Raw genomic sequence first — 225,277 nt, forward strand, 5'->3', positions numbered from 1 at the left:
TCCAACGACAAGGAACAGACGGTGGGACAGACGATATTTGTTGGTCGAGAGCGGGCTGCTGGCGAGGGACGTGTTTCGGCTTCGCCGGACACGGTGAAGCGGCTTGTCGGTCTTGGCTTTTCGGTTGTGGTCGAGAAGGGTGCGGGGGTTGCCTCGCGCATTTCCGATGCCGAGTACGAGAAGGCCGGGGCGAAGGTTGGCGCGGCTTCCGATGCCGGCAAGGCCGACGTGGTCTTGAAGGTGCGGCGGCCGGAGGCGGCCGAGGTCAAGGGCTATAAAAAAGGCGCGGTGGTGATCGCCGCCATGGACCCTTACGGCCACGAGGGCGAGGTTGCGGCGCTGGCGAAGGCCGGGCTGACGGCGTTCGCCATGGAGTTCATGCCGCGCATCACGCGGGCGCAGTCGATGGACGTCTTGTCCTCGCAGGCGAACCTTGCCGGCTACCGGGCGGTGATCGATGCGGCGGCGGAATATGACCGGGCGCTGCCGATGATGATGACGGCGGCGGGCACGGTGCCGGCGGCGAAGGTGTTCGTGATGGGCGCCGGCGTGGCCGGCCTGCAGGCGATCGCCACGGCGCGGCGTCTGGGCGCGGTGGTCTCGGCGACCGACGTGCGGGCGGCGGCGGGCGAGCAGGTCGCCTCGCTCGGGGCCAAGTTCGTCATGACCGAGGCCTTGAAGGACGCCTCCGGCGAGGGCGGCTATGCGCGCGAATTGACGGACGAGGAGAAAAAGGCTCAAGGAGAGCTCGTTTCCGGGCACATCGCCAAGCAGGACATCGTGATCACCACGGCGCTGATCCCCGGCCGGCCGGCGCCGAAGCTGGTATCGGCCGAGATGGTCAAGTCCATGCGGGCTGGCTCGGTGATCGTCGATCTGGCGGTCGAGCGCGGCGGCAATGTGGAGGGCGCCAAGCCCGGCGAGGTGGTGACGACGGCGGGCGGGGTGAAGATCCTCGGCCATCTGAACGTGCCGGGCCGGGTGGCGGCCTCGGCCTCGCTTCTTTATGCGCGCAACCTCTATGCCTTCCTGGAGACGCTGGTCGACAAGGAGAAGGGGGCGCTTGCCATCGACTTCGACGACGAGCTGGTCAAGGCGACGCTTCTGACCCATGCGGGCAAGGTGGTGCATCCGAACCTTGCCGAGGCGGCCCCGGCGGCCGGCGGGGCGAAGGGCGGCGCGGCGAAGAAGCCGGCGGGCGCCCAGAGAAGCGCATCCAAGAGAGGCGCAGCCAGGACCGGCACGGCCAGGAGCACGGGCGCCAAGACCGGCACGGCCAAGACCACTACGGCCAAGTCGGGTGCCGCCAAGACGGGGGCATCCGGATCTGGCGCGGCCAAGTCGGACGCCACCAAGTCGGACGCGGCCAAGTCGGACGCGGCCAAGTCGGACGCCGCCAAGCCGAAGCAGACCGCGGCCGGCGCCGCCGCACCCGCCGGGACGGCCGGCAGCACGAACACAACGGGGGGAGAGAACTGATGGAACCCACCGCAGTCGAACGGGCGCTCGAGCAGCTCGAGCGCGCCACGGCGGGCGTGCGCGCCGCCGTCGAGAACTTCGAGGCGGCCGATGCCGCCGGCGCCCTGGCGCACGGCGCCACCGGCGGGGCGGTCGACCCCTTTGTCTTCCGCTTCGCCATCTTCGTTCTGGCGATCTTCGTCGGCTACTACGTGGTGTGGTCGGTCACGCCGGCCCTGCACACGCCTTTGATGAGCGTCACCAACGCCATCTCCTCGGTGATCGTCGTCGGCGCGCTGCTGGCCGTCGGCATCTCGGCCTCGGGGCTGGCGACCGGCTTCGGCTTCGTTGCCCTGGTGCTCGCCTCGGTCAACATCTTCGGCGGCTTCCTGGTGACCAGCCGCATGCTTTCCATGTACAAGAAGAAGGACAAGTGACGTGAACGCCGAGCTTGCTTCCTTCCTCTATCTCGTTTCCGGCATCCTGTTCATCCTGGCGCTCAGGGGCCTGTCGCACCCGACGACCAGCCGGCAGGGCAATTATTTCGGCATGGCGGGCATGGGGATCGCCATCCTGACGACGCTCGCCATCGCCACGCCGTCTGCCGGCGGGCTGGGGCTGATCGTCCTCGGGCTGGCCGCCGGCGGCGGCGCCGGCGCGGTGATCGCCCGGCGCATCCAGATGACCAAGATGCCGCAGCTCGTCGCCGCCTTCCACTCGCTCGTCGGCCTTGCCGCCGTCATGGTGGCGGCGGCCGCGCTCTATTCCCCGGAAAGCTTCGGCATCGGCACGCTGGGCGCCATCCACGCCCAGGCGCTGGTCGAGATGTCGCTCGGCGTGGCGATCGGCGCCATCACCTTCACCGGCTCCATCATCGCCTTTCTGAAGCTCGACGGGCGCATGTCGGGCAAGCCGATCCTCCTGCCGGCCCGCCATGTGGTCAATGCCGGGCTCGGCCTCGCGCTGATCGTGCTGATCGCCCTGCTGGTGACGACCCAGAGCACGACGGTGTTCTGGCTGATCGTCCTGCTGTCGCTGGCCTTGGGTGTCCTGATGATCATCCCGATCGGCGGCGCCGACATGCCGGTGGTGGTCTCGATGCTCAACTCCTATTCGGGCTGGGCGGCGGCCGGCATCGGCTTCACGCTCGGCAATCTGGCGCTGATCATCACCGGGGCGCTGGTCGGCTCGTCGGGCGCGATCCTGTCCTACATCATGTGCAAGGGCATGAACCGCTCCTTCATCTCCGTCATCCTCGGCGGCTTCGGCGGCGAGACTTCCGCCGCGGCGGACGACGGCATCGAGCGCACGGTCAAGCAGGGCTCGGCGGACGATGCGGCCTATCTGATGCAGAATGCCCAGAAGGTGATCATCGTGCCGGGCTACGGCATGGCGGTGGCCCAGGCCCAGCATGCGCTGAGAGAAATGGCCGACAAGCTGAAGGCGGCGGGCGTCGAGGTGAAATACGCCATCCATCCGGTCGCCGGCCGCATGCCCGGGCACATGAACGTGCTTCTGGCCGAGGCCCAGGTTCCTTACGACGAGGTGTTCGAGCTCGAAGACATCAACGCCGAGTTCACCCAGGCCGACATCGCCTACGTGATCGGCGCCAACGACGTCACCAACCCGGCCGCCCGCGACGACAAGGCCTCGCCCATCTACGGCATGCCGATCCTCGACGTCGACAAGGCCCGCACCTGCCTGTTCGTCAAGCGCTCCCTCGGCTCCGGCTACGCCGGCATCGACAACACCCTGTTCTACAAGGACGGAACCATGATGCTGCTCGGCGACGCAAAGAAAATGACCGAGGACATCGTCAAGGCACTCGAACAGTAGGGTGCAAAGCGCAAAACGAACGTGCAACAGCAGGAGGAGGAACCGACATGACCAAATGGGTGCATTTCGAAGACGGCGGCCGGCAGGGTTTCGGCATTCTCGACGGGGATGAGATCGTCCTGCACACCGGAAACCTCTTCGACAATCCGCAACCGACGGACCAGCGCCGGCCGCTCTCGGCTGTGCGGTTGCTCGCACCCTGCCAACCGTCGAAGATCATCGCGCTCTGGAACAATTTCAGCGCGCTCGCGGCAAAGCTCGGCGTCGCCGAGCCGGAAGAACCGCTCTACCTCCTGAAGGCGGTCTCCAGCATCGCCGCGCCCGGCGCCACCATCCGGCGCCCGCCCTCCTACACGGAGCGGGTGGTCTATGAGGGCGAACTCGGCATCGTCATCGGGCGCACCTGCAGCAACGCATCGGAAAGCGAGGCGGCAGCGGCCGTCTTCGGCTACACCTGCGTCAACGACGTGACGGCATCCGACATCATCAGCCGCGACAGCACCTTCGCCCAATGGGCCCGCGCCAAGAGCTTCGACGGGTTCGGCCCCTTCGGACCGGTGATCGCCACCGACATCGATCCCGCAAGCCTTGCCGTCAGGACCGAACTCAATGGCGTGGAGCGGCAGAATTATCCGTTGAGCAACATGATCTTCCCCGTTCCTCGCCTCGTGAGTGCTCTTTCCAAGGACATGACCCTGCTCCCGGGCGATCTCATCTGCTGCGGCACTTCGATCGGCGTCGGCAGCATGAAGGAGCCGAGCAACGAGGTCTCGGTCAGCATCGAGGGAATCGGTACGCTCTCGAACACGTTCGTTCAGTAGCTGTCACTGGTGGAGCCCGCTACCGCGCGCCGCCGTCATTCCGGATGCCGGCGCGCGAGCGACGGCCGTTCGGAATCCATTCCCTGACCTTTCCAGGGTCCGGAATGGGTCCCGGACAAAGCTGCGCTTTCCGGGATGACGCCTGGCAGAGATGTTCCGGCCTCTGCCAGGCGCGTGCCCCGGCTTCCCGCCCTACTGTGTGACCAGCATCGCCTCGCGGATGGTTTCACCAACCAGGTGCGGGCTTTCAGCGATGATCACGCCCGCCTCCCGCAGCGTCCTGATCTTGCTTTCGGCCTCTCCGGTCGCGTCCTGCGCGATGGCGCCGGCGTGGCCCATGCGCCGCTCCGGCGGCGCGTGGCGGCCGACGACGAGCGCCACGACCGGCATGTCAGGCTTCGATTCGGCGATGAAATCAGCCAGTTCCTCCTCCTCGGAACCGCCGATCTCGCCGACCACGACCACGCCCCGCGTATCGGCATCGGCCAGGAACATCTCGAAACAGGCGCGCATGCCGAGCCCGTGAATGACATCGCCGCCGATGCCGACCGTGGTGGACTGGCCGAGCCCGGCCGCCGTGACCTGGGCGGTCACCTCGCTGGTCAGAGAGGCCGAACGCGACAGGATGCCGATGTTGCCGCGGCGCGCGTTGCCGGTGGCCATGACGCCGATCTTGCAGACTTCCGGCGCTAGGATGCCCTGCGTGTTCGGTCCGATGAGGATGGTCGAACTCTGCTTCAGGGCATCGCGCACGCGCAGCATATCGTGCACGGGCACGCGCTCCGTCAAAGCCACAACGAGCGGCATCTCCGCCTCGATCGCCTCGATGATGGCGGCGGCGGCATTGGCCGGCGGCGCGAACACCATGCTGGCATTCGCCCCCGTTTCCGCCATCGCCTCGGCCACGATGTCGTAGACCGGCAGGCTCAGGTGGCGGGTTCCGCCCTTGCCCGGGCGCACCCCGCCAACGATCTTCGTGCCGTATTCGAGCATGACCGCCGAGTAGTGTGTGCCGGCCCGCCCGGTCATTCCCTGGCAGATCACCCTGGTGTTCTCGTCGACGAGAATGGTCATGACCGCCCTCCCCTTTCCTCGGCAATGGCGACCGCCCGGGTCACCGCGCTCCACATATCGGGACAATCGATGACGTCGCAGCCGAAATTGGCGAAGCGAAAGCGCGCATATTCGGCATTGTTCCCGGCCAGGCGCACGACCGTCGGGCAGGAGCGGCCCGTGCGCCGCATGGCGACACCCAGCCCGTCGGCAATCGTATCGCAGGGTTGCATGCCGCCGCCATGAACATTGACCAGGATCGCCCTCACTGCAGGGTTGTCGAGGAGCAGCGCAAAGCCGTGAGCAACGTCGAGGCTGGTCGCCGTGGTGCGGATGTCCATGAAATTCGCCGGCCGGCCATTGGCGGCGCGCACCATGTCGAGCGTCGCCAGGCCCAGCCCGGCCCCGTTCGCAACCAGGCCGATATCGCCGTCCATGCGGACATAATTGAGCTGCCGGTTCTGCGCCACGAGCTCTATCTCGTCGCTCTCGTGATCGTCGCGCAGGGCAGCGAGCTCGGGATGGCGGAAGAGCGCGTTGTCGTCCACCGTCATCTTGGCGTCCAGCGCCACGAATGCATCGTCTTCTGTGATCGCCAGCGGGTTGAGCTCGATCAGCACGGCGTCCAGCTCCGTGAAGGCCTTTCGAAGCTGTTCGACCAAGGCGACGAAGGAGGAAAGCTGGCGCTGCTCCAGACCGAGCTTGCCGCCCAACTCCGCCACCTCGTCTTGCAGCGACGAGGAGGGCACCAGTGGCAGGCGTTCCAGCCGGGCGCTGCCCTCCCGCACCTTGTCCTCGATCTCGACGCCGCCATCCGCGCCGGCAAGCAGGGTGATCTGTGCAGCGCGCGCATCGATGAAAAGCGAGAGATAGAGGCTCCGCAGCGGTCTCAAGGCGGTCTCGACAAGCACACGCCGGACCGCGTAGCCGGCCGGGCCCGTCTGCTCCGTGGTGATGCGCTGCCCGAGCAGATCCTCCGCCGCCTGCGCCGCCTCGGCGGCAGTGGCGACGAGGCGCACCGCATTCGCACGACCGCGTCCGCCCGCCTGGATTTGCGCCTTGACCGCTAAGGGACCACCGCCGATCTCGTCGGCGGCGCGGCGCGCATCCTGTGCCGTCAGCGCGACATGCCCTTCCGGCACCGTGATCCCGTAGCCCGCGAGCAGGGCCTTGGATTGGAATTCGTGCAGCCTCATGCGTCTCCTCCTGTCCAAGGGGTTGAATCCCGTCGGTGCCCGGTCGGACAGACGCGATGCTGCGCATATCCGATGTGGCATACATAATGCCAATTGATTTAATGCGTGTCAATCGGAACCGGTGGTGCGGTGTCGGCCCAACCATGGAACAGACGCGCCGTTGCGACCATTTCTGTTTCGATCGCTGGCGCACGAATATTCGCCGTAACGGAAACTCCTCTTGGAGGGGTATGCACCCCGACCATCCGGTTTCAGCTTCCGAGGTCAAAACCTGGGCAACCCTTGAAAGGAACAGATCACAAGGAGGGTGACATGGCTATCGATTTCAATCACACGATCCTGTGGGCCCGTAACAGCAAGGCATCAGCAAAATTCCTGGCGGAAATGCTCGGCCTTCCACCTCCGCGGCACTGGGGACCTTTCCAGATGGTCACGACTGAAAACGGTGCCGACCTCGATTATGCGAACGCCGACGGCGAGATCAAACCGCAGCACTATGCCTTCCTCGTCGGTGAATCCGAGTTTGACGAAATCTTCGGTCGCATCCGTGAAAGGAATCTCCCGTATTGGGCTGATCCCGGCCGGGTGCAGCAGGGCGAGATCAACCACCATGATGGCGGCCGCGGGGTCTATTTCGAGGACCCGAATGGTCATCTCCTCGAGATCATTACACGTCAATATGGCAGCGGCGGCTGGAACCCATGAGGCCCGGTGAGACGCTCAACGTCCGACGTCGCTATGGTGACGATGGCGGCCGCACCAGCAGAATTTGTGCAGAAAGAAAAAAGCGGCGGCACCCGCAGGTACCGCCGCCAATATGCCCCGGGGAGGCAGGACAGATTATTCGGCCGCCAGCCGGCGCGGCGCACCGATTGCGCCGCTCTTCTGCAGTTCCTCGACGGTCTGGTCGTCGAATTGAAGGACTTCGCGCAGGATCTCCTCCGTGTGTTCGCCGAGAAGCGGCGAACGCACCACGTCGGTGGGGCTTTCCGACAGCTTGATCGGGTTGCCTACCGACAGGTACTTCCCGCGGGCGGGGTGCTCCACCTCGACGACGGTGCCGGTCTCGCGCAACGAGGCGTCCTCGGCCAGTTCCTTCATGGAGAGGATCGGGCCGCAGGGAATGTCCCGCGCATTGAGGATCTCCATGGCCTCGAACTTCTCCCTCGTCGAGGTCCACGCCTCGATGCGCTCGAAGACCTCGTTGAGACGCGGCAGGCGTGCCTCGGGAGTCGCATAGTCGGGATTGGTCTTCCAGTCCGGCTCGCCGATCACATCGCAGATCGCCTCCCAGACCGGGGCCTGGGTGATGAAATAGATGTAGGCGTTCGGGTCCGTCTCCCACCCCTTGCATTTGAGAATACGGCCGGGCTGGCCGCCGCCCGAATCATTGCCGGCGCGCGGTACCGTGTCGCCGAAGGGGATGCCTTCGCCGTACTGGCTGTACTCCTTGAGCGGCCCGTGCGCCAGGCGCTGCTGGTCGCGCATTTTGACCCGGCAAAGATTCAACACGCCATCCTGCATGGCCACGGAGACCTTCTGCCCCCGCCCGGACTTGGTGCGCTGAAACAGCGCGGCAACGATGCCCAGGCACAGATGCAGGCCGGTGCCCGAATCGCCGATCTGCGCGCCCGTTACCAGCGGCACACCGTCCCGGAAACCGGTTGTCGAGGCCGCCCCGCCCGTGCACTGCGCGACGTTCTCATAAACTTTGCAATCGGCATAGGGGCCGGGGCCGAAGCCTTTGATCGAGGCCAGGATCATCGCCGGGTTCAGCTCCTGGATGCGCTCCCAGGAAAAACCCATGCGATCCAGCGCCCCGGGGGCGAAGTTCTCCACCATCACGTCGCACTGCTCGATCAGGGCCGCGAGCACCGCTTTGCCCCGCTCATTCTTCGTATCGAGCGTGATCGAGCGCTTGTTGTGGTTGAGCATGGTGAAATACAGGCTGTCGGCATCGGCCAGGTCGCGCAGCTGGCCGCGCGTGATATCGCCAATGCCGGGACGCTCGACCTTGATCACGTCGGCGCCAAACCAGGCCAGCAGCTGCGTGCAGGTCGGACCCGACTGAACGTGTGTGAAATCGAGGATGCGGACGCCTTCAAGCGCTTTCATCGGATGCTCCTACTTCTTCTTGACCGTGCTTTGCGGATTGAGGTTGCCGATACGGCCGCTTTCGGTACCAGCCGCCGGATCGATGGCGGCGTTGATGAGAGTCGGCTTGCCGGAGTCCATCGCATCACTGACGGCGCGATAAAGCTCGTCGGGGGTCGTTACGTGCACGCCGACGCCGCCGAAGGCATCCATCATCTTGTCGTAGCGCGCGTCCTTGACGAAGACGGTCGGCGCGGCATCCTCCCCGCCGACCGGATTGACGTCGGTGCCGCGGTAGATGCCGTTGTTGTTGAAGATGACGATACACACCGGCAGGTTGTAGCGGCAGATCGTCTCCACCTCCATGCCGCAGAAGCCGAAGGCGGAATCGCCCTCCACCGCAAGCACCGGCTTGCCGGTCTCGATCGCCGCGGCGACGGCGAACCCCATGCCGATGCCCATGACACCCCAGGTGCCGACGTCGAGCCGTTTGCGCGGCTGGTACATGTCGATGACGCCGCGGGCGAGGTCGAGTGTGTTGGCGCCCTCGTTGACGAGGATCGCATCCGGCCGCTCCTTGATGACGGTGCGCAGTGCACCGAGCGCCCCGTGGAAGTCCATGGGCGACGAGTTCTTCTTCAGGCGCAACGCCATCTTGCCGATGTTCTCTTCCTTTTTGGCATTGATGGCGTTGATCCAATCCGTCGGCGGCGCGGGCCAATTGTCTCCCAGCCCCTCAAGCAGGGCCGAAACGCAGGAGCCGATATCGCCGACGACCGGGGCGACGATCTCGACATTCGAGTCCATCTCCTTCGGCTCGATGTCGATCTGGATGAATTTCTTCGAGCCGGGCTCGCCCCAGGACTTGCCCTTGCCGTGTGACAGAAGCCAGTTGAGACGGGCGCCGATCAGCATCACGACGTCGGAATTCTTCAACGCCAAGGAACGAGCGGGCCCTGCCGATTTCGGATGCGTATCGGGCAACAGGCCCTTGGCCATGCTCATTTGCAGGAAGGGCACGCCGCTCTTCTCGACCAAAGCGCGGATTTCCTTATCGGCCTGGGCATAGGCAGCGCCCTTGCCAAGGATGATCAGCGGACGTTCCGCGCCCTTGAGCACGTCGAGCGCGCGTTTGACGGCGGACGGTGCAGGAAGCTGTGCCGGTGCCGGGTCGATGACCTTGACAAGCGACCGCTGCCCGGCTTCCGCCTCCAACGTCTGCGGAAGGAGTTTCGCGGGAAGGTCGAGGTAGACGCCACCCGGGCGCCCCGAGACGGCGGCGCGGATCGCGCGTGCCACGCCGATGCCGATGTCCTCAGCATGCAGCACGCGGAAGGCGGCCTTGCAGAAGGGCTTGGCGATGGCGAGCTGGTCCATTTCCTCGTAGTCGCCCTGCTGCAGGTCGACGATCTCACGCTCGGAGGAGCCTGAGATCAGGATCATCGGGAAACAGTTGGTGGTGGCATTGGCCAGCGCAGTGAGGCCGTTGAGGAAGCCGGGGGCCGAGACGGTCAAGCAGATGCCGGGCTTCTTCGTCAGAAAGCCTGCAACCGAGGCTGCATAGCCGGCATGCTGCTCATGCCGGAAAGAGATGACGCGCATCCCCTCGGCCTGCGCCATGCGGCCGAGATCCGTGATCGGAATGCCGGGCACACCATAGATCGTGTCGATTCCGTTGAGCTTTAGTGCGTCGATGATGAGATGGAAACCATCCGTCAACTCCGGCTCTACGTCGGCCGCCGGCGATTCAACCATTGTGACGGTCGTCATGAATATGCTCCTCCTGTTGAACTCACCCCTGCCCCGCGCCCCTCTTTTTCCCTGTCGAGCGGTACGAGGCGGTTCCGGCAAGCTGAAGGTCCGGGTGTCGGCTCACCTTTTGGCGGTCAAGTTCCAATACCACGGGCGTGCGCCCTGAAGCCTGGCACGCAAAAAGCGGCGACCCCCTCCCTTCCGCATCTCGCCGCGGCGAACGCGCCGCCGTACAAGAAACCGGTCTTCGAGCATGCCCGTCGACGGGCACGCTTCTCCTCATTCTCTGGCATAATAAATACCAAAAGTCAAACGCGGATGACCGGAAATCAACATGGCAAGCCGCCGCACGCGCGACCTCTTCAGGGCCCTCACGCACACCTTTAGACACAATGGCGGAGGGACCTTTCCGACACGCGTTTTCGCCGCTCATCTCAGGACAAGCGTGCTGCCGAAAGGTTCCGGGCAGTATGAAATCCGGGGAGTGCTCCAGCGCTGCGCGCGGTCCTGATGTTCCGGCGCGCCAGCTCCTACTTGCAGGTTGGCGCCCCGGCAATTCTGCCAGAATGCGGGCAAGCAAAAACCCCTCCTCCCGCGACGCGGGAAAGGAGGGGTTCTGATATGTCATGGCCGTCGGGCGGCGCTCGGAAATCCGTGCGCGGAACGTTATGCCCGGTGGCGCGAACCGGCGGGCCAAAACGCGCCGGGGGTAAAATTGGTATGATGCATCGCGCGCTTCAGCGCCGAGCCGAGCGAGAAGCCGTGATCCAGCCACCGGCGATCCCGCATGGAAAGAGTTTCGACATTGCAATGCGTCTTCATCGTGCTCTCCTGAAACATTGCGAGCCACCATCGGCTCATTCCCGATGGCGCTGACATAATGCGCTTGCCCGTAATTTTGTATACCAGATGCTGCATAGCACCTTCGCGTTTGCGGCATAGCTCATTCGTCCTTCATGATTCAAGAAGCATTTTCAAACACTTGTTCTATAAAACAGGTTTGTTGCATCGCAAATTTTCTACAATTTTTCGCTGTATGAACGGCCTCTTCTGCTCGAATAGCGGCAAACTGGCATGTTGGAACGCGAAGAGAATGGCCCTCGCGGAAGCAAGGCGGCTGCCGCTTGGTAGCGGCAGCCGTTTGCGGGCAGGTTCCTGCGCTGGGTCCTCAGCCTTGCGACTCGCCGCCATGGGCGGGGACGGCCCCGTTTCCGGCACGCCGCGTACGCCACCAGCGCGCCACGAAGGGATACACGAAGAGCAGCGCCGCCACGGCCATGAATGTCCCCGAAAGGGGCCGTCCGAAAAAGATGAACGGATCGCCCTGCGAGGACAAGAGGGACTGGCGCAGAGACTGCTCGGCCAGCGGCCCGAGGACGATGGCCAGGACGGCCGGGGCGACGGGATAGTCGAGCTTGCGCAGCAGATAACCCGCGACACCGAACAGCAGCATCAGCCATATATCGTGCAAGGTCTGGGTCGGCGCGTAACCGCCGACGATGCACAGCACGAAGATGACCGGCGCCAGGATGGTGAACTTGAGCGTCAGCACCCGCACGAAGACGGGAATGAGGGCGATGTTGAAAAGCACGCTGGCCAGATTGGCGAAGTAGAGCGAGCCGACGAGCCCCCACACGAAATCCGGGTGCTCCGTGAACAGGAGCGGGCCCGGCCGCAGGCCCCAGATGATCATGCCGCCGAGCAGGATCGCCGTTGTCGGCGAGCCCGGGATTCCCAGCGTGATCATCGGAAGCATCGAGCCGGTGGAGGCGGCGTTGTTCGCCGCCTCGGGCGCCGCCACGCCCCTGATGTTGCCCTTGCCAAAGCTGTCGGGATCCTTCGACAGCGCCTTCGTCATGCCGTAGGCCATGAGCGAGCCCGGCGTGGCGCCGGCCGCCGGCAGGATGCCGACGAAATAGCCGAGCAAGCTGCTGAGGCTGGCGGGCACGAGATATTCCTTGATACGCCCCAGATGCTCCCTGATCGACTGCCACCCCGCGCGCACGCGGTGAACCTGGACGTCGCCCTTGGTCTGCTCCAGCGTCCACAGCATCTCGCCGATGCCGTAGATGCCGATCGCCAGCACGAGGAAGTTCACCCCGTGGAAGAAGCCCGGCAGATCGAAGAAGATGAGACGCGGCTTGCCCGAGATGATGTCGAGGCCGACGGTCGCCAGTACCAGGCCGACAACGATGGATGTGATGGTCTTGGCAATGTCATCGCCGCCGAGCCCGACGAAGGTCGCAAAAGCCAGCATCATCAGGGCGAATTCCTCCGCCGGCCCGAATTTGAGCGCGAAGGCGGCAAGCGGCGGAGCGAACAACGTAAACAGCACCACCGAGATGGTGCCGCCGATAAAGGAGGCTATGGCCGCGGTCAGTAGCGCCTGGTCGGCCCTTCCGGCCTGCGCCATCGGTCGTCCGTCGAAGACGGTTGCCACCGCCGTCGAGGAGCCGGGAATACCCAGCGTGATGGACGAGACCGCGCCGCCGTACATGGCACCGTAATAGACGGCTGCAAGGAAGATAATGGCTGCGTCGGGCGGCACGAGAAAGGTGACGGGCAGCAGGATCGCCACCCCGTTGACCGAGCCCAGCCCGGGCATCGCTCCGACGAACAAGCCGATCAGGCAGCCGATGATGAGCATGGTCAGATTGACCGGTTGAAGGGCATCGGCGAGACCGCCCATAAGGGGAATGAGGATCGATTCCATTGCCTTTACCTTTGTGTTCTGATCTGCGGCCGCCCGGCATCAAGACGTGCGGCGGCCTCTATTCGCAGACAGTGCATGGGTCAGTAGATCAGCTGGTAGATCGGGTAGAAGAGAGGTTGGGTAATCCCTTTCGGCAGCGGAATCGTCATAAGGTATTCAAAGAAGAAGAAGACGAATATCGGGATGAACAGCGTCAGACCAACCGAAACCCCCCATGAGTGGCCGCCCAAGATTCTCAGGTAGAAGAAAAGGAATGCTATCAGCGAGACGTAGAGCCCGAAATAGGAGGACCCCAGGATCAAGAAGAAGAGCGCCGCCACCGTCGTGCCGACGATCTGCACCGTCTCCCGGTCCATGAATTGTTCGGTCGAGCGGGATTGCGGGGTGGCGCCGAAGAAGCAACGCGCCAAAGTCGCGAGGCTCGACAGAAGCATCACGAAGGAAAGCCAGAAGGGCCAGAAGCCCGAGCCGGGACCCGCACCCGACACCCAGCCTATCGACAGGCCGTCCGTGCTCTTCCACATCAGCCCGAGGGCAGCCAAACTCAGCAAAATCGCCGCAGTAAACTCAGCCGTACGAACGGTCATGACACCTCCTCCCAGAACTCGGCAATGTCGTCGGGCGCCGGGAGCATCGGATCAAGCGTGCCTTGACGATGCCCCCGGTGGCTACGCCGGGGACTTCCCTTGAAGGGAAGTCCCGCCCATCGATGGCGCCGCCGTCACTCGCTGGTGATCGCCGCGGCCCCGACCTGCTCGATGAGTGCCTTGTGGCGAGCCAGCTGCTCGTTGTGGAACTGGCCCAGGTCCTCCCCGCTTGAAAACTCATTGCAGGTCAGACCGTCTGACTCGCAGAAGTCCTGCCATTCCTCGGAATTGAAGATTTCCTCGAACAGCGCGATGTACCACTCCTGCGCTTCCGGAGACATTCCCGGAGGACCGTTCACGGAACGCTGCATGTAGTAGACCAGATCGTGCCCGAGCTCCTTGGCGGTGGGCACATCGGGGAAGGATTCCATCCGCTCGTCGGTGAACTGGACAAGCGGCTTGCTCTGGCCGGCGCGCCAGAACTCCATCTGCTCGGCCGGATTGTTGACGGTGGTCATGATGTGCTTGCCGACGAGGCTCTTGGCCACGTCGCCGCCACCGGGGAACGGGATGTAGGTGACGTCGGTATCGAACTCCGCCTCGAGCATGGCGAAAAGGATGGAATCTTCCTGGCCGGTCCCGGTGCCGCCGACCTTCCAGTCCTTTTTCATCTCCGCCACCTGCTCGCCCCAGGTCTCGAAATCCGAGATCTCGGAATCGGCCGGCACCCACAGCAGGAACGTGTCGATCGCCATGCGGGCGACCGGCGTGAACTCGGAAATGTCGACGCCGAGGCCCTCCTGCACCAACGGGGTGGTGTAGAAGCTGTTCAAGGTGACGAGAAGCGTGTGATCGTCGCCCGCCTTGTCCTTCATGTAGCGCAGCGCCTCGGCGCCCGAACCGCCGGCCTTGTTGATCGGGATGAAGGGCATCGGCGAGAGGTCCTTCTTCTCGATCAGGCCCTGCATCAGCCGGGCGATCTGGTCGGCGCCACCGCCGGTTCCCGCCATGATGATGAATTCAACCGGCCTTTGCGGTTGCCAATCCGCCGCCAGAGTCGGGGTGGTGGCCACGGAGGCCGCCCCCAGGGACAACGCCAGCCCCAGGCCATACGATTTCAACTTTACCATCGATTTCCTCCCGTTGGTCTGAGCGCATCGAAACAGAGGGCTGTTCTCCTCCCCCTCCGCAGCGAACGCTCGACTACCTATGGCATTTTGTATGCCAACATAGATGTCACATTAAGCTCATCCCAAAGTCAAGACCCAAAGTATTGTGCAACGCATCATCACGCCGGAAAGCGCCGTCTACTTTCCGTTTGCGGGATTTTTCCTGACGTTTGATTTTAGTATGGGAATGCCCTCATCTCCGAGGTGCCCGCGCCGGCACGCGACAGCGGCTCAGCGGTGCCATCCGCCAGAGCCGCAGGCCCTTCCGGCAAGAGGCAAAAATGCCATGGTTTTGCTCGGACGAGAATAGAAAAAGCCCCGCCGGATCGGACGGGGCTTTCTGCTGGCACGCACGGTCCGCGCGACCGTTTGAAAGGTGTTACTTGCGGCGGCGCGAGGGGGCCGGCCAGGGCGCGCCCATGACGATATTTTCCCGGTTCGACATCTGCCTGAAGAAGCGGGCAACGCCGTGGCCGAACGAACGCCACCAGGACTCCTTGTACGGTACGCTGATGCTGTCAGCCTTGTAGTGCATGTTCATGGTGTTCTCCTTGGGAGGATATCCGGCCGCCGCGCGGCCCTGAATGACACATCCTCCACATAGGCCGTGTGATCGTAATTTTGTATGCCAGATCTCGCATACCACCTTCGCACTTGCAGCATAGCTAGGACGGCCTTTCACCCGCGGGTCGAATCGGTTCCGCTGGCGAATCTCATTCAGGCGCAGCGCAAAAAAATTGGGCCCGCGGAGCGGGCCCAATTCTGTGGATCTCTCCGGTCGCTCGGCTGCTCAGCTCAAGAACTGCAGATACAGAACGTAGAGGCTGAGGATCGCAAGACCCGCCGTGCCCGCCCAGGCCCAGGCGAACATGAACTTCGACGGCAAGAACTCGAGGTCAGGACCCGTGAAGTTGTCCTTGATCGCCCTGATGTTCATCCAGAACAGAAGAGGCGAGAACAGGAGGGCGAGGACCGAGGCGATCTGCACCACGAAGATCGGGCGGGGCAAGCCGTAGATGATCGCCGTGCCGGCCACGATCCAGAGGATCTGGAATCCCCGGTAGAGGAGCATGCGTGTCCGCTCATCGTCCCACGACCGCCGCAGGCGGACGCAGCACTCCTCGAAGATGCGCGCCTGGCCGTCGAAATAGGTGAAGACGGTCGAGAACAGCGCCGCAACGCCGCCGGCGATGATGATCGGGAAGATCCAGGCGCCGAAGGTGTCGGTATAGATGCGGGCGATGGTAAGGCCCATCTCACGGCTTTCCGGCACCAGCCCGATCGGATTCAGGACGACCGCACCGACGATCAGGAAGGCCATACCCGTCACCATCGAGACGATGTAGCTGATGTTCATGTCGCGCTTGAAGAGCTTCATGTAGTTGCGCATGTAGCTCGGAGCCAGATTGACTTTGTAGCCCTGCCGCTCCAGCTCGCGCACCTTCACCATGCCCGATTTTTTGTCCACGGCCCAGTTGGACTGCATAGGCGCCACTTCGACGGTGGTGGGGAAGTAGCCGAACATGGCCCCGAACAGGAGCGCGGCACCGACCGGCGGAAGCGTCGGCAGGAGGCGCGTCATGTATTCGGCCGGGTTCGGCGCCTGCAGGAGGAAGGCTGTTAGGGAAGCCAGGGCGAAGACGATGATCGCCAGCTTCACGGCACTTTCGAGGGCTGCATATTTGCCCGCCCACAGAATGCCGACACATGTGACCAGGATCACGATCGCCCATACCTGAAGGGAAAGAAACGGAAACGCCGCCCACAGCAGCGCCGCGCAGCCCAGAGCTCTCCCCGCAATGCCGAACGTGTTCGCCAGTGACTGGAAACCCAGATACCACAATGGCCATTTGCCGAAACGCTCATAAGCCTCCATGATGCTTTCGCCGCGGACCAGCGTGTAGCGATGAGCGAACTCGAAAGCGCAGTACTTCAACAGATAGGCCACTGGAATGATCCACAGGAGCGCGTAGCCGTATTGGGCGCCTGCCGTCGGTGCATGCATGAGATGGCTGGCGCCGATGCCGGTCATGGCGGCGGCGATGCCGGGGCCCATTGCCTTCCAGGTATCCCTGACTCCCGTCCCAGGGGCGTGCAGGTTTACGACCTGATTCCTTCCCGGAAGCTCCGCGTCGGCGACGCCCTTCGCGCCACTTCCATAGGCGGCTGCTTCCGATGATGACGTTGAATTCATATGTCGAATCCCTCCTCCAAAACTACCATTCCAGTCGCGACAGGCTTCCTCCGCAACGGCTTACATTTGGCATAATGTATTCCTTATGCCAGAAAAGCAATGCCCTTTCGACTTGATGCGATTTTCGCCGCCCCGGTAAACGGCCGCCTGCTGGAAGTTAGGAGTTGACAGGCTCCCCTTCTGGAATACAAAATACCAGAACATCAAAAATGGCGGCTTCCAGGCAGTTGTTGTTCTGCCCTCGGGCTCACGCCAGTTCCGCCTCGTCACTGAAACCAGGCGCCCACCAAGGAGGAGAGCATGCTCGATAAAACCGTCGTTCGGAACGTATTGGAGAAGGTGAAGGCCGAGGGCCGCGAGGCGCTGACCGCTCCCGAGGGCAAGCTTCTGTGCGATGCCTATGGCATCACCGTTCCGCAGGAAGGGCTTGCCGGAAGTGCCGAGGAGGCCGCCTCGCTGGCCTCCGAGATGGGATTTCCGGTGGTCATGAAGATCGTGTCACCGGACATCCTGCACAAGACGGAAGCCGGCGGCGTCATCGTCGGCGTCGAAACAGAGGAAGAAGCCAAGGCCGGCTATGACAAGATTATCGCCAACGCCAAGGCCTACAACGCAAAGGCCGACATCAGCGGTGTGCAGGTGCAGCAGATGCTGACCGGCGGCCAGGAGGTCATCATCGGCTCAGTGACCGACGGCAGCTTCGGCAAGCTGGTGGCTTTCGGTCTCGGCGGCATTCTGGTCGAGGTCCTGAAGGACATCACCTTCCGGCTCGCGCCGGTCACCCAGGAGGAAGCCCTGTCGATGCTCGACAGCGTCCAGGCGGCAGACATGCTGAAGGGCGTGCGCGGCGGCGATCCCGTTAACCGCGAGGCGCTGGCGGACATGATCGTGCGTGTCTCCGAGCTCGTGAACGACTACCCGGAAATCTCCGAGCTCGACCTCAACCCGGTCTTCGCCACCAAGGACGGTGCGATCGCCGCCGACGTGCGCATCGTCGTCGACTTTGCGCAGAAGGCACCGCGCCATCGCCCGAGCCAGGACGAGATCGTCACGGCCATGAACAAGATCATGCGCCCGAAGGCGGTCGCCGTGATCGGTGCCTCCTCGGAAGAGGGCAAGATCGGCAACTCCGTGATGAAGAACCTCATCAACGGCGGCTACAAGGGCGAGATCTATCCCGTCCACCCCAAGGCCGACGAGATCCTCGGCTACAAGGCGTATAAGAGCGTAAAGGACGTGCCGGGTGAAATCGACACAGCCATCTTCGCCATCCCGGCCAAGTTCGTCCCCGGCGCGCTGACCGAATGCGGCGAAAAGGGCATCCCCGGTGCGGTTCTCATTCCCTCGGGCTTTGCCGAGGCGGGCGAGCCCGAACTGCAGGACGAGATCGTCAAGATTGGCCGCAAATACAATGTCCGCCTGATGGGGCCGAATATCTACGGCTTCTACTATACGCCGGAGAATCTGTGCGCCACCTTCTGCACAGCTTACGACGTAAAGGGGTCGGCGGCACTGTCCTCGCAGTCGGGCGGCATTGGCATGGCGATCATCGGCTTCTCGCGTTCGGCGCAGATGGGCGTTTCGGCCATCGTCGGGCTCGGCAACAAGTCGGACATCGACGAGGACGACCTGCTCACCTTCTTCGAGCAGGACGACAACACCAAGATCATCGCCCAGCACTGCGAGGATCTGAAGGACGGCCGGGCCTTTGCCGAGGTCGCGCGCCGCGTCTCGAAGAAGAAGCCCGTGGTGGTCTTGAAAGCCGGGCGCACCTCGGCGGGCGCCAAGGCGGCGTCCTCGCATACCGGGGCGCTTGCCGGCAACGACAAGATCTACGAGGACGTTTTCCAGCAGGTCGGCGTCATCCGCGCCCGCTCGCTGCGTCAGCTCCTCGAATTCGCCCGCGGCGTGCCGGTGCTGCCGACGCCGAAGGGCGAAAATGTGGTCATCATCACCGGTGCCGGCGGCTCGGGCGTCCTGCTTTCGGACGCCTGTGTCGACAACGGGCTGGAGCTGATGTCCATGCCCGATGATCTGGACGCAGCCTTCCGCAAGTTCATCCCGCCCTTCGGCGCGGCCGGCAACCCGGTCGACATCACCGGCGGCGAGCCGCCGGAGACCTACAAGAACACCATCAGGCTGGGTCTCCAGGACGACCGTATCCACTCGCTCATCCTGGGCTACTGGCACACGATCGTCACCCCGCCGATGGTTTTCGCGAAACTGGTCTCCGAGGTGAAGGAGGAAATGGCGGCGAAGGGCATCGAGAAGCCGATCGTCGCGTCGCTGGCCGGCGACTACGAGGTCGAGGAGGCTTCCGAGTATCTCTACCAGCACGGGATCCCGGCCTATCCCTATTCGACCGAGCTTCCGGTCGAGGTGCTCGGCGCCAAGTACAAGTGGGCGCGCGGCGCGGGCCTTCTTTAGCCGGACATACGGCCCCGGCCTTCGCGCCGGGGCCCCTGCCCTTCCTGAAAAACGATCCATCCTGAGGGGAAGAGACCTCGATGCACATTCATGAATACCAGGCCAAGGACCTGCTTCGGTCCTTCGGCGTGCCGGTGCCGCAGGGCCATCCGGCTTTCGACGCGGAGGAGGCCGACAAGAAGGCCGCCGAACTTCCCGGCCCCGTCTACGTCGTCAAGGCGCAGATCCACGCCGGTGGCCGTGGCAAAGGCACCTTCAAAGAGCTCGGCAACGATGCCAAGGGCGGCGTGCGGCTTGCCAAATCGCCGGAGGAGGTGCGCCAGCATGCCGGCGAGATGCTGGGCAACACGCTGGTGACGCTGCAGACCGGCCCCTCCGGCAAGCGGGTCAACCGGCTCTATGTCGAGGAAGGCTCGAACATCGACAAGGAGTTCTACCTTTCCCTCCTCGTCGACCGGGAATCGAGCCGAATCGCTTTCGTCGTGTCGACCGAGGGCGGCATGGACATCGAGACGGTCGCCCACGAAACCCCGGAAAAGATCCTCACCTTCACGGTGGATCCGGCAACGGGCGTCATGCCGCATCACGGCCGCGCCGTAGCCAAGGCTTTGGGACTGGAGGGTGATCTCGCCAAGCAGGCGCAGGCGCTGGTCGAGGGGCTTTACGCGGCCTTTACCGCCAAAGACATGGAAATGCTGGAGATCAATCCGCTGATCGTTTCCAAGGAGGGGCAGCTGCGCTGTCTCGACGCGAAGGTGGGCTTCGATTCCAACGCCCTGGGGCGGCACCCCGACGTCGCCGGCCTGCGCGACGAAACGGAAGAGGACGACAAGGAGATCGAGGCCTCCAAATACGACCTCTCCTACATCGCGCTCGACGGCAACATCGGCTGCATGGTCAACGGCGCCGGCCTCGCCATGGCGACCATGGACATCATCAAATACTACGGCGCCGAGCCGGCGAACTTCCTGGACGTGGGCGGCGGCGCGACTGCCGAAAAGGTGGCCGCGGCCTTCAAGATCATCACCGCCGACCCGAACGTGAAGGGTATCCTGGTCAACATCTTCGGCGGCATCATGCGCTGCGACGTCATCGCCGAGGGAGTCGTGACCGCGGTCAAGGAAGTCGGTCTGGAAGTGCCGCTGGTCGTCCGCCTGGAAGGAACCAATGTCGAGACCGGCAAGAAGATCCTTGCCGAAAGCGGTCTCAACGTCATTCCGGCCGACGATCTTGACGACGCGGCCCAGAAGATCGTCAACGCTGTGGGAGGTTCGAACTGATGTCCATCCTGATCGACAAAGACACCCGGGTCATCTGCCAGGGTTTTACCGGCAAGACCGGTACTTTCCACAGCGAGCAGGCCATCAAGTACGGCACGAAGATGGTCGGCGGCGTGGCCCCCGGCAAGGGCGGCATGCGCCATCTCGACCTGCCCGTCTTCGACACGGTGGTGGAAGCACGCGATGCCACGGGCGCGGACGCCACGGTCATCTATGTTCCGCCCTTCGGCGCGGCGGATGCGATCTGCGAGGCGATCCAGGCCGAGATCCCGCTGATCGTCTGCATTACGGAAGGCATCCCCGTTCTCGACATGCAGCGTGTCAAGCGGTCGCTCGAGGGCTCCAAGTCGCGGCTCGTCGGTCCGAACTGCCCGGGTCTCATCACCGCCGGCGAATGCAAGATCGGCATCATGCCCGGCTCCATCTTCAAGAAGGGATCGGTCGGCATCGTTTCCCGCTCCGGCACCCTCACCTACGAGGCGGTCTATCAGACCTCGCAGCAGGGTTTCGGCCAGACCACCGCGGTGGGCATCGGCGGTGATCCCATCAAGGGCACCGAGTTCATCGACGTCCTGGAACTCTTCCTCGCCGACCCGGCGACCGAATCGATCGTCATGATCGGTGAGATCGGCGGCTCCGCCGAAGAGGACGCCGCACAGTTTTTGAAGGACGAGGCCAAGCGCGGTCGCTCCAAGCCGACCGTCGGCTTCATCGCCGGGCGCACCGCGCCTCCGGGGCGGCGCATGGGCCATGCCGGCGCCATCATCTCGGGCGGAAAGGGCGGCGCGGAAGATAAGATCGCCGCCATGGAAGCGGCCGGAATCCGCATCTCGCCGACCCCGGCGCGGCTTGGGACGACCCTTGCGGAGTTGCTGAATGGCGAGACGACCGAGGGGCGGCTATCCGCCGTCGGCTGATCCGCCCCGCCACCATCCGCCCCACCCCGCCGGCCTGGCGTCGGCGGGTTGCGGTGAGAAAGCTGGATGTTAAACTCTTGTATCGACTTGCGAAACAGAATCCATATATGGCATAAAGCATTCCAATCTCAGCAAGGAACCTCGACGTGAGCAAGACCCAGACGCGCTGGCCGCTCGCCAACGAAGCCACTCCGGAACTCACGCTGGAGCCTTTCGCCGCCGAGCCGAACTTCAAGACGCGCATCTATGCAGCGCTAAAATCGGCCATCGTCAATATGGAGATCTACGGCACAGCCGGTGACACGTGGCTGGACGAACGCCAGCTCGCCGAGCGTCTGGGGGTGAGCCGCACGCCGATCCGCGAAGCCATCGCCATGTTGGAGCAGCAAGGTTTCGTCAAGTCAATCCCGCGCCGCGGCATCATGGTCCTGCGCAAGACGAAACGTGAAGTGATCGAGATGATCCAGGTCTGGGCGGCGCTGGAAAGCATGGCCGCCCGACTGATCTGCGAGAACGCCAGCGACAAGAACATCGCCCAGCTCCGTCAGATCTTCGATCGCTTTCACGAGGGGCACAAGCCGGCCGATTATCTGGGCGAATATTCCGAAGCCAACATCCAGTTTCACCAGACCCTGATCAAGATGACCGGCTCGAAGGTCCTGCGGGAGACGACGGAGAACATCCTGCTCCACGTTCGCGGCATCCGCAAAATCACCATCGGCCGCGGCGACCGCGCCACCCAGTCCATCGAGGACCACCTGGCCATCATCGACGCGCTGGAGAAGCGGGACACCGAAAAGGCGGAGAAGCTCTGCCGCGACCATACGCTGGGTCTCGCCTCCTACGTAGAGAAGCACAGCAACGGGATCTTCGACTGATCCCGAAAGCGAACGGCGCCGGGCCGGCCGCTGCGGCCCGAAAACCGTTGATTTGCGTTCCCAACACCGGAGTTGGTCATGACCGGCCTGCCTGACACGATGACCGCCATTGCAATCTCCGAGCCCGGCGGGCCGGAGGTCCTTAAACCCGAGACGAGGCCGGTCCCCACGCCGGGGGACAATGAAATCCTCATTCGCGTGGCGGCGGCCGGCGTCAACCGCCCCGACGCCCTGCAGCGGGCCGGCGCCTATCCGCCGCCCAAGGGGGCGTCCGACCTGCCGGGCCTCGAGGTGGCCGGAGAGGTGGCGGCGGTCGGCAACGCGGTCGAACGCTGGAAGGCGGGCGATGCCGTCTGCGCGCTGACGCCGGGCGGCGGCTATGCCGAGTATGCGCTGGTCGACGCGCGCAACGCCCTGCCCCTGCCCGCCGGACTGTCCACCGTCGAGGCAGCGGCGGTGCCGGAAACCTTCTTCACCGTCTGGCACAATGTCTTCGAGCGCGGCCGGCTGAGCGAAGGGGAGATCCTGCTCGTGCATGGCGGCGCCTCCGGCATCGGCACGACGGCGATCATGCTGGCCAAGGCTTTCGGCGCGCGTGTGTTCGTTACCGCCGGTTCCGACGAGAAATGCGCGGCTTGCCGTGAACTCGGCGCGGATCTCGCGATCAATTACCGTGAGCAGGACTGGGTTGCCGTGGTCAAGGAGGAGACCGGCAAGCGTGGCGCCAATGTGATCCTCGACATGGTCGGCGGCCCCTACATCGAAAAGAACTACCAGGCCGCTGCAATCGACGGGCGCATCGTCAATATCGCCTTCCTGCAGGGATCTCGCGTCGAGGTGGATTACATGCGCTTGATGATGAAGCGGCTCACCCACACGGGCTCGACGCTACGTGCCCAGTCACTCGAAGCAAAGGCCGAGATCGCCGCAAAGCTGGAAGAGAAGGTCTGGCCGCTCATCGCGGACGGCAAGTGCAAACCGCTGGTCCACGCCCACTTCCCGCTGCGCGAGGCCGCCAAGGCGCACGCGTTGATGGAATCGAATGCCAATATCGGCAAGATCGTGCTGACGGTGGACTGACGGCGCATTGCGCCCTGCGCCGTGCGCCTGCGGCGGACCACAACAACGCGTCATCCCGGCCAAGGGAGCGCAAGCGACCGCGAGCCGGGATCCATTCCGGAACACGGACAAATCACGGAATGGATCCCGGACAGCCCTTCGGGCTTCCGGGATGACGAGCTTCCCCTATCTCAAGGCCTAGCGGTCCGGAGTCAGCCGCCCTTCACGGCTTCACGCGGCCGCGCGATGTCGTTGATGCCTTCGGCGTCCGGCGCTTGGCCGTAGCTCATCCTGCGCATCTGCTCGAGCACGCGCTCCATCTCGTCATCGGGCAGGATGGGCGGCTCGCCGAGTGTCAGCGCCTGCACATAGACGCGTGACAACGTCTCGACCTCGATGGCCAGCCACAGTGCGGTATCGAGCGTCTTGCCGAGCGAAATCTGGCCGTGCTGGCCGAGCAGGCAGGCCAGCCGGCCCTCGAGTGCGGCCAGCGCGTTGTCCGACAGCGCCTGCGTGCCGAAGGTCGCGTATTCGGCGCAGCGGATCGTCGTGCCGCCGGCGACCCCGGTCATATAGTGAAAACTCGGGATCGTCCTGTGGTGGCAGGCGAGCGTGGTGGCATAGATCGAGTGGCAATGCAGCACGGCGTTGATGTCGGTGCGGGCGCGCAGGATATCCCGGTGGAACCGCCATTCCGAAGACGGGCGATGGCCGACATAGGTGCCGTCGAAGCCCATCTCCACGATGTCATCCGGCGTCATGGTCTCATAGGGCATCGAGGATGGGGTGATGAGGAACCCGTCCGTGGTGCGCGCGGAAAGATTGCCCGAGGTGCCCTGGTTGATGCCGCTCGCGTTCATGCGGCGGCAAATGTCCACCATTTCGCGGCGCAGCGCCGCCTTCTCAGTTTCGGCCATGCATGGCTCCTTTCGTCTGATCCGGTTTGACGGCCCGCGCAGCCCTGCGCCAGCGGGATGCGTAGGAAGAAAGTTCGCTCGCGAAGGCGCCCGGCCCTTCCGGTTCACTGAGTACGACCGGCGCCGGCTCTGTCCGCGTCTCGTGACTTGCCAGAAGTGCCGCGCCGGACGCGACGCCATAGGCGTCGAGATTGAAGCGGACGCGCCGCTCGCGGGCGAAGGCGGCGACGAGCGCGGGATAGAGCGGCTCGCGCAGAAAGCTGCCGTCGAGCAGCACCTGCGCACTCTCGCCCAGCGCGTCCAGGCACTCGACCGTAAGCAGCGCGCAGTAAAGGACGCCGAGCGCCTTGCGCTCCTGCGGTGTCTCGGGCGGCGGGCCGGTAAAGCGCCCCGCGCCGGCGCTGCCGGGGAAAAGGCCGTCGTCGTGGCCGAAGGAGGGCAGCGCCATCGTGCCCCGGCCGACCAGACGGGCGATGGTCTCGCGCCCGACATTCGCGTCCGCCGCGTCACCGGCGATCACCGCGAACTCGCGTCCGCCCATCGTCAGGACACCGCCGAGCGGATTGCCGAAGACGTCACTGTTGCAGGTCATGCCGCGGTTCTCGTCGAGCCTCGCGAGCGGCGTGCACCCGGACAGCCCGACGATCCAGGTGCCGGTCGAGACGACGGCGACGTCCGTCAGCCCGGCGGCCTGGTAGCGGTAGTAGTTGAGGCTGCTGTCGTGCCCGCCGGCAAGGATCCGCAGTCCCTGCGGCAGACCGTGACGTTTGCTGAGCTCCGGACGCACCGGGCCGACCGTCTCCCAGGCCTTTGCAAAGGGCGGCAGGAGGTGCTCCCATCCCTGACGGGCGACGATCGGCGACCAGCGTTTCTCCGCCACGTTCCACAGGTGCGATTGCGCGCCGAGCAGGCTCGTTTCCGAGACGGCCACGCCGGACAGCACCCACGCCCAATATTGCGGCACACCGAGAAACCAGCGCGCCCGCGCAAAGGCTTCAGGTTCGGCCTGCTGCATCCAGTAGAGCTGGCGCGCCTGATGGGTGGCACCGTGCATCGTCGCGCTGCCGCGGTCGAAGAACGTGCCGCTCAAGGGGCCATAGGCCACTCGGACCGGCTCCGGCAGGGGCTGCTCATAGTCGATCATCGGCAGCGCCGTGCCATCGCCCATGTCGGGATGCTCAAGGACGAGCACGCCGCCGGACCCGTGACCGGAGGCGACAAAGGCTTCGAGCGGATGGCGGCGGGCAAGCTGTGCCAGCCCTTCGAGGAGCCAACCGCGCACGACCTGCAGGTCGTGGTGGCGCCAGGGCGGACCGTCGCGAACCGGGTTTTCGACGCTGAGCGTCTCGAGCACGGCCCCATCGCCGGTCACGGCATTGAGCTTGATGTTGGTCTTGCCGATATCGAGCACGGCGACCGTACCGCTCTCCTGCTTCTCAGCCATATCCTCCTCCCCGGCCGGTTCATGGCCGATCAGATCAGCCCGTACTGCCTTGCCTTGTTGCGCAGGAACGGCAGCCCGTTGCCCATTACCTCCGCCTCGTCCCGGGCGACCGGACGCCAGACGGCCAACCCGTAGGCGACCTCCGGCGGCATGTTGATGAAGCTCTCCATGGCGAGCCCGCCCTTGAAGCTGATCGCCGCGAGGGCGGCGTAGATCTCGTCCCAGGGCACGTTGCCGTATCCCGGCGTGCCGCGGTCGCTCTCGGACAGGTGGATGTATTTCAGGTGCTCGCGCGCATCGAGAATACCGAGGGCCGCGCCCTTTTCCTCGATGTTCATATGGTATGTGTCGAGATGGACGAAGATGTTGTCGGCGCCCACCCGCTCGATCATCTCGACCGCCTGGCGCGCGGTGTTGATCAGGTGGTTCTCGTAGCGGTTGACGGCTTCCACGCCGAGTTCAATGCCGTGCGTCTTGGCATGCTTGGCGGCGGCCGTCAGCGCCCGGGCGATATTGTCGTACTCGGCCTGGGTGGGCGGCACCCCGGTCCGCTCGCCGATGCCGCCGAAGATGACGCCGGAAAGGGCCTCTGCCCCCATCTCCGCCGTCTTGTCGATGGCCACCTTCAGATAATCGATGGCCGCCTCGGGGCGCTGCGAGGCCCACGCCGGCTCGGGTAGGCCGAGCGAGGAGACGGCGCGCAGGTTGTGCTTCTTGAGAAGGGCGCGTGTATGCGCGGCATCGACGGCCGGCGCGTTGAGGAGCGCGATTTCGATGAAGTCCATCTTGTACTCGACGGCGGCGGCGATCGCCTTCTCCGCGCCGGCGCGGTCCCAGTTCATGGTCCACATGCTGGTGTGAACGCCAAATCCCTCCATCTCTATTCCTTTCTTGCCACAAAGATTGCGAACTGTCCGGCAAACCAGCGCAGGACCATGACGAGGACCAGCAACATTCCCCACACGGCCGTGGCCAGATGCTGGTTGGCACCGAGGAGATTAAGCCCCGACGACAGAAGCTGAAGGACGATGAGGGCGACGAAAACCGGGATGGCCCGGCCGAAGCCGCCGAACGGATTCACCCCGCCCAGGAAACAGGCCAGCACGGTGATCAGCAGGTAGGCCTCGCCGTGCCCGACACGCACCGAATTGAAGCGCGCCATCATGATGATGCCGGCGACAGCGCACATCAGGCCGGACAGCGTGTAGACCAGCACGAGCACCTTGCGGGTGTTGACGCCGGAATAGTGCGCGGCCTCGATGTTCGAGCCGACCATGTAGGTGTTGAAGCCGAGCTTGGTGCGCGACAGGAGGAGATGCCAGAGCCCGACGCACAGGATGAAGACCAGGAGCGGCACGGGCAGGCCCAGCACAGATCCATGGCCGAGCGGGCGCACGAAGGCGGGAAAGCCCGAGGTGTCGCCGCCGCGTGTCGCGAACTCACCCACCCCGCGCAAAAAGATCATCATCGAAAGGGAGACGAGGATCGGATGCGCGCGCGTGTAGGCAATGACGAGGCCCATCACCGTGCCGCTCAGCGCACCCGCACCGAGCGCCAGGGCGACGCCGAGCATGAAGGCTAAAGGTCCCGCGTCGACGCCGCCATTGGCCTGCAGCACCCAGGCCGCGACGAGCCCCGCGATATTGGCGGTGAAGGTGACCGCGAGATTGAGCCCGCCGGTCAGAATCGGCAGCAGCATGGCGAGGGTAAGCAGGCCGAGTTCAGGAAGCTGGAAGGCGACCGATCCGAAGGTCGCCGCAGAGAGAAACCGCGGCGAGGCGGTGCCGAACACCACGATGACCGCGATCAGGGCGACGATCGGCCCGACCATATCCCCGCCGAAGATCCGGCGGGCGCGCGCGAGAAGGCCCGTCATGACTTTCTACCTTCGGTGCGCATGAAGGGCAGCAGCTTTTCGATACTGGAGTTCGACAGCGTAATCGCGGCCAGGATGATGGCGCCGATGATCATCCGGAACGCATAGGGCGACACGCCCATCAGGTTCAGCCCGTTTCCGATGATCGAGATCAGGAGCACGCCGAGCACGCAGCCCAGCACCGAACCTCGTCCGCCGCCGAGCCGCGCCCCGCCGAGCACCACGGCGGCCAGCACCTCGAGCTCGCGGCCGTAAAGCGCGTTGGGCACCACCTCCTGTGCGTAGTGCGCCTGGATCAGCCCGCCGATGCCGGCCATCAGCCCCACCCAGCCGAAGGCGATATACTGCATGGCGCCGATGTTGATGCCGAAGCGCCGCGCACCTTCGGGATTGTCGCCGAACGCGTAGAGCTGGCGTCCGGTCGAGGTGTGGCGGATCAGGAACCATGTGGCGAAGACGCACAGCACCATGACCAGCACCGGCAGGCGGATTTCCGCCCAGCTTCCGTCGGCCATCTCGCGTTCGAACAAAATGACCCTGTCGGTCCACCAGGCGGGCAGGTCGTAGATCGACACGCCGCGCGTGAAGAACATCAGGAGGCCGAAATAGATGTTGAAGGTGGCAATGGTGACGACGATGGAGATGATGCGGAACGTGTGAATCAGGAAGGCGTTGAAGGCGCCCAGGAGCACGCCGACGCTGCCGGCGATCAGTAGGCCGCTTATCCAGCCACCCCCGCCGATCTGAGCCAGGATCAGTGCCGTGACATATTGCACGACCGAGGCCGCCACGGCGAACGAGATGTCGATCCCGCCGGCGATCAACACCACCAGCAGACCGACCGCGAAGATGATGTTGACGGCACTGATGTTGAGGAGATCGAAGGCGTTGACCAGCGTGAAAAAGCGGTCCGTGGCCAGGGAAAGAAAGACGCAGATCAGCGCGATCACGGCGAGCAGCGCCATTTCCGTCGCCTGGGTCTGGAGGAGCCTACGCATAGACGGCGGCCTCCATATCGGAAAGCGATGCGTCCCGGGGGTCGTACTCGCCGACGACCCGTCCGTCGGCCATGTGCAGCACGCGGTCGGCGTTGAAATAGACTTCCGGCACCTCGTCGGAGATCAGGATGATGGCAAGCCCGGTCTCGGCAAGATGCGCGACGATGTCGAAAATGCCGGCGCGGGCGCCGACGTCGACGCCGACCGTCGGCGCGTCGAGGATCAGAAGCTTCGGATCCGTGGCGAGCCACTTGGCGATCGCCACACGCTGCTGGTTGCCGCCGGAAAGGGTGGAGATCGGATCGTCCTCATGGCCGATCTTGACGCCGAGATCGACGATCCATTTCGAGACGAGATCGTGTTTCTTCTCGCCCGAGATGAGTCCGCCCGACAGAATCTTGTCGATCGAGGCGATCACCAGATTGTCGGCTATCGACTGCGGCTGAATGAGGCCGAGCGAGAGCCGGTCCTCGGAAAGATAGGCGACGCCGGCACGGATCGCCTCCCGATTGGAGCCGAAACGGACGGGCCGGCCGTCGAGGCGGACCGTCCCGCGATGGGGACGGCGCATGCCGAACAGCGTCAGCGCCAGCTCGGTGCGCCCGGAGCCGAGCAAACCCGTGATGCCGAGCGTCTCGCCCTGCCTGACCGTCAGCGAGACGTCCTCGAACTCGCCTTTGCGCGCCAGTCCTTCCACCTCCAGCACCGCCGGTGCGCCCTCGCGGGAGCGCGCGCGCACATTGTTGTCGAAGGTTTTGCCCGTCATCAGCTCGGTGATCCGAGACTGGGTCATCCCCTCGGCCGGATAGACACCCACCAGCTTGCCGTCACGCAGGACGGTAATACGGTCGGAAATCTCGATCACTTCGGCCAGGCGGTGGCTGACGAAGACGACGGCAATGCCCGAGGCCGACAGATTGCGGACGATTTCCAGGAGATGATCGGTTTCGGACTGGGTCAGCGAGGCCGTCGGCTCGTCCATGAAGACGATCTTCGCCTCGCCCACCAGGGCGCGCGCGATCGCCACGATCTGGCGGCGGGCAATAGAGTATTCACGTAAAGGAACATCGACGTCGAGGCTGACGCCGAGGCGCTTCAGAACGCGCTGCGCCGTCTCGCGCATGGCCGAATGGCTCACCTTGCGCGGCCAGCGGCCGACGACGGTCTGAAAGGCGATGTTTTCGGCGACCGACATTTCAGGGAAAAGGGCAAGATCCTGCCAGATCACCTGGATTCCGGCGGCCTGCGCGGTGACCGGCGACATGTGATGGTAGGTTGTTCCGTCATATTCGATCCGCGCTCCGGCCGCGGGCCGGTAGACGCCGGTGATCACCTTGATCAGCGTGCTCTTTCCCGAGCCGTTCTCGCCGGCCAGGCAATGGACCTCGCCGGGACGGACGTCGAAGGACACGTCGCGCAACGCACGCACGCCGCCGAAAGTCATATTGACGCTTTCCAGCGATAGAAGGGGTGGTTGCGCTTCGGACGCGCTCGACGGAGAAGCCATCGCCATGCCTTTTCAACCCTTGGGCGGTCGGATGAAAGGGGCTGCCGGGCCGGCCGGAGCCGGCCCGACAAGGGAGGAACGCTGAGGTTCAAAGTCCCATATCGGCCAGTTCGTCGACGGTGCCCTTGTTGATGGTCACCAGCTGGTCGACGATGAGGTTGTTGCCCTCCGGCTCGACCACGCCGAGGCCTTCGATCTCGTCACCGGCCTCGATCGTCTCGCCCTTCACGAGCATATCGGCGAGCGTGACGAAAACCTCGCCGGCCTGCTTCGGATTCCACATGAAGCCGCCGGAGATGGCGTCGGACTTGATGAGCTTGCGCCCCTGTCCCGGCGAGAAGGGACCGAGCACGAAGACTTCGCCCACTTTACGGCGCTCCTCGATGGCACGGCCGGCACCGATCGGCCCCTGGCTGCCGAAAGCGAGAAAACCCTTCAAATCGGGATGGGCCGACATCAGGTCGAGCGCGGTCGAACGGCTCTCGTCGACGTCCTCGGCGACGCCGTAGCGTTCGCCGACGAGTTCCATGTCCGGAAAGTTTTCCTCGAGATAGGCGATCGCCGCATCCGCCCATGCATTGTGGAGCGGCACCGTCAGCGAGCCGACGAAGACGGCATATTTGCCCTCGCCGCCCATCTTCTCGGCCAGAAGCTCGGCATGCGCCTCGCCGAAGCCTTCTGCGGAGGCGAGCTCGAAGTTCCAGTCCGCCCCCTTCTGCCCGGGCGATTCATGGGTGATGACGATGATGCCCTGCTCCTGCGCCTTGGTCAGCACCGGCTCCAGGACCGTGGCGTCGTTCGGCACAACCCCGATGACGTCCACGCCCTGGGCGATCAGGTCTTCGATGGCGCGCACCTGCAGCGCCGGATCCGCACTCGTCGGACCGACCATGAAGGCGTCGACGCCGAGTTCTTCCGCCCTCTCCTCGATGCCGGCCTCCATGGCATTGAACCACGGAATGCCGCCGATCTTGACGACCACACCCACCTTCGGGGTCTCCTGGGCGTGGGCGCCGAAGGCTGCAGCCACGGAAATGGTGGCCGCGAAGGCAGCCGCTAACAGACTTTTCATGTGTCTCCTCCTCTATCGGTTCCTGGGAACCAAGGGCCGGCGAAAGGCGCGGGCCCGGCGCAATAACGGCGAAGAATCAGCTTCCCGCCTCCCTTAAGAGCTGCTTTTCCACCAAGCAGCGCCACCACCGGCAAATCGTTCTTTCCTTTTTGCACAATCGATGGTGCAATGACTATCAGCCACAGATCGCCTTTCGTCAAGAGGCAAAGGCTTTCGCGGTAGGCGCGGATGCCTATAGAGATGTCCGGGGGTTTCGGATGAAGAACGACAGCAAGAAGAAGGCGACGATCTACGACCTGTCGGTGCTTTCGGGCAGTTCGCCCTCCACCGTCAGCGCGGTGCTGAACGGTACCTGGCGCAAGCGCCGGATCAAGGAAAGCACGGCCGACCTCATCCGCCGGCTCGCGGAAGAGCATCAATACACGGCGAACCGCCAGGCCCAGGGCCTGCGCAATGCGCGTTCCGGCCTCGTGGGTTTGCTGCTGCCGATCTACGACAACCGCTATTTCTCCTCGCTGGCCCAGACCTTCGAGGCAATGGTCAGGGAAAAGGGTCGGTGTCCGATCGTCGCCAGCGCCAGCCGCGACCCGGAGGAAGAGCGCGAGAAGGCCGAGACGCTGATCTCCTATTCCATCGATGCCTTGTTCATCTGCGGCGCCACCGATCCCGACGGGGTGCACGCGGTTTGCGAAAAAGCCGGCGTCAAGCACATCAATATAGATCTTCCCGGCACGAAGACCTCTTCCGTCATCAGCGACAACTACGCCGGCGGGCGGGCGCTCACCGAGGCCATCATCCACCAGTTTCCCGCCGACAAGCCGCCGCTTGCCCCGGAAGAGGTGTTCCTTTTCGGAGGCCGGAACGACCACAACAGCCGCGAGCGTATCCGCGGGTTTCGCGCGGTCAAGCGGGAGATGCTCGGCGGCGACCCGGATGCGTGCATCCAGCCGACCGGCTACTCCCCCGAGAAGACGCGCATCGCGTTCGAGGCATTCTATGAGAAGCAGGACAAGCTGCCGCGCGCGCTCTTCGTCAATTCCTCGATCAACTTCGAAGGCTTCCTGCGCTTCATGGCCAATCATCCGCACGAGACGTTCTCGGAAATCGTGGTCGGCTGCTACGACTACGATCCTTTCGCCTCGTTCCTGCCCTTCCCGGTCATCATGATCCGCCAGGACATAGAAGCCATGCTGAGTGAGGCCTTCCGCCTGATGGAGGAACCGCCGACGGCGCCGCGCATCCATCTCGTCGCCCCGAAACTCATTGCGCCGCGGACCGCGCTTACAGGGCCGCTCGACGCGCTGAAGGACATCGAACCGACCGTACAGCCAGGCGCCGATCTGATCGCTCCGCGAGCCGAGGCATGAACGCCGACGAGGCGGACAGCCCGTACGGAGCGCCATAGTCGAAAACCTGAAACGGAAGAGCAGGACGTGTTCGAATACCGGCTCGCCGGAAAAGCCGTGGCTGATTTACCGACTGAATGGCTGGGGCGGCAGGATTCGAACCTGCGCATGACGGTACCAAAAACCGTTGCCTTACCGCTTGGCTACGCCCCAACACCGGACCGGACGGCCGAGCCGCCGTCGAACCCCGCCCATATAGAGGGACCGGCGCCGCGACGCAACGCCCATGCACGGCAAACAGGATCACTATACACGAAACGCTACAGTGGCTTGCGTTTGGTGATACCCGTGCTATTCGACCTTTGCCGCGAATGCTGATAGGAGAATGCCTCAATTCTGCCTGCCGCCGCGGGCAGAATTGATATGTATTACGAAGGAGAGGGTGCGGTAATCCGTGATGGGGTGTCATAGATCATGACATTGGTTGGGATCCATCAGTGGATTCACACGCGCCCGCGCCGCACGAAGCGGGCCCTGCTTCTTGCTGCCGATATCATCGGGCTGACGATGATTATCTGGCTCGCCTATTGCTTTCGCTTCGAGCGGCTCTTCATCCCCAACCGCGAACAGATATTCCTGATTCTCGCGGGCCCGGCCATCGCCATTCCGGTTTTCGTCTATATGGGCCTCTACCGCGCGGTGCTGCGTTATCTGCGCGAGCGGGCGATCTGGACCATTGTCCAGGCCGTGACAATCTCGACGCTCATCTGGGTCTCGATGGTCTTTCTCACCCTCTCCTACGGCGCGGAGGGCGTGCCCCGCACGATCGTCGTGCTCTACTGGATCGGCGGGATCGTGGCCGTGACCGGGAGCCGCTTCGGAATCAAATGGCTGCTGCGGCGCGGCCTGCCGCGGCCGAAGGAGAAGACGCGGGTCCTGATCTTCGGTGCCGGCGACGCTGCGGCACAACTCGCCGAGGCGCTGCGTGCCGCTGGCGATTGCCAGGTCCTGGGCTTCCTCAGCGACGACCCCAGCCTGCAAGGCATGGATATTCTCGGAATCCGCATTTATCCGACCGCGCGGATTGGAGAACTCATCACCAATATGGGAATTCACGAAGTCATCATCGCCACGACATCATCGAGCACGCGCAAGCGGCGCGAGGTTGTGGCGAGCCTCGGGCAGTTCCCGGTCAAAATCCGGGTCCTGCCGCCGATCGCCGATCTGGCCGCCGGCAAATATCTCGTCAGCTATATCCGCGATATCGACATCGACGACCTGCTGGGCCGGTCGCCGGTCCCCGCCGATCCGGCATTGCTGCGCGCGCCGGTCGAAGGCCGCGTGATTCTCATCACCGGGGCGGCGGGCTCGATCGGCTCGGCGGTTTGCCGCACCGTCGCCCAGGCCAATCCTGCCAAGCTCATCCTGCTGGATTTCAACGAACTGGGCCTCTACCAGATCGAGCGTGAACTGCGCCGCTACGGCGCCTTCCCGCTGGTCGCTGTCCTCGGCTCCATCACCGATGCGCGCCTTCTTCGCCGCGTCCTGGACGAGCACAAGGTCGAGACCGTCTACCATTGCGCCGCCTACAAGCATGTCTCCCTCGTCGAGGAGAACCAACTCGAAGGCGTGCGCAACAACGTGATGGGCACGCTCACGGTGGTGAAGGAAGCCTGCGCCTCGACTGTCGAGAATTTCGTCCTCATCTCTTCCGACAAAGCGGTGCGGCCGAAGAGCGTGATGGGCGCAACGAAGCGCTGGGCGGAACTGATCGTGCGCCACTACGGGATGCAGGCGGCACGGAAGAACGGCAAAAGACGGGTTTTCTCCTGCGTGCGGTTCGGAAACGTGATCGGCTCCAGCGGCTCGGTGGTGCCGCTCTTCAAGGAGCAGATCGCCGCCGGCGGCCCGGTGACGCTGACCCATGAAGGCATGACGCGCTATTTCATGTCCGTGCGCGAGGCCGCGGAACTGATCGTTCAGGCGGGCGCGCTGTCCACCAGTTGCGACATCCTGCTGCTCGACATGGGCGAGCCGGTGAAGATTCGCGACCTGGCGGAAGATATGATCATGCTTGCCGGCCTCACCGTGCGGGACGCGGACAATCCGGACGGAGACATCGAGATCGTCACCATTGGTATGCGCCCGGCCGAAAAGCTGTGCGAGGAGCTGTTTTACGATCCTTCCGGCGTCACGGCGACGCGCCATCCCAAGATCCTGCGCGCCAAGCCGCAGGATGGCACTGCCGGGGGCGTGCCCGCCATGCTGAAGCAGCTCAGCGACGCGATCGAGAGCGGCGACGAGGCGGAGGTTAGGCGCGTACTCTTCGAGCAATTGAAGGAAAACGACAGCGAGCGGGCGAACCAGGCTTTGCCGCAGCACGCCGTCGAGACGACCACGCAACTTCGGCATTCGGCCTAACGAAAAGGAGCAGCCGTGGCGCAATCCGCAGCCGACGCCTTACGGCAGGAATATCGGCCTCATCGTCCCAAACGCATTTTCGATCTTGTCCTGGCCGTTCCGTTTGCCGCGCTGTCCCTGCCAGTGTTGGTCCTGATGGCGGCGGTTATCCGCGTGTCGTCGAAAGGTCCGGTCGTCTACGCGCAGACACGGGTCGGCCGCCATGGCATCCCCTTCCGATGTTACAAGCTCAGGACAATGCATGTGGACACACCATCCGTGCCGACCCACGAGATGGCGCCCAACGCCGTGACGCCGGTCGGGCGTTTTCTGCGGCGGACGAAGCTCGACGAACTTCCGCAGTTGTGGAATGTCTTGCGGGGGGACATGTCGCTTGTCGGGCCGCGCCCCTGCCTTCCCGAACAGGAGGAATTGATCCGCCATCGGCTGCATCAGGGGGTGCTCGCCGTGGCGCCAGGCATGACGGGTCTGTCGCAGGTGCGCGGCATCGACATGTCGAATCCGGCGCTGTGCGCAAAGACCGATGCGGAGTATCTGCGCAACTGGTCGCTCGGCCGCGATGTTTCACTCCTGGCGCAAACCTTCAGGCGGTCGTAGCGGCTTCGGGAAAGCCGGAGCCAATCTCACTGCAATTGTCTAAACCCGGTTGCGCCGCGAAAGCACCTTTTCCCAGTCAAGCGCATGGGTGACGATCTCCTCGAGGTCGTCATGGGCCGGCTTCCAGTCGAGCTCGGTAAAACACCGCTCTGCACTGGCGACGATCTCGACGGCATCGCCCGGCCGGCGCGCGCTCTTCCGCACGGCGAAATCCGTTCCTGCCACGCGCTTGACCGTGTCGATGACCTCCAGCACGGAGAAGCCTCGCCCGTAGCCGCAATTGGCCACCAGGCTGCCGCCGCCCTGTCTCAGGCGCTGCAGCGCCAGATAATGCGCGTTCACCAGGTCCGAGACGTGGATGTAGTCACGCACGCAGGTGCCGTCGTGCGTGGGATAATCGTCGCCAAAGACTTCCATATGCGGGCGCTTGCCGGCGGCCGTCTCGCAGGCGACCTTGATGAGGTGCGTGGCGCCGCGGGTGGATTGACCGGAGCGCTGCCCTGGGTCGGCGCCCGCGACGTTGAAGTAGCGCAGGGCCGTATAGGCGAAGTCGTGGGCGGCGGCGACGTCGCGCAGCATGGTTTCGGTCATGAGCTTCGATGTGCCGTAGGGCGACTCGGGCGCGAGCGGATCGTCTTCCGTCACCGGATTGCTGCGCGGCGTGCCGTAGACGGCGGCGGTCGAGGAGAAGATGAAGTGCGGCACGCCGCACCGCACCGCGCTTTCGATGAGGGCGCGCGACTTGACCGTGTTGTTGAGATAATAGCCGAGTGGGTCGGCGACGGATTCGGGCACCACGATCGACCCGGCGAAATGGATGATCGCATCGACGCCGCGGCGCTCGATCGTCCGCTCTACCAGCGCCTGGTCGCCGACATCGCCCACGACGAGTTCGGCCGCCTGCGGCACCGCCCAGTCGAAGCCGGTGGACAACCGGTCGATCACCACCACCTCTTCGCCACGGTCAAGCAACTCCCAGACCATGTGGCTGCCGATATATCCGGCTCCACCCGTCACGAGCACAGTCAAGGCGAACACCCTCCTTCATAGGAAAAGGGCCATGGGGCAAGCCGCGCCCATGGCCCTCACACGTTCTCCACGGTGGACGGTCAAGCCCGGCCTAGACCCAGACCCCTTAAGGCGGCCCAGCCCGCCGGCACGAGACAAGCCGCGAGCGCCGCCTTGACGAGATCCGGCAAGATAAAGGGCAGCACGCCGAACTGCCATGCGCCGTCGGCGCCGATCAGTACGGAAAGCCAGGCAAATCCGAGGAACAGGAGCATTGCCTGCGCCAGAAACATCACCGCTCCGAGCTTCAGGACATTGCGGTCCCAGCCGCGATCGGCAGCATAGCCGACCATCGCCGCCATGACGACGAACCCGACGAGGTAGCCGCCCGTCGGCCCAACCATATAAGCCAGGCCAATCCCCTTTTCGGGCGTGCTTTGAAACACGGGAAAGCCCATGGCGCCCTCGGCCAGATAGAGCAGGAGCGTGGCCACGCCGAGCCGCATGCCGAAGGAGGCGGCGATGAGCAGGATCGCCAGGTTCTGGAGCGAAAGATCGACCGGTCCCAGCACCACCTTGGTCTTGGCGGCCAGTGTCAAAAGCAGCGTGCCGCCGACGACGGCGAGCGCTTGTGCGGCGATGCGCGCCGTCCCGGAGCGGGGCAAGGCAAGAGATACGAGCGATCGAGAAGCTATCGCCTGCGACATGGGACCTCCGTGGACTTCTTCTGATGGATGCGAACTGCTTTCTCTATATTCGCTTCCGTGCGCAGCGGCAATAAGCCGACGCCACGCCGACGCTTGTCAGGGCGCAAGCGTCCTGAGCCACTCGTCAAACGAACGCGTTGCCTTCTGTTCGGAGGCGGGTTCGGCCTGCGTGGGAGCCGATGTCGCGACGGCGTTGCGCGCCTCGCGCGGGCTATAGCCGAACTCATGGCTGAAGGCGCGGCTGAAATTCGCCGCCGACTCAAACCCGACGGATTGCGCGATATCCAGGATGCGCTGATCGTTCTCGGGATCGCTGAGCGCCGCGTGTGCGGCGATCAGCCGGCGTCGACGGATGTAGTGAAGGACACCGCCGCTGGGCTCGAACAGTTGGTAAAGACGGGTACGCGAGATGCCCAGGGCCCGGGACAGCGCATCGGGCGTCAGATCCGGTGAGTGAAGGTTGCGGTGGATATGGCGGCGTGCGCGCTCCATCAGACCGGGATTGGCCTGATTCTCCGAAGCCGGTTGCTGGCCGGCAACCGCGGAAAGGCAGGCCACCACCATATCCCTCACCGTTTGCACGACCCGTGGCAGGTCCTGCGCCGAGAGGCTGTCCAGCGTGGCCTCGACGCTGCCGACATAGTCGGTCAAAAGGGTCGCCAGATTGCCCGACAGGATCGAGTTGTTCGCTCCGTCCAGCACGGCCGGCTTGTCGGCGAACAGGTCGCGCGGCATATAGATGAGTACCGTTTCGCAATCGAGCGCGCGCCCGCTGAAAGGCTGGCCGAGCGATCTGAACTCGACCTGACCCGGCGCGCCCTCCGCCACCTCTCCGTTCACTTCCGTCCAGCTATGCCCGCTGCGCGGGATGCTCAGATACCAGTGATCGACGGGGCTGGCGCGTAGCCTGGCGGACGAACGGACATAGCTGTGAGCGGGCGTACGCTGCTGGACGAAGAGGATCTCGCCCAGGTGCCAGGCCGTGTGATCGGCAGGAAAGCCGCCGTCGATGCTCGTGCCCTCGGGCAAGCGGATATCCACCAGTGAGGCGACGTAGGCTTGCCAGGCATCAAACTGGTGCGCCTGCTCGAGTGCGCGGGTGGAAAAGTGCAACGGGTCGAGAACAGGCGGAGCCGGTGCATGGGGCGGTGCCTGACGGAGAGTGCGCGGCCAGCGGCGGCGCTCATGCGCCTGATGGTCGGACGAGTCCGTGCGTTGGCCGAAGCCGCGCCCAGACTTCCACACACCGTCCGACATCCAGCTCACCTGCCTCCAAACGTCATAAAATTCTTCTGATAAACCAATCAGCCGATTTTGAGGCGACGGATGAGTATCCACAGACCGGTCGCGAGAAAGTTGCAGGCGGATACGGCGGCGGGCTCGCCATCGACCGCGTAGGCGCGGCTACCGTCGGTTTTTTCGTAAAAATGTACATGCTGATAACTTTCCGGACGAACCGATAACGACACGCTCCTCTTGTCCGTATATCAGAATAATCAAGCTTTCCCCTCGTCCTCCGAAAGAGGACAGGCAGACATTCGCGAATAAGCAAGTCGCCCGTCGCATAAACGGACAGTATTCTTGCGCCCTGGGGAAGGCATAGGACAATACAAATAGTGAATTGGGGCTGATCGTGGGTATTATTTACAATGCGCAATCCCGTGTGGCCGTGGCGCAGGCACCGCGGCGAATCCTCGTCACCGGCGGTGCGGGCTTTCTCGGTTCGCATCTGTGCGAAAGACTGCTGGAGGCCGGGCACCACATTATCTGTGTCGACAATTTTTCCACCGGACTGATGCGCAATGTGCGGCATCTGTCGCGCTACAACTCCTTCAGTGTCGTCAACCACGACATCGTCGAGCCGCTCGATATCGAGATCGACGAGATCTACAATCTCGCCAGCCCCGCCTCTCCTCCGCACTACCAGGCCGATCCCGTTCATACGACCCGGACGAATGTCATCGGCTCGCTCAATCTGCTGGAGCTGGCTGAAAGCCGAAACGCCCGCATTTTCCAGGCTTCCACCTCGGAGGTGTACGGCGATCCGCACGTCCATCCGCAGGTCGAAAGCTACTGGGGCAACGTCAATCCGTTCGGGCCGCGTGCCTGCTACGACGAGGGCAAGCGCTGCGCCGAGACCCTGTTTCACGATTTTCGGGCGCGGCGCGGGGTCGAGGTCAAGATCGCCCGCATCTTCAACACCTACGGTCCGCGTATGCGTCCCGACGACGGGCGCGTGGTGTCGAACTTCATCGTCCAGGCGCTCAAGGGCGAGGATATCACCATTTACGGCGACGGCACCCAGACCCGCTCCTTCTGTTACGTGGACGACCTGATCGAAGGCTTCGTACGCCTGATGGGTACGGACCCCTCCTTCAGCGGTCCGGTGAACCTCGGCAATCCCGGAGAATTCACCATCGCCGAGCTGGCCGAGCAGGTCGTCGAGATCACCGGGAGCCGTTCACGCATCGTAAACCGCCCCCTGCCGGTGGACGATCCGCGCCAGCGCCGCCCCGACATCACGCTTGCAGAGCGTGTGCTGGGATGGCGGCCGCGCGTGCCCCTTTCCGAGGGGTTGAAGGATACGATCCTCTATTTCGAGCGCGTCCTCGCACAGTCGGTCCGCGAGCGCGAAGAGGTGGCCTGATGCCTGCGCGCAGAATCCTCGTCACCGGCGGCGCGGGCTTCATCGGCAGCCACACCGCCAAGCTGCTCAACTCCCGTGGCATCGAGCCGATCGTCTACGACAATCTGACGACGGGCAACCGTTCGGCAGTGCGCTGGGGACCGTTCGTGCACGGGGATATTCTGGACACGCTGCATCTGGTCCAAGCAATCGAGCAATACGAACCCGTCGCGGTGATCCATTTTGCGGCATCGGCTTATGTCGGAGAGTCGGTCCAGGACCCGGCGAAGTATTACCGCAACAATGTCTCCGGTACGCTGTCGCTGCTGGAAGCTTGCCGACTGGCCGGCATCGACAAGGTGATCCTCTCCTCCAGCTGCGCCGTATACGGCGTGCCGGAAACTTTGCCGATCAGCGAGACCACGCCGCAGCATCCCATTAATCCGTACGGACGGACGAAGCTGATCACCGAGCACATGCTGCGTGATCATGCTGCCGCCTTTGGCCTGCGCTATGTGGCGCTGCGCTATTTCAACGCCTGTGGCGCCGACCTCGACGGCGAACTCGGCGAATGGCACGACCCCGAAACACACCTCATTCCGCGCGCCCTCCTGGCCGCAAGCGGCAGGATCCCGCATCTGGAGGTGTTCGGCGACGATTACGCAACGCCCGACGGAACCTGCATCCGCGACTATGTCCACGTCGCGGATCTGGCGCGGGCGCATCTGCTGGCTTTCGAGCACCTGGTCGGCGGCGGGGAGAACCTGGCCCTTAACGTGGGGACCGGACAGGGTTCCTCCATCAAGGAAATCCTTGCGGCCGTTCGCAAGACGACAGGGCGCGAGGTCCCGGTCACCTTTCGCTCCCGCCGAGCGGGCGATCCGCCGGCGCTCTATGCCGATCCAACCCTTGCCCGCAGCATGCTCGGCTTCAAGACGCGCTATTCCGACGTGGAGACGATCGTACGCACCGCCGCCCCCTTCTTCGGCCTGGAGGCACGGGCATGAAACACGTCGCGGTAAATGACGTGACCGGCTCCCACGCGCTGGGCGCGGATCCGACGCACGAGCCGCTCATGGTGCCGCTCATCAGCGGATACCGGCGCGTGGAATATCTGGCAGGCGTCGCCCTCTGGATCGCTGCGCTGGCCTATTTCTGGGCCTGGTGGCTGCGCCCGGAGCACCATTTCAGCATCTTCGGTTCCGTGCTCGTCACGGCCGTAATCGCCTGGGTCACGCTTCTGCCGGCCTATTTCATCGCCGTCTTCTATCGGGCAAGGAAGCCGAACGGTCCCTTGCGCCTGCCGGCCGGTAGCCGCGTCGCCATGGTGGTTACCAAGGCGCCGTCGGAACCCTTCCCGGTGGTCGCGGAGACGCTGCGGGCGATGCTGGCGCAAGACGTGCCGCACGACACGTGGCTCGCAGACGAGGACCCCTCCCCCGAAACGCTCGACTGGTGCTGGCGGCACGGGGTGTTCGTGTCCACCCGCAAGGGGCGGGCGGACTATCACCGCACGAGCTGGCCGCGGCGCACGCGCTGCAAGGAAGGCAACCTCGCCTTCTTCTACGACCACTACGGATATGAACGCTACGATTTCGTGGCCCAGCTCGACGCCGACCACGTGCCGGAGCCCGACTATCTCTACCAGATTCTGCGTCCCTTCGCCGATCCGGCCATCGGCTATGTGTCGGCGCCCAGCATCTGCGACAGGAACGCCGCCGAGAGCTGGTCGGCGCGCGGGCGGCTCTATGCGGAAGCGAGCATGCACGGGTCATTGCAGGCCGGATACAACGGTGGCCTGGCGCCGCTGTGCATCGGCTCGCACTACGCCGTGCGCACCGCGGCGCTGAAGGAGATCGGCGGGCTCGGGCCCGAACTCGCCGAGGATCATTCCACGACGCTGATGATGAACGCCCACGGCTGGCGCGGCGTCCATGCGCTGGAAGCGATCGCCCACGGCGACGGGCCGCGCACGTTCGGCGACCTGGTCACGCAGGAATTCCAGTGGTCACGCAGCCTCGTCATGCTGCTCCTGCAGTATTCGCCGAAGCTGGTCGGGCATCTGCCGCCACGCCTGAAGTTCCAGTTCCTCTTCTCACAGTTCTGGTATCCGCTCTTTTCGCTGTTCATGGCGCTGATGTTCGCCATGCCGATCCTGGCGCTCCTGCGCGGCGAGAACTTCGTGGCGGTAACCTATCCGACCTTCCTCGCCCATTTCGCGCCGCTCTCGCTCGTCCTCGTGCTGCTTGCATTTCGCTGGCGAGCCACCGGCTCCTTCCGGCCGCTCGATGCGAAGATCCTGAGCTGGGAATCCATGCTCTTCCTCTTCGCGCGGTGGCCTTGGGCGCTGGCCGGATCGCTCGCCGCGCTGCGGGACTGGATCACCGGCTCCTTCGTCGATTTCCGCGTCACGCCGAAGGGCGGCTCCGAAGTGGATCCGCTGCCGCTGCGCGTCCTGGCGCCATACGGCTTTCTGTCCATCGCCTCGCTGGTCCCGGTGCTTCTGGTGAACGATGCGGGAGAAACGCGCGGCTTCTACCTCTTCGCCATCGTCAACGCGGTGGTCTACACGACGCTCCTTTGCGTGATCGTCATCCGGCACGCCCGCGAAAACGCCGTGCGCGTGACGAGCCGCACCTATCGTCCGGCAATGGCCGCCAGCCTTTTGGCTCTTCTCGTTCTGCCAAGCATCGCCACGGCGGAGCGCGGAAAGGAAGGGCTCGAGGCGCTTGCCTGGGGTGCTGGCAGCTTCCGCCTTTTCGAGGAGCGCTTCTCCGTCGCCGGTGCCGGCATCGGCGGAACGGATCTGCGCAGGACCGTCTTCCGCCCCCACTGGCTTCCCCCCAAATCCGGAACCTCAAACGAAAACGAGTCGTGAAAATGAAAATCGCAATGATAGGAACGGGTTACGTCGGCCTCGTCAGCGGCACATGCTTCGCCGAATGGGGCCATGAAGTGGCCTGCGTCGACAAGAACGCCGAAAAGATCGCCGGGCTCAATCAGGGGAAGCTCCCCATCTACGAACCCGGCCTCGACGAACTGGTGGAGCGCAACACCGTCGCCGGACGCTTGTCCTTCACCACAGATCTGGCGGAAGCGGTGCAGGATGCCGCCGCCGTCTTCATCGCGGTCGGGACCCCCTCGCGCGCCGGGCACGGCGATGCCGATCTCTCCTTCGTTTATATGGCCGCCAAGGAGATTGCGCCGCTGCTTTGTGACGGTGCCGTGGTGGTCGTCAAGTCGACCGTTCCGGTAGGCACCGGGGACGCGGTCGAGAAGATCATCTCGACGGTGCGCAGGCCGGGCAGCTTCTCCGTCGCCTCCAACCCCGAGTTCCTCCGCGAGGGCGTTGCCATCCGCGACTTTCTCGAGCCCGATCGCGTGGTGATCGGTGTCGAGGACGCGAACGCGCGCGCGGTTCTCATGGCGCTCTACAGCGGCCCGCTTGCCGAAGACGAGTCTCCGATCGTGGTCACCCAGCGCCGCACGTCGGAACTGATCAAGTATGCGTCCAACGCCTTCCTGGCCACGAAAATCACCTTCATCAACGAACTCGCGGACCTTTGCGAGCAGGTCGGGACCAATGTCAGCGAGCTCGCCCTCGGCATGGGGCTCGACAAGCGCATCGGCACGAGCTTCCTGAATGCCGGGCCGGGCTATGGCGGTTCCTGCTTCCCCAAGGACACTCTGGCGCTCCTGCGCACGGCGCAGGACCACGGGGTGGCGCTGCGCATCGTCGAGGAGACGGTGACGGCGAACGAAGCGCGCAAGCGCAAGATGGCCCTGAAGGTGCTCGATGCCGTCGGCGGCGATGTCGATGGCATGACGATCGCGGTCCTGGGCCTGACCTTCAAGCCCGACACGGACGATATGCGCGACGCCCCCTCGGTGCCCCTGATCGAGACCCTGCAGCGCTTCGGAGCCACCGTCCGCGCGCACGATCCGGTGGGGATGGAAAACGCGGCCCAGATCCTCGAGGACGTGGCGCTGTTCGAGGACCCATACGAATGTGCCCGTGGCGCCGACGCCGTCGTCATCGTCACCGAATGGGAAAGCATCCGCCGCATCAATCTGAAGCTTTTGCGGCAGCTCGTACGCAGGCCCGCGCTGATCGACCTGCGCCACACCTTCGAGCCAGGCGCGGCGGAAGCCTGCGGCTTTCAGCTTTGTGCAGTCGGACGGCCGACGCCGCGCGGTGGCGATACCGCCGCGATGATGACCACCGCCAGGAGCAACAGGGAGCCGGCGGGCTATAACGGAGGGCGCAACCGATGAAACGAACCAGACGCAACCAAACCATGTGCCTCGCCCTCGTCGCCGCCGCGATGCTGGGCGGGCCCGGCAAGGCCGCCGGCGAGGAACTGCCCGACGACGCGCGGCCCATGAGCGCAGTGGAACTGCACGGGATTTACCACGACAGAAGCTGGAAGTGGTCGGAAGGCGCGGCTTACCTGCGCGACGAGGGGCGTTCCTTCATCGCCTGGGCCGGTACCGGCGAGTCCGCAAGCTGGGCAGAGGGCCGGTGGATCCTTACCGACGAAGGAGAACTGTGCCTGAAAGGCGAATGGCACAGCCAAACGGGCGTCTATCCCGATGGGACCTGTTTCGTCCACCGGATCCATGAAGGCACCGTCTACCAGAGGCGCGAGCCCTCCGGTGACTGGTACGCCTTCCTGACGGACGACGACAAGGAATCCGACGCGTTCACCAAGGATGATCTCGTCTCCAGCAAGCTGGAATCCATCCGGCAGACGCTGAAGGCGGGAATGGAAAGCGAAGAAGCATCATCCCTCGCGCAAGCGGGCGATGAACAGGACGGAGAAGGGCAATGAGAAGAACACCAAAGACTATCGCACTTTCGATCGCCGCCTTGATGGTCTCAGCGGCCGTCGTGGCGGCTCCGACACAGCCCCGCGGGCTGCCGAATCCCGATTCGCCGACGGCCCGCGAACCGTCGGACAAGCGGCCGATCATCACCGAGGACTCGATTGTCTTCGGCGCTTACGACCCGCACGGGGATTTCAGCGAGGATCCGAACTCCGAGGTCGAACACCTCTTCCTTCCGTGGGAGGACGTGGACCTGTCGACCCTGTCGATCGCCGACGCCTATGCGCGCGAGCGCGGGCGATCGCTCCTGATCACCATCGAGCCGTGGTCCTGGTCGATCGACTGGCGGCTATCGCCGGAGGAACTCTATCGCGGCATCGCCAACGGCGCCTACGACGCCAACATGGCGGCGATCTGCACGGAAATTTCCAAGCTCGAAAGCCCGGTCGTCATCCGCTGGGCCCAGGAGATGGACGAGGACGACAACCAGTTCACCTGGGCGCACTGGCGGCCGCAGGAATATGTGGCGGCCTATCGCCGCTCGGTCACGGAGTGCCGCAAGCACGTGAAGGATGCACGCTTCATGTGGTCGCCGAAGGGCAACGAGGGTCTCGAGGTCTTCTATCCCGGCGATGAATACGTCGACATCGTCGGCCTCTCCGTCTTTGGCTATCAGACCTACGACCAGGGCGAGACCGGCCGGGACTGGACCTTCATGGAGCGGCTTGCTCCGGGATACGAACGTGCCGTTGGCTTCGGGAAGCCCATCTGGGTGGCCGAACTCGGCTATGAAGGCGATCGGTCCTACGTCCGTAACTGGGCCGAGAACGTCGCCAAGCCTCACCCGCAATTCCCCGAACTCGTCGCCGTCGTCTACTTCAACGACCGCGAGGTCTATCCGTGGCCGAAGGACTATGGCCGCCCCGACTGGCGGGTGGTCCAGCAGGCCGTCAACTGACACGCAAGCCCAATCGGGAGAAAAAACGAATGTCAATCCGACCGATAGCGCTGGCACTCGGCTTTCTGACGGCGGCGTCCTGCGGTGCAGCCGCCGCACCGGAAGACTTTGCCGAGAAAGCCGAGGCAGGCTCACCGCTTTCCAGCGGTGAACTCTACCAGATCTACAACAACCGCTCCTGGCTATGGGATCAGGGCGGGGGCTTCTTCTCCGTGAAGGAGCGCCGCTTCACCGCCTGGGCCGGCAGCGGAGCCGATGCATCCTACGGCATCGGCCTCTGGTTCATCACCGAGCCGGGGAAGCTGTGCTTCCGGGCCAAATGGCACGCCCGCGAAGGCGCCGCACCTGCCGTGACCTGTTTCAGCCACCGCAAGAACGACGGCGTCATCTATCAGCGACGCGAGCCGGACGGCGACTGGTATGTCTTCAGGGACGTACCGGCCAAGAGAAGCAACGAGTACGCGAAGTTGCGCAAGGGTGACCATGTCAGCGCCCGCCTGAAGAGGATCGAGGCGCGGATGTCGTCCGACCGCTAGGCCTTGGGGAAGGGGAGGCACGATGGCCCGCCGCGCTAGCCGGCGGGCCATGGCCGCGTTTCAGCGGGCCGATGCCTGCCGCAAGTCGGCCACCGCCGAGGCGGCGATGCGCCAATCCGGCGAACCATAGCCGTATGGCCAGTAATACGGCTCCTTGTCGTTGAAATAGACGATGCCTTCCAGCAGCGGGAAAGAGCGCCGCCATCCTGCCGGATCGAGCATCTCCGACAGCCACCTGCGGCGATAGTCCTCCGTGCCGGCAACCCCCAGTTCCGCAATGACGATCGGTTTGCCGAACCGGACCACCCGCCGGTAATTTTCCTGGAGCGTTTCGGCGAAACCGCGTGGCCGGCCGTACCAGTGCCGGTCCCACGCCTCCAGCCCCCAGATCGACACCCCGACCATGTCCACATGGGCGTCACCCGGATAATAGGCTGCGAGATGGCGCTGCCCCTTGGGCGACCAGATGAAACGGGCCCGGGGCGCAATGCGCCTGCACGATGCGACAAAGTAGCGATAAGCGGCGATATAGCCGCGCGCATCCTTGCGCGCCCATGGGTAGCGCTCGCTGGGCTCCTCCATCTCGTGGCCCCAGCGGACCCACTGCCGCCCGGGGAAGGAAGCCACGGCGCCGCACACCGAGGCGATCTCTGCGTCGAAGCGGCCGTTCTGGATTTCCTCGAAAAGGCGTTCGCCGCCGTCGCGCCAGTTCACCGCCTTCGTGTAGGGCTCGACAGTAACCATCAGCACCCGCCCCCTTTGGGCGGCGATATGCATCTTTCGGGCAAGCATCGCTTTGTCGAGTGCCTGCCAGTAGACGAAGACGTGCTCGATGGCGGCTTGTTCCGAATGATGAAAGCCGCCGTGCGGATCGTAAACCCCGAAGAGCGGTGCCCGGCCGTCGGCCGGTTCATCCGGTGCGATGGCGGTTGTCCTCATCCTGTCGATGCCCTGCACAGGTTCGGCCGAGCCCATTCCCGTCATTCCCAGGCACAAGGCAAAGGCGAACGGTATCGCGATACGCTTCAGCATCTCGACGCTCCCTCCCCGCTGCTTATCGCAGGAAGCAGCTCGACGTCCTTCCGAAGCCACTCGGCGTGCAGATGTAGGGCGCACGGCCGAGATAGCGAGCGCTGGCGACCTTTACCGACGGCTGGCCCGCACTCTTTTTGTGCCGGACCGTCTTTTTCAACTGCGGGGCCGGGGCCGACTCCTCGGCCTCGACCGAAACCGACGAGGTCATCGTGGTGTCCGGCATTGCGGCACAACCGGCGAGCATGTTCAGGCAAATTGCGGGAACAATGAATGTTGCCTTCGATATGCTTTTAAAATTAAAATCCGGTCGACGTATGCTCACTTTTATTTCTTTTTCCATGACTACGCATCCCCATCCCACTATTGGTCTCAGTAGTTGGACCTTATCCGACCGGATTTAAATTGCCGTGGAAGCGCGAGTGAAAATTCGAGACTTCGAAGAATGAGTTTTTTAATATTTATGCGCGGCTTACCGCCCGCCAACGGGGACGGACCGCAACCATCGAGAAGGGCTGTCGCGAACAAGGAGCGTGCTGCTAGACTGACGGGAGCTCGGCCGCCAAAGATGACCGCGGGCGCTGCGCAAAACGGGAGAAACCACCATCGAATTCGATACACGCTTCGAGCCTGAATACGGGCGGCCGGTGGACGTGGCTCCGGGCGTACAGCGTCTGACGGCCCGCAATCCGAGCCCTTTCACCTTTCGCGGCACGAACTCCTACATTGTCGGCAAGAAGACACTCGCCGTCATCGATCCGGGGCCGCAGGACGAGGCACATCTTCAGGTCTTGCTCGCCGCCATCGGCGGCCGGCCGGTGAGCCATATCTTTGTGAGCCATACGCACCGGGATCATTCGCCGCTGGCGCGGCGCCTGGCGGAAGCCACTGGAGCCCTGGTCGCGGCGGAGGGACCGCATCGCCCTGCCCGCCCGCTGCGCGTGGGCGAGACCAATCCGCTGGACGCCAGCGCCGATATGGATTTCAGCCCCGACATCCAGCTTCCCGACAACGCTCTCGTGGAAGGCGACGGCTGGGCGATCCGGGTCGTCCATACGCCGGGTCACACGGCCAATCACTGCGCTTTCGGACTGGAAGGCACCGGCATCGCCTTCTCCGCCGATCACGTGATGGCGTGGTCAACGACGATTGTCGCCCCACCCGACGGCGCGATGGCGGATTTCATGGCCTCTCTCGACCGCTTGATCGCCCGCGACGACCGCTTCCTGCTGCCCGGTCACGGCGGTCCGGTCGCCCGTCCGCAGCAATTCCTGCGCGGTCTGAAGACGCACCGTAAAATGCGCGAGCGCGCCATCCTCAAACGGCTGTTCTCGGGCGACAGGACCATATCGGAGATCGTCGGCGCCATTTACCGCGACACGGACCCCCGGCTGCACGGGGCGGCGGCGCTGTCGGTTCTGGCCCATCTGGAAGACCTCGTGGCGCGCGGCCAGGTCCAGGTGGAAGGAATGCTGTCGCTCGACGCCGCCTTTCGCCCGGCCTGAGCCGGTCAGCTTCCGAGCCTTTCCATGCGCCTGTCGAGATCATTCAGGAAGCGCCTGATCCGCTCCGCATTCTCCCCCATGTCGTGCCGGCCGTAGCGGGAGGCCGAACGCATGTCGACATATGTCGCGTTCCAGCGCTCTTCGATGCGGATGGCCACATCGGAGGGGAAGCCAAGAAGATAGGAGCGACCGACCGCCTCGATCGTGACGTCGCCGGTGCCGTCGCCGGCGGGCATGGGCGACAACAACCGCCAGCCGCGGCTTTCGACGAGTTCGAGGACGGTGTCCACCACGACACTCCTGGCATGTTCATAGCGCCGTCCGGCGACGTCGGGGTAGGCATCCGCCTGCAGCAGCGCGTCATCCTGGCTTATCGCTCCGAGCCGGTTCATCGGCGGGGCGCGCAAAGCAGCGGCAGCTTCGAAACGCGGCGGACGCGAGATGTCCGTCGAAATGTCCATCAGTTGCGGGTGTATGACGATCCGGTAGCCGGAGACGGCATAGGGCACGAGCACGAGCGCCGAAAACACCGCGCCCAGGCTCGCCGCATTCAGGCCGGCCACGCCGCGCTCCCAGATCTGTACGAGGGCGACGATCGCCAGACAGAGACCGCAAAAAGCCAGGAATCCCACAATTCCGAGAAGCCAGAGGAAGGGCACCGTTTCGATGAGGGCGAAGCGGTGCGCCAGGGCGGCGGTGAGGAAGAGCACGGCCGAGAAGGAGCCGAGCCGGCGCGCCCATGGCGCGGCGGGCGCGCTGCGTCGTTCCAGAATCGCCGTCATCGAATCTCCCCACAGCCATCTCCCTCATTGTCACAGCTGTGCAACGGACCGGCAAGCGATCACGTGAACAGTACCGTTGCAAAAAAGTTTGATACGGACCGGCGTGGCATGCGGGCTCCACCACTGGCACCATCGCCTTCGAATCGTCCGATCTCATTGTCCTGGAACCTTTTTCGGGCCAGTGCGTTGTGTGTCTCCACGTGTGTAGAGTGCCCGTACAAATATGGAAACGTTGGCCAAAGAAGAGACGCAAACGCCTACGCCACCTCTGGAAATCGTCGAGTTGGAACTCGCGCTGCGTCATCAGGACTTCGTGGATATCGGCTTCGAAGGCGCCGTCATGCAGGCCTTGGAGCGGGTTGGCGGAAAGATGCTGTTTCACATGCGCATGAACGGCCTTGCCGACTGCGACTGGGTCGCTGCGGTGTCGCTCGATGGCAGCGGCGAGCGCAAGGTGGCACTGGTGGCGCAACCCATCGACGGCGGACCGCTGCGGGTTGAGGATGCCGAGGCCAGCGATCTTCCCGTCGCCGGCATTGCCCGGGCTTATGCAGACGTGATGCGGCAGCTCGGCTCCGATGGTTGAGCGTCGGGAAAGCAGCGAATCCGACCTCCGTTCCGGATGGTGAGACAATGCAGCAAGCCAGACCATCGCCCGGTTTCCGAAGGAACCCCGACAAGAAGATCACCGTCGCACCCCATGCTTGCGCCGTGACGGTGTCTGCGGGAAGCACCGTCTTGGCGACAACCCGACAGGCCAAGCGCCTCGAGGAAGAGGGCTATCCGCCGGTGCTTTACATTCCTTTCGACGATATCCGTTTTGCAGCGCTGGAGCGGACCGAGTCCAAGAGCCATTGCCCCTACAAGGGCGATGCAAGCTATTGGCGCCTGGCCGAAACCGGCGCGGCGCCGGATGTCATGTGGGCCTATGAAGATCCGTACGAAGAGATGCTGGCCATCAAAGACCACGGCGCCTTCTATGCGGACCGGGTCACTTTCGAGGAGCACTGAGTACTCTCGTTCCTATTCTCCACGGCACGCGGCCTGCGCCGCCGCGAGACGGGCAATTGGCACGCGGAAGGGAGAGCAGGAGACGTAGTCGAGTCCCACTTCCTCGCAGAAGGCGATAGAAGCGGGGTCGCCGCCGTGTTCGCCGCAGATGCCAAGCTTCATCGCCTCGCGCACCGCCCTGCCCCGTTCGGCGCCGATCCTGACCAGCGCGCCCACGCCCTCCACGTCGATGGAGACAAAGGGATCCTGCTCCAGAATGCCCTTCTGGCGGTAGATTTCCAGAAAACTGCCGGCATCGTCACGCGAGATGCCAAAGGTGGTCTGGGTGAGATCATTGGTGCCGAAGGAGAAGAACTCCGCCTCGCGGGCGATCTCTCCGGCGCCTAGCGCCGCGCGCGGCAGCTCGATCATGGTGCCGATCAGATAGTCGATCTCGGCGCCCGCCTCGGCGAGCACCTCCTTGCCCACCTTCTCGATCATTGCCTTCACGAGCGTGAACTCTGCCGCGATGCCGACAAGCGGCACCATGATTTCCGGCACCACCGGCGCGCCGGTGGTGCGCGCGGCCTCGGCCGCCGCCTCGAAAATCGCACGCGCCTGCATCTCCGCCATCTCGGGATAGCAGATCGCCAGCCGGCAGCCGCGATGGCCGAGCATCGGGTTGAACTCGTGCAGGGTCTCGGTGCGCTGGCGCAGCCGGTCCGGATCCACATCCATGGCGGCGGCGACCTCGGCAATCTCCTCTTCCGTCTTGGGCAGGAATTCATGGAGCGGCGGATCGAGCAGGCGGATGGTGACGGGCAGGCCCGCCATTATCTCGAACAGCTCGATGAAATCGGCCCGCTGCATGGGGAGGAGCTTGGACAACGCCCTGCGGCGCTCCTCTTCCGTGTCGGACAGGATCATCTCGCGCATGGCGAGGATCCGGTCGTCGTCGAAGAACATGTGCTCGGTGCGGCATAAACCGATCCCCTCCGCCCCGAAGGAGCGGGCGGTGCGGGCATCGGTCGGCGTGTCGGCATTGGCGCGCACCCCCATGCGGCGCACCGCGTCCGCCCATTCCATGATGGTGGAGAAATTACCGGAAAGTGTCGGCTGACGCATCGGCACCTTGCCCGCGAGCACCTGGCCTGTGGAGCCGTCGATGGTGATCACGTCGCCCTTCCCGAAGGTCCGTCCGAGAGACGACATGGTGCCGGCGCGGTAGTCCACGCGGATGGTGCCGGCGCCGGCGACGCAGGGCTTGCCCATGCCGCGGGCAACCACCGCGGCATGGCTGGTCATGCCGCCGCGCGTCGTAAGGATGCCCTCGGCGGCATGCATGCCGTGGATGTCTTCCGGGCTCGTCTCCACGCGCACCAGGATGACTGGGATGCCGCGCGCCTTCATCTCCTCCGCCTCGTCGGGCGAGAAGACGATCTCGCCCGTCGCCGCCCCCGGGGAAGCCGGCAGGCCGGCGGCGATCATGTCGCGCTGGGCGTCGGGATCGATCGTGGGGTGAAGCAACTGGTCGAGGGCGGCGGGATCGATGCGGCAGACGGCTTCGGCGCGCGAGATCAGCCCCTCATTGGCCATGTCCACGGCGATCTTGAGCGCAGCCGCCGTCGTGCGCTTGCCGGAGCGCGTCTGCAGCATCCACAATTTGCCGCGCTCGATGGTGAATTCGAGATCCTGCATGTCGCGATAGTGGGCCTCGAGGCGCTCGGCGGTCTTCACGAAAGTGGCGAAAACCTCCGGCATCAGCTTTTCGAGCGAGGGCTTGTCGGAGCCTGTCTCCAGCCGCGCCGCCTCCGTCAGGCTTTGCGGCGTGCGGATGCCGGCCACCACGTCCTCGCCCTGGGCATTGACGAGAAACTCGCCATAAAGCGCCTTTTCGCCGGTCGAGGGGTTGCGGGTGAAGGCGACGCCCGTGGCCGAGGTCTCGCCCATATTGCCGAAGACCATGGCCTGGACGTTCACCGCCGTGCCCCAGCTTTCGGGAATGTCGTGCAGGCGGCGATAGGTGACGGCGCGCGGGTTCATCCAGCTCGAAAACACCGCGCCGATGGCGCCCCAGAGCTGCTTGCGCGGATCCTGCGGAAAAGGTTCGCCGAGCTCGCTTTCCACGCGCTCCTTGTAGAGGCGCAGGATGCGGCGCCAGTCGTCGGCGGAGAATTCCGTGTCGACGTCATAGCCGAGGCGCCCCTTCTCGTCGGCCAGGATCTCCTCGAACACTTCATGGTCGAGGCCGAGGACCACGTCGCTGTACATCTGGATAAAGCGGCGGTAGCTGTCATAGGCGAAGCGGGCGTCGTCTGCATCGGCGGCCAAGGCCTCCACCGTCGCATCGTTGAGGCCGAGATTGAGCACCGTGTCCATCATGCCCGGCATCGACGCGCGCCCTCCGGAACGCACCGAGACCAGGAGAAGACGCTCAGGATCGCCGAAGCGCCGGCCGGCGATCCGCCCCACTTCCTCCAGCGCTTTCTCGACCTGGGCTTCAAGCTCCGGCGGATAGGTGCGGCCGTTGGCATAGTAATGGGTGCAGACGTCGGTGGTGATCGTGAAGCCCGGCGGCACCGGCAGACCGAGGCTGCTCATCTCGGCCAGGTTCGCTCCCTTGCCCCCCAGAAGGTTCCGGTCGGATGCCCGGCCTTCGGCCTGTCCGTCGCCGAAACTGTACACCCACTTCGTCATGCCGCCTCCCGATGGATCGCGCGTGTGCTGCTCCGCGTCAGACAGCGTTAAGGGCCGCCCGCGGCAATGGCAAGACGCTCCGCCGGACCCTAATCGATTTGGGTATCCGGCACGCATCAGCTTCTCGGCTTGACGCTTCACATGAAGTGAGGCAACATAAGAACATATCATGAACATTCAGGAGAGAGTCATGCGTGAGACGGGAAAGCTCGACTATATCGAAATGCCGGCCACCGGAGGCGTACTCGACAGTGTCAAGGCGTTTTACGCCAATGCGTTCTCGTGGTCGTTCACGGACTATGGTGCCAGCTACTCCGCCTTCAGCGAGGGTCTGGACGGCGGCTTCTACGGCAGCCCGCTCGAAGGGTCGGACAAGCCCCTGCCGGTCCTCTATTCGCGCGCGTTGGAGGATACGCTGCGGCGGGTGGAAGAGGCGGGCGGGCGGATCGTCAAGCCGATCTTCTCCTTCCCCGGAGGCCGGCGCTTCCACTTCACCGATCCCGCCGGCAACGAGCTGGCCGTGTGGAGCGAAACCTAGTCTGGAACCTATTTCGCTTTCGGGGCGGGAAACTCTGCCATGATCCGGCGGAGCCGGCCCGTGGCAAGCGCCACGTCCGGCGCCTTCTTGAGCGCCATCAAGTAGCGCAGGCGGAACTCGTTGTCCGCCCCGTCCTCCTCGCCCAGAAGTCGTGCCGCCTCGTTGCGGAAGGGAAGGAGATCGTCAGGGCTGGCGATTTCACCGGCGGTCAGCATTTCGTCGAGCCGCACGATGAGCTGCGAGAGGCCGTTCGTCCACGCAAATCGGGGATCGCCGATCACGGCGAACAGCAGCGTATACGGATTTTGCAGTGTTTCGTCGTCACCCGCCTCGGCGAGAATGAGCGCGCGGTGGAGGGCCTTGAGCGCCGAGGACAGGTCCTCGCCAAGCGCCGATGCCGAATTCGTCGGTTCCATGTCGCTGCTCCTGTTCAGAAGCTTGTGGCGAGAAGTATCATACCCAGGGCTTTGACATCGACTGTTTTGCGACTGGGAAGGTTCCGGAATGGATCCTCGGGCCGAGCCCGCCCCACCAGCGGTCGTTCAAGGACCGCTGATCTCACCCGCCATTCCGTGCGCGTATCCCGGCGCCTGCTCAGCTCGCCTCGCGCAAGCGTTCGGCCGTCTGCAGATCCACCGAGACGAGCTGGCTCACCCCCTGCTCGGCCATCGTCACGCCGAACAGCCGGTTCATGCGCGCCATGGTGATCGGGTTATGGGTGATGATGACGAAACGCGTCTCGGTGGATGACGCCATCTCGTCCATCAGGTTGCAAAAGCGCTCGACATTGTGGTCGTCGAGCGGGGCGTCCACCTCGTCGAGCACGCAGATGGGCGCGGGATTGGTCAGGAACACGGCGAAGATCAGCGCCATCGCCGTCAACGCCTGCTCGCCGCCGGAAAGCAGCGTCATGGTCTGCGGGCGTTTGCCGGGCGGCCGGGCAAGGATTTCAAGCCCCGCCTCCAGCGGGTCGTCGGATTCGACGAGCTGCAACTCGGCCGTGCCGCCGCCGAAAAGATGGGTGAAAAGGCGCTGGAACTGGCCGTTCACCACGTCGAAAGCTGAAAGCAGGCGCTCGCGTCCCTCGCGGTTCAGGTTCTGAATGGCGTGGCGCAGCTTGCGGATCGCCTCGATGACGTCATCGCGTTCGGAGACCAGCGTGTCCAGCCGCTCTGTAAGTTCGTTCTGCTCTTCCTCGGCGCGCAGGTTGACCGCCCCCAGCCGCTCGCGCTCGATCTTCAGCCGCTCCAGCCGCTTTTCGACCGCCGCCATTTCCGGCATGGGGTCGTCCGGTGAAAGCTCCGCCTGGCGAAGGACGAGATGAGGCGGCACGTTGAGCGCTTCCTGGATGCGTGCCTCGGCCTCCTTGCGCCGCTCCTCGGCCGCAGCCTCCCGCTCTTCGGCGCGGGCGCGGGTTTCGCGTGCGGACGCCAGCGCCTGGATCGCTTCGGCCGCGTGCTTGTCCAGTTCCGCCTGCCGGTTTTCCGCCTCCTGCAGCTTATCGGCAGCGGCGTTGCGCACGGCCTCGGCTTCGGTGATCTGCGAAAGCAGCGTGCGCCCGCGCGCCTCGATCTCGTCCGGCGCATCGGCAAGTTTCTCCAACTCGCCCGCCGCCTCGCCGCGCCGTTCCTTGAGTGCGGTGATCTGTTTGTCGGCGTTATCCGCGCGCGCGGTCCAGCTCTTGCGCTCGTCGGCAATGGCCGCCAGGCGCCGCCTACGGTTCTCCGCCTCCCGCTTCAGCCCGTCATGCGCGGCGCGGGCTTCCGCCGCCTTGCCGCGGGCCTGCGAAACCGCCGCCGACACCTCTTCGAGCTGCCCTTGCAACTTGGAAAGGTCCGGTGCCTCGGCGAAGGCGGCTTCCGCCTCCGCAACGGCCTTCAGTGCTTCCTCGTGGTCTTCGGCCAGCCTGATGCGTGATTCTTCCTGTGCCGTACGGCGGCTCGCCAGCTCGCCGGACGCCTTTTCCGCAGCCGCCAGCGCGTCACGCGCGGCACCGACTGTGCGCTGGCACTCGCGCAGGCGCTCGCGGGCGGCGCGCTCGGCCTCCACCGTCTCCTTCACGGCCGCCTCCGCACGCGAAAGCGCCTCTTCCGCCTGTCCGACCCGCTCCTTGGCGGCTGCGGCTTCGCGTTCCAATTCGGAAAGCCGGTTCTTCTGCGCCAGACGCTGGGCAGCCGCCGTCGGCGCGTCGGCGCTGGCGGTATAGCCGTCCCAGCGCCACAAGGCGCCCTCACCGCTCACCAGCCTTTGGCCGGGCTTCAGAAGCGCTTGCAGGCGGGATCCGTCCGCGTCCTCGGCAATGCCGATCTGTGCAAGGCGGCGGGCAAGCTGCGCCGGCGCCTGCACCACGTCGGCCAACGGGCGGACACCGGCAGGCAAGGCCGGGTCGTCGGCGACCGGCGCCACGTCGGCCCAATGGACGGGCGCGCCCTTGTCTAGCGGCACGTCGAGATCCTCACCCAATGCCGCGCCCAGGGCGGTTTCGAAACCGGGTTCGACCCGCACCTGCTCCAGCACTGCCGGGAAGAGATCGTTGCCGCCGGCGTTCAGCACCCTGGCGAGCGTTGCTGCCTCGGTCTCAATGCGCTGCAATTCGCCGCGGGCCTCGCCGACGGGCTGGCGCGCCGCGTTCTCCTCCGCGCGCGCCGCCGCGACCGCCGCTTCCGCTTCCGCGGCCGCCTTCTCCGCCGCCTCCTGGACGGCCAGGGCTTCATCCAGTTCGCGCCGTTTCAGCGCCGGGTCCGGAAGCGTGCCGATCTCGGCGGCGATCTCGGATAACTGCCGGTCGGCATTTTCCAGCTGCCGGGCGAGCCGGTCGCGGCGCTCGGCGCTGTCGCGCATGGCGCGTTCGGCCTGGCTGCGGCTCGCCGCCGCCTCGGCCTTCGCGGCGGTCAGGGCGGACAGCTTCTCCTCGTGCTCGGCCAGTTCGGCAGCCGCCTTGTCGAGCGTTTCACGCGCCTCGACCTCGCGGCCGTCGGCGCCGGCCTCGGCTTCGTTGAGAGAGACCTCTTCATTCTCCAGCCGCGCCAGAATGTCCGCATTGTCGCGAACCATCTGTTCCTCGCGGGCGATATCGGAATCGAACTGCGCGACACGCTTCTGCAACTCGGCCGCCCGGTCGCGCACGCGCCTTGCCTCTTCCTCGATCTGCGTGCGGGCGATGGTCAGGCGCTGGAGCGCGGCAGCGGCGGAGGCCTCCGCCTCGCGCAGTTCCGGCAGGCGCTTTGCAGCGATCGCCTGTTCCTTCGCCGCCTCCATCTGCTCGCCGGCACGCTCGGCCACCCGCGCGGTCGCCTCCGAAAGCGCCGACTTGGCCTCGGCTTCCTGCTCCTTGGCCTGCGACCAGCGCAGATGCAGCAGGATGGCGTCCGCCTTGCGGATTTCAGCCGACAGGTTCTTGAAGCGCGCTGCCTGACGCGCCTGGCGCTTCAGGCTTTCGATCTGCGTCTGAAGCTCGCCCACCACGTCGTCGAGCCGTTCGAGATTCTGCTCGGCTGCGCGCAGGCGCAGCTCCGCCTCGTGCCGGCGCGAATGCAGGCCGGAAATGCCGGCCGCTTCCTCCAGGAGGGCGCGGCGCGCCTGCGGCTTTGCCTGGATCAGTTCGCCGATACGCCCCTGCCCCACCATGGAGGGCGAGCGCGCGCCGGTCGACTGGTCGGCGAAGAGAAGCTGCACGTCCCGCGCGCGCGCCTCCTTGCCGTTGATGCGGTAGACCGAGCCCGCCTCGCGCTCGATGCGCCGCGAGACCTGCAATTCGTCGGCATCGTTGAAAGCGGCGGGCGCGCTGCGATCCGCGTTCTCGAGAAAGAGCGCCACCTCCGCCGTGTTGCGCGCCGGCCGTGTGGCCGAGCCGGAAAAGATGACGTCGTCCATGCCCGAGGCGCGCATGTTCTTGTACGAGCTCTCGCCCATCACCCAGCGCAGCGCCTCGACGAGATTGGACTTGCCGCAGCCATTCGGCCCGACCACGCCGGTCAGGCCGGGCTCGATCACGAACTCGCTGGGCTCAACGAAGGATTTGAAGCCGAGGAGGCGGAGCTTGGTGAATTTCATGCGCGCCCGCCCCGGCGCACGGGAGAAGTGCCGGCGCGGTCGGCGCCTGCCTTACAGCAGGGGATCAATAATCGCCGACATCTGCTCAATCGACATCGCTCCCGAATACTTCTTCCCGTTGATGAAGAAGGTGGGCGTCGCCTCCACGCCGAAATCTGCGCCGCGCGCGCGCACGGCCCTGACATCATCCAGAAGCTGCTGGTCCGTCAAGCAGGCCTCGAAGGACTCCTGTGAAAAACCGGCGAGCTTGGCAATGTTGAGCAGGGCGCCGCGCGCATCCTGGGCCGCCGCCCAGCTGCGCTGCTGCTTGAACAGCACGTCGACCATCGCGAAATACTTGTTATCGGCGCAGCGTGCCAGCATGAAGCCGGCCTCCGCGCGGGGATCGAAGGGGAATTCGCGCAGGATCAGGCGCACCTTGCCGGTATCGATGTACTGCTCCTTCAGAGCCGGATAGGTATTGACGTGGAAGCTGGCGCAATGGCTGCAGGTCATCGACGCATATTCGACGATGGTCACCGGCGCGTCCTCGGCCCCTTGCGCCCTTTCGGGCAGGGCACCGGGCTCCAGGAGCTCCGTCATGTCCACCGTGCCGGAGGGCTCCGGCGCGTCCACCGCACCGGTGGTCAGCGGCGATGTCTGATCCTGCGCGTTCGCCTCGCCGGAGCCGCTGTCGCCGCAGCCGGCCAGAAGTGCCGCGGCCGGGAGGGCGGCGAGGGAGAGGAGAATGCGCCTGCGCGCGATCAGTTCAGCCATGCGAATCACCCGTATTGCCGACGGCATTCTACCGTCGGGAAAGAAAATAGCGACGATGCAAGCGGAAATAAGATAAGGACGAGCCGATGCCAAACGCAAATTGCCGCAGCAAGCTCACGAATCCGCGAGCGGCTTCTTGCGCGCGGCGAGAACATTGCTGCCCAGGCGCTCCAGGCTGGCGCGCAGCCCTTCGTCCTCGATCGGGTCGGTGATGCGGGCGAGCTTGCGCCGCTCGGTCTCCGAAAGCGGGCGAGGGCGTGGCCGCTTGTGGGCCTGCGCCGTGTTTACCTGCTTCTGAACGATCCGCACGCGGCCGATGGCGCCGAAGCCGAGGAAGGCGTTGGCACGGGCGATGATTTCGGACGTCTCGTGCTGGACATGCAGGGCGGCCGGCCCGCTGCAGGCGATGACGAGCGTGGCCGGCTCGAAGGGGTCATCCTCGTGCATGCGGCGCGGCCATGCGATCTTTTCGGGACGGGTGCGCTCGGCAAGCCGCTCGCCGACGATCTCGGCCCAGCACTGGACGAGATCGATCGACAGCCCCGCGCGCCGGCGCAGGACCGGATCGAGCAGGTCGCTCGCCAGATCGCTCACCGGGACGGGATTGTTGCCGCGTCCTTTCCCTGCCATGTGGTTCACCTCTTGTCCGCGCGGAAACTCTAGCTCATAAGCGTCGCCGATGACACGGCAAATATCGCCCGAAAACTGCACAGCCACCCGACGCGAGGCCCTGCCGGCGCGGCTCGTCGCCTGGTATGACCGGCATTACCGCCGCCTGCCATGGCGCCTGCCGCCCGATGCAATCCGCGCCGGCCGGCGCCCCGACCCCTACCGCGTGTGGCTATCGGAAATCATGTTGCAGCAAACCACCGTCGGCGCGGTAAAGCCCTATTTCAACGCTTTCACGGAGCGCTGGCCGACCGTGGCGGACCTTGCGGCGGCCGACCGCGACGACGTGATGAAGGCCTGGGCGGGGCTCGGCTATTATTCGCGGGCGCGCAACCTGAAGAAATGCGCCGAGGCGGTGATGACACGCCATGGCGGTGTCTTCCCGGAAACGGAGCAGGCGCTGAAGGCCCTGCCCGGCATCGGTGACTACACGGCCGCGGCAGTCGCCGCGATCGCCTTCGGCCGACCGGCGGCCGTTGTCGACGGCAATGTCGAGCGCGTCGTCACCCGGCTTGCCGCCATCGAGACGCCCCTGCCGGCGGCAAAACCGGAGATCAAACGCATTGTCGCGGCCATGGTCCCGACCACCCGGCCCGGCGATTTCGCCCAGGCCATGATGGATCTGGGCGCCACCATCTGCACCCCGCGCCGCCCCTCCTGCATCCTGTGCCCGGTGATGGGCGATTGCGCCGCGCAAAGACTTGGCGCGGCGGAGCGCTTTCCGCTGAAGGCGCCGAAGACGGAAAAGCCGGTGCGCGAGGGGGCAGCCTTTGTCGCGGTCCGTCAGGACGGGGCCGTTCTGTTGCGCCGGCGTCCGGACAAAGGGCTGCTCGCCGGCATGAGCGAGGTGCCGACAAGCGGATGGACGGCACGTTGTGACGGGGAAAAGGATACGGAAGCGGCTCCCTTCCCGGCGCAATGGTCGGCTTGCGGTGTCGTCACACATGTGTTTACCCACTTCACCCTCAGGCTTTCGGTCTATCGCGCGGCGGTCGGTCACGCGGCAGCCGCGGACGATCACTGGTGGTCGCGACCCGAGGCGTTGAACGGAGAGGCCCTGCCGACGGTCATGAAGAAGGCCATCGAGGCGGCGATCCCCGGAGCGACAAAGGCACAGCACAGAGCGGCGGGACAATGAACGCGATCAGACACATCGTCTTCGACATCGGCAAGGTTCTCATCCACTACGACCCGGAGCTCCCCTTTTCCCGGCTCATCCCGGACGAAGAGGAGCGGCGCTTCTTCTTCGAGTACGTCTGCACGCACGAATGGAACCTGGAACAGGACCGGGGAAGGACCTGGCCGGAGGCCGAGGCGGCACTGATCGCGCTTTATCCCGACTACGCCGAGCATATCCGCGCGTTCCGCCGCTACTGGCACGAGATGGTGCCGCATGCCTACGATGACACGGTGGCGATTTTCGAGGACCTTATCGAGGCCGGCTACGACGTGACCATGCTTACGAACTTCGCCGCCGACACCTTCCTCGAGGCGCGCAAGCGCTTTCCCTTCCTCGACCGGGCGCGCGGGGTCACGGTGTCCGGCGAGATCAGGCTCATCAAGCCCGACCCGGCCATCTACGCGTACCACACGGAAGCCTTCGGCCTCGATCGGAAAGCCACGTTGTTCATCGACGACACCGCCGGCAATGTTAAAGGCGCAAGGGCCATCGGCTGGCAGGCGGTGCAGTTCGTCGACTCCGAGACGTTGCGCAAGGATTTGCTTGCGCTCGGAATCGAAATCTAAGCGCCGGTCGACCGCCTGAGGCTCAGGCGCCGGCCGCCTGCATGCTCTGGCGCGCGACCTGCCGCAGATCGTCGATGGGCCTGAGCGCCCCCTGCTCCTCGAAATGCCAGAAAGTCCACCCGTTGCAAGCGTCGAGCCCCTGGACTCTCGCGCCCAGCCGGTGGATCGATCCCGCTTCATGGCCAATGGCGATGGAGCCGTCGGCGCGCACGTGAGCGGCCCAGCGCTTCTTGCGGTCGAAGAGCTGCGTGCCGGGCTTGACGAGGCCGGTATCGATCAGGCTGGCGAAGGCCACGCGCGGTTCGGCCCGCTTGCCGGTCATCAGCGCCAGGCTTTCCTCCTCCAGCGGTTCGACTGCGTCAATGCGCTCGCGCGCGGTGTCGATATAGTCCGCATCGCGCTCGATGCCTACGAAGTGGCGGCCGAGCCGCTTGGCCACCGCGCCCGTGGTGCCGGAACCGAAGAAGGGATCGACGATCACGTCACCCGGCTTCGACGAGGACAGGATCACGCGGGCCAGCAGCGCCTCCGGCTTCTGAGTCGGATGGGCCTTGCCACCCTCGGCGTTCTTCAGCCGCTCCTTGCCCGTGCAGATCGGGAAGAGCCAGTCCGAGCGCATCTGCACGTCGTCGTTCGCCGCCTTCAACGCCTCGTAGTTGAAGGTGTAACCGCGCGCATCCTGATCGCGCGAGGCCCAGATCATGGTCTCGTGCGCGTTCTGAAAGCGGCGGCCGCGGAAATTCGGCATCGGGTTCGTCTTGCGCCAGACGATGTCGTTCAGGATCCAGAAGCCGAGATCCTGCATGATGGCGCCGACGCGGAAGATGTTGTGATAGGAGCCGATCACCCAGATGGTGCCGTTCGGCTTCAGGACACGGCGCGCCGCCAGCAGCCAGGCGCGCGTGAAGGCGTCGTAGGCGGCGAAGCTCTCGAACTGGTCCCAGGCGTCGTCCACCGCATCGACCAGCGACTGGTCGGGTCTGTGAAGCGTGCCGTCGAGCTGAAGATTGTAGGGCGGATCGGCGAAGATGAGATCCGCCGATTTCTCAGGCAGGCGCTCCAGCGCGGCGACGCAGTCCCCCTTTAGAATGGTGTCCTGCCATTCGGCCCTGGCAGGAAAGGAGGAGAGTTCCTCAAGACGACGCACCGCTGACATTAACGCACCTCGACGCTGACTGTTTACCTGCCGTTATGGTTACCGAGGAGGGTAAATATTCGGTAAGGGCGGCGGCCGAGGCTTTATTTCTAATTTTGGTTGTTTCATCTCCTTACTGATGCAACTATAGATTGACAAACTACAACGGAGATGTGGCATGCACCGCCTACACATTCTAGCTTTCTTGCTCGCCTTCTGCGTCCCGCCGGCCTTCGCACAAAGCCAGACCACGATTGTGCTCGACGGCTCCAATTCCATGTGGGGGCAGATCGACGGCACGCCGAAAATCGAGATCGCGCGCAACGCGTTGCGCGATGTGTTGCACGCGATCCCGACCGACACACAGTTGGGAATGGTGGTCTACGGGCACCGTCAGAAAGGAAGCTGCACCGATATCGAAGTCGCCGTTCCTGTAGGCGAAGGTACGGCAAAGCGGATTACCGGGTTCGCCGACGGAATCGTTCCGAAAGGCAAAACGCCGTTAAGCGATTCGGTGCGTTTGGCAGCGGAGGAAATGCGCTACCAGACCGATCCGAGCACCGTCGTTCTCATTACGGACGGAGTCGAGACGTGCCATTCCGACCCGTGCTCAGTCGCCCGTGAACTGGAAGAAAAGGGAGCGGACTTTACGCTTCATGTCATCGGGTTCGGTCTTTCCGATGACGAGGGCAGGCAGGTCGCCTGCATGGCCGAGAGTACGGGAGGGCGCTATCTGCCTGCGGCCGACGCCGCGCAACTGTCCGAGGCGCTGGCGAAAACCATGGTGCCGGAACCCGTCAAGGTGGAGAACAACCTCGTCTGCACCGCCCGGCTTGCCGAAGGTTCTGCCCCGATGGCGGGCAATGAGTCGGTGCAATGGGAAATCCTCCCGATCGACGAAGCGGGCAATCCAACCGGCCGGAACAAGGCCCGAATCAACGATGGCGTCTGCAAGACACACCTGCCGCCGGGTCGTTATCTGGCACAGGCGCGGCTGGGCAACGTTGTGAAGGAGCGCAGCATTGTCCTGTCGAACGACAAGACAACCAAGGCGGAGGTGGTCTTCAATGCGGGGCTTGTCACCGTTACGGCGAAGCAATCGTCACAGGACAAGCAGCCGATCAAGGATGTGCATCTCGATCTGGCCTCACCGGACGGCGTGATCATCGGGCAAGGCAAAATATCGGCCTTCGTCGGCGCAGGCTCCGTGACGGCGGTGGGGCGTGATGGAAGCACCGTGTTGGTGGAAGATCGTGAGCTTTCTGCCGGCGAAGAGTTGGAGATCGATCTGATTTTCGGTTCCGGCGTCATTCTTCCGTCAGCCGTCTATGCGGATGGCCAACCGATGAAGGGCGACAGCCCCGTCCGGTATGATCTCCTCGAGGCCGAGCCGAATGCCGATGGCGAACGCTCCGTCATCACCCTGGATGACGACCCCGGCCGCGAAGGCATCGAAGTGCCTGCAGGCCACTATCTCCTACGCGCCCGCCTCGACCAGGCGGAAGCCATGACCCCGGTGACCGTGGAAACGGCCAAGTCCACACAGGCGACGGTCAACCTCGATGCCGGCGTGCTGCACGTCAGAGCCCCCGGGGCTTACCGCATCGAGTTCTTCGAGGCACTCGCCGGGGACGAGGTTTTGGGTGGAGCCTATGGCGAGGAAACGGAAAAGATCTTCAACGCCGGTGTTTACCAGGTGCGCGTGGCCTATGGCCGCGGAACGCCGGAAAAATATCTGGTGGCTACAGTCGAGGCCGGGGAGCGCACCGAGGTGACGGTCGAGTATCAGCCACTTACGAAGTGACGAGGCGGGGCTCCGTCCCGCTTTCCGCCTCTCTCTCAAAGCTCGGCGGCGGGTGCCACGGCTGCACCCGCCGCCGCCATGACGGTTGCGCGGAAGGCCCCTTCGGGGCTATTGCCCTGAACGTCCTCCAACCTCATCGCACATGGATTTTTCAATGCCTGCTCCGGACCTCATCATCTTCGACTGCGACGGCGTGCTCGTGGATTCGGAAATCGTCGCCGCGCGCGTGGAAGCGGAGATGCTGCGCGAGGCCGGATACGACATCACCCCGGAGGAGATCGCCGAGCGCTATTCCGGCCTGACCTTCCGCGACATCCTCATGTCGATCGAGAAGGAGGCGGAGGTTCTCTTCCAGGCTTCGCTCATCGATCAGGTGGGCACGCGGATCGCGGAACGCCTGCGCAAGGAAGTCAAGGCGATTGACGGCGTGGCCCAGGCCGTCGCGTCGCTGGGCATCCCGAAATGCATCTGCTCGAACTCCAGGAGTGAAGGCATCGTCGCCATGCTGGAGCGGACCGGCCTTGCCCCCCTCTTCGACCGGCGCCTCATCTTCTCCTCGCTCGAGACACCGACGAAGCGGCCAAAGCCGGCACCCGACGTGTTCCTCTACGGGGCAGAGCAGATGAACGCCGATCCCGCACGAACGTTTGTCATTGAGGATTCCATGCACGGCATCGCCGGGGCGCGTGCCGCCGGCATGCGCGTCATCGGCTTCACCGGCGCCTCGCACACCCATCCCAAGCACGCGGAGATGCTGATGGAGGCCGGCGCGGAAACCACGATTCACCGCATGGCCGACCTTAACGGCGTCATCGCCGCCCTGTCGGAATGGTCGGAGAACGTCTAGGAGCCACCTGCTTCTAGCGTCCGCCCTGCGGCCCTTCGTCGAAGCCGACGAAGAGCTGGACCGCCGGGTCGACACCGCCCGGAATGACGACATCGGCCGTCGTGAAGACGAACTGGGTGGCGCCGGCGGTGTCTCCCACCGTCACGGAGTGCCGGAAGAGATTGGAATAGAGCACCTCGTCCCCGCGCACTGCGGCCACGCGTATCGGCATGTCGACGGCGCCAGTGCGCCCCTTGGGGCCGGGCACTATCTTGCCGGCGACGGCCACTGTCATCGTCGTGGCGTCGGCACCGTATTTGCAGGCCCGGCTGGTATCAGCGATCGAAGCCTGATAGACGATGCGGTCCGGGTCACCTTCCCCTCCCCGCTCATAGGTGCGGAAATAGTTCGTCCCGTCACGCAGCGTCACCGCCGGGCAATAGGCTCTCAACTCGCTTTCGCGCACCGGCTCGGCTCCGGCCTGCGTCGGGTTGAGCGTATTCTGCGTCGAAGAAGGACCCTGCTGACAGCCCCCGAGAATGGCGACGCCGAGGAGAAGGGTTGCCGCTAAACAGTGCCTGCTTGAAAACGAATGCCCCATGAACTCACACTTTCCTATGACAAGGTCGCTGTTCTATACCAACCGCGCGGAGAAATTTCGACCGACAGTTTGGCGCATTTCCCCCGACCTTTTGGCGATCTGTGAATCCGGAGCAAGATGATGGACTATGTGAGTACGCGCGGCGAGGCTCCGGCTCTGGGTTTTTCCGACGCGCTTCTGCAAGGACTTGCACGCGACGGAGGGCTTTATCTTCCAAGCGAATGGCCGCGCTTTTCGGCCGAGGAGATCCGCGCCATGCGCGGCCTTTCCTATGCCGAGACTGCCTTTACCATCATCAGGCCCTTCATCGGCGGCGAGATTTCCGAGGCAACGCTGAAGCGCATCATCGACGACAGCTACGCCACGTTCCGCCACGCGGCGGTCTGCCCGCTGGTGCAGACGGGGCCGGCCGAATTCGTGCTGGAACTGTTCCACGGGCCCACACTCGCCTTCAAGGATGTGGCGATGCAATTGCTCGCCCGGCTGATGGACCATGTTCTTGGCGAACGTGGGGCACGGATGACCATCGCCGGCGCCACTTCCGGCGATACCGGCGGGGCGGCTATCCACGCCTTTGCCGGGGTGGAGCGGGCAGACATCTTCATCCTTTTCCCGCAGGGGCGCGTCTCGCCCGTGCAACAGAGGCAGATGACGACGTCGGGTGCCGCGAACGTCCAGGCGATCGCCATCGAGGGCAATTTCGACGATTGTCAGGGTTTGGTAAAGGCGATGTTCAACGACCACGCCTTTCGCGATGCAGTCCTGCTGTCCGGCGTCAACTCGATCAATTGGGCCCGCATCATGGCCCAGATCGTCTACTACTTCACGGCCGCCGTCTCGCTCGGTGCACCCGACCGACCGGTTTCCTTCACCGTGCCGACAGGTAATTTCGGAGATATCTTTGCCGGTTATGCGGCGAAGCTCATGGGCCTTCCCATCGCCAGGTTGCTCATCGCCACCAATGAGAACGATATTCTGGCGCGCACATTGGCCGACGGTGAATACGCCACGTGCGACGTCGTTGCCACAACATCGCCATCGATGGATATTCAGGTGTCTTCGAACTTCGAGCGGCTGCTGTTCGAGGCGTCGGGCAGGAACGCTGCCGAGGTTCGCGGCTATATGGACGGCCTGCGCCAATCCGGCAGCTTTACGGTCTCCGAAGCAACGCTTGCTCGGATCCGCACGGACTTCACCGCCGGACGCGCCGGGATCGACGAGACCGCGGCAACCATCCGCGAAACGCTCGAAAAGAGCGGCTATCTCGCCGACCCGCATACGGCCACCGCCTTGACGGTGGCGCGCGACCGGGCCGCCGGGGAGGAGACGATGGTGGTCCTGGCCACCGCCCATCCGGCCAAGTTCCCGCAGGCCGTCAAGGATGCCTGCGGCTTGACGCCGGCCTTGCCGGACTGGTTGGAAGGGCTCATGGAAAAGCAGGAAGACTACACGATCCTTCCATCGGACCTGAAAATGGTGGAAGATCACGTGAGACGCCATTCGCGGGCAGGAGTCTAGGGAGCGTAATTGTATGAATGTTGAGGTAAGCCGTCTGTCGAACGGCTTGACGGTGGCGACCGAAACCCTTCCCAACCTTGAATCGGTCGCAATGGGTATCTGGGTCAAGTCGGGTTCGCGTCACGAGAGGGAGGACGAGCACGGCATCGCCCACCTCCTCGAGCACATGGCGTTCAAGGGAACCGGCAAGCGCAGCGCGCTCCAGATCGCGACCGATATCGAGGATGTCGGGGGCGAGATCAACGCCGCCACGAGCGTCGAGACGACCGCTTTTTTCGCGCGCGTCTTGCGCGACGATCTGCCCCTGGCGATCGACATCCTCACCGACATCCTGACAGATTCCCGGTTCGATCCGCTCGAATTGGAGCGCGAACAGCATGTGATCCTACAGGAGATCGGAGCCGCCCAGGACACGCCGGACGACTGCGTCTTCGACCGTTTTACCGAAACCGCTTTTCGGCATCAGGCCATCGGCCGCTCGATCCTGGGCACGCCGGAAACGGTCGAGTCCTTCTCCTCGCCGCAACTGCACAGTTTTTTGAAGCGCCAGTACGGCGCCGAGCGCATGGTGGTGGTGGCCGCCGGCGGCGTCGACCACGAAAGCTTCGTGCGCCAGGTCGAGGAGCGCCTGGGTTCCTTTCGCGAAAAAGCCGAGGCCGTGGTGCCGCAATATGCCCACTATGTCGGCGGCGACTATCGCGAGCACCGCGACCTCATGGACGCGCAGATCATCCTCGGCTTTGAGGGCCGGGCCTACCACGTGCGTGATTTCTACGCCTCGCAGGTGCTTTCGATGATCCTGGGTGGCGGCATGTCCTCGCGGCTGTTCCAGGAGGTTCGTGAGCGGCGTGGGCTGTGTTACGCCGTCTACGCCTTTCACTGGGGATTTTCCGACACGGGCATCTTCGGTGTGCATGCGGCGACCGGCAAGGGCGACATTGAAGAACTGATACCGGTGATCCTGAAAGAATTGCAGATGGCGGGCGAGCGCATCGACCAGGCGGAGCTCGATCGCGCGCGGGCGCAGTACCGCGCCGGCCTGATGATGTCACGGGAAAGCCCGGCCAGCCGCGCCTCGCAGATTGCACGGCAACTTCTGCTCTATGGACGGCCGATCGGCACCGACGAGTTGATGGACCGTCTCGCCGGCCTGACCGTGGACAGGCTGGCGAACCTTTCAGGGCGTCTCTTCACCTCCAGGCCGACGATCACCGCCATCGGTCCGGTGGGCGCGCTGGCATCGTTCGAGACGATCCACGACCGGCTCGTCACGCCGCATAGCCTCCCGCACAAGCTTGCGGTTTAGAGACCGGCAGGAACTTGAGATGGAATCTGCCTTGGGCGAGGAAGGTCGGACAACGGACCGGATGACGAAAGTGTGCCGTCGGTATCGAGAATATGGTCGAGCTTTTCGACGGGCCAGGCCGAGCCTGCCCACTGACGCCTTCGGCCGAGGCGGCCACGATCGGTCCTGCGCAGGCCCATCCATGGTCCCCGACAGCCTCTAGGCTACAATGACATGTTCAACACGCCTTTCTTCGGCCGCGACCTGCCGACGCTTACGGGAAAGGCTGTCTTTTTGCGCATGCCTCTTTGGCAGGACTATGCGGAATGGGCGCAACTGCGCGGAGAAAGCCGCACCTTTCTGGAACCCTGGGAGCCACAGTGGGCGCCGGACGAGCTTTCGAGGCGCGCCTTTCGTCAACGCCTGAAGCGCTATCGCGAGGAATTCGACCGCGGCACCGGCATCTCCTTCTTTCTATTCGAGAAGAGCGGAGGCAGGTTGGCCGGCGGGCTGTCGGTCAGCAATATCCGCCACGGCGTAGCCCAATCGGGCCATCTCGGATACTGGATGGGCGAGCGCTTCGCCGGGCACGGCCTGATGCTGGATGCGCTCGAACGCGTTATCCCGTTCACATTCGAGACGCTGAGGTTGCACCGCCTCGAAGCCGCCTGTATTCCCGATAACAAACGCTCGATAAGATTGCTTGAAAAAGCCGGATTTCAGCGCGAAGGACTTTTGCGATCCTACCTTCGAATCAACGGCTCGTGGCAGGATCACTATCTCTACGCGCTCGTGGCGGGGGACGATCGGGCGAAGTATAAGCGAGGCTGATTTCTTGTTGCGTTCGTCACCAGCCGCACATTGGGTTCTTGTCCTGTTCGCGGCACTGTTTGCGGCTGTTCTCTCGGCACCGGCCTCGGCGATCGAACCGATCAAAATATCGCGTGACGATGTGGCGCTGGATCTGTCCCGCGCGGTGGAGATCTACCGGGACCAGGGTGCGAATTTCCAGGTCTCGACGGCGCCGGGGGCGGACGGCATCGTGCGCCGCATCGAGGTGGAAGCCCAGGACGATCGCCCGACCGGCGACTGGGCCGTCTTCGCGCTGGCCAACACCACCGACGAGCAGCTCGACCGCTTGATCGTCGCGCCGCATTTTCGCCTCGTCGGTTCCGGCCTCATCTGGCCCGATCTCGGTTCGCAACGCATCGCCGCCATTACCCCCAGCGAGGGCTTCGCGCTCGACCGGCAAGAAAGCAACGATGGCGACGAGTTCCTGGTCACACTCAATCCCGGAACCGTGATCACGTTCGTCGCGGAGCTTTCCTCGCGCAACCTTCCTCAAGTCTATCTCTGGGACCCGGAAGCCTACAAGGAGACCGTCAACTCCTACACCCTCTACCGCGGTATCGTGATTGGGATCGCGGGGCTGCTGGCGCTCTTCCTCACCATCCTTTTCGTGGTCAAGGGAACCTCCATGTTCCCGGCCACCGCGGCACTCGCCTGGGCAATCCTGGCCTATATCGCCATCGATTTCGGGTTTCTGACCCGCATTATCGATATTTCCAGCGGCAGCGAACAGCTCTGGCGTGCCGGCACCGAGATCGCGTTGGCAGCGAGCTTCGTCATCTTCCTCTTTGCCTATCTGAACCTCAACCGCTGGCACGAGCACTTCAGCTACGGGGTGCTGGCATGGATCACCGGCCTCACGATCCTACTGGGCGTCGCCTGGATCGATCCCGCGATGGCGGCCGGCATCGCGCGGCTGTCCTTCGCCGCCACGGCGGTGGTGGGCATGGGGCTGATCGTCTATCTGGGCATGCAAGGCTATGACCGCGCCATCATGCTGGTGCCGAGCTGGTTGATGGTGCTGGTGTGGGTGGTCGGCGCCTGGATGGCGGTGACCGGAACGCTCAACAACGACATCGTCGAACCGGCGATCGGCGGCGGTCTCATTCTGATCGTCCTGCTGTTCGGCTTTACCGTCATGCAGCATGCCTTTTCCGGCAGCAGTCCCTTCCAAGGCCTGTTCAGCGACATGGAGCGACAGGCGCTCGCCGTTGCCGGCTCCGGAGATATCGTTTGGGACTGGGACGTGCTGCGCGACAAGGTGGTGACAAAGCCGGATGCGAGCCGTCAGCTCGGCCTGCCCGCGGGCAGCCTGCATGGACCGGCGCGAAGCTGGCTGCCACTGCTTCACGCCGACGACCGCGACACGTTCCGCACCACGCTCGACGTGGTCCTGGAGCACCGGCGTGGACGCATCGCCCAAAGCTTTCGGCTGCGCGGGGCAGACGGGCACTACCACTGGTTCATGCTGCGCGCGCGCCCTGTGGTCGGCTCCGACGGGGAAGTGATCCGCTGCGTCGGCACCATGGTGGATGTCACCGAACAGAAGAAGGCGGAAGAACGGCTGCTGCACGATGCAGTGCACGACAACCTGACCGGCTTGCCCAATCGCGAGCTCTTCCTCAACCGGCTCGACGCGACCATCGCCATGGCCAGCAACGAGCGCAATATCCGCCCGACCGTGCTCGTCATCGATATCGATCGCTTCAAGCAGGTGAACGACGAACTTGGTATTTCCGCCGGAGACACGATCCTGCTGACCATCGCACGGCGGCTGCACCGGGTGATGAAGCCCGGTGATGCCTTGTCGCGCGTGGCCGGCGATCAGTTCGCGATGATGCTTTTGTCCGAGCAGGAACCGGCACGGATCGCCTCCACCGCCGACGCGGTTCGCCAAGCAGTACGCACTCCGGTCACCTTCGCCAAGCGTGAGATCGTACTTACCCCCTCGATCGGGCTTGTCTCCTGGACCTCTGCCCAGAGTTCAGCCGAGGAGATGCTGAAGGACGCGGAACTGGCGATGTACCAGGCCAAGCGCTTCGGCGGCGACCGCATCGAACCCTTCCGGCCGGGCTTCCGCTCCATCGGCACGGACCGTCTGCAGACGGAGTCGGACCTGCGGCGCGCCGTCGAGCGCAAGGAGATCAAGCTCGTCTATCAGCCCATCATAAGGCTGGAAGACGGCACCATTGCCGGTTTCGAGGCACTTCTACGCTGGGAGCATCCGCGCCGCGGGACGATTCCGCCCTCCGACTTCATTCCGATTGCCGAAAGCTCGGGGCTCATCGTTCAGCTCGGACATCACGCCATGCAGCAGAGCGCGGACGATCTCTATCACTGGCAGAAGGAGCTCGGCGACATTCCGCTCTTCGTTTCCGTCAACCTGTCGAGCCGGCAGCTCATCCGCCGCGACCTGGTGGGCGACGTGCGCTCGGTGATCGCGCGCGCCAACATCAAGCCGCGCTGCTTCCGGCTCGAGCTGACGGAATCCCTCGTCATGGACAATCCCGAGCAGTCCGCCCATGTGCTTGCCAAGCTCAGGCAGCTCGGCATCGGCCTGTCGCTCGACGATTTCGGCACTGGCTACTCATCACTCGCCTATCTGACGCGCTTCCCCTTCGACACCATCAAGATCGACAGGAGCTTTCTCGTCGACCCGAGCACGAAAGGCACCGTTCTGCTCAAATCCATGGTGACCATGGCACATGAACTGGGCCTGTCCGTTGTCGCCGAGGGCGTGAGCAGCGAAGACGATGCGGAAGAGCTGCGCCTCATGGGCTGCGAATATGCGCAAAGCTTCCATTTCGGCGAGCCGGCCGATGCGGAGGCAAGCTTGAGGCTGTTGACGGAACAGAACCCGTTGAAACCTGTCGCAAGCTGAAACGCCGCTGATGCACGGGCGAGGAAAACGCGCCTGTTCTTGTTTCCTGGCGAGTTGAAGACAGCGCCCCTCAGGCGTGGCCGGCGGAATGGCTGAGATGGGTCAGATCGACGCCCATGGAGGCGAGGATGCGGTCATAGATGCTCTCCACCTCACCGTCGAACAAAAGGTCCGGCGTGGCTGGACAGGATAGCCAGCCGTTCTCGGCGATCTCCGTTTCCAGTTGGCCGGCGCCCCAGCCGGAATAACCGAGCGCCATCAGCGCCTGGCGTGGGCCACGTCCGGTGGAAATGGCGCGCAGGATGTCCATGGTCGCCGTCAGGCACACCTCGTCGGAGACAGGCATGGAGGAGTCGACCACGTAGTCGCCGCTGTGCAGGACGAAACCCCGGCTGCGGTCCACGGGGCCTCCGCTGCGCACGGCCATGTTGCGGGCGCGGGCGGGAAGACGGATCGACTGGCTGCGATCGAGAATGCCAAGCTCCACCAGCACATCGGTAAAGCCCAACTGCTGGGTGCGATTGATGATGAGGCCCATGGCGCCTTCATCGCTATGGGCGCACAAATAGATGACGGAGCGCGAAAACCGCTCGTCACGCATGCCCGGCATGGCGATCAGGAAATGGTTTTGCAGGGTGCCCGACGGGCTTGCCCTATTGGCGCCGATGTCCCGTTCCATGGAGCAAAGCCTAACCCCTTTTGGCGACGCTTGAAAGACATCAGATCGCTCCGCTCCCTATCTCCCTCACGGGAAAATGATGGATGCTTGCGTGCGGTACGCGTTGCGAGAACGATTGCGAAGGACCACTGTATTTTCCATGTTGCGCCTCCCTTTCATCCTGGCGGTACTCGCCCTCTTCTCAATGCCGGCATCGGCCGCCTCCACTTCCTGGTTCAAGAGCGAGGGAGGCGCGGTGCGTCTCGTCACCTCCGGACTTTCCGACACGCGAGGCCGCCTGCGCGGCGCACTCGAAATAAGGCTGAACCCGGGGTGGAAAACCTATTGGCGGAACCCGGGCGCATCCGGCATCCCGCCGCAGATCGACCTGCGGCAGTCATCGGAAATCGCCGGCGTTGAAATCCTCTATCCCGCACCGGAACGCGTCGAGGACGACTATGCGACATGGGCGGGCTATAAAAAGAGCGTGGCGCTGCCGGTTGTCTTCTCTCTCGGCGAACCGGAAAGCGCCGGCATCATCGAAGGCAGCCTGTTCCTGGGCATATGCGAAACGATCTGCATCCCTTTTCAAGCCGAATTCTCTTTCGACGCGGGCGCCAACCCGTACGACCCGGCCGACGCCGCCACGGTCGATGCCGCCTTTGCCACGCTTCCGAAGGAGGCGCATGCGGGCTTTTCGGTGACAAACGTCTCGCGCCGGAAGGGCAGCATCGAGTTCGATACCGTGTTGCCGCCGGGAACGGGAAAGCCGGCGCTCTTCATCGCCGCGCCGGAGGGTGCACAGATCGCCATGCCCGAACTCAAGGCTCACGAGGAGGGCCGAGCGACCTTCTCCGCCGAGATCCTTACCGCGCCCGGGGTCGGCGCGGCGCTCGACTACACCCTGGTTTTCGGGGAAGACGCCGTCAGCGGCACACTCACCCTGCCATAGAGCCCGGCGGCCATTGTCATGGTGCATGGCCTTCCTACATCCTTTGCATTAGGTTTTGGCTCTCCCGAGTTTGCCTTCCGGTGGAACAGGACATTCCCGCTCACATTCTACCCATCCCAGGAGATGAAGCATGACGATTTCCATCGGCGACCGCCTGCCCGACGTACAAATCAAGAAGGCTTCGCCCGAAGGCGCGGAGGATGTCGGCACACGCGAATTCTTTGCCGGCCGGAACGTGGTGCTCGTCGGCGTGCCAGGTGCCTTCACCCCCACCTGCAGCAACAACCATGTCCCCGGATTCGTCGAAAATTATGATGCGATCCTCGGCCGCGGAGTCGACGCGATCGCTGTCCTGGCGGTCAACGACCACCACGTGATGCGAGCCTGGGCGCGCTTCGCGGGCGTCGAGGACAAGCTGATATTCCTGGCCGACGGCAATGGCGCCTTTACCCGTGCGCTCGGCCTGGAGATCGATCTTTCCGACCGCGGGCTCGGTAACCGCTGCAAGCGTTTCTCAATGATCGTCGAGGATGGTGTGGTCAAACACCTCAATATCGAGGAAAAGACCGGTCAGGCGGTCACGAGCGGTGCAGCGCGCATCCTCGAGCAGCTTTAACCTGCGCGCCTCTTGAAGGGTGCCATACCGGTGCGTGCCAGCGCGTCTGCGCGTTCGTTCTCGGGATGGCCGGCATGCCCGCGCACCCAGTGCCAGTGCACCTTGTGGCGGCGGCGCGCTTCGTCCAGCGCCTGCCAAAGTTCGGCGTTCTTGACCGGCTTTTTCGCCGCCGTCTTCCAGCCGTTCCTCTTCCAGCCTTCGATCCAGCCGGAAATGCCGTCGCGGACATAATTGCTATCGGTGTAGAGGTCGACCTCGCAGGGTGCCTTGAGCGCGTTCAGCGCTTCCGTCGCCGCCTTCAGCTCCATGCGGTTGTTGGTGGTCTCCGCCTCCCCGCCGGACAATTCCTTCTCCACGCCGTTATAGCGCAGGATCGCCCCCCAGCCGCCGGGGCCGGGGTTGCCGGAACAGGCGCCATCGGTGAAGATCTCCACCCTTTTCACCGAATGTCCGTCCCGTATTCGGTGGGCGAGGCAATCTGCCGGTGAAAGCGCAAGCGCCGCACGAATTCCATGGGATCGCGCTTCTCCACAAGCGGCCCGTCGGGAATGGTCAGCCAGTCGTGGAGACGTGTCAAAAGGAAGCGCAGGGCTGCGCCGCGGGTGAGCAACGGCAACGCCTCGGTCTCGCCCGGCTCAAGCGGCCGCACGCTCTGATAGCCCGCAAGCAGGGCGGCCCCCTTGGTGAGGTTGAAGGAAAGGTCCTTTTCGAAGCACCAGGCGTTCAGACAGACAGCGATGTCGTAGGCAAGCAGGTCGTTGCAGGCGAAATAGAAGTCGATGAGACCGGAAAGCTCGCCACCCAGGAAGAAGACGTTGTCGGGGAAGAGATCGGCGTGGATGATGCCTTCCGGCAAGTCCGTCGGCCAGTGTCGGGTGATGTCGGTGAAATCCTTTTCCACCTCGCGCGCGAGGCCGGATTCGACCTCGTCGGCGCGCGGCTTGGAGGCCTCCCACAGGGGCGTCCACCCGTCCGGAGCAAGCGCGTTCTTCCGCGTCAGCGGGAAATCCGCCGCGGCCCTATGGAGCCCCGCCAGCGCCTTGCCCACCTCCTTGCAGTGAGCGGGCGTGGGCCGACGCATCCACATGCCTTCCAGAAAGGTAATGAGGGCCGCGGGACGGCCGGCCAGCGTCCCGACCAGCGCCCCGTCGCGCCGGTGCACGGGCAGCGGGCAGGAAACGCCGCGCTGCGCCAGATGCTCCATGAGACCCAGGAAGAACGGCAGATCCGCCTCGTCCACCCGGCGCTCGTACAGGGTGAGGATGAAAGCGCCCTCGGAGGTGTGCAGGAGATAGTTTGAGTTCTCCGTCCCCTCGGCGATACCCTTGTAGGAAAGCAGATCGCCGACCCGGTAATGGCGGAGGAAGGCGCCCAGTTCTTCTTCGGAGATGTCGGTGTAGACGGCCATCGGGGAGGTTATCCGCCTTTCAGTTGAATTCGGACAGGACAGAGGAGGCGCGGAAGGACACCGGCATATCCGATCTTGCTGATTTCACCGAGATACGCCCGCTAGCCCATGCCGTTGACGAATGCCATGTCGGCACGGGTTAACTCGACATCGCGCAAGGCACGCATGACGGGGAAGTTCTCATTCTCCTCGGCGGCGATGGCGAGATCGACGGTCATGTCATAGCGCTCGGCGAAAGCATCGATGATCTCGTCGACGATGATCTCCGGGGCGGAGGCCCCCGCCGACAGCCCGACCACGGAGATCGAACCGATCTCCGGCCAGGGGATGTCGGAGACGCGCTGCACCAGAAGCGCCCGACGCGCCCCTGCCCTTTCGGCCACTTCCACCAGGCGCCGCGAATTGGAGGAGTTCGGCGCGCCGACGATGAGGAAGAGATCGGCTCCGGGCGCCGCCTCCTTCACCGCCTGCTGGCGGTTGGTGGTGGCATAGCAGATGGATTCGGACGCCGGGGCCTGCAAGGCGGGAAACCGCGCCTGCAGGACGTCGAGGATGCCGGCGGTGTCGTCCACCGAAAGCGTGGTCTGGGTGACATAGCCGAGGCCCCGGCCTTCAGGCGGCGCGAAGCGCTTCGCGTCCTCCTCGGTCTCCACGAGCGAGACCGTCCCCTCCGGCAGTTGGCCCATCGTGCCGATCACCTCTGGATGCCCCGCATGACCGACGAGGAGCACGTGCCGGCCATGCCTGAGATGCCTGAGCGCCTGCTTGTGCACCTTGGAAACGAGGGGGCACGTGGCGTCAAGATAGAAGAGATTGCGCCGTGCCGCATCAGCGGGCACGGATTTCGGCACGCCGTGAGCGGAGAAGACGACCGGGCAGTCGCGATGCGTATCGGGAATCTCGTCGAGTTCCTCGATGAAGACGGCGCCGCGCTCCTCCAGGCCCTCGACCACATAGCGGTTGTGCACGATCTCGTGGCGGACATAGACGGGGGCGCCATACTTCTTCAGCGCCAAGACGACGATCTGGATCGCCCGGTCGACACCGGCACAAAAGCCGCGCGGGCCGCACAGCCGGAGGGTCAGCTTCCGCTTCACAGCCGTTTCCAAACCAAATTCTCCTGTTTGCGCGGAAGGTGGGTGCGCCCGGCACCCGTTGTCAAGCCTCATCGTCCCGCTGACCGCGCACGAACCAGTAGACCAGAACGCACACGAGCGCAAAGGCGAGACCGTACCAGGTAACGGCGTATTGCAGATGATTGTTGGGCAGGTCGATGCGCGTTACGCCCCCGACGGGAAGCCCGCCTGGGTTGGGACTGTCATCGGCGTCCACGTAGAAGGGATAGACCTCGGTTTCGGCGAGCCCCGCGGAACTCGCCATGGCGTCGAGATCCTTCCAGTAGAAAATGTTCTTTGCCGGATCGTTATCGGGAACGATGAAGGAAGGCTTCTCCTGCGGGGCCGTGCGGGCAAGCCCGCCGAGCTCGATCTGCCCCGCCCTCTGCCCTTCCGGACGGGTGGCGGGATCCTTGCGGTCATAGGGCACGAAACCGCGATTGACGAAAATGTAGCGCCCGTCGGTGAGCCGCAGCGGGGTATGCACGAAGAAACCGGATTGCCCGTGCCAGGTCGCCAGATAGTGCCGCTCGGCGTCGTGTCGGAAGGAGCCGGCCAGCCGGACCGGGCGGTAGTCTATGTCCGCGCCTTGGCTATAAAGACGGCTGACCTCCTCGAGCGGCACCGGCTCCTGGGCGATGCGCTCCTCGATGCGCGCGATCAGAGCCTCCTTCCACTGCAGGCGTTTCACCTGCCAGGTGCCGAGCACCAGAAGAAGGACAAGCACCGGTATGCTGAAGACGAGCAGCAGAAGATTTCCGCGCCGGCGGCTATGATGCATCGTCATTGTCGTCATCGTGACCGGTCCAGGCGTCCCTCGGCGGCCTTGTTGCGGTATTGAAGGGCGATCAAGAGGCCCTTTATCAGCCTCAGCGCGCCCAACGAAAGGGCCAGTGTGAGCGGCACCCACAGCAGAAAGTGCAGCCACAGCGGCGCGTTCGTGTTCACTTCCATCCAGAGCGCCAGCCCGACGACCACGAAGCCGATGATGAGAATCACGAAAACGGCCGGCCCGTCGCCCGCATCGGCGAAGCCATAGTCGAGGTCGCAACTGGCGCAGCGCCGGCCCACGGTCAGGAAGCCGGAGAAGAGCTTCCCCTCACCGCAACGCGGGCAGCGGCCGGCGAGCCCGGCACGGACCGGATCGACCGGCGGCCAGAAGGCCTCATCCCTTTTCATTGCCGTGCATCACCTCTCAAAAAAACGACGGGGGCAGCCGCTTCCGCGGCCGCCCCCTTCATGCTTTGCCCGTCGCGTCTCAATGGGCGATCGTCGCGCCGGCGGATGCCCACACATAGATGAAGGTGAACAGGAAGAGCCACACCACGTCGACGAAGTGCCAATACCACGCCGCCGCCTCGAAGCCGAAATGCTGCTGCGGCGTGAAATGGCCGGCAAGCGCCCTGAACAGGCACACCGCCAGGAAGATTGTCCCGATGATGACGTGGAAGCCGTGAAAGCCCGTGGACATGAAGAAGGTGGCGCCGTAGATCGAATCGCGGAAGGCGAACGGCGCGTGCATGTACTCATAGGCCTGCACGAAGGAGAACAGGACCCCGAGCACCACCGTCAGCGTCAGGCCGGTGATCAGTCCCTTGCGGTCGTTCTCAAGCAGCGCGTGGTGGGCCCACGTCACCGTCGTGCCGGACAGAAGCAGGATAATCGTGTTGTACAGTGGCAGATGGAAGGGATCGAGCACCTCGATGCCCTCGGGCGGCCAGACACCGCCGGTGAACTCGGCACGGCTGATCTGGGCCGCCTCGCCGGGATAGAGGCTGGCGTCGAAGAAGGCCCAGAACCACGCGACGAAGAACATCAGCTCCGACGCGATGAACATGATCATCCCGTAACGCAGATGCAGTGAGACGACCCGTGTGTGATGGCCCTCCTGCCCTTCGCGGATGGTGTCTCCCCACCAGGCGAACATTGTGTAGAGCACGATCAGCAGACCAACCAAGAAGATCCAGAAGTTCGCCGCCGCCAGATCGACCCCGAACAGCGGGAAGGAGGCGCCTTGCGCCGCCTTCATCCAGGCGATGGCACCGAAAGCCATGACCAGCGCGCCGACCGAACCGATAAACGGCCACGGGCTCGGATCGATGATGTGATAATCGTGATGCTTTGCGTGGGCGCCAGCCATGTCTCTCAACCCCCGATCTTCTGTTTCTTTGCTGCGGCGGGCTGCGGCGCTTCGGCCGATTCCTGTTGCAGCGGATAAAAGGTGTAGGAAAGCGTGATGGTTTTCAGGTTCTTCAGTTCAGGCACGTTCACGATCTCCGGGTCGATGAAGAACTGCACCGGCATGTCGTAGGATTGGCCGGGCTGCAGTTCCTGTTCGGTGAAGCAGAAACATTCCACCTTGTTGAAATAGGCTCCGGCCAGGGCTGGCGCGACATTGAAGGTCGCAGTACCGGCGGTCGGCCTCGAGGAAAGGTTCGTGGCTTCGTAGGAAATCTCGGTCGTCTCGCCGATTCGCAGCTCGACCTGGCGCTGTTTCGGCTTGAAATCCCAAGGCAGTTCGGCACTGGTGTTCGCGTCGAAGCGGACGGCGATGGTGCGGTCCAGGATCGTATCGGAATACTGCTCCACGCGTTGCGTCGTGCCGCCATAACCGGTCACCTGACAGAAGATCCGGTAGAGCGGCACGGCCGCGTAGGACATCCCGACCATGCCGGCAAACACGGCCACGCAGAGGACGGCAACGTTGCGGTTGCGGCGATTGCGGGCGGCAAGGGAACTGCTCGTGCTCATCGCGCTCTCACATTGACCGGTTGAACAAGGCGGGCCCCAGCTTCATGATGCTGCCCAGATAGAGGAGGATGACGAAAGCGGCCAGCGCCAGCGCGATTGCGATGTTGCGGTTGCGCCGTGCCCGCAGTTGCGCCTGGGTTGGCGTGACGCGGTCTTCACGATTGTCGCGTTCGTTGCGCTCATCGTCCGGCATCCATCAGGCTCCCAACAGTGAAGCCAGCCCATCGACCAGCAACGCGGCGAAGATGGCGAAAAGATAAACCAGCGAAAAACCGAACAACGCCTTTGCCGGACGCATGGCACGGTCGCCGTCCTCCAGCCGCAAAACGCGCCAGGCGTACCAGACGAAGGCGCCGCCGAGCGCCGCCGCCAGGACGCCGTAGGCAAGGCTCGCAAACCCAAGGGCCGCGGGCAGGACGCCGCTCACGGCGACCGCCAGGGAATAGGCGAAGATCTGCCTCTTGGTATGCCTTTCGCCAGCGACGTTCGGCATCATCGGGATGCCGGCGCGCGCATAGTCCCCGGACTTGAAGAGCGCCAGCGCCCAGAAATGGGGCGGCGTCCACAGGAAGATGATCAGGAACAGGACGAGGCTCTCCACCGTCACCGTGCCGGCGACGGCGGCCCATCCGATCATCGGCGGCAAGGCGCCCGCCGCACCCCCGATGACGATGTTCTGCGGCGTCGAGCGCTTCAGCCACATCGTGTAGACGACGACATAGAAGAAGATCGTGAAGGCCAGCAGGCTGGCGGCCAGCCAGTTCGCCATGAGCCCTAGAGTCATGACCGATAGGACAGAGAGCACGAGGCCGAAACCGAGCGCCTCCCCCGGGGCGACCCGGCCCCTCGGCACGGGACGGTTCGCCGTGCGCGCCATCACCCGGTCGATATCGGCGTCGTACCACATGTTGAGCGCACCGGACGCTCCCGCGCCGACGGCGATCGCCAGCATGGCGATGACCGCCAGAAACGGATGGGGCGATGCCGGCGCCAGGAGCATGCCGACGAAGGCCGTAAAGACGACCAGCGACATGACGCGCGGCTTCAAAAGCGCGATGAAATCGCCTGCCGTCGCCTCGGAGAGAGGGCCGGGCCTTTCATCGATATGCTCTCGTTCAACCAGCGCCATGACGTCACGTTCTGCTTTGAGCTAGCGCGGCCGGAGACAACGTCCAGACCGCGCCGCGCTCTGTTCTACCGGATCCGCGGCAGTTCTTCCCATTGGTGGAAAGGCGGCGGGGAGGAAAGCTGCCATTCCAGCGTCGTCGCACCCTCGCCCCACGGATTGGCGCCTGCCACCCGCTTCTTCGCGAAGGCTTCCGCCACGCCGTAGAGGAAGACCAGCACGCCGATGGCCGCCAGATAGGAGCCGTAGGAGGACACCATGTTCCAGCCGGCAAAGGCATCCGGGTAATCGATGTAGCGCCGCGGCATGCCCGCAAGGCCGAGGAAGTGCTGCGGGAAAAAGATCAGGTTCACGCCGATGAAGGTGATCCAGAAGTGCAGCCGGGCCACGAAGGAATTATACATGTAGCCCGTCATCTTCGGGAACCAGTAATACCAGGCGGCGAAGATGGCGAAGACCGCGCCCATCGACAGAACGTAGTGGAAGTGGGCCACCACGTAATAGGTGTCGTGCATCGCCCGGTCGAGGCCGGCATTGGCCAACTGCACGCCCGTCACGCCGCCGACGGTGAACAGGAAGATGAAGGCGATCGCCCACAGCATCGGCACGCGAAAGGAGATCGACCCGCCCCACATAGTGGCGATCCAGGAGAAGATCTTCACGCCCGTCGGCACGGCGATCACCATGGTGGCGAAGACGAAGTAGCGCTGCGTGTCAAGGGACAGGCCGGTCGTGTACATGTGGTGCGCCCAGACCACGAAGCCGATCACGCCGATGGCTACCATCGCGTAGGCCATGCCGAGATAGCCGAAGATGGGCTTGCGCGAGAAGGTCGACACGATGTGGCTGACGATGCCGAAACCGGGCAGGATGAGGATATAGACCTCGGGGTGCCCGAAGAACCAGAACAGATGCTGGTAGAGGATCGGGTCACCGCCGCCGTCCGGCGCGAAAAAGGTGGTGCCGAAGTTGCGGTCAGTCAAAAGCATGGTGATGCCGCCGGCCAGCACCGGCAGGGACAGAAGCAGCAGGAACGCTGTGATCAGCACGGACCAGGCGAACAGCGGCATCTTGTGCAGCGTCATGCCCGGGGCGCGCATGTTGAAGATGGTGGTGATGAAGTTGATGGCGCCGAGGATCGACGAGGCGCCGGCGATGTGCAGCGCCAGAATGCCCATATCGACCGCGGGACCGGGCTGGCCGGCGGTCGACAGCGGCGGATAGAGCGTCCAGCCCGTTCCGGCGCCATAGCTGCCCGCAGCACCCGGCACGAACATGGTGAGCAGCATCAGGATGAAGGCCGGCGGCAGAAGCCAGAAGGAAATGTTGTTCATGCGCGGGAAGGCCATGTCCGGCGCGCCGATCATGATGGGTACCATCCAGTTGGCGAAGCCGCCGATAAGGGCCGGCATGACCATGAAGAAGATCATGATGAGGCCGTGGGCGGTGGTGAAGACGTTGTACATCTCCTTGCCGGCGTCGATCGCCGCCGCACCCTCGAAGCCGTAGACCATCGAGGCCAGGCCGTGAAAGATCTGGATGCCCGGCTCTGCCAGCTCCCAGCGCATCATCACCGAAAGGAAGCCGCCGATGACGCCGGCGATGATGGCGAAGATGAGGTAGAGCGTGCCGATGTCCTTGTGGTTGGTGGAATACACCCAGCGCACCCAGCCCTTCGGCTTATGGTCGTCGTGATCGTTGTAAGTTGCAGCGCTCGCCATTTCCTACCGCTCCAATTGTTCCTTGGGTCGCACGGGCCTATTCGGCGGCGGATGCGACCGTCTCTTCGCTTCCGCCATTTTCCAGCGCCGCCAACAAGGCGCGATTGGCGCCTTCGAGGTCGTCCTGCGCCGCCGCGTACCAGGTCTGGAACCGGTCCTGCGAGACGACGCGGATGGCGATCGGCATGAAGGCGTGATCCTTGCCACAGAGTTCCGAGCACTGGCCGTAGTAAAGGCCCTCGCGCTCCGCCTTGAACCAAGTCTCGTTGATGCGGCCCGGCACGGCATCGACCTTGATGCCGAAGGGCGGCATGGCGAAGGCATGGATGACGTCGCTGGCCGTGACCAGAACGCGCACCGTCGTGTCGACCGGCACGACGACTTCATTGTCGACGGCCAGAAGGCGCGGATACTGCTCGAGATTCTCCTTGCCGGCAGCGGCGCGATCGCCCTCCTGAAGCAGGAGCGAGGTAAAGGAGAGCGGATTCTCCTCGTCCTGGTACTCGAAGTCCCAGTACCACTGCACGCCCGTCGCCTTGATCGTCATGGCCGGCTCTTCTTCCGGCGTGTACTGGGACGTTAGGAGCTGGAAGGACGGCACGGCCAGGAAAAGCAGCACGATCACCGGGCCGACGGTCCACAGAACCTCGATCAGGGTGTTGTGGCTGGTGCGCGAGGGCACCGGGTTGGCGCTGGCCCGGTAGCGATAGATGCACCACGCCAGAAGCGCCATCACGAGAAGTGTGATCGGCGTGATGAACCACAGCGTGTACTGCTCGAACCAGATGATCTCTTCCATGATGGGCGTCGCCGCTGCCTGGAAGCGCGCCTGCCACGGCTCGGGCGTGGCATAGGCCCCGGTGGCAGAAAGCGACAGCGCGAAAAGCCCAAGGCTCGCTACAAACTTCTTCATCACCCTCGTCATCTCCCGATCAATGCCCTGCCGGCGCGACCCCACAATACGCCAAAGGATGCTGCTTGGCGGCAAGCGGCATTGACGCTTGGCTTCGATACAGGCGCGTTCAAACCATACTCTCATCGGAACCGCAAGAAAGGCGTGGAACCTGGCATGCGGCATTTTTTCTCTTCATAGCGCTTCCTCCGCATTTTGCACGCACGCCTTCGCAATTATGACCAATTCCGCTACGAAGCTCGAGGAAGCGGAAGCAATGCCCCTCGCCGCAGCCTGCGAGAGCGTTGTTTCTTTTCCAATCCATGCGCGGCAGGATAGATTGCCGTGATTCGCCGGTAGAGAGAGGTTCGTCATGCCGTTGTTCGCACGTGTGGTGGCTACAGGCGCCCTGGTTCTGGCGGCAGCCTGGCCCGCTGCCGCACAGCAGCAGCCACCAAACGGGAACGTAAGCTCCACCCACGGCGCCTGGTCGATCGTCTGCGACACGCCGGCGGGCGCTTCGAGCGAACAGTGTGCCATGATGCAGAACGTCGTGGCGGAGGACCGGCCCGAGGTCGGATTGTCCGTGGTCGTGCTGCGCACGGCCGACGACCAGGCCGAGATCCTGCGCGTCCTGGCGCCGCTCGGCGTTCTCCTGCCCAACGGGCTCGGCCTTCACGTGGACGGCGAGGATATCGGCCGTGCCTATTTCGTCCGCTGTTTCCAGGACGGATGCTATGCCGAGGTCATCCTCGAAGGCCCGCTTCTGGAGACGCTGATGAACGGTGATTCGGCGACCTTCATCGTTTTCCAGACACCCGAGGAAGGCATCGGAATTCCCGTGGATCTCGACGGATTCGCCGAGGGCTTCGACGCCCTGCCGTAGGATCTCGCGGGCTGCGGTACGGTGCGGCCTCTGGATCGTTCCCTCTTGTGCCCTTAAATGGGTGGGGAAAAGCACAGGATACTGCCATGCCCCGCTCGCTCATCGATTCCTTCGACTGTTCCGCCGACAAGCTCAGAACCCTTGTTTCCGACACGGTTTCCAGCGCCGACGACGGCGAGCTCTATCTGGAATATCGGGAAGGCGAAGCGCTCGTCTTCGACAACGGGCGGCTGAAGACGGCGAGTTTCAACACCGACCAGGGGTTCGGCCTGCGCGCGGTGGTCGGAGAAGCGACGGGCTACGCCCATTCGAGCGAGTTGTCCGAGGCCGCGCTGAAGCGGGCGGGCGATGCCGTTTCCGCCGTCAAGCACGGCTATTCCGGCCGGCTTGCCGCGCCGCCGGCGGGCACGAATCAGCGTCTCTACGGCGAGGAGAACCCGATCGCCGCGCCCGGCTTCGAGGAGAAGGCGAAGCTTCTGCAGGAGATCGATTCCTGGCTGCGGGCGAAGGATCAGCGCGTGCGGCAGGTGACAGCCTCCCTTGCGGCGTCCTGGCAGCAGGTCGAAATCCTGCGCGCCGACGGGCAGCTTGCGCGCGACGTCCGGCCGCTCGTGCGCGTGAACATCTCCGTTGTGGTCGGCGAAGGCGACCGGCAGGAAAGCGGCTCCTACGGCATGGGCGGCCGCAAGAGCTTCGGCGAATTCGTCGCCCAGGATTCCTGGCAATTCGCCGCCGGCGAGGCGCTGCGGCAGGCGCTCGTCAATCTGGAGGCCGTTCCGGCCCCGGCCGGCACCTTCGACATCGTGCTGGCCAATGGCTGGCCGGGCGTGATGCTGCACGAGGCGGTCGGCCACGGGCTGGAGGGCGACTTCAACCGCAAGAAGACCTCCGCATTCGCCGGCCTGCTGGGCCAGCAGGTTGCAGCCAGGGGAGTCACCGTGGTCGACGACGGCACCATCGCCGAGCGCCGCGGCTCGCTCACCATTGACGACGAGGGCACGCCGACAGGCCACAATGTGCTGATCGAGGACGGCAAGCTGGTCGGCTACATGCAGGACCGGCTGAATGCACGGCTCATGGGCATGAAACCGACCGGCAACGGCCGGCGCGAATCCTACGCCCACGAGCCCATGCCGCGCATGACCAACACCTTCATGACGGGCGGCGACAAGAGCCCGGAAGAGATCATCGCCTCAGTGAAGAAGGGCATCTATGCCGTCTCCTTCGGAGGCGGACAGGTGGACATCACGAGCGGAAAGTTCGTCTTCGGCTGCACCGAGGCCTACATGATCGAGGACGGCAAGGTGACGCAGCCGATCAAGGGCGCGATGCTGATCGGCAACGGCCCGGACGCCATGCACCGGGTGTCCATGATCGGCAACGACATGAAGCTCGACACCGGTATCGGCATGTGCGGCAAGGCCGGCCAGGGCGTACCCGTCGGCGTCGGCCAGCCGCATTTGAGAATGGACCGGATGACGGTGGGCGGCACGCAGGCGTGATGGCCGGTTCCATCGTCATCCTTACTGGCGCCGGTGTCTCTGCTGAATCAGGCGTGGACACGTTTCGCGACAAGCACGGTATCTGGTCGAATTCGGATTACCGTGAGGTAGCCACACCCGAAGGCTTTTCCGCCAAATCCGACCTGGTTCACACCTTCTACAATCAGCGCCGCGAGGGGCTCGCCAAAGTGGTACCGAATGCAGCGCATGTCGCGCTGGCGCGGCTGGAGCGGGAGCATTCCGGCGAGGTCACTCTGGTCACGCAGAACATCGATGACCTCCACGAGCGGGCAGGCTCCAAGAACCTGATCCACATGCATGGCGAGCTTGCGAAGGCACTGTGCAGCCGCTGCGGGACGCGACACGACTGGCGCGAGACACTGTCGACGCAGGTGCCCTGCCCCGCCTGCGGCAAAACGGGTGGAATGCGACCAGACGTGGTGTGGTTCGGCGAGATGCCCTACCACATGGAACGCATCTACGAGGCGCTCAGGGAATGCGACCTGTTCATTGCCATCGGCACGAGCGGCAATGTTTATCCGGCGGCGCAGTTCGTGCAGGAAGCTGGCCGGGCCGGTGCGCATACGGTGGAACTCAACCTCGAGCCGTCGGAGACGGTCAGCGATTTTGACGAGGTGATATACGGGCCGGCAAGCCGTGTCGTGCCAGAATACGTGGAGCGGGTTTTGAGGGCAAAGTAGCGGGCCTGCTTCAGAGACCCTCGCTACACCACCGCCCTACCCATGCTCCAACAGCGCGACTACCTCCACATGCGGCGACCATAAAAACTGGTCGATGGGAACGACCCGCGCGACCCGGTAGCCGCCTTCCGCAAGAATAGAGAGGTCGCGCGCGAGCGTCCCCGGACTGCACGAGACCGCGGCCACGCGCCCGATCTTCGCGCGGGCGATCTGCCGGCACTGCGCCTCCGCCCCGGCGCGCGGGGGATCGAAGACGATACCGTCGAAGGCATCCAGTTCCCTTGCAACGAGCGGCCGGTCGAACAGATCCCGCCGCTCCACCGTCACCGGCTTGAGACCCGGCGCGTGTCTTGCCGCCTGGTCCAGCGTATCGAGTGCCGCACGGTCGCTCTCGACCGCGTGCACCCGCACATCGCGGGCCAGGCGGAGGGCGAAGGTGCCGCTGCCGGCGAAGAGATCGGCCACGCGCTTCCCGCCCCGCAGATGCTGGACGACAAGCCCGGCCATCGCTTCCTCGGCCGCGCCGACCGCCTGCAGGAAGCCGCCGACCGGAACGGCCACCGACACGTCGCCGAAGAGAATGACCGGCTTGTCACTCTCCACCAGCACTTCGCCATCGAGCGCAAGGCGCGCAAAGCCATTGGCGAGAACGATATCGACGACACGGCGACGCTGTTTTTCACCGAGCCGCCCCGCCCCTTCCACCGCCACATCGAGCCCGGTCCGCGTGGCCGTGACCAGCAGACGGAAAGACTTCGGCGTCGCGGCTACGGCTTCTGCGAGTTCGCGAAGCGGATCGAGCGCGGCGGCAATCTGCGGCACGGCGATCGGACACTCGGAGACGGGGACGACGTGATGCGACTGCGCGGCGTTGAAGCCGAGGACGGCGCTTTTTCCCACCTTGCGTGCGGTGAAGGCGACGCGACGGCGCGAGGCGGGCGAACAGGCAACGAGCGGGTCGACCTCGGCGTCGATGCCGCGGCTTTGCAGCGCGTGCACCACCTTCGCCCTCTTCCATGCCGCATAGGCCTTGCCTTCCAGGTGCTGGACGGCGCAGCCGCCGCACGCGCCGAAATGGCGGCAGGCAGGCTCCGTCCGGTCGGGCGAGGAGACTGTCACCGATTCGAGAACCGCACGGCGGCCCTTCACCTTTACCGTGACGGTCTCTCCGGCAAGACTGAACGGTACATAGACGGGGCCGGCCGGGGTTTGCGCGATGCCGTCGCCCTGCGCGCCCAGCGCCTCTATCTCAAGCGTCTCGCTCATGCCTGCTTCCGTCCGGCCAGCAGGAATTCGCGGTTGCCGTCTCCCCCGTCGATCGGCGAGGGAACGAAGCCGAGCGTCCGCCAGTCCCCATTCGTCGCCAGCCATGCCGCAATGTCGCGGGCGATCTCCTCGCCCCTTTCCTTCGCACGCAAAAGACCGCCCTTGCCGATCGCCTCCCGTCCGGCCTCGAATTGCGGCTTGACGAGAAACAGCCCCTTCGCGCCGGGTGCGGCCAGGTCCAGGGCCGGTGGCAGGGCCAGCTTCAGGGAGATGAAGCTGACATCCGAGACGAGGAAATCCGGCCGCCTGCCGGCAAGCGCATCGAGGGTGAGATGGCGGGCGTTCAGGCCTTCGATCGCGGTCACGCGCGGATCGGCCTCAAGCCGGGCATCCATCTGCCCCGTGCCGACATCGATCGTCGTCACATGGGCAACGCCCCACTCCAGGAGCACCTGCGTGAAGCCGCCGGTGGAGGCGCCGATGTCGAGCGCATGGGCGTCTCGGGGATCGAGCGAGAAGGTGTCGAGGCCGTGGATGAGCTTCAGCGCGGCGCGCGAGACATAGGCCCGGCCCGGATCCTCCACCGTTATCTCGGCATTAGCTGCGACGGCCTGCCCCGGCTTCTCCGCCACCGCGCCGGCGACCCGCACGGTGCCGCGCAGGACGGCATCGCGGGCGCGGGCCCGGCTTTCGAAGAGCCCGCGCTCGACCAGGAGCTGATCGAGGCGGAGACGAAAGGAGGTTGGCCTGGTCATAGGTGTCTCAATGAATGATGGGACGTGCCGAGGACGGTAGGCAGCGCGCTCTCTTTCGTGACATTCAACAGACCATCATCCTGGTAGCCCGAAGCGCCATTTGTCGCGAGACCACCCCGGTCCTCGCCAGGGCGCCTTCAGCAGCATCTCCGTCTTCTGCCGAGACCGGCGCCTCTCAATGGGTACCGGATAGTCTCTCCGCTTCGCTTCGGCTTCCAGGGTAACGGTGCCGTGCTTCGGTGCAACGTTCAGGCCCGCACCGCCCGCTCCTCCTGGCCGAGCGCGGCGAAAACAGTGCGCACAATGCCGGCGGCGTCGAGCCCGGCGTCGGCGTACATCTTCTCCGGCTTGGCCTGGTCGAGGAAGAGGTCCGGCATCACCAGCGGGCGCACCTTGAGGCTGCTTTCCAGCAGGCCCCGATGAGCAAGGAAATGCAGCACATGCGCCCCGAAGCCGCCGATGGAACCTTCCTCGACAGTCACCAGAACCTGATGCTCGCGTGCGAGCGTGGTGACAAGCTCCATGTCCAGCGGTTTGGCGAAGCGGGCATCGGCCACGGTGGTGGAAAGGCCGGCGGCTTCCAATTCGTCGGCGGCTTTCAGGCACTCGGCCAGCCGGCCGCCCAAGGACAGAAGTGCCACCTTGGTGCCCTCGCGCAGCACGCGGCCCTTGCCGATCGCAAAGGCGTTGCCGCGCTCGGGCATCTCCACACCGACGCCGTTGCCGCGCGGATAGCGGAAGGCGATGGGGCCGTCGTCATGGACAACGGCGGTGCGCACCATATGCCGCAACTCCGCCTCGTCGGCGGCCGCCATCACGACGAAATTGGGCAACGTGGCGAGATAGGTGATGTCGAAGGCGCCGCAATGGGTGGCACCGTCCGCACCGACAAAGCCGGCCCGGTCGATGGCGAAGCGCACGGGCAGGTTCTGGATCGCCACATCATGCACCACCTGGTCATAGGCGCGCTGCAGGAAGGTGGAGTAGATGGCGGCGAAGGGCTTGTAGCCTTCCGTTGCCAGCCCCGCGGCGAAGGTCACCCCGTGCTGCTCGGCGATGCCGACATCGAAGGTGCGCTCGGGGAACTCCTTGCCGAAGAGGTCGAGCCCGGTGCCCGAGGGCATGGCGGCGGTGACGGCGACAATGCGGTCGTCCTCGCGCGCCTCCTGGATAAGCGACTGGGCGAAAACCTTCGTGTAGCTCGGCGCATTGGCCGGCGTCTTCGCCTGAGCGCCGGTGATGACGTCGAACTTGGCGACGCCGTGATACTTGTCCTCTGCCGCCTCGGCAGGCGGATAGCCCTTGCCCTTGCGGGTGACGATATGGATGAGCACCGGGCCGTCGCCATTATCGCGCACGTTCTTCAGAACCGGCACGAGGTGCTCGAGCTTGTGCCCGTCGATCGGCCCGATGTGGAAGAAGCCCATCTCCTCGAACAGTGTGCCGCCGGTCACGTAGCCGCGCGCATGCTCCACCGCGCGCGAGATGGCGCGGTCCACGCTCTGGCCGAGATAGGAGGTCAGCTTCTTGCCGAAATCGCGGATGCCCTGGTAGGTGCGGCCGGAGGCGAGCCGTGCCAGATAGGCGCTCATGGCGCCGGTGGGCGGGGCGATGGACATATCGTTGTCGTTGAGGATCACGATCAGCCGCGCATCGAGCGCGCCGGCGTTGTTCATCGCCTCGTAGGCCATGCCGGCCGACATGGCGCCGTCGCCGATGACGGCGATCACATTTCGCCGGCCGCCGGAAAGGTCGCGCGCGATGGCCATGCCGAGGCCCGCGGAAATGGAGGTGGAGGAGTGCGCGGCGCCGAAGGGGTCGTATTCGCTCTCGGCGCGCTTGGTGAAACCCGACAGCCCACCCTCCTGCCGAAGGGTGCGGATACGGTCGCGGCGGCCCGTCAAAATCTTGTGCGGATAAGCCTGGTGGCCGACATCCCAGATCAGCCGGTCGTCGGGCGTGTCGAAAATATAGTGCAACGCCACGGTCAGCTCGACCACGCCGAGCCCGGCACCCAGGTGCCCACCCGTCTGGGAGACGGCATCGACCAGTTCCGCGCGCAGCTCGTCGGCGAGTTGCGGCAGATCCTTCTCATCGAACTGTTTCAGGTCCGCGGGTGTGCGGACGCGATCCAGAAGGGGTGTTTCAGGGGGTGATTTCACGCGCTGTCACACTTGGGTGGTTATCATCCGAGATGAGATAGGGCCTGCGCGCGATGTTGTAAACGTGCTTGTGGAGCAAGCCGCCGCACGACCTTATTGCGAGTCGAGCGGCTCCGTGCCCGCCGGCGCGCCCTCGCGGGACAGCCGGATCTTCTCCACCTTGTCTTCCGCCGCCTTCAAGAGCCGGTCGCAATGCGCCTTCAGTGCCTCACCACGCTCGTAAATGCGGATCGACTGTTCCAGCGGCACGTCTCCGCGCTCGAGATCGTTGACGATGCTCTCAAGCGCCTCGAGCGCCTGCTCGAAGCTCATCGTCTTGATGTCCTCGTTCGTTTCGGCGTTGCCGGCTTCGCCGCTCATTCCTTACCCCTTCATCAGGCGGCCGACATGGGCGGCCGCCGAAAGCGCCAGACCTTCAAGGTCGTAACCGCCTTCCAGCACGCTGACAAGGCGGTTGCCCGCGCTGTGCCCTGCCCGTTCCATCAGTTCGGCCGTCGCCCAGCCGAAATCCTCTTCCGTGAAGTTGAGCTCCGCCAGCGGATCGCGGTGATGCGCGTCGAAACCGGCCGAGATGATGATGAGATCGGGCCGGAAATCGTCGATCCGCGGCAGGATCGTTTCCTCGAAGGCCTGGCGGAACACCTCACCGTCCGCGCCCGGCGGCAGGGGCGCATTGACGATGTTGCCCGCGCCGGTCTCGGAAGCCGCACCCGTGCCCGGATAGAGCGGCATCTGATGGGTGGAGCAGTAGAGTACGGTCGGATCGTCCCAGAAAATGTCCTGGGTGCCGTTGCCGTGATGCACGTCCCAATCGACGATCGCCACGCGCTCGGCGCCATGCGCTTCCTGGGCGTGGCGCGCGGCGATGGCCACGTGGTTGAACAGGCAGAAGCCCATCGCCCGGTCCTTCTCGGCGTGGTGGCCGGGCGGGCGCGTGGCGACGAAGACATTGTCGGCCTTGCCGGTGAAGACGTCGTCGACGGCGGCCATGGCGCCGCCGATGGCGGTGAGCGCCACCTCCCAGCTTTTGGGGCTGACGGTGGTGTCCGCGTCGATGCGCGCAATGCCTTCGGCGGGGATCGCATCGCGAACGCGGCGGGCGTAATTCTCGGGATGGGCGAGCAGGACAGCCGTTTCCCGAGCCATCGGCGCCTCGGCCCGATCGAGCGGCGCGAAAACCTCATGCGCCAGCACCTTGTCGATGGCGCGCAGCCTGTCCGGACGTTCCGGATGGCCGGGCGGCGTGAGGTGCTCCAGGCAAATCGGATTCGTGTAGAGACGGGTGACCATGCTTTCGGTATAGGGCTTGGCGTGGCATTTGACCATGCCGCCCCGGCACCATCAACAAGTTCCGCCCTATCCGGGCTTCGGCGCGGAGCCTGGCCGGCGCGGGGGCGAAAGCGCCGCTCAGTCCCGGTTCCGCCCGGTGCGCAGCCCCTCGAGCAGCCGCTTGAACGCGGCGACGGCCCTTTTGGAAGCCGCCGGGGGGTCGTCGGCATTGGCGATCCACATGGAGGCATGGAGACTGGCGCCGCTGATCATACGCGCCGTCGCCTCCGGATCCTCCACGTCGATCAGGCCTTCCCTGGCGAGACGGCTGAGGCTTGCCGTCAGCGAGCGGATGCAGCCCGTCTGATTTGGCCAGTTGAACGGATCCCCCAGGACCGCCGGTCCGTCCAGCAGCATGATGCGCTGGATTTCGGGTTCAAGCGCCATCTCGATATAGGCGATGCATTCGTGGACGAATCCCTGCCAGGGATCGGAATGTCTCGCGGAAATCCCGTTCAGCCGATCGGTCATCTCCGCGTCGATCTCCGCGATCACCGCCTTGAGCAATCCTTCCTTGCCGCCGAAGTGATGATAGAGCGCTCCGCGCGTCAGGCCGGCCTCCGCCGTGAAGTCGTCCATGGATGCCTCGGCATAGCCAACCGTGCCAAACGCCCGACGCGCCGCCGCGATCAGCTTCGCCCGGGTTTCCGCAATCATTTCGCTACGCGGCTTGTGCACCATTCCATCCTCATTTTTATACGCCTCGTATGTGAGTTGACATACGCAGCGTATGTCATTATCTCATTCGCATACGCTGCGTATGTAAACCGTATTCATCCTCCCATCAAGGATAGGCCCCCATGCCCAACCCTTACCGCGAAATTTTCAAGGTGCCGGGCACCAAAGGTTTCGCCGCCGCGGGCTTCGTCGCCCGGCTGCCGATCGCCATGGCGCCGATCGGCATCGTCGCCATGCTGTCCCAGACGCACGGCGAATACTGGCTGGCCGGCGCCGTCTCGGCCACCTTTGCCCTGACCAACGCCTTCGTCGCCCCGCAGATATCCCGACTGGTCGACCGCTTCGGCCAAACGGCGGTCGTCACGCCGACGACGGTCCTTTCGGTCCCAGCCTTCCTGACGCTGATTGCGGCGGCCAACCAGAACTGGCCGATATGGACGCTCTTCGCCACGGCCTTCCTGGCGGCGGCGATGCCCAGCATGCCCGCCATGGTGCGGGCGCGCTGGTCGGAGGTATTCCATGACCGGCCGGAGCTCAACACCGCTTTCGCCTTCGAATCGGCGGCCGACGAGCTCGTCTACATTCTCGGCGCTTCCCTGTCGGTCGGTCTTGCCGTGGCCTTTTTCCCCGAAGCCGGCATGCTGGCCAACACGCTGCTTCTGGCGTTCGGCACGGCGGCGTTCATCCTGCAGCGATCGTCGGAGCCGCGGGTCAGACCGGCCACCGGCGGCCCTTCCCGCTCGGCCATTCGCCTGCGGCCGGTGCAGATCGTCACGCTCGCCCTCATCTTCGTCGGCGCGATCTTCTCGACGGCCGAGGTGAGTTCGGTCGCCATCACGGAGGCGCTCGGCCAGCCGAAGACGGCGAGCCTGGTGATCGGCGTCTATGCCCTCGGATCCTTCATACTCGGCCTGGTCTTGGGCGCGATGAACCTGACGATGCCCATGGAACGACGGCTGGCGATCGCGCTCGCGGTCGTGGCGGTGACGCAGGTGCCCCTTCTCCTGGCCGGCACGGTCCCGCTGCTCGCGCTGACGGTGTTCGTGAGCGGACTGGCCATCTCGCCGACCTTCATCACGGCCTTCGGCCTGATCGAACGGCGCGTGCCGGCATCCATGCTGACCGAAGGCGTGACCTGGGTGATGACCGGCATCGGCATCGGCATGGCGCTCGGCGCCTTCGCGGCGGGCTGGGTGGTCGACATGTTCGGCGCCCGCAATGGCTTCTGGGTTTCGGTGGCGGCCGGCACGGCGGCGTTCCTGACCGTGCTCATCGGCCAGAGAAGCCTCACCCGCGAGCGGCCGGATGCAGCCCCCGCTGCGGCGGCGCAGCCCGCAGAGTGAGCGAACGCGGCACGGGCCCCGGCTATCCGGGGCCGGTGACTACAGGATTTCCGTCGACTCGATGCGGATGCCGAAGCCTTCCAGCCCGACATAGTGGCGCTCGCGCGAGGCCATCAGGCGGATGGACGTGATGCCGAGATCCTTCAGGATCTGCGCCCCCAGCCCGATCTCGCGCCACTCGCTTTCGCGCTTCAGAGCTTCCGCGTGAACCTCCTTCTCACCGCTGCCGCGAGGGCGGCGATGCTGATGGGCGACGCCGACAGAGCCCTCGCGCAGATATACGAGCACGCCGCGGCCCATCTTCCCCATCGATTCCATGACCTCGCGCAGCCGGTACTCGGTGCCGAAGACGTCGGCCACGACATCCTCCGTGTGCAGGCGCACCGGCACATGCTCGCCGTCGCGAACGTCGCCGAAAACGATTGCCAGATGCTGCATCGTCTCCCAGGGTAGCGTGTAGGTCTGGGCGATGGCCGGTCCGCCGGGCGTTTCGATCGGGAAGCTCGCCACCCGCTCGACAAGCGTCTCCTGGCGCTGCCGATAGGCGATGAGGTCGGCCACCGAAACCTGTTTCAGCCCGTGCTCTGCGGCGAACCCCGTCACCTGCGGGCCGCGCATCACAGTCCCGTCATCGTTGACGAGCTCGCAGATAACGCCGACCGGCGGCAGCTTGGCCAGCCGGCAGAGATCGACGGCCGCTTCCGTATGGCCGGAGCGCATCAGCACGCCGCCCTCGCGCGCCACGAGCGGGAAAATATGGCCCGGACGCACGAAATCGGCGCTGCCGGCGTTCGGATTGGCGAGGTTGCGCACGGTCAGTGTACGGTCCTCGGCGGAAATCCCGGTCGTCGTGCCATGCTTGAAATCGACACTGACGGTGAAGGCGGTCTGGTGGGGCGCATCGTTCTCGGCCACCATTGGCGCCAGATTGAGGCGTCTGGCCTCCTCGCGGGCCATCGGCGTGCAGACGATGCCGGAGGTATGGCGCACGATGAAGGCCATCTTCTCGGGCGTGCAATGCACGGCCGCGACGATCAGGTCGCCCTCGTTCTCGCGCCCGTCATCGTCCATCACGACGACGATCTCGCCACGCTCGAAGGCGCGGATGGCTTCGACGACTTGTTTCTGATCGTAGGGCATGCTTCCTCGCGGGATCTAGGGCAGTAGGGAAATAAGGCAGTAGGGCAGTACAAGAAAGAGCCGACTTACACCTTCCCCGTCTGTCCTCTGTGCCGCAGATAGTGATCGGCAATCGTGCAAGCGAGCATGGCCTCGCCGATGGGCACGGCCCGGATGCCGACGCACGGGTCGTGGCGCCCCTTGGTGACCACCTCGACTTCCGCGCCGCTCTTGTCGACGGTGCGGCGCGGGGTGAGGATCGAGGAGGTGGGCTTGACGGCGAAACGCGCCACCACCGGCTGGCCGGTGGAAATGCCACCGAGGACCCCGCCGGCGTTGTTGGACAGGAAAACGGGCTCGCCGTCCGTGCCGCGACGCATCTCGTCGGCGTTCTCCTCGCCGCGGATGCGGGCGGCCTCGAAGCCGTTGCCGATCTCCACGCCCTTGACGGCGTTGATGGACATGAGGTTGGCGCAGATGTCCTGGTCGAGCTTTGCGTAGATCGGCGCGCCGAGGCCGGCGGGAACGCCCTCGGCGACGACCTCGACCACCGCGCCGACGGAGGAGCCCGCCTTGCGGATCTCGTCCAGATACTCGGAAAAGACGGCCACCGATTTGGGGTCGGGCGTGAAAAAGGGATTGTCCGCATGGCCGACGAAATCCCAATCCCAGTTGGTCCGGTCGATCGTCTTCTCACCCATCGCCACAAGGGCGGCGCGGACGACGAGGCCCGGAACGACCTTTCTGGCAAGCGCGCCGGCGGCCACGCGCGCGGCCGTCTCGCGGGCGGAAGCCCGGCCGCCGCCGCGATAGTCCCGCAGGCCGTATTTCATCTCGTAGGTGTAGTCGGCGTGGCCCGGGCGGTAGCGCTGGGCGATTTCGCTGTAGTCCTTCGAGCGCTGATCGACGTTCTCGATCAGCATGGAGACCGGCGTACCGGTCGTGACCACCGTCTCCCCGTCATCCTCCGGCAGGACGCCGGAGAGAATCCTCACCTGGTCGGGCTCGCGCCGCTGGGTGACGAAGCGCGACTGGCCGGGCCGGCGCCGATCGAGCTCGGCCTGGATGTCGGCCTGGCGAAAGCGGATGCCCGGCGGGCAGCCGTCGACGACGCAGCCCAGAGCCGGTCCGTGGCTTTCGCCCCAGGTCGTGACACGGAACAGATGACCAAAGGTGTTGTGTGACATTGCCAAGCTTCCTCACGGGCCGGAGCCCGCTTCTATTTTGCTTTGCGAGAGCGGTCAAACCGTTCGCATGCGGACCACTTTTGACACAATTACGCGTATCATCGCGCAGTGAAATCACCTAGTTTTCATCGTCCGCCCGCCGGGACAGGAAAAGAGGATCAATTCATGCGACTCACCGCCGCCGCCCTGGCTTTCGCCCTTCTCGCCACCCCCGCACTCGCTGCCGACACGGAGGGCAAGATCACCGCGGTCGACCGGGAAAACATGACGATTACGCTGCAGGACGGGTCGACCTATCGCCTGCCGCCGGAAATGGATGCCTCGGCGGTCGCCGACGGCATGGACGTGGTGATTGCCTACCGGGTCAACGAGGACGGGGAAAGGCAGATCACCGACATGCTGCTGCCGGAGTAACGCCGGCCGGCGCCCTCACAGCCACTCCAGCCCGCCGTCTTTGACGCGCAGCACGCGGTCCTGCGGGATATGCATCTCGACCGCTTCGTGCGGGGACATGCCGCCGACCAGGTGAAAGACGGTGCGCATGACGCCGCCGTGCGTGACGCAGATCGTCGGCCTTTCAAGGCTCTCCAGCCAAGAGCAGACCCGCTGCGCCAAGTCCACGTAACTCTCTGCCTCGGGTCCCGGCGGCAGGAATTCCCATTTCGTCCGCGTGCGCGCCAACGTGCAGCCGGGCTCCTGTTCTTCAAGCTCGGGATAGGTGAAGCCCTGCCAGCTGCCGAAATGCACCTCCTTCAGGCGCGGATCGGTGACATACCCCTCCGGGGACAGGCCTAGCTGTACGCGAATCCGCTGCATCGTCTCGCAGGTGCGGCGCAGGGGGCTGGCGACGTAGTCGTAAGCGGCGGGATCGCCGAGAAGCCCGGCAAGGCGCCGGCCGTTATCGTCGGCCTGGGCGCGGCCGACCGCATTGATGTCGGTGTCGGCCTGTCCCTGCAGCCGCTCCTCCACGTTCCAGTCGGTTTGCCCGTGCCGGGAGATATAAAGGAGGGGCGGCAGCAATATCTTCTCGGACCGGCTGCTAATGATCATTCACAACGGATATGTCCGGCGCATCGACGGCCTTCATGCCGACAACGTGATAGCCCGAATCGACGTGCAACACCTCACCGGTCACGGCGCGCGAAAGATGCGAGAGCATATAGACGCCGGTATCGCCCACCTCGTCGATCGTAACGGCGCGCTTGAGCGGCGAGTTGTACTCGTTCCAGCGCAGGATGTAGCGGAAATCACCGATGCCGGAGGCAGCAAGCGTCTTGATCGGACCGGCGGAGATGGCGTTGACGCGGATATTGGAGCCGCCCAGGTCGACGGCGAGGTAGCGCACGCTGGCCTCCAGTGCGGCCTTGGCCACGCCCATCACGTTGTAGTGCGGCATCACCTTCTCGGCGCCGTAATAGGTCATGGTCAGGATCGAGCCGCCATCGCTCATCAGCGGCTCGGCCTGCTTCGCCACCGCCGTCAGCGAATAGACTGAGATGTCCATGGTGCGCAAAAAGTTGTCGCGTGAGGTGTCGACGTAGCGCCCCGTCAGCTCGTCCTTGTCCGAAAACGCAATGGCGTGGACGACGAAGTCGAGCTTGCCCCAGCGCTTCCTAACCTCCTCGAAGATCGCCTCGATGGTGGAAAGGTCCGTGACGTCGCAGTGTCCGATGACCGTTGCGCCCAATTCTGCGGCGAGCGGCTCGACGCGCTTCTTCAGCGCCTCGCCCTGATACGTCAGCGCCAGCTCAGCGCCTTCGGCCGCGCACGCCTTGGCGATGCCCCAGGCAATCGACCGACTGTTGGCGATACCAAGAACGAGTCCCCGCTTCCCGGCCATTAGGCCATTGCCACCTGCCATTGACGATTCTCCGAACTTGTTAGGGCGAAGGCCCTATCGCACAGCGGCTGCGATGCATCAAGCGCATAGCTCGCCCGCGGAACGGCGTGCCCTCATCATTCAGGATATCACGCCTCTGCCTTGCGGTAGAGCGCCTCCAGCGCCTCGTCGCCGCCCTCCGGCAGCATGATGCGTACATGGGCGTAGAGGTCGCCATTGCCGCCGCCCTTCAAGGGTAGGCCGCGGCCCTTGAGCCGCAAGGTGCGGTCGGAACTCGACCAGGCCGGCACGCGGACGGCCACTTTGCCGGTGGGCGTTTCCACCGCCACCTTGGCGCCCAGAACCGCGTCGCGCAGGCTGACGGGCAGGTCGACATGAAGATCACGCCCCTCGACGCGGTAGCGCGGATGCCGGCGCAGGCGCAGCTTCACGAGCGCGTCGCCGCGCTGGCCGAAGGGCGTTTCGGCCCCCTGCCCCTTCAGGCGGATCGTCTGGCCGTCCTCGACATAGCGCGGCAGTTTGACGGCGATGCGCCGCCCGTCGGGGAAGACCGCCGTCACCTTGTTGGCGTTGGCGAAATCCTCGACATCAACTTCCAGCGTCGCATTGATGTCTCCCATTCCCTCGGGGCGCTGCTGCCCGCGCCGGGCGCCCCGGGCGCCACGCGAGAAGGCGTGGCCGAACAGTTCGCTGAAGATGTCGGCCTCGCCCATGGGATCGCCGTCGAAGCCGCCGGAGCGGAACTCGTAATGCGTGCGGCCGGAGCCGCCGCCGCCGGCATGGCGGAAGCCGGCGAACGGATCACCATGGGCGCCGCCCTCGAAACCGTGGAAACGCGGCTTGCCGCTGGCGTCGATCTCGCCGCTGTCGAAAGCGCGGCGCTTCTCCTCGTCGCCGAGGATTTCATAGGCCTGGCCGATTTCGGCAAAGCGCTCCTTTGCCCGCGGATCGTCCGGCCGCTGGTCGGGGTGGTACTTCTTCGCCAGACGGCGGTAGGCCGCCTTTATATCTTTTGCGGACGCGCCCTTCTGCACGCCCAGCACGTCATACGGGTCTTTCATCGTCAGCCTTGCCCAAAAAGGCGGCGCCAGCCGCCAACAGGGTGTTTTGCTTATGTTTTCGCTCGCGCCCGTTATATGCGCATTCGCGGTGTCGAATTCCAGTGCGATGGTAGATCCGCGCGAGCAGCGGAGCCCGCTGACGGTCTCTCGACAAGCCAAGGCGTTCGCTTGACATCATCTGCCGGTTTCATAGCATGCGCGCGTTTTCATGAAGTTATGGAGTTTTTCAAATATGCGATCCAATTCGATCATTGTTTCACTTTCATTTCTTTCCGTAGTGTTCCTGTCGGCGGCAGCCGCCCACGCGCAGGAGGAGGGTCCGCTCTCCGCGACGACGCCGGGCTCGCGCTACGTGACCGCGACCAAGGGACCGGAAGAGCCGGAATCCATCGGCAGCTATGCCCTGCGGCTTTATCGCAACAGCAATCCGGATTTTCCCGCCGACGAATTCATCGCCGGTGTTGTCCTGCCGCGGGACGGTTCGCTCCTGCCGCTCGAGTGGCAGGACGTGACAGGCGACGGCGAGGAGGAATTGATCGTCCGCACCGAATCCGCCGGCAGCGGAAGCTATGTGAGCGCGGATGCGTTCAGTCTCGGTGAATCGGAAATCGTGCGCGTTGCCTCGGCAAGCGGCCTCGAGCCGGATGCGGATGTCGTCAGCGCATTGAAGGATTCGGCAGAGTGATCCTTGCCGGCCACCTTTCCAGGTGGTCGCTACATCCTCGTGAGATCGAGCAGGCTCAGACCGCCGGCGGCCCTTTCGCAGGCGAGGCCCCGGTAAAGATTGATCCCGTCGAAACTCTCGCGCGTGGTGGTGAAGGCGAGGCAACTTTGCCCGCCTTCCTCCTGGCGCTCCACGGTCGTGATTACGCCGCTCGCCTCGCTCTCGGGGCTTTCCCATGGTCGCCCGACGGCGGCGGCGGGCGCATCAGCGGAAAGGGCCGCCAGAATGGCGGAACCGTCCGCGTTCGCCTCCTGAGAAAGAGAAGAGGTCTGCGGCACGGAGCCGGTTACGAGGCTGCGATCCGGTTTGAGCGCGGCCGCACCTTGCCACGTGGCGCCACAGCCCTGTACCCCTGCAGCGAGCGCAACGAGAAGCGCCGCCCTGGAAAAAAGGCGCAGTGACAAGCATCTTCCCTCGTCTGTCACTTGCATCGAGCCGGGCAAACGGCATTCTCCCCTGATCAGGATCAGTGAGCAGGACAATGGTTACGAATGCGTTAAACGAATCGGACTTCACCGAGAGCGGTGATCCCTTCCGCCTGTTCGGCGCCTGGCTCGCGGATGCGGAAGCCGCCGAGCCGAACGACCCGAACGCCACGGCACTGGCGACGGTGGATCCGCACGGCATGCCGAATGTCCGCATGGTGCTGCTCAAGGGCTTCGACGAACACGGCTTCGTCTTCTACACCAATTACGAGAGCGCCAAGGGCCGGGAGATCCTGTCCTCGATGAAGGCGGCCATGTGCTTCCACTGGAAGAGCCTGCGCCGTCAGGTGCGCGTTCGCGGGCCGGTGGAGGAGGTCAGCCGGGAGGAGGCGGACGCCTATTACGCCTCGCGCCCGCGCGGCAGCCGCATCGGCGCCTGGGCCTCCAAACAGTCGCGGCCGCTGGAAAGCCGGTTCGCGCTCGAAAAGGCAGTGGCGGAATATACGGCGAAGTTCGCCGTCGGCGCGATCCCGCGGCCGGACTATTGGTCTGGCTTCCGCATCGTGCCCGAGATCATCGAGTTCTGGCACGACCGGCCCTTCCGGCTGCACGACCGGGTGGTCTTCAAGCGCTCCGGCAAGGGCTGGGAGAAAATGCGGCTCTATCCGTGACCCGGGGCGCTACCTTCCGTTCATGAAGGAGTGGAAGGCCGCACGCGCTTCATCCGACACGAGCCGTCCCCGGAAGTGTTCCGCCTCCTCCCGGATGCGGGCCAGGATCTCCTCACGCGGGCCGCGCAGGAGATCCCGCGTGATCCGCAACGCCTGCCGGGGTTTTGCGGCGAGTGCGTGGGCGGCGGAGAAGACCGCCTCTTCGAGTTCGGCGGGTTCGACGACGCGATGGATAAGGCCCGCCGCCAGCGCATCCGCCGCGCCAATGCCGTCGCCGAGCGCCAGCAAGGCGAAGGCGCGCTGCGGGCCGAGAACGCGTGGGGCGAGCAGACTCGATCCGGCCTCCGGCACGAGGCCGAGATCGACGAAGGGCGTATTGAAGACGGTCCGTGGCGTGGCGAAGGTCAGGTCGCAATGCAGATGCATCGTCGTGCCGATGCCCACCGCAATCCCGTCCACACCCGAAACGATCGGCTTTCGGCAGGTGACGAGTGCCGTGAGAAAATCGAACACCTCCGTGCCGCCCTCCCCGCCTTCGGCGACGGCGAGAAAGTCCGCCAGGTCGTTTCCGGCGGAAAAGGCCCCCGGCACGCCAAGGATCACGTGGCAGCCGATCGTCTCGTCCTCGTCGCCTTCGGCGAGCGCAACGGACAGCGCGGCGTACATGGCGCGATCGATGGCGTTCTTCTTCTCGGGCCGTTCGAGGCGGACGACCCGGACCGCTCCGTCGCGTTCAACGCGGATATGGGCGCTCATGCCTGATCTCCGATGAAGCTGCCGGCCAACGCGCGCAGGCTTTCCGCCCCCTCGGTGACGGTGGCCTTGAGCGCTGCCGTCTCGGCCAGGTGGTTTTCCGCGAAATACCGGCAGAGCCGGGCCTGCCCCCGATCGCCAGCCGAAACGGCGCCGCGCGCCATCATCACCCCGCCTGTGGCAAGGGCGAAAAGGCGCAGGTAAGGCGTGGCGCCGGAAAGGGTATCCTCGACCCGCCCTTCGTCGAGGAGGCGGAGAAGGTGGCCGGTCGCCGCCTCCAGATCGTCGAGCGCGGGGTCAAGGTTTTCCGCGGTCTCCCCCAGTTCCGGCATGTTGGAGCCGCGCACTGTATCGACGTCGCGGCGCAGTTCGGCCAGGAAGCCGCGCACATGCTCGCCGCCGGCCTGCGGCAGCTTGCGCGTGACGAGATCGATCGCCTGGATGCCGTTTGTGCCCTCATAGATGGGCGCGATCCGCGCGTCGCGCAGCAGCGCCGCCGCGCCGGTCTCCTCGATATAGCCCATGCCGCCATGCACCTGCACGCCGAGCGAGGCGACCTCCATGCCGACATCGGTCGGAAACGCCTTGGCCACCGGTGTGAGCAGGTTGGCCCGCTGCTGCCAATGGGCCACCTCCTCCCCGCCCGTCAGGCGTGCCATGTCGATGGCATGGGCACAGGAATATGTGATGGCGCGGGCGGCCTGCGTCATGGTCTTCATGCTCGCCAGCATGCGCTGGACGTCCGGGTGCTCGACGATGGCGCTCATCTCGCCGCCGCTCGACCCCGGCGCGCGGCCCTGCCGGCGCTCGCGGGCATAGGCGAGCGCCTTCTGGTAGGCGGCCTCGGCCACGGCAACGCCCTGCATGCCGACGGCGAGCCGCGCGTTGTTCATCATGGTGAACATGCAGGCGAGCCCGCGATTTTCTTCGCCGACCAGCCAGCCGACGGCGCCCGGTGTATCGCCGAAACGGCCGTCGCCATAGATCATCGTGCAGGTGGGCGAGGCGTGGATGCCGAGCTTGTGCTCCAGGGACGCGCAGAAGACGTCGTTGCGGGGCCCGAGCGTGCCGTCCTCCTTCACCAGGAATTTCGGCACCAGGAAAAGTGAAATCCCCTTGGTGCCCGCCGGCGCGCCGGGCAAGCGCGCCAGCACCATATGCACGATGTTGTCCGTGAGATCGTGCTCGCCATAGGTGATGAAGATCTTCTGGCCGAAAAGGCGGTAGGATCCGTCGCCGGCCGGCTCGGCACGGGTCTTCAGCGCACCCAGATCAGAGCCGGCCTGCGGCTCCGTCAGATTCATCGTGCCCATCCATTCGCCGGTCACGAGCTTTTCGAGATAGGTCTCTTTCAGCTCATCGCCGGCATGCTTCTCCAGCGCCTCGACGGCGCCCATGCTGAGCGTCGGTCCTATGGCGAAGGCCATGGAGCCGGCGTTCCACATCTCGAGCGCAGCCACGGCGAGCATCATCGGTAGGCCTTGTCCGCCGTGGTGCTCCGGCGCCGAAAGTGCGTTCCAGCCGCCTTCGCGCCAGTGGCGGTAAAGGTCCCGCCATCCGGCAGGCATGGTCACCGCGCCGTCCCGCCAGCGCGCACCCTCCTCGTCGCCGATGCGGGCCAGCGGCGCAATCTCCTCACCGGCGAAGCGGCCGGCCTCCCTCAGAACCGCCTCGACGAGATCATGCGAAAGGTCGCCGGCGAGCCCCTCGTCGATGATGCGGTTCAATCCCGCAATATGGTTGAGCGCGTGAGCGATCTCGTCGACTGGCGCACGATACATTCGCCTCCTCCATCACCGATGCCCGAGCCCAAGCGTAACCCTGCCCTGCCGTCCCCGCCAGCCTCGCAAGGCGATGCCGGGAATATTTTCTTTTTACGTAAACGTCAATACTTGACCAAATCAAGCCAGTGGCAGACCAGGGCCACAGCCTGTGTTCGAGGAAAGCCCGCATATCGCGGCGTCCTTCAACGGCGTGCCTGGATGTTCATATCGGTGTGCAGGAGATATGATCCGACACGGCTTGAAGTGGATCTCCGACCGTCACTGATGCCAAGGCTGCTCAGTTCCCTGGAATATTGCCCCGTTCAGGCATCGACGCCGATCGGTTTCACCCGCTCAGACCGTATCATGACGGCGCCTGGTCCGATCAGGTACCCGCCGCCTCACGCTCGATGGCGCGCCAGCCGATGTCGCGGCGGCAGAAGCCCTCAGGCCAGTCGATGCGGTCGACGGCGCGGTAGGCGGCGTCTCGCGCTTCGGTGACGTTCACACCCAATGCGGTAACGTTGAGCACGCGCCCGCCATTGGCGACGAGCTGGCCGTCGTTTGTCGCAGTACCAGCATGGAAGATCTCGACACCGCCTTCTCCCGCAGCGGCATCGAGGCTGCCGATCGCGGTGCCCTTTTTCGGCGTGCCGGGATAGCCTTCGGCGGCGAGCACCACCGTCAGCGCCGCCTCGTCGCGCCACCGGGCCGACATATGTGCAAGCTGGCCGTCGACAGCCCCCTTCATGAGAGCCAGGAGATCGTCCCTTAGGCGCGGCATCAGCACCTGGCACTCCGGGTCACCGAAGCGCACATTGTATTCGATGAGGCTGGGCCCGTCCTCGGTGATCATCAGCCCCGCATAGAGAACGCCGGTGAAGGGCGCGCCCATCTCCGCCATGCCCTTGAGGGTCGGCTCAATGATCTCGCGCATGGTGCGCTCCACCATAGACACGCTCATCACCGGGGCCGGCGAATAGGCACCCATGCCGCCCGTGTTCGGGCCGGTGTCGCCCTCGCCGACGCGCTTGTGGTCCTGCGCCGTGCCGAACGGCAACGCCGTCTTGCCGTCGCACAGGCAGAAGAAACTCGCCTCCTCGCCCTGCAGAAACTCCTCGATGACTACCTGCGCTCCCGAGGCGCCGTAGAGACCGGAGAAGCAGTCGTCGATCCCCGCACAGGCCTCCTCTTCGGTCATGGCGATGAGAACGCCCTTCCCGGCGGCCAACCCGTCGGCCTTCACGACGATGGGCGCGCCGATACTGCGGACATAGTCTTTGGCATGGGAGGCATCGGCGAAGCGTGCATAGGCTGCTGTCGGGATTCCGTAACGGCTGCACAGGTCCTTGGTGAAGCCCTTCGAGCCCTCGAGCCGTGCCGCATCCGCCGTCGGCCCGAAGACGGGAATGTCTGCTGCGAGCAGGTCATCGGCAAGGCCCGCGACCAACGGGGCCTCCGGCCCCACCACCACGAGGTCGATGGCCCGCTCACGGCAGAAATCGACCACCGCCGCATGGTCGCGCACATCCAGCAAGACACATTCGCCGTGGTGCGCGATCCCCGGATTGCCGGGTGCGGCGTAGAGCTTTTCGAGCATGGGTGAAGCAGCGATCTTCCAGGCCAATGCATGCTCGCGGCCGCCCGAACCGATGAGAAGAACCTTCATACGCAAGTGCCCTGCCGCGTTGTCGATAGCTGCAACGGGCTATGGCCGAAATGGTTCGAGGTCAAGCACCAACACCCGTGCGGCCCGGAAAGCCACCGGCAATGCTTGACGCGGGCGGCGGGTCTTGCCACTCCAGTTCCGTCACCAAGCGACAAGAGGCAGACAAATGGACACCATCCAGTCACGGCAGGCGCGGGGACGGGTGGCCGATGCACCGTCGGGGCATTGGGTCTACAGGCTTCTGCCGCGCGCGGCCTGGCCCTATGCGCAGCTTGCCCGCTGGGACCGGCCGATCGGCTGGCAGCTCCTGCTGTGGCCGTGCTGGTGGTCGCTCGCCCTGGCGGCCAGCGCCGGTGCCGAACCCGGGGCACCGATCGCCAGCGTCCTGCCTTCTTTATGGCTGCTCGCCCTCTTCCTCGTCGGCGCCGTCGCCATGCGCGGCGCGGGCTGCACCTACAACGATCTGGTGGACCAGGACATCGACGAAGCCGTCGAGCGAACACGTTCGCGCCCCCTGCCCTCCGGCCAGGTCTCGCCGCGCCAGGCCTGGGCCTTTCTAGTGGCGCAGGCGCTCGTGGGACTTCTCGTGCTCCTGCAGTTCAACGGCTTCGCCATTCTCCTGGGCATGGCCTCGCTCGCCGTGGTCGCCGTCTACCCCTTCGCAAAAAGATTCACGGACTGGCCGCAACTCTTTCTGGGACTTGCCTTTTCCTGGGGCGCACTTCTCGGCTGGGCGGCCCACCACGGCAGCCTGTCGCTCGCACCGTTCCTGCTTTACTGCGGCTCCATCCTGTGGGTGATCGGCTACGATACGATCTATGCGCATCAGGACAAGGAGGACGATGCGATCGTCGGCGTGCGCTCGACGGCGCGGCTGTTCGGCGAGAATACCAAGCCCTGGCTGATCGGGCTTTACGGCACGGCGCTCCTGTTCTTCGCCGTCGCCTTCGCCAATGCCGCGGTACCCATGCCGGCGCTTGCCGGCCTTGTAGCCGCCGGCGCGCACATGGCGCGACAGGTCCGCACCCTGGACATCGACGACCCGGACCAGTGCCTGGCGCTCTTCAAATCCAACACGGTGGTCGGCTGGCTGATCTTCCTCGGCCTTCTTGGCGGCGGCCTGTGGGCCGCCATCAGCCCGTATTTCTGAGGCGAAACCGCCGGGACGCGAAAGGCGCCCGCACTTTCATTTGCCTGAAGCCGGATACTAGTCTAGAGCAGGGTGCGCTCACATTCGTTCGCTTGCCTGCTCTATCTATTTGTTTTCGCCGCATTTGTGCCACGCCAAGTGATTCCACTTGGCTGCAAAATGCTCTAATCGCGCGCGATGATCTCCTCGCCGCCGACGACGAGCCGAAGGCCGAGCGTGCCCAGCCGGCGACGGGCGAGAAAGCGGGCGCGGCGGCGGCGGACGGCCTGGCCCTGGCGGCGCTTCTTCGGCGGCTCCACCTTCACATGGCCGATGGACTCATCGAGCGTGCGGGCGACACCGTCGGCCTCCACGATCAGCATCGGCAGGCGATAGGCCTCCGCCCAGGCGTGCCAGTCGGCCGCCACGTCGTCGAGGTCACCGGCCACCAGAAGCGGAACCGAAAGCATCGGGTCCTTGTGCAAGAGCTCCAGCGTGACCGTGACGGCGCCTTCTTCTTCCTCGATCGCCCGCGCGGCAACGCCGCGGAAGGCGTTGGGCGGCAGGGCGAACGTGACGGGAAGCTGGCTCCTGTCGAGGAGCCGGCGCATGCGCACGCCGCGCTGGGTGATGGTGAAAGTGACTTCTCCGAAGTCGTCGTGGGACGCATAGCTCACCGCCTGCGGCAGGTGGAAAGGGTCGAGCCGCATTGCACGGCCCGCCCAGACGGGCTTGAGACCACTCGCCATTGTTTTTTCGCCTTCCTGTTACTCCTGAGAGCCGGTTTTCCGGTTCTCTCCGGGCCGATTTTTTCGGCCTCGTTATGGGAAGGACACTAGCGGGCGGATGTTACTTCCCGCCTTAGAAAGTCGGTTAAATTTTGCTGACCCGCCAAATGGTTAGCGGTTTGCGAACCGAGGAAACCAAGCGGAAAGCTTTGTCGCCGGACCGTTAACACCGCGGCTCTTCACGCTATTTCCATATCGAGCAGCGTGTCCATCAGCCGGCCCTTTTCCGGCATGCGGGTCTCCACCCCGGCAAGCCGCATCGCCATCCACAGGCCCGCCAGGTTGGAGGTGACCACCGGGCAGCCGATCCGGGCCTCGATCTCCGGCGCAAAGGTGGCCGCGGGCATCGCCGTACAGGAAATGAACAGCGCCTCCGCCCCCTCGACCATCGCGTCCTGCGCCGCCTGCACGATAGCACCGCGCTTCAGCCGGGCCATATCGCGATCATCGGCGATATCGAGGCCATGGGCGTTGAGGACCTCGAAGCCGCTCCCTTCGAGATGATTGACGATCGCGAGCGCCGTCTCCGCCACATAGGGCGTCATGACGGCAATCCGCCGCACGCCCAGAGCGCGGAAGGCCCGCTTGGCGGCCATGATCGGCGTGACCAGGCGCACGCCGGGACGTTCCGTGGCAATCGCATCGGCGACCGCGTCCTCGCCCAGCACCACGGTGGCCGACGTGCAGGAGAAGTAGAGGGAGGAAAGCGGCACCCCGGGAACGACGAGCCCCGCGGCCGGCCCCAGATGCGGCAATGTGCGGGCAAGCTGTGCCGGGGCCGTCGGGTTCTCGAAGGGCACGCGTGTCGCGCAGACCGTCACGGAGGCGGGAATCAGCGCGCGGATGTCGCCTTCCGTCGTCAGGTCGGTCGCAAGCAGGAGTGCACCGATGAGGGGCTTCTGCGGCCCGTAGTCGCTTTCGTCCATGGTCGCCTCGATGCGGGGAAGCCTAAACCACCTTCCCCGGGTTCATGATGTTTGCCGGATCGAAGGCCTTCTTCACCCGGCGCATGAGATCGGTGGCGACCTCTGACTGCGTGAAAAGGAGTTCTTCGCGTTTCATGCGGCCGATGCCGTGCTCGGCCGAAAAGGAGCCGCGCAATTCGCGCACGATGGCGTGCACCGTATCGTTCATGGCGCGGTAGTATGCAAGGTATTCGGCGCGGTCCATTCCGACGGGCTGCGAGATGTTGTAGTGCAGATTGCCGTCGCCCATGTGGCCGAAACAAGCTACCCGGCATCCCGGCACGACCTTTTCCACGGCCGCGCCCGCGCGGGCGATGAACTCGGGAATCGCTGCCACGGGAACCGAGATGTCATGCTTTATGGAGGCGCCTTCGGGCTTTTGCGCCTCCGACATGAATTCGCGCAGGTTGCGAAGCTGGAGCGCCTGCGCCTCGCTCTGGGCGATGACGGCATCGGCGACATGGCCGTCCTCGAAGCCACGGGTGAGGACCTCTTCCATCAGTTCCTGTGCGTCCTCGGCGGAGCGCCCGGAGGAGACCTCGACCATCACGTACCAGGGATGATGCTCGGCCAGCGGCTGCTGCACGCCCGGCATGTGCCTCAGCACGAAGTCGAGCGGCGTGTGTTCCATCAGTTCGAAGGCGGTGAGCGCCGGGCCGGCCATGTCGTTGGCCGCTTCGAAGAACTTGAGCGCGGCCGCCGGCGAGGCGACGCCCGCCCAGGCGAGCTCTCGCCCCTTCGGCTTGGGAAGGAGTTTGACGACGGCGGCCGTGATGACCCCCAGCGTGCCTTCCGCGCCGACGAAGAGGTTCTTCAGGTCGTAGCCGGTGTTGTCCTTCTTCAGCTTGCGCAGATCGTCCAGCACCTCGCCCGTCGGCAGGACCACCTCCAGCCCCAGGCACAGTTCGCGCGCCGTGCCGTAGGCGAGCGCGCCGATGCCGCCGGCGTTCGCCGACAGGTTGCCGCCGATCTGGCAGGAGCCCTGGGAGGCGAGCGTGAGCGGGAAGAGACGATCATTGGCGTCAGCCTCTTCCTGCAGCGTCTGCAGCACGACGCCGGCCTCCACGGTCGCCGTGTTGGAACTCAGGTCGAGCTCGCGGATACGGTTGAGCCGCGACAGCGACAGCACCACCTCGCGGCCCGTGCCGTCCGGCATCTGCCCGCCGACGAGCCCCGTGTTGCCGCCCTGCGGCACAACGGGCGTGCCCGTCTCCGTGGCGAGCTTGAGGATTTGGCTCACCTCGTCGGTGCTCCCCGGCTTCAGCACCAGTGCCGTGCGTCCGCCGAAGAGCCCGCGCGGCTCCTCCACGTGGGGGGCGATCTCGTCCGGGCCGGTGAGGGCATGGCGCTCGCCGACGATGGCGGTGAAGCGCTCGAGCAAAGAGGGGTCGAGAAGGGCTGCGTGTTCGTTCATGGCGCGCAAGCTAGCGCCCCTCCGCCGCGATGTCACGTGGGGCGGCGGCACGCGCCAGCCGGTCGTTGATCGCCTCGCCCAGACCGGTAACGGGCACCGGCTCCGCCGCGATCACCGACGCACCCGAGGCATCGAGCGCGGACAAGTGGGAGAAGAGATTGGCCGCGGCCTCGCGCAGATCGCCGGAGGGCGACAGGTTCAAAATTGCCGTCGCCGCCTCCGCCCCGCGTGCGCGCTCGGGGCCGAAGGCAAGCAACGCTTCACCGGGTAGGACGGCTTCCGCGTTCAGGCGGATGCGGGCTTCCGGCGCATAGTGCGAGGAAAGCATGCCCGGCGCCTGAACGCCGGTCGCCCCACGGGAAAGCCCCTGCCCCGCCACGCGCTGGACCTCCTCGGCGGGCACGCCGCCGGGGCGCAGCAGCACCAGGGCATCGTCGGTCACCTTCACGATGGTGGATTCGAGGCCGACGGGCGTCGGTCCGCCGTCGACGATCAGCGGAATGCGCGCACCCAGCCCCGCCTCGACCGCTTTCGCGCTTGTGCCGCTGACGCGGCCGGAGACGTTGGCGCTGGGGGCCGCCAGCGGTCGGCCGAGGCGCGCGACCACATGGCGACCGAAACCCCTTGGACAGCGCAGCGCGACGGTGTCGAGCCCGGCCGTCACCAGCGAGTGAATGCCGGATCCCGGCCGCTGCGGCAGGACCAGGGTGAGCGGGCCGGGCCAGAAGGCATCCGCCAGCCGCCCGGCAAGCGGCGAAAAGACCGCCAGGCGCTCGGCCATGGCGCGGTCCGCGACATGGGTGATCAGCGGATTGAAGCGCGGCCGGCCCTTGGCCTCGAAGATGCGGGCGACCGCCGCGCCGTTGGTGGCGTCCGCGGCGAGGCCGTAGACGGTTTCGGTGGGAATGGCGACGAGCTCGCCCGCCGCCAGCACGCGGCAGGCTTCCTCCAATGCTTCTTCCTGCGGCAGGATCGTGGCCAAGGCGCCGTCTCCGAGTTCGCCTGCTTGCTATCGTGCCGGCGGGCCAAGGGCAAGCCGCTCAAATGCCACCCTTTCCCGCACCTCTTTCTTAAGCGGCGCGCGATAAATATGGCGCGCAGGGCATTTTATGCGCGGGGGACATCATGAATCGAAACAGAATCTTCGGCCCGGTTCTTCTCATGGCACTTGCGCTGCCTCATTCCGCCGGCGCCTCTTCCATACGCGAGCTTCCGGCGCTGCAAAAGTCTGTGGGCCCGTCGATCGTGGAGCTTGCGCCGCTCACGCCTGCACGCGAAACCACCAGCGCGAGGGACGGCGAAGGACGCACCGCCTCGATCCCGATGCTCATTCGCGGCGGCATTTCCGGCTCACCCGCCCGCCGGACCGCCGCGCCGCAGCCGACCGCCAACACGCCGGTCGTCTCCTCCGCGCCGTCGAACGCGGCCTCCGCCCCCGCCGCTGTCAGGAATCCGGAATAGCGCGCTTGACCGCAACGGCCGTTCGGCACACCCTCGCTGCATCCGATACGGGGAGACGGCCATGTTCGCGTTGATGAAGATCCTGCATTTCTTCGGCCTCATGCTGGGGGCCGGGGGCGGCATGGGCAGCATGATGGTGGCGATCCAGGCCAAGCGCGCGGACGGGCCGCCCGCACCGGTGCTGATGACGCTCAGGAAGCATTTCGCGATGGCCGCCCTCATCGGCGTCCTGCTCCTGTGGGCGACGGGATTGTGGATGTGGCTGACCGGCTACGCCGGCGCCATGCTCGGCCCCGCCTTCGCGCTCAAACTCCTCACGGCGACGGCCATCCTGGCGATCCTGATCGTCGTGCGCCTCGCCATGGCGCGCACCAAGCCCGGCACGCCGCCGCCCGCCTTCATCCAGCGCGTCGGACCCCTGGCGGGGCTTTTGTCCTATATTGCCGTGGTGCTCGCGGTGATCGCATTCGCTTAGGCCACGGTGATCGCCCAGTTCTCCCCGTCATCCCGGAAGCCGAAGCGAAGCTGAGGCTGTCCGGGATCCATTCCGTGACTCATACCAGGTTCCGGAATGGATCCCGGCTCGCGGTCGCTTACGCTCCCTTGGCCGGGATGACGGCGGTGCGGCATCGAGACAGTGAAGGCGGCTTAACCGGCGATCTTGGAAAAATCGGCAACCTGCCCCGTCGCCTGGCGGATGCGGGCGAGAAGCGCCAGCCGATTGGCACGAAGCGAATCATTCTCGACATTTACGAGGACATCCTCGAAGAATGAATCAATCGGCGCACGGAGCGCTGCGAGTGCCCGCATGGCGGCGGAAAAGTCTTGGTTTTGAATCGCTTCGCCGGCTTCCCTCTCGGCCCGATTCACCGCGTCGAACAAGCGGATCTCCGCCTTTTCGGAAAGGAGCGCGGGATCGACCGCCTCGGCGACTGCCGTGCCCTTCTTCTCCTCGATCGCAAGGATGCTGATGGCGCGGTTGGTGCCGGCCAAAAGGTTCTTGCCGTCCTCGGTGCCAAGGAGGTCGGACAGGGCTTCGACGCGACGGACGATGAGGAGGAGGTCGTCGTTGGCGGCTGCCTCTCCGGCCCCGCTCGCCAGAACTGCGTCTATGAGATCGTAGCGCGCGCCCTGATCGCGTAGGTAGATTTTCAGGCGGTCGTGGAAGAAGGTGAGGAGGTTATACGCGACCGCTACGGCAGGGCCTTGGGTGTCCACAATGATTTTGTGAGCACGGTCCCGAGCGCTTTCTCGATCGACCATTTGGTTGAGTTGACCAACAGTTTCTTCGTCGACACCTAAATCTGCCAGTGACTGGGCAGCTTGGATCTTTTGACCCAATGACCTGAAATGGTGGTCGACAGCTTGGCGCGCCAGAATCGATGCAAGCTTCAATAGCAAGCTCAGCTGTATTTGATTCTCCACCACGATCCGGATCAGGCCCAGCGCTGCCCTACGCAGCGCATAAGGATCCTTGCTCCCGGTCGGCTTCTCGTCGATCGCCCAGAAGCCCACCAGCATGTCGAGCTTGTCGGCGAGCGCCACGGCGACCGATACGGGATCGGTGGGCACGACGTCGCTCGGCCCGAGCGGCTTGTAGTGCTCCTCGATGGCCGCCGCCACGGGCGGATGCTCGCCCTGAAGCTCGGCGTATTTCCGTCCCATCGCGCCCTGAAGCTCAGGAAACTCTCCCACGACCTCGGTCTGCAAATCCGCCTTCGCCAGCACGGCGGCGCGTTCGGCCAGGTCCGGGTCGGCGCCGACGATGGGTGCCAGTTCGCGCGCCAGGCGGCGGATGCGCTCGACGCGCTCGCCCTGCGTGCCGAGCTTGGCATGGAAGGTGACGTTCAGATGGTCGAGGCGGGCCATGCGCTGGTCGAGCGGCTTTGTCAGGTCGAGGCCGAATGTTTCGGCGGACGCCTTCAGGTCGCCGAGGTCCGGCAGGTCGGCCTGGTCGGTCCTCCAGAAATAGAGCGCGTCGGAGAGGCGCGCGCGCACCACCTTGCCGTTGCCGTAGGCGATCTCCTTGCCGCCGTCCTCGGCCTCGATATTGGCGGTGATGACGAAGCGGTTGGAGAGGCGCGGCTCGCCCCCCGATCCTTCGACAGGCTCGGATGATCCTTCGACAGGCTCAGGATGAGGGGCTGCTGCACCCTCATGCTGAGGTGCCGGCGAAGCCGGCCTCGAAGCACGGGTAACAAAGCACTTCTGGTTGGCGCGGATGGTGAGGCGGACGACTTCGGGGGGGATCGCGAGGTATTCTTCCTCGAACTCGCCCATGAGCACGACCGGCCATTCGACCAGGCCTGCGACTTCTTCAAGCAGGCCCTCGTCCTCGACCAGATCGAGGCCGTTGGCGAAGGCCAAATTCCTGGCGTCGTCACGGATCATGCGCTTGCGTCGCTCGGGATCGAGCACGACCTTTGCCGCTTCGAGGCTTGCCACGTAGTCATCGAAGCGGCGCACGGTGATCGGGTCCGGCGCGTGGAAGCGGTGGCCGTAGGTGACGTTCGAGGAACGGATGCCGTCGACGGCGAAATCGACCACCTCCGGCTCCTCCGTCTCGGGCCCGAAGGTGCAGAGGATGGACTGCAGCGGCCGCACCCAGCGCAACGAGCCGGGATTGCGCGAGGCCGCGCCCCAGCGCATGGATTTCGGCCAGGGGAAGTCGCGGATGATGGCGGGCATCATCTCGGCGATGATCTCCTCGGCCGCCCTCCCCTTCTTCTCGATCACGGCGACATAGAAATCGCCCTTCTTCGGATCGGAGCGGACCTCCGCCTCCTCGATCGAGGAAAGCCCCGCGCCGCGCAGAAAGCCCTCTATGGCCTTTTCCGGTGCGTCGGTGCGGGGTCCTTTGCGCTCCTCGCGCACATCGCGCGAGCGGGCGGTGACCCCGCGGACATCCAGCGTCAGCCGGCGCGGCGTCCAGTATTCCTGGCATCCCTCATAGGTGAGCCCGGCTTCCACGAGGCCGTCGGTGACGCGCTTCTTGAGGTCACCCGCCGCCTTGCGCTGCATGCGGGCGGGGATTTCTTCGGAGCGCAGTTCGAGGAGAAGGTCGGGCATGGAAGGATTCGATCAGTGATGACTGAAAAGGGTTGGCGGCGGCATATCAACTATGCCGTGGACTGTCACCTTTTGGTTGACACGCCGCACAATGAGGGCTGCGCCGAGCCCGGCGATAGCTAGGCCGCTTTGCGCTCCATCGTCGCGCCGCCGGCCTCCGTCTTGAGGAATGCCTCCCCGCAGGCCTTGGCGAGATCGCGCACGCGCAGGATATAGCTCTGGCGCTCGGTCACAGAGATGACGCCGCGGGCATCGAGGAGATTGAAGACGTGGGAGGCCTTGATGCACTGGTCGTAGGCGGGAAAGACCAGCTTGTGCAGCGCGCCCTCGGCCTCGGGAGCCCCGGCCTCCAGCAGCGCGCGGCATTCCTTCTCGGCGTCCTCGAAATGGCGGAAGAGCAGCCCCGTGTCGGCATATTCGAAGTTGAAGCGCGAGTATTCCTGTTCGGCCTGCAGGAAGACGTCGCCATAGGTGACCTTGTCGGGCCCTTCCAGCCCGTTGAAATTGAGCTCATAGACGTTGTCGACACCCTGGACATACATCGCGAGCCGCTCCAGCCCGTAGGTGAGCTCGCCGGAAACCGGCGCGCACTCGATGCCGCAGACCTGCTGGAAATAGGTAAACTGGGAGACCTCCATGCCGTCGCACCAGCACTCCCAGCCGAGCCCCCAGGCGCCCAGCGTCGGGCTCTCCCAGTCGTCCTCGACGAAGCGGATGTCGTGACGCAATGGGTCGAGGCCGATGGCTTGAAGCGAGCCGAGATAGAGTTCCTGCAGGTCCGGCGGGTTGGGCTTCAGGATCACCTGGAACTGATAATAGTGCTGCAGCCGGTTCGGGTTTTCGCCGTAGCGGCCGTCCTTGGGGCGGCGCGAGGGCTGGACGTAGGCCGCGTTCCACGGGCGCGGACCCAGCGAGCGCAGCGTCGTGGCCGGGTGAAAGGTGCCCGCGCCGACCTCCATGTCATAGGGCTGAAGGATTACGCACCCCTTTTCGGCCCAGTAGTGCTCGAGGGTCAGGATAAGCCCCTGGAACGAGCGGGCGGGATGCATGTGCGGCAGGGGGGGGTCGGCGGTCACGCGAGCTACTCCGGCGGTTTCGGGACGCGGGCATCGTCCTATTGTGGTGACCGGGAAGCGTCAAGCCGCGGGAGGGGAGGTGGCGGCCCTGCCCGCCGCCCCCTGCGCGTTGAGCCGGGAAGCCGCTAGCGGTCGTTCGCCGGCAATCTCAGCTCCAGGCCGGGCCGGATCCGGTTCGGGTCCCCGCCCAAGACGGGGTTGAGCTCCAGAATGTCGTGATAGCGGCTGCCGTCGCCCAGCTCCTCCGTGGCGATGGACCAGAGCGTCTGTCCGGGCTGGACGGTGTAGAGTTCGGCAGCCGCCGCCTCGGCGTCTTCGTCCGCCGGCTTCTGTCCGGCACCGGGGACGACGGTGCGGGCGTTTCCGGCGGCATCGGCGAGTTTGTCGCCCTCTTCCGGCGGCATGCCCTCGGCCAGCTTCTGTTCCACCTCGGCCAGAAGCTCGGGCTCGGGCTCCAGGTCGCGCGCGTGCGCCCATTGAAAACGCGCCTCAAGCTTACGGCCGACACGCCAATAGGCATCGCCCAGATGGTCATTGAGCACCGGATCCTGCGGGCGCAGGGAGACGGCGCGCTCCAGTTGCTCGACCGCCTCCTCGTATTCACCCAGCCTGTAATGCGCCCAGCCGAGCGAATCGACGATGAAGCCGTCGCTGGGACGCAGCTCCACCGCGCGGCGAATGAGGTCCATCGCCTCTTCAAGGTTCATGTTCATGTCGACCCAGGAGTAGCCGAGATAGTTCAGCACCTGGGGTTGGTCGGGATAGAGCTCGAGGGCGGTCTTGAAGTTGGGCTCGGCCTTCTCCCATTCCTTGAGCCGCTCATAGGCGATGCCGCGCCGGTAAAACAGGTTCCAGTCCTCCCGCCGCGGCTCGTCGATCCGGGCGACCGCCCGGTCGTAGACGCTGGCGGCGGCGGCATAGTCCTCCTGCGCGGCATAGACGCCGCCGAGGGCCAGATAGGCGCGCATGTCGGACGGATCCGCATCCAGCGCCGATTCCAGATGCTCTATCGCCTGCTCGTGACGGTCCAGATCGGCCATGTTGAGCCCGATCTGGAAGTCCGCGAAGCGCGCCCAGGGGGAACTCCCGTCGATCTGCTCGTAATAGCCGATCGCCCGCGCTGATTCCTGTTGCCTTTCGGCCAGGCGCGCAAGCTGCACCAGGATCGCATCATTGTTCGGCCTCAGCGCGAAGGCCTGCTGCAGATAAAGCTGGGCGAAGGAAAGAAAGGCCTCGCCGCCCGAACTGGCAAGCTCCGTGGCCATGTCGAGCAAGACCTCGGCCGCCCCATCGGCGGCGGACGTCACAACGGGCTTGAGCGTTTCGCCCGCCGCGAGCCTGTCGCGCAGTTCCTGCACAGAAGCGATGCCGCCGCCGGACTCGAGCGCCCGGTCCACGACCTCGAGCGCCTGCTCGTCATCTCCCAGGCTCGACAGATAGGCGGCATAAGCCTCCGCCATGCGGCCGAACCGGTCCGGCACCACCGGTTGCAGCACGAGATTGTTGAAGAAAACCTCGAATGCCTCCTTCGCCTCCGCCTCGCGGCCACCCTCGGCCAGCATCAGCGCGCGCTGATAGTCCGTGAAGGGGCCATACCAGTTGGGGCCCTCCATGCCGTCGATATGGGCCAGCGCGCCGTCGAGATCGCCCTGCCCCAGCTTGGCCCAGGCCGTCATGGCGTCGGTCACCAGACGGTCGATGTCGGACTCCAGCACCAGCTTCAGCCAGCGCTCGGCTTCCGCGTAGTCCTCACTGCGGAACGAATCGATAGCGAGGACGAGCCGGGAGAAGCGCTCCATCTCCGGCTCCGACTGCAGCTTCCTGGCGTAGGGCAGCGCCTCGTCGAGCCGCCCCTGCAGGACCAGGGTGCGCAGCAGGCTTTGCTGCAAGGCGCCGTTTTCGGGATCGAACGCGATCGCCCGCTGGTAATAGGCGACCGCCGTATCCAGGTCGTTCTCGAATTCGGCCGCCCGCCCGGCGAGATAGGCGCCGGAGAAGGAATGCACGGGTGCGATCTCGATCGTTTCCGCGTCCGGCCTGGCGAGACCCGCCTCCACGGAGAACATCATCAACGCCGCGGCAGCCGCGGTCGCTTTCAAGCCTGCCTTCATTCGCCGCATTGTTTCCCTTCCGTCGGCCGCCTGCATACGGGCCGCTCCGCCCGCTCCCATCCGGGGCTTAAGGTAAGAGCATGGCCTTTTTGCGGAGACGCTTCAACGGGCAATAGCTGTTTTTCGCGCCGTTCATACCACACGGCTGATGCAGAAATCGATGACGTCGAAAAGCGCCGATTTCTGCGGGGTGCTTTTCAGCGGCGCCAGCGCGTCGCGCGCGATCTCGCCGAAATGGCGCGCACGCCCGATGGTGTCGCCGATGGCGCCATGCTTGTTCATCAGGCCGATGGCCTTCTTGAGCGCCGCCTCGTCGTTTTCATTGTTCTCGATCGCGCCCTTCCAGAATGCGCGCTCCTCCTCCGAACCGCGGCGATAGCTCAGGATGACGGGCAGGGTCACCTTGCCCTCGCGGAAATCGTCACCGATGTTCTTGCCCAGGTCGCTGCTGCTGCCGCCGTAGTCGAGCGCATCATCGACGAGTTGGAATGCAAGGCCGAGATTGGCGCCGAAAGAGCGCAGGGCCGCGCGGTCGGCGCGCGCGGCCTCGGCGATCACCGGCCCCACCTCCGCCGCGGCGGAAAACAGCGCGGCCGTCTTGGCCTTGATGACGGCCAGATATTCGTCTTCGGTGGTCTCCAGGTTCTTGGCCACGCCGAGCTGCATCACCTCGCCCTCGGCGATCACGGACGCGGCGGCGGAGAGGATGTCGAGCGCCTCGAGTGAGCCGACCTCGACCATCAGGCGGAAGGCCTGGCCGAGCAGGAAATCGCCGACCAACACGCTTGCCTGATTGCCCCAGATCATGCGCGCGGTACGCTTGCCGCGGCGCAGGTCGCTCTCGTCCACCACGTCGTCGTGCAGGAGTGTGGCGGTGTGCATGAATTCCACGCTGGTGGCGAGCTTCACATGGCCCTCGCCGGCATAGCCGAACATCTGGGCGGCGGCGAGCGTGATCATCGGCCGCAGCCGCTTGCCGCCGGAGGAGATGAGATGGCGTGCGAGTTCGGGAATGAGGTCCACGTCCGAGCCGGCCTTGGTCAGAATCAGCTCGTTGACGCGCGCCATATCGTCCTTGGTGAGCCCGACAAGGCTCTCGACCGAAGCCGCGTCGCGCTTGCCGCCTTCGAGGTTCAATACGACACCCACCGGGAAAACCTCCACTTCGCTGTGCCGGGCGAGACTGCCCGGCCGGGACTGTATGGCGGCACCTGCGCCGGCCGCAAGCGGCGAATTAGCGCCTCCAGGGGGTTAGGACAACCGCTTTGCATTTACAAGCGCGCGGCGACCTGCCAACGTCGCGCACGATGATAGAACTATTGCGCACCAACGACGCCGTCACCCTCTCCTTCGTCGAAAGCCTGCTGCGGGATGCCGGTATCGACTATATGGTGGCCGACCAGAACATGAGCATCATGGAGGGCTCGCTCGGGATACTGCCGCGCCGCGTGCTCGTGGAGACGGAAAAGGCCGATCATGCAAGGCGCCTGCTGGCCGACGCCGGCGTGACAGGCGACGGCGGCACCTCCTGACGCCTTGCGCCATGCCCCGGGACGGCAGCTTCACCATCGACGCCTTTCATCGCGGCCGGTTTCACCTCGTCCAGCCCGCCGGCAAAGGCCACCGGGCCGGCCTCGACGCCATGCTCCTGGCGGGCGCCGTTCCGGGGAATTTCAGTGGGCGGCTGGCCGACCTCGGTGCAGGCGCGGGGGCGGCGGGCTTCGCCGTCGCCGCGCGCTGCCGTGAAGCCCGGGTCGTGCTGGTGGAGCGGTCGCCGGAAATGACGGCGTGCGCCCGCGAAAGCATCCGCCTGCCGGAAAACGGTATGCTGGCGCCGCGCCTTTCGGTGGTCGAAGCGGACGTGGGACTCTCCGGGCGGGAACGCAGGAGTGCCGGGCTTGCGGACCGCTCGTTCGACTTCATCATCATGAACCCGCCCTTCAACGCCGCCCACGACCGGGCAACGCCCGACCGGCTGAAGCGGCAGGCGCACGTCATGGAGGACGGCCTGTTCGACTGCTGGCTGAGAACCGCGGCGGCGATTTCCGCCCCCGGCGCTGCAATCGGCATTATCGCGCGGCCGGCTTCCTTGGGCGAAATTCTCACCGCCCTTTCGGGCCGCTTCGGAAGCACCGAGGCGCTCTCCATCCACGCGCGAGCGCAAAGCGAGGCGATCCGTGTCGTGGTCAGGGCGCGCAAGGGGGCACGCGGCGGCCTGAAATTCCGGCCGCAGCTGGTGCTGCACGGGGAGGAGCATGGCTTCACCCCGCGCGCCGACGCGATCATCAACGGTCGGGCAACCCTCTTCGATGATTGACGTTCAACCCGACGAACCGGGCATTGCGCAATCCCGGCGAGCGCCTACATGAAATCCACCAAAGCATTGGAGACCCGCCCCTTGAAACAGCTGCTGTCGCGCCTTCTCCCGAAATCCCTGCGTTCCGACGCCGTCACCATTCCCGTCGTCAGACTGCAGGGTGCGATCATGGCCAGCGCCAGCCCCATGCGCCAGCATCTTTCGCTTTCCTCGACGGCGGGCGTGCTCGAAAAGGCCTTTTCCTATTCGGCACCCGCCGTGGCGATCTCGATCAATTCTCCAGGCGGCTCGCCGGTGCAGTCGCGCCTCATCTACAAGCGCATCCGCGACCTTGCCAAGGAGAAGAACCGGAAGGTGCTCGTCTTCGTGGAGGACGTCGCCGCCTCCGGCGGCTACATGATCGCGCTGGCAGGCGACGAGATCATCGCCGACCCCTCCTCGATCGTCGGTTCCATCGGGGTCGTGTCAGCCGGTTTCGGCTTCCAGGAGATGATCGGCAAGATCGGCGTGGAGCGGCGCGTGCACACCTCCGGCCGCAACAAGGCCATCCTCGATCCCTTCCAGCCGGAGAAGAAAGAGGATGTAAAGCACCTGAAGTCCATCCAGGACGAGTTGCACGAAATCTTCGTCGGACTCGTGAAGGAGCGGAGAGGCGGGAGGCTCGTCGAGAACGACGATCTGTTCACGGGGCTGTTCTGGTCGGGTGAGCGCGGGCACGCGCTCGGCCTGGTCGACGCGCTCGGCGACATGCGTTCCTATCTGAAGAGCCGGTATGGCGAAAAGACCAGGCTCAAGCTGGTAAGCCAGCCGCGCGGCCTTTTCGGCCGCCGGGTGAGCCTGTTCGGCACGGAGGGGCGGGCCGAAATCGCCGCGGCGGCGACGGCCGGGCTTCTGCAGGCCGCCGAGGAACAGGCTCTGTGGCGGCGCTATGGACTTTGAAGCATTGCGCGACCGGCGAAACGAACTATCTTCGGGATAGTGCTAGGAGACAAGCAGCATGCCGCAACTGATCTTCTTCAGCCTTATCGCCGTCGTCGCCTATTTCGGCTACCGGGCTTTCGTGCGCGAGGCCGAGCGTGTCAGCGCACGGATGGAGCGCGTGCGACAGGAGGCACGCACCGGCAGCATGGGCACACTCGTCAAGGATCCCGAGACCGGCGAGTATCGCCTGGCCAAGGACTGAGCCCCTCTCCATGGCGGGGGGCCTGGAGCGCGTGGCGCCGGCGAAGATCAACCTGGCGCTCCACGTGACGGGCCGGCGCGCCGACGGCTATCATCTCCTGGAAACCCTCGTCGCCTTCACGCGGCACGGCGATCTGCTGCAAGCGGAAACCGCAGATCGCGACGCCTTCGTCGTGACCGGCCGCTACGGGGCGGAGGTGCCGCGCGACGGCACCAACCTGGTGCTGGCCGCGCGCGACATGCTGCGCAGCGCCTTCGGTGCGACCGCGGCGCGACCGGTAAAGCTCACGCTGGGGAAGAATCTCCCCGTCGCGTCGGGAATTGGCGGCGGATCCAGCGACGCGGCTGCGGCGATCGGTCTGCTCAAGCAATATTGGCGGATCGACACGACGGGGGAAGAACTGGCGCCGGTTTCCCTTTGTCTCGGCGCCGACGTGCCCATGTGCCTTGTCGCCCGGCCGCTCCTCGCGCGCGGTATCGGCGAGACACTGGAGCCGGTGGCCGGCCTGCCCACGCTGCCCGTCCTGCTCGTCAATCCGGGCATCCCCCTTGCCACGCCCGCCGTCTTCGCGGCATTGGTGAAGCGGTCGAACCCGCCCCTTCCGCCTTTTCCGGGGGGGGATATTGCCGCAACGGTCGACTGGCTGGAGACTACGCGCAACGACCTGGAACCGGCGGCCATCGGCCTCGTGCCGGAAATCGCCTCGGTTCTGGAGACCCTGCGAGACGCCGGCGCGCTTCTGGCACGCATGTCCGGCTCGGGCGCGACCTGCTTCGGCATCTTCGCGACGGATGAAGACGCGCGCGCGGCCGCAAAGGCCATTGCCAGCCGCCGCCCCGCATGGTTCCTTCAAGCGACGAGCATTATGCCAACTTCGGAGCCGGTTCAGGATGGCTGAAAACGACCGCCAGTTCATTCCGGTGCGCTTTGCCGTGCTCACCGTGTCCGACAGCCGTGCGCTGGACGACGACAAATCCGGCCGCACCCTCGCGGAACGCATCGAGAAGGCCGGCCACCACCTCGCCGACCGGGCGATCGCGCCCGACGAGGCCGAACGCATCCGCGAGGTCGTCCGGGCCTGGTGTGCCGACGGCGCCATAGACGCAGTGATCACGACGGGCGGCACGGGCTTTACCGGGCGCGACGTCACGCCGGAAGCGTTGGAGCCGCTTTTCGACAAGCGCATGGACGGCTTTTCCGATGTCTTCCATCGCGTGTCGTTCGAGAAGATCGGGACCTCGACCATCCAGTCGCGTGCGACCGCCGGGCTCATCGGCCAGACCTTCGTCTTCGTGCTGCCGGGCTCGCCGGGCGCGTGCCGCGACGCCTGGGACCACGTCTTGAAGGACCAGTTCGACTATCGGCACATGCCCTGCAACTTCGTGGAAATCATGCCGCGCCTCGACGAGCACCTGCGCCGCGCCAAGGGGTGAAAAGCGGAAAATATTCACAGCTCCACCAAAAAGTTCTTGCTTTGTTCCGCATCGGTGGATAGGAATAGATTCATCCGACGAACGCGATTGTACGGAACGCGAAAGGCATGGGACCCATGGACCAGATTGCACGGGCAGACCTTGTCGCTTCACGCGGTGCCGGGGCGGCAGCCGCCAATGCGGTGATCGAGGAGGCCGGCCTACGGATTGGCGATGATCGCCGGCGCGGCCGGGCCGCCGGGATCAACCCCACCGGCCGCTACGAGCCGATCACCCGGCACGTCTTCGATGACGGGTGGGAGACGATCGAGGACCTGCCGCCCTTCAAGACGGAAGTACAGGTGGAAAAGCCGCGCGCCATCATCACGCGCAATTCGTCGCCCGACATTTCCTTCGACCGTTCCATCAATCCCTATCGCGGCTGCGAACATGGCTGCGTCTATTGCTTCGCACGGCCGACCCACGCCTATATGGGCATGTCCCCGGGTCTCGATTTCGAATCGCGCCTGTTCGCCAAACCGGATGCGCCGCGCCTTCTGGAAAGGGAGCTTTCCAAGCGCGGTTACGAACCGCGCACCATCGCCATCGGCACCAACACCGATCCCTATCAGCCGATCGAGAAGAAATGGCGGATCATGCGCGAGATCCTCGAGGTGCTGGAAGCGCACGGGCATCCCGTCGGCATCGTGACGAAATCGGCGCTGGTCACACGCGACATCGATATCCTCTCGCGTATGGCGGAGAAGGGGCTGGCAAAGGTGGCGCTTTCGATCACCACGCTCGACCGCAAGCTTGCCCGTACGATGGAACCACGAGCGGCGACGCCGCCGCGGCGGCTGGAGGCGGTGCGTGCGCTCAGCGAGGCCGGCATTCCCGTTTCCGTGATGATCGGGCCGGTCATCCCCGGCCTCAACGACAGCGAGATCGAGCGCATCCTGGAATCGGCGCATGCCGCCGGCGCACGCGAGGCGGGCTACATCATCCTGCGCTTGCCGCTGGAGGTGAGCCCGATCTTCAAGGACTGGCTCCTGCGCCATTACCCCGACCGCTATCGGCACGTCATGTCGCTCGTGCGCTCGATGCGCGGCGGAAAGGACTATGATGCGGAATGGGGCAAGCGCATGAAGGGAACCGGCCCCTATGCCTGGCAGATCGGCCGCCGTTTCGAAATCGCCGCCAAGCGCATCGGCCTCAACGCCGAGCGGCGCAAGCTGCGCACGGACCTGTTCAAGCCGGTGAACGGGTCGGGCGAGCAACTCGTGCTGCTTTGACATTCCTGGCGGGCGCGCGTCCGCGCCTGCACATCCTTTCCGTCGTGGGCCCTCCCCCGTCCCGACGGCGCCTTCCCCGGATTTCTCTGCCCCCTCCCCGGGAAAGGCTTGCGGAGAATCGGAAGCGATGCGAGCATCGCCGCAATGGCTCCTTCGCATTCCGATTCTCCGCTTCTTTTCGATCTCCCGGTGCGGCCCGATTTCGTGCTGGAGCGCGGCATCATGCGCGAGGGGCACGCACCGGTGGCGGGTTTGGACGAGGTGGGCCGCGGCCCCTTGGCGGGACCGGTCGTCGCGGCCGCGGTGGTGCTCGATCCCGAGCGCATCCCGGACGGTCTCGACGATTCCAAGCGGCTGGCGCGGGAAGCGCGCGACAGCCTTTTCCTGGACATCTTCGAGGCCGCGCTCGCCGTCTCGGTCTCCTCGATCTGCGCCTCCACCATAGACGGGTCGAACATTCTTCGGGCAAGCCTCGAGGCGATGCGGCGGGCCCTGGAAGGCCTGTGCGTGCGGCCGGCTTATGCACTCGCTGACGGTCGCGACATACCGCCGGGCCTGCCCTGCCCCTGCCGGGCCGTCGTCAAGGGTGATCAGCGCTCCCAATCGATCGCCGCCGCCTCGATCGTCGCCAAGGTGGTGCGTGACCGCATGATGGTGCGCACCGGCGGTTGCGCACCGCATTACGGCTTCGACAGCCATGTCGGCTACGCCACGGAAAAGCACCGCTCGGCCATCGCCGAGCACGGGCCGATGATCCGGCTTCACCGGATGAGCTTTTCGCCCTTCAAGCCCGCCGAAGCCTAGTTCAGTTCACCGTTTCACGGAAACGGTGAACTGAACTTGATTCCACGCAATTCCGGATGGAAAACCGGCTTCCACTTTTCCTGGAATTGCTCTAACCCGCCTTTCTCGTATCCCTGTGCCCTGCACCTGTTTGGAGCGGCCCGAAGGTCGCCGTGCGAGAGCATGAGAAAACGGGTTAAGCCTCACACCGGCGAGACGCCGAAGAGCATCCGATGCAACCCGGCAAGGAAGAGACCGTAGACGGCCAATCCGGCGAGCACGGCCACCACATCGGCGCGAATCGAGGGCATGCGCACCGCCGCTGGCTTGCGCGGATGGCGAACGGAGGAAGCCCAATCGACGGCTGCCCATCCGGCCAGTCCGCCGAACAGAACCAGATCCGCCAGCGTGCCGTTGGCAGTAAGATGCGCGCCTCCCCACAGGATCGTCGCGATCAGCATCGGATGCCCGAGTGCCGCCCTGATGTGTCCCGGCGCGTAGGCGGCGGCGACAAGCGGAAAGACCGGCAGCATCAGTAGCAGCGCCAGATGCCGCAGCCCCGTGGGCGGTGCATAGAGAATGATCGGTTCCTGCCGGGCAAGGCCATAGCCCCACACGATCAGCACCAAGCCCAGAATGGAGATGACGGTGTATGGCAGCATCCATGCCCGCTCGCCGCCATGCGCCATGACTCGCTCGCGCAGACCGGGTGCGACCATGCGCACCGAATGGGTTCCGAGGAACAGGAAAAGCCCCAGGATCAGCACAATCATGATCGCTCCCACTGTGTAGCCGGTCAGCCCGGCGCCGTCATGCGCTCGCAGTGCACTGCTTGCATGAACATGTTTCGTTAGATACTATAACTAATGTTATTAGCACTTTCATGTCAACGGCCACGGTTTACCAGCAGATGCCCACCACACACCAGAAAAGCCGCCGGGAACGGCTTCGCGAATCCACCCTCGGCGAAATTTGCGCAAGCGCACGCGCGCTCCTCGTGGCCAAGGGGAGTGCCGCGGTGACGATGAATGCCGTCGCCCGCAGCATGGGCATGACGGGGCCGGCGCTTTACCGCTACTATGCGAGCCAGGCGGAGTTGATGGAGGGGCTGAAAGCCGACCTTTTCCGCGAGCTGATCGAGACCATGCGCACCGCCGGCGATCGGCCCGACTTCGACACGCCGGCCGAGCGGCTGTTGTCCATCTGCCGTGCCCTGCGCGGCTGGGCCGTCGCGCATCCGGCGGAATTCCGGATTCTCTTCGCCAGCCCCGTGTCCGCCTCTTCCACGCCGCGCTGCAACCCCTCCTCAAGCCACTCCGGCTATGCCTTCGGGCAGGTGTTCCTGGAGCAGGTCGTGGTCATCTGGGAAGCGCAGCGCTTTCCCATTCCCAGCCTGGACGACATGGACCCGGCAATCGCCGAGCAGCTTCAGGTCTATTCGGAGCGAATCGGCGGCCGGCTACCGCCCGAAGCCGCCTACGTTTTTCTCACCTGCTGGATGCGGCTTTACGGTCTCCTGTGCATGGAGGTGCTGAACCAGATCGGCTTCGCCTTCAGCAACGTGGAGCCGATCTTCGAAGGATGCCTCAAAGAGCTCTGCGAGATGCTCGATATCGCCTATTCGCCCCCGAGCCGCTGACAAAGACACGACGCAGCGCAAGCCGGAACGGATGGAACCCTTGGGCCAGGCTGGATCCGTTCACCGTTTCAACGGTGAACGGATCCAGCCGTTGATTCCACGCAATTCCGAACGGAAAACCGGCTTCCACTTTTCCTGGAATTGCTCAAAAAAAAGCCGCCGGCAAGCCGGCGGCACCTGACTGTTCGCGCTCCGGGTGAAAATCAGTTCAGCTTCGACTTCACTTCCTTGAGCGAATTTTCGAAAAGCGTGCCGCTCACCTTACCGTCGACCTTCTCGGCGAGAATGCTTCCAGCCGCCGCGATGGCCACGTCGACGGCACGCGCGCGCACTTCGTTGACGGCGTCGCGCTCCGCCTGGGCGATCTTCTGCTCGGCAAGCGCGGTGCGGCGGGTGACGTATTCCTCGGTCTTCGATTTCGCCTCGGCAACGATGATCTTCGCCTCGCGCTTGGCGGCAGCGACGAGTTCCTCTGCCTCCTGCTCGGCCTCGCGGCGCTTGCGCTGGTATTCGGCCAGAAGCTGCTGCGCCTCTTCGCGCAACTCGCGCGCCTCCTCCAGCTCGTTGCGGATGCGCTCGGCCCGCTTGTCGAGCGTCTGGTTCATCATTCCCGGCACCTTGTAATAGACAAGAACGGCGAGAAATATGATGAGGGCGACCAGTGCCCAGAATGTCGCGTCCATAGCCCTCTCCTACTGCCGGGCGGCCTTGACGGCGGCCACCAGGGTCTTCTTGTCCACCGTACCGCCAACCAGTTCACCGACGATGGTGCCCGCCGTTTCCTCGGCGATGATGCCGACATCCTCGAGCGCGGCCTGCTTGATCTCCGAAATGCGGCCTTCGGCCTCGGCAAGCTTCTTCTCGAGCGATTCCTCGACGCGGCGGCGCTCGGCCTCGGCTTCCGCCTTGGCGTTGTCACGCGCTTCCTGGGCAATGCCACCGGCCTTCTTGCGCGCCTCGGCGAGCTCCTGCTCGTAGGCGGCAATCGCGGCGTCGGCCTCTTCCTTCATGCGCGCCGCCTGGTCGAGATCCTGGGCGATGCGGTCGCGCCGCACCTCCAGAATGCTGGCAATGCGCGGCAGCGCCACCCGCTTCAGGAACAGATAGAAGAGGCCGAAGGTGATCGCCAGCCACAAGAGCTGCGAAGGATAGGTCGAGGCGTCGAACGGAGGAAAGCTGCCTCCGTGGCCGCCATTCTCCGCTACGCCGGTCTCTGTGTGGGTTTCGGTGGCAGCGTCCTCTGCCGCCTGTGCGAATGCCGGTGCCACAAACATGGCTGTCCCCTTGGATACCGAAGAGCCGGCCGCACGGAACGGCCGGCTGAAAGCACGTTCGATGCGCGCTTAGGTGAAGAGCAGAAGCAGCGCCACCAGCAGCGAGAAAATGCCGAGCGCCTCGGTCACGGCGAAGCCGAAGATAAGGCGGCCGAACTGACCGTCGGCGGCAGAGGGGTTGCGCAGGGCGCCCGCCAGGTAATTACCGAAAATATGGCCGAGGCCGATGCCGGCGCCGCCCATGCCAAGACAGGCGATGCCCGCGCCGATTGCCTGTGCTGCTTCTACTTCCATCTTGCAACTCCTTGTGGATTTTAAGTTCGGGTTATCCGGTTCAGGCGGGAACCCGCCGATCTGTTTTCCTAGTGGCTCGGATGCAGGGCATCGTTGAGATACATGCAGGTGAGCACCGCGAAGACATAGGCCTGCAGAAAGGCCACGAGGAATTCGAGGCCGGTCAGCGCCACGGTCATGGCGAGCGGCAGCACCGCGCCCGCGGCCCCGGCGACGCCAAGCGCGCCGAGCGAGGTGACGAAGCCAGCGAAGACTTTCAGCGTGATGTGCCCGGCCAGCATATTGGCGAAAAGACGCACAGACAGGCTGACCGGACGCGAAAGGAAGGAAACCACTTCGATCGCGACCACGAGCGGCACCAGCACAGCCGGCACGCCTTCAGGAACGAACAGTTTCAGGAAACCCAGGCCGTGCTTCCAAAAGCCGTAGACGAGGACCGTTCCGATCACCAAAAGCGCCAGCGCGAAGGTGACGATGATGTGGCTGGTAACGGTGAAGAAATAGGGGAACATGCCGAACAGGTTGGCCACCAGCACGAACATGAACAGCGAGAAGACGAATGGGAAGAAACGCATCCCCTGGCTGCCGGCCGCATCGCGCAGCATCGAGGCGATGAACTCATAGGTCATCTCGGAGACCGACTGCAGCCGGCCGGGAACAAGCCCGCGGCTCGACGTGGTCAGGTACAGAAACGCACCCGCGGCCGCCACGGTGGCGACCATGAAGGCCGAGGCGTTCGTGAAGGAGAAATCGAGTCCGCCGACTTCAATCGGAATCCATTTGGAGATCTGGAACTGATGAATCGGGTCTGTGGCCACTGAGGTTCCCTCACCTGTCACGCCGCGGCGGAAGCCGCATATTAGTCCTTACCGTCCTCATCATCGCCCTTCTTCGGCGGCGTCGCGCCAAAGTCAGCGACCTGCCCCGCCGAGCGCAGGACATTGAGTATGCCCGCCCCGAAACCGAGGAGCAGGAAGATGATCAATCCCCAAGGCGACGTTCCGGCCATCTCGTCGATGAACCAGCCGAGGGCCGCCCCGACCACAATGCCGGCGATGAATTCGCTGGAAAGCCTCAGCGCATTCGCAAAACCGCCCGCACCGCCTGTCTTCGCGCGCTCGTCGCTTTCCGGTTCCGCCGGCTTTCTGGCCGCCAGCGCCGCTTCAAGGGTACGCCGGCGTCCATCCAGATCGCCCGGCTTGTCCCGATCGGCCACCGTACCCTCCATGCCGGGTTACCGGTCAGCTTCGTCGCTTCAAAGTCGGGCGCAACATAGAGACCGGTCCCGCGCCAGTCAAGCCACGCAGCAGCACCAGGATTGACTTACTTTTCAGTTTAAAATCAGAATGTTACATGGGTGCGACAAAGCGTCATTCACAGCCTGTTCGCCGGCCGGGACGGAATCGCCGTCTTTTCACGCCACCCGGCGTGAAGACGGCGCTTTACTTCCACCCGCCGCCATAGGTCCGGTAGAAGACATGCCGGCCGATCCGCTTGGTGCGCTCCATGGTCGAAGCCCAGCGCGGGTTCACATAAGTGGCATGGTAGTGGGTGGAAGAGCCGACCTCTTCCAGCCAGATCTTGCCGGCCGTCACCGCCATCCCGACCTCCTCGGCCATGCGATAATGCGCGGGGCTTTTCACGCGGTCGCGAATGCCGTCGCAGGCGAAGGAAAACTGGCAGCGGTTGCGCCATTTCTCGTTCTGATAGACGACACCGCAGACGGAGTTCGGATAGGCCGGATTGCGCACCCGGTTCAGGATGACCTGGCCGACCGCGGCCTGTCCCTTCACTGGCTCGCCGCGCGCCTCGAAATAGATTCCTGCAGCCAGACACCGCTGCTCCTGCTTGGAGAAAGCCGAGGGCGGCAGCGGCTGGCGCGCCCAGGCGTGGTCACCGGGCGAAACGGGCGGGATGAAGCGACCACCGTCCTCGTCTCGCAGGATGCTGGCGAAGGGCGAGGCCTCGGCATAGTCCGGTTCGGCCGGCGCATAGGCGGTGGCCAGCACATCGGCCTTGTCGTTGTTGATCAGGCTGGCGATCGCCGGCGGCAGATCGGACCCGGCCTGCCGGTCGTGCTTCAGGTAGAAGGCGGAGGCGATCTGCACCTCCTTGCCTTTGATCTCGGGCTTGGCGAAGGCCATGTGCACGTCGCTCACCCGCCGCGGCGCCAAAAGCGCACCCTTCTGCTCGAAGATGGAACCGGCGTTGAACAGCTTCGGCGGCGCCATCGGCACCGCATCGACCAGGCGGCCCCGTTTCTCGGCGCGATTGACGCGGTCCTCGTCGGGTGTGACGGCGGCGATCTTCCGTTTCGCGCGGAAGGCAATCTCGCCGATGCCCGCAGCCGCCATACCGCTGCCGGAAATTCCGCCGAGCCGCGCATCCGGATCGACAAAGGGCATCTCCGCCTGGTGCACGGAACCGGCCACCGAGCGTTCTATCACCGCGGCCCAGCGCGGCCCCGCCTCCTGCCCGGAAACCAGGCTCGTCATGTCCTGATAGGCGGTCGCCGTCGGAAAACCGGCCCACAATGCAAGCCCGAGAAACAGCGGAGAAAGAGAAGAACGGTCTTCGCAGACGCGCTCAAACAGCCGCCCTATAGCCGATGCAAGCACTCGAACCTCACCGATACGCAAACACAACGCCAACGGACGGCAAACTATTTGATTAACCTTGATCACCGGTTAACGGGACGGATGAAATTGCAGAAAGCGAGGGGCGGCACGCGACGCTCGGGAACTGCCGGGCAAAGGTGCCGAAACCGTGACACGGCGGAGCGGGGGCGACAATTTGCCCTCGCAATGGTTCCCGGGTATGCCGAAGGGCCGGCGCCGGAGCGCCCTGGGCGAGCCGCCGCCCGCCCGCACGAGGAGGAGGAACAGAATGGACGCCGCCGCATTGCGCGCCGCTCAGGCGCCGATCAAGGAACGCTACAAGTCGGATCCGCAGGCCGCTCTGGTCACGTTGCGCGCCACCGGCGCCCTCGACGACCGGAACGTCGCCTGCAAGGTGGAGACCGGACGCGCGCTGGCCGTTGCCGGACTGCACCCGGCAACCGGCGGTTCCGGCCTCGAGTTGTGTTCCGGCGACATGCTCCTGGAAGCGCTCGTCGCCTGCGCCGGCGTGACGCTGAAAGCGGTGGCCACGGCCCTGGAGATACCGCTTGCCGCGGGCACGGTTGCGGCGGAAGGCGATATCGACTTTCGCGGCACGCTCGGCGTCGACCGGGAGGCGCCGGTGGGCTTTGCACGGATCCGCCTGACCTTCGAGGTCGACACGGACGCGCCGCAGGACAAGCTCGACCTGCTTCTGAAACTCACCGAACGCTATTGCGTGGTCTATCAGACGATCCGCCACGGCCCCGCGGTGGAAGTGACGCTGAAACGTGCATAGCAAGCCGGGCCAGGAAACGACCGCGCTTTAGCCAGTGCCGTTCAGCCGCGCTTGCGGCGTGCGCGGCCGGCATAGGGATTTTCGGATGTTCGCAGCGCGACGCGAATGGGCACGCCATAGATATCGAAGGCCTCGCGCAAGCCGTTGACGAGATAGCGCACATAGGATTGCGGCATCGCCTCCGGGCGCGAGCAGGAGAGCACGAAGCCGGGCGGCCGCGTCTTGACCTGGGTCATGTATTTCACCTTCAGCCGGCGGCCGGCGACGGCCGGCGGCGGGTGCTGCGCCGTGGCGCGCTCCAGCCAGCGGTTGAGCGGCCCGGTGGGTACCCGCCGGTTCCAGATGTCATGCGTGGCGACCGCAGCTTCCATCATGCGGTCGAGCCCGCGGCCCGTCTCGGCGGAAATGGGCACGGCCTTCATCCCGCGTGCCTGCGGCAGAAGGCGCTCCGTCTTCTCGCGCAACTCGGCCAGGGTCGCCTGGCGGTCCTCGACGAGATCCCACTTGTTGAAAACGATCACCGGCGCCCGCCCCTCGCGGATGATGAGATCGGCGATCTGCAGGTCCTGCTTGTCGAAAGGCATTGTGGCGTCGAAGACGACGATCACCACCTCCGCGAAACGGATGGCGCGCAGCGTCTCCCCGACCGAGAGCTTCTCCAGCTTTTGCTGAACGCGCGACTTGCGCCGCATGCCGGCCGTATCGAACAGCTTGATGCCGCGTCCCTGCCAGTTCCATTCGACGGAGATCGCATCGCGCGTGATGCCGGCCTCCGGCCCGGTAAGCAGACGTTCCTCGCCGATCAGCGCGTTGATGAGCGTCGACTTGCCTGCATTGGGCCTGCCGACCACGGCGATGCGGATCGGCCTGTCCGGGTCGATGGCAGGCTCGTCGGCGTCAGGATCGACATCTTCGCCAATCAGCGCCTCGCCGTTGTCTGCCGGCGCCGTCGCCTCTGGCTCCTCCAGGGCCGCATCACCTGCCGCCGCGGCGATCGCGTCGCGCAGTTCGGCCATGCCCCGGCCATGCTCTGAGGAGATGGCGATCGGCTCGCCGAGTCCGAGTCCCCAGGCGTCCAGGACGCCGGCCTCGGCGCCGCGCACGTCCGTCTTGTTGGCCACCAGGACCACCGGCTTGCTTTTGCGGCGCACGACCTCGGCGAAGGTGCGGTCGTCGGGCATCAGTCCCGCCCGCGCATCGATCATGAAAAGGACGAGGTCGGCCTCGTCGATCGCCGTTTCCGTCTGTGCGCGCATACGCGCTTCGAGAGTCGGCGCGGCGGCGTCCTCGAGGCCGGCCGTGTCGACAACGTCGAAGCTGAGGTCGTGCAGCCGGGCCGGGTGCACGCGACGGTCACGCGTCACGCCGGGAGTATCGTCCACCAACGCGATCCTGCGTCCCACCAGCCTGTTGAAGAGGGTCGACTTGCCGACATTCGGCCGGCCGACGATAGCGACCTTCAAGGTCATGATCTATCCCGATTCGCTGGCCGAACCGGCAATCAGCTCGGACATCATCTCCGCCCGCTGCCGCGTTCCCGACGGTGCCCGGGGATCGTCGATGATCTGCTCGAAAAGCGCGAGCGCGTTTTCGCGGTCGCCTTCCTTCCAGGCGGCCAGGGCGAGCGCCTCGCGTGCCGTGTGGCGCATGGGATTGTCGTCATCCGTCAGCGCTTCGACACGCGCGGCGACATCGGCATAGCTGCCGTGATCGACCAGGATGAGGCCGGCGCGCAGATTTGCCAGATCGCGGATAGCGGCTGGCGCGGAGCCGTTGGCCGCCACGGCGTCGAACTTCGCCACGGCCTCTTCGTACCGGCCGGCTTCGGCGAGCAGCGTGGCGGCCCGCAGGCGCGCCAGCATGGGATAATCGCCGTAGCCGGAGGTCTCCAGCTCTTCCAGGGCGGCCAGCGCCTCTTCGGTCTGACCTTCATCGGCGAGCTCAAGCGCCTGGGCGAACGCATCGCCGGCCTGGTTGGCGCGCGAAGTCGACCAATAGTCGTAGCCGACCCAAGAGGCCGTCGCGAGGATGAGCAGCGCCGCGATCCCCACGGCTAGGGCGCCGTAGCGCCGCCAGAGACTCTTCATCTGATCCTGGCGGAACTCTTCGTTGACCTCGCGGATGAAGCTGTCGTCGGACATGAAAAACCTGTTTTCCGCCGGGCAGCGCCCGGATTTCTTTCTGCTCGCCTTTTAACGGAAATTCGCGTGCATGGAAGGGGTCTGCCGCGTTGCGCCGCCAAGATGCCCCCTCGCTCACCGGCTGCCGGGTGGCTCACGGCGTTGCGAAGCGATTGTCTGCCGGCGGGCCTGCCGATAACATGGGGTCCATGGCCGTCGACTCGGATAGGGCGCGGCGGCAAGTGACACCGGATCAGCCGGTCGTCCGGTGGCTTGTTCGCAGCCGCAGGATCTGAACCTCCTTCGTAAGCTCAATCAGGAATCCCAGGCTCTCTCTCCAGGTGATGGATCCGTTCCTTCCGCGTCTCTTTACCAAAGCTGTTGAAATCCGGCCTCCAGTCGATAGCCGGCCACATTTCGGCAATAACCGCGCAATGGGGGTTTTTGTTGAAACGGTTGTCGAATGTCTCTTCTTATGCGTCTCGGCGCTTGCGCGCTCGCTTTGCTTGCCCCTCCTGCTCTCGCCCAATCCGACGTCCGGCGGCCGCAATATGTGATCATCTCCTTCGACGGGGCATTGCACATCGAGCAATGGGAGCGCAGCCGGGCCCTGGCGGAACGGACCGGCGCGCGCTTCACCTACTTCCTGTCCTGCGTCTACCTGCTCACGCCCGACACGCTGAAAGCCTATCGCAGCCCCGGCATGGCGGCGGGCCGGACCAATATCGGCCGCGGCTTCTCCACCAGCGACGTGCGGCTCAGGCTCGAACAGATCTGGCAGGCACGCAGCGAGGGGCACGAGATCGCCAGCCATGCGTGCGGTCATTTCGACGGCGGCGCGTGGAGCGCGGCGGACTGGAAACACGAATTGGAGCAGTTCCGGACGATCCTGCGGGACGCCTGGTCGGTCAACCGGATAGACGGCGAACCGGCGGATTGGCGGTCCTTCGCAGAAAACGAGGTCGTCGGCTTCCGCGCACCCTATCTGTCGACCGGCAAGGGTCTCTTCACGGCGCTCGCGGCCGAGGGCTTCCGCTATGATGCGAGCACCGTCTCGAACGGTCCGGCCGAAGCGGCGGACAAGGGCGGCGTGACGCGTTTTTCCCTGCCGATGATTCCCGAGGGGCCCCGGGGGAGACGCGTAATCGCCATGGATTACAATCTCTATGCACGCCATTCGGGCGCAAAGGAGAACACGGCGAAGGCCGCCGCTTTCGCGGCGCGTGCCTATGAAGCCTTCCATGCCGCCTTCGCACATGAATATGCGGGCGACCGGATCCCCCTGCAATTGGGATTCCACTTCACCTTGATGAACGGCGGCGCCTACTGGGAGGCGCTGGAGCGCTTCGCCGAAGAGGTTTGTGTCAAATCGGAGGTCCGCTGCGTCGGCTATCGGCAGTATCTGGAGGAGACCGCACCGGTTTCGGCGGCGTTGCGGCCAAGCATCGGCGGCTGAAGCGAAGGCTTCAAGGCGCCGTCGGACCGGAAACCCGCATACCCGCCACAGCAAAAAGCCAAAGAAAAGGCCCCGCCGCGACGGCGGGGCCCTTCAATTGACAAGCGCGTCGGCAGCCGCTCAGCGCTCTTCCTGGGCGAGCCCCTTCCAGGTCGCGTAGAGCATGACCACCAGGAGAATGGCGAAGGGGAAGCCGGTCGCGATGGCGCCGGCCTGCAGGGCAGCAAGGCCGCCGCCCAGGAGCAGAACGATCGCCACGAGCCCCTCGAAGATAGCCCAGAAGACACGCTGGGCCACCGGCGCGTCGATCTTGCCGCCGGCGGTAATCGTGTCGATCACCAGCGATCCGGAGTCGGAGGAGGTGACGAAGAACACGATAACAAGGATGATGCCGATGAGCGAACTGATCGACGCCAGCGGCAAGTCGGCCAGCATGGCGAAGAGCGACAGTTCCGGCACATAGTCGACCACGGTCTGCTGCACGCCGGTGTAGCCCTCGTTCAGGAACTGGTCGAGGGCGGTGCCGCCGAAGGTCGTCATCCACAAGACCGAAACCAGCGTCGGGATGATCAGAACGCAGGTGATGAATTCGCGCACCGTCCGGCCCTTGGACACACGGGCGATGAACATGCCGACGAAGGGCGACCAGGAGATCCACCAGGCCCAGTAGAATGTCGTCCAGCCGTGCACGAAGGCGTCGTCCTCACGCCCGACCCAGTTCGACAGCCTCGGCAGATCCACGAGGTAGTCCCAGGTATTGTTGAAAAAGCCGGTGATGATGGCGACAGTCGGCCCGAAAGAGATCACGAAAACCAGCAGCAGGAAGGCGAGCACCATGTTGATCTCGGACAGTCGCTTCACACCGGCCTCGAGACCCGCCATCACCGAAACCAGCGCGATGGCGGTGATGCCCATGATGAGAAGCACCGTCGTGGTTTCGTTGTTGGGGATGCCATAGAGTTCGTTGAGGCCCGCCATGGCCTGCGAAGCGCCGAGCCCGAGCGAGGTCGCCAGGCCGAACAGCGTCGCGAACACCGCCATCGTATCGATGACGTGGCCGATCCAGCCGCGCACGCGTTCGCCGAAGATCGGGTAGAAGACCGAACGGATGGAAAGCGGCAGCCCCTTGTTGTAGGCCGCCAGCGACAGCGCCAGGGCGAGCACGCTGTAAATGGCCCAGGGATGCAAGCCCCAGTGGAAGATGGTAGCGGACATGGCCATATTGCGGGCGTCGGCCACCGCGCCCGGAACGACCTCCCCGTCGACCACCGGGGGCGCGACCCCCAGCGCCGGGTTATTGAAATGGTACATCGGCTCGAGCACGCCGAAGAACATGAGACCGATGCCCATGCCCGCGGCGAACAGCATGGCGAACCAGCCGGCATAGGAATATTCCGCGACCGCGTCCTTGCCCCCCAGCCGCACCTTGCCGAACGGCGAGACGGCCACCACGATACAGAAGATCACGAACAGGTTCGCCGAAATCATGAAGACCCAGTCGAAAGTCGACGTCAGCCAGGTACGTAGCCCCCCGAGCACCAGACCGGCGCCCTCCCGGAAAATAAGGGCAATGATCACGAACGCGATAATGAGAACGGCGGAAACAAAGAAGACCGGATTGTGGACATCCAGCCCCATGATCCGGACATTGTCCTGCCCCGGCTCGAGGCCGTGATCCTCGACGGATGTGTCAGACATTTTTTCACTCCATTTTTGGTCCGGCGCGAAAAGACGGCGGGACCCCACGACCCGCGGCACCGGAACACTCCTCCGCACGCTGACCCTGCCCAAAAAGAATCGCCGGGTATCGTCTTATTTGCGACCCAATTCGTGCGGATTGAGACGACAATTCATAAAATGGGGCGAAAAATGAACCCCCATCCGGCGGAAATGCGGCTAAATCCGGACATTTCCAGAGGTTTTTTTGCTCGCTGGCGAGTGGCTCTTGACGCCATGGTTGCAACCAACCAGCATCTCCGGCGTTCATGATCGGAACAATTTGCTGCATGGAAAATTGTGCCCGGTGTAAAGCGATCTGGAGAGTCCCATGAAAAAGCTCGTTCTTTTGATACCATTCCTGCTTGGAATCGCGGCATGTACCCCCACCCAGCAAGGCGCTGCAATCGGCGGTGCCGGTGGCGCGGCAGTAGGTGCGGCGGTGGCAGGCGACGACCTTGAAGGCGCAGTGATCGGCGGCGCGGCCGGTGCGATCGCCGGCGCTCTTATCGGGCGCGCCTCGGAAGGAAGCAATCAGTGCGTGTACCGTGACGAGTACGGCCGTCGCTACACGGCCCGCTGCCCCTCCGGCTACTGATATCGCGCCCAACGCCCGAAACGGACTACCGGGCAACAATCGAAAAGGCTGGAGTGATCTCCGGCCTTTTTGGTCTTTCACGCTTGCGCCTGCATTGCATGACCTTGTGACGCCGGCCCTATCTCGTCACGGGGCTGGTCACCGAGCGGGGGCTGGCAGAGGCTTCTGCGGAAGGCCTTCCGAGCTTTTTCCCGAGCGGGCAAGGTCGGCCGCCTGAGACTGCTGGCCGAAGCGCTTACCGTCCGAGTTCTATCGAACGTTGTTTCGCCGCCTCCACGGCTTCGCTCACCAGCTCTGAAAGCCTTTCATCACCCATGAGCACGGCGAGCGCCGCAGCCGTGGTGCCATTCGGGCTCGTCACCTGCTCGCGCAGCGTTCCCGGGTCCTCGCCGCTGTCCCTGGCGAGGCAGGCCGCGCCGTAGACGGTCTGCATCGCCAGCTTCGCGGCGATTTCCGCGGGAAGGCCGGCCTTCTCGCCGGCCGCCGTCAGGCACTCGATGAAGTGGAAGACATAGGCCGGCCCGGAGCCGGAGACCGCCGTCACCGCGTCCATCAGGGCCTCGTCCTCGATCGTGGCGACGGCGCCGCTGGTGGCAAGCAGGCGGTCGACGAACGCCTTCATTCGGGAAGATACGTTGGGATTGGAAAACACCACCATCATGCCCTTGCCGATGGCGGCGGGCGTGTTCGGCATGCAGCGCATGACAGCCGCCTCGCGGCCCAAAGCTTCCTCGAAGACGGCGACACCGATACCCGCGGCGACGCTCACGAAGGCGGCATCCGGGGCAAAGCGGCGATAGGCCGGCACCACATCGCGAATGACCTGCGGCTTGACGGCAAAGACGACGAGTTCGGCGGCATTCAGCGCATTCGCGTCTGCGAGCGCCGTGACGCCATGGACGGCCGCGCGGTTGCGCAACTCCTCGTTCGGCTCGACCACGGTGACGTCGCCCGCCGCCAGTTCGCCGGCGGCGAGCCAGCCCTTCAACATGGCATATCCCATATTGCCGCAGCCAACGAGAACCACTTTCCTGCCCATGAACGCCTCCTTCTTCGGAGACCCAGCAATGGCGCGTTCGAAGCGCCGATGCAACAGCGTCAGCGCGCTCCCGACACCGGAAAGCGCGCGACCAGCCGCAAGCCGAAAATGGCGAAGACCATCAGCAGCCAGACCGGGTCCGCGCGGCGGAAGAAGAAGCTTTCGAGAAAGGCGTCGAGCAGGGTGAAGGCCACGATCATCAGGAAAAGATCGGCCAGAAGGACATTCTCCTTGAGCGGCGGAACGCGTAGATAATCGCGCATCGGTGCGAGGATGAAGGCGATGATCGCCACGAGAAGGGCCGGCAGCCCCATCGCTATCGCCAGGTCCATATAGGCGTTGTGGCCGTGCACGATACCGCGGATGTCCCAGGCGCGGTCGAAGGGCTGATCCGAAAAGCGGACGAGATCGCTGCCCCAGAAGCTTTCCAGCCCGTATCCCGTCCACGGCCTTTCGGCCAGCATCTCGCCCATGAAGGCCCACAACTCGGTCCGGCCGGTATAGGTGAGACCCGGAAAGTAGTGCCGCTGCAATTCGGAAAGCGGTTCGAAAAGGGCGATGCCGAGCGTGGCGAGCGCGGCCCCGGCGATGGCGGCGACCAGGAAGACCGGCGCCAGAAATCGCAGCCCGCACAGGCCGGGAAGGATGACAAGCAGCATTGCCAGCGGAACGGTGCCGAGCGTCGTCTTGGAGCCCGTGTTGGCAATGAAGAAGAGCGCAAGCACAAGGATCGTCCCGCCGCTCCAGCGCCAGTGCCGGCGCCAGAGGTAAAGGCCCATGAAGGCAAGGCAGGCCATGACCGGGGCGGCGATGTTCTTGTGCGAGAAGCTGCCGCGCCAGAGGCCCGCGTGTTGCGGTTCCAGTCCACCGGCGCCGTGGATCGCCACATCCGGCCGCGCCACGATCCCATAATAGCAAAGGCCCAGGACAGCCAGGGAGACAGTCGCCAGGACGGTCGAGAACCCGTCGGCATCGGGCGGCAGGATCAACACGGTGGCCATGACCAGGATGCCGATGAGCGTGAAAAGCGCTGCGCGCATCGCCTCAGGCGGCGACGGCGCATGCATGACCGACAGCGACAGGAGCACGAGAAGAAGCAGCCACCAAGGACTGAGCAATGCCGCCAGCACGCGCCGGTTCGTCAGCGTGAGAAGACCGCAGGCCGCCAGCGCCCCGAGCAAGCCGTAGCCCAACTGGTTCACCAGATCACCGCCGGTCGCACCTTCGGCGCCGGCCGGCTGGAACGGGCGGAAGGATATGATGGCCACTGTGAGCAGCAACACCGCAAGCGCCGTCGCGGCACGGGCCGGAACTGCCGTCGCCTCGGTGCCGCCGCGATCAGTTCTTGTCGGGTTCGCGATATTGCTCATTGGCGTATCCGAATTCGGCGAGCACCCGGCCGAGCCCGACATAGACCGGGTACATGGCGCTCGACACGGAGCCGGTGGCGAAAAGAGATCGAAGGCAGCGCAAGGGCGACAGAGCCAGCAGCGCAAGGCTCTTGCCCAGAACGCGCGACGCACCCAGCCGTTCACCCGCGCGCTTCTTCTTTTCCACCAGCGTGGAGATGACCCCGTTGCGCAGGCTGCGCGCGCGGATCCAGTCCGCTTCGAGACGCCGCGCCGGCACGGTCTCGTGGACCGGCGCCTCGGCACACCAGGCCAGGCGATACCCCTTCTGCGCGGCGCGCGAGAGGAAATCGGAATCACCTCCACCCATGAAGTTGAAGCGCAGGTCCAGAAACGGCTGCTCCATCGCTTCCAGCACATGCCGGGAAACGAGCAGATTTCCGGAGGAAAACAGAGCCGGCACGCGCCCGGTTCTTTCGTATGGCGGCAGGAAGACAGGATGGCGCCGGAAGCGGTCTGCGGTGCCATCGGCGAAAATCGGAACCTGCGGCCCGCCGACGATATCGGCTTCCAGCTTCTCCGCTGTCGCGCACATCGCCTCCAGCCAGCCGGGAGCGGCGATTTCGTCATCGTCGATGACGAGCAGGTGGCGAAGGTTCGGGAAGGTCTCGAGTGCCGTACGCCACCCCGCATTGTAGGCGGCGCAGTTGCCGCGTTCATGCGCGACGATGACGAGACCCTCCATCTCCTTGCGTGCGAACAGCGGCGCAGCCGCCTCGGCGCCGGCGCGCTCTTCCGCCTCATTTTCGATCACGATAACGGCGAAGCGGCGCGCGGTGTTCTGCGCGGCCAGCGAGCCGAGCGTCTCCAACAGATGCTGCGGACGCCTGAAGGTGGGAAGGGTGACGACACAATCGACCACATCAGCCGCCAATTCAGGCGAGCGCACGAGAAGAGAGACAGATTTCGTCCCGGGTTTCGATTGCAAGGCTGCCCCGCCGAATCAGCAAATATCCCCCTCATTAAGAGCGGCCGCCGATTAAGCTTTCGTTAAACACCTTGCACATGAGGGGCCGCCTTCCCTTGCGCCTGTGCCTTTCAGCCCCGCGCCTTAATCATCGCTTCACGAGCGAACTGGTATGCGGATTGCAATAGGAAGAGGAAATGCAGCGCGTTCTCGCCAATTTCAGAGCCCCCGCACCGGCAGCGGCTGACCGTGTCAGCGCTGCCGCCACGCGCGGCACATTCTGCAGCACAGCCGACGGCACGGCCGAGCGGCAGCGACCGAACCAGGCGGGATGTCCGGGATGACCAGGCGCGCGCTCGTCCAAGATGCGGCCGCAAGGTCGCGGCCGGCTCCGGAGGAGGGTGATGCGGCGCTGGTGACGCCCAGCTATGCCGGCGACTTCGAACGCTGCCGGCTGCTTTGTGAAACCGTGGACCGCTTCGTCAGCGGCGCGGCTATGCATTATCTGCTCGTATCCAGCGACGATGTCGCCCGTTTCCGTGCACTGGACGGTCCCAATCGCATCGTCATCGACGAGCGTGACCTGCTGCCGGGGTGGCTGCACAGCCTGCCCGATCCGGTGAGCCTGTTCCGCCGCCGCATCTGGCTCAGCACGCGCACGCCGCCGCTGCGCGGCTGGCACGTGCAGCAACTGCGGCGCATCGCAATCGCCGGGCAAGTGCGGGAGGCGACCCTCGTCTACTGCGACTCGGACGTCGTCTTCCTGAAGCCGTTCGACGTGTCGGCCTTCCGGCAAAACGGCAAGCTCAGGCTCTATCGCCGCGAAGGCGCGCTGCCCGTCGACAGTGAAGCCGGACACGGCGACTGGTACGCCAATGCCGGTTTCGCGCTCGCGCTGACGCCTGAAGCTTCCACCCGGCACGACTACATATCGACGGTCATCGCCTGGGACCGCCAGACGGTGGCGGCGATGGTTCGGCATATCGAAGCAATCCACGCGCGCCATTGGGTGGAAGTGGTCGCCGCGCGGCGGCGCTTTTCCGAATGCATTCTCTACGGCCGCTATGTCGACGAGATCCTGGGCGGCGAAGGCCATTTCCATGACGCCGCACAGTTCTGCCGCGTCTACTGGTCGGGCCCGAGCCTCGACGAAACGGGGCTGCGCGGACTGATCGGCTCCATGGAGCCGGAGCAGGTGGCGATCGGCGTGCAGTCCTTCACCGAGACCGATCTCGAGCCCCTGCGCCGGCTGGTTGCCTGAGGGGCCCCGAAATGGAAACGCGCGCGCGTGAACACAAAAACGGGGCTTTGACGCGACATCCCGAGGGCATTTTCGGCCTGCGTTTCTGCCCCGCCGGCACCCAGGCTCTGGCGGATCACCTGGCGCACACCCCTCCCCCGCTCCACGGTGCAGCGGAGATGCTGTTCACCGCCAATCTCGACCACATCGTCAAGATGCGCAGCAACGGCGCTTTCCGGGCCGCTTACGACCGGGCGTCGTTCGTGACGGCGGACGGGATGCCGGTCTATTTCTACGCCCGCTGGCGCGGCGTGCCCCTTCCGGAGCGCGTCACCGGGGCGGACCTGTTCCCGGCGCTGATGGTACGGCTCGACCCCGACATGCATCGACCGTTCTTCGTGGTGAGCGACGAGGAGACGGCCGGCCGCATCGGAACCAAGCTCGCGCAGCGCGGCTTCGAGGATGCGCAGGTCATCGTCCCGCCCTTCGGCTTCGAGGCGGACGAGGCATATTCTTCGCAGCTTGCACAGCGGATCGCGGCCCTCGGCACCACGCATCTGCTCTTCTGCGTCGGCGCGCCGAAATCGGAGCTGTGGCTCGACCGGCATCGCGACGTGATCGGCCCGTGCTATGCCATGGCGCTGGGAGCGGGCGCCAACTTCTTCGCCGGAACGGCGCAGCGAGCGCCGCGGCTGATGCGCAGCTTCGGAGCGGAATGGCTCTGGCGCTTCCTGTGCGAGCCCCGCCGCCTCTTCCGCCGCTACTTCATCGATTCCTGGGCGTTCCTCTTGGCCATTGCCGACGATCTGCGTGGGAAGACTTCCTCATGAGCAAGTCCGCCGCGCACCTTACGCTTAAAGATCGCCCACTGCCGAAGAAGGCGGCGCGCGGCGGCGAAGCGGCGGCGTCACGCAGGCTTTCCATCCTCTTCCTCACCACGGTGCTACCTGGCGAAGGGCGCGCGGGCGGGGAGATCGTCAGCGCCCATGTTATCGAGGCGTTGCGGACGTTGGGGCACGACGTGCGCGTTCTGGGCTATGCCCGCACCGGCTATGTCCCCGGCGCGGGCGAGATGCTGGTCGAGACCCGGGCCATCGAAACACGCGGCGCAGCCTTCAGCGCCGTCCGGTGGCTGGCGCAGGCTTTTGCCCGCCGCACCCCTTATTCAGCCGAAAAATACGTCGGCGGCAGCTACCTGGCCACGCTCGAACAGGCGCTTTCCGAGCGCCGATGGGACCGGGTCATCCTCGACCACGCTCAGATGGGCTGGCTCTTGCCGCGGCTCGACGGCCAGGACCTCATTCATGTTTCCCACAATTGCGAGGGGCTGCTTTACGCGGGGCAGGCGCGGCACGGCAACGTCTTCCGCCGCGCAATCTTCACGCGGGAGGCGCGAATGATGGAAGAGGTGGAACGCAGGCTCGCGCTGAGGGCGCGAAGTGTGTGGACCTTGACCGAAGCCCAGGCGCACGTGTTCCGTGAGATGGGCGCCTCGTCGGTCACTGTCCTGCCCGTGCCGCCCATGCCGCTGGCGGATTCTTTCCGACTGCCTGAGCCGGACTGCGACATCGCGCTTCTCGGGACATGGAGTTGGGGACCCAACCGCGCCGGCCTCGACTGGTTCTGCCAGGAAGTCGTGCCGCTTGCGCCAAGCCTTCGCATCAGGGTTGGCGGCACGGGAGCGGAGGATCTGCGGGGCCGTTTCGAGGGTATCGAGATCGCCGGCCGGGTGCCCGATGCGGCCGCGTTCCTCGCCTCCGCTCGGGTGATCGCCGTGCCGTCGACCGCCGGCGACGGCATCCAGATCAAGTCGCTCGACGCCATCGCCATCGGCCGCCCTGTGGTGGCGACGCCTTTCGCCCTACGCGGCATCGACGGGCTGCCGCCACGGGTGAAGTCCGCCGAGACCCCGCGCGCCTTTGCCGCCGCCTTGCGGGAGGCGCTGGAACAATCAACGGGAGACGCGGCGGACGACTGGCAGGCCAAGCGGCGGGAGACATTTCGCGGCGTCTTGGAGAGCGCCCTCGCCTGATCCGGGAAGACGAGCAGATCGAGGCCGCTGGCGCGGCCGTTCCCACAAGGATTCGCCGCACTGCGGCTTCAGATCAGACCCGCTTCGCCGGCATGCTGAGCGCACAATAGGTCAACAGCAGCGAGACGAGGTAGAGGGCGGCGAAGACGCCGTTGAGTGCCAGAACGATATCGCGCGGGGCCGCGTAGGCCGCGAGCACATGGGCCAGAAGAACGGCCTTCGTGCCGGCCAGGAGCATCAAGTTGATCGCCCGCAGCAGCGTCTGGCCGCGCGCGAAGAGAAGCTCGGCCTGATATTCGACCAGGTTGCGCATGCCCGGCACGAAGAGCGCCAGAAGCACGAGCGGCGCTGCCTCGGCCACGTTGCGCCCGAGAATGTTCGGGAAGACGCGCAGGATGAGCGCGAGCGCCAAGATGGCCGTCGTGGAAACGGCGAAAATCACCCCCTCGATGCCCAGCCGAACGCCGATGCGGGCCAGCATGTCCGGGGTGCGCATCATCTTCTGTACCAGAAGCATCGAGAAGGTACGGATGGGGATGGCCGTCAGATCCACCAGCCGCATGATGATGGCATAGATGCCCGCCAGTTGCGCGCCGCCCAGCGCCAGGACCAGCAGCTTGTCGAGTTCCATCTGAAAGTAGAAAAGCACCTCGGCGCTAGAGACATAGACAGCGTCGGCCAGCCGCCGCAGGTACAGAGCCGGCCGCAGCCGCATGCGCTGCCAGGGATAGAAGAAAAAGGCTGCAACCAGCAGGGAGACGGCATTGGCCAGCAGATAAAGCTGCGTCCACAGCCACAGTTCGCCGTTCGACACAAGCGCTAAGAGGACTGCCGCAAGCGCCCGCACCGCCGTGCCCAGGACGACGAGCAGCGCGCCACGGCCGAAGCGGTTGAGACCGTTGTTGACGATGACGACCGTTTCGGCCGGCCGCCACAAGAGCGCCTCCGCGACAACGACCAGCGCGAAGGCGCCGGGCGGCATATCGCCGCCGAAAAAGAGCAGATAGACACCGACGGAGGCGAGCCCCAGCACCGGCAGGGAGAGCACGCTCATCAGCAGGAAACCGGCCGTATAGGTGCCGATGAGCCGCGGCTTCACGGTAGCGATCCGGTAGAGCGGCGCGGTGAAGCCGAAGGCCAGAATGCGCGAAAGCATGACGCCGGCCGCCGAGGCGGTGGCGAACAGGCCGAAATCGGCGATCGACAAGGTGTTCGCCAGCACGATGAAATAGCCGAGCGAAAAGACAAGCCGCCCCGCCGAACCGCTTATGGCCGCGAAATAATCGCGCAATACGCGCTGCCTGCTTTCGATGAAGGTGGCGAGTGAAATATCCGCCTCCCGGAATCTGCTTGAGCCGAGGGAGCCATAGCAGGCAAAGCTTAATCTGCCGTGTGCGCTGAAGTTTCCATGTTAACCATTTGTTTTCCGTGTCCCTTTAGCTTGGGTTAACATAAGCGCAGGGTTTGGGGTGCGCGCCCGAGCGAGGCAACGGTTTCCATGTTCGAATCCGACTACGACCGAAAGGATCGGCCTGGCCGATCACTGCTTTCCCAACGGCAACGGGATGGCGAGGAGCCAGCTATCGAAAAGACGGATGCGGCTCGGGAACCACAGCACGCGCGGAGCGTGGAGGCAGGCTCGGGTGACGATCGCTCCCGCGGCCCGGGCGCCTTCTTGCGGCGCGCCAAGGCTCGCCTGCTCAGCGACGCGCCGGCAGCGCTAGGCCGGCAAACGGTCCTCGAACCGGATCCGCAGCGCACCCGTTCCGTACCGCCCGGCCCATATGGCACCGACGACGGTCCCTACTGGAACCCGCTGATCGACCCGGTGCGCGTCGTCGACGGAATTTGGCGCGCCAGGCGGATCGTCGTGCTGACGACGCTCATGGGCGCCGTGATCGGCGTCATGGTCGCGCTCGCCACGCCGAAGGAATACTATTCCGCGACCGAACTTCTGTTCGATCCCCGCAGCCTGCAACTCGTGGACCGCGAGCTGACGGGCGGCGCGCTGCCCTCCGACGCCACGCTGGCGCTGATCGAAAACCAGGTGAGCATCATCCGCTCCGGGTCGGTGCTGAAGAAGGTGGCGGAGAGGCTGGAGCTTGCCGACGATCCGGAGTTCAACGGCCAGGGCGGCGGCCTTTTGGGCAAGCTCACCAATCCGCGTGCGCTCCTCCCCTTCGGCGACGGCGGCGAGAGCAGCGATATCTTGCGGCATGCGCTTGCCGTGCAGAACCTGGCCGAGAGCCTGAATGTGGAACGCAACCCGCGCACCTTCATCATTCACATCGGCGTCACCACGCAGGACCCCGACAAATCGGCCCTGATCGCCGGCACGACGGCCGAGGTCTACCTGGAAACATCCAACGAGCTTCAGGCCGCCGTGGCCGGCCGCGCCAACACCGAGATCAGCAGTCAGCTCGACGAGCTGCGTGCCGAGGTGGAGCGGGCCGAGCAGGCCGTCGCCGATTTCAAAGCCGAGCATGGGCTCTTCGATGCCCAGGGGCGCCTCATGTCCGATGACGTGATCGTGCGCCTGAACGAACAGCTTTCGACGGCGCGTGGCCGCACCGCGGAACTGAATGCGCGCATCTCCTCGATGCGGGAACTGGGCGTCGACCAGGTGCTGGGCGGCGCCCTGCCCGAACAGGTCGCCTCGCCCGTAATGACGGAGCTGCTTTCGCAATATGCGGTCCTGCAGCAACAGGCTGACCGCGCAGCGGTCCGCCTCGGCCCGCGCCATCCCGACAATCAAACCGTTCAGGCCGAGCTTGCCGGCCTGCGCCAGGCGATTTCCGCGGAATTGCGGCGCGTGACGGCTTCCATCCAGGTCGAGCTTCGGCGCGCCGTCGAATTGGAACAGGACCTGGCGGCGCGCCTTGCCCGGATGAAGGCCGAGAAAAACGCACTGGAGGACCAGCAGGTCGGCCTGCGCGAACTGGAGCGCGAGGCCGCGGCCCGCCGCTCCGTCTATGAATCCTTCCTGCTGCGCGCGCGCGAGACGGGGCAGCAACGCAACCTCGAAACCGCGAATGTGGCGATCATCTCCGAGGCGACGCCACCCCTGCTGCCGAGCGGGATCAGCCGCACGACGATCGTCCTGGCGGCAACCTTCCTCGGTTTCCTGGCCGGCATTCTCCTCGGCGCCGGCATGGGCGCGGTCGCGAGCCTGCGCGAGAACACGGGCAAGCGGCGGCGTGGTGGGACGGCGGCGGATCCCGGTCCCGCGCGGGCGCACGGAGAAGACCAGAGAGGCTACGGCGATGACGGCTTCGATCCCATGCCGCCCTCGCCCACCCATACCGGCCACCATCATCCCCTTCCCGTGGCAAGCAACCCCGCCCATGGCCGCTTGGAAGAAGAAGGCACCGTCTCCATCGAGGACCTTCGCCACAGCCTGCGGGCATTTCGGGACGAGATCGACGCGCTGGCCGAAAGGCGTACCCGCCGCGCCGGATAGCTTCGCAGATGCGTCAGAATGCGGCGCAGATTCGGGATTGCCCCGAGGGTGCTTTGCTGCCTATTGCAGAACGATCCGAGACAGGAGGGGTGCATGGCTGAGTTCATCGACGGGAAGGCGGCGGCGGCGGAAGTCGTCGAAAAGGTGAAGACGGAAACAGTCGCGCTCACCGAGGAGGGGATCACGCCCGGCCTCGCCGTGGTTATTGTCGGTGACGATCCGGCCAGCCAGGTCTATGTCGCCTCCAAGTCGAAAAGGGCCAAGGAGTGCGGCTTTCATTCCGTGCAGCACACGCTGCCAGCGGAAACGGCCGAGACGGAGCTTCTCGCCCTCGTGAAGGCGCTGAACGCCGACCCCGCCATTCACGGGATCCTGGTGCAACTACCCCTGCCAGACCACATCGATTCGGCCCGCGTCATCCAGACGATCGCGCCGGAGAAGGACGTCGACGGATTTCACTTCATCAATGTCGGCAAGCTGGGGACGGGTACGCTCGACAGCGCCTTCGTGCCCTGCACCCCGGCGGGCGCGATGCTGCTCCTCAAACGCGTGCGCGGGACGGATCTTTCCGGCCTGAACGCGGTCGTGATCGGGCGCTCCAACATCGTCGGCAAGCCGATGGCCAATCTGCTTCTGGCGGCCAACGCGACCGTCACCATCGCGCACAGCCGGACAAAGGACCTCCCCGCCGTCGCCCGCTCGGCGGACATTCTCGTGGCGGCGGTCGGCCGGCCGCAGATGGTGCGCGGCGACTGGGTGAAGGAAGGCGCCACGGTGATCGACGTGGGCATCAACCGCATCCCGGCACCGGAAAAAGGCGAAGGCAAGACGCGGCTGGTCGGCGATGTTGCCTTCGACGAGGCGGAAAAGATCGCTGGCGCGATCACGCCCGTGCCGGGCGGCGTCGGCCCGATGACCATCGCCATGCTGATGGCCAACACGCTGGTTTCGGCCTGCCGCGCCAACGGCCGCGTGCCGCCCTCCCTGTAAAACCGGTACCGCACCAGCCCAAGCGCGCGTTGACGCCATCGGGCAGAAGCGGATGGAGCAGATCACCGGCGGCACGCCCTACAGCGCGACGACGCTCGCGGGCGCCGAAGACGGTGGTTATCGCGCACCGAGCGCCAGCGAGCTGGCGGGCGCCCGCTTTCAAGGGCGCCACATCGCCCTGATCGCCGCACTGCTTGCCGAGAATACGGCGTTGCGGTCTCCCGCCGTCTGAAGCGGCGGCGGCTCCGCCGTAACTTTTCAGAAGACGGCGGCTCCCGCATCGGCCCGGCCAGCGAGCTGGCGGAAACCGGCAAACAGCTCCCGGCCGAGCCCGAAGTGTCGGTGCGAAAGATCGACCTCCTCGACCGTTCGCGCCGAAAGCTCCTCTTCCGCGACCAGCACTTCCAGCGTGCCGGCCTCGGCGTCAAGCCGGACCATGTCGCCGTCGTGCACCTTGCCGATGACGCCGCCGTCGAGCGCTTCGGGGGTCACGTGGATCGCCGCCGGCACCTTGCCCGAGGCGCCGGACATGCGTCCGTCCGTCACCAGGGCGACATGATACCCCCGGTCCTGCAGGACGCCGAGCAAGGGCGTGAGCTTGTGCAGCTCCGGCATGCCGTTGGCCTTCGGCCCCTGGTAGCGGATGACGGCGATGAAGTCGCGATCGAGCTTGCCGGCCTTGAAGGCTGCCTGCAGGTCCTCCTGGGCGGCGAAGACAATGGCCGGCGCCTCGACGACGCGATGCTCGACCTTCACGGCGGAGGTCTTGATGATGGCCTGGCCGAGATTGCCCTTCAGCACGCGGATGCCACCAGTCGGCTGGAACGCCTTGGCGAAGGGGGCCAGCACCTTTTCGTCACCGCTTTTTTCCGGCGCCGGCGTGCGCGTCACCGTGCCGTCCTCGCCGAGCCTTGCCTCGACGGCATAGGCCCGGAGCCCCGGCCCCCAGACCGTCTGGACGTCCTCGTGCAGCAGGCCCGCGTCGAGCAGTTCGCGGACGAGGAAGCCGATCCCGCCGGCGGCCTGGAAATGGTTCACATCGGCAAGCCCGTTCGGATAGACGCGCGCCAGAAGTGGCACGTTCGCAGAGATCTCGGCAATGTCGGCCCAGGTGAGCTTGATGCCGGCGGCGGCGGCGATGGCGATCAGGTGGATCGTGTGGTTGGTGGACCCGCCGGTGGCGTTCAGCCCGACCACCCCGTTGACGATCGAGCGCTCGTCGATCATGCGGCCGACCGGCGTGAACTCGTTGCCGAGGGCGGTGATCGCCAGGGCACGCTTCGCCGCTTCCTTCGTCAGCGCATCCCGCAATGGCGTGTTGGGATTGACGAAGGAAGCGCCCGGCATGTGCAGGCCCATGATCTCCATCAGCATCTGGTTCGAGTTCGCCGTGCCGTAGAAGGTGCAGGTACCGGGTCCGTGGTAGGATTTCGATTCGGCCTCCAGCAGTGCCTCGCGCCCCACCTTCCCTTCGGCAAAGAGCTGGCGCACCTTGGCCTTCTCGTCGTTGGGAAGGCCGCTGGTCATCGGGCCGGCGGGAATGAAGACGGCGGGCAGATGGCCGAAGCTTAGCGCCGCCACCATCAGCCCCGGCACGATCTTGTCGCAGATGCCGAGATAGACGGCGGCATCGAACATATTGTGGGAGAGGCCGACGGCGGCCGCCAGCGCAATGACATCGCGCGAAAAAAGGGACAGCTCCATGCCTGGCTGGCCCTGGGTGACGCCGTCGCACATGGCGGGCACGCCGCCCGCCACCTGCGCCACCCCGCCGATCTCGTGCGCCGCTTCCTTGATGATGTCAGGGTACGGCCCGTAGGGCTGATGCGCGGAGAGCATGTCGTTATAGGCGGTGATGATACCGAGGTTCGGCACCGTGTCGCCGGAGAGCGCCGCCTTGTCATGCGGCCCGCAGGCGGCGAAACCGTGGGCGAGATTGCCGCAGGAAAGCACCGTCCGGTGCGGGCCCTTCTCAGCCGCCTCGTCGAGGCGGGCGAGATAGGCTTCGCGGCCGGCGCGCGAACGCTCGCGGATGCGTGCCGTGACGGCTTCGATCTCTCGTTTCGCGGTCATGTTCTGCGATCCTCCTTCGGCGCCCAGTAGATCTGGGCGGGCGTGGCGGCGTGGTCGAGGACAACACGGACCGGCAGGAGCGGGCCGGCATCTTGCGCCAGAGCGGCCTCGAGCACATCCTTCTTTTTCGCTCCCTCGATATGGAGCACCATGAAGCGCGCCTGGCGAACGACGGGCATCGAGAGGGACAGCCTCGGCTCGCCCGCGCCCGGCGCATGCACCGGCAACACGTACCTCCCGGATGCAGGGGTCAACAGCTCCGTAAGGTTTTCGGCGTCGGGAAAGAACGATGCCGTGTGGCCGTCCGTTCCCATGCCCAGCACCAGGACGTCGAACGGAAGCGGCAGCGTGCCCACCGCTCGGTCGGCCAGTCCGGCGGCTTCCTCGACGCTGTCGCACGCGTGATAGAGGTTGACGAAAGCAGCTCGCGCCGCCTCGTTCTGCAAAAGGTGCCGGGCGACCAGGCGCGCATTGGAACGCTCCGAGTCGGTGGGCACGAAACGCTCGTCGGCAAGCGTGACGGTCACGCGGGCCCAATCGAGCTTGCGGCGGGAAAGGGCCCGGAAGAAGGGCGGCGGCGTGCTGCCGCCGGAGACCCCCATCAGGGCGGTACCGCGCGCCGAGATCGCCTCGGCCAGATTATGCGCCACGGTATCGGCCAGTTCCTCCGCCAGATCCTGGCCGGAGGCGAATTCCTGCCAGTTCGGGATCATGCTCATATACTCTCGTGCCAGGTTCGTCCGTCGCGCTCGATGAGCGCAATGGCCGCCGACGGGCCCCAGGTGCCGGCCGTATAGCCCTGCACGCCCTGAGTGCGTTCCTCCCAGGCGGCGACGATGGGATCGATCCAACGCCAGGCCGCCTCCACCTCGTCGCGGCGCATGAACAGCGTCTGATTTCCGCGGATCACGTCCATGATCAGGCGCTCGTAAGCGTCCGGATTGCGCACGCGGAAGGACTCGGCAAAACTCATGTCCAGAGGCACGTGTCGCAGGCGCATGCCGCCGGGGCCGGGATCCTTGATCATCATCCACTGCTTGACGCCCTCGTCCGGCTGCAGGCGGATGACGAGCTGGTTGGCGAAAACCCGGCCGGCCTGCTCGCCGAAGATCGAGTGCGGGATCGGCTTGAACTGGATGACGATCTCGGAGACGCGGGCGGCGAGCCGCTTGCCCGTGCGCAGGTAGAACGGCACGCCCGCCCAGCGCCAGTTCTCAATCTCCGCCTTGATCGCCACGAACGTCTCGGTGTCGCTCACGCCGCCCGTCAATTCCTCCAGATAGCCCTTGACCGCCCCGCCGTTGGAGGCACCGGAGCGGTACTGTCCGCGCACGGTCACCCGCTCGGACGCCGGCGGGTCGATTGGCTTCAGCGCGCGCAGCACTTTCAACTTCTCGTCGCGCACGGCGTCCGCATCCAGCGAGGCCGGCGCCTCCATGGCCATAAGACACAGAAGCTGCAGCATATGGTTCTGCACCATGTCGCGCAGCGCTCCGGCCTTGTCGTAGTAGTCGGCGCGGCCTTCCACTCCCACGGACTCGGCGACCGTGATCTGCACATGGTCCACGTGGGCGGAGTTCCACAAGGGCTCGTAAAGCGCGTTGGCAAAGCGCAGCACCATCAGGTTCTGCACCGTCTCCTTGCCGAGATAGTGGTCTATGCGGAAGATCCGTGCCTCGTCGAAAACGCGGCCGATGGTCTCGTTGACCTCCCGCGCCGTCTCCAGGCTGCGGCCGATCGGCTTTTCCACGATGATGCGCGCGGTCGGCGTCGCCAGACCGTGCCGGTCGATATTGTCGACAATATCGCCGAATATGCCCGGCGCCACGGCAAGATAAAAGGCGCGGACATGGCTGCTGTCGCCGATCTTCTTCTTCAGATCGTCATAGCCCTTGCCCGACTTGGCATCCGTCGGCACATAGAAGAGCCGTTCCAGGAAACGGGCGAGCTCGGCTTCGTCGACATGGGCCTTCGCCACATGCGCGGCGATCGCCTCTTTTGCGAAGGCACGGAACTGGCTGTCGCTGAGCTCGGACCGGGAGGAACCGATGATACGGGTAGGCTCCGAAAACTGGCCGGCGCGCTCGCGCTGATAGAGCGCGGGGAGAAGCTTGCGCTCGGAAAGGTCGCCCGTGGCGCCGAACACCACGAGGTCGAAGGGTTCGACCGGAATCGTCTGGCTGGTCATTGTCGCTCCGCTGCGCTTTCAAGCTTATCGAGAGCCTCTTAGTCTAATCGATTTAAAAACGCCACCCCACCATTTTTGTCAGGGACACGCTGTAGATCGTCTCGAGACCGGCCCTTCCGTGCTCGCCCGAAGGATAAGTGCGGATCGATACATTGCAAGCCGCTACGGGCGGTTTGAAACGACGCGCCGTGCGCCGCCTGTCTCGCCTACCACCGGAAAGGTGGATGCCGCACATGGTATCTGGTAGGCCAATTTGAAAAGATCCCTCCTCGTCTGCGAACGCTGCCATTTCTCATGACCTACGACCAGATCTTTCTCTTCAGCCTGCTCGGCGTCGTCTTCATCTTCCTTCTGTGGGGGCGCGTGCGCTACGATCTGGTGGCCTTTGCCGCGCTGATCATCGCAGTGATCGGCGGGGTGGTGCCGGCGGAATACGCCTTTGCGGGCTTCGGGCACGAGGCGGTCATCATCATCGCCCTGGTGCTCATCGTCTCGCGGGCGATGGTGAATGCCGGAGCGGTCGAGCTCGTCGCCCGTCTCGTCTTGTCCACGGACCGGTCGCTCCCCACCCATATCGGCATCATGTCGGTGGTTGGTGCTGCGCTTTCGGCCATCATCAACAACGTTGCAGCACTGGTCATGCTGATGTCGCTCGATCTGGAGGCCGCCAAAAAGGCGAAACGGGCCGTCTCCGCCTCGCTGATGCCGCTCTCCTTCGCCACGATCCTCGGCGGCATGATCACACTCATCGGCACGCCGCCCAACATCGTCGTCGCCCAGTTCCGCGAACGCGCGCTGGGGGAGCCATACTCCATGTTCGACTTCTCCCCCGTCGGGCTCGTCTGTGCGCTCGCGGGCATCACCTTCGTCACGACGATCGGCTGGCGTCTTATTCCGAAGCCCGACGCGGCGGCCACCATCGGGGAAAGCGGCGAGCCGGCGCTGTTCGTGGTCGAGGCCAGGGTGAAGGAAGATTCGGAGGCAATCGGCAAGCCGCTCGGCGCGCTTTATCCGCTTGCCGACAAACACGACGTCTCCGTGCTCGGTCTGGTGCGCCGCGGCAAGCGACTGCCCGGATTCGCCGCCGGCGAGGAGGTGCGCAAGAGCGATCTCATCGTTATCGAGGGCGATCCGCAATCCGTCGAAGCCTTTATCGGCGCGGCGAAGCTGCGCACGCCCGGCTCCGGCAAAAGCGAAAGCCTGACGGGAAAATCGCTGAAGCTGGTCGAGGCCATCGTGCCGGACAACGCCCGCATGGTCGGCCGTACGGCGCTGGACCTGCGTCTGCTCTATCGCCGCGGCGTGGCGCTGCTCGGCGTATCGCGCCAGGGCCGGCGTTTCCGCGAACGCGTGCGCAACCTGCCGATCAAACCGGGCGACATGGTGCTGCTCCTGGGGCCGGAAAGCCGCGTGGCGGACGCCGCCGAGTGGCTGGGTGTGCTGCCGCTGGCGGAGAAGAGCCATAACGTGATCCAGCGCGGAAAGGCGTTTCTCACGATCGGCGTCTTCGCCGCCGCGGTGGCAGCCGCCGTGATCGGACTCGTGCCGCTCTCGATAGCGCTTGCCGCGACGGTCATCATCTACACGCTGTTCAACGTGATCGGCGCGCGCGAGGTCTACGAGGCGGTCGAATGGCCGGTGATCGTGCTTCTGGGCTCGCTCATTCCGCTCGGTCTGGCGCTGGAGGAATCGGGCGGCACGCGGCTCATCGCCGAGGGGCTGGTCGCCCAGGCGGGCACGCTGCCGCCGTGGGCTATCCTGGCGATCCTCATGGTCGTCACCATGACGCTGTCCGATTTCCTCAACAACGTGGCCACGTCCCTGATCGCAGCCCCGGTCGGGCTATCGGTCGCCCGGGCGCTCGACGTCTCGCCCGATCCCTTTCTGATGGGCGTGGCGGTCGCCGCCTCCTGCGCGTTCCTCACCCCGATCGGGCACAAGAACAACACGATCATCATGGGCCCCGGCGGCTACCGCTTCGGCGACTACTGGCGCATGGGGCTGCCGCTGGAGATCATCATCATCGTCGTCGGCGTTCCGGCGATCCTGTTCTTTTGGCCGTTGTAGAACCGTTACATCACCGCGCCGATCTGCCACGGCACGAACTCGTTGTCGCCGTAGCCGAGCTGCTCGGACTTGGTGCGCTTGCCGGAGGCGACGGCCAGCACCTCATCGAAGATCTGGCGGCCCTTCTCCTCCAGGGTGACACCGTCGAGAATATCGCCGCAATTGACGTCCATGTCCTCGGCCATGCGCTCGTACATGGCGGAGTTGGTGGCCAGCTTGATCGACGGCGAGGGCTTGCAGCCATAGGCGGAGCCACGGCCGGTCGTGAAGCAGACGACATTGCAGCCGCCGGCCACCTGCCCCGTCACGGAGACTGGATCGTAGCCGGGCGTGTCCATGAAGACGAAGCCCTTCTCTGATACCCGTTCGGCATATTCGTAGACGGCGGCAAGCGGGGTTGAGCCGCCCTTCGCGGCCGCACCCAGTGACTTCTCCAGGATGGTCGTCAAACCACCCAGCTTGTTGCCCGGCGAGGGATTGTTGTTCATCTCGCCCTTGTGGCGGGCGGTGTAGTCCTCCCACCAGTGAATGCGCTCAATCAGCTTCTCGCCGACCTCACGGCTGATAGCGCGGCGGGTCAACAGATGTTCGGCACCATAGATCTCCGGCGTTTCGGCAAGCACCGCCGTGCCGCCGTTGCGCACCAGCATGTCGGCGGCGAGGCCCAGCGCCGGATTGGCGGTGATGCCCGAATAGCCGTCGGAGCCGCCGCATTGCAGCGCAAGGGTGATCTCGGAGGCCGGCACCGTCTCGCGCTTGTGGGCGCCGACCACGGGCAGCATCTCGCGCACGCGCTCCAGACCCGCCTCGATGGTGCGGCGCGTGCCGCCGGTATCCTGGATCGTCATGGAGCGGAAGGTGTCGCTTTCCTCCAGCCCGTAAAGTTCCTTGAGGCGGGCGATCTGGAAGACCTCGCAGCCGAGCCCGACCATCAGCACGCCGCCGAGGTTCGGATTGCTGGCATAGCCCCACTGGGTGCGCTTCAACAGGTCGAACCCCTCGCCCGAGGATGCGAGCCCGCAACCCGTTCCGTGGGTAAAGGAGACGACGCCGTCGACATTGGGGAAATCGTCGAGCATGCCCGAACGCATGGCCGCCTCGGCGATAAAGCGGGCGACCGAGGCGGAGCAGTTCACGCTGGTGAGAATCCCGATATAGTTCCGCGTTCCGACGCGACCGTTCGCACGGCGGTATCCCTGGAAGGTCGCCTGCTCGGCCACAGGCAGCACGTTGACCGGCTGGGCGTCCTGGCAGAAGCGGTAGTCGCGCTCGAATTCGCCCATCTCCAGATTGTGCTCGTGCACCCATTCGCCCGGCCGGATCGCTTTGCTGGCGAAGCCGATCACCTGGCCGAACTTGCGCACCGCCTGCCCCGATTCCACCGGCTCGAGCGCCACCTTGTGGCCGAAAGGGATACGTTCGAGCGCGTGCACGGCGTCGGCCAGGGGCGCGCCCTCCTCGATCTTGCGCGCGGCGACCGCGATATTGTCATTCTGGCTGAGCCGCAGGAAAGGCGGCCGGCTGTCCATCATCATGTCTCGTCTCCGGCGGTCCGCCAGCCGCCATCATTCGGGTTCTCTAGCGGTAAAACAGCGTCGGCAGCCACATGGTCAAGGCCGGCACGAAGGTGACCAGCATCAACACCACGAACAACGGCACCAGGAATGGCATGGTGGCCGCCATACAGCGCTCGAAAGGCACCTTCGAGACGCGCGAAAGCACGTAAAGCACCATGCCCACCGGCGGCGTCAAGAGGCCGATCATCAGATTGAGCACCATGATAACGCCGAAATGCACGGGGTCGACGTCCATCTTCAGCGCAATCGGCAGGAGCACCGGCACCAGGATCGTGATCGCCGCCACGGTTTCCATGAAGCAGCCGACGGCGAACAGGATCAGATTGATGAGCAGCAGCACGACGACGGGGCTTTCCGAGAAACCGAGGATCAGCGAAGCAAAGTGCTCCGGAACGCGGTTCGACGTGAGGATCCATGCGAATATGGAGGCCGCAGCGACAATGAAGAGCACCACCGCCGTGGTCTCGATGGTGTCGAAGGAAACTCGCAGGAACCGCCGCCAGGACAATGTGCGATAGACCACGAGGCCAAGGAACAGCGCCCACACGCAGGCGGCGATCGCGGCTTCGGTCGGCGTGAAGGCGCCGGACAGAATGCCGCCGACGATGATGATCGGCGTGAGCAGCGACAGGAAGGCACGCCGGAAGGTGATCCACAGGACCGAGAAGCGGAAGGCCTGGTCGCGCGGGTAGTTGCGCTTGACCGCGTACCACGCGACCATGATCATCAGGGCGAAGGCCATCAGCAGCCCGGGTATGAGACCGGCGGCGAAGAGCTGGCCGATCGAGGCGCCCGCGACCACGCCGTAGATCACCATGGGCAGGGACGGCGGGATGATGGGGCCGATGGTCGAGGACGCCGCGGTGATGCCAACGGCAAAGCCGGGATCGTATTTGGCGTCGCGCATGGCCTTGATCTCGATGGCGCCGAGGCCGCCCGCATCGGCAACCGCCGCGCCGGACATGCCGGCGAAGATCACCGAGGCGCCGATGTTCACGTGGCCCAGACCGCCGCGCATCCACCCCACGATCGCCTTGGCGAAGTCGAAGATGCGCTCGGTGATGCCCGAGGTGTTCATGAGATTGCCGGCGAGGATGAAGAAGGGGACGGCCAGGAGCGGGAATGAATCGACGCCGTTCACCATGCGGTGGACGACCACCATGTCGGGAATGCGCCCGTCCAGAAAGATGAAGATCGCCGAGGCGCCGGCAAGCGCGATCGCCACGGGAATGCCGAGGACGATCATGCCGAAAAGAGCAACGAAGAGGATCGTCAGCAACATGGGTCAAAGCGCCCCGGACTGTTGGAAGGACTCGGGATCGACGAGTCGGCTCGTCCCGGTGCGCAGATGACGCAGCAAAACCACGACGGCACGCACCGTCATGGCGACGAAGCAGAGGGCGACCATCCAGTAGATGACGGATTTGGGGACGTCGATGGATACCATCATCTGTTGCGTGCGCCCGGCCATCTGACTGCACAGCCAGGCGGTGACGCCGAAGAAGACGATCGAGACGAGGTCGGCGAAGATCTGCAATCCGAAACGCGCCCGACGCGGCAGGTAGCGATAGAGCAGTTCGACGGCGATATGGCTTTCCTTGCGAACCGCGATGATGGCCCCCAGAAAGGTGACGCCGATCAGAAGAAAGCGGGCGATCTCCTCCGTCCAGCCCAGAGAGTTGTTGAGCACGTAACGGGTGAAGAACTGGAGAAAGACGACGAAAGCGAGCACCCAGAAGACGACAATGACGAGACTGTCCTCGGCCCGCAGGTCGGAAAGATCCTCGTCGTCGTGAACGGGCGCGGCAGGCTCCGCGCCGAAACGGCTGTCATTGTCCGACATGGAAAAAGCCCCGGTGGAAATCCCGCGCCGCCCGGGCGGCGCGGGAGGAACAAGCCTATTGGATTGCTTGCAGCCGGTCGTAGGTGTCCTGATCCCAGGTGGCGTCCTCGCCGTTGTGCAGCTTCACGGTCGCCTCGCGGAAGGGGGTGCGGTCGACCTCGTTGACCGTCACGCCCTGGTCGCGGAACCCCTCGACCAGTTCCTCCTCCTTCTGGATCACCTGCTGCGTGGCGCATTCGGCCGTCTCGTCCAGCACGCGGTCGAAGGCCTCGCGGTCGGCTTCATCCAGGGAATTCCAGACCGGACCGCCGACGATGGTCAGAAGCGCGTCGGTGATGTGGCCGGTGAGCGTGATCTGGTCCTGTACCTCGTAGAACTTCTTCGCCTCGATCGTCGGCAGCGGGTTCTCCTGCGCATCCACGGTGCCCTGCTGAAGGGCAAGATAGACCTCGGCAAAAGCGATGGGCGTCGGATTGGCGTTCACCGCCTTGGGGAACATCATGTAGAGCGGCGCGTTGGGCACGCGGATCTTGAGCCCTTCCATGTCCTCAGGCGTGTTGATCTCCTTGTTCGACGTCACGTGGCGCTCGCCGTAATAGGTGAGCGAGGTGATGTGATTGCCAGAGGCCTCCTCATAGCCTTGAGCGAGTTCCGAAAAGAGCTCCGAATTGCGGAACTGGTCCCAATGTTCGTAGTCGCGGAACATGTAGGGCGCGCCGCCAATGGCGATCGGCCCGTAGGCGCGGCCGGCGAAGAGCTGGCCCGTGTAGATGATGTCCACTGTCCCGAGGCCGAGACCTTCGTTGATGTCGACCTCCTTGCCGAGCGACGACGCCGGAAACACCTCTATGGAATAGCGCCCGTCCGTCGCCTCCATAAGCTTGTCGGATGCCTCGACGGCACAGGTGTGATAAGGCTCGCCCGCCTCATAGACGTGCGCCCATTTCAGCACCGTCTGGGCCGAAGCGGGCAGCGCGGCAAACGAAACACCGCCCACCACGGCGGCGGCGAGCGAATATGTGAGCTTCTTCTTCACTGGTACTCCTCCCTTTGAACCATACGACTTAAACATGCCCGGTCGTCCGACAGCCGCACGATGCATGCATATGCAGGATCCTCCAATCCCGCCGGCGACCGGGGACCGCAATAACGGCCACGATTTTCAAGCCGCGAAAACCCTACTAACATGCTAGTATGACATCAAGCACCGAATTTTCACCAGCCATCGCAACCCGCAGAGGCGGGACGACGGATCATGTCGCCAATGCGTTGCGCCAATCGATCGTGACCCTCGAACTGGTACCGGGCGCCCAGCTCGACAAGCGGGTGCTGACGGCCCGCTTCGGCGTTTCCCGCTTTCCCATCTCCGAGGCCCTGAACCGGTTGAAGCGGGAGGGGCTTGTGGATGTCCGCCCGCAGAGCGGCTCGCGCGTCTCTCTCATCCGCCTTTCGGACGCGGAAGAGAACCTGTTCATGCGCCGGGCGCTGGAGGCGGAGGTGGCCGAGACGCTGGCGCGACGCGGCGACGCCGACCTCCTGGCTGAGCTCAAGGACAACTTGCGCCGCCAAAAGATTGCGGTGGACACCGATGACCGCGAAGGCTTCCACGCGCTGGACCTTGCCCTCCATGACCGGATGGTCGAAGCGCTTGCCTTTCCCCGGCTTCGGGCGATCACGGAAAGCGTACGGCTGTCGCTGGACCGGGTGCGGCGGCTGCTCGGCTCGCCGCGTCGCCATGCCGTCACCTATGGCGAGCACGTGGAGATCGTCGCGGCACTGGAAGCGGGACGACCGGAGGATGCCCGCGCGGCCATGGTCGCGCATATCGATGCCGTGCTGACGGAACTGCGGATCTTCTGCAGAAAGCACCCGGAGGTGTTCGCGGACCTGACCGCCCCCTCCGCCGACGGTCGCCCGTGATTTCCTGTAGCTGCCGGAACATGCGCCCACGTTCGGGGCTGGTGGCAGGAGGAACTGCAACACGGCCGCGCAACGACCCGCGGCGCGCCGGGTGCGATGAACGGCGCAGGCGCGCGGCAGCGATTTACGGTTGAATCATGACAACGCCCATCCTATCATCGCGGCAAATAAAAACTCATCAATCAGGGGGTGGTTGGAATCGGAGTCGATTCTAGCCGGTGTTTCTTTTACATTCATGCCAGCCGCGTCGATATTGTTCAGGGCGTAATTCCGCTTGTCCCGAGCGGCCGAAAAAGAGGAAAGATGGAACCCAAGTTACGAGTCAGGGACGTCTACAAGATCTTCGGCGACAACCCGCAGGACGCTTTGGATCGTCTCAAACGGGGACAGACAAAGGAGGAGATCCTCGAAGAATCCGGACAGGTGGTCGGTGTCCAGGATGCCACCTTCGATGTCGAGGAAGCGCACATCTTCGTGGTGATGGGGTTGTCGGGCTCCGGCAAGTCGACGCTGGTTCGCATGCTCAACGGGCTCATCAAGCCCACCTTCGGGCAGGTCCTCATCGACGAGGACGACGTCGCCAGTTGCTCGCCCGAACAGTTGCGCCGCATCCGCCGCAACAAGATCGCCATGGTTTTTCAGCACTTCGCGCTGTTTCCCCACAAGACCATCGCGGAAAACGTCGGCTACGGCCTGAAGATCAAGGGCGTCGGTGCCGCTGAACGGCGCCAGAAGGCGCTCGCGGCGCTCGACCAGGTCGGGCTTGCCGCCTGGGCCGACAGCTATCCCTCGGAACTTTCCGGCGGCATGCAGCAGCGCGTGGGTCTCGCCCGCGGGCTTGCGACGGATCCGCAGATCCTGCTCATGGACGAGCCCTTCAGCGCGCTCGATCCGCTGATCAGGCGGGAGATGCAGGAGGAGCTTCTGGGCCTGCAGAAGAAGCTCAAGAAGACCATCGTCTTCATCACGCACGATCTCAACGAGGCGCTGATGCTCGGCGACAGGATCGCCATCATGAAGGACGGGCGCTTCGTCCAGGTGGGCACGGCCCAGGAAATCGTCTCCAATCCGGCCGACGACTACGTGGCCGCCTTCGTGGCCGACATCGACCGCGGACGCGTCTTCACCGCGGGCCATGTCGCCAACGCGCCTGCGGCGGTGCAGCTTTCGGCCAGCGCCGAGGACGCGCTCCAGACGATGGAAGAGAGCAACCGCACGGCGGTTTACGTGCTCGACGGCGAGAAGGTCGCCGGCGTGGTCAGCTATCAGGATCTTTCGACCGCCGCGCGCGGCAACGGCGAGGCGGGCACTACCTTGGCGGACGTGCTGGTCACGGACTATCCTTCGGCGGTGGAAGACGCTCAGCTGCACGAACTTTACGGGCTGGCGAGCACGGGCCTGCCCGTGGCCGTTCTCGACGGCAAGGGGCGACTTATCGGCGTCATCGAACCCGAGGCCGTCTTCGCTCAGCTTTCCGGGGACGAGCAGACGACCCAGCAGGAGACCGGTCAAAGCGAAACGGGAGCGCGGGCGGCATCGTGACCGCCCCTGCCAGTCAGCCGCATTTCGGAGACGCTCATGTTCAGCCCGTCTGACCTTCTGGTCATCCCTTTCGACGATTGGATCAACACCCTGGTGCGCGACTTCCTCGTGCCCAACTTCCGGCCGTTCTTCCGCGCCCTGCAGGTGCCGGTAACGGGCGTGCTCAACATGTTCGAGGCATTTTTCCAGTTCGTGCCCATGCTGGTAACGACCGCCGCCTTCGCGCTGGTCGCCTGGCGCACCGTGGGGCGCGGGATGGCGCTCTTCACGATCATCGCCCTCATCTTCATCGACATGATCGGGCTGTGGCCGGAAACCATGACGACCCTTTCGATGATCGTCACCTCGGTGCTGTTCTGCGCGGTCATCGGCGTGCCCATCGGCATTCTCGTCGCCGGCAGCAACAAGCTGTGGGCGGTGACGCGGCCGATCCTCGACATCATGCAGACGATCCCCTCCTTCGTCTATCTGGTGCCGATCGTCATGCTGTTCGGGGTCGGCATGGTGCCGGGCATCATTGCCACCATCATCTTCGCCCTGCCGCCTATCATCCGGCTGACCAATCTCGGCATCCGCAACGTGCGCGGCGATCTCGTAGAGGCGGCGGAAGCCTTCGGCTCCACCCGCTGGCAGATGCTGTGGGAGGTGCAGATCCCGCTGGCGCTCCGGACCATCATGGCCGGTCTCAACCAGACCCTGATGCTGTCGTTGTCCATGGTCGTGATCGCCGCCCTCATTGGCGCCGGGGGCCTCGGGCTCACCGTCTATACGGGGCTCGGTCGGCTCGACGTCGGCGGCGCGACGGCGGGCGGGGTCGGCATCGTGCTATTGGCGATCATCCTCGACCGCATCACACAAGCACTCGGCGAGCAGAGCGGGGTGCGGACCCCGTCGCTGCGCCAGACGCTGGTTTCGCTGTTTCGCCCACGCGCAGCCGCAACGGGCGAAACCAAGAAGTCGGGCAACTGAGCCCGCCGAAGCGGGGCGGTGATGTCCCGTCGCGATATGCGGGTTACGGCCCGCGGTCACCAATGAACACGAAAGGAGAGGCTTATGTTCACGATAAAGAAAGCCGTGCCAACCCTCGCCGCCGCCGCTCTCCTGAGCGCCGGCTCGCTGTCGCCCGCCGTGGCGCAGGATCAGCCGGGCGAAGGCAAGACCGTCCAGATGGCGCGCGCCACCTGGGACACGGGCTGGTTCCACGCCGAAATCTACAAGCAGCTTCTCGAGGAACTCGGCTACACGGTGGAAGGCCCGACGACACTCGACAATCCACCCTTCTACCAGGCGGTCAGCCAGGGCGACGTCGACCTTTGGGTCAACGGCTGGTTCCCGCTCCACAACACCTATCGCAGCACCTTTGAAAGCGGTGCCGAGATCGTTGGTGCCGTCGCCAGGGGCGGTGCGCTCGAGGGATATCTCGTCGACAAGGCCTCGGTCGAGGAATTCGACATCAAGACGCTGGACGATTTCAAGCGTGACGAGGTCAAGGAAGCTTTCGACCGCAACGGCGACGGCAAGGCCGATCTGGTGGCCTGTCCTCCCGGCTGGGGCTGCGAGGTCAATATCGAGCATCACTTGGACGCCTACGACCTGCGTGACCACGTGAACGCGATCAAGGCCGGCTACTCCGCGTCCATGGCGGATGCGGTCGCGGCTTATGCAAACGGCGAGCCCATCTTCTTCTACACCTGGACACCCAACTGGACGGTGAACGAGGTGGTGCCGGGCGAGGACGTCATGTGGATCGAGGTGCCGGAAGTCAATCTGCCCGAAGACATGGCGGATCTGGAAGACGCCGCCACGCTGGAAGGCGTCGAGGGTTGCGTGGCCGACCCCTGCACGCTCGGCTTCCCGGCCAACGACATCGTTCCGGTCGCCAATTCCGAGTTCCTCCAGGAGAACCCGGCCGTCGGCGCGCTCCTTGAAACCATCTCGATCCCGCTGCCCGACATCTATGCCCAGAACGCGGCGATGAATGCGGGCGACGACGATATCGAAGCCCAGGCCTCGACCTGGATCGAGGAGAACCGCGACCAGGTCGACAGCTGGCTCGAAGAAGCCCGCGCGGCAGCGGAGTAAGCGCCTCTCCACAGCAAGCTGCAAAGGCCGGGCCTTCGTGCCCGGCCTTTTTCATGGGCGGGCATTGCCGGGCGAAGCCAGGAAGGGCGTGGACAAAGTTTTTGTCCTCCTTCCGCAATCTCTGTGAAAGAAAGAATGAAACCAGGGGCTTGAGAAAACAGACTTATGCATCCGGGATGCCATTTGTCCCCGCATAGGCGGCGCGCCTTATGATCAGCCTGACGACAATTGCTTGCGAGGCTGCCATGAGCATCGACCCGGAGAATACCGCCCTTTTGAAACTCCCCTATATCATGCCAAGCCAGGCCCAGAAGCACGTGACGCACAACGAGGCGATCCGTCTGCTGGACGGCCTGACACAGGTTTCCGTGCTCGACCGCGACTGGACCGCGCCGCCCGATACGCCCGAGGAGGGTGACCGCTACATCGTCGCTGAGGGCGCGAGTGATGGTTGGGAGGGGTGGGACTCCAACATCGCCTATTTCGCCGACGGCGCCTGGATCAGGCTCGTGCAACGAATCGGCTGGCTCGCCTGGGTCGAGGACGAGGCGCGGTTTGTCGTGTGGAACGGCAGCGCCTGGACGGACGCGATCGGCAATCTCACGGCCGACGATCTGGCCAGCGGCGTCGTTCCCATGATCGGCGTCAACACGGCGGCCGATGGCTATAACCGCTTCGCTATCAAGTCCGACGCGGCCCTGTTCTCGTACGACGACGTCACGCCCGGCTCCGGCCACATACGTGCCACGGTGAACAAGGCGGGAGCGGACAAGGATGCGGGCTTCATCTTCCAGACCGCCTGGAGCGCCCGGGCTCTGTTCGGGCTTTTGGGCAACGACGATTTCTCGATCAAGGTCAGCCCGGACGGTGCTGCCTACCACACGGCCCTGGTGGTCGACCGCAACAACGGGCTGGTGAAGTTCCCCGGCGGCCTGTGGGGTACGGGCAGCAGCGCTGGGACGCTGGGAGCGCAGGCGCTCGCCTTTACCGGTGGGCTGGACGGTTCCGCGCTCGGCCAGAGGATATCTTTCGGCAGCGGCCAGACCATCGGGGACGGCCCCTGCATGCCCTTTTCCGGCAAGGTGGTAGCGGCGACGATGAGCCAGCAATCGGGCACCGCCGGAACTTACACGCTGGAGGCGGTGAAAAGCAGCGGCCGGCAGGGCGCGTCCTACCGTCTGTCGCATTCCTACGGCGGCAGCGGAGGGCAGCACGCGATTGCCGATTTCCATTCGGCCATGCTCGCGTTCGCGGCCGGCGACCGCATCAGCTTCGAGGTGGTGGAGCAGCCCGGGCCGGCCGCCTTCACAGTCACCTTCTTTGTCGTTTTCGACTGAGGGCGCAATGCCGGCAGCACCACCGGCTCTCTCCCGGAAAAGACTCAGACGGGGCGGAGACGCTTGACAAGCCCCGCACCATCGCCTCTAAACTTGCGTCTTCACCAGGGGGGCCCGGACAACGGGCTGAGATACCGCTGGCCTAAAAGGCAGCGCGGTGACCCTTAGAACCTGATCCAGTTCATACTGGCGTAGGGATGGTGCGACGGCTTTTCGGGGAACCGCCCCATCGACCGGGTTCAGGCCCACAGATCAGAAAGAGCCTCTCCCTCATCCTTCCAAGAACTGGGTCTCCTGTGCAAAGCGCGAAGGAGCCATGCCATGGATGCCCGCAACCAACCGACACCCGAAGTCACGACAGGTCCCCTGCCGGCCTCGCACAAGGTCTACAAGCCCGGCACGCGCCATCCCGATCTGCGCGTGCCCATGCGCGAGATCGCCGTCCACCCGACGGCCGGCGAGCCGCCGGTAACGGTCTATGATTCGTCCGGCCCGTACACGGACATCGAGGCGCAGATTGAGATCGAAAAGGGCCTGCCGCGTCTGCGCGAAACCTGGATCACGGCGCGCGGGGACGTCGAGCGCTACGATGGTCGGATCGTCAAGCCGGAGGACAACGGCTTTGTGAGCGGCGATCGGCTGACGCCGGAGTTCCCCACGCGCAACCGTCCGTTCCGGGCACGCGACGGCAAGGCGGTCACCCAGATCGCCTATGCGCGCGCCGGCATCGTGACGCCGGAGATGGAGTTCATCGCCATCCGCGAGAACCTCGGGCGCGAGAAGCTGAAGGAAAAGCTCGAGCGCGACGGCGAGAGCTTCGGGGCGGCCATTCCCGATCACGTGACCCCGGAATTCGTGCGCGACGAGGTGGCGCGCGGCCGTGCGATCATCCCGGCCAACATCAACCATCCCGAAATCGAGCCGATGATCATTGGTCGCAACTTCCTGACCAAAATCAATGCCAATATCGGCAATTCGGCCGTCACCTCCTCCATGGCGGAAGAGGTCGAGAAGATGGTGTGGGCGACGCGCTGGGGCGCCGACACGGTGATGGACCTTTCCACCGGGCGCAACATCCACAACATCCGCGAGTGGATCATCCGCAATTCGCCGGTGCCGATCGGCACCGTGCCGATCTACCAGGCGCTGGAGAAGGTGGGCGGCGTCGCCGAGGAGCTCACCTGGGAGGTCTACCGCGACACCCTCATCGAGCAGGCCGAGCAGGGCGTCGACTACTTCACCATTCATGCCGGCGTACGGCTGCACTACGTGCCGCTCACGGTCGACCGGGTGACCGGCATCGTTTCCCGGGGCGGCTCGATCATGGCCAAGTGGTGCCTTCATCACCACAAGGAGAGTTTCCTCTACGAGCATTTCGAGGAGATCTGCGAGATCTGCCGCGCCTATGACGTCTCCTTCTCGCTGGGCGACGGACTGCGCCCCGGCTCGATCGCCGACGCCAACGACGCGGCTCAGTTCGCCGAACTGGAAACGCTGGGCGAGCTCACGAAAATCGCCTGGGCGAAGGACTGCCAGGTGATGATCGAGGGGCCGGGCCATGTTCCCATGCACAAGATCAAGGAGAACATGGACAAGCAGCTCGAGATCTGCGGCGAGGCGCCCTTCTATACGCTCGGACCGCTGACGACCGACATCGCGCCCGGCTACGACCACATCACGAGCGGTATCGGTGCGGCGATGATCGGCTGGTTCGGCACGGCCATGCTCTGCTACGTCACGCCGAAGGAGCATCTGGGCCTGCCCGACCGGGACGACGTGAAGACCGGCGTCATCACCTACAAGATCGCCGCCCACGCGGCCGATCTCGCCAAGGGCCATCCGGCGGCAAAGATCCGCGACGACGCGCTGTCGCGGGCGCGTTTCGAGTTCCGCTGGGAGGACCAGTTCAACCTCTCGCTCGACCCCGAGACCGCACGTGCGCTCCACGACGAGACGCTGCCGAAGGAAGCGCACAAGGTGGCACATTTCTGCTCCATGTGCGGACCGAAATTCTGCTCCATGCGGATTTCGCACGACATCCGCGCCGAGGCGCAAAAGGAGGGCATGGAGAAGATGGCGGAAAAATATCGCGAGGGCGGAAAGCTCTACGTGCCGGTCGAGGAGGCGGCGGAGCAAACGCACGAAACCTAGGTGCAGCGGGATCATTCGAGCCATGCCCGCGAATACTGGCGCTCTCATCCCCCTCTGCCCGGCAGGGCAGAGGGGGTATGCCGGGGCGCGGGCCTGTCCGGCTGGCCATATCTTTATTTTGGCGAAGAGCCCCTGATGCGTATTCTCGTCAAAGGTGCCGGCGTCGCGGGCTTGACCGTCGCCCATGAACTGGCCAGCGGCGGGGCCGACGTAATCGTCATCGAGAAAAGCTCCGCGCCGGGCGGCGGGGCATCGTGGCTTGCCGGCGGCATGCTGGCGCCATTTTGCGAGCGAGAGGCCGCCGAGCCCACCGTCGTGGAACTCGGCCGCGAGGCCGCGCGCTGGTGGGAAGCGGCCGTTCCGGGCCTGGTGCACTTCAACGGCACGCTTGTCGTGGCGCCGCCGCGCGACACCGCCGAATTGCGCCGCTTCGCCACGCGCACGGAGGGACATTCCCACGTTGCCGCCGACGAAATCGCGTCGCTCGAACCGGACCTCGCAGGCCGCTTCCGCGCCGGGCTCTTCTTTCCGCAGGAAGCGCATCTCGATCCGCGTCAGGCATTGAGGGCACTGGCTGAAAAGCTGCAAGCCGCCGGGGTGCGCTTCCTCTTCAATCGTACCGAGCCGCCGCGGGGCGAGACCTTCGACCGGGTCGTCGACTGCACAGGCTTTGCCGCTGCCGCCTCGGTGCCGGAACTGCGCGGCGTGCGCGGCGAGATGCTCTATCTCGAGACACGAGAGGTGAGGCTCTCCCGCACCGTGCGGCTCATCCACCCGCGCTTCCCGGTATACATCGTCCCGCGCAGCGGCGGCCGCTTCATGGTGGGAGCGACCATGATCGAAAGCGCCGACGAGGGACCGATCACCGCGCGCTCGGCCATGGAACTGCTCAATGCAGCCTATGCGCTCCATCCCGCTTTCGGCGAAGCGCGCATCGTCGAGGCCGCGGCCGGCATTCGCCCCGCCTACCCCGACAATTTGCCGAAGATCGAAGAGCGGAACGGGACGCTCTTCGTCAACGGCTTCCACCGCCACGGCTTCCTCCTGTCGCCGGCGCTCGCCCGGGAAGCCGCGCGCATCGTGCTCGGCGGAGACGGGAGAGACGCGGGCGGAGCTCCGCAGGACACGGCGTTCGCCCCGACCGTTACAAAGATTTAATCCGCGAGGCGAGCGATGCCGCGCCTGCCACGGTCGCAATACGCGGCCGCTGGGCATATATCTCCCGCAACTTTCATCCTCTTGCGGGCTTCCATGGACAACGTCACCACGAAACGGGCGCTTGTGCTCATCAATCCCAAGGCACGCCGCGGGCAGGAATCGCTCGCGCCGGTGCTCGATCGGCTCCGTGCCGGCGGGCTGGTCACCCAGGTCGAACCCTTCGAGGCGCTGCCGGAAATCGCGCGCGACATCGTGCGCCTGCGCAAGATGGCCGATCTTGTCGTCGTGTGCGGCGGCGACGGCACGGTGTCCTCGGCGGCGGTCGCCGTGATGGAAAGCGGCTTGCCGATGGGCATCATGCCGATGGGCACGGCCAACGACCTTGCGCGCACTCTGGAAATTCCCATGAACCTCGTGGAAGCCGCCGGCGTGATTGCCGACGGTCAGGCCCGGCAAATCGACGTCGGCACGGTGAACGGCCACGCCTTTTTCAACGTCGCCAGCATCGGGCTGAGCACGGAACTTGCGCAAGGGCTCGATCCGGCGCTCAAGAAGCGGTTCGGCAGGCTGGGCTATGCGCTGGCAGCCATGAAGGTCATGGCCAAGGCCAACCGTTTTGCCGCCCGGATCACCGAAAAGGGCGCCACGATCGAGGTCCACACCTATCAGATCGCCGTCGGCAACGGGCGGCACTATGGCGGCGGCAACGTCGTGGAGGAAACGGCGGCCATCGATGACGGCCATCTCGACCTCTACAGCCTGGAGATGAAGAACCTCTGGAAACTGGCGCTGATGCTGCGTTCCTTCCGCTCCGGCCGCCACGGCGCCTGGAAGGAGGTGCGTACGGCCCGGTGTGTCGAGTTCGACATCGAGACGGACAAGCCGATGCCGGTGAACACGGACGGGGAAATCGTCACCGCGACGCCGGCGCATTTCAAGGTGCATCCCAAGGCGATCTCCATCTTCGCGCCGGCCGAACAAGGTGGGGCGTTTTCAAGCAGGGGATAAGCCGATATGTAGCCGGCGGGCGGCGCCGCGCCCTGGCGCCGGTCTCGTTCGTATCCGCAAGGAGGCAAATTCGTGTCCGTCTACGCTTTCGGCGATATCTCCCCTCGCCTGCCCGCCGGCTTCTGCTGGATCGCGCCGACCGCCGCCGTCATCGGCAACGTGCGTCTGGAAGAGGACAGCAGTGTCTGGTTCGGCGCGGTCCTGCGCGGCGACAACGAGCCGATCACCGTGGGTGTGGGCGCGAACATCCAGGACAATGCCGTTCTGCACACCGACCCGGGCTTTCCCACCACGCTCGCGCGCTTCTGCACGATCGGCCACAGCGCCGTCGTGCACGGCTGCACGATCGGCGAAAACAGCCTCGTCGGAATGGGCGCGACGGTGCTCAACGGCGCCCGGATCGGCAGGAACTGCCTGATCGGCGCCAATGCGCTCGTTACCGAAGGCAAGGAGATCCCCGACGGCTCGCTCGTTCTCGGTGCCCCGGCCAAGGTGGTGCGGCGACTCGACGAAGAGGCGCAGGCGAAGCTGGCGGAGACCGCCCGGCATTACGTGGAAAACGCAAAGCGCTTCGCCACGGGGTTGAACCGGCGCGATTGAGCCGCGCGGAACACCGGTCTCAACCGGAGAACGCGATCCTCAGATCGATCTCGGAAAGCGGTCTTACGCCCGAAAGCAGCGCCCGCGCTTCCGCTTCATCCTGTTTCATTTGCGAAACCAGCGCCTCCAGCCCGTCGAACTTCTCCTCGCCCCGCAGGAAGCCGAAAAAGGAAACGGCACAGGTCTCGCCGTAAAGCGCGTCATCGAGATCGAAGACGAAGGTCTCGAGAAGGGGCCGCCCCTCCTCGTCGACGGTCGGCCGGCGGCCGAAGCTCGCCACGCCATCGTGCAGCGTGCCGTCGGCGCGGCGAAAGCGCACCCCATAGATGCCGTGCGCGAGGGCCGTCTCATCCGGCAGCGCCATGTTGGCGGTGGGAAAGCCGAGGGTGCGGCCGAGCCGCTTGCCCTCGCTCACCACGCCTTCCACCGTGTAGCGATAGCCCAGGAGGCCGGCGGCTTCGGCCACATCGCCTTGCGCCAGCAAATTTCGTACCCGGCTGGAGGAGACCACGTCTCCGCCCTCGTCCGAGAACTGGGCGACCAGGCTCACGTCGAACCCGTGCACGGCACCGGCCTCGGCAAGAGTCTCCGGCGTGCCGCCGCGGTTCTTCCCGTAGTGGAAGTCGAAGCCGGTCACCACATGCGCCGCGCCGAGACCGCGCACCAGGATCTCCGTGACGAAAGCCTCCGGCGACAGGGCGGCGAAATCGCGCGTGAAAGGCTGCTCGACCACGGCGTCGAAACCCATCGCCTCCAGGAGGCGCGCCTTCATCGGCGCCGGTGTGAGGCGGAAGAGCGGCACGTCGGGACGGAAGACACTGCGCGGATGCGGCTCGAAGGTGAGCACGATGGCCAGGCATCCGTGCGTTGCGGCGATTTCGAGCGCGCGCGCCAGCACCGACTGGTGGCCGCGATGGACGCCGTCGAAATTGCCGATGACGACAACTCCGCCGTGCAAGCGGGGCGGGAGGGCCCGGGGTCCGCTACATCTCAGGATGCCGCCTGCCACGTTCCGCCTCTATCGTAGCCTTTCGATCGCCGCTGCCGGCTGGAGGCCGTGCTGTTCCAGAAAAGCGGCCAGCCGGGCCGGGTCGGGCCTGCCGTTCTCGCTGTGCTCGGCCGCGTGTATGCCCTCCGTCACATAGAGCACGTCGATGCCCATGCCGGCCGCACCCTTGATATCGGTCAGCACGCCGTCGCCGATGGCGAGCGCATCGGCGGGACCGACCGCACGGCCGAGGGTGTTGCCGGCGGCGGCCAGAGCGGCCTCATAGATCGGCCGATGCGGCTTTCCCGCGATCAGCGTGCGCCCGCCCATGAGGCCGTATTCGCGCGCGAGCGCGCCGGCGCAGAAGACGAGCTTGTCGCCGCGCTCGACGACGATGTCCGGATTGGCGCAGATGAAAGGAAGATCACGTGTGCGCAGGCGCTGCAAGACTTCGGCGTAGTCCTCCGGCGTCTCGGTTTCGTCATCGTAAAGCCCGGTGCAGACCACGCCCGCCGCCTCGAATTCCTCCACGAGTTCGATGTCGAGACCGTCGTAAAGCGTCATGTCGCGGTCCGGACCGATGTGAAACAGCCTGCGGGGGGCGTTGCGGATCAATTCACGGGTGACGTCGCCCGAGGTAATCACGCTGTCCCATGCCGCGTCGTCGACGCCCAGGAGGCGAAGCTGCTCCTCGACCTGATCGTGCGGGCGCGGGGCGTTGGTGATCAGGACCACGGTCTTGCCGGCGGCGCACATGCGCTTCAACGCCTCCACGGCATCGCAGAAGGCCGAGACACCGTTGTGCACCACGCCCCAAACGTCGCAAAGGACGACCGAATAGGGCTCCGCCAGCGTGTCGAGACGGTCGATCATGTCCGGCGGCTGCGGCATGGGGTTCTCCTTCTACTCGGCAACTGGAGAGCACGGAAGCGGGCTTGAGGAACTCGCGCAGGGATTAGCCCAAGTGACGGGCACTGTCACCCTGCTTTCGGGAAGGAGAGGTATGGGAACGGCATGTTAACGGTCCATCAACCGTTATGGCCGATCCTGCCACCCGATTAGGAATCCGTTCAGCCTGTTGGCGCATCCTGCCGGCATAAGCCAGAGGCAGGGTGGCATTCATGATACGCAAATTCCGTCGTGACGAGCGCGGCAACTATGCGGTGCTCACGGCACTCGTCATGGTGCCCGTCATGGGCGCGCTGGCGCTCGCGATCGACTACACCCGCATGGGCGCCCACAGGCAGGCTGCGCTCAACGCGCTCGACGCGGCCAATATCGCCGCCGCCCGGCGGCTCTTGGCGGGTGACAGCAAAGACGACGTCTTGGCCTACGCGCGGAAATATTTCGAAGCCAATCTCGGCCCGGTCAAGCCGGAGGCAACCACGCTGCATGTGGAACTGCCGACGGACAAGGCCGGCGGCGGCACGCTGAAGATGAGCGCCGACCTCGACTATCAGCCCATCTTCTTCCCCGTCTTCCAGGCCCTGCGCGGCGAAGACGCGGAAAGCCAGACGAAACTCACCCTGAACGCCAACAACGCGGTGCGCCTGAAAAACACGCTCGAAGTGGCGCTGGTGCTCGACAATTCCGGCTCCATGGATGAATGGGGCTCGGGCTCCGGCAAGAAGCGCCTGGCCCTTTTGAAGGATGCCGCCAAGCAGCTCGTCGAGACGCTGGCGAAACAGGGCGAGAACATGCAGCAGGTGACAAAGCCCGTGCAGTTCGGCGTGGTGCCCTTCGCGGCCTCGGTCAATGTCGGACCCGACAAGCGCGACGCCTGGTGGATGGATACCGACGGGCGGTCGCCGATCCATCACGAGAATTTCGACTGGGAGACCATCGGGGAATATTACGAACAAAGAAGCAAAGATAAACGAGTCGAATGGATCGAGGGTGTCTACAAGAAGCGCGGCAAGGGCTGGCACGAGGAAGAAGATGAGGTCGTGACGCGCTTCACTCTTTATGACGAGATCAAGAAGCTCAAACACAACGCAGATCAATTCCACTGGGCGGGATGCGTCGAGATGCGTCCCCATCCCTTGGGCCTGGACGACACACCGCCCGACAGGGATCACCCGGAAACCCTGTTCGTACCCATGTTCGCGCCCGATGAGACGGATCCGTCCGACCGCGGCCGCAGGGCCTACAACGACTGGTGGGCGGACCAGACGGGCGGCGAATGGCCCAACAAGTCCCTCAGCCGCCAGCGATACATGCCAAAATATTTTTATGCGGTGGGCACGCCCGTCCCGCCCGGGAAAGGTCCCAACCTTAGCTGCACCACCGAGCCGATCACGCCACTCACGGACGTGACGGACCAAGCCGGGCTGGACCTCGTCAAGGGTGCGATCGACAAGATGCGCGCCGACGGAGCCACCAACGTGCCGGAGGGCATGGCCTGGGGCTGGCGCGTCGTCTCCGGCGGAGAGCCCTTCACCGAGGGCAGACCCGACCAGGAGAAAGGCAACGACAAGGTGGTCATCGTGCTGACGGACGGCGCCAACACCTACTATACGCCCGGATGGTTCGGCGCCAGCGACGAAGCGGGCAACAAGTCGATCTACTCGAACTACGGCTATGCCGAGAACGGCCGCATCTTCGACGGCACAACCGTCAACAGCAGCTACTATTCGGAAGGAAATTTCACGAAGGCGATGAACCAGCAGTTCGACCAGTTGTGCGAGACGGCGAAACAGGAAGGCATCATGGTGATGACGGTGGCGCTCGACCTCGGCACGTGGCGGAACAATGAAAGGGAGCAGATCGACGCCCTGCGCCGGTGCTCGTCCGAGTCGCGCTTCCGCAAGGACCCCGAGAATCCCGAGAAACCGGCCAAGCTGTTCTGGAACGCCACCGGCGCCGAACTCGAGGAGACTTTCCGCGAGATCGCCGACGAGCTGTCGAACCTGCGCTTCGTGAGCTGAGCGGCCCGCCCGCGCCCTTGCCGCACACACCCTTATCGGCTAGGACAGCCGCGCCCGGAAGACCGGGCGCGGTCAATCATTCTGGACGGGCGGAATCGCACATGGCAGGCAAGGCGGACAAGGTGAAGGCACGGCTCCCGCGCGGGCTCGTCGACCGCCATGCCGAGGACATCCGCGCCGTCGACGAGATGGTGGCGAAGATCCGCGCCGTCTACGAGCTCTACGGCTTCGAGCCGGTCGAAACGCCGCTCATCGAATATACCGACGCGCTGGGAAAGTTCCTGCCCGACCAGGATCGGCCCAACGAGGGCGTCTTCTCCTTCCAGGACGACGACGAGCAGTGGCTTTCGCTGCGCTACGACCTGACGGCGCCGCTCGCCCGGTTCTATGCCGAGAATTTCGAGCGCCTGCCCAAGCCCTATCGCAGCTACCGCGCCGGCTGGGTGTTCCGCAACGAGAAGCCCGGCCCCGGCCGCTTCCGCCAGTTCATGCAGTTCGACGCCGATACAGTGGGCACGCCCGGCGTCGCGGCGGATGCCGAGATGTGCATGATGATGGCCGACGTGATGGAGGCGCTGGGGCTCAAAGATCAATACGTCATTCGCGTGAACAACCGGAAGGTGCTCGACGGGGTGCTGGACGGGATCGGCCTCGGCGGGGAGGAGAATGCCGGGCGGCGGCTGACGGTGCTCAGGGCGATTGACAAGTTAGATAAGTTCGGGCCGGAAGGGGTGCGAGCGTTGCTTGGCCCGGGTCGCATGGACGAGAGTGGTGACTTTACGAAGGGTGCGGGGCTGAACGAAGACCAGATTACGCGCATTGGTCGGTTCATCGATTTCGCAAGGTGGCATGACTTTACCAGCGACTCCTCGGGCCGGTCGGTTCAGTCAACTTTGAACGATGAAGGGACGGAATGGAACGATGACGACGCATCACCGCGCGATCTCTTCGCGGCGATGGACGCAAGCTTCGGTGAAAATGACATCGCTTCCCAAGGGATTGCCGAGCTACGGGACATAGCGGCACTGGTAACGGCTTCTGGATATGACTCCGATCGCATCCGCATCGACCCCTCCGTCGTGCGCGGCCTCGAGTATTACACCGGGCCCGTCTACGAGGCCGAACTACTGGCCGAAATCCCCAACGAAAAGGGCGAGACCGTCCAGTTCGGCTCCGTTGGCGGCGGCGGGCGGTATGACGGGCTCGTCTCGCGCTTTCGCGGCGAGCCGGTGCCGGCCACGGGCTTCTCCATCGGTGTCTCCCGCCTCATGACGGCGCTGAAGAATCTAGGCAAGCTCCGGACAACAGAGACAGTTGCCCCCGTCGTCGTCCTCGTCATGGACAAGGACACGGAGAGCCTCGGGCGATACCAGAAGATGGTCTCCGAGCTGCGCCGGGCCGGCATCCGCGCCGAGATGTATCTGGGCGGTGCCGGCATGAAGGCGCAGATGAAATATGCCGACCGGCGCGGTGCCCCGTGCGTCGTTATCCAGGGCGGCGACGAGCGCGAGAAGGGCGAGGTGCAGATCAAGGACCTCGCGGAGGGCAAGCGCCTTTCCGAAGAGATCGAGGACAATGTGACCTGGCGCGCGGCGCGGCCGGCGCAGTTTTCCGTGCCGGAGGGCGAACTGGTGGAGGCGGTCAGGGGCGTGCTCGAGGCGCAGCGGCAAGAGCGGGGCGCGTGAGCATGTCCGGCGCCGGATCCTCTGTCGGAGGCGGCGGCACCCCAGTGCGCGCGCAGGAAAGAGCCCGCCGCCCATGACCTTGCGTTACCCCTCCTTCGCCGGCGACATCCTCGCCCTCTTCGAAGAGCGCGCGGCGGCGCTGACGGACATCCCGATCATCCAGCCGGCCGACCCCTTCCTCGACATGGCGGGCGAGGATCTACGCCGGCGCATTTTCCTTACCGAGAGCGAGACCGGCCGCAGCCTGTGCCTGAGGCCCGAATTCACCATTCCCGTCTGCCGCGACCACATCGAGCGGCGCGCGACGACGCCGCGGCGCTATGCCTATCTGGGCGAGGTGTTCCGTCAGCGCCGCGAGGGCGGCGCGGAATTCTTTCAGGCAGGCATCGAGGATTTGGGCGCCGAAGACCGCGCGGATGCCGACGCGCGCTCGCTGGCCGACGCCCATGCGCTGCTTGCGCGCGTCCTGCCTGAGCGCACGCTGACCGTCACCCTTGGCGACCAAGCGGTGTTCGAGGCGGTGCTTTCCGGCCTCGGCCTGCCGCGCGGTTGGCGCAAGCGGCTTGCGCGCGCCTTTGGCTCGCCGGCGATGCTGGAGGCGGCAATCGCCGAGTTCACCAATCCGCCCGGCACGGCGCGCCTGCCGCGCGAGGTGGCCGGGCTGGTGACGCGCGGCGATGCGGACGCGCTGGCCGGACATATCGAAAAGGCGATGGAAGAGGCCGGCCTGTCGCCTTCGGCCGGACGGCTGCCTTTGGAGATCGCGCGGCGGCTGATGGAAAAGGCCGAGCTTGCCAGCGTGCGCCTCTCCGACACCGCGCTCGATGCACTCAAGGCCTTTCTGGCCATCCACGTACCACTCGAAGAGGCCGAGGCGCGCCTGGCTGATTTCGCCGAAGGGGCGGGTATCTTCCTCGACGAGGCGCTAACCGGCTTCCGGGAGCGCGCAGAGCGCATCGTCCGGCATGGGCTGCCGCCGGCCGAGATCCATTACGATGCGGGGTTTGGGCGGCCGCTCGACTACTATACAGGCTTCGTGTTCGAGATCGGGACAGCGGCGCTGGACCAGCCGCTGGCCGGCGGCGGGCGCTACGACCGGCTCCTGACGCTGCTCGGCGCCGAAAAGCCCATCCCCGGCGTCGGCTTTTCCATCTGGCTCGACCGCGTGGCAGCCTTGCGGGAGGACAGGCCATGAGCGTCACACTCGCCCTGCCCTCGAAAGGTCGTCTCAAGGAGGAGGCCGTGCGGCGGCTCGAAGATGCCGGCTATACGGTCCGCCTGCCGGAGAACGACCGCCGATACCGGGCCACGATGGACGGCCTTCCCGGACTCGAGGTCGCCTTCCTGTCCGCCTCCGAGATCGCGCGCGAACTGGCCCGGGGCGGCATCGACCTCGGCATCACCGGCGAGGACCTCGTGCGCGAGACGATCCCCGAATGGGAGGCGCGCGTTAAGATCGGCGCGAGGCTCGGCTTCGGCCATGCCGACGTAGTGGTGGCGGTGCCAAAGGTGTGGTTCGACGTCGCCACCATGGCCGATCTGGACGACGTTGCAGCCGATTTCCGCCAGCGCCATGGCAGGCGGCTCAGGATCGCCACCAAATACTGGCGGCTGACACAGCAGTTCTTCTCCCAGAAACACGGGATCCAGGTCTACCGCATCGTCGAAAGCCTCGGCGCGACGGAGGGCGCGCCGGCGGCCGGCTCGGCCGACGTTATCGTCGACATCACCTCCACAGGCTCGACGCTCAGAGCCAACCACTTGAAGGTTCTGGAGGACGGCATCATCCTGCGCTCCCAGGCCTGCCTGGTGACCGCGCGCAAAGAGCGGCCGGAGAACGAGGCGAAGCTGATCGCGGACATGGCAGCCGCGCTCGACCGGCCGGCAGGCTAGAATCAGTTCACCGCGGGCAAGCCACCGTAGGCAATCCGGTCAACGTCTTCGCCCCTCACCTTCCAAAACCTTCTCATAAAGGGAGACGTGGCGCTCGACGTATCTTTGCAGCGAAAAACGGTTGACGACGCGCTCCCGGGCGGCGGCGCCCAAGGCCTGGCGGTCCTCGGCGGCAAGCACGAGCAGTCTGGCCAACCCTGCCGCAAGGGCATGCGGCTCACGGGGTGGCACGACGACCCCCGTTGGGCCGACGAGCCAGCCGCAGTCTCCGACATCCGTCACCACAACGGGCACGCCGCTTGCCATCGCCTCGCCGGCGGCCAGCGAGAACGCCTCACCCCATGCGGATGAAAGCACGAAGACGTCCAGCCCGGGCAGCAATTCCGCGACATCGTGGCGAAGGCCGAGGGTGGTAACGCGGTCGTCGATGGCGAGATCTCTCGCTGCCTCCCTGACCGGGCCGTTCTCATGGCCGTCCCCGGCAATCACCAGTTGAACATCGTGCCCGTCGGCGATCAGTACGGAGACCGCCCTGACGAGGTTCACCTGATCCTTCATCGGGTGATATCGGGCAAAATGGCCGATGATCCGCCGCTCGGGGGGAATGTTCAGCGTCGCGCGCAGGTGGGCCCGACGGCTGCGTGTCGGATAGAAGGTATCGGTGTCGATTCCGTTCGGGATGACCGCGCTCCTGCGGGCGTTGAATCCGAGATGCTCGTGCTGGCGGGCCGCAATCCTCGAGCAGTAGCAGATCGCAGCCGCGAGATGCGACAACATGGCGGAGAACCGGATGAGCCGATGCATCTTCGGCTCTTCGACAGCGAGATCGGCAATAGTGTGATGCACGCTCCAGATCACCGGTGCGAAGGTGAAGCTCAGGAGAGATCCGAGCGAGCCGGCCATATTGCCGTGGTACATCCAGCCGTGAATGATGTCCGGGCTCTGCTGTCGTACCAGCCTGCGCAGATCGAGCACGTTCCGCGACCTGGGCCGGGCTCTTTGCATCGAAAGGGAGTGCAGGCTCGCGTGCCGTTGCGGCAGACTCGCGGCCATGGCGCCAGCCGGCAGCAGCGACAGGACGGTCGAGGGAAATCCCGCTTGGTCCATCCGGCCGACGAGGCGCGTCAGCATGATCTCGGCTCCGCCGACATTGAGACCGGTTATCGTGTGGAGTACCTGAGGCACGATCGTGTTCCCCGCGTTTTCCGACGGTAGAGCGGATCCGGTTCGTTGTCAGGTCAGGAAAATCACCCGTCAGGTACCGTCCAGCCTAAAATGCAAGGACCTATGGGCATCCACGTCTTGGAGTGTGGGGTGTGGCCAAACGCCAGCGACACGTCGGAAAAGATGCTTTGCGTCAAAGCTTACTCGTCGACGACGCGCAGCTTCAGCGAGTTGGAACCGGTGGCGGCGGCAGCTTGCTTGACGGCCTCTCCCTTGGGCAGGCTCTTGCTTTCCGCCGCTTCGGCCTCCGGCGCGCCAAGCTCCAGCGCCTCGATCTTCTCGCCCCGTTTCGTCACCTTTTCCGCCGAAGTCAGGATCATGTCGATGTCGCGGTTGGCCTGGGAGAAATGGGTCTGCAGCTTGCGCACACGCTCGTCCAGTCGGGAGACGTCCTGCATCAGCCGCACGACCTCGGCCTGGATGAGATGGGCCTGCTCGCGCATGCGCGCATCCTTGAGCACCGCCTGGATGACCTGGATGGAAAGCATGAGCAGCGACGGCGAGACAATGACGATGCGGGCACGGTGGGCCCGCTGCACCAGCGCCTCGAAATTCTCATGGATCTCCGCGAAGATCGACTCGGAGGGCACGAACATGAAAGCCGTGTCCTGGGTTTCGCCATTGATCAGATACCGTTCCGCGATCGCCTTGACGTGGGTTTCGATGTCACGGCGGAAAGCGGCTTCGGCCTGCCGGCGCCCCTCTTTGCCCTCCTCGCCTTCCGCTGCCTTGCGAATGGCGTTCCACGCCTCCAGCGGAAACTTGGCATCGATGACGAGCGAAGGCGCGCCGTTCGGCATCTTTACCACACAGTCGGGCCGGTTGCCGTTCGACAGGGTGGCCTGGAATTCGTAGGCGGAAGACGGCAGGCCGTCGGCGATGATCGCCTCCATGCGCGACTGGCCGAAGGCACCGCGGGTCTGCTTGTTGGACAGGATCTGCTGGAGCTGGACGACCTGGCCGGCGAGCGACTGGATGTTGTTCTGGGCAGTGTCGATGACGGCTAGGCGCTCCTGCAGCCTGGACAGGTTTTCATGGGTGGACTTCGTCTGCTCGGTGATCGACTGGCCGAGCCGCGAGGACATGCCGTCGAGCCGCTCCGAGAGCGTCTTCGTCAGTTCCGCCTGGCGCGACCCGAACACCTCGGCGATGGTGCCCATGCGGCCCTGAAGTTCCGCCTGCGCCTTCGTCAGTTCCGCCATGCGCGTCTCCGCCTCGCGCGCCCGCGCCGCCGCCTCCTCGGCGGCTTGCGCGCGCATGCGGCCCGTGCGCCAGAGCGCGAGAACGGTGCCGGCGGACAGAAGCACGAAAGCCGCGACGACAGTGACGAGCACGCCGCCCAGCGATATTTCCACCGTTCCGAGTTGCGCGACGGGCGTGGAGAAAAGCGAAGCCATTTCGTTCATGTCCGGCACTCTAGACGATTCGCACGCCCGCAATAAGACCAAAACGTGAACATATTCCGGTGAAACACGAAGTGTCCTATATTGACGCCTTCACCGGCACCGATTACCTGACGAACATGACGACCCGGCCACTCATCCTTCTTCCCGATCCGAAGCTGCGCGAGGTTTCCAAACCCGTCGAGCGCGTGGACGATGACCTGCGCAAATTCGCCGACGACATGCTGGAAACCATGTATGATGCGCCGGGTATCGGCCTGGCCGCCATTCAGGTAGGCGAACCGCGACGCCTGCTGGTGCTCGATGTGGCGGAGAAGGACGAGCCGCGCAATCCGCAGGTCTTCATCAATCCGGAGATCGTCGAGCGCTCGGACGTCCGCAACGTGCACGAGGAGGGCTGCCTTTCCATTCCCGATTACTATGCGGAAGTGGAACGCCCGGCCGAGGTCACGGTCGATTACGTCGACCTTGCCGGCAGGAAGCAGACGCTCAAGGCCGACGGCATCCTTGCCACCTGCCTCCAGCACGAGATCGATCATCTTAACGGCGTGCTGTTCATCGACTATCTGTCGAAGCTGAAGCGCGACATGGTGGTACGCAAGTTCAAGAAGCTCGCCCGCGAACGGGCGCCCGCGCGCATGGTGGGCTAGGCCTGTAGACGGCTATGGGGGCGGCCTTTGTCGTCGAGTATGTCACGAGCCTGAACCGTTCCGGTCAAAGCGAAGCCGCAGCCATGAAAGGCTCCGGAATCAAGCCGGTGAGATCATTTTCTCCGGGCGCACCAGCCGGTCGTAGTCCGCCTCCGAGACAAGGCCGCTCTTCAGCGCTTCCTCCCGCAGGGTGGTGCCGTTCCCGTGCGCGGTCTTGGCGATCTTGGCGGCATTGTCGTAGCCGATCGCCGGCGCGAGCGCCGTCACAAGCATCAAGGAGCGCTGCATCAGATCAGCGATCCGCTCCTCGTCCGCCTCGATGCCCTTGACGCAGTTGTCCGTGAAGGAGCGCATCCCGTCCGAAAGGATGCGGATCGATTGCAGGACGGCGTTGGCGATGACGGGCTTGAAGACGTTGAGCTCGAAATGGCCCTGGCTTGCGGCGACCGTGACGGTAGTCTGGTTGCCCATGACTTGGGTCGCCACCATCGTCAGCGCTTCCGCCTGGGTGGGATTGACCTTGCCGGGCATGATGGAGGAGCCGGGCTCGTTCTCCGGCAGTTTCAGTTCGCCGAGCCCCGAGCGCGGGCCGGAGCCCAGGAAGCGGATGTCGTTGGCGATCTTGAAGAGATCGGCGGCAAGCGCATTGAGCGCGCCGTGGAAGGCGTTGAGCGCACCGTGGCTTGCCAGCGCCTCGAACTTGTTTTCCGCGGTACGGAAGGGCAGCCCGGTGATCTCCGCCACCTTCTCGGCGAAGGCCACGTCGAAGCCGACCGGTGCGTTGAGGCCGGTGCCGACGGCGGTGCCGCCCTGGGCCAACGCGTGCACGTCTTCGAGTGCCTCGGCAATGCGCCTGGCGCCGAGCTTGAGTGCGGCGACATAGCCGGAAAATTCCTGACCGAGGGTGAGCGGGGTGGCGTCCTGGGTATGGGTGCGGCCGATCTTCACGATCTCGGCGAAGGCCTTCTCCTTCTCTTCCAGCGCTTTCGTGAGGTGGTCGAGCGCCGGCAGGAGCTCGGCCGCCGCCTCGCGGCCGACAGCGATATGCATCGCGGTGGGAAAGGTGTCGTTGGACGACTGGCTCATGTTCACATGGTCGTTGGGATGAACCGGCTTCTTCGAGCCCATCTCGCCGCCCAGCATCTCGATCGCCCGGTTGGCGATCACCTCGTTGGTGTTCATGTTCGACTGGGTGCCGGAGCCGGTCTGCCAAACCGCGAGGGGGAAATGCCCGTCCAGCTTGCCCTCCACCACTTCGCCGGCCGCCGCCACGATGGCCTCGCCCAACTTCGGTTCAAGCTTGCCGAGCTTCATGTTCACCTCGGCGGCGGCCTTCTTGACGATGCCGAGCGCGTGCACGAGGGGAACCGGCATTTTTTCCGTGCCGATGCGGAAGTTGGTCAGCGAACGCTGCGTCTGCGCACCCCAGTAACGGTCGGCGGCCACGTCAATGGGGCCAAAGGTGTCGGTCTCGACGCGGGTCTTCATCGTGCGCTCCCAGTTCATCATTCACTGCCGGCCATATGCGCCATCGGGCCGTCATTTGCAAATGCGTCTTCCTGGATAATGGCCCGGCAATGGCCGTCTACCGGCACGCCGGGAGACGATAAATCAAACGGGGTTTGTTCGCCGATTCGCCGGACTGCAGCGGAAGAGCGAAAATGAAAAGGGCGGCCGGCAGGCCGCCCTTTCCGCAGGGATTGCGTGGTGCGTGAGCTTAGAAGCCCATGCCACCCATGCCGCCCATTCCGCCCATGCCGCCGTCCGGCATTGCCGGGGCCGGCGCTTCCTTCTTCGGCAGCTCGGCGATCATCGCCTCGGTGGTGACCAGCAGGCCGGCCACGGACGCGGCGTCCTGGAGCGCCGTGCGCACGACCTTCATCGGGTCGACGATGCCGAAGGCGATCATGTCGCCGTACTCGCCGGTCTGGGCGTTGTAGCCGTACCTGACGTCACTGTTCTCGAGGATCTTGCCCACGACGATCGACGCCTCGTCGCCCGCATTGGTGACGATCTGGCGCGCCGGCGCCTGAACCGCACGGCGGACGATGTTGATGCCGGCGTCCTGGTCGGCGTTCTCGCCCTTGACCGTGATCGCCGTCGAGGCGCGCAGAAGTACGACGCCGCCGCCCGGCACGATGCCTTCCTCGACGGCCGCGCGGGTCGCGTTGAGGGCGTCGTCGACGCGGTCCTTCTTCTCCTTCACCTCGACCTCGGTCGCACCGCCGACGCGGATCACCGCCACGCCGCCGGCAAGCTTGGCCAGCCGCTCCTGCAGCTTCTCGCGGTCGTAGTCGGAGGTGGTCTCCTCGATCTGCGCCTTGATCTGCCCGACGCGTGCCTCGATCTCGTCCTTGCGGCCCGCACCGTCGACGATGGTCGTCTCTTCCTTGGTGATCGAGACCTTCTTGGCGCGGCCCAGCATGTCGAGCGTGACGTTCTCCAGCTTGATGCCGAGATCCTCGGAGATCACCTGGCCGCCCGTCAGGATGGCGATGTCCTCGAGCATGGCCTTGCGGCGGTCGCCGAAGCCCGGTGCCTTGACGGCAGCGATCTTCAGGCCGCCGCGCAGCTTGTTGACCACCAGCGTCGCCAGCGCCTCGCCCTCGACGTCCTCGGCAATGATGAGCAGCGGCTTGGAGGACTGGACGACACTCTCGAGCACCGGCAGCAGCGCCTGCAGGTTGGACAGCTTCTTCTCGTGCAGCAGGATGTAGGCATCCTCCAGCTCGGCCACCATCTTCTCGGCATTGGTGACGAAGTAGGGGGAGAGATAGCCACGGTCGAACTGCATGCCCTCGACCACCTCGAGCTCGGTCTCGGCGGTCTTGGCCTCCTCGACGGTGATCACGCCGTCATTGCCGACCTTCTGCATGGCCTGCGAAATCATCTCGCCGATTTCCTTCTCGCCATTGGCGGAAATCGTGCCGACCTGGGCAACCTCGGCGGAGGTGTTGATCTTCGTGGAAGCCTTGGCCAGATACTCGACCACCTGGTCGACGGCGAGATCGATGCCGCGCTTCAGGTCCATCGGGTTCATGCCGGCGGCAACCGCCTTGGCGCCTTCCTGGACGATGGACTGGGCGAGAACCGTCGCCGTCGTGGTGCCGTCACCGGCGATGTCGTTGGTCTTCGAGGCCACCTCGCGCACCATCTGTGCGCCCATGTTCTCGAACTTGTCCTCGAGCTCGATCTCCTTGGCGACGGTCACGCCGTCCTTGGTGATGCGCGGCGCGCCAAAGGACTTGTCGAGCACGACGTTGCGGCCCTTCGGGCCGAGCGTGACCCTCACCGCATTGGCGAGAATATCGACGCCCCTGAGCATGCGCTCGCGTGCGTCACGGGAGAATTTTACGTCTTTTGCAGCCATGTTCTCTTGTCTCCTGGCCTCGGGCGTGAGGCCGTTTGTCCGTTGAACCGATAGCGAACGGGCGAAAGGCTCAGCCGATCACGCCCATGATGTCGGATTCCTTCATGATGAGGAGATCCTCGCCGTCGAGCTTGACTTCGGTGCCCGACCACTTGCCGAAGAGAACGCGATCGCCTTCCTTCACATCGAGCGGAACGACCTTGCCGCCCTCGTCGCGCGCACCGGAACCGACGGCGATGATTTCACCTTCCTGAGGCTTTTCCTTTGCGGTGTCGGGAATGATGATCCCGCCAGCCGTTTTCTCCTCGGATTCGACCCGGCGAACGACCACACGGTCATGAAGCGGGCGAAAATTCGTCTTGGCCATGTCCTGAACCCTTGATTCGGATAATGAAATGGACTTTGTCTCCGCCCGAGAGGGCAGGAGCGCGATTAGCACTCCCTCGCAGAGAGTGCTAACAGCGGTGGAGATAGTCGCCGCATCCTCCAGAGTCAAGCGAGGGCACGCCGTTCGCGGCGATTGTCAAACCGGCCTGACGAAGGCGTGCCGGGTTTGCTCCACCTCCTCGCGCATGGCGCAGCCCTCGATATGGTCGTTCACCAGCCCCATCGCCTGCATGAAGGCATAGACGGTGGTCGGGCCGACGAAGCTCCAGCCGCGCTTCTTCAGGTCCTTGGAAATGCGTGTGGAAACGTCCGTCTTGGAATTGGCGATCAGCGTCCGGTAATCGAGCCTTTCGGGCCGTTCCGCGGGGCCAGGCTCTTGGCGCCAGAAATAGCGGGCGAGCGAGCCCTCCTCTTCGCAAAGCGCGATTGCCCGGCGGGCATTGTTGATGGTTGAGCGGATCTTGCCACCATGGCGGATGATGCCCTTGTTATCCAGCAGTCGCTCCACATCGTCTTCGGTGAAGCGCGCCACCCGTTCGAAGTCGAAACCCGCGAAGGCCTCGCGGAAATTCTCGCGTTTGCGCAGGATGGTGAGCCAGGAGAGGCCGGATTGGAAGCCTTCCAGGCACAGCTTCTCGAACAGCCGCCGATCGTCGGCGACGGGCCGGCCCCATTCCTCGTCGTGATAGGCGAGGTAGTCCGGCAGGTTGGCGTGCCAGAAGCAGCGCTTCTTCCCGTCCGTGCCCTCGATCAGGCCCGAATTGGCCTCGTCCATGCTCATGTCCCCCGCTGGTTATACAACCATAAGTTTAAATTGCCATTTACCGTCTTGTTCAATCGGGCGGTAACCATGCCGAGCGGTTTTGCTCTCCTATCGCATTTTATGAAGCCGGATTCACCATTTGCTTGGCTGACCCGTGCACCATCCTGACAACGGGGCGCGCGATACCGCTGGGGAATGCGACGCGTCCCGAGGGAATCTCCGCGCCACCGCGACAGACAGCTGAAAGAACGTAGGGTGCTCGCATGAAGGTTCTTGTCCGTATAGCGGTGGCCACCGCTTTCCTGCTCGCGGCGTCTGCCGTGCAGGCGCAAAATCGCTACGTCGAACCGCCTCCGGTGCTTGTCAGCCCCGACCTTTCGGCACCGTGGATCCAGCAGTTGCGGCAAACTCAGGAACGCGCCGCCATACGCCGGCGTGATAACAGACAAGCCCCGCCGCCGCAGGCGCAGCAGCGCCAGGTGAGACAGTCGCAGGTGCGGCGACCCGCCGCCGAGGCACGGCCATCGTCCGGCGAGCGCCAACCGCAGCGCTCCGCCCAGGCGTGGCAGGCCGCGCCGGCTGCCGTCCGCGCCCCGCGGCCGCGGCCCTATTACGCTGGCCAGCAGCTCGATCCGGAGTTCCTCCCGCAGACGGTGCCCTACGATGGCCCGCATGCGCCGGGTACGGTGGTGGTGGATACCGGAAGGCGCTTCCTCTACCTGGTCGAGGAAGGTGGCGTGGCACGCCGCTACGGTGTCGGCGTCGGCAAGCCGGGGTTCGAATGGGCCGGCACGCACCACGTCAGCCAGAAGCGCGAATGGCCGGACTGGCGTCCCCCCGCGGAGATGATCGCGCGGGAGAAGCGCAAGGGCCGCGCCCTGCCGACCTTCGTCAAGGGCGGGCCGCAGAACCCCCTTGGAGCGCGCGCGCTCTATCTGGGCTCCACGCTCTACCGCATCCACGGCACCAACGCGCCCTGGACGATCGGCAAGGCCGTCTCGTCGGGATGCATTCGGATGCGCAACGAGGATGTGATAGAATTGTATCGGCGTGTTCCCGTCGGCGCCAAGGTCGTGGTAATCTGATTCGCAGTGAACGGGGGATGGGCCCGGTCGAGGGGTTTTGCCGGACCATCTGAAAAGGCAGCATCTTGGAAGAGGTGCTGCCTTTTCCTATTCGGCAGCCATCATTTCCGGGCGGAGATTTGGCAGGCCCTCGGGCTTCGGCCCGCCATAGGCCCAGTCGACGAGTTCCACCGTATGCACGACCGGAAGCCGCGCGCCCGAGGCGATCTGCGTGATGCAACCGATATTGCCCGTGGCGACCAGATCCGCGCCGGTGGCCTCGATGTTCTTCACCTTGCGGTCGCGCAACCGGCGCGCGATCTCCGGCTGGAGGATGTTGTAGGTGCCCGCCGAGCCGCAGCACAGATGCCCCTCGCGCGGCTCCTTCACGATGAAGCCCGCGCGCGCAAGCAGCGCCTTCGGCTCGCGCGTGATCTTCTGCCCGTGCTGCATGGAGCAGGCGGAGTGATAGGCGACGGTAAGGCCCGGCGCGTTCTCCGGCTCCGGCAGATCGAGCCCGGCAAGATACTCGGTGACGTCCTTGGCCAGGGCGGAAACGCGCGCGGCCTTGTCCGCATAGGCGGGATCCTGCCGCAGCATGTGCCCGTAATCCTTGATGGTCGTGCCGCAGCCCGACGCGGTGATGATGATCGCGTCGAGGCCGCCGCCTTCGATTTCCCGTGTCCAGGCGTCGACGTTGCGCCGTGCAAAGGCATGGGCCTCTTCCGCGCGGCCCATGTGATGGACGAGCGCGCCGCAGCAGCCTTCGCCTTCCGCCGCCACTGTCTCGATCCCGAGCCGCGCGAGCAGCCGCGCCGTTGCCGCATTGATACCGGGGTCGAGCACGGATTGCGCGCAGCCGCCGAGCACGGCGACCCGGCCCCGCGGCGCACCCTCCGGCGAAGCCGCTTGGACGGGCTGAGCTGCGGCGGGCAGAGAGGCCGGCGCCAGCTCCAGCATCGAGGCGACGGGCTTCAGGCCCGGCAGCGCACGAAACACGGGCGCGAAAGGCCGCCCGAGCTTCGCCAGCCGGAGGGCCAGGCGGAAACGCGCAGGATAGGGCAGGATGCGCGCCAGAAGCGCCCGCGTCATCCGATCGAGGAGCGGCCGGCGGTATGTCCTTTCGATGTGCACGCGGGCATGGTCGACCAGATGCATGTAGTTCACGCCGGACGGGCAGGTCGTCATACAGGACAGGCAGGATAGGCACCGGTCGATATGGGTCACCGTCTCGCGGTCGGCCGGCCGGTCGTTCTCCAGCATGTCCTTGATGAGGTAGATGCGTCCGCGCGGGCTGTCGAGTTCGTTGCCGAGCTCGACATAGGTCGGGCACGTGGCCGTGCAGAACCCGCAATGGACGCATTTGCGCAGGATCGATTCCGATTCCGCGACATCGGGATCGGCCAGTTGCTCCGGCGTGAAATGGGTCTGCATGTCGCCTACAGCATCCAGCTTTCAGGGTTTTTGATCGGCTCGCTGCGGCTGACCGCCTGCAGGCCGATGACGATGCGCACCACCGCCCAGATCGCCACCGCGAGAAGCAGGAGGAATCCGATCCCGACCACCATGAGGACCGCCGAGACGATGCCGTAGAGAACGCCGATCCAGAAGGTGCGGATCGCCCAGGTGTAGTGCGTCTCGACCCAGGACTCGGACTTTCCGCGGTTGAGATAGGCCAGCACGATCCCCACCAGCGCCGAGATCCCGATGACGAAGCTGACCAGATAGAGAATGTAGATCACCTGGATATTCGTCGGACCTGGCTCCAGCCAGCCGTTTGTCCTGCCGGGCGGAGTGGGCTGAGTCTGACGCGTCTCGTTCATATCCGTCTCCAATTTTGCCTGCCGGGGCACTCTAGCATGGGCTCACGCGGCAGCCATCCGCCCCGGGTTGAGAATGTCCTTGGGATCGAACTGCGCCTTCAGCCGCGCCGATAATGCGGCCAGCGCCGGCGGCTGCGGATGGAAAACCGGGACCGCCGCCCTGAGCGAGAGTGGCGCACGCACGAGGGTCGCATGCCCGCCGCCGAAATGGGCGATCAGCTTGCGCAGGATTTCGGCCTCCGGATCTGCTTCCATGCGCAGCCAGACGAGCCCGCCCTGCCAGTCGTAATAGGCGTTCGCACCGGCCGCGCGGCGGAAGGCGTCCACCATTTTATGCCCCTCCGTCGGCGCCATCGACACCCGCCACACCGGCGCTGGCGTCGCGTCGGCGAAAGGCAGGCAATCACGGATATCCCGCCACAGCACGCGTGACTGGCCTTCCTCGATCGTCTCCACAGAGCCATATGGCTTCATCAGTCGCGCCAGGAGGTCGAGCCGGTAGTCCACCGAGGGGGCGAACCCCTCGAGGCGCAGCACCGTCCGCGCCGCACCCTTGAGCCCGCCTTCGAGAAACCGCCCGACCACACCCTCCGGGAGGTGCGCAGCGCCCGAGATCTCCGCGCTCGAGCCCGTCGCCTCGGCCATAGCGGCCGCAGCCTCGGCGTCGCTGAGACCGGCCACCACGAGAGTCTTCTCGGTTTCCGCCGCCGGCAGCACCTTGAAGGTGCCGTCGCTCACCACCGCCAGTGTGCCCCATGAGCCGGCGAGCCCCTTGGAAAGGTCGTAGCCGGTGACGTTCTTCACCACGCGCCCGCCGGATTTGAAGGCTTCGCCGCGCCCGGAAACGGCGTTGATCCCCAGCACGTGGTCACGCGCCGCCCCCGCCTTGATCCGCCTCGGCCCTGAAAGATTGGCCGCAAACACCCCGCCGATCGTGCCGCGCCCCGGCTCCGCTCCAAGAAGCGGGCCATAATCCATCGGCTCGAAGGCGAACTCCTGATTGTTTTCGGCGAGCAGGGCCTCGATCTCGGCCAGCGGCGTGCCCGCCTTTGCCGAAAGCACCAGTTCCTCCGGCTCGTAGAGAGTTATGCCCGAGAGCTTCGAAAGATCCAGCGTGTGCTCCGTCTGCACGGGCCGGCCGATGCTGCGCTTGGAGCCGTGGCCGACCACTTCAAGCGGCGTTTCTTCAGCCACCGCCCATTGGACGATTTCAAGCGTCTGGGCAGCGGTGGTGGGGGTGAAGGTGGTCATGAAAGAGCACAGACCTGCATTATCGACGGGCCTCCAAAATTGCGAGCAGCGCCCTGCCCCGCGGCGAAAGTCCGTATCCAACGTCAAGGCTCTCGGTCAGGCCCAGTTCTTTCAGTTTACGCACGTCGCGCTTGAGCTTGAGCTTCTCCACCCCAAGTTGCTCAGCGATGCGTGCTGCGGCAACGCCGCCTCCGGCCGCTATGGCATCGAGGATGGCGCGGTGATAGCCCTTGCGGCCGTTGGCCTTGTCCCAGCGGGACAGCTTCTCCTCGATCGCCGCCGCCTCCTGCGGAGCAAGTGCGCTTTCCTGCCGTAGTGGGACGCGACGGTCCACTTCGATCCCGCACAATTCGATCCGGTAAAGACTGCGACCTTCGCCGTCCCGCAGGTCGTGCCTGAGTTCGTCCAACGAGGCGAAACCTGCGCTTTGCGCCTCTTCCTCTCCGAGTACTGCTTCGTCGGCCGGTTCCACGGCGCCGATCCGCACCTCGCCCAAGGCGGTCCGCAATCGTGCGCCGGGTGAAACCGTGGGCTTCTTCCAGCGCCGGAAGGCGAGCGTGATTTCGCCCCGCGCTATTCCTTCCAGAACCGACCGCTTGAAGAGCACCGCCTCAAAACCTCTCCAGTTCCGGAAACGGCATCCGCCCCCGGTGAATGTGCATACGGCCGAGCTCCGCGCAGCGGTGAAGCTGCGGGAACATTTTTCCGGGATTGAGCAGATGGTTCGGGTCGAAGGCGCATTTGACGCGGATCTGCTGGTTGAGGTCGTCCTCGGTGAACATCTCCGGCATCAGGTCGCGTTTCTCCACGCCCACCCCGTGCTCGCCGGTCAGCACACCGCCCACCTCGACGCACAGCCGCAGGATATCGGCGCCGAAATCCTCCGCCTTTTCCAGCTCCCCCGGCTTGTTCGCGTCATAAAGGATGAGCGGGTGCAGATTGCCGTCGCCGGCGTGGAATACGTTGGCAACGTTGAGCCCGTATTTCTCCGAAAGTGCCCGCATGCCCGCAAGCACGCGCGGCAGTTCCTTGCGGGGGATGGTGCCGTCCATGCAATAATAGTCCGGCGAGATACGGCCGACGGCCGGGAAGGCCGCCTTGCGCCCGGCCCAGAAGGCCTGGCGCTCCTCGTCGGAGTTGGAGACACGGCTGGTCGTCGCGCCGTTCTTGCGCGCGATCTCTTCCACACGGGCGATCAGGTGGTCTACCTCCGCCTGCGGCCCGTCGAGCTCGACGATCAGCAGCGCTTCCACATCGAGCGGATAGCCCACCTGGACGAAATCCTCCGCCGCATGAATCGCCGGCTTATCCATCATCTCCATGCCTCCGGGAATGATCCCGGCGCCGATGATGTCGGCCACGCACTGGCCGGCCTCTTCGCTCGAAGGAAAGCCGATCAGGAGCGCCCGCGCCGTCTCCGGCTTCTTCAGGATGCGCACGGTCACTTCCGTCACGACGCCCAGGAGCCCCTCCGAGCCGGTCATCAGGCCGAGCAGGTCGTAGCCTTCCGCGTCGAGATGCTTGCCGCCGAGGCGGATCACCTCGCCGGTCATCAGCACCATCTCGATGCCGAGGATGTTGTTGGCTGTCAGCCCGTATTTCAGGCAGTGAACCCCGCCGGAATTCTCCGCAACGTTGCCGCCGATGGAGCAGGCGATCTGCGAGGAGGGGTCCGGAGCGTAGTAGAAGTCCTCGTGCTCGACCGCATGGGTGATGCCGAGATTGGTCACGCCCGGCTGCGCCACCACGGCCCTGTTGTCGAAATCGATTTCCAGGATGCGGTTGAAGCGGCTCATGACGAGCAGCACCGCGTCGGCGAGCGGCAGCGCGCCGCCCGAAAGCGACGTGCCGGAGCCGCGCGGCACCACGCGGATATTGCGCTCGTGGCAATATTTGAGAATGCGCGAGACCTGGGCAACCGTTTCCGGCAGGACGACCACGAGCGGCAACTGCCTATAGGCGGTCAGCCCGTCGCTTTCGAAGGCGCGCATCTCGTTTTCAACCGCCACCACACCTTCACCGGGCACGATGATGCGCATGTCCGCGATGATCTCCTCGCGCTTTTTCAGCGTCGCCGCGTCGGCTTCGGGCATATGCGGTCCGGACATGGCCTCTTGTTCCCGGTGGTAAGCAAACCGACCGCTTTTCCCTGCGCTACCGCGCTTGAGAAAGCTTTGTCGAAAATTGGTTAAAACATTTGACCAGTTGTCGTCAATGTCGCTAGATTGCCGCCATAGCCAAAAGCCCCGTTTTGCCGTGGATACCATCTATTCCAGAATCGAACATGCCCGTACGGCTGACGCCGTGGTGCGCCAGATCGAGGCGCTGATCCTGCAGGGTATTCTGCGCGACGGCGACCGGCTGCCGGGCGAGCGCGAGTTGGCGAGCCGGATGGACGTCTCGCGCCCCATCCTGCGCGATGCGCTCAAGGCGCTCGAAGCCAGAGGTCTTCTCGTCAGCCGCCAGGGCGGCGGCACGCACGTTGCCAGCATCGTCGGCGAAGTCTTCGCCAAGCCCATGCGCGAGCTCATCGCCACCCATCCCAAGGCCACCGCCGACTATCTGGAGTATCGCCGCGAGGTCGAGGCCGTCGCCGCCGAGATGGCGGCGCGTCGGGCGACGGAGGCCGACAAGGCACTGCTCGCCGACATCGTCGCGCGCATGGAGCATGCCCACGCCACGGCCGATTTCAAGACGGAAGTCGAGATCGACGTCGAGTTCCACAACGCCGTCGGCGAGTGCGCGCACAATTTCGTGCTGCTTCATACCTTGCGCTCCTGCTACCGGCTGCTGGCGGATGGGGTGTTCTACAGCCGCGCCCGGGTCTACGACCTGCCGGGCGCGCGGGAGGATCTGCTTTCCCAGCACCGGGCGATCTTCCTCGCCATCCGCGACGGCGATCCCGCGGCCGCGCGTTCCGCCTCCGTCGATCACATCGCCTATGTGGAATGGGCGAGCACGGAGGCCGAGCGGACGGGCGAATGGGAGCATATCGCGAAGCTTCGCCTTCAGCAGCGCTCTTCGCCGGAGGTGAAAGCTATGCGGTCGGGCCGGTCCCGGCGGTCCGCCGCCGCCAAGTCAAGAACAGGATGATGCCTTGAAACACGAAACCCTGAAACAGCCGCGCGTCGGACTTTTCGTCACGTGCCTGGTCGATCTCTTCCGGCCAACCGTCGGCTTCGCCTCGGTCAAGCTTCTGGAGGATGCCGGCTGTAAGGTCGACGTGCCGATGGCCCAGACCTGCTGCGGTCAGCCGGCCTACAATTCCGGCGACCGGGACGACACGACGGCCATCGCGCAAAAGACGATCGAGATTTTCGAGGAGTTCGACTATGTGGTGGCGCCGTCCGGCTCCTGCGCCGGGATGCTGAAGAAGCATTATCCGGCGCTTTTCAAGGACGGTCCCTGGGCGGAGCGCGCGACCGCCTTTTCGGACAAGGTGCACGAGTTGGTCAGCTTCCTGGTCGATGTCATGGGCGTAGCGGACGTCAAGGCCGCCCACCAGGGCAGCGTCACCTATCACGATTCCTGTTCGGGCCTGCGCGAACTCAACATCCGCGAGCAGCCGCGCCGTTTGCTTGCAAGCGTATCTGGCCTTGAATTGAAAGAACTGAAGGATTCCGACGTCTGTTGCGGTTTCGGCGGCACTTTCTGCGTGAAGTATCCCGACATATCCAACCGTATCGTCGAGGAGAAGGCGGCCAATATCGAGGCCTCGGGAGCAGGCACGCTGCTTGCGGGAGACCTCGGCTGCCTCATGAACATGGCCGGCAAGCTGCAGCGCCAGGGCAAGGACGTCGCCGTGCGCCACGTGGCTGAGGTGCTGGCCGGGATGGATGACGGTCCGGCGATCGGCAGGGGAGAGCGCTGATGCAAATCACCTCACCCTCCTTCAAGACGAATGCGCGTGCGGCGCTCGCCGACGCGCAACTGCAGAAAGCCCTTCATCACGTGCGCTCGGGCTTCATCGACAAGCGCCAGAACGCAGTCGACGCGCTGCCGGAATTCGACTCCCTGCGCGACTCCGCCCGCGCCATCAAGGACCATGCGCTCGCCCATCTCGACCTTTATCTGGAAGCCTATGAGGAGAAGGTGAAGGCCGCCGGCGGACATGTGCACTGGGCCGAGACGGCGGAGGATGCCCGCGCGGCGATCCTGGAGATCTGCCGCACCGCCGGAGCCCGCACGGTGACCAAGGGCAAGTCCATGATCACCGAGGAGATCGGCCTCAACGAATTCTTCCAGAAGGAGGGCATCCGTCCCGTCGAGACTGATCTCGGCGAATACATCATCCAGCTTCGCGGCGAACACCCGAGCCACATCATCGCGCCCGCCGTGCATCTGACCAAGGACCAGGTGGAGAGCGATTTTCGCCGCGTGCACGACCATTTGCCGCCGGGCCGCGACCTGTCGGAACCCGAGGCGCTCCTGGGCGAGGCGCGGCGCGTGCTGCGCTCGGAATATTTTGCCGCCGATGTCGGCATCACCGGCGCCAACTTCCTGGTCGTGGAAACCGGCAGCTCCGTCATCGTCACCAACGAGGGCAATGGCGACCTGACGCAGATCCTGCCGCGCGTGCACATCGTCGTCGCCTCGATCGAGAAGATCGTCCCGACGCTGGAGGATATGGGCCAGATCCTGCGCGTGCTCGCCCGCTCCGCCACCGGCCAGGACATGAGCGTCTACACCACCGTCTCGACCGGGCCGCGCCGGCCGGACGACCCGGACGGGCCCGACGAATACCACGTCATCCTGCTCGACAACGGTCGTTCCGCCATGCTCGGGACGGAGTTCCAGGACATGCTGCGCTGCATCCGCTGCGGCGCCTGCATGAACCACTGCCCGGTCTACCACGCCGTCGGCGGCCACGCTTACGGCTGGGTCTATCCCGGGCCCATGGGCGCGGTGCTGACGCCGTCGCTCGCCGGCGTCGACAAGTCGGGCCATTTGCCGAACGCCTCGACCTTCTGCGGCCGCTGCGAGGCGGTGTGCCCCATGCGAATCCCATTGCCGAAGATGATGCGCCACTGGCGCGAGCGGGAATTCGCCCGCGGGCTCAACCCGGCAGGCCAGCGCTACGGCCTGCGCGCCTGGGCCCTCTTCGCCCGCCGCCCGAGCCTTTACCGGCTGGCCACGTCCTTCGCCATTCCCGCCCTTTCGCTCATGGGTGGGGCAAAGCGCCGGTTCCGCTATCTGCCTTTCGCCGGCGGCTGGACCAGGCACCGCGACCTGCCGGCGCCCGAAAGCCGCACCTTCATGCAGCAATGGCGCGATCGCGAGGCGTTGAAACAGGGAGCGCGGGCATGAGCGGGCGCGAGGCGATACTGGGCAAGGTGCGCTCATCCCTTGGGGCCGCATCGGGCGACAGCCGCACCGCGAAGGTGGCAAAGCGGCTCAAGGATGCGCCGTCGGGCATTATCCCGCTGCGCGGCCAGAAAGCGGACAAGGAGCGCATCGCCCTGTTCTGTGAGATGGCGCACAAGGTTTCCGCTACCGTCGAGCGGGTGAAAGCGCCGGCCGATGTGCCCAAGGCCGTCGCGGCCTATCTGCGGGCAAAGAACCTGCCGGCCGCCGTGCGCATGGGTGCGGACGAGCGGCTGGGCGCCATGCCCTGGAAAAAGGTCAAGGCGCTTGAGGTCAAGCCCGGCCCTGCGGACCCGGACGACCAGGTGGGCGTCAGCCACGCCATCGCCGGCATCGCCGAAACGGGCACCGTCGCGCTGCATTCGGGCGCGGAGAACCCGACCACTGTCAATTTCCTGCCGGAGCACCATATCGTCGTGGTGAACGCAAAGGACATTGCCGGCGATCTGGAGACGGTGTTTTCAGGCCTCCGGCGGAAATTCGGCAAGGGAACGATGCCGCGCACGCTCAATCTGATTACCGGGCCGTCCCGCTCCGGCGACATCGAGCAGACGCTGCTCCTGGGAGCCCACGGACCGCGTGCGCTGCATCTCGTCGTGGTCGATGGCGGCTGAAGGAGGGATTCATTTCGACGATGCCGCCGCGCCGGAGGGCATGCGGCTTTATGCCGTGGGCGACATTCACGGCTGCTACGATCTCATGGTCGAGATGCACCGCCGCATCATGGCCGAAATCATCGAGGGGCGGCCGCCGGACTGGCGCATCATCTATCTCGGCGACTATGTCGACCGCGGGCCGGCGTCGCGGCAGGTGATCGAGTTCCTATCGCGCACAACCGCGAGCGACCCGCGTGTCGTGGCGCTCGGCGGCAACCACGATGTCGGTTTCCTGGAATTCCTGATGGAGCCGATGCCGGATGGCATGTTCGCCAATTATGGCGGCACCACCACGGCACGATCCTACGGGGTGGAGATGGCTTTTCATCCGCTCGAGGCGCTGGAGCGTTCCGCACAGGCCTTGCGGGATATGATCCCGCAGGCGCACATGGATTTCCTGCGCGGATTGAAGCTGTCGGCGGGCTTCGGCGACTACTTTTTCTGTCATGCGGGCATCAAACCCGGCGTGCCGCTGGAGGCGCAGTCGGCCGAAGACCTCATCTGGATTCGAGACCTGTTCCTCGGCCACGTGCAATTGCACTCAAAGGTGATCGTGCACGGCCATACTCCCGTGCCGAGGCCGGAAATCCTGCCCAACCGGGTAAACCTCGACACCGGTGCTTTTCACAGCGGCCGCTTGTCCGCGATGATGTTCGAGGGAAAGCGCAAGCGCCTCCTGGAGGTCGGCCGATAGAGCGAAATGCGCACGCATTTGCTTCAATATATCGCTCTACCTCTTTGCCTTTGGCGCGTTTGCGGGCGAAAGAATTCGGCTTGGCAAATTGCCTTAACTACTTCGCGAATGTTGTGATGCCGTAGCCATCCGTCGTCTCATAGACGTCGGAGGCGGTCGCTGCCCAGATTCCGGCGCCGCTCGTCACAACGGCTGTGATCAACATCAGGGAGAGAAAAGCTGTGCGCATGGGGCCCATATCGTGTCCGTTCGGCAGTCAAGAGTATGACTCGCTGGGTTACCATTTGGTTCCGACGAAACGTCGGGGAAAAATTGTTCGAATTGTCTTCAATTCGCGAGTGATGGCCCAATTATCCGTCGGGAAGGGAAACGCAAGATGACGATAAGGGTCATCCACGTCTTTGCGTCGGCATTGTCGCCCTCCGGCAACACCGGTGACGCCGGGCTCATCGCCTGAGGAAGGGTGCCATGCCGCTGCAGAATCGTATCGATCCTTTCGGCGCCCTTCACGCGGTTGCCGCGCGTGGCCTCTTTACGGGCAATCGCGGGGTCATTCACGATCCGGAGACGAAGACTTTGCTCGCCCGCCGCTGGACGACCCGCGCCTGGATCGTCTGCGAGTGCACGTTCAAGGACCGCCGGCGCGCGGTGATGGGCCGGAACGGGCGCTCTGGCGGCCCCGGCTGGACGGAGCTCTTCTTCCTCGACGAGGTGACGGCGCTGGCCGCCGGCCATCGCCCCTGCTTCCTCTGCCGCAGGGAGCGGGCGCTGAGCTTCGCCCGCTTCTTCGCGCAAGGCGCCGGGCGTGGGCGCCTGTCCGCGCCGGAAATCGACAGCCGCCTGCATCGCCAGCGGCGGGCCTCCGGCATTCCGTCCTTCGCCCTGCGCATGGCCCAGGTCGACGCTTTGCCTGACGGCGCGATGGTCGAGGTGGATGGCAGCGCTTTTGCGTTGCGCGATGGCCGGTTGCTGCCGTGGGATTTCGGCGGCTACGGTGCGGCGCGAGACCCGCGCAAGGTCGACGGGCCGTTCCTGCTGATCACGCCGCCTTCCACCGTTTCCGCCCTGCGCTGCGGATACGCGCCGGTCTGGCACGCGACTGCGCGCCCTTGACCGCATCGCTCACGCGGCGCATCAAGCTGCCATGCGAGCGAACTACAAGATGCAGCGGCTTTTCCTGCCGGAGAATCTCGCCGCCGAGGCCGAGATCGAAACGACGCGCCACCAGGCGCATTATCTCGCCAATGTACTGCGCATGCGCGAAGGTGATCGGCTGCTCCTGTTCAATGGCCGCGACGGCGAATGGCTGACGGAGATCGCCGCGCTTTCCAGGAAGTCCGCGCGGCTGAGGCCTCTGCAGCGGGAGCGTCCCCAAACGCCTGTTTCCGACCTCCTTTACTGCTTCGCGCCGCTGAAGCAGGGGCGGTTGGACTACCTGGTGCAAAAGGCGGTGGAGATGGGCGCCGGCATTCTCCAGCCCGTCGTCACCCAGCACACGCAAGTGCCGAAGCTCGGCACGCAGCGCCTCGAGGCCAACGTTATCGAGGCGGCCGAGCAATGCGGTATCCTCTCCGTTCCGGAGGTGCGCCAGCCGCTCAAGCTCGACAAGCTGCTCGAGAGCTGGGAGGAGGAAAGGCAACTCGTCTATTGCGACGAGGACGCACCAGGCAACAACCCGCTCGATGCGCTGCTGGCGCTGAACGGTGCAAGTCTCGGCCTTCTGGTCGGGCCGGAGGGCGGTTTCTCCGATGCCGAGCGGAAGCGCCTGCGCGCGCTGCCCTTCGTCCTGCCGATTCCCCTAGGCCCGCGCATCCTGCGTGCCGACACGGCGGCCGTTGCCGCGCTGGCGCTGATCCAGGCCGCGGCCGGAGACTGGCGCGCCGAGCCGGCAACTGCTTGATGCAGCGTTCAGAACTTTTTGCTTGATTGCCTCGGCCGACTTGGCCAATCAGGCGTTGCTTCCGAACGAGAGGCCGGAGGGATGAATGGCGCGCGACACGACCGATAACCGGCCGATCGAAGGGATCGACGAACTGGTGGGCTACATGGCCCGCGGCTCGAAGCCGAAGGAGGCATGGCGAATCGGCACCGAGCACGAGAAGTTTCCGTTCTATGCCGACGGCAACCGGCCCGTCCCCTATGAGGGGCCGCGCGGCATTCGGTCGCTGCTCGAAGGCATGCAAAAGCTGCTCGGCTGGGATCCGATCGAGGATGGCGGGCGCATCATCGGCCTCGTGGAGCCGACGGGCCAGGGGGCGATCTCGCTGGAGCCCGGCGGTCAGTTCGAGCTGTCCGGCGCCGCTCTCGAGACGCTCCACCAGACCTGCCGGGAGGGCAACGCCCATCTGGCGCAACTGCGCGAGATCGCCGAGCCGCTCGGCATCCGCTTCCTGGGCCTCGGCGCCAGCCCCAAATGGCGGCTTTCCGAGACGCCGAGAATGCCCAAGTCGCGCTACGATATCATGTCGGCCTACATGCCCAAGGTGGGCAGCCACGGCCTCGACATGATGTACCGCACCTGCACGATCCAGGTGAACCTCGATTTTTCCTCCGAAACCGACATGCGGCGCAAGATGCAGGTCTCCTCGCGGCTGCAGCCGCTGGCGACCGCGCTCTTCGCCAATTCGCCCTTCACCGATGGAGCCCCGAACGGCTATCAGTCCTGGCGCGCGGAGATCTGGCGCGACACCGACAACCAGCGTTCGGGCCTCTTGCCCTTTGTCTTCTCCGACGGTTTCGGCTTCGTGGATTACGTGGAATGGGCGCTCGACGTGCCCATGTATTTCGTCATTCGCGAGGGGCGCTATCACGACTGCACCCATGTCACCTTCCGCCAGTTCATGGACGGCGCACTGCGCGAGACGGTCCCGGACGGGATGCCTACCATGGGCGACTGGGCCAACCACCTTTCGACGCTCTTTCCCGACGTGCGGCTGAAGCGCTTTCTGGAAATGCGCGGTGCCGACGGCGGCCCCTGGCGGCGCATATGCGCGTTGCCGGCCTTCTGGGTCGGGTTGCTCTACGACGATGAAGCCCTCGATGCGGCCGAGGAAATGACCAAGGGCTGGAGCTTCGAGGAGGTCCAGGGCTTGCGGGACGCCGTGCCCGTGGAAGGGCTTGCCGCCCGCTTCCGCAATCACGAGCTTCGCGAGGCCGCGCGCGAGGTGCTGACGATCTCCCGCATGGGGCTGAAGCAGCGCGCGCTGCTCAACCGCGAAGGCTACGACGAGGCGGAATTCCTGAACCCGCTCGATGAAATCGTCGCCCGCGGCACCACCAGCGCGCAGGAGATGATGAGCGCCTTCAACACACGCTGGGGCGGCTCCATCGAACCGGTTTTCTTTGAGCAGGCATATTAGGAGAGCAAGGGAATAGGCCATACGCTGGTAAGGGGCGGCTCCGCGGTTCTGCCGAATTTCTTCCTATCGTCTCACTGCCCGTCCCTTCCCTCCCCTCATTCATTGACTTTCGGCAACGCGCTTCTTATAAGCCCGGCACGTCCGGGCCGGCTGCCCGGCGCATTGTTCGTGCGCCCCGGCGGTCTGGAATGCTCCTGCTCATCGAGACAGAATGAAGAAGGGCCGCACGCCGCGGTATTAAACAAATGAAGCGCACATATCAGCCCTCGAAACTCGTCCGCAAGCGCCGGCACGGCTTCCGCGCGCGCATGGCCACCAAGGGCGGCCGCCGCGTGATCGCTGCCCGCCGTGCACGTGGTCGCAAGAAGCTCTCGGCCTAAGGTGATGGGCGCAGGGCCGAGACGGTGTCTGGCCGGGCGCAGGTACGCCACCCCGCGCGCCTTACGAAGCGCGCCGAGTTTCTGGCGGTGCGCCGTGGAACAAGGCGGCGTGGCCCGTTTTTCCTGCTTGAAGTCCTGGAGCGCGGCGACGACGGCCCGGCGCGTCTGGGAATCACCGTGACCCGCAAGGCCGGCAACGCCGTCGAGCGCAACCGCATCCGGCGCCGCCTGCGTGAGGCGGTGCGCGTCCATGCCGCCGATGACATGGCGCCAGGCACTGACTATGTGATCGTGGGAAGGCGCGAAATATTGAATGCGCCCTTCGCAGCGCTGAAGGAAGAGCTTTCACGCCGCATGAGCGGCAGAAACCCCGTGCGCACGGGCTAAGGACATTCATGGACAACAATCGCAACTTTCTGATCACGATCGCGCTGTCGGTGCTGATCCTGACGGTCTGGCAGGTGTTCTACATGAACCCGCGCATCGAGGAGCAGCGTGAGACCGCCCAGGTCGAGGCGGAGCGCCCCGGCGAGACCACCGCCCAGCAAGGCACCGGGACTGGCGGGGAAGGCAATATCCCGTCTGCGAACGGCGCGCAGGGCGGCACGGTTCCCGGCAGTTCCCCGGCCACGACTGCGCCCGCCAGCCGCCAGGCGGCCGTCGGTGCGGCGGAGCGGGTGAAGATAAACACTCCGCGCCTTGCCGGTTCCATCAATCTCACCGGTGCGCGGCTGGATGACCTTCTGCTCAAGGACTACCACGTCACGGTCGACAAGGATTCGCCGAACATCGAACTGCTGAACCCGGCCGCACTGCCGGACGGCTACTATGTGGAGACGGGGTATGTCGGCGATGGGGCGGGCACGCTTCCCGGCCCGCAGACCGTGTGGGCGATCGAGGAAGGCTCGGTGCTTTCCCCCGGCAATCCGGTCACGTTGCGTTACACCAACGACGCCGGCCTGACCTTCCTGCGCACCTTCTCGGTCGACAGCAATTACCTCTTCACTATTTCCGACACGATCCGCAACGAGGGGGGCGAGGCGGTCGCGCTGAGCAACTACGGCCGCAGCACGCGTCTCGGCCAGCCCGAAACCACCGGCATTTACATCCTGCACGAGGGTTTCATCGGCGTGACCGGCGAGGAAGGCCTGCAGGAGATCAGCTATTCCGAGGCCGAGGACGAGGAAGGCAACGCCGTCACGCCGGCAAAGTCCTCGGATGGCTGGCTCGGCATCACCGACAAGTACTGGGCGGTTACCATGGTGCCGCGCGCCGGCGAGGACTTTCAGCCGCGCTACTCCTATTTCCAGGACGGCCGCTCCGGCTACCAGGCGGATTTCCTGACAGACCCCGTCACCGTCGCCCCAGGCGGCGAGACGACCGTCGACACGCTGGTCTTTGCCGGCGCGAAGGAGGTCAACGTCATCAACAGCTACGAGCGTGAGCAGGGCATCCGCCAGTTCGAGCTTCTGATCGACTGGGGCTGGTTCTACTTCATTACCAAGCCGATGTTCTATCTCATCGACTGGCTCTTCAAGCTGCTCGGCAATTTCGGCCTCGCCATCCTGGCGACGACCGTCATCGTCAAGCTCATCTTCTTCCCGCTCGCCAACAAGTCCTACAAGTCGATGGCGAACATGAAGAAGGTCCAGCCCGCGCTGATGGAACTCCGCGAGAAATACGCGGACGACAAGATGAAGCAGCAGCAGGCGATGATGGAGCTCTACAAGAAGGAGAAGATCAATCCGCTGGCCGGCTGCTGGCCGATCCTCATCCAGATTCCGGTGTTCTTCGCGCTCTACAAAGTGCTCTACGTCACCATCGAGATGCGCCATGCGCCCTTCTTCGGCTGGATCCAGGATCTCGCGGCGCCCGACCCGACCTCGATCTTCAACCTGTTCGGCCTTCTGCCCTACGACGTGCCGTCCTTCCTCATGATCGGGGTCTGGCCGCTGATCATGGGCGTCACCATGTTCCTGCAGATGCGCATGAACCCGGCGCCGCCCGACCCCACCCAGGCGATGATCTTCAACTGGATGCCGGTGGTCTTCACCTTCATGTTGGCGACCTTCCCGGCCGGTCTCGTCATCTACTGGGCATGGAACAACCTGCTGTCGATCATCCAGCAGGGCGTGATCATGAAGCGCCAGGGTGCCAAGATCGAGCTGTGGGACAATCTGGTAGGCCTGTTCAAGCGAAAGCCGGATCCGGCGGAATAGCCGGAGAGACGGAAAAATCCGGGGCCCGCTTCGGCGGGCCCTTTTTCCGTGAAGGCGCACTTCGGCAAGTCGGGTCAGGCACCACTAAGGCACGGTGCATCGGACCGGAGGAAAGCCATGCCGTCATCCAGTGAAAGTTCCGTTCCGCAGACCATGGCAGCAATGGTGCTGATCGGCCATGGCGGCACCGACAAGCTCGTCTATCGCAAAGACGTGCCGGTTCCGAAACCGGGACCGGGCGAGATCCTTGTCAAGGTAACGGCCACCGCCAAGAACAACACCGACCGCAAAGCGCGCGAAGGCCTCTATCCCACCAGGGACAAGGGCGATGTAACGTCCTTCCAGATCGGCGGCACGCCCACTTTAACCTTTCCGCGCATCCAAGGGGCCGACGTGGTCGGTCGTGTGGCCGCGGCGGGCGAAGGGGTTGATCCCGCACGCATCGGCGAGCGCGGCCTGCTGGATTTCAATCTCTATGCAGACGAACGTCGGGATATCAATCTGACGCCGGACTATTTCGGCCATGGCGCCGACGGGGGCTATGCCGAATACATTGCCGCTCCGGCGGATCAATTCCATACGGTCGAGAATCGGGACCTTGCCGACGCGGAACTGGCCGCCATGGGCATGTGCTCCTATCAGACTGCGCTGCACATGCTGAACGTTGCGGGCGTTGCGCCGGACGAGCGCGTTCTCGTGACGGGAGCAAGCGGCGGTGTCGGAACGGCACTCATCCAGCTGTGCCGCATCATGGGCGCCGTGCCCTACGCGTTGAGCCAGCGCGAAAAGACGGATGCACTGCTCGCGTTGGGCGCCGAAGCGGTTCTCGACCGGTCCGACATGCAGGGTTTCACGGAGGAAGTCCGCGAACTGACCGGCGGCGCGCCGCTCGATGCAGTCATGGATCTCGTCGGCGGCGACATGACCGACCGCTTCATCGACGCGATGGTGTTCGACATGAAGCGCCGCACCACCTACCCGCGCCTGAGCATGGCGGGGGCGAGCGCGGGCAACCTCACGGAAATCATGTGGACGCGCATCTATCTCTACCAAGTTCAGATCTTTGGGGTCTCCCACGGTACGCGTGCTGAAGCCGCACAGTTGATCGCGTGGATACGCGACGGTCGGTTGAAGCCGGTCCTGCATGGTGCGTTCAAGCTTTCCCAACTTCATGAAGCCGAACGTTATTTCGTCGATCGCACGAAGGACTTTCTGGGCAAGATCGTCATTGTGCCTGACTCCGAATGGGCCAGCCACGGTGCGGGCTTCGCCTTGACCAGTTGATATCCCGCATGTGCCACGCGCGCACCATCTGAGGATGGCGGCCGATCACATCGTTTGTTATGCGTCGGCGGTGCGCTATAAGATGTCGAACGATTAGGGAGCATGTTCGATGATCGGCTGACGGGACCGCACATATCGCACGCTTGTCCGGGATCAGGTCCGTCCCGCGGCTTTTCGGAAGAAGCAGGCGCGCGAAATTCTCCGTCACTTTCCCGCGACCATGGGGACCGCCATGCATGGACCGAATCCCGAAATCAAACATCCCATCATGATGCATCCACGCGTCGGCTTCCTGAAGCCGCTCGTCGACAAGCCGAACATCGAAATCGGCGAATATACCTATTACGACGATCCGGAGGGGCCGGATCTGTTCGCCGAGAAATGCGTGCTGCATCACTACGAATTCATTGGCGACAAGCTCGTTATCGGCCGTTTCTGCGCCATTGCCGAGGGCGCCCGCTTCATCATGAACGGCGCCAATCATGTGCTGTCCGGCTTTTCCACCTATCCCTTCAACATTTTCGGCCAGGGATGGGAGCAAGGCTTCGACGAGGAGACCTGGCGCCGCGAGGTGCGCGGCGACACGATCGTCGGCAATGATGTGTGGATCGGCTTCGACGCGGTCATCATGCCGGGGGTGAAGATCGGCGACGGCGCGATTGTGGGCGGCCGCTCCGTCGTCACGCGCGACGTGCCGCCCTACTCGGTCGTCGCCGGCAATCCCGCGGAGATGGTCAAGATGCGTTTCGACGCGTTCACCGTGCGCCAGCTCCTCGCCATTGCTTGGTGGAACTGGCCGGCCGACAAGATCACGCGCAATCTGGACGCCATCCGAGGAAACGATCTGGCGCGTCTGGAGGCATCAAAGTGAGCGAGAACGACACTGTGACGTCGGGCGGCCGGGCCGGCGAAAAGCTTTTCGCGCGGCCGTGGATCTTCATCCGTGGCGTGCCGGCGATGAAATTCCTGCCACCCGAGGGTCCATCCGAGGTGGCGTTTGCCGGCCGATCCAACGTGGGAAAGTCCTCTCTCATCAACACGCTGGTGAGCCGCAAGGGGCTTGCCCGCACCTCCAACACCCCGGGCCGAACGCAGGAACTCAATTATTTCGTTCCCGAGGGTTACAGCGGCGAGAAGGGCGACCTGCCGCCGATGGCGCTCGTCGACATGCCCGGCTACGGCTTCGCCAAAGCGCCCAAGGCGAAGGTCGATGCCTGGACCAAGCTCGTCTTCGACTATCTGCGCGGCCGCGTGACGCTGAAGCGCGTCTATCTGCTGATCGACGCACGCCACGGCATCAAGACGGTCGACGACGAGGTAATGGACCTGCTCGACACCGCCGCCGTCTCCTACCAGGTGGTGCTGACGAAGGCCGACAAGATAAAGCCCCCGGCGCTCGCCCGGCTTGTCGAGGAGACGCGGCAAAAGCTCGCGAAGCGCCCCGCCGCCTTTCCCGAGATCGTCGCCACGTCCTCGGAGAAAGGACTGGGCATCGACGACCTGCGCGCCGCGGTCCTGCGCGCGGTCGACCAGGGTTGAGTATCTGTCTGCTCCTGGAGAGAACAGATGAGACGCCTACGCCGTCTCCCCCGGCCGGAACGTCAGCGCCACGCCGTTGATGCAGTGGCGCTTGCCGGTGGGCGGCGGACCATCGTCGAAGATATGGCCCAGATGCCCGCCGCAGCGCCGGCAATGGCATTCCGTGCGCACCATGAAGAAGGAGCGGTCGTCCTTCGTGCCGATGGCGCCGGGCAGCGACTCCCAGAAGCTCGGCCAACCGGTGCCGGAATCGTATTTCGCTTCCGACGAATAGAGCGGAAGGTCGCAGCCCGCGCAGTGGAAAAGGCCAGCTCGCTTTTCGTCGTTCAGCGGGCTGGAGAACGCGCGCTCCGTCGCCTCCTCGCGCAGCACGTCGTACTGCTCGGGCGTCAGGATGGCGCGCCACTCTTCTTCCGATTTCACGATCTCGAAGCTTTCGGCCTTGGCGCTTCCACCCGAACCGCCCCGGAACATCAGCGCACCGCCGGCGAGCGCGGTGACGGCGCCGAGGCCACCATAGAGGAAATTGCGCCGTTTCATCGTCTCGTCCTCCGTTTGGACCCGAGATTAGGCACGCTTGCCGTATCACGGCAAATCAATGGGCCGTGAGGGAATTTGAAGCGGAACGTTTGCCTGCCGCCGCGAATGCGCTATGAGACCGCTGGTCGATCAAGCCTTGGGGGCCGAGATGACGGAGAATGCCGGGATTGCCGAAGACCAGGCCCGCCTGCTTTCGGCGGCGCTGCCCTATATGCAGCGCTACGAGAACACCACGGTCGTGGTGAAATATGGTGGCCACGCCATGGGCGATGCCATGCTCGGCCGCGCCTTTGCCCGCGACGTGGCGCTTCTGAAGCAGTCCGGCGTCAACCCAATCGTCGTCCACGGCGGTGGGCCGCAGATCGGCTCTATGCTCAAGAGCATGGGCATCGAATCGAAATTCGAGAACGGCCTTCGGGTCACCGACCAGGAGACGGTCGAGATCGTCGAGATGGTTCTGGCCGGCTCGATCAACAAGCAGATCGTCGCCCTCATCAATGCCGAGGGCGAATGGGCGATCGGCCTGTGCGGCAAGGACGGCAACATGGTCTTTGCCGAAAAGGCCCGCAAGACCGTGACCGATCCCGATTCCAACATCGAGCGCGTGCTCGACCTCGGCTTCGTCGGCGAACCGGTGGAAGTCGACCGCACGCTTCTGGACCTGCTCGCCCGCTCCGAGATGATCCCCGTGATCGCACCCGTAGCGCCAGGCCGCGACGGCCACACATACAACATCAACGCCGATACGTTCGCCGGCGCCATCGCCGGCGCCGTCCAGGCCAAGCGGCTCCTCTTCCTCACCGACGTTCCGGGCGTTCTCGACCGCAACGGCAAGCTCATCGATGAACTCACCGTCGCCGATGCGCGCGCCCTGATCCGGGACGGGACGATCGCCGGCGGCATGATCCCGAAGGTCGAGACCTGCATCGAGGCGATCGAGCGCGGCGTGGAGGGTGTCGTCATCCTCAACGGCAAGACCGCGCACTCGGTCCTGCTCGAACTCTTCACCGAGCACGGCGCCGGTACGCTGATCGTGCCCTGACTACGGCCGGCCTCCTTTCGAGCCCAGAAGGCCTCAGCCGATCAGCATCAGCGCCATGATCCCGGCGACGATCAGCACGCAGCCGGCCACTTCCGTGCGGTTGATCCGCTCACCGAAGAAATAGACCGACGAGGCGAAGGTGAAGATCATTTCCACCTGAGCCAGTGCCTTCACCACCGCCGCTTGCTGCAGCGTCATTGCCGTGAACCAGCCGAGCGAGGCCGTGGCACCGACGAAGCCGGCGAAGAGGGAGGGCTTCCAGGCCCGGCCGATACGAACCAGCTCATCGCGGTCCCGCCACAGCATCCAGCTTGCCATGAGGACTGTCTGGAAGCCGATGGTGAACATCAAGGTCGTGGCTGCCTGCATCAAGAAGTTCGGCCCCCCGAGCGAAAGCGAGGCGGCGCGGTAGGAGACCGCGGCGATGCCGAACAGGGTGCCCGAGGCGAGCCCGATGAGGGCGTTGCGGCTGACCAGCGAGGCGAAGAGATTGCGCCAGCTCATTGTCGTGTGGGCGACCGAGATCAGCATGACGCCGACGACCGTGATCGCGATCGCCGCCAGCGCCCCGGGGCCGGCCAATTCGCCGAGGAAGATCAACCCGAAGACCGCCGCCTGCACCGGCTCAGTGCGCGAATACGCTGTGCCGACCGCGAAGTTGCGGAAGGAGAAGAGATGGATGAGCAGGAAGTTCGCGGCGATCTGCGTCGTCCCGCCGACGAGGACCCACACCAGGAACCGGCCGTTCGGCTGGGCGAAGGCGAAGTTTGCGAAAACATGCAGCGCCAGGACGAAGAGAACGGCGAAAGGCAGGCCGAAACCGAAGCGAACGAAGGTGGCGCCGGTCGTGCCCATGACGCCCTTCAGGTGTTTTTGCGCCACCGAGCGCAGGTTCTGCAGAAACGCGGCCGCGATGGTGATGGGGATCCAAAGTTCCATGGAAATGTCCGAAATGGCGGGCGGGCAAGACGCCAAGACCTACCGGCCTCGCCTCATCGGCGCAAGCATGCTTGGCTGGCGGCGCAGTCCGTTGCGTTCGTCGCGCGCCGGCAAACCGTTTCCGTCAAGTTTGCGTTGAAAAGGCAGGCGAAACATCTGACATAGGAAGCATGACAAATCGCCCCGATCCGGCCCGATTCGCCCATGTCACCGACTGGGTGTTCGATCTCGACAACACACTCTATCCCCACGACAGCAATCTGTTTTCACAGATCGACCTGCGGATGACCGCCTATGTGTCGGAACTGCTGCAGCTTTCTCGCGAGGATGCGCGCACGCTGCAGAAGGCACTCTATCGCGAGTTCGGCACGACGCTGAAGGGGCTGATGGAGCGCTATCGCGTCGATCCGGACGACTTTCTGCAGAAGGTGCACGATATCGACTACGACTGGCTGCAGCCGGATCCCGCACTTGGCGAGGCCATCCGTGCCCTACCCGGCCGCAAGTTCATCTTCACCAACGGCAGTCGCCGACACGCCGAGCGTGCCGCACGCCAGCTCGGCATTCTCGATCATTTCGAGGATATATTCGACATCGTCGCCGCCGGCCTCACCCCGAAGCCGGCGGCCGAAAGCTACGACCTGTTTCTCGCCCTGAACACGATCGTCGGTTCGGATGCGGTGATGTTCGAGGACCTGGCGCGCAATCTTCTGGTACCCAAGCATCTCGGCATGACCACCGTGCTCATCGTGCCGAAGAACTTCGAGCCGACCTTCTCGGATATCTGGGAGCAGGACAAGGAACAGGAAGATCACGTCGACTACGTGACGGACGACCTCACGAACTTCCTGCGCGCCGTTGCGCCAGGTTAGCTAACGCCGTCGCTTTTCCGGCCGGTAGGCGGCACGCTCCAGCACCTTCTGTGTTTCGCTGTCCTTGTCGGAACCGAGCAGCGTGCCGAGACCGCGATTGGCCCGGGTGTCTTTCTCGATGCGCTCTTCGGGCGTCTCTTCTTCCGCGTCCCGGGCATTCTGGGGCTGCGACTTGGTCGCGTGCCCCAGGTCCCTGGCCTGCTGGCCATCCATGATGTCGTCGTCAGGTACGCTTCTGGGCATATCGGCCTCCTCTATTCAAGGAAGAAACGCCGCGAGGCCTGTCGGCGTTCCCTTGGGGCGCGGTACTGCCGCCGTGCTCTACAGCTCGTAGAACGCAGCAATATGAGACCACGCGTCCTCGGCGGTGTCGACGAAGGTGATGAGTTCCTCGTCGCCCGGCGAGATGGTGCCTTGCTCGGCCAGGAAATTGAGGTCGATGGCGCGCTTCCAGAACGTACTGCCGAAAAGGATCACCGGCATGCGTTCCATGCGACCGGTCTGGATGAGGGTCAAGGCCTCGAAAAGCTCGTCCATCGTGCCGAAGCCACCGGGAAAGACGGCCACGGCCTTTGCCCGCATCATGAAATGCATCTTGCGGATCGCGAAGTAGTGGAAGTTGAAGCACAGCTCCGGCGACACATAAAGGTTCGGCGCCTGCTCGTGCGGCAGAACGATATTGAGGCCGATGCTCGGGGCGCCACAGTCGGTGGCGCCGCGGTTGCCCGCCTCCATGACGCCCGGCCCGCCGCCTGTCACCACCACATATTCGCGGTAGCGCGATTTGGCCGACTGTTCCGAGCATAACCGCGCGAACTTGCGCGCTTCGTCGTAGTAGCGGCTGTTGTCCTCGAGGTTCTTTTTCTGCACCTCGTTCTTGGCCGCCCACGCCTCGCCGCCCGGTTCGGGAATGCGCGCGCCGCCGAACAGGATGACGGTGGAGCGGATGCCGCGCTCGGCCAGCACCATCTCCGGTTTCAAAAGTTCGAGCTGCAGGCGCACCGGCCTGAGCTCGCGGCGCGTCATGAAGTCCTCGTCGTCCCAGGCAAGCCGGTAGGTCTCGGCGCGCGTCTGCGGCGTGTCGGGTACGCTGCGGGCGTGTTTCAGGTCCTCGTCGGAATGCGGCAGGGGTGTCCAGCCGCTTCTGTCCTCTGTTTTCATGCGGTCCCTGTCCCGTGTTCCGGCGCGTCCCCCCGCGCGGCCGCGATTGACCCTTTCCGGCGCTTCGCATAGGTTCGCGCCGGCTTGTCTTGCAAGCCCATTCTGACCTTATTTTGCAGCCCTTAACAGCCCGTGTAGCGGAGACAACCTGCAGATGAAGAACCCGGACATCGCCGCCCTTGAGCAGACGGTGGAAAAAGCGTTCGAGGAGCGCGATTCCGTGACGGTCGAGACGCGCGGCGAGGTGCGCGAGGCGGTGGAGGAGGCACTGGCCTTGCTCGACAGCGGAAATGCGCGCGTCGCCGAGCGGGGGGCTGACGGCACCTGGCATGTGAACCAGTGGCTGAAGAAGGCCGTTCTGCTCTCCTTCCGGCTCAATCCGATGCAGATCATCAAGGGCGGGCCGGGCGAGGCAGTCTGGTGGGACAAGGTGCCCTCCAAGTTCGACGGCTGGGCGGCCGGCGATTTCGAGCGGGCCGGCTTCCGCGCCGTGCCCAACTGCGTGGTGCGCCGCTCCGCCTATGTGGCGCCGGGCGTCGTCCTCATGCCCTCCTTCGTCAATCTCGGCGCCTATGTCGGCAAGGGCGCCATGGTCGACACATGGGCGACGGTGGGCTCCTGCGCGCAGATCGGCGAGAATGTGCACCTGTCCGGTGGTGTGGGCATCGGCGGTGTGCTGGAGCCGATGCAGGCCGGCCCCACCATCATCGAGGACCATTGCTTCATCGGCGCGCGCTCCGAGGTGGTCGAAGGCTGCATCGTACGCGAAGGCTCCGTGCTCGGCATGGGGGTCTATATCGGCAAGTCCACCAAGATCGTCGACCGGGCGACGGGCGAGGTCTTCTATGGCGAGGTGCCGCCCTATTCCGTCGTGGTGGCCGGCACCATGCCTGGCAAGCCCATGGGCAACGGCGAGCCGGGCCCGGGCCTCTACTGCGCCGTGATCGTCAAGCGCGTCGACGAGAAGACCCGCGCCAAGACGTCGATCAACGAGCTTCTCAGGGACTGACGGCGCAAAAGGGGGCGGGCGGACGTGGACGGAAAACAGCTCAAGTGGCTCTTCTTCGGCTTTTCCGGTCGCGTCAGCCGCATGGCCTATTTCCTGGCCGGCCTTCTTCTGGCGATCTTCCAGGCCTTCGCGCTCTACCAGTTCACCCTGGCGCCGGAGGAAAGCAGCGCCAGCCAGGTATGGGCAACGCTCTTCTGGACGGTCTTCTTCATCTCCGTCTGGTCCTATGTGGCTCTGGGGGTGAAGCGGCTGCACGATTTCGGCAAGCCGGGCATCTTCGCCGTGACGCTGTTCATTCCCATGGTCTCGATCCTCGCCTTCATCGTCCTGTGCCTCTATCCCGGCGATCCTGGGGAGAACGAATACGGGGAGCGGACCAACGCGCCACGATGAGCCGACTTGGCGGATGACAGCGGCGCCTGCTTCGACTATCCCTCGCTTTATGACATTGCCTACGGATCCAGTTGCCAATCTGTCCGCTCTCATCCGCTGTCCTTCCGTTACGCCGGAAGAGGCCGGAGCGCTCACCGCATTGGAGAAGATGCTCGCGCCTCTCGGTGCGACGGTTGAACGGCCGATCTTCCGTGACGGCGGGACACCGGATGTGGAGAATCTCTATGCCCGCCTCGGCGAGGGCGGCCCGCACCTGATGTTCGCCGGCCATACGGACGTGGTGCCGCCCGGAGACGAGGGTGCCTGGCGGCATCCGCCCTTCGGCGCGGAGATTGCCGACGGCTCCATGTTCGGCCGCGGCGCGGTGGATATGAAGGGGGGCATCGCCTGTTTCGTCGCGGCCCTCGCGCGGTATGTGGACGCCCATGGGGCGCCCCGGGGCTCCGTCTCGTTCCTCGTCACGGGAGACGAGGAGGGCCCGGCGGTCAACGGGACGGTGAAGCTCCTCGAATGGGCAAGAGAGCGTGGGGAGACGTGGGACGCCGCGCTGGTCGGCGAGCCGACCAACCGCGAGATGCTGGGCGACATGATCAAGATCGGCCGGCGCGGCTCGCTGTCGGGCCGGATCACCGTCCGCGGGAGACAAGGCCACGTGGCCTATCCTCATCTGGCGGACAATCCGGTGCGCGGCCTTCTCGCGCTCGCCGAGGCGCTTCTCCACCCGCCGCTCGACGAGGGAACGTCCGATTTCCCGCCGAGCAATCTGGAGCTCACGTCCATCGACGTGGGCAATCCCGCCGTCAACGTCATTCCCGCCAGCGCCACGGCCGCCTTCAACGTGCGTTTCAACGACCTTTGGCAGGCCGAAACCCTGCAAGCCGAAATTCACCAGCGCCTCGATCGTGCGGCGGCCGGCGAGAGCCGATACAGGCAGGAGCGGCCGGACCCAGTCGACTTCGACATCGAATGGCGCGATCGTCCGAGCCCGGCTTTTCTCACCCGGAACGAAAGGCTGGTCGAGACGCTGGCGGCCGCCGTCGGCGCGGTCACGGGCCGACGGCCCGAGCTTTCCACCTCCGGCGGCACCTCCGACGCCCGCTACATCAAGGACTACTGTCCGGTGGTCGAGTTCGGCCTCGTCGGCCAGACCATGCACATGGTGGACGAGCGGGTCGCGCTCGAAGACCTGGAAACGCTGACGCGCATCTACACGCGTTTCCTGGACAAGTGGTTTGCCTGATGCCGTCAGGTGCGGAAGTTCAAGAACATCTGACCGGAGTCTGGCGCATAATGACGGGCCGCGCCGACGGCTTCAAGATGCTCGACCTGTCCGTCGACGGCTTCTGGAATTCGTTTTTCGCCATCGTCGTGGCGCTGCCCGCGCTGGTCGTCGGGTGGGTCGGGATCGCCAACGACATGGCGGGAATGCTTACCGTCGAACTCAGGCTGTTCCTTTTGTTGCGGCTGTTCCTGGCCGATATCGGCGCCTGGATCCTGCCGCTGGTCGTGCTGGCTGTAGCCGCCCGCCCGGCCGGCATTGCAAACCGTTTCGTCCACTATGTGGTAACCCATAACTGGGCCTCGGCTATCTTCGCCTGGCTGATGCTGCCGCCGGCGCTTTTGCGCATGTTCATGCCTTCCGCGGGGGAATTGATCGTTCTCGTCTCGCTTCTCCTGTTTGTGGCGACGCTCGTCCTTTCCTGGCGGGTGACGGTGGCCGCGATCGCCCGGGGGCCGTCGGTCGGCTCGGCCGTCTTCTTCGCCATGCTGGTCACCTCAATCGGTGTACTGATGGCCTTGCAGGCCCTGCTCGGGCTCAACATTCAGTAGTCGACACGGACGAGGTACAGTCCCTGCGGCGGCGCCACGGGGCCACAGGCAGCGCGGTCGCGCGCCGCAAGCGCCCGCCCCACATCCTCCGCCGTCCAGGCGCCTTCCCCGACCCTTTTCAGCGTGCCGACGAGGGAGCGCACCTGATTGTGCAGGAAGGAACGCGCGGAGGCACGGATCTCGATAATCTCGCCCGTGCGCGATACATCCAGCCGGTCGAGCGTCTTTACCGGGCTCTTCGCCTGGCATTGGACGGAGCGAAAGGTGGTGAAATCGTGCTTGCCGAGGAGGCGCTGCGCCGCATCATCCATGGCCTCGGTGTCGAGCCGGCGCACCACGTGCCAGGCCCGGCCGCGCTCGAGCGCCGGCGGCGCGCGCCGGTTGACGATGCGGTAGAGATAGTGCCGTGCCCGGGCGGAGAAGCGCGCATCGAAGTCCGCCGCCGCCTCGGCAGCGCCGAGCACGCTGACGGTTTCGCCGGCGAGACCGAGATGTGCGTTCACCGCATCGCGCACGGTATCGGCGTACCAGGTGCGGGAGAGGTCGAAATGGGCGACCTGGCCCAGCGCGTGGACGCCGGCATCCGTGCGCCCGGCCCCGCGCAGGGTCACGTCCTCGCCGCTGAAGGCGGCGATCGCCTTTTCGATCGCTTCCTGGACGCTGGGCTGTCCGGCCTGGCGCTGCCAGCCGGCATAGGCCGCGCCGTCATATTCGACGTCGATGCGATAGCGCGGCATGGTCAGCCGAGATCCGAAAAAGGCGCGGCATAGTCGAGCCGGCCGGTCGTTGGCGCCTCGTCCCAGGCCAGCGCCTGCAGGGCCTCGCACTGATAGACGCTTTCGAAATTCGCCGCGCGCGCGTGCGTGTAGCCGAAACGGCCGTAATAGGCGGGATCGCCGAGCACGACCGACAGGCGTTCGCCCAGCCGCTGCAACTCCAGATGCGCTTCGTCCACCAAAGCCGTACCGATGCCTTCGCCCTGATGAGCCGGAGCGACGGCGAGCGGCGCCAGCGCCACTGCGGGAAACGAGGTCTCTTCCTGTCTCACCATCAGGCGGGAGAAAAGAATATAGCCGCGGGGATCTCCGTCGCGCTCGGCGACGAGCGAAAGGACGATGTGGCCGCCCGCGCGCAATGCATCCACCAGTCGCGCCTCGCCCTCGGTGCCGAAGGCGCTGGTGAGCAGCGCACTGATCGCTGACCGGTCCTGCGGGTCTTCCGGGCGTATGACGACGGCGCTCATGACAGGCGGTCCCCCTTCTCGAGCTTAGCGCCGCGCAGGAAATCACCGGCCGAAACCGGCTTGCCGCCGGCGCGCTGCAGCGTGAGGAGGCGCACCGCTCCCGTCCCGCAGGCGACAGTGAGATCATCAAGAACCGTTCCCGGAGAACCACTGCCTTCAGAAAGCTCTGCGCGCAACAGCTTCAGGCGCTCGCTCCGCCCGCCGAGATTCATCGTGCACCAGGCACCGGGAAAGGGCGCAAGCCCGCGGATGTGGTTGTGGACCTCTCTGGCCGGGCGGCGCCAGTCCACACGCGTCTCGTCTTTGGAGATCTTTTGCGCGTAGGTGGTCCCCTCCTCCGACTGCGGCTCCAGCCGGAGTTCGCCGCGCTCGAGCTTTGCGATCGCTTCGGCCATGAGCCGCGCGCCCTTTTCCTTCAGCACGTCGTGCAAGGCACCGGCGCTCATGTCAGGCCCGATCGGCACGCGCTCGGTCAGCGCCACGGGCCCGGTGTCCAGCCCTTCCTCCATCTTCATCACCATGACGCCCGTCTCGCGGTCGCCGGCCATGATGGCGCGCTGGATGGGCGCCGCACCGCGCCAGCGCGGCAGCAGCGAGGCATGGCCGTTGTAGGCGCCGAGGCGCGTGCCTTCCAGCACCGGCTTCGGCAGAATGAGACCGTAAGCCACCACCACCGCCGCATCCGCTTCAAGGGCACGAAAGGACGCGTGTTCTTCTCTCGGCTTCAGTGATTCCGGCGTACGCAAGGGCAGGCCGAGTGCTTCAGCCGCTTGGTGCACGGGAGATTTTACCAGTTCCAGCCCGCGCCGGCCGGCCGGTCGCGGCGGCTGCGTGTAGACGGCCGCGATCTCATGCCCGGCCTCGGCCAGCGCACGAAGCGTCGGCACGGAGAAATCCGGCGTTCCCATGAAAACGAGGCGTAGGGGCATGACTTAATCCGGTGCCTGGAAGACGTCGTCTTGAAACGCCGCGGGCGTTCGCACCCCGTTTCAAACGGGTTTACGCGCTTCAGGTCAAGGCCCTCCAAGCTCCACACGCTCCGCGTTGCGAGCATTGCACCGTCAGCAACAACTGGCTGCGATCATCGCGTCTTCCGACTCCATTGTCCGGCCGGTGGCGCGTCGGGCAGTGCTCAAGCGTCGGTGAATACCGGCGGCTGGGCGGCCGAAGGGCAGAATTCGACCCTCGAACTTGTACTTGATGTGCGTGACGACTAGAGGCAGTTAGGAGACGCAGTGTCAAACGAAATGCGCCTCGCGCCGAGACCACGTAGCGGCTAGGACGCTGCATCCTTTGGGCACAAAGCGGGATTGCACCCATGCCAAAAAATTTACTTGTACTTCTCGGACGAATTCTCATCGCCGTGATCTTCGTCTCCTCCGGTTTCGGCAAACTCACCGACATTGCCGGCACCGCCGGTTACTTCGGCAGCATCGGCCTGCCGATGCCGACCGCCACGAGCTGGATCGTGGGACTGCTGGAATTCCTCGCCGGGCTGGCCGTGCTGTTCGGCCTGTGGACACGGATCGCCGCGGTGGCGCTGGCCGCCTTCACCATAGGGGCGGCGCTCGTCGCGCATCTCGACTTCGCCGATCAGATGCAGGTCATCAACTTGATGAAGAATCTCGCCATGGCCGGCGGTCTCCTGATCCTGGCCGCACACGGCCCGGGAGCGATCTCGGTCGACTCCCGCGGCGGTTGAAGTTGCACGCGGCCTCAACCTCGAAACGGCCGATCACGAGGAGGTGATGGCGCGGGGGTACCTTCTCAAAAGCCGGTGAGACGGACGCGGGCGCATTGCCGGCCGCCCGGGAACAAGTCATGACAGGCGCCGGAACCGACAAGAGCCTGAACAGGCCGGCGAAGGCGCGAGATGACCAAGGCGGACGACAGGAAAGGTGCAGCGTATCGCCACACGGCGTGGCGGTTCGCACCGCTGGTCGTCATCATGCTCGCACTCGCTGCCACCTACGCTCTGGGCTGGCACCGCCACCTCAGCATTTCCGGGCTGGCCGAAAGCCGCGCGGTGTTGAAGGCCTATGTGGATCTGCACCCCGTGCTGGCGCCCGCCCTGTTCGTCCTGGTCTATGCGGTCGCGGTGGCGATCTCCTTTCCCGCCGCTTCGCTGCTGACGGTCGCCAGCGGCTTCCTCTTCGGATGGCTTATCGGCGGAACGCTCGTGATCATCGCCGCGACGACCGGTGCAACACTCCTCTTCCTGGCCGCGCGCACGGCCTTGCGCGGCTTCTTGCGGGCGCGGGCGGGTGAACGCATCTCCCGGCTGGCCGACGGCTTCGAGGCCGGTGCGTTCGGCTACCTCCTGATCTTGCGCCTCGCCCCCATCTTCCCCTTCTGGCTGGTCAACATCGCGCCCGCCTTTTTTGACGTGCGGGTGAGCACCTATGTGGGTGCGACCGCGCTCGGCATCATGCCGGGCTGCTTCGCCTACGCCTATCTGGGAGAAGGCCTGGAAAGCGTCCTTCTGGCGGCCGCCCAATCCGGGCAGGATCTGCACTTCAGGGAACTCGTGACGCCGGAACTGACGCTGGCTCTGTTTCTGCTTGCCGCTTTGGCGGCCGTGCCCATCCTGCTAAGACGGTTGCGGGGTGCTGGCTCATCCTGATCTTCATCGGCTTCAGGCGTTTTTCATGACCACGCTTCTCAAACCGGATATCTGCGTCATCGGCGGCGGTTCGGGCGGGCTTTCCGTCGCGGCGGCGGCGGCCGCCTTCGGCGTGCCGGTGGTGCTGATCGAGAAGGGCAGGATGGGCGGCGACTGCCTGAATTATGGCTGCGTGCCCTCCAAGGCGCTGCTGGCGGCGGGAAAGCATGCGCACCAGCTCTCCCGCGGCCGCCCTTTCGGGGTGGCGGATGTGGAGCCCGAGATCGATTTCGCGCAGGCGATGAAGCATGTCGAGCGGGTGATCGGTGCAATCGCACCCAACGACTCGGTCGAGCGCTTCACGGCACTGGGGGTGCGGGTGCTCAAAGAGGAGGCGCGCTTTCAGGACCGGCGCACGGTCGTGGCCGGCGATCATGTGATCCGCGCTAGGCGCTTCGTGATCGCCACGGGCTCCGCGCCGGCCGCCCCCCCGATTCCCGGGCTCGACACCGTACCCTATCTCACGAACGAAACGATCTTCGCGCGCCGGCGGCAGCCGCGGCACCTGGTGGTGATCGGCGGCGGGCCGGTGGGCATTGAACTGGCCCAGGCGCACCGGCGGCTCGGTTCACGCGTCACGGTCATCGAGGCCGCGGCAGCGCTCGGCAAGGAAGACCCGGAACTGGCGGCAGTGGTCCTTGAGCGCCTGCGGGCGGAAGGGGTGGACATCCACGAGCAGGCGAAAGTGGAACGCGTGGAAAGGCATGGACGCACCGGGATCCGCATTCACCTCGAACGCGCGGAAGGGCCGCTGACGGTCGAGGGCTCGCATCTGCTCGTGGCGACGGGGCGCAAACCTGATCTGAAACCGTTGGCGCTGGAAAAGGCGCGCATCGCGCATGACGCGCGCGGCATCAAGGTGAACAAGGCCCTGCGCACCACTAACAGGCGCGTCTATGCCATCGGAGATGTCACCGGCGGGCTGCAGTTCACCCATGTCGCCAATCATCACGCCGGGCTCGTCGTGCGCGCACTCCTGTTCCGGCTGCCGGCCCGTGAGAACCGCCTCGTCATTCCGCGGGTCACCTATACGGACCCCGAACTCGCGCATATCGGGCTCACCGAGTCCGAGGCGCGGGCGCACGAACGCGGCGTCAAGGTCCTGCGCTGGCCCTATGCCGAAAACGACCGGGCCCAGACCGAGCACCGCACGGAAGGCTTCATCAAGCTCGTCGCCGGGCGCGGCGGGCGGCTCCTCGGCGTGACGATCGTCGGCGCGGAGGCCGGCGAGATGATGAACTTCTGGTCGCTGGCCCTGTCGAAGGGTTTGCGCATCAAGGACATCGCCGGCTATGTGGCCCCCTACCCGACCATGAGCGAGATCGGCAAGCGTGCCGCGCTCGCCTATTACGGCGAGGCCACCCGGAGATCATCGGTGCGTAGACTGATTCGCTTCCTGCGTCTATTCGGTTAGACTCGGGGGCTCCGGGAGCCCCGGCGCGACCGGAGCATCTCTGGCAGGGAGCGGCCATGGCCGAGAACGAACGGCAGGACGGGCGCAACGAGGCAGCGGACAACCGGCGCGCGGTGCCGCTGACACGCGGGCTGTCGACGAAATTGCTCCTTCTGACCATCCTCTTCGTGATGCTGGCGGAGGTGCTGATCTTCATTCCCTCCGTCGCCAATTTCGCCCAGCAATGGATGCGCCAGCGGCTGCAGAGTGCAGCAGCCGTCGGCATCGTTCTGATGGAAGGCGATCCCGACAGCCTGAGCCGCCGCGCCAGCAACGATGTCCTGATGGCGACCGGCGCCATGGCCATCGCGGTGCGCGACGGCGGGACCTCGCGCCTGCTCGTCGTCTCGCAGATGCCGCCGGAGATCGACATGCACGCCGACCTCGACAATGTCGGCCCGCTCAAGGCGATCCGGCAGGCCTTCGGCACGATGTTCTTCGGCGGCGACAGGGTCCTGCGCGTGTTCGGCCGCGTCGGCGAAAGCCGCAACCAATACGAAATCATCATCCCCGACAGCGCGTTGCGTTCGGCCATGCTGGTCTATGCGCGCAACGTGGCCGTACTGTCGCTCATCATCTCGCTGTTCACGGCGATGCTGGTCTTCTATGCCATCAACCGCATCATGATCGGCCCGATCCGCGCCATGACCCGGTCCATGCTGGCTTTCGCGGCAGCGCCCGACGACGCTGACCGCATCATCAGGCCGGAAGACCGGGACGACGAGATCGGCATCGCCGAGCGGGAGCTTGCCGGCATGCAGGAAACGCTCAACCGGGCACTCGGCGAGCGCAAGCGGCTGGCCGATCTCGGCCTTGCGGTCTCCAAGATCAACCACGACATGCGCAACATGCTGGCCGCGGCCCAGCTCATGTCCGACCGCCTGGCGCAGATCAAGGACCCGACAGTACAGTCGCTGACGCCGAAGCTGGTGCGTACGCTCGACAGGGCCGTTTCCTATTCCGAAGGGGTTCTGGCCTATGGCCGCGCCCAGGAGGCGCCGCCATCGCGCCGGCGACTGCAGCTTCACGCGCTGGTGGAGGACGTGCGCGCCACGCTCGGCATCGACCCGGCAAGCGGGATCGAGTTCGTGAACAAGGTGGATCCGCTTCTCGAAGTGCACGCGGATTCGGAGCAACTCTTCCGCGTGCTCGCCAATCTGTGCCGCAACGCCGTCCAGGCCATGTCGGGCAAGGACGAGGCGGCGCTGGTGCGGCGGCTGACCGTCTCCACCCTGCGGGAGAACGGCGCTCTGCGCATCTTCGTGGCCGACACCGGACCCGGCCTGCCGCCGCGGGCGCGCGAGAACCTCTTCACCGCCTTCCGCGGCTCGGCCAGAAGCGGCGGCACGGGTCTTGGCCTGGCCATCGCCCAGGAACTGGTGCGCGCCCATGGCGGGGAAATCTCCCTTGTGGAAAGCGGCAGCGGGCACACGGTCTTTGCCATAGACCTGCCCGATGCCGTCCGCGTGCCGTCAACTCCGGCCAGAACCGGCCAGAGGCACGAATCGGCGCGGTGAACGGCTGCCGGAGACACATGTCCCGTTCCGGCGCCATCGGTGTGCCGGTGAAAAAGCGTTTAAGATTTGTCACTTCCGTGCTTGCTTTTGCCGTCCTCTATCGTTAGGTAAGCGGCGTCCGGCCAACGGCCGGTTCGGCCTCGATGGCCGCTGCCGAAGCAGCAAAGCGCCCGTAGCTCAGCTGGATAGAGCACCAGACTACGAATCTGGGGGTCGGGAGTTCGAATCTTCCCGGGCGCGCCAATTTTGCATTTCCGCCACGCCACACCGAAATTGCCGCCGCTCGCCGTCGAACTGCGCCCCGGCGACGGCCGCTACGCGCCGCCAATTTAGCCGTCCAACGAGTCTGCCACCCGGTCCCACAAGCCGCCGTATAGTCAAATTGAGCGGGCAGCCCAAGCGGTGGGCGTTCATGCGCACTCCAAAAACCAATTGCGAAATGCAATCATTCTGGCTAGTTTACAATCGATCGCGTTACGCAATCACAACGCGCGGATGTGCCGCGTGAGGAGGGAGGCGGGCATGGCTAAGCTCGTGTTCGGAATGAACCAGTCCCTGGACGGCTACGTCGACCATATGGCGTTTGCGCCAGGTCCCACGCTCTTCCGCCACTTCATCGAGGAGGCTCAGGGGCAGGCGGGCAGCGTCTACGGTCGCCGCATGTATGAGATCATGCGTTACTGGGACGACGATCATCCTGAATGGAATGCAGAGGAACGCGCCTTCGCGGCGGCGTGGCGGAACCAGCCGAAATGGGTCGTCTCGCGCTCGTTGAAGTCGGGCGGCCCCAACGCCAGGCTTATTGAGGGTGATCTCGAGGGCGCGATCCGCGAGTTGAAGGCCGAGCGCGACGGGGAGATCGAAGTTGCCGGCCCGGACTTGGCGCAAAGCCTCACCGAACTTGGCCTGATCGATGAGTATCGAATCTACCTGCACCCCGTCGTGCTTGGTCACGGCAAGCCGTATTTCGCCGGACCCAGGCCACCGCTCCGTCTTATGGCCAGTGACCGGATCGGCGAGGATGTGGTCAAATTGACCTACGTTCCCGCTTAGTCTCGCGACACGCCGGATGGAGATCGCCGCTAGAGTCTGGTTTTGGGTTGGATCCAAAGCAATTGGAACAGCCGCTTTGGTCGTGAACCCCGAGCGACCAACGACATGCCGCGTGCACAAAGGCAGTAATCCCACTAACCTGTCCGGAACCTGTCGGTCCGCTCGCAGCCCCAAACCGGCACAGTTAGAAACACCTGATTTCGCAGCTTCATGCATCGCGGGCGTACTGCGCTGGCGACGCCCCCATGCGCCGCGAGAACGCCGAGCTGAAGGCACTCGTTGAGCCATATCCGATCTTCGCCGCAATCTCCGCAATGCTGTGCTGCCGCGATCGAAGCATGTGCTTGGCGAGCGTCATCCGCCAGCCTTGCAGGTATTCCATCGGCGCCATGCCCACCACCCGGTTGAACCGTGTGAAGAAGGCCGAGCGGGACAGCCCCGCCTCACGCGCCAGCTCGGCGACGCTCCATGCGCAGTCCGGCGCCGCGTGGATGGCGCGTAGCGGGCGAGTCAACCGGTCATCCGCCAAGCCGCGCAGCAGGCCTGGCGTGGCGCTCGTCTCCGACGAGGAACGCAGAGCTTCGATGAGCAGCACCTGCAGCAGATGTTCCAGAACCACGTCGCGGGCCGGTCGATCCGCCCGCGCCTCGTCCCGCACCAGCCGTGCCAGATCGCCAAGACGCTGCACGCCCCGCACCAACGCGATATCGGGAAGCAGCGGTACCAGAAGCTCCGCATCCGGAGCGCCGAAGCTGCAATAACCGATGAGCTGCTGCACCTCGACAGGCGCATCCTCCGGCCCGATCTGTACTGTTCCGTCCGGACGGATCACAGGATGGCTTTCCAGCCCAGGCGGCGGCACGGGATCGGTACTCGACATGGAAAAGCTCTGCACCGCCGGCACCAGCACGAAATCGCCTTGGCAAAGGTCCATCGGCGGCTTGCCGTCCACCTCGAGACGCGCCTGACCGGCAAGCAGCAGGCAGTAGTAGACCTGTCCCACCTCGGTCCGCCGCACGCGCCATGCGCCGGAAGCGTTCACCAGCTTCGAAAAGGGCGCGCGCGGGCGCAAAAGGGCAATCACTTCGGAGAGAGGATCTGACATTTCGGACTATCGATAAACAATTGCGGATCCGTGATTATAGAAAGTTCGTGCTGCAAGGTCGATATCCCGGGTATCCGAGAAAAGGAGACACGATTCATGAATACCGTGATGATCACCGGATGTTCCTCCGGCTTCGGGCTGGAGACCGCGCGCCACTTCATCGACCAGGGCTGGTCGGTCGTCGCCACGATGCGCAGCCCGCGCGAGGACGTCTTGCCCGCCTCCGACCGGCTGCGCATCCTGCAACTCGACGTGACCGAGCGCGATGCGATCAGCCGTGCGGTCGAGGCGGCAGGTCCGATCGACGCCCTCGTAAACAATGCGGGCATCGGCTGGATGGGTCCGCTGGAGGGCACGCCGGAAGAGACGATCCGCGAAATCTTCGACACCAACACTTTCGGCACGTTCGAGATGACACGCGCCGTGCTGCCGCAGTTCCGGGCGCGCGGAGCGGGGACGATTGTCAATGTTTCCTCCAGCACGACGCTGAAGGCGCTGCCGCTGCTGCCGATCTACACGGCCAGCAAGGCTGCGGTGAATGCCTTCACCGAATGCCTGGCGCTGGAGCTCGAGCCCTTCGGCATCCGCACGCGGCTGATCCTGCCCGGCCAGGCTCCGGGAACCCGTTTCGGGGCCAACGCACGCGGCAAGATGGCAGAGACGGGGAGCATTCCCGAAGCCTATGACGCTTTTGCCAAACAGGTCTTTGCCGCCCACGCGTCGGCGGCGGATACGAAGGTCACCGAGCCGGAGGACGTCGTTGCAGCCATCTGGCGGGCAGTGACCGAGCCGGACTGCCCCCTGCGCCAGGCCGCAGGCGCCGATGCGCTGGCTCTTGCCGCATGACGGCAGGAATGCTGCGGGCCACGACGCCAGTGACGGCAGGGCAGCGGGCGCCGACTTAGGTGCCCCCTGCTGGCTACCGCCGGCGAGGCTTTGGTGTTTATGATGCGCCTATGACCCGCCTCGCCCGATGGATACAACGCATCCTCATCTTCTTGATCGCCTCAGCGACGTTATGGTTCATCGTCACTCAGATCTTCGAGAGGATTGACCAGCAGGTTCCCGTCTTCGCTGCGTTGCTGCTTACCTACGCCCTCGCAGCCTATGTTGTCCTGCCGCCGGTCATCCGTGCGAGCGTGGCGGTCCTCCGCCGCAACCGTATCCCGAGAGTCACGCGCGCAGCGGACGGCCTTCCCGCGGATCCCGTCAATGTCGTCCTGATCGGCTCGCAGGAGCAGCTCCGCTCGGCATTTGCAGTGGCAGGTTGGCACGTTGCCGATACACTGACACTTCGCTCTGCCGTGAGAATGGTGGTGAGCTTCGTTCTCGATCGTTCCTATCCTACCGCCCCGTTCAGTGCGCTCTATCTGTTCGGCCGCAGACAGGACATCGGCTTCCAAGAGGACGTCGGCGACAGTCCGAGGAAGAGGCATCACATCCGCTTCTGGGCGGCAAACATCGACCCTGAACTCGGAGCCGGCGATCTTGCGTACTGGACGCGGAAATTGCGCATCGATCCGTCGCAATCACATATCTGGGTCGGCGCTGGCACGACCGATACTGGCTTCGGCCTGCAATCCATGACATGGCAAATTTCGCATAGGGTGGACCGCGATGCAGATTCCGAGCGCGAGCATATCGTGGCCACGCTTCGTAACTTCGGCTGCATTGCGGAGGAATACTATATCGAAGCAGGCGAGCCGGTGGGAACCCACTTCACAACCGATGGCCGCATCTTCCACGCCCGGCTCGTCCCTTGCGGCTGGCCATAGGAAAACTAGTTTGCTGCCCAAGTACGACCCGTATGTGCTTGGCTAGGACTGCGAGGAATGCGGAGCGAGGCCTTTGAAGATCTGCTCCCGGGTCCCGCAAGAACCCGGGATTCCGCGAGGCATAGGACCAAGACGAGCGTATGGGCCATGGCCGCTCCCCTTGTGATTGCGAAGCGCCGGACGATCGGTCCATAGATGCGATGATGGAAACGACAGCAAGGACAGGCACGATCCCGAATGTCCGCAAACCCTGAGCAGGCATGCCGTTCTGCAGACCCGGCTTGTCTCGACCACAGCGTGCGCAACGACAGCGATGATGGTTCCGCGCGTCGGCGCACAGTTGAAGGAACTTGATCTCACGCCTGCCTGCCGGCTGGTACCGAACGCGCCAGCTTCGCCGGCATCGGCACCGGACTGGTAACATTCAAAGCGCAAGGGCCCGTTATGACCACCACATCCGATCCTGTCGTCATCGTCTCGGCCGTCCGCTCTCCGCTGGGCCGCTTCCTCGGCGATCTCGCGCCGGTGCAGGCGAGCGCACTCGGCGCCCATGTCATCGGCGCGGCCCTCGAACGCGCGCAGCTGTCGCCCGACCGGCCGGACGAGGTGTACATGGGCTGCGTGCTACCCGCCGGCCAGGGACAGGCCCCTCCCCGGCAGGCGGCGCGCGGCGCCGGCCTGCCCGATACCGTCGGTGCCACCACGATCAACAAGGTCTGCGGTTCGGGCATGAAGGCGACCATGCTGGCGCACGATGTCATCCGCGCCGGCTCGGCCGATGTCGTCGTGGCCGGAGGCATGGAGTCGATGTCGAACGCACCCTATCTGCTCTCGCGGGCCCGCTCCGGCTATCGTGTCGGCCATGACCGCATCCTCGATCACATGATGCTCGACGGTCTGGAGGATGCCTACGAACCTGGCCGTGCCATGGGCGACTTCGGCGAAGCAGCCGCCGAGGCTTACCAGTTCACGCGCGCTGACCAGGACGCCTATGCGATCGAGACCCTGTCCCACGCCCGTACAGCGATTGAAACCGAGGCCTTTTCCGACGAGATCGCGCCGGTCATCGTCGCGATCAAGGTCGTCGACACCGACGAGCATCCGCTGAAGGTTTCGCCAGAGAAGATCCCCAGCCTCCGGCCGGCCTTTCGTCCTCACAATCACCGCTACGCTCCTATCGATCAGATTTAGTGTCCACACGACCTGAGGTCTGGACTCAATCCTTAGCGGGATGCGACGATTGCGTGGGTAGAGGACGGCCATCTCACCACGGTCGCAGGCAAAAGTGCGCATGGAGCGGGAATCCGAAGTAATATTCTGGCGTCGAACGGACATGGCGGGTTTGGAACGTCTGACGCTGGCGGTTTGCGCCGATGCCGTTTACGCGGTGTCGAGCGTGATCTGTGTGGAGGACGGCGGTTACCGGATCGACCACCGATGGAAGATATCGCCTGATTGGCGGGCGCTTTCACTGGAGGTGGAAAAATGGGGCGCGGGCGAATACACCCGACTGACGCTCGAGCGGGCCGGCAAGGGTTGGAAGGTGGACGGGATGCATCGCCCTGATCTCGACGGGGCGGATGAGCCGGATCTATCAGTGACGCCCTTCTGCAATACATTTCCGATTCAACGACTGAAGACCGAGAAGCGGGAAAGCCTCACTCTAGAGACCTGCTACATAGACGCTGCGTCCATGACGGTGGCGTGTTCACGCCAGAGATACGACCGACTGCGCCCGAACTTCCTACGCTACATCGACCTTGGTCTCTCCGCCGGATTCGAAGCGGACCTGCAGGTTGACGATAGGGGCTTGATCGTCAGCTATCAGGACCTTTTCGAGCGCGTGGCCGCCCGTTGAAGGAAAATCGATCGGCTCGACGTCCCGATGGCCGGGAATAGGTGCACGCCGTCGCGCGGCAGGGAACTCTCGGCTGCATCGGTCGGATCGATTGTCATCATCATGAGTTGATGAGGCATGGCAGTCGGTCCGGGACGCGTGAACATCGCGACCCTGCTCACCCCATGAACGTCACGAACCGGAGGACGGATCCCGATGAGTCAGCCGATGCTGTTCGACAATTGGGAAAACCTGTTGCGGATCCTGCTTATCGGCGGGGCAGCCTATGTCGCGCTGGTGTTCATGTTGCGCATATCCGGCAAACGGACGCTGAGCAAGATGAATGCTTTCGACCTCGTGGTCACGGTTGCGCTGGGGTCCACGCTCGCCACTGTCCTTCTGGACAGGAGCATCCCGCTGGCCGATGGGGTGCTTGCTCTGTCGCTGCTCGTCGCCCTTCAATATGTCATTACCTGGGGGTCGGTTCGATCCCAGTGGCTGCAAAAACTCGTCAAGAGTCAACCCAGCGTGCTGGTCGAGAAGGGCAGCTACCGGGACGAGGCGATGCGCATCCAGCGCGTGACCAGGGAAGAAGTGGAGGCCGCTCTTCGACAGCATGGGCATTCGGGTCTGGACACGATCGATCGTGTGGTTTTGGAAACGGACGGTTCGCTCAGCGTCATCCCGAAGAGCGATCAGCGATGAGCGCATAACCGCCGCTGCGCGGCTGAACGGCGGTCACCGCCCTCATCGGCATCAGAATGCTCAGGACGACGAGGATTGTCGGCAGTCC

General features: G+C 64.8%; 214 protein-coding genes, 2 tRNA genes, 2 pseudogenes and 1 riboswitch (1 of these 219 cut by a window edge). Of the genes and pseudogenes, 109 read left to right on the forward strand and 109 right to left on the reverse strand.

Going from position 1 to position 225,277, the window contains the following annotated elements; genetic code table 11:
• Positions 1-21: 21 nt before the first annotated feature.
• The 4 genes from SIN08_RS16070 to SIN08_RS16085 are packed head-to-tail and all read left to right on the forward strand — an operon-like array spanning position 22 to position 4,115.
• Positions 22-1,479 carry a Re/Si-specific NAD(P)(+) transhydrogenase subunit alpha gene (locus tag SIN08_RS16070; protein ID WP_322449552.1) on the forward strand — a complete coding sequence of 486 codons (1,458 nt, stop codon included), beginning with the start codon at positions 22-24 and terminating at the stop codon, positions 1,477-1,479.
• On the forward strand, positions 1,479-1,895 hold the full coding sequence (locus tag SIN08_RS16075) for an NAD(P) transhydrogenase subunit alpha (protein WP_322449553.1): 417 nt from the start codon (positions 1,479-1,481) through the stop codon (positions 1,893-1,895). Before SIN08_RS16070 ends, SIN08_RS16075 begins: the two co-directional genes overlap by 1 nt.
• 1 nt (position 1,896) lies before the next feature.
• Complete coding sequence (locus tag SIN08_RS16080; RefSeq protein WP_322449554.1) at positions 1,897-3,294, forward strand: NAD(P)(+) transhydrogenase (Re/Si-specific) subunit beta; 1,398 nt, start codon at positions 1,897-1,899, stop codon at positions 3,292-3,294.
• A 47-nt stretch (positions 3,295-3,341) separates the two neighbouring features.
• A complete protein-coding gene (locus SIN08_RS16085) occupies positions 3,342-4,115 on the forward strand; it encodes a fumarylacetoacetate hydrolase family protein (protein WP_322452613.1) in 774 nt (257 codons plus the stop codon).
• Between the two features lie 192 nt (positions 4,116-4,307).
• Here SIN08_RS16085 and sucD (SIN08_RS16090) read toward each other — a convergent pair whose 3' ends face one another.
• Entirely contained in the window at positions 4,308-5,189 is an 882-nt protein-coding gene (sucD, locus tag SIN08_RS16090) for a succinate--CoA ligase subunit alpha (protein ID WP_322452614.1), read from the reverse strand.
• Positions 5,186-6,364 (reverse strand): ADP-forming succinate--CoA ligase subunit beta, encoded by a 1,179-nt coding sequence (gene sucC / locus SIN08_RS16095; protein ID WP_322452615.1) that lies wholly within the window; start codon positions 6,362-6,364, stop codon positions 5,186-5,188. Before sucC (SIN08_RS16095) ends, sucD (SIN08_RS16090) begins: the two co-directional genes overlap by 4 nt.
• Positions 6,365-6,676: 312 nt before the next feature.
• On the opposite strand from sucC (SIN08_RS16095), the gene SIN08_RS16100 reads away from it, so the two are divergent.
• Entirely contained in the window at positions 6,677-7,069 is a 393-nt protein-coding gene (locus SIN08_RS16100) for a VOC family protein (RefSeq protein ID WP_322452616.1), read from the forward strand.
• 135 nt (positions 7,070-7,204) lie between these two features.
• Here SIN08_RS16100 and frc read toward each other — a convergent pair whose 3' ends face one another.
• The 8 genes from frc to SIN08_RS16140 form a co-directional block, all read right to left on the reverse strand.
• Complete coding sequence (frc, locus tag SIN08_RS16105; RefSeq protein WP_322452617.1) at positions 7,205-8,479, reverse strand: formyl-CoA transferase; 1,275 nt, start codon at positions 8,477-8,479, stop codon at positions 7,205-7,207.
• Between the two features lie 9 nt (positions 8,480-8,488).
• Positions 8,489-10,228: an oxalyl-CoA decarboxylase gene (gene oxc / locus SIN08_RS16110; RefSeq protein ID WP_322452618.1), complete on the reverse strand. Its 1,740-nt coding sequence runs from the start codon at positions 10,226-10,228 to the stop codon at positions 8,489-8,491.
• 648 nt (positions 10,229-10,876) lie between these two features.
• Positions 10,877-11,128 (reverse strand): hypothetical protein, encoded by a 252-nt coding sequence (locus SIN08_RS16115; protein ID WP_322452619.1) that lies wholly within the window; start codon positions 11,126-11,128, stop codon positions 10,877-10,879.
• Between the two features lie 250 nt (positions 11,129-11,378).
• Positions 11,379-12,923, reverse strand: a complete 1,545-nt coding sequence (locus SIN08_RS16120; RefSeq protein ID WP_322452620.1) for a tripartite tricarboxylate transporter permease — start codon at positions 12,921-12,923, stop codon at positions 11,379-11,381.
• 80 nt (positions 12,924-13,003) lie between these two features.
• The gene (locus SIN08_RS16125) at positions 13,004-13,510 is read right to left on the reverse strand and encodes a tripartite tricarboxylate transporter TctB family protein (RefSeq protein WP_322452621.1); all 507 of its coding nucleotides are present in this window, start codon (positions 13,508-13,510) and stop codon (positions 13,004-13,006) included.
• A gap of 134 nt (positions 13,511-13,644) precedes the next feature.
• Complete coding sequence (locus SIN08_RS16130; protein WP_322452622.1) at positions 13,645-14,640, reverse strand: Bug family tripartite tricarboxylate transporter substrate binding protein; 996 nt, start codon at positions 14,638-14,640, stop codon at positions 13,645-13,647.
• A gap of 418 nt (positions 14,641-15,058) precedes the next feature.
• Positions 15,059-15,220: a hypothetical protein gene (locus SIN08_RS16135; RefSeq protein WP_322452623.1), complete on the reverse strand. Its 162-nt coding sequence runs from the start codon at positions 15,218-15,220 to the stop codon at positions 15,059-15,061.
• Between the two features lie 249 nt (positions 15,221-15,469).
• Positions 15,470-16,735, reverse strand: coding sequence for an Nramp family divalent metal transporter (locus SIN08_RS16140; RefSeq protein WP_322452624.1), 1,266 nt, complete (start codon positions 16,733-16,735; stop codon positions 15,470-15,472).
• Positions 16,736-17,173: 438 nt separating this feature from the next.
• Here SIN08_RS16140 and SIN08_RS16145 point away from each other — a divergent pair, with 438 nt between their 5' ends.
• The 5 genes from SIN08_RS16145 to SIN08_RS16165 all read left to right on the forward strand — a co-directional run bounded on the left by SIN08_RS16145 (position 17,174) and on the right by SIN08_RS16165 (position 23,455).
• Complete coding sequence (locus tag SIN08_RS16145) at positions 17,174-19,300, forward strand: acetate--CoA ligase family protein (RefSeq protein ID WP_322452625.1); 2,127 nt, start codon at positions 17,174-17,176, stop codon at positions 19,298-19,300.
• A gap of 80 nt (positions 19,301-19,380) precedes the next feature.
• The gene (gene sucC, locus SIN08_RS16150) at positions 19,381-20,580 is read left to right on the forward strand and encodes an ADP-forming succinate--CoA ligase subunit beta (RefSeq protein WP_322452626.1); all 1,200 of its coding nucleotides are present in this window, start codon (positions 19,381-19,383) and stop codon (positions 20,578-20,580) included.
• Positions 20,580-21,497, forward strand: a complete 918-nt coding sequence (gene sucD, locus SIN08_RS16155; RefSeq protein ID WP_322452627.1) for a succinate--CoA ligase subunit alpha — start codon at positions 20,580-20,582, stop codon at positions 21,495-21,497. Before sucC (SIN08_RS16150) ends, sucD (SIN08_RS16155) begins: the two co-directional genes overlap by 1 nt.
• 146 nt (positions 21,498-21,643) lie before the next feature.
• Positions 21,644-22,375, forward strand: coding sequence for a GntR family transcriptional regulator (locus SIN08_RS16160; RefSeq protein ID WP_322452628.1), 732 nt, complete (start codon positions 21,644-21,646; stop codon positions 22,373-22,375).
• A gap of 78 nt (positions 22,376-22,453) precedes the next feature.
• Complete coding sequence (locus tag SIN08_RS16165) at positions 22,454-23,455, forward strand: NAD(P)H-quinone oxidoreductase (protein ID WP_322452629.1); 1,002 nt, start codon at positions 22,454-22,456, stop codon at positions 23,453-23,455.
• Between the two features lie 191 nt (positions 23,456-23,646).
• On the opposite strand, the gene SIN08_RS16170 is transcribed toward SIN08_RS16165, so the two are convergent.
• The 7 genes from SIN08_RS16170 to SIN08_RS16200 all read right to left on the reverse strand — a co-directional run bounded on the left by SIN08_RS16170 (position 23,647) and on the right by SIN08_RS16200 (position 31,248).
• The gene (locus SIN08_RS16170) at positions 23,647-24,351 is read right to left on the reverse strand and encodes a class II aldolase/adducin family protein (protein WP_322452630.1); all 705 of its coding nucleotides are present in this window, start codon (positions 24,349-24,351) and stop codon (positions 23,647-23,649) included.
• Positions 24,338-25,795, reverse strand: a complete 1,458-nt coding sequence (locus tag SIN08_RS16175) for an FGGY-family carbohydrate kinase (RefSeq protein WP_322452631.1) — start codon at positions 25,793-25,795, stop codon at positions 24,338-24,340. The genes SIN08_RS16170 and SIN08_RS16175 overlap by 14 nt, the downstream gene beginning before the upstream one ends.
• Before the next feature lie 29 nt (positions 25,796-25,824).
• Complete coding sequence (locus SIN08_RS16180; RefSeq protein WP_322452632.1) at positions 25,825-26,673, reverse strand: sugar phosphate isomerase/epimerase family protein; 849 nt, start codon at positions 26,671-26,673, stop codon at positions 25,825-25,827.
• A 2-nt stretch (positions 26,674-26,675) separates the two neighbouring features.
• Entirely contained in the window at positions 26,676-27,671 is a 996-nt protein-coding gene (locus tag SIN08_RS16185) for an ABC transporter permease (protein WP_322452633.1), read from the reverse strand.
• Positions 27,668-28,669, reverse strand: a complete 1,002-nt coding sequence (locus SIN08_RS16190; RefSeq protein WP_322452634.1) for an ABC transporter permease — start codon at positions 28,667-28,669, stop codon at positions 27,668-27,670. Before SIN08_RS16190 ends, SIN08_RS16185 begins: the two co-directional genes overlap by 4 nt.
• Positions 28,662-30,182, reverse strand: coding sequence for a sugar ABC transporter ATP-binding protein (locus SIN08_RS16195; protein WP_322452635.1), 1,521 nt, complete (start codon positions 30,180-30,182; stop codon positions 28,662-28,664). Before SIN08_RS16195 ends, SIN08_RS16190 begins: the two co-directional genes overlap by 8 nt.
• An 82-nt stretch (positions 30,183-30,264) precedes the next feature.
• Complete coding sequence (locus SIN08_RS16200; protein WP_322452636.1) at positions 30,265-31,248, reverse strand: autoinducer 2 ABC transporter substrate-binding protein; 984 nt, start codon at positions 31,246-31,248, stop codon at positions 30,265-30,267.
• A gap of 257 nt (positions 31,249-31,505) precedes the next feature.
• Between SIN08_RS16200 and SIN08_RS16205 the strand changes: the two genes are divergently transcribed.
• Positions 31,506-32,615 carry a LacI family DNA-binding transcriptional regulator gene (locus tag SIN08_RS16205; RefSeq protein ID WP_322452637.1) on the forward strand — a complete coding sequence of 370 codons (1,110 nt, stop codon included), beginning with the start codon at positions 31,506-31,508 and terminating at the stop codon, positions 32,613-32,615.
• A gap of 117 nt (positions 32,616-32,732) precedes the next feature.
• On the opposite strand, the gene SIN08_RS16210 is transcribed toward SIN08_RS16205, so the two are convergent.
• A tRNA-Gln gene (locus tag SIN08_RS16210) sits at positions 32,733-32,807 on the reverse strand.
• Between the two features lie 261 nt (positions 32,808-33,068).
• Here SIN08_RS16210 and SIN08_RS16215 point away from each other — a divergent pair.
• Together SIN08_RS16215 and SIN08_RS16220 are read left to right on the forward strand one after the other, a co-directional pair.
• Complete coding sequence (locus tag SIN08_RS16215) at positions 33,069-35,015, forward strand: nucleoside-diphosphate sugar epimerase/dehydratase (protein WP_322452638.1); 1,947 nt, start codon at positions 33,069-33,071, stop codon at positions 35,013-35,015.
• A gap of 15 nt (positions 35,016-35,030) precedes the next feature.
• Complete coding sequence (locus tag SIN08_RS16220) at positions 35,031-35,612, forward strand: sugar transferase (RefSeq protein WP_322452639.1); 582 nt, start codon at positions 35,031-35,033, stop codon at positions 35,610-35,612.
• A gap of 39 nt (positions 35,613-35,651) precedes the next feature.
• Here the strand turns inward: SIN08_RS16220 and galE (SIN08_RS16225) are convergent, their stop codons facing one another.
• The 3 genes from galE (SIN08_RS16225) to SIN08_RS16235 all read right to left on the reverse strand — a co-directional run bounded on the left by galE (SIN08_RS16225) (position 35,652) and on the right by SIN08_RS16235 (position 38,584).
• Positions 35,652-36,641, reverse strand: a complete 990-nt coding sequence (gene galE / locus SIN08_RS16225) for a UDP-glucose 4-epimerase GalE (RefSeq protein WP_322452640.1) — start codon at positions 36,639-36,641, stop codon at positions 35,652-35,654.
• Between the two features lie 80 nt (positions 36,642-36,721).
• Positions 36,722-37,327 (reverse strand): biotin transporter BioY, encoded by a 606-nt coding sequence (locus SIN08_RS16230; protein WP_322452641.1) that lies wholly within the window; start codon positions 37,325-37,327, stop codon positions 36,722-36,724.
• Positions 37,328-37,423: 96 nt separating this feature from the next.
• Positions 37,424-38,584 carry an AraC family transcriptional regulator gene (locus SIN08_RS16235; RefSeq protein ID WP_322452642.1) on the reverse strand — a complete coding sequence of 387 codons (1,161 nt, stop codon included), beginning with the start codon at positions 38,582-38,584 and terminating at the stop codon, positions 37,424-37,426.
• A 376-nt stretch (positions 38,585-38,960) separates the two neighbouring features.
• Here SIN08_RS16235 and SIN08_RS16240 point away from each other — a divergent pair, with 376 nt between their 5' ends.
• From SIN08_RS16240 to SIN08_RS16270, 7 genes are read left to right on the forward strand one after another with little or no spacing between them, the layout of a single operon-like run.
• Complete coding sequence (locus tag SIN08_RS16240; protein ID WP_322452643.1) at positions 38,961-39,974, forward strand: UDP-glucuronic acid decarboxylase family protein; 1,014 nt, start codon at positions 38,961-38,963, stop codon at positions 39,972-39,974.
• On the forward strand, positions 39,974-40,960 hold the full coding sequence (gene galE / locus SIN08_RS16245; protein ID WP_322452644.1) for a UDP-glucose 4-epimerase GalE: 987 nt from the start codon (positions 39,974-39,976) through the stop codon (positions 40,958-40,960). The genes SIN08_RS16240 and galE (SIN08_RS16245) overlap by 1 nt, the downstream gene beginning before the upstream one ends.
• On the forward strand, positions 40,957-42,831 hold the full coding sequence (locus SIN08_RS16250; protein WP_416208088.1) for a glycosyltransferase family 2 protein: 1,875 nt from the start codon (positions 40,957-40,959) through the stop codon (positions 42,829-42,831). Before galE (SIN08_RS16245) ends, SIN08_RS16250 begins: the two co-directional genes overlap by 4 nt.
• 2 nt (positions 42,832-42,833) lie before the next feature.
• Positions 42,834-44,228, forward strand: coding sequence for a UDP-glucose/GDP-mannose dehydrogenase family protein (locus tag SIN08_RS16255; RefSeq protein ID WP_322452645.1), 1,395 nt, complete (start codon positions 42,834-42,836; stop codon positions 44,226-44,228).
• Positions 44,225-44,785 carry a DUF995 domain-containing protein gene (locus SIN08_RS16260; protein ID WP_322452646.1) on the forward strand — a complete coding sequence of 187 codons (561 nt, stop codon included), beginning with the start codon at positions 44,225-44,227 and terminating at the stop codon, positions 44,783-44,785. Before SIN08_RS16255 ends, SIN08_RS16260 begins: the two co-directional genes overlap by 4 nt.
• Complete coding sequence (locus SIN08_RS16265) at positions 44,782-45,738, forward strand: glycoside hydrolase family 26 protein (RefSeq protein ID WP_322452647.1); 957 nt, start codon at positions 44,782-44,784, stop codon at positions 45,736-45,738. The genes SIN08_RS16260 and SIN08_RS16265 overlap by 4 nt, the downstream gene beginning before the upstream one ends.
• A 29-nt stretch (positions 45,739-45,767) precedes the next feature.
• Positions 45,768-46,274: a DUF995 domain-containing protein gene (locus SIN08_RS16270; RefSeq protein WP_322452648.1), complete on the forward strand. Its 507-nt coding sequence runs from the start codon at positions 45,768-45,770 to the stop codon at positions 46,272-46,274.
• A gap of 60 nt (positions 46,275-46,334) precedes the next feature.
• Here SIN08_RS16270 and SIN08_RS16275 read toward each other — a convergent pair whose 3' ends face one another.
• Positions 46,335-47,306: a beta-mannosidase gene (locus tag SIN08_RS16275; RefSeq protein WP_322452649.1), complete on the reverse strand. Its 972-nt coding sequence runs from the start codon at positions 47,304-47,306 to the stop codon at positions 46,335-46,337.
• A 22-nt stretch (positions 47,307-47,328) separates the two neighbouring features.
• The gene (locus tag SIN08_RS16280; protein ID WP_322452650.1) at positions 47,329-47,649 is read right to left on the reverse strand and encodes a hypothetical protein; all 321 of its coding nucleotides are present in this window, start codon (positions 47,647-47,649) and stop codon (positions 47,329-47,331) included.
• 310 nt (positions 47,650-47,959) lie between these two features.
• On the opposite strand from SIN08_RS16280, the gene SIN08_RS16285 reads away from it, so the two are divergent.
• Positions 47,960-48,811, forward strand: a complete 852-nt coding sequence (locus SIN08_RS16285; RefSeq protein ID WP_322452651.1) for an MBL fold metallo-hydrolase — start codon at positions 47,960-47,962, stop codon at positions 48,809-48,811.
• A 5-nt stretch (positions 48,812-48,816) separates the two neighbouring features.
• On the opposite strand, the gene SIN08_RS16290 is transcribed toward SIN08_RS16285, so the two are convergent.
• Positions 48,817-49,593 carry a DUF1499 domain-containing protein gene (locus SIN08_RS16290; protein WP_322452652.1) on the reverse strand — a complete coding sequence of 259 codons (777 nt, stop codon included), beginning with the start codon at positions 49,591-49,593 and terminating at the stop codon, positions 48,817-48,819.
• A 223-nt stretch (positions 49,594-49,816) separates the two neighbouring features.
• On the opposite strand from SIN08_RS16290, the gene SIN08_RS16295 reads away from it, so the two are divergent.
• Complete coding sequence (locus SIN08_RS16295; protein WP_322452653.1) at positions 49,817-50,179, forward strand: hypothetical protein; 363 nt, start codon at positions 49,817-49,819, stop codon at positions 50,177-50,179.
• A 47-nt stretch (positions 50,180-50,226) separates the two neighbouring features.
• On the forward strand, positions 50,227-50,604 hold the full coding sequence (locus SIN08_RS16300; protein ID WP_322452654.1) for a DUF427 domain-containing protein: 378 nt from the start codon (positions 50,227-50,229) through the stop codon (positions 50,602-50,604).
• A gap of 12 nt (positions 50,605-50,616) precedes the next feature.
• Here the strand turns inward: SIN08_RS16300 and ppdK are convergent, their stop codons facing one another.
• Positions 50,617-53,280 (reverse strand): pyruvate, phosphate dikinase, encoded by a 2,664-nt coding sequence (ppdK, locus tag SIN08_RS16305; RefSeq protein ID WP_322452655.1) that lies wholly within the window; start codon positions 53,278-53,280, stop codon positions 50,617-50,619.
• A gap of 190 nt (positions 53,281-53,470) precedes the next feature.
• On the opposite strand from ppdK, the gene SIN08_RS16310 reads away from it, so the two are divergent.
• Positions 53,471-53,818, forward strand: coding sequence for a VOC family protein (locus SIN08_RS16310; RefSeq protein ID WP_322452656.1), 348 nt, complete (start codon positions 53,471-53,473; stop codon positions 53,816-53,818).
• A gap of 8 nt (positions 53,819-53,826) precedes the next feature.
• Here SIN08_RS16310 and SIN08_RS16315 read toward each other — a convergent pair whose 3' ends face one another.
• The 4 genes from SIN08_RS16315 to SIN08_RS16330 form a co-directional block, all read right to left on the reverse strand.
• Entirely contained in the window at positions 53,827-54,234 is a 408-nt protein-coding gene (locus SIN08_RS16315) for a hypothetical protein (RefSeq protein ID WP_322452657.1), read from the reverse strand.
• Between the two features lie 178 nt (positions 54,235-54,412).
• Entirely contained in the window at positions 54,413-57,871 is a 3,459-nt protein-coding gene (gene smc / locus SIN08_RS16320) for a chromosome segregation protein SMC (protein ID WP_322452658.1), read from the reverse strand.
• 51 nt (positions 57,872-57,922) lie between these two features.
• The gene (locus tag SIN08_RS16325) at positions 57,923-58,627 is read right to left on the reverse strand and encodes a DsbA family protein (RefSeq protein ID WP_322452659.1); all 705 of its coding nucleotides are present in this window, start codon (positions 58,625-58,627) and stop codon (positions 57,923-57,925) included.
• A gap of 114 nt (positions 58,628-58,741) precedes the next feature.
• Positions 58,742-59,257 (reverse strand): DUF721 domain-containing protein, encoded by a 516-nt coding sequence (locus tag SIN08_RS16330; RefSeq protein ID WP_322452660.1) that lies wholly within the window; start codon positions 59,255-59,257, stop codon positions 58,742-58,744.
• Positions 59,258-59,306: 49 nt separating this feature from the next.
• Between SIN08_RS16330 and mutY the strand changes: the two genes are divergently transcribed.
• Together mutY and SIN08_RS16340 are read left to right on the forward strand one after the other, a co-directional pair.
• Positions 59,307-60,434, forward strand: coding sequence for an A/G-specific adenine glycosylase (gene mutY, locus SIN08_RS16335; protein WP_322452661.1), 1,128 nt, complete (start codon positions 59,307-59,309; stop codon positions 60,432-60,434).
• Positions 60,431-61,042, forward strand: coding sequence for an HAD family phosphatase (locus tag SIN08_RS16340; protein ID WP_322452662.1), 612 nt, complete (start codon positions 60,431-60,433; stop codon positions 61,040-61,042). Before mutY ends, SIN08_RS16340 begins: the two co-directional genes overlap by 4 nt.
• Positions 61,043-61,064: 22 nt before the next feature.
• Here SIN08_RS16340 and SIN08_RS16345 read toward each other — a convergent pair whose 3' ends face one another.
• Entirely contained in the window at positions 61,065-62,198 is a 1,134-nt protein-coding gene (locus SIN08_RS16345) for a site-specific DNA-methyltransferase (RefSeq protein ID WP_322452663.1), read from the reverse strand.
• A 157-nt stretch (positions 62,199-62,355) separates the two neighbouring features.
• On the opposite strand from SIN08_RS16345, the gene SIN08_RS16350 reads away from it, so the two are divergent.
• Complete coding sequence (locus tag SIN08_RS16350; RefSeq protein WP_322452664.1) at positions 62,356-63,981, forward strand: vWA domain-containing protein; 1,626 nt, start codon at positions 62,356-62,358, stop codon at positions 63,979-63,981.
• 154 nt (positions 63,982-64,135) lie between these two features.
• Positions 64,136-64,828, forward strand: coding sequence for an HAD family phosphatase (locus tag SIN08_RS16355; protein ID WP_322452665.1), 693 nt, complete (start codon positions 64,136-64,138; stop codon positions 64,826-64,828).
• A 13-nt stretch (positions 64,829-64,841) separates the two neighbouring features.
• On the opposite strand, the gene SIN08_RS16360 is transcribed toward SIN08_RS16355, so the two are convergent.
• Positions 64,842-65,408: a hypothetical protein gene (locus tag SIN08_RS16360; protein WP_322452666.1), complete on the reverse strand. Its 567-nt coding sequence runs from the start codon at positions 65,406-65,408 to the stop codon at positions 64,842-64,844.
• A gap of 120 nt (positions 65,409-65,528) precedes the next feature.
• Here SIN08_RS16360 and thrC point away from each other — a divergent pair, with 120 nt between their 5' ends.
• The 4 genes from thrC to SIN08_RS16380 all read left to right on the forward strand — a co-directional run bounded on the left by thrC (position 65,529) and on the right by SIN08_RS16380 (position 71,941).
• On the forward strand, positions 65,529-66,926 hold the full coding sequence (gene thrC / locus SIN08_RS16365) for a threonine synthase (protein ID WP_322452850.1): 1,398 nt from the start codon (positions 65,529-65,531) through the stop codon (positions 66,924-66,926).
• A gap of 13 nt (positions 66,927-66,939) precedes the next feature.
• Positions 66,940-68,232 carry a pitrilysin family protein gene (locus SIN08_RS16370; protein WP_322452667.1) on the forward strand — a complete coding sequence of 431 codons (1,293 nt, stop codon included), beginning with the start codon at positions 66,940-66,942 and terminating at the stop codon, positions 68,230-68,232.
• A gap of 213 nt (positions 68,233-68,445) precedes the next feature.
• Positions 68,446-69,042 carry a GNAT family N-acetyltransferase gene (locus tag SIN08_RS16375; protein WP_322452668.1) on the forward strand — a complete coding sequence of 199 codons (597 nt, stop codon included), beginning with the start codon at positions 68,446-68,448 and terminating at the stop codon, positions 69,040-69,042.
• Between the two features lie 43 nt (positions 69,043-69,085).
• Entirely contained in the window at positions 69,086-71,941 is a 2,856-nt protein-coding gene (locus SIN08_RS16380) for an EAL domain-containing protein (protein WP_322452851.1), read from the forward strand.
• A gap of 70 nt (positions 71,942-72,011) precedes the next feature.
• On the opposite strand, the gene SIN08_RS16385 is transcribed toward SIN08_RS16380, so the two are convergent.
• Positions 72,012-72,620 carry a YqgE/AlgH family protein gene (locus SIN08_RS16385; protein WP_322452669.1) on the reverse strand — a complete coding sequence of 203 codons (609 nt, stop codon included), beginning with the start codon at positions 72,618-72,620 and terminating at the stop codon, positions 72,012-72,014.
• Between the two features lie 139 nt (positions 72,621-72,759).
• Here SIN08_RS16385 and SIN08_RS16390 point away from each other — a divergent pair, with 139 nt between their 5' ends.
• Both SIN08_RS16390 and SIN08_RS16395 read left to right on the forward strand, forming a co-directional pair.
• A complete protein-coding gene (locus SIN08_RS16390) occupies positions 72,760-73,551 on the forward strand; it encodes a protein-disulfide reductase DsbD domain-containing protein (protein ID WP_322452670.1) in 792 nt (263 codons plus the stop codon).
• A gap of 130 nt (positions 73,552-73,681) precedes the next feature.
• Positions 73,682-74,167, forward strand: coding sequence for a peroxiredoxin (locus tag SIN08_RS16395; RefSeq protein WP_322452671.1), 486 nt, complete (start codon positions 73,682-73,684; stop codon positions 74,165-74,167).
• Here SIN08_RS16395 and rnhA read toward each other — a convergent pair.
• From rnhA to coxB, 11 genes are all read right to left on the reverse strand, one after another.
• Positions 74,164-74,610, reverse strand: coding sequence for a ribonuclease HI (gene rnhA, locus SIN08_RS16400; RefSeq protein ID WP_322452672.1), 447 nt, complete (start codon positions 74,608-74,610; stop codon positions 74,164-74,166). The two genes, SIN08_RS16395 and rnhA, sit on opposite strands and share 4 nt — an antisense overlap.
• The gene (locus SIN08_RS16405) at positions 74,607-75,575 is read right to left on the reverse strand and encodes a homoserine kinase (RefSeq protein WP_322452673.1); all 969 of its coding nucleotides are present in this window, start codon (positions 75,573-75,575) and stop codon (positions 74,607-74,609) included. The genes rnhA and SIN08_RS16405 overlap by 4 nt, the downstream gene beginning before the upstream one ends.
• Positions 75,576-75,676: 101 nt before the next feature.
• Positions 75,677-76,684 (reverse strand): 4-hydroxy-3-methylbut-2-enyl diphosphate reductase, encoded by a 1,008-nt coding sequence (ispH, locus tag SIN08_RS16410; RefSeq protein ID WP_322452674.1) that lies wholly within the window; start codon positions 76,682-76,684, stop codon positions 75,677-75,679.
• Between the two features lie 49 nt (positions 76,685-76,733).
• Positions 76,734-77,477 (reverse strand): SURF1 family protein, encoded by a 744-nt coding sequence (locus SIN08_RS16415; protein WP_322452675.1) that lies wholly within the window; start codon positions 77,475-77,477, stop codon positions 76,734-76,736.
• A 5-nt stretch (positions 77,478-77,482) separates the two neighbouring features.
• The gene (locus tag SIN08_RS16420) at positions 77,483-77,869 is read right to left on the reverse strand and encodes a DUF983 domain-containing protein (protein WP_322452676.1); all 387 of its coding nucleotides are present in this window, start codon (positions 77,867-77,869) and stop codon (positions 77,483-77,485) included.
• Positions 77,870-77,948: 79 nt separating this feature from the next.
• A complete protein-coding gene (locus tag SIN08_RS16425; protein WP_322452677.1) occupies positions 77,949-78,830 on the reverse strand; it encodes a cytochrome c oxidase subunit 3 in 882 nt (293 codons plus the stop codon).
• Between the two features lie 5 nt (positions 78,831-78,835).
• Positions 78,836-79,441, reverse strand: a complete 606-nt coding sequence (locus SIN08_RS16430) for a cytochrome c oxidase assembly protein (RefSeq protein WP_322452678.1) — start codon at positions 79,439-79,441, stop codon at positions 78,836-78,838.
• Between the two features lie 7 nt (positions 79,442-79,448).
• Entirely contained in the window at positions 79,449-79,634 is a 186-nt protein-coding gene (locus tag SIN08_RS16435) for a hypothetical protein (protein ID WP_322452679.1), read from the reverse strand.
• Between the two features lie 3 nt (positions 79,635-79,637).
• Positions 79,638-80,570, reverse strand: a complete 933-nt coding sequence (locus SIN08_RS16440) for a heme o synthase (protein ID WP_322452680.1) — start codon at positions 80,568-80,570, stop codon at positions 79,638-79,640.
• A gap of 65 nt (positions 80,571-80,635) precedes the next feature.
• Positions 80,636-82,288, reverse strand: a complete 1,653-nt coding sequence (gene ctaD / locus SIN08_RS16445; protein ID WP_322452681.1) for a cytochrome c oxidase subunit I — start codon at positions 82,286-82,288, stop codon at positions 80,636-80,638.
• Between the two features lie 37 nt (positions 82,289-82,325).
• Positions 82,326-83,201, reverse strand: a complete 876-nt coding sequence (gene coxB, locus SIN08_RS16450; protein WP_322452682.1) for a cytochrome c oxidase subunit II — start codon at positions 83,199-83,201, stop codon at positions 82,326-82,328.
• Between the two features lie 352 nt (positions 83,202-83,553).
• Here coxB and SIN08_RS16455 point away from each other — a divergent pair, with 352 nt between their 5' ends.
• The 3 genes from SIN08_RS16455 to SIN08_RS16465 all read left to right on the forward strand — a co-directional run bounded on the left by SIN08_RS16455 (position 83,554) and on the right by SIN08_RS16465 (position 86,269).
• Positions 83,554-84,066 carry an invasion associated locus B family protein gene (locus tag SIN08_RS16455; RefSeq protein WP_322452684.1) on the forward strand — a complete coding sequence of 171 codons (513 nt, stop codon included), beginning with the start codon at positions 83,554-83,556 and terminating at the stop codon, positions 84,064-84,066.
• An 86-nt stretch (positions 84,067-84,152) separates the two neighbouring features.
• Positions 84,153-85,568, forward strand: coding sequence for a metalloprotease TldD (tldD, locus tag SIN08_RS16460; protein WP_322452685.1), 1,416 nt, complete (start codon positions 84,153-84,155; stop codon positions 85,566-85,568).
• The gene (locus tag SIN08_RS16465; protein ID WP_322452686.1) at positions 85,568-86,269 is read left to right on the forward strand and encodes an NAD-dependent deacylase; all 702 of its coding nucleotides are present in this window, start codon (positions 85,568-85,570) and stop codon (positions 86,267-86,269) included. Before tldD ends, SIN08_RS16465 begins: the two co-directional genes overlap by 1 nt.
• A gap of 36 nt (positions 86,270-86,305) precedes the next feature.
• Here SIN08_RS16465 and SIN08_RS16470 read toward each other — a convergent pair whose 3' ends face one another.
• The 6 genes from SIN08_RS16470 to SIN08_RS16495 all read right to left on the reverse strand — a co-directional run bounded on the left by SIN08_RS16470 (position 86,306) and on the right by SIN08_RS16495 (position 92,462).
• The gene (locus SIN08_RS16470; protein WP_322452687.1) at positions 86,306-87,535 is read right to left on the reverse strand and encodes a class I SAM-dependent RNA methyltransferase; all 1,230 of its coding nucleotides are present in this window, start codon (positions 87,533-87,535) and stop codon (positions 86,306-86,308) included.
• Positions 87,532-88,290: a TlyA family RNA methyltransferase gene (locus SIN08_RS16475; RefSeq protein ID WP_322452688.1), complete on the reverse strand. Its 759-nt coding sequence runs from the start codon at positions 88,288-88,290 to the stop codon at positions 87,532-87,534. The genes SIN08_RS16470 and SIN08_RS16475 overlap by 4 nt, the downstream gene beginning before the upstream one ends.
• A gap of 248 nt (positions 88,291-88,538) precedes the next feature.
• Positions 88,539-90,452 carry a 1-deoxy-D-xylulose-5-phosphate synthase gene (dxs, locus tag SIN08_RS16480; RefSeq protein WP_322452689.1) on the reverse strand — a complete coding sequence of 638 codons (1,914 nt, stop codon included), beginning with the start codon at positions 90,450-90,452 and terminating at the stop codon, positions 88,539-88,541.
• 93 nt (positions 90,453-90,545) lie between these two features.
• The gene (locus tag SIN08_RS16485) at positions 90,546-90,812 is read right to left on the reverse strand and encodes an exodeoxyribonuclease VII small subunit (protein WP_322452690.1); all 267 of its coding nucleotides are present in this window, start codon (positions 90,810-90,812) and stop codon (positions 90,546-90,548) included.
• Positions 90,813-90,815: 3 nt separating this feature from the next.
• The gene (locus tag SIN08_RS16490) at positions 90,816-91,742 is read right to left on the reverse strand and encodes a histone deacetylase family protein (RefSeq protein WP_322452852.1); all 927 of its coding nucleotides are present in this window, start codon (positions 91,740-91,742) and stop codon (positions 90,816-90,818) included.
• Between the two features lie 117 nt (positions 91,743-91,859).
• Positions 91,860-92,462 carry a TetR/AcrR family transcriptional regulator gene (locus SIN08_RS16495; protein ID WP_322452691.1) on the reverse strand — a complete coding sequence of 201 codons (603 nt, stop codon included), beginning with the start codon at positions 92,460-92,462 and terminating at the stop codon, positions 91,860-91,862.
• Positions 92,463-92,581: 119 nt separating this feature from the next.
• Here SIN08_RS16495 and SIN08_RS16500 point away from each other — a divergent pair, with 119 nt between their 5' ends.
• A complete protein-coding gene (locus SIN08_RS16500) occupies positions 92,582-93,802 on the forward strand; it encodes an MFS transporter (protein WP_322452692.1) in 1,221 nt (406 codons plus the stop codon).
• Positions 93,803-93,841: 39 nt separating this feature from the next.
• Here the strand turns inward: SIN08_RS16500 and ribB are convergent, their stop codons facing one another.
• Together ribB and aroC are read right to left on the reverse strand one after the other, a co-directional pair.
• Positions 93,842-94,942, reverse strand: coding sequence for a 3,4-dihydroxy-2-butanone-4-phosphate synthase (gene ribB, locus SIN08_RS16505; RefSeq protein WP_322452693.1), 1,101 nt, complete (start codon positions 94,940-94,942; stop codon positions 93,842-93,844).
• Positions 94,943-95,007: 65 nt separating this feature from the next.
• The gene (aroC, locus tag SIN08_RS16510; RefSeq protein ID WP_322452694.1) at positions 95,008-96,108 is read right to left on the reverse strand and encodes a chorismate synthase; all 1,101 of its coding nucleotides are present in this window, start codon (positions 96,106-96,108) and stop codon (positions 95,008-95,010) included.
• 165 nt (positions 96,109-96,273) lie between these two features.
• Here aroC and SIN08_RS16515 point away from each other — a divergent pair, with 165 nt between their 5' ends.
• Complete coding sequence (locus SIN08_RS16515; RefSeq protein ID WP_322452695.1) at positions 96,274-96,522, forward strand: DUF1344 domain-containing protein; 249 nt, start codon at positions 96,274-96,276, stop codon at positions 96,520-96,522.
• A 15-nt stretch (positions 96,523-96,537) separates the two neighbouring features.
• Here the strand turns inward: SIN08_RS16515 and SIN08_RS16520 are convergent, their stop codons facing one another.
• The 3 genes from SIN08_RS16520 to SIN08_RS16530 all read right to left on the reverse strand — a co-directional run bounded on the left by SIN08_RS16520 (position 96,538) and on the right by SIN08_RS16530 (position 99,009).
• A complete protein-coding gene (locus SIN08_RS16520; protein ID WP_322452853.1) occupies positions 96,538-97,125 on the reverse strand; it encodes a histidine phosphatase family protein in 588 nt (195 codons plus the stop codon).
• Between the two features lie 22 nt (positions 97,126-97,147).
• On the reverse strand, positions 97,148-97,969 hold the full coding sequence (gene fabI / locus SIN08_RS16525; RefSeq protein WP_322452696.1) for an enoyl-ACP reductase FabI: 822 nt from the start codon (positions 97,967-97,969) through the stop codon (positions 97,148-97,150).
• Between the two features lie 107 nt (positions 97,970-98,076).
• On the reverse strand, positions 98,077-99,009 hold the full coding sequence (locus SIN08_RS16530) for a J domain-containing protein (protein WP_322452697.1): 933 nt from the start codon (positions 99,007-99,009) through the stop codon (positions 98,077-98,079).
• A 232-nt stretch (positions 99,010-99,241) separates the two neighbouring features.
• Here SIN08_RS16530 and SIN08_RS16535 point away from each other — a divergent pair, with 232 nt between their 5' ends.
• Complete coding sequence (locus SIN08_RS16535; protein WP_322452698.1) at positions 99,242-99,694, forward strand: PliI family lysozyme inhibitor of I-type lysozyme; 453 nt, start codon at positions 99,242-99,244, stop codon at positions 99,692-99,694.
• Between the two features lie 29 nt (positions 99,695-99,723).
• On the opposite strand, the gene SIN08_RS16540 is transcribed toward SIN08_RS16535, so the two are convergent.
• On the reverse strand, positions 99,724-100,137 hold the full coding sequence (locus tag SIN08_RS16540) for an RT0821/Lpp0805 family surface protein (protein WP_322452699.1): 414 nt from the start codon (positions 100,135-100,137) through the stop codon (positions 99,724-99,726).
• 77 nt (positions 100,138-100,214) lie between these two features.
• Here SIN08_RS16540 and pdxH point away from each other — a divergent pair, with 77 nt between their 5' ends.
• On the forward strand, positions 100,215-100,829 hold the full coding sequence (gene pdxH, locus SIN08_RS16545; RefSeq protein ID WP_322452700.1) for a pyridoxamine 5'-phosphate oxidase: 615 nt from the start codon (positions 100,215-100,217) through the stop codon (positions 100,827-100,829).
• A 9-nt stretch (positions 100,830-100,838) separates the two neighbouring features.
• On the opposite strand, the gene SIN08_RS16550 is transcribed toward pdxH, so the two are convergent.
• The 3 genes from SIN08_RS16550 to purD form a co-directional block, all read right to left on the reverse strand.
• A complete protein-coding gene (locus SIN08_RS16550; RefSeq protein ID WP_322452701.1) occupies positions 100,839-101,585 on the reverse strand; it encodes a crotonase/enoyl-CoA hydratase family protein in 747 nt (248 codons plus the stop codon).
• Positions 101,582-103,363: an acyl-CoA dehydrogenase gene (locus SIN08_RS16555; protein ID WP_322452702.1), complete on the reverse strand. Its 1,782-nt coding sequence runs from the start codon at positions 103,361-103,363 to the stop codon at positions 101,582-101,584. The genes SIN08_RS16550 and SIN08_RS16555 overlap by 4 nt, the downstream gene beginning before the upstream one ends.
• Positions 103,364-103,730: 367 nt before the next feature.
• On the reverse strand, positions 103,731-105,014 hold the full coding sequence (gene purD, locus SIN08_RS16560) for a phosphoribosylamine--glycine ligase (protein WP_322452703.1): 1,284 nt from the start codon (positions 105,012-105,014) through the stop codon (positions 103,731-103,733).
• 166 nt (positions 105,015-105,180) lie between these two features.
• Between purD and ubiA the strand changes: the two genes are divergently transcribed.
• A complete protein-coding gene (gene ubiA / locus SIN08_RS16565; protein WP_322452704.1) occupies positions 105,181-106,164 on the forward strand; it encodes a 4-hydroxybenzoate octaprenyltransferase in 984 nt (327 codons plus the stop codon).
• 164 nt (positions 106,165-106,328) lie between these two features.
• On the opposite strand, the gene SIN08_RS16570 is transcribed toward ubiA, so the two are convergent.
• From SIN08_RS16570 to SIN08_RS16585, 4 genes are all read right to left on the reverse strand, one after another.
• Positions 106,329-106,892, reverse strand: coding sequence for a DUF6101 family protein (locus SIN08_RS16570; RefSeq protein ID WP_322452705.1), 564 nt, complete (start codon positions 106,890-106,892; stop codon positions 106,329-106,331).
• A gap of 218 nt (positions 106,893-107,110) precedes the next feature.
• The gene (locus SIN08_RS16575) at positions 107,111-107,857 is read right to left on the reverse strand and encodes an ectoine utilization protein EutA (RefSeq protein WP_322452706.1); all 747 of its coding nucleotides are present in this window, start codon (positions 107,855-107,857) and stop codon (positions 107,111-107,113) included.
• A gap of 22 nt (positions 107,858-107,879) precedes the next feature.
• Complete coding sequence (locus tag SIN08_RS16580; protein WP_322452707.1) at positions 107,880-109,310, reverse strand: FAD-binding oxidoreductase; 1,431 nt, start codon at positions 109,308-109,310, stop codon at positions 107,880-107,882.
• Between the two features lie 10 nt (positions 109,311-109,320).
• Complete coding sequence (locus SIN08_RS16585; RefSeq protein ID WP_322452708.1) at positions 109,321-110,292, reverse strand: L-threonylcarbamoyladenylate synthase; 972 nt, start codon at positions 110,290-110,292, stop codon at positions 109,321-109,323.
• A 143-nt stretch (positions 110,293-110,435) separates the two neighbouring features.
• Here SIN08_RS16585 and SIN08_RS16590 point away from each other — a divergent pair, with 143 nt between their 5' ends.
• Both SIN08_RS16590 and SIN08_RS16595 read left to right on the forward strand, forming a co-directional pair.
• Entirely contained in the window at positions 110,436-110,771 is a 336-nt protein-coding gene (locus SIN08_RS16590) for a hypothetical protein (protein WP_322452709.1), read from the forward strand.
• Positions 110,772-110,832: 61 nt separating this feature from the next.
• Entirely contained in the window at positions 110,833-111,246 is a 414-nt protein-coding gene (locus tag SIN08_RS16595) for a hypothetical protein (protein ID WP_322452710.1), read from the forward strand.
• A 173-nt stretch (positions 111,247-111,419) separates the two neighbouring features.
• Here SIN08_RS16595 and glyS read toward each other — a convergent pair whose 3' ends face one another.
• The 4 genes from glyS to SIN08_RS16615 form a co-directional block, all read right to left on the reverse strand.
• Positions 111,420-113,840: a glycine--tRNA ligase subunit beta gene (gene glyS, locus SIN08_RS16600; RefSeq protein ID WP_322452711.1), complete on the reverse strand. Its 2,421-nt coding sequence runs from the start codon at positions 113,838-113,840 to the stop codon at positions 111,420-111,422.
• 119 nt (positions 113,841-113,959) lie between these two features.
• Positions 113,960-114,889 carry a glycine--tRNA ligase subunit alpha gene (locus tag SIN08_RS16605; RefSeq protein WP_416208096.1) on the reverse strand — a complete coding sequence of 310 codons (930 nt, stop codon included), beginning with the start codon at positions 114,887-114,889 and terminating at the stop codon, positions 113,960-113,962.
• Between the two features lie 152 nt (positions 114,890-115,041).
• Positions 115,042-117,015: a tetratricopeptide repeat protein gene (locus SIN08_RS16610; protein ID WP_322452713.1), complete on the reverse strand. Its 1,974-nt coding sequence runs from the start codon at positions 117,013-117,015 to the stop codon at positions 115,042-115,044.
• 144 nt (positions 117,016-117,159) lie between these two features.
• Entirely contained in the window at positions 117,160-118,176 is a 1,017-nt protein-coding gene (locus SIN08_RS16615) for a polyprenyl synthetase family protein (protein WP_322452714.1), read from the reverse strand.
• Positions 118,177-118,334: 158 nt separating this feature from the next.
• Here SIN08_RS16615 and SIN08_RS16620 point away from each other — a divergent pair, with 158 nt between their 5' ends.
• The 8 genes from SIN08_RS16620 to SIN08_RS16655 all read left to right on the forward strand — a co-directional run bounded on the left by SIN08_RS16620 (position 118,335) and on the right by SIN08_RS16655 (position 124,035).
• On the forward strand, positions 118,335-118,559 hold the full coding sequence (locus tag SIN08_RS16620; protein WP_322452715.1) for a DUF2007 domain-containing protein: 225 nt from the start codon (positions 118,335-118,337) through the stop codon (positions 118,557-118,559).
• Positions 118,560-118,570: 11 nt separating this feature from the next.
• Positions 118,571-119,344, forward strand: coding sequence for a tRNA1(Val) (adenine(37)-N6)-methyltransferase (locus SIN08_RS16625; RefSeq protein WP_322452716.1), 774 nt, complete (start codon positions 118,571-118,573; stop codon positions 119,342-119,344).
• Positions 119,345-119,425: 81 nt separating this feature from the next.
• Positions 119,426-120,283, forward strand: coding sequence for a S49 family peptidase (locus SIN08_RS16630; RefSeq protein WP_322452717.1), 858 nt, complete (start codon positions 119,426-119,428; stop codon positions 120,281-120,283).
• A 58-nt stretch (positions 120,284-120,341) separates the two neighbouring features.
• Positions 120,342-120,527 (forward strand): hypothetical protein, encoded by a 186-nt coding sequence (locus SIN08_RS16635; RefSeq protein ID WP_322452718.1) that lies wholly within the window; start codon positions 120,342-120,344, stop codon positions 120,525-120,527.
• 10 nt (positions 120,528-120,537) lie between these two features.
• On the forward strand, positions 120,538-121,425 hold the full coding sequence (locus SIN08_RS16640) for a 4-(cytidine 5'-diphospho)-2-C-methyl-D-erythritol kinase (RefSeq protein WP_322452719.1): 888 nt from the start codon (positions 120,538-120,540) through the stop codon (positions 121,423-121,425).
• Positions 121,418-121,960 (forward strand): molybdenum cofactor biosynthesis protein B, encoded by a 543-nt coding sequence (gene moaB / locus SIN08_RS16645; protein WP_322452720.1) that lies wholly within the window; start codon positions 121,418-121,420, stop codon positions 121,958-121,960. Before SIN08_RS16640 ends, moaB begins: the two co-directional genes overlap by 8 nt.
• Before the next feature lie 116 nt (positions 121,961-122,076).
• Complete coding sequence (locus tag SIN08_RS16650) at positions 122,077-123,231, forward strand: PA0069 family radical SAM protein (protein ID WP_322452721.1); 1,155 nt, start codon at positions 122,077-122,079, stop codon at positions 123,229-123,231.
• A gap of 144 nt (positions 123,232-123,375) precedes the next feature.
• Positions 123,376-124,035, forward strand: coding sequence for a ribonuclease HII (locus SIN08_RS16655; RefSeq protein ID WP_322452722.1), 660 nt, complete (start codon positions 123,376-123,378; stop codon positions 124,033-124,035).
• Positions 124,036-124,217: 182 nt separating this feature from the next.
• On the opposite strand, the gene SIN08_RS16660 is transcribed toward SIN08_RS16655, so the two are convergent.
• Positions 124,218-124,787, reverse strand: coding sequence for an NnrU family protein (locus tag SIN08_RS16660; RefSeq protein WP_322452723.1), 570 nt, complete (start codon positions 124,785-124,787; stop codon positions 124,218-124,220).
• 137 nt (positions 124,788-124,924) lie between these two features.
• Here SIN08_RS16660 and SIN08_RS16665 point away from each other — a divergent pair, with 137 nt between their 5' ends.
• Positions 124,925-125,653 carry a TetR/AcrR family transcriptional regulator gene (locus tag SIN08_RS16665; protein ID WP_322452724.1) on the forward strand — a complete coding sequence of 243 codons (729 nt, stop codon included), beginning with the start codon at positions 124,925-124,927 and terminating at the stop codon, positions 125,651-125,653.
• Between the two features lie 203 nt (positions 125,654-125,856).
• On the opposite strand, the gene SIN08_RS16670 is transcribed toward SIN08_RS16665, so the two are convergent.
• The 6 genes from SIN08_RS16670 to SIN08_RS16695 form a co-directional block, all read right to left on the reverse strand.
• Positions 125,857-126,336, reverse strand: a complete 480-nt coding sequence (locus SIN08_RS16670) for a F0F1 ATP synthase subunit B (RefSeq protein ID WP_322452725.1) — start codon at positions 126,334-126,336, stop codon at positions 125,857-125,859.
• Positions 126,337-126,345: 9 nt separating this feature from the next.
• Positions 126,346-126,927: a F0F1 ATP synthase subunit B gene (locus SIN08_RS16675; protein WP_322452726.1), complete on the reverse strand. Its 582-nt coding sequence runs from the start codon at positions 126,925-126,927 to the stop codon at positions 126,346-126,348.
• Positions 126,928-126,996: 69 nt separating this feature from the next.
• The gene (locus SIN08_RS16680; protein WP_322452727.1) at positions 126,997-127,221 is read right to left on the reverse strand and encodes a F0F1 ATP synthase subunit C; all 225 of its coding nucleotides are present in this window, start codon (positions 127,219-127,221) and stop codon (positions 126,997-126,999) included.
• A 68-nt stretch (positions 127,222-127,289) separates the two neighbouring features.
• Positions 127,290-128,039: a F0F1 ATP synthase subunit A gene (locus SIN08_RS16685; protein WP_322452728.1), complete on the reverse strand. Its 750-nt coding sequence runs from the start codon at positions 128,037-128,039 to the stop codon at positions 127,290-127,292.
• A gap of 41 nt (positions 128,040-128,080) precedes the next feature.
• Positions 128,081-128,449 (reverse strand): AtpZ/AtpI family protein, encoded by a 369-nt coding sequence (locus SIN08_RS16690; RefSeq protein ID WP_322452729.1) that lies wholly within the window; start codon positions 128,447-128,449, stop codon positions 128,081-128,083.
• A gap of 214 nt (positions 128,450-128,663) precedes the next feature.
• A complete protein-coding gene (locus tag SIN08_RS16695) occupies positions 128,664-129,839 on the reverse strand; it encodes a cell wall hydrolase (protein WP_322452730.1) in 1,176 nt (391 codons plus the stop codon).
• A gap of 268 nt (positions 129,840-130,107) precedes the next feature.
• On the opposite strand from SIN08_RS16695, the gene SIN08_RS16700 reads away from it, so the two are divergent.
• The gene (locus SIN08_RS16700) at positions 130,108-130,617 is read left to right on the forward strand and encodes an OsmC family protein (protein ID WP_322452731.1); all 510 of its coding nucleotides are present in this window, start codon (positions 130,108-130,110) and stop codon (positions 130,615-130,617) included.
• A gap of 41 nt (positions 130,618-130,658) precedes the next feature.
• Here the strand turns inward: SIN08_RS16700 and der are convergent, their stop codons facing one another.
• Positions 130,659-132,086: a ribosome biogenesis GTPase Der gene (der, locus tag SIN08_RS16705; RefSeq protein WP_322452732.1), complete on the reverse strand. Its 1,428-nt coding sequence runs from the start codon at positions 132,084-132,086 to the stop codon at positions 130,659-130,661.
• Positions 132,087-132,089: 3 nt separating this feature from the next.
• Positions 132,090-132,758: a tetratricopeptide repeat protein gene (locus tag SIN08_RS16710; RefSeq protein WP_322452733.1), complete on the reverse strand. Its 669-nt coding sequence runs from the start codon at positions 132,756-132,758 to the stop codon at positions 132,090-132,092.
• 442 nt (positions 132,759-133,200) lie between these two features.
• On the opposite strand from SIN08_RS16710, the gene SIN08_RS16715 reads away from it, so the two are divergent.
• Entirely contained in the window at positions 133,201-134,193 is a 993-nt protein-coding gene (locus SIN08_RS16715) for a polysaccharide deacetylase (protein WP_322452734.1), read from the forward strand.
• A gap of 120 nt (positions 134,194-134,313) precedes the next feature.
• On the opposite strand, the gene SIN08_RS16720 is transcribed toward SIN08_RS16715, so the two are convergent.
• On the reverse strand, positions 134,314-135,891 hold the full coding sequence (locus SIN08_RS16720; protein ID WP_322452735.1) for a BCCT family transporter: 1,578 nt from the start codon (positions 135,889-135,891) through the stop codon (positions 134,314-134,316).
• Positions 135,892-136,240: 349 nt separating this feature from the next.
• Here SIN08_RS16720 and SIN08_RS16725 point away from each other — a divergent pair, with 349 nt between their 5' ends.
• Positions 136,241-136,507 (forward strand): YMGG-like glycine zipper-containing protein, encoded by a 267-nt coding sequence (locus tag SIN08_RS16725; RefSeq protein WP_322452736.1) that lies wholly within the window; start codon positions 136,241-136,243, stop codon positions 136,505-136,507.
• A gap of 235 nt (positions 136,508-136,742) precedes the next feature.
• On the opposite strand, the gene proC is transcribed toward SIN08_RS16725, so the two are convergent.
• The 3 genes from proC to SIN08_RS16740 are packed head-to-tail and all read right to left on the reverse strand — an operon-like array spanning position 136,743 to position 139,883.
• A complete protein-coding gene (proC, locus tag SIN08_RS16730; RefSeq protein ID WP_322452737.1) occupies positions 136,743-137,546 on the reverse strand; it encodes a pyrroline-5-carboxylate reductase in 804 nt (267 codons plus the stop codon).
• Between the two features lie 59 nt (positions 137,547-137,605).
• Complete coding sequence (locus SIN08_RS16735) at positions 137,606-138,916, reverse strand: O-antigen ligase (RefSeq protein WP_322452738.1); 1,311 nt, start codon at positions 138,914-138,916, stop codon at positions 137,606-137,608.
• Positions 138,885-139,883, reverse strand: a complete 999-nt coding sequence (locus SIN08_RS16740; RefSeq protein WP_322452739.1) for a glycosyltransferase family 2 protein — start codon at positions 139,881-139,883, stop codon at positions 138,885-138,887. The genes SIN08_RS16735 and SIN08_RS16740 overlap by 32 nt, the downstream gene beginning before the upstream one ends.
• 319 nt (positions 139,884-140,202) lie before the next feature.
• Between SIN08_RS16740 and SIN08_RS16745 the strand changes: the two genes are divergently transcribed.
• The 3 genes from SIN08_RS16745 to SIN08_RS16755 are packed head-to-tail and all read left to right on the forward strand — an operon-like array spanning position 140,203 to position 143,134.
• The gene (locus SIN08_RS16745; RefSeq protein ID WP_322452740.1) at positions 140,203-141,123 is read left to right on the forward strand and encodes a DUF6492 family protein; all 921 of its coding nucleotides are present in this window, start codon (positions 140,203-140,205) and stop codon (positions 141,121-141,123) included.
• An 11-nt stretch (positions 141,124-141,134) separates the two neighbouring features.
• Positions 141,135-141,932 carry a WecB/TagA/CpsF family glycosyltransferase gene (locus SIN08_RS16750; RefSeq protein ID WP_322452741.1) on the forward strand — a complete coding sequence of 266 codons (798 nt, stop codon included), beginning with the start codon at positions 141,135-141,137 and terminating at the stop codon, positions 141,930-141,932.
• A complete protein-coding gene (locus SIN08_RS16755) occupies positions 141,929-143,134 on the forward strand; it encodes a glycosyltransferase (RefSeq protein ID WP_322452742.1) in 1,206 nt (401 codons plus the stop codon). Before SIN08_RS16750 ends, SIN08_RS16755 begins: the two co-directional genes overlap by 4 nt.
• A gap of 73 nt (positions 143,135-143,207) precedes the next feature.
• On the opposite strand, the gene SIN08_RS16760 is transcribed toward SIN08_RS16755, so the two are convergent.
• The gene (locus SIN08_RS16760) at positions 143,208-144,425 is read right to left on the reverse strand and encodes a lipopolysaccharide biosynthesis protein (protein ID WP_322452743.1); all 1,218 of its coding nucleotides are present in this window, start codon (positions 144,423-144,425) and stop codon (positions 143,208-143,210) included.
• Positions 144,426-144,809: 384 nt separating this feature from the next.
• Here SIN08_RS16760 and SIN08_RS16765 point away from each other — a divergent pair, with 384 nt between their 5' ends.
• From SIN08_RS16765 to SIN08_RS16775, 3 genes and pseudogenes are all read left to right on the forward strand, one after another.
• Positions 144,810-146,594: a GumC family protein gene (locus tag SIN08_RS16765; protein WP_322452744.1), complete on the forward strand. Its 1,785-nt coding sequence runs from the start codon at positions 144,810-144,812 to the stop codon at positions 146,592-146,594.
• Between the two features lie 93 nt (positions 146,595-146,687).
• Positions 146,688-147,584, forward strand: coding sequence for a bifunctional methylenetetrahydrofolate dehydrogenase/methenyltetrahydrofolate cyclohydrolase FolD (gene folD, locus SIN08_RS16770; RefSeq protein WP_322452745.1), 897 nt, complete (start codon positions 146,688-146,690; stop codon positions 147,582-147,584).
• Between the two features lie 40 nt (positions 147,585-147,624).
• Positions 147,625-147,816: pseudogene (locus SIN08_RS16775) on the forward strand (NAD(P)H:quinone oxidoreductase); the annotation flags it as partial.
• A gap of 26 nt (positions 147,817-147,842) precedes the next feature.
• On the opposite strand, the gene edd reads toward SIN08_RS16775, so the two are convergent.
• From edd to zwf, 3 genes are read right to left on the reverse strand one after another with little or no spacing between them, the layout of a single operon-like run.
• Positions 147,843-149,657: a phosphogluconate dehydratase gene (edd, locus tag SIN08_RS16780; protein ID WP_322452746.1), complete on the reverse strand. Its 1,815-nt coding sequence runs from the start codon at positions 149,655-149,657 to the stop codon at positions 147,843-147,845.
• The gene (gene pgl / locus SIN08_RS16785) at positions 149,654-150,376 is read right to left on the reverse strand and encodes a 6-phosphogluconolactonase (RefSeq protein WP_322452747.1); all 723 of its coding nucleotides are present in this window, start codon (positions 150,374-150,376) and stop codon (positions 149,654-149,656) included. Before pgl ends, edd begins: the two co-directional genes overlap by 4 nt.
• Entirely contained in the window at positions 150,373-151,845 is a 1,473-nt protein-coding gene (zwf, locus tag SIN08_RS16790; RefSeq protein WP_322452748.1) for a glucose-6-phosphate dehydrogenase, read from the reverse strand. The genes pgl and zwf overlap by 4 nt, the downstream gene beginning before the upstream one ends.
• A 294-nt stretch (positions 151,846-152,139) precedes the next feature.
• Between zwf and SIN08_RS16795 the strand changes: the two genes are divergently transcribed.
• Positions 152,140-153,912, forward strand: coding sequence for an SLC13 family permease (locus tag SIN08_RS16795; RefSeq protein ID WP_322452749.1), 1,773 nt, complete (start codon positions 152,140-152,142; stop codon positions 153,910-153,912).
• A 5-nt stretch (positions 153,913-153,917) separates the two neighbouring features.
• Here SIN08_RS16795 and SIN08_RS16800 read toward each other — a convergent pair whose 3' ends face one another.
• Genes SIN08_RS16800 through SIN08_RS16815 form a run of 4 tightly spaced genes read right to left on the reverse strand, consistent with a single transcriptional unit; the run spans position 153,918 to position 158,368 of the window.
• Positions 153,918-155,447, reverse strand: a complete 1,530-nt coding sequence (locus SIN08_RS16800) for a UxaA family hydrolase (RefSeq protein ID WP_416208089.1) — start codon at positions 155,445-155,447, stop codon at positions 153,918-153,920.
• A gap of 43 nt (positions 155,448-155,490) precedes the next feature.
• The gene (locus tag SIN08_RS16805; protein WP_416208097.1) at positions 155,491-156,765 is read right to left on the reverse strand and encodes a TRAP transporter large permease; all 1,275 of its coding nucleotides are present in this window, start codon (positions 156,763-156,765) and stop codon (positions 155,491-155,493) included.
• A gap of 9 nt (positions 156,766-156,774) precedes the next feature.
• The gene (locus SIN08_RS16810; RefSeq protein WP_322452751.1) at positions 156,775-157,332 is read right to left on the reverse strand and encodes a TRAP transporter small permease; all 558 of its coding nucleotides are present in this window, start codon (positions 157,330-157,332) and stop codon (positions 156,775-156,777) included.
• Between the two features lie 55 nt (positions 157,333-157,387).
• Positions 157,388-158,368: a sialic acid TRAP transporter substrate-binding protein SiaP gene (locus SIN08_RS16815; RefSeq protein ID WP_322452752.1), complete on the reverse strand. Its 981-nt coding sequence runs from the start codon at positions 158,366-158,368 to the stop codon at positions 157,388-157,390.
• A 158-nt stretch (positions 158,369-158,526) separates the two neighbouring features.
• Here SIN08_RS16815 and SIN08_RS16820 point away from each other — a divergent pair, with 158 nt between their 5' ends.
• The 9 genes from SIN08_RS16820 (at position 158,527) to SIN08_RS16860 (ending at position 169,130) form a co-directional block, all read left to right on the forward strand.
• The gene (locus SIN08_RS16820; protein ID WP_322452753.1) at positions 158,527-159,252 is read left to right on the forward strand and encodes a GntR family transcriptional regulator; all 726 of its coding nucleotides are present in this window, start codon (positions 158,527-158,529) and stop codon (positions 159,250-159,252) included.
• 303 nt (positions 159,253-159,555) lie between these two features.
• Positions 159,556-160,794 carry a glycine betaine/L-proline ABC transporter ATP-binding protein gene (locus tag SIN08_RS16825; protein WP_322452754.1) on the forward strand — a complete coding sequence of 413 codons (1,239 nt, stop codon included), beginning with the start codon at positions 159,556-159,558 and terminating at the stop codon, positions 160,792-160,794.
• A gap of 36 nt (positions 160,795-160,830) precedes the next feature.
• The gene (locus SIN08_RS16830; RefSeq protein WP_322452755.1) at positions 160,831-161,763 is read left to right on the forward strand and encodes an ABC transporter permease; all 933 of its coding nucleotides are present in this window, start codon (positions 160,831-160,833) and stop codon (positions 161,761-161,763) included.
• An 84-nt stretch (positions 161,764-161,847) separates the two neighbouring features.
• Positions 161,848-162,876: a glycine betaine/L-proline ABC transporter substrate-binding protein ProX gene (proX, locus tag SIN08_RS16835; RefSeq protein WP_322452756.1), complete on the forward strand. Its 1,029-nt coding sequence runs from the start codon at positions 161,848-161,850 to the stop codon at positions 162,874-162,876.
• 245 nt (positions 162,877-163,121) lie between these two features.
• Positions 163,122-164,213 (forward strand): DUF2793 domain-containing protein, encoded by a 1,092-nt coding sequence (locus tag SIN08_RS16840; protein ID WP_322452757.1) that lies wholly within the window; start codon positions 163,122-163,124, stop codon positions 164,211-164,213.
• Between the two features lie 96 nt (positions 164,214-164,309).
• A riboswitch (TPP riboswitch) is annotated at positions 164,310-164,429 on the forward strand.
• 105 nt (positions 164,430-164,534) lie between these two features.
• Complete coding sequence (thiC, locus tag SIN08_RS16845; protein ID WP_322452758.1) at positions 164,535-166,364, forward strand: phosphomethylpyrimidine synthase ThiC; 1,830 nt, start codon at positions 164,535-164,537, stop codon at positions 166,362-166,364.
• 135 nt (positions 166,365-166,499) lie between these two features.
• Complete coding sequence (thiO, locus tag SIN08_RS16850) at positions 166,500-167,522, forward strand: glycine oxidase ThiO (protein ID WP_322452759.1); 1,023 nt, start codon at positions 166,500-166,502, stop codon at positions 167,520-167,522.
• A 93-nt stretch (positions 167,523-167,615) separates the two neighbouring features.
• Positions 167,616-168,530 carry a lipid kinase gene (locus SIN08_RS16855; RefSeq protein ID WP_322452760.1) on the forward strand — a complete coding sequence of 305 codons (915 nt, stop codon included), beginning with the start codon at positions 167,616-167,618 and terminating at the stop codon, positions 168,528-168,530.
• Positions 168,531-168,602: 72 nt separating this feature from the next.
• Positions 168,603-169,130, forward strand: a complete 528-nt coding sequence (locus tag SIN08_RS16860; protein ID WP_322452761.1) for a gamma carbonic anhydrase family protein — start codon at positions 168,603-168,605, stop codon at positions 169,128-169,130.
• Positions 169,131-169,149: 19 nt separating this feature from the next.
• On the opposite strand, the gene SIN08_RS16865 is transcribed toward SIN08_RS16860, so the two are convergent.
• Positions 169,150-170,139 carry a bifunctional riboflavin kinase/FAD synthetase gene (locus SIN08_RS16865; RefSeq protein ID WP_416208090.1) on the reverse strand — a complete coding sequence of 330 codons (990 nt, stop codon included), beginning with the start codon at positions 170,137-170,139 and terminating at the stop codon, positions 169,150-169,152.
• Positions 170,140-170,148: 9 nt separating this feature from the next.
• On the reverse strand, positions 170,149-171,009 hold the full coding sequence (locus tag SIN08_RS16870) for a TIGR01459 family HAD-type hydrolase (RefSeq protein WP_416208091.1): 861 nt from the start codon (positions 171,007-171,009) through the stop codon (positions 170,149-170,151).
• Positions 171,010-171,239: 230 nt separating this feature from the next.
• Here SIN08_RS16870 and SIN08_RS16875 point away from each other — a divergent pair, with 230 nt between their 5' ends.
• From SIN08_RS16875 to hisG, 4 genes are all read left to right on the forward strand, one after another.
• Positions 171,240-173,045: a TadE/TadG family type IV pilus assembly protein gene (locus SIN08_RS16875; protein ID WP_322452762.1), complete on the forward strand. Its 1,806-nt coding sequence runs from the start codon at positions 171,240-171,242 to the stop codon at positions 173,043-173,045.
• Positions 173,046-173,146: 101 nt separating this feature from the next.
• A complete protein-coding gene (hisS, locus tag SIN08_RS16880) occupies positions 173,147-174,730 on the forward strand; it encodes a histidine--tRNA ligase (RefSeq protein WP_322452763.1) in 1,584 nt (527 codons plus the stop codon).
• Positions 174,731-174,803: 73 nt separating this feature from the next.
• Positions 174,804-175,925, forward strand: coding sequence for an ATP phosphoribosyltransferase regulatory subunit (locus SIN08_RS16885; RefSeq protein WP_322452764.1), 1,122 nt, complete (start codon positions 174,804-174,806; stop codon positions 175,923-175,925).
• Complete coding sequence (gene hisG / locus SIN08_RS16890; RefSeq protein ID WP_322452765.1) at positions 175,922-176,623, forward strand: ATP phosphoribosyltransferase; 702 nt, start codon at positions 175,922-175,924, stop codon at positions 176,621-176,623. Before SIN08_RS16885 ends, hisG begins: the two co-directional genes overlap by 4 nt.
• Before the next feature lie 39 nt (positions 176,624-176,662).
• Here hisG and SIN08_RS16895 read toward each other — a convergent pair whose 3' ends face one another.
• Both SIN08_RS16895 and SIN08_RS16900 read right to left on the reverse strand, forming a co-directional pair.
• Entirely contained in the window at positions 176,663-177,808 is a 1,146-nt protein-coding gene (locus SIN08_RS16895; RefSeq protein ID WP_322452766.1) for a glycosyltransferase, read from the reverse strand.
• 179 nt (positions 177,809-177,987) lie between these two features.
• Positions 177,988-179,253 (reverse strand): DNA recombination protein RmuC, encoded by a 1,266-nt coding sequence (locus SIN08_RS16900; RefSeq protein ID WP_322452767.1) that lies wholly within the window; start codon positions 179,251-179,253, stop codon positions 177,988-177,990.
• A gap of 116 nt (positions 179,254-179,369) precedes the next feature.
• Here SIN08_RS16900 and def point away from each other — a divergent pair, with 116 nt between their 5' ends.
• Positions 179,370-179,900 carry a peptide deformylase gene (def, locus tag SIN08_RS16905; RefSeq protein WP_322452857.1) on the forward strand — a complete coding sequence of 177 codons (531 nt, stop codon included), beginning with the start codon at positions 179,370-179,372 and terminating at the stop codon, positions 179,898-179,900.
• Positions 179,901-179,999: 99 nt separating this feature from the next.
• On the opposite strand, the gene fumC is transcribed toward def, so the two are convergent.
• From fumC to SIN08_RS16925, 4 genes are all read right to left on the reverse strand, one after another.
• A complete protein-coding gene (fumC, locus tag SIN08_RS16910) occupies positions 180,000-181,388 on the reverse strand; it encodes a class II fumarate hydratase (protein ID WP_322452768.1) in 1,389 nt (462 codons plus the stop codon).
• 229 nt (positions 181,389-181,617) lie between these two features.
• On the reverse strand, positions 181,618-183,270 hold the full coding sequence (gene groL / locus SIN08_RS16915; RefSeq protein ID WP_322452769.1) for a chaperonin GroEL: 1,653 nt from the start codon (positions 183,268-183,270) through the stop codon (positions 181,618-181,620).
• A 70-nt stretch (positions 183,271-183,340) separates the two neighbouring features.
• Positions 183,341-183,637: a co-chaperone GroES gene (gene groES / locus SIN08_RS16920; protein WP_274427024.1), complete on the reverse strand. Its 297-nt coding sequence runs from the start codon at positions 183,635-183,637 to the stop codon at positions 183,341-183,343.
• 156 nt (positions 183,638-183,793) lie between these two features.
• Complete coding sequence (locus SIN08_RS16925) at positions 183,794-184,432, reverse strand: DNA-3-methyladenine glycosylase I (protein ID WP_322452771.1); 639 nt, start codon at positions 184,430-184,432, stop codon at positions 183,794-183,796.
• Positions 184,433-184,683: 251 nt separating this feature from the next.
• Between SIN08_RS16925 and SIN08_RS16930 the strand changes: the two genes are divergently transcribed.
• Positions 184,684-185,505 carry a L,D-transpeptidase gene (locus SIN08_RS16930; RefSeq protein ID WP_322452772.1) on the forward strand — a complete coding sequence of 274 codons (822 nt, stop codon included), beginning with the start codon at positions 184,684-184,686 and terminating at the stop codon, positions 185,503-185,505.
• An 87-nt stretch (positions 185,506-185,592) separates the two neighbouring features.
• Here SIN08_RS16930 and glcF read toward each other — a convergent pair whose 3' ends face one another.
• The 5 genes from glcF to SIN08_RS16955 all read right to left on the reverse strand — a co-directional run bounded on the left by glcF (position 185,593) and on the right by SIN08_RS16955 (position 190,666).
• On the reverse strand, positions 185,593-186,918 hold the full coding sequence (gene glcF / locus SIN08_RS16935) for a glycolate oxidase subunit GlcF (RefSeq protein ID WP_322452773.1): 1,326 nt from the start codon (positions 186,916-186,918) through the stop codon (positions 185,593-185,595).
• 5 nt (positions 186,919-186,923) lie between these two features.
• Positions 186,924-187,307, reverse strand: a complete 384-nt coding sequence (locus SIN08_RS16940; protein WP_322452774.1) for a DUF4870 family protein — start codon at positions 187,305-187,307, stop codon at positions 186,924-186,926.
• A gap of 42 nt (positions 187,308-187,349) precedes the next feature.
• Positions 187,350-188,558: a glycolate oxidase subunit GlcE gene (glcE, locus tag SIN08_RS16945; protein WP_322452775.1), complete on the reverse strand. Its 1,209-nt coding sequence runs from the start codon at positions 188,556-188,558 to the stop codon at positions 187,350-187,352.
• 19 nt (positions 188,559-188,577) lie between these two features.
• Positions 188,578-189,030 carry an ASCH domain-containing protein gene (locus SIN08_RS16950; RefSeq protein ID WP_322452776.1) on the reverse strand — a complete coding sequence of 151 codons (453 nt, stop codon included), beginning with the start codon at positions 189,028-189,030 and terminating at the stop codon, positions 188,578-188,580.
• A 139-nt stretch (positions 189,031-189,169) separates the two neighbouring features.
• The gene (locus tag SIN08_RS16955) at positions 189,170-190,666 is read right to left on the reverse strand and encodes an FAD-linked oxidase C-terminal domain-containing protein (protein WP_322452777.1); all 1,497 of its coding nucleotides are present in this window, start codon (positions 190,664-190,666) and stop codon (positions 189,170-189,172) included.
• 148 nt (positions 190,667-190,814) lie between these two features.
• Here SIN08_RS16955 and SIN08_RS16960 point away from each other — a divergent pair, with 148 nt between their 5' ends.
• From SIN08_RS16960 to yihA, 14 genes are all read left to right on the forward strand, one after another.
• On the forward strand, positions 190,815-191,651 hold the full coding sequence (locus SIN08_RS16960) for an FCD domain-containing protein (protein WP_322452778.1): 837 nt from the start codon (positions 190,815-190,817) through the stop codon (positions 191,649-191,651).
• Positions 191,652-191,655: 4 nt separating this feature from the next.
• Positions 191,656-192,429, forward strand: coding sequence for a (Fe-S)-binding protein (locus SIN08_RS16965; RefSeq protein ID WP_322452779.1), 774 nt, complete (start codon positions 191,656-191,658; stop codon positions 192,427-192,429).
• Positions 192,429-193,865 carry a LutB/LldF family L-lactate oxidation iron-sulfur protein gene (locus SIN08_RS16970; RefSeq protein ID WP_322452780.1) on the forward strand — a complete coding sequence of 479 codons (1,437 nt, stop codon included), beginning with the start codon at positions 192,429-192,431 and terminating at the stop codon, positions 193,863-193,865. The genes SIN08_RS16965 and SIN08_RS16970 overlap by 1 nt, the downstream gene beginning before the upstream one ends.
• Positions 193,862-194,536 (forward strand): lactate utilization protein, encoded by a 675-nt coding sequence (locus SIN08_RS16975; protein ID WP_322452781.1) that lies wholly within the window; start codon positions 193,862-193,864, stop codon positions 194,534-194,536. Before SIN08_RS16970 ends, SIN08_RS16975 begins: the two co-directional genes overlap by 4 nt.
• Positions 194,502-195,272: a metallophosphoesterase gene (locus tag SIN08_RS16980; protein ID WP_322452782.1), complete on the forward strand. Its 771-nt coding sequence runs from the start codon at positions 194,502-194,504 to the stop codon at positions 195,270-195,272. The genes SIN08_RS16975 and SIN08_RS16980 overlap by 35 nt, the downstream gene beginning before the upstream one ends.
• Positions 195,273-195,740: 468 nt before the next feature.
• Positions 195,741-196,385, forward strand: a complete 645-nt coding sequence (locus tag SIN08_RS16985) for a hypothetical protein (protein WP_322452783.1) — start codon at positions 195,741-195,743, stop codon at positions 196,383-196,385.
• 31 nt (positions 196,386-196,416) lie between these two features.
• Complete coding sequence (locus tag SIN08_RS16990; protein ID WP_322452784.1) at positions 196,417-197,172, forward strand: 16S rRNA (uracil(1498)-N(3))-methyltransferase; 756 nt, start codon at positions 196,417-196,419, stop codon at positions 197,170-197,172.
• 85 nt (positions 197,173-197,257) lie between these two features.
• Positions 197,258-198,631, forward strand: a complete 1,374-nt coding sequence (locus SIN08_RS16995; RefSeq protein ID WP_322452785.1) for a glutamate--cysteine ligase — start codon at positions 197,258-197,260, stop codon at positions 198,629-198,631.
• A gap of 245 nt (positions 198,632-198,876) precedes the next feature.
• Positions 198,877-199,011: a 50S ribosomal protein L34 gene (gene rpmH, locus SIN08_RS17000; protein WP_322452786.1), complete on the forward strand. Its 135-nt coding sequence runs from the start codon at positions 198,877-198,879 to the stop codon at positions 199,009-199,011.
• Positions 199,012-199,035: 24 nt separating this feature from the next.
• Positions 199,036-199,398 (forward strand): ribonuclease P protein component, encoded by a 363-nt coding sequence (rnpA, locus tag SIN08_RS17005; RefSeq protein ID WP_322452787.1) that lies wholly within the window; start codon positions 199,036-199,038, stop codon positions 199,396-199,398.
• Positions 199,399-199,406: 8 nt separating this feature from the next.
• Entirely contained in the window at positions 199,407-201,230 is a 1,824-nt protein-coding gene (gene yidC / locus SIN08_RS17010) for a membrane protein insertase YidC (protein ID WP_322452788.1), read from the forward strand.
• Between the two features lie 117 nt (positions 201,231-201,347).
• Complete coding sequence (locus SIN08_RS17015) at positions 201,348-202,514, forward strand: zinc-binding dehydrogenase (protein ID WP_322452789.1); 1,167 nt, start codon at positions 201,348-201,350, stop codon at positions 202,512-202,514.
• Positions 202,515-202,746: 232 nt separating this feature from the next.
• The gene (locus tag SIN08_RS17020) at positions 202,747-203,385 is read left to right on the forward strand and encodes a CatB-related O-acetyltransferase (RefSeq protein WP_322452790.1); all 639 of its coding nucleotides are present in this window, start codon (positions 202,747-202,749) and stop codon (positions 203,383-203,385) included.
• Positions 203,382-204,053 carry a ribosome biogenesis GTP-binding protein YihA/YsxC gene (gene yihA / locus SIN08_RS17025; RefSeq protein ID WP_416208092.1) on the forward strand — a complete coding sequence of 224 codons (672 nt, stop codon included), beginning with the start codon at positions 203,382-203,384 and terminating at the stop codon, positions 204,051-204,053. Before SIN08_RS17020 ends, yihA begins: the two co-directional genes overlap by 4 nt.
• 36 nt (positions 204,054-204,089) lie before the next feature.
• On the opposite strand, the gene msrB is transcribed toward yihA, so the two are convergent.
• Positions 204,090-204,593: a peptide-methionine (R)-S-oxide reductase MsrB gene (msrB, locus tag SIN08_RS17030; RefSeq protein ID WP_322452791.1), complete on the reverse strand. Its 504-nt coding sequence runs from the start codon at positions 204,591-204,593 to the stop codon at positions 204,090-204,092.
• 148 nt (positions 204,594-204,741) lie between these two features.
• Here msrB and argB point away from each other — a divergent pair, with 148 nt between their 5' ends.
• Entirely contained in the window at positions 204,742-205,635 is an 894-nt protein-coding gene (gene argB / locus SIN08_RS17035) for an acetylglutamate kinase (protein ID WP_322452792.1), read from the forward strand.
• Between the two features lie 33 nt (positions 205,636-205,668).
• Here the strand turns inward: argB and SIN08_RS17040 are convergent, their stop codons facing one another.
• A complete protein-coding gene (locus tag SIN08_RS17040; RefSeq protein ID WP_322452793.1) occupies positions 205,669-206,574 on the reverse strand; it encodes a DMT family transporter in 906 nt (301 codons plus the stop codon).
• A 170-nt stretch (positions 206,575-206,744) separates the two neighbouring features.
• Between SIN08_RS17040 and SIN08_RS17045 the strand changes: the two genes are divergently transcribed.
• Positions 206,745-207,446 (forward strand): pyrimidine 5'-nucleotidase, encoded by a 702-nt coding sequence (locus SIN08_RS17045; protein ID WP_322452794.1) that lies wholly within the window; start codon positions 206,745-206,747, stop codon positions 207,444-207,446.
• Here SIN08_RS17045 and SIN08_RS17050 read toward each other — a convergent pair whose 3' ends face one another.
• Together SIN08_RS17050 and SIN08_RS17055 are read right to left on the reverse strand one after the other, a co-directional pair.
• Positions 207,447-207,689: a hypothetical protein gene (locus SIN08_RS17050; protein ID WP_322452795.1), complete on the reverse strand. Its 243-nt coding sequence runs from the start codon at positions 207,687-207,689 to the stop codon at positions 207,447-207,449. It abuts the gene before it with no gap.
• 78 nt (positions 207,690-207,767) lie between these two features.
• Positions 207,768-208,607: an LOG family protein gene (locus tag SIN08_RS17055; protein ID WP_322452796.1), complete on the reverse strand. Its 840-nt coding sequence runs from the start codon at positions 208,605-208,607 to the stop codon at positions 207,768-207,770.
• Positions 208,608-208,761: 154 nt separating this feature from the next.
• On the opposite strand from SIN08_RS17055, the gene dapD reads away from it, so the two are divergent.
• Genes dapD through SIN08_RS17075 form a run of 4 tightly spaced genes read left to right on the forward strand, consistent with a single transcriptional unit; the run spans position 208,762 to position 211,839 of the window.
• Positions 208,762-209,616, forward strand: coding sequence for a 2,3,4,5-tetrahydropyridine-2,6-dicarboxylate N-succinyltransferase (dapD, locus tag SIN08_RS17060; protein WP_322452797.1), 855 nt, complete (start codon positions 208,762-208,764; stop codon positions 209,614-209,616).
• A gap of 24 nt (positions 209,617-209,640) precedes the next feature.
• Positions 209,641-210,009, forward strand: coding sequence for a DUF805 domain-containing protein (locus SIN08_RS17065; protein WP_322452798.1), 369 nt, complete (start codon positions 209,641-209,643; stop codon positions 210,007-210,009).
• 49 nt (positions 210,010-210,058) lie between these two features.
• Positions 210,059-211,249 carry a succinyl-diaminopimelate desuccinylase gene (gene dapE, locus SIN08_RS17070; protein ID WP_322452799.1) on the forward strand — a complete coding sequence of 397 codons (1,191 nt, stop codon included), beginning with the start codon at positions 210,059-210,061 and terminating at the stop codon, positions 211,247-211,249.
• On the forward strand, positions 211,249-211,839 hold the full coding sequence (locus SIN08_RS17075; protein WP_416208093.1) for a transporter: 591 nt from the start codon (positions 211,249-211,251) through the stop codon (positions 211,837-211,839). The genes dapE and SIN08_RS17075 overlap by 1 nt, the downstream gene beginning before the upstream one ends.
• Here SIN08_RS17075 and truA read toward each other — a convergent pair.
• The 3 genes from truA to fmt are packed head-to-tail and all read right to left on the reverse strand — an operon-like array spanning position 211,833 to position 214,011.
• Complete coding sequence (gene truA, locus SIN08_RS17080; RefSeq protein WP_322452801.1) at positions 211,833-212,576, reverse strand: tRNA pseudouridine(38-40) synthase TruA; 744 nt, start codon at positions 212,574-212,576, stop codon at positions 211,833-211,835. The two genes, SIN08_RS17075 and truA, sit on opposite strands and share 7 nt — an antisense overlap.
• Before the next feature lie 2 nt (positions 212,577-212,578).
• Entirely contained in the window at positions 212,579-213,082 is a 504-nt protein-coding gene (locus SIN08_RS17085; protein ID WP_322452802.1) for an N-acetyltransferase, read from the reverse strand.
• Positions 213,079-214,011, reverse strand: a complete 933-nt coding sequence (gene fmt, locus SIN08_RS17090; RefSeq protein WP_322452803.1) for a methionyl-tRNA formyltransferase — start codon at positions 214,009-214,011, stop codon at positions 213,079-213,081. Before fmt ends, SIN08_RS17085 begins: the two co-directional genes overlap by 4 nt.
• A gap of 389 nt (positions 214,012-214,400) precedes the next feature.
• Here fmt and SIN08_RS17095 point away from each other — a divergent pair, with 389 nt between their 5' ends.
• The 6 genes from SIN08_RS17095 to SIN08_RS17120 all read left to right on the forward strand — a co-directional run bounded on the left by SIN08_RS17095 (position 214,401) and on the right by SIN08_RS17120 (position 219,767).
• Positions 214,401-214,784 (forward strand): DoxX family protein, encoded by a 384-nt coding sequence (locus SIN08_RS17095; protein WP_322452804.1) that lies wholly within the window; start codon positions 214,401-214,403, stop codon positions 214,782-214,784.
• Between the two features lie 171 nt (positions 214,785-214,955).
• Positions 214,956-215,705, forward strand: a complete 750-nt coding sequence (locus tag SIN08_RS17100) for a TVP38/TMEM64 family protein (protein ID WP_322452805.1) — start codon at positions 214,956-214,958, stop codon at positions 215,703-215,705.
• 25 nt (positions 215,706-215,730) lie between these two features.
• On the forward strand, positions 215,731-217,158 hold the full coding sequence (locus tag SIN08_RS17105) for a dihydrolipoyl dehydrogenase family protein (protein WP_322452806.1): 1,428 nt from the start codon (positions 215,731-215,733) through the stop codon (positions 217,156-217,158).
• A gap of 56 nt (positions 217,159-217,214) precedes the next feature.
• Positions 217,215-218,714: a HAMP domain-containing sensor histidine kinase gene (locus tag SIN08_RS17110; protein WP_322452807.1), complete on the forward strand. Its 1,500-nt coding sequence runs from the start codon at positions 217,215-217,217 to the stop codon at positions 218,712-218,714.
• 166 nt (positions 218,715-218,880) lie between these two features.
• Positions 218,881-218,957, forward strand: a tRNA-Arg gene (locus tag SIN08_RS17115).
• Positions 218,958-219,236: 279 nt separating this feature from the next.
• On the forward strand, positions 219,237-219,767 hold the full coding sequence (locus SIN08_RS17120; protein ID WP_322452808.1) for a dihydrofolate reductase family protein: 531 nt from the start codon (positions 219,237-219,239) through the stop codon (positions 219,765-219,767).
• Between the two features lie 208 nt (positions 219,768-219,975).
• Here SIN08_RS17120 and SIN08_RS17125 read toward each other — a convergent pair whose 3' ends face one another.
• Complete coding sequence (locus SIN08_RS17125; protein WP_322452809.1) at positions 219,976-220,872, reverse strand: AraC family transcriptional regulator; 897 nt, start codon at positions 220,870-220,872, stop codon at positions 219,976-219,978.
• Between the two features lie 96 nt (positions 220,873-220,968).
• Here SIN08_RS17125 and SIN08_RS17130 point away from each other — a divergent pair, with 96 nt between their 5' ends.
• The 5 genes and pseudogenes from SIN08_RS17130 to SIN08_RS17150 all read left to right on the forward strand — a co-directional run bounded on the left by SIN08_RS17130 (position 220,969) and on the right by SIN08_RS17150 (position 225,189).
• Positions 220,969-221,718 (forward strand): SDR family oxidoreductase, encoded by a 750-nt coding sequence (locus SIN08_RS17130; protein ID WP_322452810.1) that lies wholly within the window; start codon positions 220,969-220,971, stop codon positions 221,716-221,718.
• 110 nt (positions 221,719-221,828) lie between these two features.
• Complete coding sequence (locus SIN08_RS17135; RefSeq protein ID WP_322452811.1) at positions 221,829-222,647, forward strand: LssY C-terminal domain-containing protein; 819 nt, start codon at positions 221,829-221,831, stop codon at positions 222,645-222,647.
• A 444-nt stretch (positions 222,648-223,091) separates the two neighbouring features.
• Positions 223,092-223,799 (forward strand): annotated as a pseudogene (locus SIN08_RS17140) (acetyl-CoA C-acetyltransferase); the annotation flags it as partial.
• A 139-nt stretch (positions 223,800-223,938) separates the two neighbouring features.
• The gene (locus SIN08_RS17145; protein WP_322452812.1) at positions 223,939-224,505 is read left to right on the forward strand and encodes a putative glycolipid-binding domain-containing protein; all 567 of its coding nucleotides are present in this window, start codon (positions 223,939-223,941) and stop codon (positions 224,503-224,505) included.
• Positions 224,506-224,712: 207 nt separating this feature from the next.
• Positions 224,713-225,189 (forward strand): DUF421 domain-containing protein, encoded by a 477-nt coding sequence (locus SIN08_RS17150; RefSeq protein WP_322452813.1) that lies wholly within the window; start codon positions 224,713-224,715, stop codon positions 225,187-225,189.
• Here SIN08_RS17150 and SIN08_RS17155 read toward each other — a convergent pair.
• Positions 225,164-225,277, reverse strand: partial view of a hypothetical protein gene (locus tag SIN08_RS17155; RefSeq protein WP_322452814.1) — the 3' portion only. 237 nt of this gene lie beyond the right edge of the window; only the last 114 of its 351 coding nucleotides appear in the window; the start codon falls outside the window, past its right edge; it ends in the stop codon at positions 225,164-225,166. The genes SIN08_RS17150 and SIN08_RS17155 overlap by 26 nt on opposite strands.

Source organism: Chelativorans sp. M5D2P16 (genome assembly GCF_034427935.1).
Classification (GTDB): domain Bacteria; phylum Pseudomonadota; class Alphaproteobacteria; order Rhizobiales; family Rhizobiaceae; genus Chelativorans.

Coding starts and splice junctions, on each gene's coding strand:
- SIN08_RS16075 (WP_322449553.1), top strand. CDS start 1,479: ATGGAACCCACCGCAGTCGAACGGGCGCTCGAGCAGCTCGAGCGCGCC.
- SIN08_RS16085 (WP_322452613.1), top strand. CDS start 3,342: ATGACCAAATGGGTGCATTTCGAAGACGGCGGCCGGCAGGGTTTCGGC.
- sucD (WP_322452614.1), bottom strand. CDS start 5,189: ATGACCATTCTCGTCGACGAGAACACCAGGGTGATCTGCCAGGGAATG.
- sucC (WP_322452615.1), bottom strand. CDS start 6,364: ATGAGGCTGCACGAATTCCAATCCAAGGCCCTGCTCGCGGGCTACGGG.
- SIN08_RS16100 (WP_322452616.1), top strand. CDS start 6,677: ATGGCTATCGATTTCAATCACACGATCCTGTGGGCCCGTAACAGCAAG.
- frc (WP_322452617.1), bottom strand. CDS start 8,479: ATGAAAGCGCTTGAAGGCGTCCGCATCCTCGATTTCACACACGTTCAG.
- oxc (WP_322452618.1), bottom strand. CDS start 10,228: ATGACGACCGTCACAATGGTTGAATCGCCGGCGGCCGACGTAGAGCCG.
- SIN08_RS16115 (WP_322452619.1), bottom strand. CDS start 11,128: ATGCAGCATCTGGTATACAAAATTACGGGCAAGCGCATTATGTCAGCG.
- SIN08_RS16120 (WP_322452620.1), bottom strand. CDS start 12,923: ATGGAATCGATCCTCATTCCCCTTATGGGCGGTCTCGCCGATGCCCTT.
- SIN08_RS16125 (WP_322452621.1), bottom strand. CDS start 13,510: ATGACCGTTCGTACGGCTGAGTTTACTGCGGCGATTTTGCTGAGTTTG.
- SIN08_RS16130 (WP_322452622.1), bottom strand. CDS start 14,640: ATGGTAAAGTTGAAATCGTATGGCCTGGGGCTGGCGTTGTCCCTGGGG.
- SIN08_RS16135 (WP_322452623.1), bottom strand. CDS start 15,220: ATGAACATGCACTACAAGGCTGACAGCATCAGCGTACCGTACAAGGAG.
- SIN08_RS16140 (WP_322452624.1), bottom strand. CDS start 16,735: ATGGGCCCCGGCATCGCCGCCGCCATGACCGGCATCGGCGCCAGCCAT.
- SIN08_RS16145 (WP_322452625.1), top strand. CDS start 17,174: ATGCTCGATAAAACCGTCGTTCGGAACGTATTGGAGAAGGTGAAGGCC.
- sucC (WP_322452626.1), top strand. CDS start 19,381: ATGCACATTCATGAATACCAGGCCAAGGACCTGCTTCGGTCCTTCGGC.
- sucD (WP_322452627.1), top strand. CDS start 20,580: ATGTCCATCCTGATCGACAAAGACACCCGGGTCATCTGCCAGGGTTTT.
- SIN08_RS16165 (WP_322452629.1), top strand. CDS start 22,454: ATGACCGGCCTGCCTGACACGATGACCGCCATTGCAATCTCCGAGCCC.
- SIN08_RS16170 (WP_322452630.1), bottom strand. CDS start 24,351: ATGGCCGAAACTGAGAAGGCGGCGCTGCGCCGCGAAATGGTGGACATT.
- SIN08_RS16175 (WP_322452631.1), bottom strand. CDS start 25,795: ATGGCTGAGAAGCAGGAGAGCGGTACGGTCGCCGTGCTCGATATCGGC.
- SIN08_RS16180 (WP_322452632.1), bottom strand. CDS start 26,673: ATGGAGGGATTTGGCGTTCACACCAGCATGTGGACCATGAACTGGGAC.
- SIN08_RS16185 (WP_322452633.1), bottom strand. CDS start 27,671: ATGACGGGCCTTCTCGCGCGCGCCCGCCGGATCTTCGGCGGGGATATG.
- SIN08_RS16190 (WP_322452634.1), bottom strand. CDS start 28,669: ATGCGTAGGCTCCTCCAGACCCAGGCGACGGAAATGGCGCTGCTCGCC.
- SIN08_RS16195 (WP_322452635.1), bottom strand. CDS start 30,182: ATGGCGATGGCTTCTCCGTCGAGCGCGTCCGAAGCGCAACCACCCCTT.
- SIN08_RS16200 (WP_322452636.1), bottom strand. CDS start 31,248: ATGAAAAGTCTGTTAGCGGCTGCCTTCGCGGCCACCATTTCCGTGGCT.
- SIN08_RS16205 (WP_322452637.1), top strand. CDS start 31,506: ATGAAGAACGACAGCAAGAAGAAGGCGACGATCTACGACCTGTCGGTG.
- SIN08_RS16215 (WP_322452638.1), top strand. CDS start 33,069: ATGACATTGGTTGGGATCCATCAGTGGATTCACACGCGCCCGCGCCGC.
- SIN08_RS16230 (WP_322452641.1), bottom strand. CDS start 37,327: ATGTCGCAGGCGATAGCTTCTCGATCGCTCGTATCTCTTGCCTTGCCC.
- SIN08_RS16235 (WP_322452642.1), bottom strand. CDS start 38,584: ATGTCGGACGGTGTGTGGAAGTCTGGGCGCGGCTTCGGCCAACGCACG.
- galE (WP_322452644.1), top strand. CDS start 39,974: ATGCCTGCGCGCAGAATCCTCGTCACCGGCGGCGCGGGCTTCATCGGC.
- SIN08_RS16250 (WP_416208088.1), top strand. CDS start 40,957: ATGAAACACGTCGCGGTAAATGACGTGACCGGCTCCCACGCGCTGGGC.
- SIN08_RS16255 (WP_322452645.1), top strand. CDS start 42,834: ATGAAAATCGCAATGATAGGAACGGGTTACGTCGGCCTCGTCAGCGGC.
- SIN08_RS16260 (WP_322452646.1), top strand. CDS start 44,225: ATGAAACGAACCAGACGCAACCAAACCATGTGCCTCGCCCTCGTCGCC.
- SIN08_RS16265 (WP_322452647.1), top strand. CDS start 44,782: ATGAGAAGAACACCAAAGACTATCGCACTTTCGATCGCCGCCTTGATG.
- SIN08_RS16270 (WP_322452648.1), top strand. CDS start 45,768: ATGTCAATCCGACCGATAGCGCTGGCACTCGGCTTTCTGACGGCGGCG.
- SIN08_RS16275 (WP_322452649.1), bottom strand. CDS start 47,306: ATGCTGAAGCGTATCGCGATACCGTTCGCCTTTGCCTTGTGCCTGGGA.
- SIN08_RS16280 (WP_322452650.1), bottom strand. CDS start 47,649: ATGGAAAAAGAAATAAAAGTGAGCATACGTCGACCGGATTTTAATTTT.
- SIN08_RS16290 (WP_322452652.1), bottom strand. CDS start 49,593: ATGACGGCGATTCTGGAACGACGCAGCGCGCCCGCCGCGCCATGGGCG.
- SIN08_RS16295 (WP_322452653.1), top strand. CDS start 49,817: ATGGAAACGTTGGCCAAAGAAGAGACGCAAACGCCTACGCCACCTCTG.
- SIN08_RS16300 (WP_322452654.1), top strand. CDS start 50,227: ATGCAGCAAGCCAGACCATCGCCCGGTTTCCGAAGGAACCCCGACAAG.
- ppdK (WP_322452655.1), bottom strand. CDS start 53,280: ATGACGAAGTGGGTGTACAGTTTCGGCGACGGACAGGCCGAAGGCCGG.
- SIN08_RS16310 (WP_322452656.1), top strand. CDS start 53,471: ATGCGTGAGACGGGAAAGCTCGACTATATCGAAATGCCGGCCACCGGA.
- SIN08_RS16315 (WP_322452657.1), bottom strand. CDS start 54,234: ATGGAACCGACGAATTCGGCATCGGCGCTTGGCGAGGACCTGTCCTCG.
- smc (WP_322452658.1), bottom strand. CDS start 57,871: ATGAAATTCACCAAGCTCCGCCTCCTCGGCTTCAAATCCTTCGTTGAG.
- SIN08_RS16325 (WP_322452659.1), bottom strand. CDS start 58,627: ATGGCTGAACTGATCGCGCGCAGGCGCATTCTCCTCTCCCTCGCCGCC.
- SIN08_RS16330 (WP_322452660.1), bottom strand. CDS start 59,257: ATGGCAGGGAAAGGACGCGGCAACAATCCCGTCCCGGTGAGCGATCTG.
- mutY (WP_322452661.1), top strand. CDS start 59,307: ATGACACGGCAAATATCGCCCGAAAACTGCACAGCCACCCGACGCGAG.
- SIN08_RS16340 (WP_322452662.1), top strand. CDS start 60,431: ATGAACGCGATCAGACACATCGTCTTCGACATCGGCAAGGTTCTCATC.
- SIN08_RS16345 (WP_322452663.1), bottom strand. CDS start 62,198: ATGTCAGCGGTGCGTCGTCTTGAGGAACTCTCCTCCTTTCCTGCCAGG.
- SIN08_RS16350 (WP_322452664.1), top strand. CDS start 62,356: ATGCACCGCCTACACATTCTAGCTTTCTTGCTCGCCTTCTGCGTCCCG.
- SIN08_RS16355 (WP_322452665.1), top strand. CDS start 64,136: ATGCCTGCTCCGGACCTCATCATCTTCGACTGCGACGGCGTGCTCGTG.
- SIN08_RS16360 (WP_322452666.1), bottom strand. CDS start 65,408: ATGGGGCATTCGTTTTCAAGCAGGCACTGTTTAGCGGCAACCCTTCTC.
- thrC (WP_322452850.1), top strand. CDS start 65,529: ATGGACTATGTGAGTACGCGCGGCGAGGCTCCGGCTCTGGGTTTTTCC.
- SIN08_RS16370 (WP_322452667.1), top strand. CDS start 66,940: ATGAATGTTGAGGTAAGCCGTCTGTCGAACGGCTTGACGGTGGCGACC.
- SIN08_RS16375 (WP_322452668.1), top strand. CDS start 68,446: ATGTTCAACACGCCTTTCTTCGGCCGCGACCTGCCGACGCTTACGGGA.
- SIN08_RS16385 (WP_322452669.1), bottom strand. CDS start 72,620: ATGGAACGGGACATCGGCGCCAATAGGGCAAGCCCGTCGGGCACCCTG.
- SIN08_RS16390 (WP_322452670.1), top strand. CDS start 72,760: ATGTTGCGCCTCCCTTTCATCCTGGCGGTACTCGCCCTCTTCTCAATG.
- SIN08_RS16395 (WP_322452671.1), top strand. CDS start 73,682: ATGACGATTTCCATCGGCGACCGCCTGCCCGACGTACAAATCAAGAAG.
- SIN08_RS16405 (WP_322452673.1), bottom strand. CDS start 75,575: ATGGCCGTCTACACCGACATCTCCGAAGAAGAACTGGGCGCCTTCCTC.
- SIN08_RS16415 (WP_322452675.1), bottom strand. CDS start 77,477: ATGACGATGCATCATAGCCGCCGGCGCGGAAATCTTCTGCTGCTCGTC.
- SIN08_RS16420 (WP_322452676.1), bottom strand. CDS start 77,869: ATGAAAAGGGATGAGGCCTTCTGGCCGCCGGTCGATCCGGTCCGTGCC.
- SIN08_RS16425 (WP_322452677.1), bottom strand. CDS start 78,830: ATGGCTGGCGCCCACGCAAAGCATCACGATTATCACATCATCGATCCG.
- SIN08_RS16430 (WP_322452678.1), bottom strand. CDS start 79,441: ATGAGCACGAGCAGTTCCCTTGCCGCCCGCAATCGCCGCAACCGCAAC.
- SIN08_RS16435 (WP_322452679.1), bottom strand. CDS start 79,634: ATGCCGGACGATGAGCGCAACGAACGCGACAATCGTGAAGACCGCGTC.
- SIN08_RS16440 (WP_322452680.1), bottom strand. CDS start 80,570: ATGGCGCTGGTTGAACGAGAGCATATCGATGAAAGGCCCGGCCCTCTC.
- ctaD (WP_322452681.1), bottom strand. CDS start 82,288: ATGGCGAGCGCTGCAACTTACAACGATCACGACGACCATAAGCCGAAG.
- coxB (WP_322452682.1), bottom strand. CDS start 83,201: ATGAAGAAGTTTGTAGCGAGCCTTGGGCTTTTCGCGCTGTCGCTTTCT.
- SIN08_RS16455 (WP_322452684.1), top strand. CDS start 83,554: ATGCCGTTGTTCGCACGTGTGGTGGCTACAGGCGCCCTGGTTCTGGCG.
- tldD (WP_322452685.1), top strand. CDS start 84,153: ATGCCCCGCTCGCTCATCGATTCCTTCGACTGTTCCGCCGACAAGCTC.
- SIN08_RS16465 (WP_322452686.1), top strand. CDS start 85,568: ATGGCCGGTTCCATCGTCATCCTTACTGGCGCCGGTGTCTCTGCTGAA.
- SIN08_RS16470 (WP_322452687.1), bottom strand. CDS start 87,535: ATGAGCGAGACGCTTGAGATAGAGGCGCTGGGCGCGCAGGGCGACGGC.
- SIN08_RS16475 (WP_322452688.1), bottom strand. CDS start 88,290: ATGACCAGGCCAACCTCCTTTCGTCTCCGCCTCGATCAGCTCCTGGTC.
- SIN08_RS16485 (WP_322452690.1), bottom strand. CDS start 90,812: ATGAGCGGCGAAGCCGGCAACGCCGAAACGAACGAGGACATCAAGACG.
- SIN08_RS16490 (WP_322452852.1), bottom strand. CDS start 91,742: ATGGTCACCCGTCTCTACACGAATCCGATTTGCCTGGAGCACCTCACG.
- SIN08_RS16495 (WP_322452691.1), bottom strand. CDS start 92,462: ATGGTGCACAAGCCGCGTAGCGAAATGATTGCGGAAACCCGGGCGAAG.
- SIN08_RS16500 (WP_322452692.1), top strand. CDS start 92,582: ATGCCCAACCCTTACCGCGAAATTTTCAAGGTGCCGGGCACCAAAGGT.
- ribB (WP_322452693.1), bottom strand. CDS start 94,942: ATGCCCTACGATCAGAAACAAGTCGTCGAAGCCATCCGCGCCTTCGAG.
- aroC (WP_322452694.1), bottom strand. CDS start 96,108: ATGTCACACAACACCTTTGGTCATCTGTTCCGTGTCACGACCTGGGGC.
- SIN08_RS16515 (WP_322452695.1), top strand. CDS start 96,274: ATGCGACTCACCGCCGCCGCCCTGGCTTTCGCCCTTCTCGCCACCCCC.
- fabI (WP_322452696.1), bottom strand. CDS start 97,969: ATGGCAGGTGGCAATGGCCTAATGGCCGGGAAGCGGGGACTCGTTCTT.
- SIN08_RS16530 (WP_322452697.1), bottom strand. CDS start 99,009: ATGAAAGACCCGTATGACGTGCTGGGCGTGCAGAAGGGCGCGTCCGCA.
- SIN08_RS16535 (WP_322452698.1), top strand. CDS start 99,242: ATGCGATCCAATTCGATCATTGTTTCACTTTCATTTCTTTCCGTAGTG.
- pdxH (WP_322452700.1), top strand. CDS start 100,215: ATGGTTACGAATGCGTTAAACGAATCGGACTTCACCGAGAGCGGTGAT.
- SIN08_RS16550 (WP_322452701.1), bottom strand. CDS start 101,585: ATGAGCGCCCATATCCGCGTTGAACGCGACGGAGCGGTCCGGGTCGTC.
- SIN08_RS16555 (WP_322452702.1), bottom strand. CDS start 103,363: ATGTATCGTGCGCCAGTCGACGAGATCGCTCACGCGCTCAACCATATT.
- purD (WP_322452703.1), bottom strand. CDS start 105,014: ATGAAGGTTCTTCTCATCGGTTCGGGCGGCCGCGAGCATGCATTGGCC.
- ubiA (WP_322452704.1), top strand. CDS start 105,181: ATGGACACCATCCAGTCACGGCAGGCGCGGGGACGGGTGGCCGATGCA.
- SIN08_RS16570 (WP_322452705.1), bottom strand. CDS start 106,892: ATGGCGAGTGGTCTCAAGCCCGTCTGGGCGGGCCGTGCAATGCGGCTC.
- SIN08_RS16575 (WP_322452706.1), bottom strand. CDS start 107,857: ATGGACGAAAGCGACTACGGGCCGCAGAAGCCCCTCATCGGTGCACTC.
- SIN08_RS16580 (WP_322452707.1), bottom strand. CDS start 109,310: ATGAACGAACACGCAGCCCTTCTCGACCCCTCTTTGCTCGAGCGCTTC.
- SIN08_RS16590 (WP_322452709.1), top strand. CDS start 110,436: ATGAATCGAAACAGAATCTTCGGCCCGGTTCTTCTCATGGCACTTGCG.
- SIN08_RS16595 (WP_322452710.1), top strand. CDS start 110,833: ATGTTCGCGTTGATGAAGATCCTGCATTTCTTCGGCCTCATGCTGGGG.
- glyS (WP_322452711.1), bottom strand. CDS start 113,840: ATGCCCGACCTTCTCCTCGAACTGCGCTCCGAAGAAATCCCCGCCCGC.
- SIN08_RS16605 (WP_416208096.1), bottom strand. CDS start 114,889: ATGCATCCCGCCCGCTCGTTCCAGGGGCTTATCCTGACCCTCGAGCAC.
- SIN08_RS16620 (WP_322452715.1), top strand. CDS start 118,335: ATGATAGAACTATTGCGCACCAACGACGCCGTCACCCTCTCCTTCGTC.
- SIN08_RS16625 (WP_322452716.1), top strand. CDS start 118,571: ATGCCCCGGGACGGCAGCTTCACCATCGACGCCTTTCATCGCGGCCGG.
- SIN08_RS16635 (WP_322452718.1), top strand. CDS start 120,342: ATGCCGCAACTGATCTTCTTCAGCCTTATCGCCGTCGTCGCCTATTTC.
- SIN08_RS16640 (WP_322452719.1), top strand. CDS start 120,538: ATGGCGGGGGGCCTGGAGCGCGTGGCGCCGGCGAAGATCAACCTGGCG.
- moaB (WP_322452720.1), top strand. CDS start 121,418: ATGGCTGAAAACGACCGCCAGTTCATTCCGGTGCGCTTTGCCGTGCTC.
- SIN08_RS16650 (WP_322452721.1), top strand. CDS start 122,077: ATGGACCAGATTGCACGGGCAGACCTTGTCGCTTCACGCGGTGCCGGG.
- SIN08_RS16655 (WP_322452722.1), top strand. CDS start 123,376: ATGGCTCCTTCGCATTCCGATTCTCCGCTTCTTTTCGATCTCCCGGTG.
- SIN08_RS16660 (WP_322452723.1), bottom strand. CDS start 124,787: ATGATTGTGCTGATCCTGGGGCTTTTCCTGTTCCTCGGAACCCATTCG.
- SIN08_RS16665 (WP_322452724.1), top strand. CDS start 124,925: ATGCCCACCACACACCAGAAAAGCCGCCGGGAACGGCTTCGCGAATCC.
- SIN08_RS16670 (WP_322452725.1), bottom strand. CDS start 126,336: ATGGACGCGACATTCTGGGCACTGGTCGCCCTCATCATATTTCTCGCC.
- SIN08_RS16675 (WP_322452726.1), bottom strand. CDS start 126,927: ATGTTTGTGGCACCGGCATTCGCACAGGCGGCAGAGGACGCTGCCACC.
- SIN08_RS16680 (WP_322452727.1), bottom strand. CDS start 127,221: ATGGAAGTAGAAGCAGCACAGGCAATCGGCGCGGGCATCGCCTGTCTT.
- SIN08_RS16690 (WP_322452729.1), bottom strand. CDS start 128,449: ATGGAGGGTACGGTGGCCGATCGGGACAAGCCGGGCGATCTGGATGGA.
- SIN08_RS16700 (WP_322452731.1), top strand. CDS start 130,108: ATGGACGCCGCCGCATTGCGCGCCGCTCAGGCGCCGATCAAGGAACGC.
- der (WP_322452732.1), bottom strand. CDS start 132,086: ATGACCTTGAAGGTCGCTATCGTCGGCCGGCCGAATGTCGGCAAGTCG.
- SIN08_RS16710 (WP_322452733.1), bottom strand. CDS start 132,758: ATGTCCGACGACAGCTTCATCCGCGAGGTCAACGAAGAGTTCCGCCAG.
- SIN08_RS16715 (WP_322452734.1), top strand. CDS start 133,201: ATGTCTCTTCTTATGCGTCTCGGCGCTTGCGCGCTCGCTTTGCTTGCC.
- SIN08_RS16720 (WP_322452735.1), bottom strand. CDS start 135,891: ATGTCTGACACATCCGTCGAGGATCACGGCCTCGAGCCGGGGCAGGAC.
- SIN08_RS16725 (WP_322452736.1), top strand. CDS start 136,241: ATGAAAAAGCTCGTTCTTTTGATACCATTCCTGCTTGGAATCGCGGCA.
- proC (WP_322452737.1), bottom strand. CDS start 137,546: ATGGGCAGGAAAGTGGTTCTCGTTGGCTGCGGCAATATGGGATATGCC.
- SIN08_RS16735 (WP_322452738.1), bottom strand. CDS start 138,916: ATGAGCAATATCGCGAACCCGACAAGAACTGATCGCGGCGGCACCGAG.
- SIN08_RS16745 (WP_322452740.1), top strand. CDS start 140,203: ATGACCAGGCGCGCGCTCGTCCAAGATGCGGCCGCAAGGTCGCGGCCG.
- SIN08_RS16750 (WP_322452741.1), top strand. CDS start 141,135: ATGGAAACGCGCGCGCGTGAACACAAAAACGGGGCTTTGACGCGACAT.
- SIN08_RS16755 (WP_322452742.1), top strand. CDS start 141,929: ATGAGCAAGTCCGCCGCGCACCTTACGCTTAAAGATCGCCCACTGCCG.
- folD (WP_322452745.1), top strand. CDS start 146,688: ATGGCTGAGTTCATCGACGGGAAGGCGGCGGCGGCGGAAGTCGTCGAA.
- edd (WP_322452746.1), bottom strand. CDS start 149,657: ATGACCGCGAAACGAGAGATCGAAGCCGTCACGGCACGCATCCGCGAG.
- pgl (WP_322452747.1), bottom strand. CDS start 150,376: ATGAGCATGATCCCGAACTGGCAGGAATTCGCCTCCGGCCAGGATCTG.
- zwf (WP_322452748.1), bottom strand. CDS start 151,845: ATGACCAGCCAGACGATTCCGGTCGAACCCTTCGACCTCGTGGTGTTC.
- SIN08_RS16795 (WP_322452749.1), top strand. CDS start 152,140: ATGACCTACGACCAGATCTTTCTCTTCAGCCTGCTCGGCGTCGTCTTC.
- SIN08_RS16800 (WP_416208089.1), bottom strand. CDS start 155,447: ATGATGATGGACAGCCGGCCGCCTTTCCTGCGGCTCAGCCAGAATGAC.
- SIN08_RS16810 (WP_322452751.1), bottom strand. CDS start 157,332: ATGTCGGACAATGACAGCCGTTTCGGCGCGGAGCCTGCCGCGCCCGTT.
- SIN08_RS16820 (WP_322452753.1), top strand. CDS start 158,527: ATGACATCAAGCACCGAATTTTCACCAGCCATCGCAACCCGCAGAGGC.
- SIN08_RS16825 (WP_322452754.1), top strand. CDS start 159,556: ATGGAACCCAAGTTACGAGTCAGGGACGTCTACAAGATCTTCGGCGAC.
- SIN08_RS16830 (WP_322452755.1), top strand. CDS start 160,831: ATGTTCAGCCCGTCTGACCTTCTGGTCATCCCTTTCGACGATTGGATC.
- proX (WP_322452756.1), top strand. CDS start 161,848: ATGTTCACGATAAAGAAAGCCGTGCCAACCCTCGCCGCCGCCGCTCTC.
- SIN08_RS16840 (WP_322452757.1), top strand. CDS start 163,122: ATGAGCATCGACCCGGAGAATACCGCCCTTTTGAAACTCCCCTATATC.
- thiC (WP_322452758.1), top strand. CDS start 164,535: ATGGATGCCCGCAACCAACCGACACCCGAAGTCACGACAGGTCCCCTG.
- thiO (WP_322452759.1), top strand. CDS start 166,500: ATGCGTATTCTCGTCAAAGGTGCCGGCGTCGCGGGCTTGACCGTCGCC.
- SIN08_RS16855 (WP_322452760.1), top strand. CDS start 167,616: ATGGACAACGTCACCACGAAACGGGCGCTTGTGCTCATCAATCCCAAG.
- SIN08_RS16870 (WP_416208091.1), bottom strand. CDS start 171,009: ATGCCGCAGCCGCCGGACATGATCGACCGTCTCGACACGCTGGCGGAG.
- SIN08_RS16875 (WP_322452762.1), top strand. CDS start 171,240: ATGATACGCAAATTCCGTCGTGACGAGCGCGGCAACTATGCGGTGCTC.
- hisS (WP_322452763.1), top strand. CDS start 173,147: ATGGCAGGCAAGGCGGACAAGGTGAAGGCACGGCTCCCGCGCGGGCTC.
- SIN08_RS16885 (WP_322452764.1), top strand. CDS start 174,804: ATGACCTTGCGTTACCCCTCCTTCGCCGGCGACATCCTCGCCCTCTTC.
- hisG (WP_322452765.1), top strand. CDS start 175,922: ATGAGCGTCACACTCGCCCTGCCCTCGAAAGGTCGTCTCAAGGAGGAG.
- SIN08_RS16900 (WP_322452767.1), bottom strand. CDS start 179,253: ATGAACGAAATGGCTTCGCTTTTCTCCACGCCCGTCGCGCAACTCGGA.
- def (WP_322452857.1), top strand. CDS start 179,370: ATGACGACCCGGCCACTCATCCTTCTTCCCGATCCGAAGCTGCGCGAG.
- fumC (WP_322452768.1), bottom strand. CDS start 181,388: ATGAAGACCCGCGTCGAGACCGACACCTTTGGCCCCATTGACGTGGCC.
- groL (WP_322452769.1), bottom strand. CDS start 183,270: ATGGCTGCAAAAGACGTAAAATTCTCCCGTGACGCACGCGAGCGCATG.
- groES (WP_274427024.1), bottom strand. CDS start 183,637: ATGGCCAAGACGAATTTTCGCCCGCTTCATGACCGTGTGGTCGTTCGC.
- SIN08_RS16925 (WP_322452771.1), bottom strand. CDS start 184,432: ATGGACGAGGCCAATTCGGGCCTGATCGAGGGCACGGACGGGAAGAAG.
- SIN08_RS16930 (WP_322452772.1), top strand. CDS start 184,684: ATGAAGGTTCTTGTCCGTATAGCGGTGGCCACCGCTTTCCTGCTCGCG.
- glcF (WP_322452773.1), bottom strand. CDS start 186,918: ATGCAGACCCATTTCACGCCGGAGCAACTGGCCGATCCCGATGTCGCG.
- SIN08_RS16940 (WP_322452774.1), bottom strand. CDS start 187,307: ATGAACGAGACGCGTCAGACTCAGCCCACTCCGCCCGGCAGGACAAAC.
- glcE (WP_322452775.1), bottom strand. CDS start 188,558: ATGACCACCTTCACCCCCACCACCGCTGCCCAGACGCTTGAAATCGTC.
- SIN08_RS16955 (WP_322452777.1), bottom strand. CDS start 190,666: ATGTCCGGACCGCATATGCCCGAAGCCGACGCGGCGACGCTGAAAAAG.
- SIN08_RS16970 (WP_322452780.1), top strand. CDS start 192,429: ATGCAAATCACCTCACCCTCCTTCAAGACGAATGCGCGTGCGGCGCTC.
- SIN08_RS16975 (WP_322452781.1), top strand. CDS start 193,862: ATGAGCGGGCGCGAGGCGATACTGGGCAAGGTGCGCTCATCCCTTGGG.
- SIN08_RS16985 (WP_322452783.1), top strand. CDS start 195,741: ATGCCGCTGCAGAATCGTATCGATCCTTTCGGCGCCCTTCACGCGGTT.
- SIN08_RS16990 (WP_322452784.1), top strand. CDS start 196,417: ATGCGAGCGAACTACAAGATGCAGCGGCTTTTCCTGCCGGAGAATCTC.
- SIN08_RS16995 (WP_322452785.1), top strand. CDS start 197,258: ATGGCGCGCGACACGACCGATAACCGGCCGATCGAAGGGATCGACGAA.
- rpmH (WP_322452786.1), top strand. CDS start 198,877: ATGAAGCGCACATATCAGCCCTCGAAACTCGTCCGCAAGCGCCGGCAC.
- yidC (WP_322452788.1), top strand. CDS start 199,407: ATGGACAACAATCGCAACTTTCTGATCACGATCGCGCTGTCGGTGCTG.
- SIN08_RS17015 (WP_322452789.1), top strand. CDS start 201,348: ATGCCGTCATCCAGTGAAAGTTCCGTTCCGCAGACCATGGCAGCAATG.
- SIN08_RS17020 (WP_322452790.1), top strand. CDS start 202,747: ATGCATGGACCGAATCCCGAAATCAAACATCCCATCATGATGCATCCA.
- msrB (WP_322452791.1), bottom strand. CDS start 204,593: ATGAAACGGCGCAATTTCCTCTATGGTGGCCTCGGCGCCGTCACCGCG.
- argB (WP_322452792.1), top strand. CDS start 204,742: ATGACGGAGAATGCCGGGATTGCCGAAGACCAGGCCCGCCTGCTTTCG.
- SIN08_RS17040 (WP_322452793.1), bottom strand. CDS start 206,574: ATGGAACTTTGGATCCCCATCACCATCGCGGCCGCGTTTCTGCAGAAC.
- SIN08_RS17045 (WP_322452794.1), top strand. CDS start 206,745: ATGACAAATCGCCCCGATCCGGCCCGATTCGCCCATGTCACCGACTGG.
- SIN08_RS17050 (WP_322452795.1), bottom strand. CDS start 207,689: ATGCCCAGAAGCGTACCTGACGACGACATCATGGATGGCCAGCAGGCC.
- SIN08_RS17055 (WP_322452796.1), bottom strand. CDS start 208,607: ATGAAAACAGAGGACAGAAGCGGCTGGACACCCCTGCCGCATTCCGAC.
- dapD (WP_322452797.1), top strand. CDS start 208,762: ATGAAGAACCCGGACATCGCCGCCCTTGAGCAGACGGTGGAAAAAGCG.
- dapE (WP_322452799.1), top strand. CDS start 210,059: ATGACATTGCCTACGGATCCAGTTGCCAATCTGTCCGCTCTCATCCGC.
- SIN08_RS17075 (WP_416208093.1), top strand. CDS start 211,249: ATGCCGTCAGGTGCGGAAGTTCAAGAACATCTGACCGGAGTCTGGCGC.
- truA (WP_322452801.1), bottom strand. CDS start 212,576: ATGCCGCGCTATCGCATCGACGTCGAATATGACGGCGCGGCCTATGCC.
- SIN08_RS17085 (WP_322452802.1), bottom strand. CDS start 213,082: ATGAGCGCCGTCGTCATACGCCCGGAAGACCCGCAGGACCGGTCAGCG.
- fmt (WP_322452803.1), bottom strand. CDS start 214,011: ATGCCCCTACGCCTCGTTTTCATGGGAACGCCGGATTTCTCCGTGCCG.
- SIN08_RS17095 (WP_322452804.1), top strand. CDS start 214,401: ATGCCAAAAAATTTACTTGTACTTCTCGGACGAATTCTCATCGCCGTG.
- SIN08_RS17100 (WP_322452805.1), top strand. CDS start 214,956: ATGACCAAGGCGGACGACAGGAAAGGTGCAGCGTATCGCCACACGGCG.
- SIN08_RS17105 (WP_322452806.1), top strand. CDS start 215,731: ATGACCACGCTTCTCAAACCGGATATCTGCGTCATCGGCGGCGGTTCG.
- SIN08_RS17110 (WP_322452807.1), top strand. CDS start 217,215: ATGGCCGAGAACGAACGGCAGGACGGGCGCAACGAGGCAGCGGACAAC.
- SIN08_RS17120 (WP_322452808.1), top strand. CDS start 219,237: ATGGCTAAGCTCGTGTTCGGAATGAACCAGTCCCTGGACGGCTACGTC.
- SIN08_RS17125 (WP_322452809.1), bottom strand. CDS start 220,872: ATGTCAGATCCTCTCTCCGAAGTGATTGCCCTTTTGCGCCCGCGCGCG.
- SIN08_RS17130 (WP_322452810.1), top strand. CDS start 220,969: ATGAATACCGTGATGATCACCGGATGTTCCTCCGGCTTCGGGCTGGAG.
- SIN08_RS17135 (WP_322452811.1), top strand. CDS start 221,829: ATGACCCGCCTCGCCCGATGGATACAACGCATCCTCATCTTCTTGATC.
- SIN08_RS17145 (WP_322452812.1), top strand. CDS start 223,939: ATGGAGCGGGAATCCGAAGTAATATTCTGGCGTCGAACGGACATGGCG.
- SIN08_RS17150 (WP_322452813.1), top strand. CDS start 224,713: ATGCTGTTCGACAATTGGGAAAACCTGTTGCGGATCCTGCTTATCGGC.